Source organism: Escherichia sp. KTE114 (assembly GCF_000407765.1).
Lineage (GTDB): Bacteria > Pseudomonadota > Gammaproteobacteria > Enterobacterales > Enterobacteriaceae > Escherichia > Escherichia ruysiae.
In genome coordinates, this window is record NZ_KE136626.1 from 284155 (window position 1) to 514840 (window position 230686).

The following is a 230686-nucleotide window of genomic DNA, read 5'->3' on the forward strand; positions in this document are numbered from 1 at the left end:
CGCCGCCAGCACATCGACCTTCTCAATGACCCCAGTTAACCTTGGCGTACCGTATAACCTGGTGGGCATCCACAACCTGACCCGCGACGCGGGCTTCCACATCGTCAAAGAACTGATATTTACTGCTTCGCCAGTCACCGCCCAACGCGCGCTGGCTGTTGGCATTCTCAACCACGTTGTTGACATCAGCGAGCTGGAAGATTTCACCCTGCAAATGGCGCACCACATTTCCGAAAAAGCACCGCTGGCGATCGCGGTAATCAAGGAAGAACTGCGCGTGCTGGGCGAGGCGCACACGATGAATTCAGACGAATTTGAACGTATTCAGGGGATGCGCCGAGCGGTTTATGACAGCGAGGATTATCAGGAAGGTATGAACGCTTTCCTGGAAAAACGTAAACCTACTTTCGTCGGGCATTAATGCTCAGCGAATGAAGGAGCAAAAGATGAATATGATCTGGGCAAGGATGACCGCCGATGAAGCGGCGGAAATTATCCAGCACAATGATATGGTAGCATTCAGCGGCTTTACCCCTGCGGGTTCACCTAAAGCTCTACCTGTCGCTATTGCTCATCGTGCCAACGAACAACATGAGGCGAAAAAACCGTACCAGATTCGCCTGCTAACCGGAGCGTCAATTAGCGCCGCCGCCGATGACGTGCTCTCTGAAGCTAACGCCGTTTCATGGCGCGCTCCGTATCAAACATCATCTGGGTTACGCCAAAAGATCAATCAGGGAGCAGTCAGTTTTGTTGATCTACACTTGAGCGAAGTCGCGCAAATGGTTAACTACGGCTTCTTCGGCGACATTGATGTTGCGGTAATTGAAGCCTCAGCCATCGCGCCGGATGGACGTGTCTGGTTAACCAGTGGGATCGGTAACGCTCCGACCTGGTTACTGCGGGCCAAGAAAGTAATCATTGAACTCAATCACTATCATGATCCGCGCGTTGCGGAACTGGCGGATATTGTGATTCCTGGCGCACCACCGCGACGCAATAGCGTTTCGATCTTCCATGCGATGGATCGCGTCGGTACTCGTTATGTGCAAATTGATCCGAAAAAGATTGTCGCGGTCGTGGAAACCAACTTACCTGATGCAGGTAAGCTGCTGGATAAGCAAAATCCCATGTGCCAACAGATCGCCGACAATGTGGTTACCTTCTTATTACGTGAAATGGCACAGGGGCGCATTCCGCCGGAATTTCTGCCACTGCAAAGTGGGGTAGGCAACATCAATAATGCGGTAATGGCGCGTCTCGGGGATAACCCGGATATTCCACCGTTTATGATGTATTCGGAAGTGCTACAGGAATCAGTAGTTCATCTTCTGGAAACTGGAAAAATCACCGGAGCCAGCGCCTCCAGTCTGACTATCTCTGCCGATTCACTGCGTAAGATTTATGACAATATGGACTATTTCTCCTGTCGCATTGTGTTACGTCCGCAGGAGATTTCCAATAACCCGGAAATTATCCGCCGCCTTGGTGTTATCGCTCTGAACGTCGGCCTGGAGTTTGATATTTACGGGCACGCCAACTCAACGCATGTTGCCGGTGTTAATTTAATGAACGGTATCGGCGGCAGCGGTGATTTTGAACGCAATGCTTATCTGTCGATCTTTATGGCGCCGTCGATCGCCAAAGAAGGAAAAATATCAACCATTGTGCCGATGTGTAGTCATGTTGATCACAGCGAGCACAGCGTGAAAGTGATCATCACTGAACAAGGGATCGCCGATCTGCGCGGCCTCTCTCCACTTCAGCGCGCACGCGCTATCATCGATAACTGCGCCCATCCCATGTACCGTGACTATCTGCATCGCTATCTGGAAAATGCCCCTGGCGGGCATATTCACCACGATCTTAGCCACGTTTTCGATCTGCATCGTAACTTGATCGAAACGGGTTCAATGCTGGGTTAATTGCTCGTACCATCACGATCTTCAGCAATTTGCTGTAGCATCGTGGCGGTATAGCGATGATTTTTCAGTGAATAGAGATATTCCTGCATATACATTGGCGTATGCGGCGTATCAAAATATTTCAGCGTTGCCGGATTCACCAGTCGCCAGGCAAAATGTGGAATGACTGTCAGAAAATGTCCGCGCTCAACGGCGCTGATTTTGGCCATAAAACTGTAGGGGCGATAAATAATTGTTGGATTGATCCCACAAGGGCGCATGTTCGCATCAATCATCGCTTCATAGTTAGCGCGATTCTGAAAGCGCATCTGTAACCACGGTAGCTCCTGTAATAACTCCTGCTCCTGACGTTCTTCAAAACGGCGGGAAACAAGAAACCCTAGCCGCAGCGGCGACAGTTCGCTGATAGTTAGATTTTCCAGCCCCTTTACTCGGGCGGATACATGCTGCGGAGAGATAATAAAATCAAACTGACGGTAGAAGAGATTATCGATAACCCCATTTTCGCTAAACTCAACCGGCTGAGCAGTCACCCCTTCATATTTATCACCAAGACTGATTAGCTGATCAAAAATAATCGTCGGATAAGTATTATCGATGCCAATGACAATTTCATGAGAATGACGCCCGGAATTATGAATTTCATTATCAATAGCAGAAAGTCGTTGGTAAACCGGGAATAGTTTTTGATAAAGTTCCTGCCCGGCTTTATTAAGGCTAATGTTGTTATCTTTACGGGTAAACAGCGTATAACCAATTTGCTCCTCCAGCGCGGCAATACTTTTGCCAAACGGTGAAGCCGTCATATGAATCTTTTCTGCTGCCCGAGCAATATTATTGGTTTGCGCTAATAAAATAAAATTGCGCATCTTTTTCGAAATAAAAATATCCATACCCTCTCCCAAACATCACTGTCCGCTTAACCGTTTCAGTTATTCAATCTTTGATGAAATTGCGAGCAAAGATAGGTAATTGCATCATGGTTTTACAGAAAATTACAGAAAAAGGAGACGATATAAGGTGAAGACATTAGCCCGACAAATGAGTCGGGCTAAATGTATTATTGTGCGGTAGGTGTTTTTGCAGGTTGCTGATCAACGGGTTCTAACTGGAAGACCACATCCACCTGATCATCAAACTGAATAGCGGCCTGCTCGTAAGTTTCCTGAGCAGAAACCGGCGCGGCATCAGCTTTCATCATCCGAACCATCGGGCTGGGCTGATAGTTGGAAACATGGTAGCGCACGCTATACACCGGTCCCAGTTTGCGATTAAAGCCATTTGCCAGCTCCTGCGCCTGATGAATCGCGTTATCTATCGCTGCCTTACGCGCTTTATCTTTATAAGCATCCGGCTGTGCCACGCCCAGCGAAACAGAACGAATTTCGTTAAGACCGGCCTTCAGCGCACCATCCAGCAAAGAATTCAGTTTGTCTAACTGACGAACTGTTACTTCTACCGTTCTCACTGCCCGATAGCCTTTCAGAATACTTTTGCCATCCTGGTAATCGTAATCTGGCTGGGTACGTAAATTCGCAGAACTGATATCTTTTTTCGCGATCTGATTGAGTTCAAGGAAAGAGATATATTGCGCCACGCGCTCATCCGCTTGTTTCTTGGCGGTAGCAGCATCCTTCGCTGCCACATTAACTTCAATAGCAAGAGTGGCAATGTCTGGCACTGCATCTACGCTTGCCGTTCCTGAAGTGACAATGTGCGGACCATCCGGTAGTTCATTGGCCTGTACTGCCATCCCGCTGAAACCCATCAATGCCGCCAGGGCGATAACTTTGAACTTCACGTTAGTCTCTCCGTGTTAATTTACTTGCCCAAAATTCAAAACCTCTGTAGGCAAGCTTAGCGTCTCTGTTTTTATTTTCCATAAGATAGCGCCTAACTGAACAAGGCTTGTGCATGGGCAATACCATCTCTCGCCAGCTGTAGGGCGATAAACCACATTACGCCACCAACAATAATATTAATAATACGCTGCGCTTTGGCGGTACGCAGACGCGGTGCCAGCCAGGCCGCGAGGAGCGCCAGACCAAAGAACCACAAGAAAGAGGCGCTAATCGTCCCAAGCGCAAACCAGCGTTTTGGTTCGACGTCGAGCTGCCCGCCGAGGCTCCCCAATACCACAAAGGTATCCAGATAAACATGGGGATTCAGCCAGGTCACTGCCAGCATGGTGGCAATAATTTTCCAGCGTCCCTGTTTCATGACTTCAGCACTAACCAGCTCAATATTACTGCTCATCGCCGTTTTAAAAGCGCCAAAGCCATACCACAACAAGAAGGCAACGCCGCCCCAGGTCACTAAGGCCAATAACCACGGTGACTGCATCAGTAACGCGCTACCGCCAAAAATCCCGGCGCAAATCAGAACCAAATCGCTGATTGCACAAAGTAAGGCAATCATAATGTGGTACTGGCGGCGAATACCCTGATTCATCACAAAAGCATTTTGTGGACCGAGCGGCAGGATCATAGCCGCACCAAGTGCAAGACCTTGAAAATAATAAGAAAACACGTTAAACATTCCGAATTAATTATCTGATGCAGAGACTATAGCGCGGGATTGTTATTAGCGGAAATTGATAATATTAATTGGCAATCAGAATAACTAATAAGAGAGAGGCCAGATAAATTATCTGGCCTCAGTGTTGATTATGCAGCTTTGTCCTCTTTCACCCGCTTAAAATTCACATCCATTTGCGGGTACGGGAAGCTGATACCAGCAGCATCAAATTCGCGTTTAATACGCTCCAGCACATCCCAGTAAACGTTTTGCAGATCGCCGCTGTTGCTCCAGACGCGGACCACGAAATTAATCGAGGATGCGCCAAGCTCGTTCAGACGCACGGTCATTTCGCGATCTTTTAAAATGCGATCGTCAGACTGGATAATATCGGTCAGGATCTGCTTCACCTGATCGATATCGGAATCATACGCCACACCAATGATAAATTCGTTACGGCGCGCAGGCTCGCGAGAGAAGTTAATAATATTACCGGCAATAATTTTACCGTTCGGGATAACGATAATTTTACCGTCTGCGGTGCGCATAGTCGTAGAGAAAATCTGCACGCTCTGCACTGTACCGGCAACACCGCCGAGGTCGACATATTCACCGGCACGGAACGGGCGGAACAGTACCAGCAACACGCCAGCGGCCAGGTTAGACAGAGAACCCTGCAACGCCAAACCTACAGCTAAACCTGCGGCACCCAGCACGGCGATAACCGATGCGGTTTGAACGCCCACGCGACCTAACGCTGCGATCAGCGTAAAGGCAATAATCGCATATCGGGCTAATGCAGAGATAAAATCAGCTACGGTGGCATCTATGTTACGGGAGATCATCAGGCGATTCACCGCGTTGGAGATCATCCGCGCGACAATCAAACCGATGATGATAATCGCGAGAGCCGCCACGATGTTTACAGCATAACTCAGCAACAGCGCCTGGTTGTTCACCAACCAGGAACCTGCACCATGTATGCTATCGACAACATTCAAATCTTCCATTCAATATTCCTTTTTAACTGACTCAAAATGGAGAAATACACTCCGCCGCCTTATGACGGGCGGTCTGACAAGGGTAAACAATAAAGTATAATTTTGCCAAATAGATCACAAAATTCTCATCTGCATCACCTTGCTTTTGGCGAAAAAAAGCCCGCTATGCTGGCCTCCTCAGATTGTTGACAAGGTGCGCTTTGTTCATGCCGGATGCGGCGTAAACGCCTTATCCGTCCTACGAAAGCATTTAAGTTCACGTAGGCCTGATAAGCGTAGCGCATCAGGCAATTTTTCTTTTGTGACTAGTCCTGATATAAGTTGACACTTTTCTGTCTGTAAAACGCCTGATGAACGTCATCGGGCGTTTTGTATTTCAGGGCCAGGTGTGGCCGCTCACAGTTATAAATTGTCACGGACTCTTTTACCATTTCCCGGGCTTGCATCAGGTCTGCAGGACGCGAGAGTAAAAACTCATTTTTCAGGATACCGTTTATTCGCTCAGCCAGTGCGTTCTGGTAGCAGTCATAACCATCAGTCATTGAACAGGTTATTCCGTTTTTCTCATGGACTGACTGATAAAGAGCTGAACAGTATTGCAACCCTCTGTCAGAGTGATGTACCAGAGGACCTGTCGTTTTTCTTCGCCTCAGAGCCTGTCTGAACGCTTTTACCACATTTTCTGTCTGCAGATTTCCCCCGACATGGTAACCCATGATTTTTCTGGAGCAGGCATCAGTGACCAGACTCAGATAAGCCATGCCGCTGAGCAGGGGAAGGTAAGTAATGTCGGCAACCCAGACCTGCTCTGGCTCAAGGGCGGTAACCTGCTCCGGGCCGGGTTTCAGCAGATTGGGATGCCGGTAAAAGCGGTGATGGCTGTTGGTAGTTTTGTGATATGCCCGCTTTACTGGCACCAGGAGCCGGTATTCATCCAGCAGGTTAAACAAACGGTCTCGTCCGATATTCAGCCTTTTATCGGCCTGCGTGTTCAGCAGATAGTGCAGTTTACGCGCACCGATTCGCGGCTGACGACATCTGATACGGGCAACAAAATTAAGAACCTGAGCATGATGTTCCTGCCGTTTTCTGCGCCTTGCGTTGTCCTGATACCATGCCTGTCTGCTGTGCCCCAGGAACTGACATGCACGCGTAACAGTTATTTTTGGGGCCGAACTCTGCGCGAGGACTTGCCGGGCCGCTTTTTTACGATACTCACCCCGTAATCATTTTTCAGGACATTGATAACCGACTCAAAAAACTCAGCTTTCTGGTTCGCCAGCTCAAGCTGCTCTTCAAGTTCTCTGATTCTTTGCTCGGGTGTGAGCGGGATAGTTGTCTGAGTCACAGGCAGTTTCCTCTTCACCAGATCAGGAAGTCCGGGACTCCAGTCAAGCCGGCCATATTTACGCAACCAGACAAGAACGGTGGAGCGCCCCTGAATGCCATACCGCTGCTGAGCCTGTTTATAGGTCATCTCGCCTTTTTCAACCTGCTCAACAACAGCTATTTTAAAGGATAGAGGATAATCACGTTGGGTGCGTTTGAACTCAGTCATCATCACGTTCTCCGGATTTAAGTCTGGAACGTGTCAACGCTATTCAGGACGGGTCAGTGGCGAAAAAAAAGACCCGCAAAGCGGGTCTTGAGATAAGCAAAAAGGAATATCTTACAGAACGTCGATCGCGTTCAGTTCCTTGAATGCTTTTTCCAGACGAGCGATCATCGAAGTCTGACCGGCACGCAGCCATACGCGCGGATCGTAGTATTTCTTGTTCGGCTGATCTTCGCCTTTCGGGTTGCCCAGCTGACCCTGCAGGTAAGCTTCATTTTCTTTGTAGTAGTTCAGAACACCTTCCCAGGTTGCCCATTGGGTATCGGTATCGATGTTCATTTTCACTACACCGTAGCTTACGGAGTCTTTGATTTCTTGAGCAGTAGAACCGGAACCGCCGTGGAATACGAAGTTCAGGCTGTTGTGCGGCAGGTTGTGTTTCTTAGAAACATATTCCTGAGAATCGCGCAGGATAGTCGGGGTCAGAACCACGTTACCCGGCTTGTAAACGCCGTGTACGTTACCGAAGGAAGCAGCGATGGTGAAACGCGGGCTGATTTTGCTCAGCTCGGTATATGCGTAATCAACGTCTTCCGGCTGGGTGTACAGTGCAGAAGCGTCCATGTGGCTGTTGTCCACGCCGTCTTCTTCACCACCGGTGCAACCCAGTTCGATTTCCAGAGTCATGCCGATTTTGGACATGCGCTCCAGGTATTTAGAGCAGATTTCGATGTTCTCTTGCAGAGATTCTTCAGACAGGTCGATCATGTGAGAAGAGAACAGCGGCTTGCCGGTAGCTGCGAAGTGTTTTTCACCCGCGTCCAGCAGACCGTCGATCCACGGCAGCAGTTTCTTCGCGCAGTGGTCGGTGTGCAGGATAACCGGAACACCATAATGTTCAGCCATCTGGTGAACGTGATGCGCACCAGAGATCGCGCCCAGGATAGCAGCACCCTGCGGAACGTCAGATTTCACGCCTTTACCAGCGATAAAGGAAGCACCACCGTTGGAGAACTGAACGATAACCGGCGCTTTAACTTTAGCAGCGGTTTCCAGTACGGCGTTGATGGAGTCAGTACCGACACAGTTTACTGCTGGCAGTGCGAAGTTGTTTTCTTTTGCTACCTGGAAAACTTTCTGTACGTCATCACCAGTGATTACGCCAGGTTTTACGAAATCAAAAATCTTAGACATGTTTCTTTGTCCTGTATCGTCGGGCTGTAGAAAAAGTGCGTGCTTTAAAAGCGCGCTGAAACAAGGGCAGGTTTCCCTGCCCTGTGATTTTTTTACTTCTTAGCGCGCTCTTCGAGCATCGCTACTGCAGGCAGTACTTTACCTTCCACGAATTCGAGGAATGCGCCGCCGCCAGTGGAGATGTAGGAGATTTTGTCAGCAATACCGAACAGGTCGATTGCTGCCAGAGTGTCGCCGCCACCAGCGATGGAGAACGCTTCGCTGTCTGCGATAGCGTTAGCCACGATTTCAGTACCTTTACGGAAGTTCGGGAATTCGAACACACCAACCGGGCCGTTCCACAGAATGGTTTTCGCATTCTTCAGGATTTCAGCCAGTTCTTGCGCAGAAGCGTCGCCGATATCCAGGATCTGCTCGTCAGCTTTCACGTCGTTAACAGATTTCAGAGTAGCCGGAGCAGTTTCAGAGAACTCAGTTGCTACGCGAACATCAGACGGAACCGGGATGTTGCAGGTGGTCAGCAGACGTTTTGCTTCGTCAACCAGGTCTGCTTCGTACAGAGATTTACCCACATCGTGGCCTTGTGCCGCGATAAAGGTGTTAGCAATACCACCACCAACGATCAGCTGGTCAGCGATTTTAGACAGGGAGTCCAGAACGGTCAGTTTGGTAGAAACTTTAGAACCACCAACGATAGCCACCATCGGACGAGCTGGTTCTTTCAGTGCTTTACCCAGCGCGTCCAGTTCAGCCGCCAGCAGCGGGCCTGCGCACGCAACGTCAGCGAATTTACCGATACCGTGAGTAGAAGCCTGCGCGCGGTGAGCAGTACCGAATGCATCCATTACGAACACGTCGCACAGTGCAGCGTATTTCTTGGACAGAGTTTCGTCGTCTTTCTTCTCGCCTTTGTTGAAGCGAACGTTTTCCAGAACAACCAGTTCACCTTCAGCAACGTCAACGCCGTCGAGGTAATCTTTAACCAGGCGAACCGGGTTAGACAGTTTGTCTTTCAGGTAGTTAACAACCGGCAGCAGAGAGAATTCTTCATTGTACTCGCCTTCGGTAGGACGACCCAGGTGGGAAGTTACCATCACTTTAGCGCCTTGTTTCAGAGCCAGTTCGATGGTCGGCAGAGAAGCACGGATGCGTGCGTCGCTGGTTACTTTCCCGTCTTTTACTGGTACGTTCAGATCCGCACGGATAAATACACGTTTCCCAGCAAGATCCAGATCGGTCATCTTAATTACAGACATGGTGAATCCTCTCGTTGATTCTAAAAGTTTTGCAGACGCTGCTTGCGTCTTACCTGAAAGCAACAGCGGCCATGGCTAACGTCGTGTCGAGCATTCGGTTAGCAAAGCCCCATTCGTTATCGCACCAGACCAACGTTTTGATCAGGTGTGCGCCACTGACCCGGGTTTGGGTGCCATCGACAATGGCACTGTGCGGATCGTGGTTAAAATCTACAGAGACCAACGGTAATTCCGTATAGTCAACTATACCATGAAATGCACCTTGTGCCGCCTTTTGCAGCAACTGGTTGACTTCATTGGCTTTTACAGGTTTCTTCACCGTCACGCTTAAATCAATTGCCGTCACATTTATGGTTGGTACACGTACCGCAATCGCTTCAAAACGATCGTTAAACTGCGGGAAAAAACGCGTGATACCAGCGGCCAGTTTTGTATCGACCGGAATAATCGACTGACTGGCTGCCCGGGTGCGACGCAGGTCAGGATGGTATGCATCAATAACCTGTTGATCGTGCATGGCGGAGTGAATTGTGGTCACAGTGCCGGACTCAATACCGTACGCATCATCTAACAATTTGATGACGGGAATTATGCAATTCGTGGTACAGGAAGCGTTAGAAACGATGCGGTGTTCCGCACGAAGTTGATCCTGATTGACGCCGTAAACAACGGTCGCGTCGAGATCGTTACTGCCAGGATGTGAAAAGAGCACTTTTTTGGCCCCGGCGGCAATATGCGCTTCGCCATGCTCGCGGGAGCCATATACGCCAGTGCAGTCGAGAACCACATCGACGCCAAGTTCACGCCAGGGAAGCGATTGCAGTGAACGTTCATGCAATACGCGGATGGCGTCATCACCAACAAAGAGTTGATCGCGTTCCTGACGTACTTCCCATGCAAAACGGCCATGGCTGGTGTCATATTTCAACAAATGCGCCATGCCCGCAGCATCAGCCAGTTCGTTGATTGCCACCACGGTGATTTCCGCCCGGCGTCCGGATTCATACACAGCACGAACCACATTACGCCCGATGCGACCGAAGCCATTTATCGCTACGCGTACGGTCATAGGTCTCCTGCAAGGCTTTCTCTAAGCAAATTTGCCAGACAGAGTAGTCCAGCAAATCGTTCGGGAAAACCTTACCTGTCGCAAATCGCGACTGATTGGTTAATTGTCGAACATTTAATCGACTGAAACGCTTCAGCTAGGATAAGCGAAACGCGGAATAAAAGGAATGATTGTCCAGTCAAAGAAGACAATTATCTGACTTACGTCACGTTTTTCGCCCTGATTCGCCAGGAATTATTCCACCTCGCAGAATCACGAATAAGCGTAGCAAAATCTTTTCGTTATGCCGTCATAAACCCTGACTTATATCAGAATATGACTGATGCAGCGTCGATATCATCCGCAATACGTCCGAGTTTCGGAGTACTTCAATGATGACATTGCCTCACCCTTATTCTTCAACTGCACGCTTTTACGCGCTGCGCCTGCTTCCCGATCAGGAAGTTTTCTCTCAATTACGCGCCTTCGCACAGCAGCAACAGCTTCACGCTGCGTGGATTGCTGGTTGTACCGGCAGTCTGACTGATGTTGCTTTGCGCTATGCCGGGCAAGAAAACACCACCCTTCTAAGCGGTAAGTTTGAAGTGATCTCACTGAACGGCACGCTGGAACAGACGGGCGAACATCTTCATCTCTGCGTTTCTGACCAACACGGTGCGATGCTTGGCGGTCATATGATGCCCGGCTGTACCGTGCGCACCACGCTTGAACTGGTGATCGGCTGCCTGGAAGAACTGGCATTTAGTCGCCAACCTTGTGCACTTTCTGGTTACGACGAGTTGCATATTTCCCCCGTTAACTAACTATTTTCAGAGAGGTTTTCTTATGGCGCGTCGCCACTTTTCCAGTCAGGCTCTGGTGCTGATCGTTATCTCTATCGCCATCAATATGATCGGCGGGCAACTGGCCAGCATGGTCAAACTACCTATTTTTCTCGACTCCATCGGCACGCTTATTAGCGCGGTACTGCTTGGGCCGGTGGTCGGTATGCTGACCGGCTTGCTGACCAATTTACTTTGGGGATTATTGACCGACCCGATCGCCGCCGCTTTTGCTCCCGTAGCGATGATCATTGGTCTGGTCGCGGGCTGGCTGGCGCGGGTGGGTTGGTTTCGCACCCTACCGAAAGTCGTTGTCAGCGGCGTGATTATTACCCTGGCGGTCACAGTCGTTGCTGTACCGTTACGTACTGCGCTGTTCGGCGGCGTAACCGGTAGTGGAGCCGATTTGTTCGTTGCCTGGATGCACTCTATGGGGCAAAACCTGGTGGAATCGGTGGCGATTACGGTGATAGGCGCGAACCTGGTCGATAAAATTCTCACGGCGGTGATTGTCTGGCTTTTACTGCGACGACTGCCGATTCGCACTACGCGCCATTTTCCAACGATGGCAGCCGTGCGCTAAATGCATCCGTTTACCTCATTAACGCTGTGGGCGCTGGCGGCCTGCACCACGCTAGTCCTGCCCGCGCAGACCATTTTGCCGGTCTATAGCGCGGCGACCTTTCTCTGCCTCATTGCGTTAAAAGCCACGCGGCGACGGGCAAAATATGTCGCCTGGCTGATGTTTTCGCTGGGGGTCGGGCTGTGGCTAGTGCACGGTGGCTGGCTGACAGAATGGATAAGCGGAACGCCGCGCAATCCAGAACGTTGGGCATTTGCTATTACGCTCTGGCTGCGCATTCTGGCTATTGTTTCCACTTCGCAGTTGTGGATGCAGTACGTACCCGTGCAATGTTTTATCCGCGCTTTGTTTGCTTCTCGCCTGCCGCCGGGCGTCGCTTATCTGTTTGCCGGACCGCTGCTGGTCGTTGAGCAGTTAAAACGGCAATTAGCGATTATTCATGAAGCACAGCGTGCGCGTGGCGTGCCGCTGGATGAAGGCTGGTATCAGCGTTTACGTGCGATGCCGGCGTTAATTATTCCGCTAACACACAATGCGCTTAACGATCTGGCAATCCGTGGTGCGGCGCTGGATATGCGGGCATTTCGCATCCACAACCGACGAACAACGTTGTGGGCGCCGCCTGACAGTAACCTGGAAAAAGTGGCTCGTTACACCATGATATTGCTGATGCTGGCAGAACCCGGAGTGTGGCTATGGTTACGTTAGAACAGTTTCGCTATTGCCCGACGCACTCAACGCACTCTCCGTTCTGTTATGACTTTCACTATGACAAACCGGGGATAGTCGCCATCTTTGGTGACAACGGCAGTGGCAAAAGTACGCTGGCGCAACTGATGGCGGGCTGGTATCCAGACTTCCTGCCGGGTGATATCGCTGGCATGGGAATGCTCCTCAATACGCCTATTGGGCAACTCTCACTAAACGAACAAGCCGCTACCATTCAACTCGTCCAGCAATCTCCCTATTTGCAGCTTTCTGGCTGTACCTTCAGCGTGGAAGAGGAAATTGCGTTTGGACCAGAAAATCTGTGTCTGGAAGAAGCCGAGGTTATGGCGCGCATTGACGCCGCCCTGACCCTGACCGAGTGCCAGCCGTTGCGCCATCGTCATCCAGCAACGCTCTCCGGCGGAGAGGCCCAACGCGTGGTCATCGCCTGCGCTATCGCCATGCAACCAAAACTATTAATTCTTGATGAAGCCTTTAGCCGACTGACGTCGCAAGCCAGCGAAATGCTGTTGCAGCGTTTACAACACTGGGCGCTGGAATGTGATTCGCTGATTATTCTTTTTGAACGTCATCGCACACCTTTCCTGAACTATTGCCAGCAAGCGTGGCAACTGCAAAACGGAGTGCTCCGGTCATTATGTTAACGTTAAATCAGGTAACTTATCGCTGGCCAGGTGCGGCAACGGATTGTCTTTGCGACATTTCTCTGCAACTCAAACAAGGTGAATGGCTGGCGCTGACCGGCGACAACGGCGCGGGAAAATCGACACTATTACGCATCATGGCGGGTCTTCTTCCCCCATCTTCCGGTACAGTAATATTGCAACAACAGGCATTACATACGCTTAAGAACCGCCAACGCGCGGCAAAGATTGGCGTGCTGTTTCAGGAAGTGGAAAACCAGCTGTTTCATAGCACCGTCGCTGAAGAGGTCGCGTTTGGCCTGAAATTACAAAAATACTCACCCGCAGACATCGCGAAACGCACCGAATACGCCCTGCAATGTTGTCAGTTAGCAGACGTTGCCAGCGCGCATCCATTGGATCTGCATAGCGCACAGCGAAGGATGGTCGCCGTCGCCAGTCTGGAAGCTCTCGCCCCGCCGCTGTTATTACTTGACGAACCGAGCCGGGATTTTGATGCCCAATGGCTGGCGGTATTTGAAAGCTGGCTGGAAAAGTGCCACCAGCGTGGTGCAAGCGTGGTGGCAATCAGCCATGACGCCGCGTTTACCCGGCATCATTTTTCTCGCGTTGTGAGACTGGAAGGCGGTGTAGTGAGAGACATCAATCCGCCAGACGATATTCACCGCTAGCCGTCATCATTAAGGTCAAATTTGCCGGCAGACTCTGTTCCAGCACCCGGCGAACATTTGGGCCGTCGGTACGTTCATAAAAGGCTTCAGCGTCTGCCAGCGATAACCCTCCCGCCAGCTTGCGCCCCACCAGCCGTTCCCGTAACGCAGCTGCGGGCGCGTTGATAAAGATCGAGAAATCACAAAATTGCGCAAGCGTGCGCCACTTCTCGTCATCCAACAACAGCCAGTTTCCTTCTACGATAATGATTGGTGCAGTAACGTGTAACGCATCTTCTACGGGATCATGCTTTTGTCGATCGTACTGCGGCCACGTACAATCCCCTTCCACTGCCCGGCGCAGATTTTCCGCCAGTTTCGCCACGTCAAACGTCTGCGGTGCGCCTTTATAAGGGCGAAGCTGATGCTCATCCAGCCAGCTATTGTAATGGTGAAAACCATCCATCGGGAGCGTCTGAATAGCGGGTAATTCGGGATCTTGTTGTGCAAGATATTCCCAGAAGGTCGTTAGCGTAGATTTGCCCGTCCCCGGTGGAGCGCAAAGAAATACCACCGTGCGCCGCTGCGGATTTACCGCCTGCAAGGCGGCCAACATGCGCAGCAATGGTTTATGCACGTGTTTTATCTCTTCATCATGGTACTGCGCTTGCACGTTCAGCCCATTCACCGTTAATTCAATTTTCACGGCGTTAATTCCTTTAAGGTTGTCGTTACTGCCAGCGTCAGCGCCGTTTTGACCATCCCGGTAAAACGCCCCTCTGACCAGACGGCGAAATCGGCGAACTTCATCGCCTTTAACGCATCATAGAGAGTCGCATTGCGGGTTATACTATTGACGTTGCTGATAAAATCCCAGGTTATGTCATCGACAAATCCTGGGGGGGCATCCTGTTCGTTCAGGTAATGCCAGAACTGAGAAAAATGCGTGATATCGGCGTACAACCATTTATCCATTTTCCCCAGCGCATAAATTAAACGCAGCGCAACATCAATATCGTCAAGCGGGCCGCTTTGGGCGAGTAACGGCTTCACTGCATATTCCACGATCTCTTCATCGTTATCGATAAACAGTGACGGCAGAAACTGGCGTATTCCCTGGAGCAAAATGGTATGCGCAGTTTTCATAAATGAAAATAAATTGTCCTGTGCGTCCAGTTGCTCAAGCACATCATCTTCTGTCAGCGTCGCCATTCGTCTTCCGATAGATCACCATCAATGCAGGGAATCTATTATATTACACGTTTGGTCCGCGCCGCCGATCAGTAATGTCTGCGTCCGCACCCCATTCGCCGTCTGTTGTATACCGTTCACCAGCTCTCCGCCCGTGACGCCCGTGGCACTAAAGAGGATATCTTTTCCCCTCACCAGTTCGTCGAGTGAGTACACACGGTTAACGTCAACACCCATTTCCTTACACCGCTTGCGCTCCTGCTCTGCAATTTGTCGATTTTCGGTGTAGTCACCTTTGGCCTGGCAAAAATCGATTAATTCCGCCTGCATATCCCCGCCTAATGCTTTAACAGCACAAGCAGAAATAACGCCCTCTGGCGCACCGCCGATGGTGTACATCACGTCGTAAGGATTATCCTGCCAGCAGGTCAGCACGCTGGCGGCGACATCGCCATCCGGCAGAGCAAAAACCTTCACGCCAAGCTGCGTCGCTTCCTCAATCGCGGCACTCAGGCGCGGTTTATCAAGCGTAACCATACGTAACCTATCCAGTGGTTTACCTAACGCTTTCGCCACGTTGCGCAAGTTTTCTGTAAGGGGTAAAGACAGATCGATTGCTCCGGCAGCCAGTCGATTAACGACCAGTTTTTTCATATACATATCGGGCGCGTGTAGCAAGCTGTTTCGTGGGGCGAAGGCCATGACCGCCAGCGCATTGCTCTGCCCCATCGCTACCATCCGGGTGCCTTCAATCGGGTCAACCGCGATATCGACTTCTGGCCCATCGCCTTTGCCCACATCTTCGCCAATCCACAGCATCGGCGCGTGGTCAATTTCTCCCTCGCCGATAACCACTCGCCCACGAAAAGCGACGTCGTTTAATGCCTGGCGCATCGCGGTGACCGCCAGGCCATCAATTTTATTTTTGTCGCCACATCCGGTTTGCGGCCAGGCAGCCAACGCTGCCTGCTCCGTAACGCGAAATAATGGCCACGCCAGGGACATCATTGCGCGGCCTCCCCGATATCAACGCCAAATTGCGCCAGCAGATATTTCTCGGCCTGCTCATTCCAGATACCGTGCGTTTCCTCAACCAGCCGCGCCAGCTCTTTAAACAGCGGATCTGTTTTGCCTTTTTCGGCAAAATCGCTAATGGCGGTGAGCGGCATGGTGACGCCGTTGTAGATGAGTTTTTTACCGCCGGGGATATCCGGCAAATTGAGCACGGTTTCTGGCACCGCATCCAGCCCACCGATATGGGTAACCATAAACGACGGCTGCAACTGCCCCGTGGCGCTAAGGGCTATCGCCTCTTTCATATCGTCCGTTGAACCGCCGGATGTACCGACGACGTGGGTACTGTTGTAATGGACGTTGTAGAAATTAAATGGCACTTTGAAGTTTTTATCCGTCGGGCCGGCAAAGAAGTTCAGGCAGCCATCTTCCGCCAGTAATTCATCAGCCATCTCGACGACTGAAGGCACCGCTGCATAGACAAACACGTCATCGAACCCGGCATCTCCTGTCAGCGTCCGTAGCGTCTGGACTGGATCGCTCATCCCTTTGGTATTCACATACACCAGCTCAATGCCTTTACTGGCCGCCAGTTCCACCGGCAACAACTTCTGCACCTGCGCCAGGCGTTTTTCGTCGATATCGACCACCACTACCCGCGACGGTTGTACGCCGCCGTTAATGGCGTAATCGATAGCGCCAATTCCCATCGGGCCAGCACACGCCAGCAGCGCAATATTGCCACCAGGTTTGACGCCCATGCGATGCTCATAAACATATTGCGTGGTGTGATAATTGGCATGATAAGCGCCAATAATGCAGCACATCGGCTCCGCCAGCGACGCCGCTGCAAAATAAGAACCGTGATACGGTAATACACAGCCCAGGTTAATGGCGATTTCGGGAATAATCATATAGGTGGCATTACCGCCAAAATATTCGTAGCTGTATCCGGCTGAATATCCAGTGGGTAATCCCATTGCCGGTTGCAGTACAAAACGTTGGCCTTTTTTATATTTGTCGGTGAGATTTTTACCCACTTCGACAATAACCCCGGCACATTCATGCCCGGTAATTACCGGATGATTTTCTAAATCGTCAGGCACCCGTTTATGTTCGCTACCGAGTAACGCCGCTTTCCAGGTCGATAAACAAACGCTGTCAGAAATTACACTCACCAACAGTTCATTATCGGTAATTTCTGGCAGTTCAAATTCGCGCAGACGGACATCCCGCTTGCCATAAATAGCAGCAACTTTGGTTTTCATTTTTACCTCTGTAATCAGTGTTTATGTTCGGCGGTTAATTGATTAAATAAAGTGTCGAGCTTTGGATCACCAATATAGTTATTAATCAATATCAGCGGTTTATCCGTCACACGTTTCACGCGTCCTTCCAGACTGGCGTGTGTGACCACAATATCGGCATCCGCAGGCACGTTTTCTATCGCGTAATGTTTTACTTCTATTGCCAGCCCCGCTTTTTCCAGGCGCTTACGGAAGGTGGTTGCGCCCATCGCGCTGGAGCCCATCCCCGCATCGCAAACAAAGGCAATGCGTTTCACACGGCTTAACGAAAATGCGCCTTCCTGCTTCATTGCTTTAACCGCATTGGCTGACTCGGTGAACTCATCTTCACTCTCAGTCTCCACCGTTTTTTCCATCTTCAGAATCAGAGAAGTGATGACAAAGGAGACCAGGGTGCCGACCGTAACACCGGCAATTGTCGCAAGGAACGAGCCTTTCGGCGTCAGTGCCAGGTACGCAAAGATAGACCCCGGACTTGGGCCTGCAACCAAACCGCCATCCAGTAAGTTAAACATCCAGGTGCCAGACATGCCGCCCGCAATCATGGCGATAATGGTCAGTGGCTTCATCAGCACATACGGGAAATACAGTTCGTGGATGCCGCCAAGAAAGTGAATAATCATCGCACCTGGCGCAGAACGTTTACTCATTCCTTTACCAAACAGACTAAACGCCAGCAGCAACCCCAACCCAGGCCCCGGATTCGACGCCACCATAAAGAAGATGGATTTGCCGTTAACCGAAGCCTGTTGCATACCCAACGGGTAATAAACACCCTGATCGATCGCGTTATTGAGGAAAAGCACTTTCGCAGGTTCATTGATAACAGACAGCAGAGGCAGATAGCCCGCATGTACCAGCGCCTCAATACACTCTTTGACGAAAGTATTGGCTATTAACACCGCTGGACCGATAACTTCAAAACCTAATAGGCAGAGAGCCATCCCGGCGATACCTAATGAGAAGTTATTGATAACCATCTCAAAACCAGCGGGGATGCGTTTTTCCAGTGCCTTATCGACATATTTAATCATCAGGCCGCCAAGCGGTCCCATAATCATCGAACCCAGGAACATGGGGATCTCAGCACCAACAATTACGCCAATCGTCCCTATGCCCCCCATCACCGCACCGCGTTTACCGCCGACCAGGTGACCACCGGTAGAACCAATCATCACCGGTAATAAATAGGTAATCATTGGGCCGACAATTTTGGCGAAATGTTCATTCGGCAGCCAGCCGGTAGGAATAAATAATGCAGTAATAAAACCCCAGGCAATAAAAGCTCCGATATTGGGAATGACCATAGCGGTCAAAAAGCCCCCAAAAGCCTGAACCTTTGCACGAGCAGACTTGTTTTCCATAATATTATCCTGTAGAGGAGAAAGTTATTATTCGCGGCTGATAATGTCCGCTAATTGTTTTTCTGATGATGCTGTTAAGAGTTGTTCAAGTATTTCTTCTTCGCACAGTAATTCACTTAACGCCTGAATAGCGCCAATGTGCGAATCGGCATCGGCAGCAGAAAGCCCGATGAGTAATTTAATCGGTTCGTCATTCCCGGAAAAATAAACACCTTGTTTAAGTAACGTCAAAGACATCCCGGTTTTGAGCGCCCCACATTCCGGTCGCGCATGAGGCATTGCCACGCCTGGTGCGAGAATATAATAAGGGCCATTGCTAATGGTGGAATCTTTAATAGCCTGAATGTAATTCTCGCTGATATAGTCTTTTGTTAATAATGATGCCATCGAAAAATCAATAGCCTCCTGCCAGTCTTTAGCTGCATGTATCACTGAGATTGATGATTCTGGAAAATAATCAATAAGCCGCATAAATTATCCCTATTTTTAGAGTACCGACTGTCGGTGAAAATAAAATACGCGCGCAAAAAATTGAAAGCAATTGGGCTAAAAAGGCGAAACACCTGAAGAGTAAAAATAAACAAGCCATAAATAACAACAGGTTGCGATTAGTAATTATAAAGTCAACTTTCTGTTTGTGAGTTGAATTGCAAATAAGACAAATTTATTATTATTGTGTTTGTGATCATGCTCACCATTTATAGCTTGAAAGTACGAAAACAGATAAAATTAAATCTTACAGCCCCTTCTTTATAGATTCTTAATATTCGGGGTTGACTGTTATCCTCACATCAGAGGGGGCATATTCCTTGCTTTGCTCAATTTCTGACGCTTATGAGAAGTCGATTGAAGATCGAATGAAAGCGGAAGTCACCATTGCCACACGTAAGCAAAATCTGGAAACGGAGAAAATCCAGGCGCAAATTGCGGTAACTCAGGCAGAAGCAGACAGCAGCTAAAGCGGAGACTATTGCGTAAGAGGTGCGGCTAAAGCTGAAGCTATCCGCCTGCGCGGTGAGGCTCTGCGGGACAATCCGGGTCTTGTTGCCCTTACCACTGCTGAGCGTTGGGACGGCAAATTACCCGATACCATGCTCCCCGGCAGTACCGTTCCGTTTATCTCAACCAAGTAAAAAGAGCCGCGTTTGCGGCTCTTGAGACTGATGGCAAGGGCTAAACTGCCTGATGCGCTACGCTTATCAGGCCTACACAGTCCGTGCAATATATTGAATTTGCATGATTTCGTAGGCCGGATAAGGCGTTCACGCCGCATCCGGCATGAACAACGCGCACTTTGCCAACAATATAAAGGGCCGCTTTCGCGGCCCTTCTCACAAAGCATCTTACCGATTACAGCAACGCTTTTGCTTTCGCAACAACGTTTTCAACGGTGAAGCCGAACTCTTCAAACAGTTGCTCTGCCGGTGCAGACTCACCGAAGGTGGTCATGCCGACGATAGCACCGTTCAGGCCAACATACTTGTACCAGTAGTCAGCAATGCCCGCTTCCACAGCTACGCGTGCAGTAACCGCTTTCGGCAGTACGGATTCACGGTAAGCCGCATCCTGCTTGTCGAATGCGTCGGTAGAAGGCATGGAAACCACGCGCGCTTTCACGCCTTCAGCAGTCAGTTTTTCGTAGGCAGCGACAGCCAGCTCAACTTCAGAACCGGTAGCGATGAAAATCAGTTCCGGCTGACCGGCACAGTCTTTCAGCACATAACCACCGCGCGCGATGTTTGCCAGCTGCTCTTCAGTACGTTCCTGCTGCGCCAGGTTCTGACGGGAGAGGATAAGCGCAGTCGGGCCGTCCTGACGCTCAACGCCGTATTTCCACGCTACAGCGGATTCAACCTGGTCACACGGACGCCATGTAGACATGTTCGGGGTCACGCGCAGAGATGCGACCTGCTCTACCGGCTGGTGAGTCGGGCCATCTTCGCCCAGACCGATGGAGTCGTGGGTGTAAACCATCACCTGACGCTGTTTCATCAGCGCAGCCATACGTACGGCATTACGTGCGTATTCCACGAACATCAGGAAGGTGGAGGTGTACGGCAGAAAACCACCGTGCAGGGAGATACCGTTAGCAATCGCGGTCATACCGAACTCGCGAACACCGTAGTGGATGTAGTTACCGGCAGCATCTTCGTTGATTGCTTTAGAACCAGACCACAGGGTCAGGTTAGACGGAGCCAGGTCAGCGGAGCCGCCGAGGAATTCCGGCAACAGCGGACCAAACGCTTCGATAGCATTCTGAGACGCTTTACGGCTGGCGATTTTCGCCGGGTTAGCCTGCAGTTTAGCGATAAACTCTTTCGCTTTGGCGTCGAAGTCAGACGGCATTTCGCCTTTCATACGGCGGGTAAATTCAGCCGCTTCCTGCGGATAAGCTTTCGCGTAAGCAGCGAATTTCTCGTTCCATGCGGATTCTTTCGCCTGGCCTGCTTCTTTCGCATCCCACTGAGCATAGATTTCAGACGGGATTTCGAACGGCGCGTATTTCCAGCCCAGCTGTTCGCGGGTCAACGCGATTTCAGCGTCGCCCAGCGGCGCACCGTGGGAATCGTGCGTACCAGCTTTGTTCGGCGAACCGAAACCGATGATGGTTTTGCACATCAGCAGGGACGGTTTGTCAGTCACTGCGCGCGCTTCTTCTACTGCGCGTTTGATGGATGCTGCGTCATGACCATCGATGTCGCGAATGACGTGCCAGCCATAGGCTTCGAAACGCATTGCAGTGTCGTCGGTGAACCAGCCTTCAACGTGACCATCGATAGAGATCCCGTTGTCATCGTAGAACGCAATCAGTTTGCCCAGCTTCAGCGTGCCCGCCAGAGAGCAAACTTCGTGGGAGATGCCTTCCATCATGCAGCCATCGCCCATGAAGGCGTAGGTGTAGTGGTCGACAATGTCGTGACCCGGACGGTTAAACTGCGCCGCCAGCGTTTTTTCTGCAATCGCCATACCGACTGCGTTGGCAATACCCTGCCCCAGCGGGCCAGTGGTGGTTTCTACACCTGCGGTGTAGCCCACTTCCGGGTGGCCCGGAGTTTTAGAGTGCAGCTGACGGAAGTTTTTCAGTTCTTCCATCGGCAGATCGTAACCAGTGAGGTGCAGCAGGCTGTAAATCAGCATGGAGCCGTGGCCGTTGGACAGCACGAAGCGGTCACGGTCAGCCCAGGACGGATTCTGCGGGTTGTGTTTCAGGAAATCACGCCACAGGACTTCGGCAATGTCAGCCATACCCATCGGGGCGCCCGGGTGACCGGATTTGGCTTTCTGTACTGCGTCCATGCTCAGCGCACGAATAGCATTGGCAAGCTCTTTACGTGAGGACATTTTGACTCCAGATCGGATGATGAAGGGCACGCCCTTAACGACTTGACGACAGCGCGTTTTGGGCTACGCCGGAAAATTTGCCAACAATTTACCGCAAGCCGCGCGTCATGTACATGGAACATCCTTTTGCCGCTTCAGAAATCTCTGGATCATGCTCGCATGTTGCGCAATCTGCTCGCCCGTCCGCTGCGCTTTTCCTTATACTGAGACTGAGCGTCGATTCACCTGCAAACGGCGCATTTTTAGAATAATCCTGACCTTGTGCGGAAGAGAAAACATGAAAATTCGCGCCTTATTGGTAGCAATGAGCGTGGCAACGGTACTGACCGGTTGCCAGAATATGGACTCCAGTGGACTGCTCTCATCAGGAGCGGAAGCTTTTCAGGCTTACAGTTTGAGTGATGCGCAGGTGAAAGCCCTGAGCGATCAGGCCTGTCAGGAGATGGACAGCAAGGCGACGATTGCGCCAGCCAATAGCGAATATGCTAAGCGACTGACCACCATTGCTAACGCGCTAGGCGACAATATCAACGGTCAGCCGGTGAACTACAAAGTATATATGGCGAAGGATGTGAATGCGTTTGCGATGGCGAACGGCTGTATCCGCGTTTATAGCGGCCTGATGGATATGATGACCGATAACGAAGTCGAGGCGGTGATCGGTCACGAAATGGGGCACGTGGCGTTAGGCCATGTGAAGAAAGGGATGCAGGTGGCACTTGGTACAAATGCCGTGCGAGTAGCTGCGGCCTCTGCGGGCGGGATTGTCGGCAGTTTGTCACAATCACAACTCGGTGATCTGGGCGAGAAGTTAGTCAATTCGCAATTCTCCCAGCGCCAAGAAGCAGAAGCGGATGATTATTCCTACGATTTGTTGCGCCAACGCGGCATCAGCCCGGCAGGTCTCGCCACCAGCTTTGAAAAACTGGCGAAACTGGAAGAAGGCCGCCAAAGCTCAATGTTTGACGACCATCCGGCATCCGCCGAACGCGCCCAGCATATTCGCGATCGTATGAGCGCGGATGGGGTTAAGTAAGGTTCGGGGGTGCCTAACGTAGGTCAGATAAGGCGTTCACGCCGCATCCGACATGAATGGCACATGCGTTACACCGTGCGCATTGCCGGATGCGATGCTGACGCATCTTATCCGGCCTACGGGTGATGAGCGTAAGCAGGATAAGGTGCTTACTCGCCCTTTTTCGCCGCCTGAATATAGAGCATCTCCAGCGCCAGCGTTGCCGCAGCCAACGCGGTGATTTCCGACTGATCGTATGCCGGAGCCACTTCCACAACGTCCATCCCAACAATGTTGAGATCTTTCAGGCCGCGTACCAGTTTAATGGCGCGATCGGAGGTCAAGCCGCCAATCACTGGCGTACCGGTTCCCGGCGCAAATGCAGGGTCCAGGCAGTCGATATCAAAAGTCAGATAAACCGGCATATCACCCACAATCTGTTTCACCTGGGCGATAACATCATCCACGCTGCGATCGTTCACCTGGCAGGCGTCCAGCACGGTAAAGCCGTTGTCTTTATCAAACTCGGTACGAATACCAATTTGCACGGAATGATTCGGGTCAATCAGACCTTCTTTCGGCGCGGTATAGAACATCGTGCCGTGGTCAAATTCACAACCGTTAGCGTAGGTATCGGTGTGGGCGTCAAAGTGTACCAGCGCCATTTTGCCGAAATGTTTCGCATGAGCGCGCAGCAGCGGCAGCGTGACAAAGTGGTCACCACCGAAGGAGAGCATACGTTTACCGGCAGCCAGCAGCTTCTCGGCGTGTGCCTGCAGTTTTTCGCTCATCTCACGGGCATCGCCGAAGGCATATACCAGATCGCCGCAGTCCACCACGTTCAGACGCTCGCGCATGTCGAAATTCCACGGGAAGCGGTTGTGTTCCCAGGCCAGGTTAGTTGATACCTGACGGATAGCCGCCGGGCCGTGACGACCACCGGCACGGCCAGAGGTGGCCATGTCGAACGGCACGCCGGTGATCACCCAGTCGGCATCGCTGTCATACGGCTGGAAGTTCATCGGCAGGCGTAAAAAACCAAAGGCGTTGGAAACCAGTGAGTTATCGTATTGATGACCTAAGGTGCTCATGGATGGACTCCTATTACAAAGTCGATATAAAAAAACCCTTCCGCGTCGTTAGGCCCGACGAGGAAGGGTTGGATTTGCGAAACACAAGTTTGCGCTAATTATCGCCTTAAATGGGCGAGGCATCAAGCGAGGTTGCTATTTACGACACGGTGGCGGCGCATAGCCATTGTTGTCAGCCGGAAAGGCTTGTCCAGAGCACGGCGGCAGCGCGCTTTTCGCCGAGCCTTGCAATTCAAAGGCGGCAAAGCCGATCACCCCGGTATTACGCACATCGCCTTGCGCCGAATTGGCGGCGTAGGAATCTGCAACATTGGCGAACTGAAAAGCCGCTTCGGTATGTTTATCTTTGCGGAATCCTTTAATCGCTAACGAATCACCAGCGTTCACAATATAGCCATTGTTATTCAACGAACCTTGCTTGCCGTTCAGCACATCCAGGCCATCAACCGTAGCAACGATCTCGTAGTTAGTGTTCCGGCTGTAGTTACGGACATATAATTGATAATTCATCCCCACTCTGGCATGAACAATATATCGCGGTTCATTATTTGATGAATCATAAACTCGCGTAATAGGTAGAGAATTAAAATTCGCATCACGAATAGCATATTCCAGTTCGTTAATACGAATGCTATAAACACGGTCGTAGCCGGAAGGAATATTTGTCGAATAATTAATAACGATCATCTCTGCCGGATCGCGCCAGGCGCGTTCAGCAGATACGCCCTGAACCGTTGAGTGCACATCCCCCCCCCAGGCGGTGCCGACATTGCCCGATGCACTGCTATTATACTGCGCATTACTGGAACAACCGGCCAGCAGCACGATTAATGCCACCAACGCGCTACGTACTTTCCATTTTTTCATAACCGTTCCCTCTGCATTTAATTAATGCAGCGATTGTAGGGAGATTATTTAATAAGAAAATCAGCTAAATTATTTTTAAGAATATATAAAAAGAAAGCGGACCGATTTACGTAAATAAATCGACCCGCCAGCAGAATAATCTTAATTATTCATCTTCAAGATAGGTATAACCGTACAAACCTGCCTCGAACTCTTCAAGGAACTGTTGTTGCAGTTCAGCATCAAGATCGGTTTTCTTCACTTGATCACGGAACTGAGTTAACAGCGTTTTCGGATCGAGCTGTACATATTGCAGCATGTCCGCCACGGTATCGCCTTCGTCAGACAGTTCCACTTCTACACTACCGTCAGGGAAGACGAACACGTCAACCGCTTCGGTATCACCGAACAGGTTGTGCATGTTGCCGAGGATCTCCTGATAGGCACCGACCATAAAGAAACCGAGCATCGGCGGATTCTCTGGATCGTACTCCGGCATGGGCATTGTCGTGGCAATACCATCACCATCGATATAGTGGTCGATAGCACCGTCAGAGTCACAGGTAATATCCAGCAGCACAGCGCGGCGTTCCGGCACTTGATCCAGCCCTTCCAGCGGCAGAACCGGGAACAACTGGTCGATCCCCCAGGCATCCGGCATTGACTGGAACAGCGAGAAGTTGACGTACATTTTGTCCGCCATACGTTCCTGCAGCTCGTCGATAATCGGACGATGAGCACGATTTTGCGGATCCAGCTGCTTCTGCACTTCATGGCACATGCTCAGATAGAGCTGTTCAGCCCATGCACGTTCTTGCAGATTGTAAGTGCCCGAAGAGTATCCGATATGAATATCGTGCAGATCCATCTGGCTGTCATGCAGCCACTCACGCAGAGAACGGCGAGTCCCCGGTTCGTGCATTTCCTGCCAGGTTTCCCACATGCTTTGCAGTGCGCGCGGCGCATCTTCTGCGGGCGCGGTCGGCACCGTGTATTCATTACGTTCCACGCCGATGATATTAGACACCAGCACGGTGTGATGCGCAGTCACCGCACGACCCGATTCGGTGATCACCGTCGGATGCGGCAGGCCGTTTTCTTCACAAGCATCGCCAATCGCCCAAATGATATTGTTGGCGTATTCATTGAGGCCATAGTTCACCGAACAATCGGACTGCGAACGGGTGCCTTCATAATCCACGCCCAGACCGCCGCCGACGTCGAAGCACTGAATATTGACGCCCAGCTTGTGCAGTTCCACATAGAAACGCGCCGATTCACGAACGCCTGTCGCGATATCGCGAATATTCGCCATCTGCGAACCGAGGTGGAAGTGCAGTAGTTGCAGGCTGTCGAGACGCCCGGCTTCACGCAGGGTTTCAACCAGTTGCAGTACCTGAGTCGCAGCCAGGCCGAACTTCGATTTTTCCCCGCCGGAGGACTGCCATTTACCCGAGCCCTGCGAAGCCAGACGCGCACGCACACCCAGACGCGGAACAACGTTCAGGCGTTCAGCTTCATCCAGCACAATGGCGATTTCCGACATCTTCTCAATAACCAGATAGACCTTATGGCCCATCTTCTCGCCAATTAGCGCCAGGCGGATATATTCGCGGTCTTTATAACCGTTACAGACGATGACGCTACGGGTCATGCCCGCATGAGCCAGCACCGCCATCAACTCGGCTTTGGAACCTGCTTCCAGTCCCAGCGGCTCACCAGAATGAATCAGGGACTCAATCACGCGGCGATGCTGGTTAACTTTAATCGGATAAACGAGGAAGTAGTCACCGTTATAACCGTAGGATTCCCGCGCACGTTTAAACGCAGCATTAATGGAACGCAAACGGTGCTGGAGGATCTGCGGGAAGCAGAACAGTGCTGGCAGGCGCTGCCCCTGCGCTTCGCGGGTTTTCACCAACTGCGCGAGATCGACGCGAGCTTCCGGGACGTCCGGGTCCGGGCACACGCTGATGTGACCCAGCTCGTTAACGTCATAGTAGTTATTGCCCCACCAGGCAATATTGTAAGTACGCAGCATCTTGCTGGCTTCCTGGGAGCTCATTGCAACCTCCTGCATGGAGCGTAGTACACCGTGTTCGCCCGCTGACGAAGGCAAACTCATAGACATGTCGTCAGACATAGCGAACCTCAAATTATTTTATTAAGTGTAAAACAGTTAACCACTATCGCAGCCTGAAACTGCGATAACAACCCATAAGCACACGGATTTTCCAGCAGCGTATGCTGACGCTCCGACTGCGCAACCGGTTTCTTTTTCATAACATTATTAAACACATAACCGAACGTAAGTGTGACAGTTCGGCGAAACCACGAGAAAACTCTTGTTTTTTACAAGAGCGCCCTTGTTCAGTCTTCAGTAACTGTTGCCAGCTCTTGAATCCTGAGAAGCGCCGAGATGGGTATAACATCGGCAGGTATGCAATGCAGAGATGCAGAATGCGGGGAACGAATCTACACCAGAACGGTGCGACAGATTAAGCAGCAGACAACGATTCATTATTTCGTATCACCTCCACGGCCGCCTGCGAAGACGAACCAACAAGCTAAAACACTGATTTCAACCCGGCTGGAAGTGGCAACACGAAAGAAACGTCGTGTGCTTTTTATTTAAGCCGCGCGCCGCGTTTTATACCCCACAATGGCAGAAAATTGCAAAAGATAAATGCGCAGAATGCCAGCATTGTCAGGAAAAATTTCCAGCTACGTTTTTAGCAGAATGAGACACGATTCAAAAAAAAGTGGAAATTGGGTGAAGAAGTGACCTAAAATAGCCGTCCAGATGTTAATCCATCCATACTGATTAACACTCAGACTGCCAGTGTCTTTAATCTGCAGAGTCGTGGTAGGATCCGCTACCACAGAAAATCCACACAACAGTTTGAGCTAACTAAATTCTCTTTTGGTGATATTAAATATGGCAAAACACCTTTTTACGTCCGAGTCCGTCTCTGAAGGGCATCCTGACAAAATTGCTGACCAAATCTCTGATGCTGTTTTAGATGCGATCCTCGAACAGGACCCGAAAGCACGCGTTGCTTGCGAAACCTACGTAAAAACCGGCATGGTCTTAGTTGGCGGTGAAATCACCACCAGCGCCTGGGTAGACATCGAAGAGATCACCCGTAACACCGTTCGCGAAATTGGCTATGTGCATTCCGACATGGGCTTTGACGCTAACTCCTGTGCGGTTCTGAGCGCCATCGGCAAACAGTCTCCTGACATCAACCAGGGTGTTGACCGTGCCGATCCGCTGGAACAGGGCGCGGGCGACCAGGGTCTGATGTTTGGTTACGCAACCAATGAAACCGACGTGCTGATGCCAGCACCAATCACCTATGCACACCGTCTGGTACAGCGCCAGGCTGAAGTGCGTAAAAACGGCACTCTGCCGTGGCTGCGCCCGGACGCGAAAAGCCAGGTTACTTTCCAGTATGACGACGGCAAAATCGTCGGCATCGATGCTGTAGTGCTTTCCACCCAGCATTCTGAAGAGATCGACCAGAAATCCCTGCAAGAAGCGGTGATGGAAGAGATCATCAAGCCGATTCTGCCCGCTGAATGGCTGACTTCCGCAACCAAATTCTTCATCAACCCGACCGGACGTTTTGTTATCGGCGGCCCGATGGGTGACTGCGGTCTGACTGGTCGCAAAATCATCGTCGATACTTACGGCGGCATGGCACGTCACGGTGGCGGTGCGTTCTCTGGTAAAGATCCATCAAAAGTGGACCGCTCCGCAGCCTACGCGGCACGTTATGTAGCGAAAAACATCGTTGCTGCAGGTCTGGCCGATCGTTGTGAAATTCAGGTTTCCTACGCGATCGGCGTGGCAGAACCGACCTCCATCATGGTCGAAACTTTCGGTACTGAGAAAGTACCTTCTGAACAGCTGACCCTGCTGGTACGTGAGTTCTTCGACCTGCGTCCATACGGTCTGATTCAGATGCTGGATCTGCTGCACCCGATCTACAAAGAAACCGCAGCATACGGTCACTTTGGTCGCGAACATTTCCCATGGGAAAAAACCGACAAAGCGCAACTGCTGCGCGATGCAGTCGGTCTGAAATAATCTTTTATCCCTGCTTTCAAAGGCCAGCCTCGTGCTGGCCTTTTTCTTTTCTAAAAAAATGCCCGATGCACTACGCTTATCAGTCCTACAAACTCCAAACGTAGTTATTCACGCCGCATCCGGCAAAAAGCCGCCACACGATAGTAACTTTCCATTGCTGAACACGTTTACCCGCAAATTATCACCATTACTGAAACCGATTACACCAACCACGAAGAGCAAATATTCACAGTATTTTCATCCTGTGATTCATTTTTCATAACTGTTACATTTCTTTTCAGCAAAGTCTTAATTGCAGATAACTATGTTTAATCTATGATGATATAAATCAATTGTTTTCATGCACTTAAATTATAACCACTATAAATGCCAGTGTAAGCGATTACACTGATGTGATTTGCCTCACATCTTTTTACGTCGTACTCACCTATCTTAATTCACAATAAAAAATAACATATTGGAGGGCATCATGCCTGACGCTAAAAAACAGGGGCGGTCAAACAAGGCAATGACGTTTTTCGTCTGCTTCCTTGCCGCTCTGGCAGGATTACTCTTTGGCCTGGATATCGGTGTAATTGCTGGCGCACTGCCGTTTATTGCAGATGAATTCCAGATTACCTCGCACACGCAAGAATGGGTCGTAAGCTCCATGATGTTTGGTGCGGCAGTCGGTGCGGTAGGCAGTGGCTGGCTCTCTTTTAAACTCGGGCGCAAAAAGAGCCTGATGATCGGCGCAATCCTGTTTGTTGCCGGTTCGCTGTTTTCTGCGGCTGCGCCGAACGTTGAAGTATTGATTCTTTCCCGCGTTCTGCTGGGGCTGGCGGTGGGTGTTGCCTCTTATACCGCGCCGCTTTACCTCTCTGAAATTGCACCGGAAAAAATTCGCGGCAGTATGATCTCGATGTATCAGCTGATGATTACCATCGGCATCCTCGGTGCTTATCTTTCTGATACCGCCTTCAGCTACACCGGCGCATGGCGCTGGATGCTGGGTGTGATTATCATCCCGGCAATTCTGCTGCTGATTGGTGTCTTCTTCCTGCCAGACAGCCCACGCTGGTTTGCCGCCAAACGTCGCTTTGTTGATGCCGAACGCGTGCTGCTGCGCCTGCGCGACACCAGCGCAGAAGCGAAACGCGAACTGGATGAAATCCGTGAAAGTTTGCAGGTTAAACAGAGTGGTTGGGCGCTGTTTAAAGAGAACAGCAACTTCCGTCGCGCGGTGTTCCTTGGCGTACTGTTGCAGGTGATGCAGCAATTCACCGGGATGAACGTCATCATGTATTACGCGCCGAAAATATTCGAACTGGCAGGTTATACCAACACCACCGAGCAAATGTGGGGGACGGTGATCGTCGGCCTGACCAACGTACTCGCCACCTTTATCGCTATCGGCCTTGTTGACCGCTGGGGACGTAAACCAACGCTGACGCTGGGTTTCCTCGTCATGGCTGCGGGCATGGGCGTACTCGGCACAATGATGCATATCGGTATTCACTCACCGTCGGCGCAGTATTTCGCTATCGCCATGTTGCTGATGTTTATTGTCGGTTTTGCGATGAGCGCCGGTCCGCTGATTTGGGTACTGTGCTCCGAAATTCAGCCGTTGAAAGGCCGCGATTTTGGCATCACCTGCTCCACCGCCACCAACTGGATTGCCAACATGATCGTCGGCGCAACGTTCCTGACCATGCTCAACACGCTAGGCAACGCCAACACCTTCTGGGTGTATGCGGCTCTGAACGTGCTGTTTATCCTGCTGACGCTGTGGCTGGTGCCGGAAACCAAACACGTTTCGCTGGAACATATTGAACGTAATCTGATGAAAGGTCGTAAACTGCGCGAAATCGGCGCTCACGATTAATCTCCTCAGGCTTCCTCCCGTCGCGGAGGAAGCCGCCTCTTGCAGTCATCTTTTCTTCGCTTTATCCTCAGCCGCTATGAAAACTTCCCGTCTCCCTATCGCCATCCAACAGGCCGTTATGCGTCGCCTGCGGGAAAAACTCGCCCAGGCCAACCTGAAGCTGGGGCGTAATTACCCGGAGCCAAAAATTTCGTACACCCAGCGTGGTACATCCGCCGGAACGGCATGGCTGGACAGCTATGAAATTCGCCTCAATCCGGTTTTGCTGATGGAAAACAGCGAGGCTTTTATAGAAGAAGTCGTACCGCACGAGCTGGCGCATTTACTGGTCTGGAAACACTTCGGTCGCGTGGCGCCGCATGGAAAAGAGTGGAAGTGGATGATGGAAAACGTGCTGGGCGTTCCCGCCCGCCGCACGCATCAGTTTGAGCTACAATCCGTGCGCCGCAACACCTTCCCTTACCGCTGTAAATGCCAGGAGCATCAGCTTACCGTACGCCGCCATAATCGCGTGGTGCGTGGAGAGGCCGTCTATCGCTGCGTTCACTGCGGTGAACAACTGGTTGCCCAATAACCAGTAGAACTATCAGGAATTTTACTGATCTGGCTGATTGCATACCAAAACAACTTTCGCTACGTTGCTCGCTCGTTTTAACACGGAGTAAGTGATGTACCGTAATTTGTCTGTGGCTGCGGTGGTACTGAGCGCAGCATTATCCGGCACGGCGTTAGCCGAAGGCATCAATAGTTTTTCCCAGGCGAAAACAGCAGCGGTAAAAGTCTACGCTGATGTGCCGGGAACATTTTACTGCGGATGTAAAATCAACTGGCAGGGTAAAAAAGGCGTCGTGGATCTGGAGTCGTGCGGATACCAGGTGCGCAAAAATGAAAACCGCGCCAGCCGCGTAGAGTGGGAACATGTGGTTCCTGCCTGGCAGTTCGGCCACCAGCGTCAGTGCTGGCAGGAAGGCGGTCGTAAAAACTGCGCCAAAGATCCGGTTTATCGCCAAATGGAAAGCGATATGCATAACCTTCAGCCCGCAATAGGCGAAGTGAACGGCGATCGCGGCAATTTTATGTATAGTCAGTGGAACGGCGGCGAAGGGCAGTACGGGCAGTGCGCCATGAAGGTGGATTTCAAAGAAAAAGTGGCTGAACCGCCAGCTCATGCCCGTGGTTCCATTGCGCGGATTTACTTCTACATGCGCGACCAGTACAACCTGACACTCTCACGCCAACAAACGCAGTTGTTTAACGCCTGGAACAAAATGTATCCGGTCACCGACTGGGAGTGTGAGCGTGACGAACGTATTGCGAAGATGCAAGGCAATCATAACCCGTATGTGCAACGCGCTTGCCAGGCGCGAAAGAGCTAACCTACACTAGCGGGATTCTTTTTGTTAACCCCTACCCCACGCGGACAACCGCGTGGGGAGACGACGCGGATTTTTAACCATGCGTATCCCCCGCATTTATCATCCAGAACCACTTATCAGCAACTCTCACATTGCGCTTTGCGAAGATGCAGCCAACCATATCGGACGTGTGCTGCGTATGGGACCTGGACAGGCGTTGCAATTGTTTGACGGCAGCAACCAAGTCTTTGACGCAGAAATTACCAGCGCCAGCAAAAAAAGTGTCGAAGTAAAAGTGCTGGAAGGTCAGCTCGACGATCGTGAATCCCCGTTGCATATTCATCTCGGTCAGGTGATGTCGCGCGGTGAAAAAATGGAATTTACTATCCAGAAATCGATCGAACTTGGAGTAAGCCTCATTACGCCACTTTTTTCTGAACGCTGCGGCGTTAAACTGGATAGCGAACGTCTGAACAAGAAGCTCCAGCAGTGGCAGAAAATTGCAATTGCCGCCTGCGAGCAGTGTGGTCGTAATCGGGTGCCGGAAATCCGTCCGGCGATGGATCTGGAAGCCTGGTGTGCAGAGCAGGATGAAGGGCTGAAACTGAATCTTCACCCGCGCGCCAGTAACAGTATCAACACGTTGCCGTTGCCGGTCGAACGCGTCCGCCTGCTGATTGGCCCGGAAGGCGGTTTGTCGGCAGATGAAATTGCCATGACTGCCCGCTATCAATTTACTGATATCCTGTTGGGACCTCGCGTTTTGCGTACAGAGACAACTGCGCTCACCGCCATAACTGCGCTACAAGTACGTTTTGGCGATCTGGGCTAACGGAGAAGAATAATGATCAAGCTCGGCATCGTGATGGACCCCATCGCAAGCATCAACATCAAGAAAGATTCCAGCTTCGCTATGTTGCTGGAAGCACAACGTCGTGGTTACGAACTTCACTATATGGAGATGGCCGATCTCTATTTGATTAACGGTGAAGCCCGTGCTCATACGCGTACTCTGAGCGTTGAACAAAACTACGATAAATGGTACGAGTTTACGGGAGAGCAGGATCTGCCACTGGCCGATCTCGACGTGATCCTGATGCGTAAAGATCCGCCGTTTGATACCGAGTTTATCTACGCCACTTACATTCTGGAACGTGCCGAAGAGAAAGGTACGCTGATCGTTAACAAGCCGCAGAGCCTGCGCGACTGTAACGAAAAACTGTTTACCGCCTGGTTCTCTGACTTAACACCGGAAACGCTGGTCACGCGCAATAAAGCACAGTTGAAAGCGTTCTGGGAAAAACATACCGACATCATCCTTAAGCCGCTGGACGGTATGGGCGGTGCGTCTATTTTCCGGGTGAAAGAGGGCGATCCGAACCTCGGCGTAATAGCCGAAACCCTGACTGAACACGGCACGCGCTACTGCATGGCGCAGAATTATCTGCCTGCCATTAAAGATGGCGACAAGCGCGTGCTGGTCGTCGATGGCGAGCCAGTGCCGTACTGTCTGGCACGTATTCCACAAGGTGGCGAAACCCGTGGCAATCTGGCTGCCGGTGGTCGTGGCGAACCTCGTCCGCTAACTGAAAGTGACTGGAAAATCGCACGCCAGGTCGGGCCGACGCTGAAAGAAAAAGGGCTTATCTTTGTTGGCCTGGATATTATCGGCGACCGTCTGACTGAAATTAACGTCACCAGCCCAACCTGTATTCGTGAGATTGAAGCAGAGTTTCCGGTGTCGATCACCGGAATGTTAATGGATGCCATCGAAGCACGTTTACAGCAGCAGTAACCCACCTTAGCGAGAAGGATCTCGTTGAGACTCTGAGTGACAGCGCCCTTCTTTCCACGCATACTGGGCGCTGTTGCTTTTTTGAACCAGGAAACAGAACCTCTGACAATGAATTTACAGCATCACTTTCTTATTGCCATGCCTGCTCTCCAGGATCCGATTTTCCGTCGTTCCGTGGTCTACATTTGCGAACATAATACCAATGGTGCAATGGGGATCATCGTCAACAAGCCGCTGGAAAATCTCAAAATTGAAGGGATTCTGGAAAAGCTGAAGATCACGCCGGAGCCGCGTGATGAATCAATCCGTCTGGATAAACCGGTTATGCTCGGCGGCCCACTGGCTGAAGATCGCGGGTTTATTTTGCATACTCCGCCCTCCAATTTTGCTTCCAGCATTCGCATTTCAGACAACACGGTGATGACCACTTCCCGCGATGTGCTGGAAACGCTCGGCACCGATAAACAACCGTCTGACGTATTAGTGGCTCTGGGCTATGCCTCCTGGGAAAAAGGTCAACTGGAACAAGAAATTCTCGATAACGCGTGGCTAACCGCCCCGGCAGATCTGAATATTCTGTTCAAAACGCCAATTGCCGACCGCTGGCACGAGGCGGCAAAACTGATTGGTGTGGATATTCTCACCATGCCTGGTGTGGCAGGACACGCCTGATGAGTGGAACCTTACTCGCCTTCGACTTCGGCACCAAAAGCATTGGCGTAGCGGTCGGCCAACGCATTACCGGCACCGCTCGCCCTTTGCCTGCAATTAAAGCACAGGACGGTACGCCGGACTGGAACCTCATCGAACGTTTACTGAAAGAGTGGCAGCCAGACGAAATCATCGTCGGTTTGCCGCTGAATATGGACGGCACCGAGCAACCGTTGACTGCCAGAGCGCGTAAATTTGCCAACCGTATTCATGGTCGTTTCGGTGTTGAAGTAAAGCTCCATGACGAGCGTCTTAGCACCGTAGAAGCGCGTTCCGGGCTTTTTGAACAAGGTGGTTACCGGGCGCTCAACAAAGGTAAAGTCGACTCTGCCTCTGCGGTTATCATTCTCGAAAGTTATTTCGAGCAGGGTTATTAAGGCAATTTATAAGCCTGGCGAATTGTCATTACCGTCATCTTGCCGGATGCGGCGTAAACGCCTTATCCAGCCTACATGTGGCAACGTCTGTATGCCTGATAAGCGTAGCGCATCAGGCATATTTACGATGCGAATCAGACACTATAACGTCACAGGCGCCCTTCCCCCACCCGCTGCTGATAACTCTGCTGAAAAGTTAACATCCCCACCTGCTGCCCAGTTTGAATAACATGTGGCAACTGGTGGGTTTTCCCTTCGCGAATCAAATTCCCCACCGCAGGCGTGTTAATCAATAATTCAAACAGCGCCACGCGCCCTTCCTGCTTATCCACTTCCAGCTTTTGTGACAACACCGCCCGTAAACTCCCCGCCAGTTGATTACGCACGGGATCTTTTTCCTGCGCCGGAAATGAATCCACCAGCCGCTCAACGGCCTGCGCCGCACCGCGCGTATGTAAGGTCGCCAGCACCAGATGTCCGGTTTCTGCCGCCGTCAGCGCCAGACGTATTGTCTCGCTGTCACGCAGCTCTCCGAGCAATATCACATCGGGATCTTCCCGCAATGCGGCACGCAATCCCGATGCGAACGTCATACAGTGCAAACCGATTTCTCGCTGCTGGATCAAACATCGCTGGCTGGCATAGAGATATTCAACAGGATCTTCCAGCGTCAGAATATGCGCATCGACATTTTGATTGAGATAGCCAACCATCGCCGCCAGCGTGGTAGATTTGCCACTCCCCGTCGCCCCCGTCACCAGAATCAGGCCATTCTCGCTCTTGAGTAATTCCGGCAATACCGGTGGTGCGCCAAGCTGTTCGAGCTGCGGGCAGTGCGAAGGCAACAGCCGTAACGCCAGCGAAATGCCTTGCCGTTGCGCGAATGCGCTGCCGCGCAATCGCTGGTTTTCCGCCAGCGACACGGCAAAATCCAGCTGACCATTTTCCAGCAATATTGCCCGCTGATCGTCATCCAGCCACTCCCGCAGTAGCCCTTCGACGTCCGGCGCGTCAAACGGTGCAGCTTCCATTCTGCCGCGAATGCGCCATCGTGCGGGCCAGGCGCTGCACAGGTGTAGATCCGAGACGTTATGCTTTACACTAAGGGCCACAATTTCTTCCATATTCATACTAAGATCCTCGGAAAATGAACGATATTGCGCATAACCTGGCACAGGTCCGGGACAAAATCTCAGCGGCTGCAACGCGTTGCGGCCGTTCTCCAGAAGAAATTACGCTGCTTGCAGTCAGTAAAACAAAACCTGCGAGCGCCATCGCAGAAGCCATCGATGCCGGGCAGCGTCAATTTGGTGAAAACTACGTTCAGGAAGGGGTAGATAAAATTCGCCACTTTCAGGAACTGGGCGTAACAGGATTAGAATGGCATTTTATTGGCCCGTTGCAGTCTAATAAAAGCCGCCTGGTGGCAGAGCATTTCGACTGGTGTCATACCATCGACCGTTTACGTATCGCTACCCGCCTGAACGACCAGCGACCGGCAGAACTCCCCCCTCTTAACGTACTGATTCAAATTAATATTAGTGATGAAAACAGTAAGTCCGGGATTCAACTGGCAGAACTGGACGAACTGGCGGCTGCGGTCGCTGAACTACCGCGTCTACGCCTGCGCGGGCTGATGGCTATCCCGGCGCCTGAGTCAGAATATGTAAGGCAGTTTGAAGTTGCACGCCAAATGGCTGTAGCATTTGCCGGACTGAAAACGCGCTACCCGCATGTCGATACGCTCTCTCTGGGGATGTCGGACGATATGGAAGCCGCCATTGCGGCAGGTAGCACAATGGTTCGCATCGGCACAGCCATCTTTGGTGCGCGTGATTACTCTAAAAAATAAGGAATTAAAGGAACGCCATGAATACGTTGACTTTCCTGCTTTCAACGGTCATTGAGCTGTATACCATGGTGCTGTTATTACGCATCTGGATGCAGTGGGCTCATTGTGATTTTTACAACCCTTTCTCACAGTTTGTGGTGAAAGTGACACAGCCAATTATCGGGCCACTGCGCCGCGTTATTCCGGCAATGGGGCCAATTGACAGCGCCTCGCTGCTGGTTGCCTATATTCTCAGTTTCATCAAAGCCATTGTGCTGTTTAAAGTGGTGACCTTCCTGCCAATCATCTGGATTGCCGGTTTATTAATTCTGCTGAAAACCATTGGCCTGCTGATTTTCTGGGTACTGCTGGTGATGGCGATTATGAGCTGGGTAAGCCAGGGTCGTAGCCCGATTGAATACGTGCTGATTCAGCTTGCCGATCCGCTGCTGCGCCCGATTCGCCGCCTGCTGCCGGCAATGGGTGGGATTGATTTCTCGCCGATGATCCTCGTTCTGCTGCTGTATGTCATCAATATGGGTGTCGCAGAAGTATTGCAGGCGACCGGAAACATGCTGCTACCGGGGCTGTGGATGGCGTTATGAGTGCCGTAACAGTTAACGATGACGGCCTGGTTTTGCGGCTCTATATTCAGCCGAAAGCCAGCCGTGATTCTATTGTCGGTTTACATGGCGACGAGGTAAAAGTCGCCATTACCGCGCCGCCGGTTGACGGTCAGGCCAACAGCCATCTGGTGAAGTTTCTCGGCAAGCAATTCCGGGTAGCCAAAAGTCAGGTGGTGATTGAAAAAGGCGAACTTGGTCGCCACAAACAAATTAAAATCATTAATCCGCAACAAATCCCGCCAGAAATCGCGGCGTTAATTAATTAGGTATCCTATGCAAAAAGTTGTCCTCGCAACCGGCAATGCCGGTAAAGTGCGTGAGCTGGCGTCGCTGCTTAGCGACTTCGGTCTTGATATTGTGGCTCAGACGGAACTTGGCGTTGATTCCGCTGAAGAAACCGGCCTGACCTTTATCGAAAACGCGATTCTGAAAGCGCGCCACGCGGCAAAAGCGACCGGTTTACCAGCGATTGCCGACGACTCCGGTCTGGCGGTAGATGTACTTGGCGGCGCGCCAGGGATTTACTCCGCGCGTTATTCTGGTGAAGACGCAACCGATCAAAAGAATCTGCAAAAACTGCTGGAAACACTGAAAGACGTACCGGACAACCAACGTCAGGCTCGCTTCCACTGTGTGCTGGTGTATCTGCGTCATGCGGAAGATCCAACTCCGCTGGTGTGCCACGGCAGCTGGCCGGGCGTGATTACCCGTGAACCTGCCGGTACTGGTGGCTTTGGTTATGATCCGATTTTCTTTGTGCCTTCCGAAGGTAAAACCGCTGCCGAACTAACCCGCGAAGAAAAGAGCGCCATTTCCCATCGTGGTCAGGCATTGAAACTGCTGCTGGACGCTTTACGTAATGGTTAAATTACCGCCGCTGAGTCTCTACATTCACATCCCGTGGTGCGTGCAGAAATGCCCGTACTGCGATTTCAACTCTCACGCGTTGAAAGGGGAAGTGCCGCACGACGATTATGTTCAGCATCTGCTTAGCGATCTGGACAACGATGTCGCTTACGCACAGAACCGTGAAGTAAAGACAATCTTTATTGGCGGTGGTACGCCGAGCCTGCTTTCCGGCCCGGCGATGCAAACGCTGCTGGACGGTGTGCGCGCACGTTTGCCGCTGGCAGCGGATGCAGAAATTACCATGGAAGCGAATCCCGGTACGGTAGAAGCCGATCGCTTTGTCGATTACCAGCGTGCTGGCGTGAACCGCATTTCCATTGGAGTGCAAAGTTTTAGCGGAGAAAAGCTGAAACGGCTGGGACGTATTCATGGCCCGCAAGAAGCGAAGCGTGCTGCAAAACTGGCAAGCGAGCTGGGGCTACGTAGCTTTAACCTTGATTTAATGCATGGGCTGCCGGATCAATCGCTGGAAGAGGCGCTTGGCGATCTGCGCCAGGCTATTGAACTGAATCCGCCGCATCTTTCCTGGTATCAACTGACCATCGAACCTAATACGCTGTTTGGTTCACGCCCGCCGGTACTGCCGGACGACGACGCGCTGTGGGATATTTTCGAACAGGGGCATCAGTTATTAACCGCAGCGGGTTATCAGCAATATGAAACCTCCGCTTATGCCAAACCGGGTTATCAGTGCCAGCACAATCTTAACTACTGGCGATTTGGCGATTACATCGGCATCGGCTGCGGCGCGCACGGCAAAGTGACCTTCCCGGATGGGCGCATTCTGCGTACCACCAAAACGCGTCATCCGCGTGGTTTTATGCAGGGAAGGTATCTGGAAAGCCAGCGCGATGTTGAAACCGCAGATAAGCCATTCGAGTTCTTTATGAATCGCTTCCGTTTGCTGGAAGCCGCACCGCGCATGGAGTTTAGCCAGTACACGGGGCTTTGCGAAGAAGTTATTCGCCCACAGTTAGACGAGGCTATCGCTCAGGGTTATCTCACTGAGTGTGCGGATTACTGGCAGATAACGAAACATGGGAAGTTATTTTTAAATTCGCTGCTGGAGCTTTTTCTGGCGGAGTAAACTTGTATTGCCGGATGCGGCGTGAATGCAGCATCCGGCTACAAGTCATGCGTCATCGCAGAAATTACTTAATCACCCCATTACGCCGTAATTCTTCGGTATCTTTTTTCCAGCGATCGCTCGCCTGATTGATATCGTCAATCTTCATTAATATCGCGACTTTTTTACTGTTTATTTCTGAAACCTTCATCGTTAACGGATATTGCCCTTTCTCGAGCGTTATCCAGTCATCCTGCAATTTACGGCTAAGTTTTTGTGATTGCAGAAAGGTCTGTCGCCGCTGTTCGTTGATATCGAAATCCCGTTTCTGCTGAATCGGCACTTCATAACACTCTTCGCTTTGTTTATGACATGCCGCAATCGCCGGTTGATAAACCTCTTTGTCATATTTAACCGCGAACGCCTCGCTATCATTCTGTTTATTAAACTCATCCCGTTGCTGGTGTATTTTTTTGAAGGCGTCTTCGCGGGTCATTTGCTTGCCGTTTGCATCTTTTCCCCAATATGCATCCGCTGCTTTCTGCGCCGCCGCCATTTGCTTATCAAGCTCTTTCACTTCCTTTTCCAGCGCAGGAATCGAGTTCTTCTGGGTATTCAACACTGACTCAAGCTGACTAAAGCGATAATTGAAATCTTCGCTATTCACGATCAGATATTTATTATTCGTTTTGATATCGTCGACCACCCGTCCACGATCGCTGGCTGCTGCCTGAAAAGAGTAAAAGTTCACCGTCCAGCCAGACGCAGGTGTTCCTTTACTGGTTAACATCGCCGAAAATTTTACCGGTTTATCTTTCGTCCAGGTCTGTTCCAGTAGTTGGTAGTCTGCCAGTTGACCAACCCAGGTATAGAGATCATCACTGGAAGAAACATCGCCTTCCGCTGACCAGGTGGCCTGATTACCTTTTGCATCAAGGTTTTTTAAGCTGATGGCATCAAGCTTGAGTATGCCGTGATACTGCTTGTTGAATTGATCTTTTAAGACATTTTCAGTTGGCGGTTCGCCATCGGCCCAGCCATTACCAGACATCAACACAAACAGCGCCGTGCCTACAATCCATTGCTTTTTCACCAGAAAACCCTCGCGAGGAATAATTTATTCCAGTGATTATCATCATGGTAATAACAATTGGCAATGGACGTGAGTCTGAAGTGAAAAAGCCCCGGCACGATACCGGGGCGAGGCGATTAGTACTGATTGAAAATCTGCTGGATCTGCTGTGGATCTTTAGTTTGCGTCAGTGCCAGTTGCAGCAGAACGCGCGCTTTTTGCGGGTTCTGCGTGCCAGAAGCGACGAAACCGTATTTTGCATCATCCACTTCGGCATCCTGAGTGGTTGCGCCTGTCGGTACGCGGGAAGAACGTACTACCGCAGTGCCGTTTTTCGCAGCGGTCGCCAGGGTGTCGAACACGGTTTTATACAGATTGCCGTTACCCACACCGGCGCTAACGATACCGTCGTAGCCTGCATCTACCAGTGCTTTTGCCGGAAGATCGGATGCGTTGGCGTAGTTATAAACGATGCCGACTTTCGGCAGTTCATTTAGCTTAGAGACATCGAACGGCGTGTCGCTGGTGTGCTTACGTGCCGGGGTACGCTGGTAGTCAATCTTACCGTTGTGAATGTAACCCAACGGACCGTAGTTAACAGACTTGAAGGTCGCTACATCGGTGGTATTAGTTTTGGTGACGTCACGACCATCAAGCACGGTGTCGTTCATCACCACCAGCACACCACGGTTGGCGGAGGCTTTATCGGCTGCGGTCACTACCGCGTTATACAGATTGAATGGACCGTCTGCGCTCATGGAAGTGGATGGGCGCATTGCGCCTACCATCACCACTGGCTTGTCACATTTCACCGTCAGGTCGAGGAAGTAAGCGGTTTCTTCCATCGTGTCAGTACCGTGGGTAATAACGAAGCCATCAGTTTTATCGCAGTCGGTGTTAATTTTTTTCGCCAGAGTCAGCCAGACATTGTCATTCATGTCCTGGGAGCCGATGTTAACTACCTGCTCGCCTTTAACGTTCGCAATGTCCTTCAGTTGCGGCACCGCATTAACCAGATTTTCTACGCCAACTTTACCCGCTGTGTAGTTAGATTTGGTTGCGGAGTCACCACCGCCGGCAATCGTCCCGCCGGTCGCTAGAATGGTGATATTCGGTAATGCTAATGCTGCACCACTAAAACCCATAACCAGTGCGGCAAGTGCCGTCTTTTTGAAAAACTCCATTTCATTCCTCCAGTTACGTGAACGCTACGTATTATCCCTTAGCTTTGTATGGGAAATTTGACGTTAAACAATTTACAACGTGAATGAATTTTGGAGATCTATAAAGTTAGAGGCAGGTAACAAAACGAAGAATTAAACGGCATAAAAAAGTATTATGCCGTCTTAGAATAGAGGATTATTTCAAATTCCCGACCAGGGCTTTGCGGCTGTCTTCCAGTGTCACGACACGGCTACAGACATCTTTGCCAAACTGCTGGAAATCTTTTTCCTGCTTTTTCCACTCGGTTTGGATTGAGGATTGCAGCCCCCCCAGGCTTCCCAGCACGTTCTGTAGTGGGTTACCGCCGCTTTTCAGCACCGCTTTCGCGCCCATTTCATTAATGCTGTCCTGCAAAATACCGCCCATTGCCTGATTCACTAACTGCTGGCCTTCGGCGCGAACCTGATCGATAGCTTTATAGTGGAACGTCAGGCCATCGCTGCGCGTTTCGATAATGCGGTTCATCTGCTCTTTTAATTGCGCATCCAGTTTGGTCAGACGGCTGCGCATTTTGCTGCTTTCGCCCATCTCCTGAACGATAATTTTATCCAGCGCGATACGGGCTTTCTCGACGCGACTTTTCGCGCCTTCATCAATCCACGGTAACGTACTGCGCAATTCTGCCTGATAATCCTTCGCCTGCTCGCGTTGGGCAGCGTTCAGAGAATATTGTTTGCCGTTGTACATCACGTTGCCGTCTGGCGTGATCACCAGATTGCCGTTTTCGCCCTTCACCTGCACGGTTTGCGGGCTGACAATCACATCGTCACGCGGCGTGACGCTGCACTGGTAGTCGGCGTGAGCGGTCATTGCCGTCACTGAAAGTGCTGCCGCCAGCAGCATTTTGCGCATCATAATCTTCCCTCAAGAACAAATCAGGCCAGCATTTGCTGGCCCAGATTGATAACAAAGTGCGCGCTGTCCATGCCGGATGCGGCGTAAACGCCTTATCCGGCCTACTCGATCGTGCATCTTTTGTAGACCTGATAAGCGTAGCGCATCAGGCAGTTTTGCATTTGTCATCGCCCGTATGTTTTCTTAGTCCCACCAAACGTCGAAAAGTTCGCTGGTGCGTACCTCATCCAGTTTGCGCTCTTCCAGCCACTTACGCACAATCGCCTGATGTTCTTCGGTGCATTTGCCGATTTCCTGCATACAGATCAGACCTTCCCAGGCCAGATAGCCGCTGCCGTCAAAGGCCAGTTTATTCGGTTCGATAACCTCGTTAATAAAGTCATCAACGGTTTTATCAATTTGTTCTTCCGATGTACCTTCCGGGAATCGCCATGCCACCGAAAATCCTAATTCCTGGAATTCGTCGATGTGCATTTTTTTACGCAGACGACGGCTACGGTTCTTTGCCATTATTTCACCCTCTCGAACATTAAGTCCCATACTCCGTGACCAAGACGATGACCACGTTGTTCAAATTTCGTCACCGGACGTGATGCCGGACGCGGTACGTAATCGTTGCTCTCTGACAGGTTTTTATAACCGTCAATGGAAGACATCACTTCAAGCATATGTTCCGCATAAGGTTCCCAGTCGGTCGCCATATGGAATACGCCCCCCAGTTTCAGTTTGCTTTTTACTAGCTCAGCAAACGGCACCTGAACGATACGGCGTTTATTATGGCGCGCTTTGTGCCACGGGTCAGGGAAAAAGAGCTGAACCATGCTCAATGAATTGTCAGGAATCATTTTATGCAGCACTTCGACTGCGTCATGGCACATCACACGCAGGTTATCTAACCCTTCTTCATGCGCAGAAGCCAGACAAGCGCCAACGCCCGGCGAATGCACTTCAATGCCGAGGAAGTCCTGCTCCGGGCGCTCTTTAGCCATTGCTACCAGCGAAGCGCCCATACCGAAACCAATCTCAAGCGTCACTGGCGCTTCACGGCCAAAAAGCGCAGGGAAATCCAGCATATCTTCGCTGAATTCAACGCCCATCACCGGCCAGTAGTTTTCCAGCGCATGTTCCTGGCCTTTGGTCAGTCGCCCCTGGCGGCGCACAAAACTACGGATACGGCGCAGTGGGCGGCCGTTTTCATCAAATTCCGGTGAGATGACGTCGTTTTTCATAAAGATTTAGTCGCTTGTGAAAGTGTTCTGAAAACGGGCATTATCCAAAGTTAGTTGCCGGATGCAAGCATGATAAGGCCGTGGCTGCGGAAAGTTCCGGTTTACACCCTGCCATCGCTGTGCTGCAATCTTGCCCCCAACAACAATGAATTCGGTGACCATGCAAGCGTCGCAATTTTCAGCCCAGGTTCTGGACTGGTACGATAAATACGGGCGAAAAACTCTGCCCTGGCAAATTGACAAGACGCCCTACAAAGTATGGCTCTCAGAAGTGATGTTGCAACAAACTCAGGTTGCGACCGTTATCCCCTATTTTGAACGCTTTATGGCGCGTTTCCCGACGGTGACCGATCTCGCCAATGCGCCGCTGGACGAAGTTCTCCACTTGTGGACCGGGCTTGGCTATTACGCCCGCGCGCGCAACCTGCATAAAGCGGCACAACAAGTGGCGACCTTACACGGTGGTAAATTCCCGGAAACCTTCGAAGAAGTCGCGGCGTTACCGGGCGTCGGGCGTTCCACCGCAGGCGCGATTCTCTCGCTTTCTCTGGGTAAGCACTTTCCGATTCTCGACGGTAACGTCAAACGCGTGCTGGCTCGCTGCTATGCTGTAAGCGGCTGGCCAGGGAAAAAAGAGGTCGAAAATAAACTGTGGAGTTTAAGCGAGCAGGTTACGCCCGCCGTCGGCGTGGAGCGGTTTAATCAGGCGATGATGGATTTAGGCGCGATGATTTGTACGCGCTCGAAACCGAAGTGTTCGCTCTGCCCGCTACAAAACGGTTGTATTGCCGCCGCCAATAACAGCTGGTCGCTTTATCCGGGCAAAAAACCAAAACAGACACTGCCGGAACGCACAGGTTACTTTCTGCTGTTACAGCACGAAGATGAAGTGTTTCTGGCGCAGCGTCCGCCAAGCGGATTGTGGGGTGGCTTATACTGTTTCCCGCAGTTTGCCGATGAAGAAAGTTTGCGGGAATGGCTGGCGCAACGGCAGATTGCTACTGATAACCTGACGCAACTCACCGCGTTTCGGCATACCTTCAGCCATTTCCATTTAGATATTGTGCCTATGTGGCTTCCCGTGTCGTCATTCACCGGTTGCATGGATGAAGGCAATGCGCTCTGGTATAACTTAGCGCAACCGCCGTCAGTTGGTCTGGCGGCTCCCGTGGAGCGTTTGTTACAGCAGTTACGCACTGGCGCGCCGGTTTAGCGCGTGAGTCGATAAAGAGGATGATTTATGAGCAGAACGATTTTTTGTACTTTCCTGCAGCGTGAGGCAGAAGGTCAGGATTTTCAGCTATACCCCGGCGAACTGGGAAAACGCATCTACAACGAGATTTCCAAAGAAGCCTGGGCGCAGTGGCAGCACAAACAAACCATGCTGATTAATGAAAAGAAACTCAACATGATGAATGCCGAGCACCGCAAGCTGCTGGAACAGGAGATGGTCAACTTCCTGTTCGAGGGTAAAGAAGTGCATATCGAGGGCTATACCCCGGAAGATAAAAAATAAAAACAGAGCCGGAGTACGCCTCCGGCAACTTGCATAAAAACAAACACAACACGCACCCGGAATGATGAAAAAATATCTCGCGCTGGCTTTGATTGCGCCGTTGCTCATCTCCTGTTCGACGACCAAAAAAGGCGATACCTATAATGAAGCCTGGGTCAAAGATACCAACGGTTTTGATATTCTGATGGGGCAGTTTGCCCACAATATTGAGAACATCTGGGGATTCAAAGAGGTGGTGATCGCCGGTCCTAAGGACTACGTGAAATACACCGATCAATATCAGACTCGCAGCCACATCAACTTCGATGACGGTACGATCACTATCGAAACCATCGCCGGGACAGAACCTGCCGCGCATCTGCGTCGGGCAATTATCAAAACGTTGCTGATGGGGGATGATCCAGGTTCGGTCGATCTCTATTCCGACGTTGATGATATTACGATTTCGAAAGAACCTTTCCTTTACGGTCAGGTGGTAGATAACACCGGGCAGCCGATTCGCTGGGAAGGTCGCGCGAGCAACTTCGCGGATTATCTGCTGAAAAACCGTCTGAAGAGCCGCAGCAACGGGTTGCGTATCATCTACAGCGTCACCATTAACATGGTGCCGAACCACCTTGATAAACGTGCGCACAAATATCTCGGCATGGTCCGCCAGGCGTCACGGAAATATGGCGTTGATGAGTCGCTGATTCTGGCAATTATGCAGACTGAATCTTCCTTTAACCCGTATGCGGTCAGCCGTTCCGATGCGCTGGGATTAATGCAGGTGGTACAACATACTGCCGGGAAAGATGTATTCCGCTCGCAGGGGAAATCCGGCACGCCGAGCCGAAGTTTCTTGTTTGATCCTGCCAGCAATATTGATACCGGCACCGCATATCTGGCGATGCTGAATAATGTTTATCTTGGCGGCATTGATAACCCAACGTCGCGGCGTTATGCCGTCATCACCGCCTATAACGGCGGCGCAGGCAGCGTATTACGCGTCTTCTCAAATGATAAAATTAAGGCTGCCAACATCATTAATACTATGACGCCGGGCGATGTTTATCAGACACTGACCACACGTCATCCGTCTGCGGAATCTCGCCGCTATCTCTATAAAGTGAACATGGCGCAAAAATCTTACCGTCGCCGATAATTGCACTTATCGCCCCTTGACGATGTCTTGGGGCAAAAGTGTTACCTACATCACAATTATGTTTTGCAAAACGATATTATTTGCAATTATTTGCCACGGGTAACAAAAAAACAGTCAGTGAAGTTGATAGAATCGCATCATCTTGCACGGTCAAATGTGCTTTTTGAAACACTCATCCGCATCATGATGTGAGGAAATTAACATGAATCTTAAGCTGCAGCTGAAAATTCTCTCTTTTCTGCAGTTCTGCCTGTGGGGAAGTTGGCTGACGACCCTCGGCTCATATATGTTTGTTACCCTGAAGTTCGACGGTGCCTCTATCGGCGCAGTTTATAGTTCATTGGGTATCGCCGCTGTCTTTATGCCTGCGTTGCTGGGGATTGTGGCCGACAAATGGTTAAGTGCGAAATGGGTTTACGCCATTTGTCACACTATTGGTGCGATCACTCTCTTCATGGCGGCGAAAGTCACCACGCCGGAGGCGATGTTCCTTGTGATATTGATTAACTCGTTTGCTTATATGCCAACGCTTGGGTTAATCAACACTATCTCCTACTATCGCCTGCAAAATGCCGGGTTGGATATTGTGACGGATTTCCCGCCAATCCGTATCTGGGGCACCATCGGCTTTATTATGGCGATGTGGGTGGTGAGCCTGTCTGGCTTCGAATTAAGCCACATGCAGCTGTATATTGGCGCAGCTCTCTCCGCCGTTCTGGTGCTGTTTACCTTTACGCTGCCGCATATTCCGGTTGCTAAACAGCAAGCGAATCAGAGCTGGACGACTTTGCTGGGGCTTGATGCGTTCGCGTTGTTTAAAAACAAGCGTATGGCGATTTTCTTCATCTTCTCGATGTTGCTGGGTGCGGAACTGCAGATTACCAACATGTTCGGTAATACCTTCCTGCACAGCTTCGACAAAGACCCGATGTTTGCCAGCAGCTTCATCGTGCAACATGCGTCAATCATCATGTCGATTTCGCAGATCTCTGAAACCCTGTTCATTCTGACCATCCCGTTCTTCTTAAGCCGCTACGGTATTAAGAACGTAATGATGATCAGTATTGTGGCGTGGATCCTGCGTTTTGCGCTGTTTGCTTACGGCGACCCGACACCGTTCGGTACTGTACTGCTGGTGCTGTCAATGATTGTCTACGGTTGCGCATTCGACTTCTTCAACATCTCTGGTTCGGTGTTTGTTGAAAAAGAAGTTAGCCCGGCTATTCGCGCCAGTGCGCAGGGGATGTTCCTGATGATGACCAACGGCTTCGGCTGTATCCTCGGCGGTATTGTGAGCGGTAAAGTGGTTGAGATGTACACCCAAAACGGCATTACCGACTGGCAGACCGTATGGCTGATTTTCGCAGGTTACTCCGTGGTTCTGGCCTTCGCATTCATGGCGATGTTTAAATACAAACACGTTCGTGTCCCTGCGGGCACACAGACTGTTAGCCACTAATTACGCAAAGAGAAACGGGTCGCCAGAAGGTGACCCGTTTTTTTATTCTCACTTCAATACATAACCGTACAACCGTTTCATGCCGTCCGCATCAGTTTCGCTATAGACACCTTGTAGCTCCGGCGAAAACCCCGGCAGCAAATTCACGCCTTCTTCCAGTGCGAGGAAATAACGCTGTACCGCGCCTCCCCAGACTTCCCCCGGCACTACGCAAAGCACCCCCGGCGGATACGGCAGCGCCCCTTCAGCCGCAATTCGCCCTTCGGCATCACGAATCCGCACCAACTCCACTTCGCCGCGAATATAGGCGCTATGCGCATCCTGTGGATTCATCACCACTGGCGGGAAACTCTGCTGGCGGAACATCGCTTTTTGCAGGTCTTTGACGTCGAAGCTGACATACAAATCGTGCATCTCCTGACACAACTGGCGCAAAGTGTAGTCGCGGTAGCGCACCGGATATTTGTTATAAACACTCGGCAGCACCTCAGCCAACGGCGAATCATCCTCAATATGCTGTTCAAACTGCGCCAGCATCGACACCAGTTGTGCCAGCTTCTCGTGACTTTCCGCCGGTGTTAATAAGAACAAAATGGAGTTGAGGTCGCACTTTTCCGGAACGATGCCGTTCTCACGCAGATAATGCGCCAGAATCGTCGCCGGTACGCCAAAATCGCTATATTCACCGGTTTCGGCATCGATACCTGGCGTGGTCAGTAACAGCTTGCACGGATCAACAAAATACTGCTCTGCGGCATATCCCTCAAAGCCGTGCCACTTTGCTCCTGGTTCAAAGCTGAAGAAACGGCGGTCACTGGCCAACGCTGACGTCGGATACTCCTGCCACAATTTGCCATCGACAACGGGTGGGATAAACGGACGGAACAGCTTACAGCGTGCAAGAATCGCCTTGCGCGCTTCAATCCCCATCTCAACGCACTCAGCCCACAGCCGACGACCACTCTCCCCTTCATGGATTTTGGCATTGACGTCCAGCGCGGCAAATAGCGGATAGAACGGGCTGGTGGAAGCATGGAGCATAAAGGCATTATTCAACCGCTTATGCGGGCAAAAACGCGCCTGCCCGCGAATATGGTTATCTTTTTTATGGATCTGCGACGTCTGCGAGAATCCCGCCTGTTGTTTATGCACCGACTGGGTAACAAAGATCCCCGGATCGTTTTCGTTAAGTTCCAACAGCAGCGGCGAGCTATCCGCCATCATCGGGATAAACTGTTCATAACCGACCCATGCAGAATCAAACAGAATGTAATCACACAGATGCCCAATGGTATCGATCACCTGGCGGGCGTTGTAGATAGTGCCGTCATAGGTTCCCAGCTGAATAATCGCCAGGCGAAACGGGCGGGGCAGCTCGGCTTTTTTTGGCGCAACGTCGCGAATTTGCTGGCGCAGATACTCTTCATTAAAACAGTGCGCATCAATACCGCCAATGAAACCAAACGGGTTACGTGAAGCTTCCAGATAGACCGGCGTCGCCCCCGCCTGAATCAGCGCGCCGTGATGATTCGACTTATGGTTGTTACGGTCGAAGAGCACCAGATCGCCACGCGTTAACAGCGCATTCGTCACCACTTTATTCGCTGCCGATGTGCCGTTCAGGACAAAATAGGTTTTATCGGCATGAAAGACTTTGGCTGCGAATTTCTGCGCATCCTTCGCCGATCCTTCATGAATAAGCAGATCGCCCAATTTTACGTCAGCATTACACATATCGGCGCGAAAGACGTTCTCACCAAAGAAATCGTAAAAATGGCGTCCGGCAGGATGCTTTTTAAAGAACGCACCATGTTGATGCCCAGGGCAAGCAAAAGTGCTGTTGCCCATCTCAACGTACTGCGTCAACGTGTCATAAAACGGTGGCAGCAAATTCTCTTCATACTGACAGGCTGCGGATTCCAGCTCCAGCCACTGCTGCTCGTTGCCGTTGATTACCGCCGTAACGCCCGCAGGTAATTCAACAACATGTTCGGAATACAAAAACACCGGTAGATGAAAACCGGTGCGCTTAAGCAACGCAAGAATGCCACTGCGACTATCCGCAGCGGTAATGACGACTGCCGCGACGTCCGTAAAATCAGTATCTTCCAGCGCCACCACGCGACGATGGGTAGAAAGTCGGGAAACCAGTTCATAACTGGCGGCAATACTCATTGATTTCATAAGCGCAAACCCGTTTCGGGGAGGTAAGAATATCGGACAAGATGAAAAGCCTTGCCCCATGAGATGTGGGTCAAACTGGTCACCAGCTCCGACCGCCAGACATCAGTAAAAGCAGAAACGCTCTGATTTTACTGTTGTCCTGCAGTAAGCGTGCGTTAACTTCACCGCATGAGCAGTAACATGGAAAGGGAAGATTTTCGCGCAAAACGGCGAGAAGCGAGAGAATGTAAGGAGGTGGCATGCATCAGGCAAACTCCGTACAGAGAGGAGAAAATTCGCGCAATAATGGCACCTTTCGCTAAAGCGTGCAAGCCAGGACTTTGCGGCCAGACAAGCCATAAACAGGGCAAAAAGTTCATAATAAAAAAATCAAACAATACAGTTAACAGGAACTCTCGTGGTCATCGGCCCTTTTATCAACGCTAGTGCAGTATTACTGGGTGGCGTTCTCGGCGCACTGCTTAGCCAACGTTTACCGGAACGTATCCGCGTCTCAATGACATCGATTTTTGGTCTGGCATCGCTGGGGATTGGTATTTTACTGGTGGTGAAATGCGCCAACCTTCCGGCGATGGTTTTAGCAACGCTACTTGGCGCTCTAATCGGCGAAATATGTTTGCTGGAGAAAGGAGTCAATACAGCGGTCGCCAGAGCGCAGAATCTGTTTCGCCACTCGCGCAAGAAGCCAGCGCATGAATCTTTTATTCAAAATTTTGTCGCGATTATTGTCCTGTTTTGTGCCAGCGGTACGGGGATCTTCGGCGCGATGAATGAAGGGATGACTGGCGATCCGAGTATTTTAATCGCCAAGTCATTTCTGGATTTCTTTACGGCGATGATCTTCGCCTACTCTCTGGGGATTGCGGTATCAGTAATTAGCATTCCATTGCTCATCATCCAGTTAACACTGGCCTGGGGAGCCGCGCTGATATTGCCGCTAACTACGCCGGCGATGATGGCGGACTTTAGCGCGGTGGGAGGATTATTGCTTCTGGCGACCGGTTTACGCATCTGTGGCATTAAAATGTTCCCGGTGGTCAACATGCTTCCAGCACTGCTTCTGGCAATGCCACTTTCCGCCGCCTGGACCGCCTGGTTTTCCTGAAATGTGTGCAATAGCGGCAAAGTGATGATAGATTGTGCAGTCTGCAGTAATTTGAAGAAATTTGATTGACGAGACGAGGCGAATCAGGTTTAATGCGCCCCGTTGCCCGGATAGCTCAGTCGGTAGAGCAGGGGATTGAAAATCCCCGTGTCCTTGGTTCGATTCCGAGTCCGGGCACCAAATTCATATCAACGGACCTCCACGGAGGTCCGTTTTTCGTTTCAGAACGCCACAATTTAAGCGTTCTGCCTCCAAATCAATTCTACCGAACTCAACCAGATTCCCCCCACATCAACCCCATTGTGTGGGTATAATTGCGGGTATACCCCAGTTCGACAGAATTTGTACCCTCTTTAACGCATTCAGAAGGCTGAACTATGGCACTGACTGACGCAAAAATCCGGGCTGCAAAGCCCACTGACAAGGCTTATAAACTCACTGACGGGGCCGGCATGTTCCTGCTGGTTCATCCTAATGGTTCCCGTTACTGGCGTCTCCGTTATCGTATTCTGGGTAAGGAGAAAACCCTGGCACTTGGTGTGTATCCGGAAGTTTCTCTCTCCGAAGCTCGTACAAAACGGGATGAGGCCCGAAAACTGATTTCGGAGGGGGTTGACCCTTGCGAACAGAAAAGAGCTAAAAAAGTAGTCCCTGATTTACAACTCTCTTTTGAACATATTGCACGACGCTGGCATGCCAGTAATAAACAATGGGCACAATCACACAGCGATAAAGTACTCAAAAGCCTCGAGACACACGTTTTCCCCTTTATCGGCAACCGGGATATCACAACACTCAGTACCCCGGACCTGCTTATCCCTGTTCGTGCTGCAGAAGCTAAACAAATTTATGAAATCGCCAGTCGTCTGCAGCAAAGAATATCTGCTGTAATGCGTTATGCCGTACAGTCTGGCATCATCAGATATAACCCGGCTCTGGATATGGCTGGTGCATTGACCACGGTAAAACGCCAGCATCGCCCTGCTCTGGATCTTTCATGCCTGCCTGAACTTCTGTCGCGTATTGACGGTTATAAAGGCCAGCCTGTCACCCGACTGGCAGTTATGCTGAATTTACTGGTTTTTATTCGTTCCAGTGAACTCAGATACGCCCGGTGGTCTGAAATTGATATTGACAATGCCATGTGGACTATTCCAGCCGAACGCGAACCTCTGCCCGGCGTAAAATTCTCACACCGGGGCTCCAAGATGCGAACACCACATCTTGTGCCACTCAGCAAACAGGCTGTAGCCATACTGACAGAACTTCAGACATGGGCAGGTGAAAATGGTCTGATATTTACGGGAGCACATGACCCGCGTAAACCAATCAGTGAAAATACTGTAAATAAAGCCCTGAGGGTTATGGGGTATGACACAACCCAGGATGTCTGTGGTCATGGATTCCGGGCGATGGCATGTAGTGCATTAATAGAATCAGGTTTGTGGTCCCGCGATGCTGTGGAACGCCAGATGAGCCATCAGGAGCGTAATGGTGTACGTGCTGCGTATATCCATAAAGCCGAACATCTGGAAGAACGTCGACTTATGCTACAGTGGTGGGCCGATTTTCTGGATGCAAACAGAGAAAGATTTATCAGTCCATTTGAATATGCAAAGATTAATAATCCATTAAAACAATAATCCTCCCGGGAAAATGCCCGGGAACCACCCGGGGATTATTTTTTGTTAAAAAAGGCAAAACGATATTAACTGATGTATTAAATGTTTACCGGATTGCTCCCTGCAGGTGGATTATCAGAATCCGCAGTTATTCGTTATTTATATATATTCAATAAAAAGAAACATCATAAAAAATCCCGCACCCACAGGGTGATGCGGGATAACTGACGTAAGGAATGCTGCCGGGATTTGGTGGTCCCTTGTGCTGATATGAATACAGGTTCTATTCTATACAGAATCCTTTTCAGTACAAGAGACTGTATTACAGTTTGCCATATATGATTACCTGTGGTCCGGAAGAATAAGTGGCTGCGGTTTCAGACTGTCTGCCGGCACATTTTTCTCTCCGTTAAAAACCATAACGGGTTCATTATCTTCGTCTGTCAGCGGATTGAATGGCGGTATATTTTCGGTACGAATACCGGTCAGCCACTGAAAAATGCCTGCGAAATTACGGGCACTGATTTTCCTGCTGACGGACTGATGAGACGTGATGTCACTGGCGGTAATAATCAGGGGAACGCTGTAGCCCCCCTGCACATGACCATCATGATGAACAGGATTAGCACTGTCGCTGACCGACAGCCCATGGTCAGAAAAGTAAAGCATTGCAAAGTGACGGGAATGCCGGCGAAGGATACCATCAAGCTGACCGAGAAAGTTATCCAGTTTACTGATGCTGGCGAGGTAACAGGCAATCTTTCGGGGATACTGCTCCAGGTAATAATTCGGCCAGGAGTTAAGTCGGTCACACGGATTCGGATGAGAGCCAATCATGTGCAGGAAAATCACCTTCGGCGAGGATTTATCCGCCAGCGCACGTTCTGTTTCCTGTAACAACAACATGTCATCCGTTTTACGGGAAGCGAAGCTGCCTTTCTTGAGGAAAACGGTATGCTCCGCATCAGAAGCAATAACAGAGATGCGTGTGTCATGCTCTCCCAGTTTTCCCTGATTGGATATCCACCATGTGCTGTATCCTGCTTTTGCTGCCAGCGCCACCACGTTGTTGCCGGAGTCAGGGTTCTGCTCATAGTCATAAATCAGTGTCCGGCTCAGGGAAGGTACGGTACTGGCTGCTGCCGATGTATAGCCGTCAATAAATAAACCGGGAGCCGTATTCAGCCATGGTGTGGTTGGCACGGGATAGCCATATACCGACATATAATCCCTGCGCACACTCTCACCAGTAACGATAACAATCGTGTCATACAACGGTGTTCCCGGCAGGATTTTCCAGTTGTCAGCCCCGTGCTGACTCAGTTGTTTATAACGCTGCATTTCACGCAATGTGTCAGTTGTTCCCACAACAATTCCTTTAACCATCCGCAACGGCCAGCTGTTTACAGAGCATAATACGAACAGCAGCAGTGCCAGCCAGTTACGGTGACCGCGGTGGTGTGTCCGCCAGAAAATCACCATGAATACCAGAATCGCGGCACTGACCAGAAAATGATAAACAGGAATCATCCCGGTAAACTCTGCAGCCTCATCAGCCGTGGTCTGCAGCAACGCGACAATAAAACTGTTGTTGATTTTACCGTACGTCATACCCGCAGGCGCATACAGTGCACAACAGAACAGAAATAACAGCGTTGTAATGGATGTGAGGGTATTTCTGTGTGCAAGGAGAAGAAGGAGAAACAGAAGCAGCACATTTCCTGTGGCATTCTTCTCAGTGTATCCGCATGCAATTGTGATTATCACAGAAATAACAAAAAAGAATAAAAACAATAAAATCCGGGGTGTGTCGCCCGGACAAAACAGTTTTCTGATATTCATCGGAGTATATCGACAACATTATTATGAAGAGAACAGGATAATAAAAATCAGAAATTATCTGTAAAACAGATAACAGACAACCCTGCAGTATAATTACTGCAGGGTGTTTCCTTTTAATTACAGAAGATAAGTAATTATTATCTTTCAGGAGCAGTTTCGTCAGAAGTTATAAGTCACACCAAGCATGATGTCATGACTTTTAACATCAACCTCTGATTTATATTTATCGCCCCACTCATCCTTGTAACTCACACTGCTGTCACCTGCATCAATATAGCGATAGCTGAGGTCAAGAGCGATATCCGGGGTTACGTCATAACGGACACCAGCCCCAAGGCTCCATGCAAAGTTGTCAGCAGAGTCTGAGTGTGACAACGACTCACGCCCACTGTACCCGTACCCGTAATCCCAAGTCCTGATACCAGTTGTTTTCTGATGAATTCTGGCGTAACCAATCCCTGCGGATACCCATGGTGTGAATGCACTGTCGTTCCGGAAGTCATAGTACGTATTCAGCATCAGAGTGTTGACTGACACTTCATTCTTCAGGTCATCACGCCAGTAACCACCTGACCAGCTGTCTTTATCTACGTTATACTTCGAATCAGCTTTTCCACGCGCGTAAAACTCCAGTTCTGTACGAACCGGAATACTGAACTGCGGATAAAAATCATAACCGGCCGCAATACCGCCACTGAATACCGTATCATGGTCATCGCCGCCTTTATACTTTGACGTTTCTTCCTCATCTCCTGACAGGAAACGCTGGTCTGAAAGTGACACCACAGAGGCACCGGCTTTACCGGTCAGATAAAAACCGCTTTTACCTTCCTCAGCACCTGCATTTGCTGCAAATACACAGGCTGCGGCCACCACTGAAACAGCAAAAACCTTTTTCATTTCAATTATCTCCGTTATTGCTCCGTTGCTGCAAGCAGTACTCAGTGCATTTTAAAACCCGCCATGCGATAGTCTCAATTGAATAAAATCGATCGAATCGATAGATGATATCGATCGTCATTAACCAGAAATTTTTATCGTATTCAGTCAGCACAGATACAACAAATGCATGCCATGCAGACAGTCATACCCGGCAACAACAGCAGATGGTTGCTGAGCAAGCAGGGAGTGAGGCTGAATCCCGGGGAAGAAAAAACCTGTAAAATTTGTTTATTCTGCCAGGAGATAAAAGTGACGTGTGTTCATGTAACACACCAGGGACGAAAGATGCATGGACTGACAGTTTGGGGGGGCTTTGTTGAATAAATCGAACTTTTGCTGAGTTGAAGGATCAGATCACGCATCCTCCCGACAACACAGACCATTCCGTGGCAAAGCAAAAGTTCAGAATCACCAACTGGTCCACCTACAACAAAGCTCTCATCAACCGTGGCTCCCTCACTTTCTGGCTGGATGATGAAGCGATTCAGGCCTGGTATGAGTCGGCAACGCCTTCATCACGAGGAAGGCCCCAGCGCTATTCTGATCTCGCCATCACCACCGTTCTGGTGATTAAACGCGTATTCCGGCTGACCCTGCGGGCTGCGCAGGGTTTTATTGATTCCATTTTTGCCCTGATGAACGTTCCGTTGCGCTGCCCGGATTACACCAGTGTCAGTAAGCGGGCAAAGTCGGTTAATGTCAGTTTCAAAACGTCCACCCGGGGTGAAATCGCACACCTGGTGATTGATTCCACCGGGCTGAAGGTCTTTGGTGAAGGCGAATGGAAAGTCAGAAAGCACGGCAAAGAGCGCCGTCGTATCTGGCGAAAGTTGCATCTTGCTGTTGACAGCAACACACATGAAGTTGTCTGTGCAGACCTGTCGCTGAATAACGTCACGGACTCAGAAGCCTTCCCGGGCCTTATCCGGCAGACTCACAGAAAAATCAGGGCAGCCGCGGCAGACGGGGCTTACGATACCCGGCTCTGTCACGATGAACTGCGCCGCAAAAAAATCAGCGCGCTTATTCCTCCCCGAAAAGGAGCAGGTTACTGGCCCGGTGAGTACGCAGACCGCAACCGTGCCGTTGCTAATCAGCGGCTGAGCGGAAGCAATGCACGGTGGAAATGGACAACGGAATATAACCGTCGCTCGATAGCGGAAACGGCAATGTACAGAATGAAGCAGTTGTTGGGAGATTCACTGACGCTGCGTGACTACGATGGTCAGGTAGCGGAAGCTATGGCCATGGTGCGTGCGTTGAACAGGATGACAAAGGCTGGGATGCCAGAAAGCGTGCGTATTGCCTGAAAATCCAGCCAGCTACAGGGTCGTTCGCACGAAATCTTATTTATTCAACAAAGCCCAGAGCGGACTGTCAGATTAGATTCAGACCTGTATCAGCCACATATACCTGCATTCCAAATAATTTCAGACAGATATTATCGTTGTGAATCCCCCGCCACCTTTCCGGTGCGCGGGGTTTTGTCTTTTTTCACCGGGAATACATGTATGAATCCGTCTGATGCCATTGAGGCAATTGAAAAACCGCTCTCCTCCCTGCCTTACTCACTTTCCCGTCACATCCTGGAACATCTGCGCAAACTCACCAGCCACGAACCCGTGATTGGCATTATGGGGAAAAGCGGGGCCGGTAAATCCTCACTCTGTAATGCACTGTTTCAGGGGGAGGTCACCCCGGTCAGTGATGTTCACGCCGGCACCCGGGAAGTGCAGCGCTTCCGTCTGAGTGGCCATGGTCACAGCATGGTTATCACTGACCTGCCCGGGGTGGGCGAGAGCCGTGACAGGGATGCAGAGTATGAAGCCCTGTACCGTAACATTCTGCCTGAACTTGACCTGGTACTGTGGCTGATTAAAGCCGATGACCGTGCCTTGTCTGTGGATGAGTATTTCTGGCGACACATTCTGCACCGGGGACATCAGCAGGTGCTGTTTGTGGTGACGCAGGCCGATAAAACGGAGCCCTGCCATGAATGGGATATGGCCGGTATTCAGCCTTCTCCCGCACAGGCACAGAACATTCGCGAAAAAACGGAGGCGGTATTCCGTCTGTTCCGGCCCGTACATCCGGTTGTGGCCGTATCGGCTCGCACCGGCTGGGAACTGGATACGCTGGTCAGTGCGCTCATGACAGCGCTTCCCGACCATGCCGCCAGTCCCCTGATGACCCGCCTGCAGGACGAGCTGCGCACGGAATCTGTCCGCGCTCAGGCCCGTGAACAGTTTACCGGTGCGGTGGACCGGATATTTGACACGGCGGAGAGCGTCTGTATTGCCTCTGTTGCCCGCGCGGTATGGAACTGGATTTTCTTCTGAACCCGGTGGTGATGCACCAGACTCTTGTTACAGATTTTTAACTCCATGAAAACACAATGCAAACGCAGCCATACCCGGGTTGTCCCCTTGTGTTGTGTTTTCCAGATTAATAGAATGCATCGATCGTTATAAACGATCGTTTGTGGTAAATGACCTCCTCCGTGGTTGTCATGAAAATGCGTCTCAGGAAGGTTAAATAATGCACGAAAAGAACATCGCCCTGCTTTGTGATGAAGCCGACCGACTTTTGCAACTGAACATTAATCTGCTCCGGCAAATGGTTGATGAACCGGATGTGTTATCTGACAGTAAGAACGAAAACAGACTGCTTTTCGATAAACAGAAAGCACTGAAAAGAATTGAGGAGCTGGAGGGCGAACAAATCAAAACCGCCCGCAGGGAGATGGTGCTGGCTGTTGTCGGCACGATGAAAGCAGGTAAATCAACTACCATCAACGCCATTGTGGGGCAGGAAATTCTGCCTAACCGTAACCGCCCCATGACCTCTGTACCGACGCTCATCCGCCACGTTCCCGGAAAAACTGAGCCGGTCCTCCATCTGGAACATATTCAGCCCGTCCGCAATTTATTAAGCACACTGCAACAAAAACTCGACACCCCGGCAGGACAGCAAGTCGCACAGACCCTGCAGCAAACCGGGGATACCTGCGAACTGCTGGATATTCTGGCAAATGATGGCTGGCTCAAAAATGAATACCACGGGGAGGAGGAAATCTTTACCGGACTGGCATCGTTAAACGATCTGGTTCGCCTTGCTGCGGCAATGGGGAGTGAGTTTCCTTTTGATGAATACGCAGAAGTGCAGAAACTGCCGGTGATCGACGTGGAATTCAGCCATCTGGTGGGGATGGATGCATGCCAGGGAACACTCACACTGCTGGATACCCCCGGCCCTAATGAGGCCGGACAACCGCAGATGGAAGTGATGATGCGGGATCAACTGCAGAAAGCCTCTGCGGTGCTGGCGGTGATGGATTACACCCAGATGAACTCAAAAGCGGATGAAGACGTCCGTAAAGAGCTTAATGCCATTGCTGACGTATCAGCCGGCCGCCTGTTTGTGCTGGTCAATAAATTTGATGAGAAAGACCGCAATGGCGATGGGGCAGATGCCGTACGCCAGAAAGTTCCGGCAATGCTGAACAGTGATGTGCTGCCCGCCTCCCGCGTTTATCCAGGCTCATCACGTCAGGCGTACCTGGCTAACCGTGCGCTTCATGAGTTACGGAAAAACGGAACCCTTCCTGTTGATGAAGCCTGGGTCGATGATTTTGTCAGGGAAGCCTTCGGTCGCATGAAAAAAGAATACGTCTGTAAAGACAGTGAAATGGCAACCGAAGGGGCGACAGACCTGTGGGAAGGTTCACTTATCGATCAACTGATAACGGAAGTCATACAGAGCTCCCATTCCAGAGCGGCGGCACTGGCGGTTGATTCTGCCGCCGCAAAACTGATGCAGAATGCGGAAAATGTCAGCGAATATCTGTCATTACGCCATCAGGGGCTACAGCAAAGCATTCAGTCACTGCAGGCGCATATCTCCAGCCTGCTGGCGGATATCCGGGAAATCGCGGACTGTCAGGAGCAGGTGACCGCAGATGTCAGAATGGCTATGGAGGAGATCGATACTAAAACCCGGGAATTACTGACGGGGGTCTGCACCTCACTGGAAGAGGAGCTGAATGACTATTTCAGAAGCGGTAAACGCAAAGAACAGCAAATGCTGGAGGAAGAAAATTCAGCGCAGCCCCGGGAGAGAAACGCATTCGCTTTCTTTCACGATATTTTCGGAACCGGAAATCAGCATGACAGGATGCGGGACTTTGATCCGGACAGCCCCGAAATAAAATTCAGTGATCGCAGGGAAGCCCTTGAACTGATGACGCAAATCGAATCGACCGTGACCAGCCTGCACCGTGAGGCTGAAGCACAGTTCCGTCCTGAACTGGAAAAAATCGTCAGGGGTATTGAAACAGGTTTTCGTGGTACGGCCCTGTACGCCACAGAAAATATTGCCGGACGCATCAATGCCCGTCTGGAGGATGAAGGTTTCACTGTAAAAATCAGTTTTCCGGCAGTCAGCCAGTTACAGACCCGGCTCGCAGTAAAAACAAATCTGAGCGCGCTTATGGAGGAAAGAACGGAGACCGTCACTCGTCGCTGTCGACAGGATGGTGTCTGGGGTACGCTTTGTCGATGGGCAAACACCAGTGACTGGGGCTGGAAAGAGTACAGTGTGGATGTGAGCCGCAGCGTGATCAATATCAACAAGGTCAGAGAGGAAGTGATGTCACTGACCCGGGCATATTTCGGGGAGCTGCAGGCATCCATTGAGCAGGATATTAACCAGCCCGTCCGCCAGGAAATCGATGCCTTTTTCTGCGCATTCAGGGAGAAAGTTGAACAACTGCGTAACACGCTGATTCAGAGCTCTGAAGATCGTAAACGCGATCAGCAGGCGCAGGAACGGCTTACCGGGCGACTTCAGGCATTAAATGAAAGGGTTCCTGAGCTCATTACTGACAGTAAGGCGCTGAGGGAAGAGCTGGAGACAATGCTGTGACTTCACCATTTATTCAACAAATTGCTGATAACCGGGTATGTCAGGTACTCACCTGTCTTCCTGAAAAATTTGTGGTTGATTTCGCAAACGGAATCGATGTTGCACAGGAGCATATCCGCACGGCCGGAGAGCGCACGTTCTTCCGGCGTTTAAAAGAGGGGATGACCGGCGAAGGCGCTGCACGGCAGAATGCCATCAATGCGTCGCTTGCACAGGGCGTTGAGGCGTCCCTGCGCTGGCTGACGGAGCTGACAACGTCACTTGCCACCACAAACTACGCGATTACCCGGGTAAACGACAGGGTCAGTTCACTGGTCAGTGATACTGCCAGGCTGGCGCATTATTCGGCTGACACGCGGGAGCAGTTACTCACCCTGGCCGATCAGGTTCACCAGAAACTGAATCATCTTGAAGAAAAACTCCACCGTGTTGACCAGGTTCAGCGGGCGCAGTTACATCTTGAGCAGATATTCTCATGGTGGAGCGCCGGGCGATATGCGTCATTTTCCCCTGCCGGACGTTGTTATGTGGCACTTGAAGAGCTTCGCTGGGGCGCGTTTGGTGATGTGATACGCCAGGGCGAAACAGGCCAGGTTAACCAGCTACTGGATATTCTCAGACATAAAGCATTAACGCAGATGGCACAGGAGAGTGGCGGTAGTGCAACCGTGCGTCTGAACACTCTGGACTGGCTTGGTGGTCAGGGCCGGGAGCAGGCAGATAACGAGTGGCATGACGCGATTAACTGGCTGGGGGACTGGTGCAGTGAAGAGCAGCATCCGGTGATCTGGTCAACCACGCAGGCTGCAGAACACTTACCGGTTCGCATGCCTCGCCTCTGCTCTGCAGAACGCCTCTCTGAAAGTATGGTCGATGAAATATTTCAGAAGGGGGCAGCATGAGTACAGAAATGAAAACGGGGCTGGTGCTGTCCGGCGGCGGGGCGGTGGGCGCTTATCAGGCAGGTGTGGTTAAGGCACTGGCAGAGTGTGGCACACAGATCAGCATGGTTTCAGGGGCCAGCATTGGCGCATTCAATGGTGCCATTATCGCGGCCTCTCCCGATCTGTCAGAAGCAGCCGCACGCCTGGAGGCGCTCTGGAAGCATCTGGGGAATAATCAGGTGCTGTCGGTAAACCGATCGGTTTACTTTTCATTGCTGAAAAAAATGGTTCAGGCCATGAACCTCTGCCAGATCCCCGGACGTGCAGGAGCACTGCTTACGACACTTCTTCGCCATATATCGATAATCAACGGCTTCGACAATCCGATGGCTCAGCCGCTGTTGTCAGATGAGCCTCTGACAGCGCTGTTGGATCATTATCTTGATACTGATGCTCTGGCAGACGGGCTACCGCTGTATGTGTCGCTGTACCCCACAGAAGGGGGCATGCAGGATATTATTGACTGCATTCGTGCTGAACTGGGTGCCGGAACCACGAAAAACGCCGTTTTTCAGCATATCCAGAGCCTGCCCCGCGGACAGCAGAAAGAGGCTCTGCTTGCGTCAGCCGCGCTGCCCCTGCTGTTCCGTCCCCGTGAGGTTCAGGGGACAATGTTCGGTGATGGTGGTATGGGAGGATGGCGAAATATGCAGGGAAATACCCCTGTGACGCCTCTGGTCGATGCCGGATGCAATATGGTGATTGTGACGCATCTGAGTGACGGTTCTTTATGGGATCGCCAGGCTTTTCCGGACACCACAATCCTTGAGATCCGTCCCCGGAAAAGGCTGAAATATGCAGGTGATGGTGGCAACAGCGGCGGTCTGCTCAGTTTCACGTTGGCACATACCGACGCCTGGCGTCAGCAGGGCTATGAAGACACGATGCTGACGATGGAGCATATCCGGAAACCGCTGGCAGCACGTCAGGTACTGTCCCGGTCAGAAACGGTGTTGCAGAAAAGTCTGGAGATAACGGAAGAGGCAGATTTGGCACTGAGAAACGCGATGGCCCGGATTAAATAAAGACGCCCCAAAGAAACGCCACCGCCTGTGGTGGTGTTTTTCCTGTCTGGTGTTATTGAAAATATTTTCAGACATATATTACCTGAGAGAAAGTTTTACCCCTCATCTGTCAATTCACTCACTGGAAATTTAATTATGAAATTACCTGTAAAGTTATTAATGAGCCTTATATCTCTGGTAAGCGTTATTGCACGTGCCGGGGAATATAAAAATTACAGCCGGGATGAAATAAAATACTGGCGATATACATCATACAAGGGGTGGAAACTTCCGGAAGGTTTCACTGATGAGAAATTTTCCAGCGCCATTTACAACGGAAGAATATTTACAATGAAACGTTTACATACCCTTATGTTATTTCTGGCGGTTCTGTTCACGGGCTTTAACTTTAACGCAGAAGCGGCTACCGTAAAACAAGCTCTTAGTTGTAACCCAGAAGCCTGGGCTGAACAACCTGGAGCGTGTCCATCAACGTACGAGTTGTACGAAGGTGACGCTACCTACAAAGCCGCTATCGACAAAGCATTAAAACCGGTCGGACTGAGCGGCATGTTCGGTAAAGGCGGCTATATGGATGGCCCTGGTGGAGGTATCACGCCAGTAAACATTAACGGTACAGTCTGGTTCCAGGGCGACGGTTGCAAAGCCAATACCTGCGGCTGGGACTTTATCGTAACACTCTATAACCCAAAAACCCATGAAGTTGTTGGCTACCGTTACTTTGGTTTAGATGACCCGGCCTACCTGGTTTGGTTCGGTGAAATTGGCGTGCATGAATTCGCGTATCTGGTGAAAAACTACGTAGCTGCGGTTAACTAATTTAAGGAGTCTATCATGAAAACTTTTATCAAAACTTTACTCGTTGCTGTAACTATTCTGTTCTCTGTCTTCGCTACTGCGAAACAAGTAAAACTGCCAAATAACATCAAATACGTTAATACTACAGAAGCGTTTTCCTGTACCGAAATTGACGGTATGAATTGCCAGACAAAGAATCAGTTCAACTATAAAGATAACAGCTATGTTTTCGTGCTTGAACGTGGTGGTGCCTGGTGCTACGACTACACTGTCTCGGTAGTTAACCTGAAAACCGGGAAAGCACAAATGATTGAATACGGGGACAATCAACTGTGCTCAGGTAGCAACAAACCGTTCTTCGAAATCAAAAATGGCGTACCGACGGTAGGAGTCATCGACACATCCGGAAAACCTGTCGTTGTAGCCCAGGACAAACTTAAAATCTAAGGAGTAAACCATGCGTTTCTCTGCACATTATTAATATCAAAGGTAAATACAGCCCCAGCCATTGTTACCGGAAAGCCGCTTAATGCGTGGCTCGCCAGTGAAAGGCCTCTCAGACAATAAACCTTATTCATTTCACCCGTCAGGCCGCGTCTTCTCCGGGAGACGCGGCTTTTTTCATTTATTGCACCAGTAAATCTTAACCACCGATAAGGAGCAAAGTATGCGATTAGCAAGTCGTTTTGGTTATGCTGCAAACCAGATACGCCGTGACCGCCCACTGACACATGAAGAACTGATGCACCATGTGCCGGGGATTTTCGGGGAAGAGAAACACACGTCCCGAAGCCAGAACTATACGTACAATCTGCACCAATGGCCTAGTCTGCGGTCAGTCGATGGGAGAAGTCCGGGTGCCACACCGGGGAAACGTGGTGGACAGTGTGATTGAAGGTGCTTACGAGGTGGTGAGGGTTTTTGACCGGATTGAAGAAAAGCGTGACGCCATGCAGTCGCTGGTCCTGCCGCCACCGTCACGCCAGGCGCTGGCACAGGCGGCACTGACTTACCGTTATGGTGACGAACATCAGCCCGTCACCACCGCCGACATTCTGACACCACGACGCCGGGAGGATTACGGTAAGGACCTGTGGAGTGCTTATCAGACCATTCAGGAGAATATGCTGAAAGGCGGAATTTCCGGTCGCAGTGCCAGAGGGAAACGTATCCATACCCGTGCCATTCACAGCATCGACACCGACATTAAGCTCAATCGCGCATTGTGGGTGATGGCTGAAACGCTGCTGGAGAGCATGTGCTGATGCCTTTTCCCTGAAAGCGCAGTTCTGACTCACGTCTGTCCCTTCCCCCGGGGTTTCTTCCATTCATTTACTTTTGATAAGGAATAATCTCATGACAACCGTCTCGCATAATTCCACCACTCCTTCTGTTTCCGTAACCGCTGCATCAGGGAAGGACCAGCCTCAGCTGGTTGCCACCATAGTCCCTGATGAACAGCGCATCAGCTTCTGGCCGCAACATTTTGGCCTCATTCCACAGTGGGTGACCCTGGAGCCCCGTGTTTTCGGCTGGATGGACCGTCTGTGCGAAGACTACTGCGGTGGTATCTGGAATCTGTACACTCTGAACAACGGCGGGGCATTTATGGCACCCGAACCGGATGACGATGATGACGAAATATGGGTACTGTTCAATGCCATGAACGGTAACCGCGCTGAAATGAGCCCGGAAGCCGCCGGCATTGCTGCCTGTCTGATGACGTACAGTCATCACGCCTGTCGTACGGAGTGTTATGCCATGACGGTCCATTATTACCGGCTGCGGGATTACGCCCTGCAGCATCCGGAATGCAGCGCCATTATGCGCATCATCGACTGAATGGAGGCAGGGACAATGCAGCAGCTTTCCTTTCTGCCCGGAGAGATGACGTCCGGCGAGCGCAGCCTCATTCTGCGGGCCCTGAAAACCCTGGACCGCCATCTTCATGAACCTGGCGTGGCCTTCACCTCCACCCGTGCGGCACGGGAATGGCTGATTCTGAACATGGCAGGACTGGAGCGTGAAGAATTCCGGGTGCTGTACCTGAACAACCAGAATCAGTTGATTGCCGGTGAAACCCTCTTCACCGGCACTATCAACCGCACGGAAGTCCATCCCCGGGAAGTGATTAAACGCGCCCTGTACCACAATGCCGCTGCCGTGGTGCTGGCGCACAATCACCCGTCCGGTGAAGTCACACCCAGTAAGGCAGACCGGCTTATCACCGAACGTCTGGTACAGGCACTGGGCCTGGTGGACATCCGGGTGCCGGACCATCTGATAGTCGGTGGCAGCCAGGTTTTCTCCTTTGCGGAACACGGTCTGCTTTAACCCGTCACCGTCACAACCACATCACACCTGTTTTCACTTTTATCTTCTGTCTTCAGTGGTATCACACTATGAAAATCATCACCCGTGGTGAAGCCATGCGTATTCACCGTCAGCATCCGGCATCCCGTCTTTTTCCGTTCTGTACCGGCAAATACCGCTGGCACGGCAGTGCTGAGACGTATACCGGTCGTGAAGTGCAGGATATTCCCGGTGTGCTGGCCGTGTTTGCTGAACGCCGTAAGGACAGTTTTGGCCCGTATGTCCGGCTGATGAGCGTCACCCTGAACTGATGTTCCGTCACCCGGAAAACGAGTACGACCAGATGGACTCAGACGCCGCTGTGGATGAGGCCATTCTCGTCAATGCATACATCTTCACCGAAACCGGTCAGCGCGCCGGCTGACCTGTCATCGTTAAACCATTCTTAACCACTTTTCAGAGAGGATTTTATCGTGTCAGACACACTCCCCGGGATAACGCATCCCGACGACAATCACGACCGCCCCTGGTGGGGGCTTCCCTGCACAGTGAGGCCCTGTTTTGGCGCCCGTCTGGTGCAGGAGGGTAACCGCCTGCATTACCTTGCCGACCGCGCCGGTATCAGAGGCCGCTTCAGCGACGCAGATGCATACCATCTGGACCAGGCCTTTCCGCTGCTGATGAAACAACTGGAACTCATGCTCACCAGCGGTGAACTGAATCCCCGACATCAGCATACCGTCACGCTGTATGCCAGAGGGCTGACCTGCGAAGCAGACACCCTCGGCAGTTGTGGTTACGTTTATCTGGCTGTTTATCCAACATCCGAAACGAAAAAGTAACCCTCCAGAATAACCTTCTGTTCCGGCCTGGTGTTTTCACCACACCACTTTCCCATTTCTCATCTCTGCATATCAGGAAAACCTTCAGTATGAAAACATTACCCGATACACACGTACGGGAGGCATCGCGCTGCCCATCTCCCGTCACCATCTGGCAGACACTGCTCACCCGACTGCTGGACCAGCACTACGACCTCACGCTGAATGACACACCGTTCGCTGATGAACGTGTGATTGAGCAGCATATTGAGGCAGGCATTTCACTGTGTGACGCGGTGAACTTTCTCGTTGAAAAATACGCGCTGGTACGTACCGACCAGCCGGGATTCAGCGCCTGTACCCACTCTCAGTTAATAAACAGCATCGATATCCTCCGGGCTCGCCGGGCAACAGGCCTGATGACCCGCGACAATTACAGAACGGTAAATAACATTACCCTGGGGAAGCATCCGGAGGCGAAACGATGAAACTGGCCCTGACGCTGGAAGCCGACAGCGTTAACGTGCAGGCGCTGAACATGGGGCGCATTGTCGTTGACGTCGATGGTGTTAATCTCGCTGAACTGATTAACAAGGTTGCTGATAATGGTTATTCACTCCGTGTGGTGGATGAATCCGACCAACAGTCAACCTGCACACCACCACCGTTTTGCAACCCTTGCCGGCATACGCTGCAGTACCGCACATATCACAGAAACAGACAACGCATGGCTGTATTCGCTGTCACACCAGACCAGTGATTTCGGTGAATCAGAATGGATTCATTTCACAGGTAGCGGCTATCTGTTACGTACCGATGCGTGGTCATACCCGGTTCTGCGGCTTAAACGCCAGGGGCTGTCAAAAACGTTCCGCCGTCTGGTTGTCACACTTATCCGGCGTTATGGCGTCAGTCTCATTCATCTGGATGCCAGCGCTGAATGCCTGCCGGGTTTACCTACTTTCAACTGGTAACCAGAAACAACATGAAATCATTAACCACTGAAACAGCGCTGGATATCCTCATTGCGTGGCTGCAGGACAATATCGACTGCGAATCGGGAATTATCTTTGACAACGATGAGGATAAAACGGATTCGGCAGCACTGTTGCCCTGTATCGAACAGGCCCGGGAGGATGTCCGTACTCTTCGTCATCTGCAGCTTCTGCACCAGAACCGGTAAATATCACTCACCATACTTCATTCCACTGACGTCAGCCTGAACAGGGCTGGCGTTTTCGTTTATAAACCAAAAGGGAAACCGATAATGTCAGACATCACAATCTCCCGTCCGGAAGTGGTCACCGGGCATACGGACGTTATCTGCTCAACCAGTATCCGCCACATTCTGGCTGTACGAAAGAGTACACTGCTGCAAATCGACACACTTATCCGGCAACTGGCTGAAATATCAGCAATGACAGAAAGTATTGGCGGTAAAGCCGCCCCGGACTGGGCCATGAAACAGGATTTTCGCTGCGGCTGCTGGCTGATGGAGAAACCGGAAACCGCAATGAAAGCCATCACACGCAATCTCGATCGCGAAATCTGGCGTGACCTGATGCAACGTTCAGGGATGCTTTCCTTAATGGATGCACAGGCCCGTGATACATGGTACCGATCACTGGAGTACGATAATTTTCCGGAAATCAGTGAAGCGAACATTCTGAGCACATTTGAACAACTACACCAGAACAAGGATGAGGTGTTTGAGCGAGGGGTGATCAACGTCTTCAGGGGACTGAGCTGGAATTACAAAACCAATTGCCCCTGCAAATTTGGCAGTAAAATTATCGTCAACAACCTGGTGAGGTGGGACCGGTGGGGGTTTCATCTTATCACCGGGCAACAGACTGACCGACTCGTCGACCTGGAAAGAATGCTACATCTGTTCAGCGGCAAACCGATCCCCGACAACCGGGAAAACATCACTATTCGTCTGGATGGTCACATCCAGTCCGTTCAGGGTAAAGAGCGCTATGAAGACGAGATGTTCATCATTAAATACTTTAAGAAGGGATCTGCACACATCACTTTCAAAAGGCTGGAACTGATTGACAGAATTAACGATATAATAGCCAGGTACTTTCCTTCTGTGCTCTCAGCCTGATCCCGAGTGTGATTCCCTTTCGATATCAAAAGGGACTGCGGGTATAATTGAGGGTACATTTTTAATCAAACCAAATAAATTATATTAATATCAATATGATAAAAGAAATTTTCGATTCCGAGTCCGGCACCACTATTCAAAGCCGGTTGGTCAGATTTGCAAGATGCAATCCTGACGGACACGAAGGCTAGCCAGTAAAAACACGATGTAACGTTGTTACCGTAGTTGAAAGAAAATCTCTTGAAGAACAGACTTGTTGACGCAAGTCTGTTTTTTTTCGTCCGTAATATTTACAGTTCTTCGTTGCGAATATCAAATTGTGTCAACGCCATATTCATCAGGCCACTACATCAACTCTGTTTCCAGTATATCCCGCAGACTATCAACACTTTCATCAATGGATTCCAGTGTTGATGTGATGCTGACATGGCTCAGCAATTTCCTGGACACAATGACATTAATCATACCCAACAGCGCCCGGAAACCACCGTCTCAAACAGATGATTGCCGACCAGAACCTGAAGAACCGAGCCTGAAAGACGTTATCTAAACAAACTTTAAAACCAGCCTTTAAGCGTGAGCTGCTCACTCATCTGATAACGTCGTTCAGACTCAGTATTCGTCAGGCCTGCTGGAGTCTGAACCTGAGCAGAACGGTTTATCATTATCGTCCGGATACCACGCGTGACGAACCCGTTATTGTCGTCTTGCAGGCGATGGAAGAGCGATATCCACGATACGGTTTTCCGACACTTTTCTGCGGCGAGAGGGATATTCGTGGAATCACAATGGCTGAAAGGACAGAGAAACATGTAGTAAAACTGGAGTTTATTCAGTTGGATAAGCCGATACAGAACGCTTTCATTGAGCGTTATAAACGGACATACCGTCCGATTTTTATCTGTTCAGAACACGAAATGAAGTGCGGAAAATCACGGAAAAATGGTTGTCAGAATATAACGGTAAACGCCCGCATGAATCACTGAACAATATGATGCAGGAGGAATCTCGACAACACCATTATTTGGCCGGGAGTTCAAAAATGCCTGGAACTAAAAAGGGTCTATTTACAGTTGTGTCTGGCTCTTATTTTATTTCACATTACCCACTAAAGATAACTTATGGCTTCAGACAGCGGACATGCCGGACAACAATATCATTGATAATTTGAGTCATGAAACGGCCATCTTATTAGCTCCAGATATTACTCATCAGGCATGAACTAAATCCCCTAACGTCACCATCAACATCATCGGATCCACCGGCGACGGCTCAAACCCCACCCGCAAGTAAAATTCCCGGGCTTCATCTGACAGAGCGTGAACCAGCATCCCACGAATGCCGATGGTCTCCGCCACCTGGATTACCCGTAGTCCTGCATCCCGCATCAGCGCCCGACCTACGCCCTGCCCATGTAGAGACTGATCCACCGCCAGACGGCCCAACACTACAACAGGGATCGGATCAGGCATATTGCGGCGAAAGCGACCGGGAGCTGTATTTGTCGTCACAGCGCTGGACGCCAGCGAGTAATATGCCAGTACCTTAGAATTGTTGTCACAGCAAACAAAGGTACGCGATGCACCAGTAACCTGATTTTTCATCGCCCGCTGTTTCAGCCAGTTATCCATAGAATCCACGCCGCAGCAAAATGAAGTCAACACATGCACGGCATGGAGAGGCTCAGGGGCGGAGATCATTTATTCTGTTCCCACGGCGCAGGTGTTTGCATGGTTTTACGCAGTGCTGCATTAGGCGCTGGTGCTTGATCCAAACGAGCCAGAAATTCCTGATAAGCCTGCGGATCAGCCATAATGATGCGCTGTTCGATCAACGCTTCCTCGGCGGCAGCGCGGGCGGCCTCCAGCACAAAGTCAGTGCGGTTTTTTCCTCTGGCTTTCGCCGCCCGATCGATAAGATCGCGCTCGGCGGGTCTGATGCGCAGATTCAGGGTTTCGCGTTTCATCGCCATACTGTTTGCGGCTGGCATGGTGTTGTCCTCTTGTGCTTCTGTGGATATTAAGTATACAACACGTGTAACGCAGATGTCATTACGATATATTTAAAAGGAATCGAACTAAATTATCGAACCGACTGCACTTTAAAACGTGCGAGCTCATTATTCTGGTTTAAAAGCAAAAATACGGGTCACTCTCTGGCACTCTCCCTGATTGTGCAGCAATCTCCGCAGCAGACATTTCGATAACGAGCTGAGTCATTCATAATCATTCACACCTTTTAGCTTCGAAGCATTCTGTTTAATGTCGGCATACCTGGCGATAAGTTGTTTCAGGCGCATCTCTGCCTGAGCCCCTGCGGCAGGAGGGAGTGGCTGCCCTACCGGCGATTGCGCCAGTATCCGCAGTTGTTCTTCAGCCGGTATGGATTGGTTAAATAGCTGCATAGCGGAATACACCACTGATTTCAGTTCACTGACCGTCATATATTTCCCCTTATGCTCATCCAGTCCGTTCAGTCGTTCACTCAGTTTCTGTAGCGTCATCATTCCCTGATGCCAGCCATTCAGGTTTCCTGTCGGCAATGCGGCAACATTAAGTTGTTGCTGCCACTGTTGCATCAGAGGTTTTGCCCGCTCCGGCCAAATCGCCCGGGCTTGTTCGACAAGCTGCCGTTCTCGGGTAATGAGCCAGTCCGGTGGTAGCTTGTCCAGAAGTGCAAGCTGCTGCTGTGTTTGCGTTATTAACGTTTGTGGCAAGGAAGATTGCTGCCGCAATATATCCAGTTGTTCAGGCGTGAGTATTGCGGGTAATGGAGTTAAAGAGGCAGTAAGCTGGGCTTGTAATGGATCCGACCGGTGAAAATATTGCCAGCCCCATACCATTGCTGCACTTATCATCAGCATGGAACACATCCCAGCAACAAAAGATTTCCACCTTTTTACTGGCGCGGGTATTGACGGAAGTACCTCTACGTTCGGTTGTGTAACATACACCCACTTCACCGTACCGCCTGGCCTTCGGGGATCTTCAAACAGACTTTCAGCATGGGAACCTATTGATATATCAGATCTATTTATTACTGTGGCAGGCGACACGATACCAGACTGAATTGTCGTCCCTGTGCTGGTTGTACCGTCGCTGCTTTCCAGGCTGACAGCGTTGTTGTGTATCAGGGCACGCAAAGTATCCAGTTGGCTGAGATGCCTAAGCTCCAGACGCTGTAATACTTCCCCCAGACGGGTAAGCAGTTGTTCTGCCCGATACAACTGACCAAGGTCGCTGTATATCAGCGGCAGCGAGCGTATACGTTGCTGCAAACGCTGACTCAGATTACTCAGGATCTCCATTCGAACGTGAACAGGCTGCGGCCAGAGCACGCCCCACTCATGACTTATCAGAGCCTCCAGTATTGCCAGACCTTCATTGAGACCGAATAATCCAGCCAGTTGCGTACGAGCCAGCGTATACCAGGCTGCCGTCTGCAGCTCTACACCATTTTGATCAAACAGTGAGAGACAAAGTTTCTCGACATAATGCCAGTTCACATCCGGACGCGCCGGATGTGTAAGCTTATTCAGTTCATCGCGCAGGGCGGCATAATCCGGTAACGTGCGCGGGTCACCGCCGGTTTTGATTTTACGTGGGGTAATGTCATTCATGACCAGTTGTCCATCTGACGTGCTTGCGGTTATAGAAGACTATCGTTTCTGCGGCATATTCAGAGCGTTGCCGAATTAAGGAAGAAACATTACATACGAGTTGTCGTGTCGAGATACTGTTGTTGCTTCAAATGCCTCAACAGAACCCGACCTTCGGGTACAAATTCGGTGCTATAACGCACCAGGCCAATACCTTTAAGTTCAGCATCAATGGCATAGCGCAGCTCACCGGGAACCTCTTGTTCCAGCAAAACAACGGTTATTTTTTGCAGGCGTGGCTCATATTTGAGCAGTACAGCAGATAATGCCCCCATAAGTTCATGCGCCATACCCGGCATCCCCTGAAGGATTTTGGTCATATCCGGCAGACCGTAGTCAGGTAAATGCGCCAGCGTACCGGCACGACAGTTAAGAATGCGCTGCATATTGTCCAGCACTGAGAGGATCGTCTGGTTCTGCTCGCTAACCTGATGCAGATCCAGCCCTCCGGTAAAATTCCCAAACAGGATCTCATACAATGACGGATGGGGAGTGTCATTCATCTTTCAGCGCCTTCAGAGTCAGTCGGTTGCTTCCTGCTTCAATGATTCGGGCTTTATCCGGGTCAAGATCGTCACGGCTTAACACCACCCGCCAGGTGTTACTCACCTGATCCGGCGACATAAACATGCCCGCCACCGCCACATACTGCGCACTTTCCTCCATCGGCATATCAACCATCACTGCCCCACCCGGCTTCAGGCGGATATCTTTCTCCGCCACCAGGTCAGCCTTAACAGCCTGACTGTCAGACTTAAACAGCGAAGGATAATCCGTGCTATCGAAGGTTTTGCGATCCTTGAGCTGATAAATGCGCACCACTATAGACAGCGCCACTTCACTGGCATTGAGGTTCAGCGCCTCGCGTGCCCGAATATCCAGATGCAGGGTTTTCACCTGTTTATAAAAAATCGCTTTTGTCACGGCGACAGTGCCGTCCGTAATGCTCTGGGTCAGGCCACACCCAGCCAGCATCAGTGTGATGCCCGTAGTCAGCGTAACCAGGGGAAATTTACCAGCGATAATCGCCATCTTCATCGGTCTCCCTGCGGTGAATATTTTCCTGTACCCGCTCATAGCGGCCAAGATTGATGGTTATTGTTTTGCTGTATGTAGCTGTGTCCGCCACACTCAGTGGACGCATTACGGCTGTACGCCCTAATTGCACTGCACCGACTGTAGGATTGCTGTTCATTGTGGCATCCGGTAGCAGGCTACGGTCGACACACAACTGCAGGCGGACATCAAGGCGTGAGCCAAGATAGACATGCAACAGAGCCATTAAATCTGTATGAAGCTCACTACCGGGTAACCAGCCCTGCACTTCAGCCGGGTCCGTCGTGGTAAGGCGCATCAACACCCGGCTGTTAACGTCAGTGGCATAGTTGCCCATCACTGGGCGATTTATCAGAGTGGAGGGATTACTCACGCTCATGGTCAGCGTTTTTTTCAGTGGCACCCGGTGTTTGTCGTGATGCCAGATTTTCGCCTGTGTATTGGGTGCCAACAAACGCACCAGAGAGGCCATACCTTCCGCAGTACGCCCCGGCAGCAACATGACTGGCAGTAGCGCCAGAAAGCGTGAGGCGGGAGCGGCGATACTGTCGGTGCAGCCGTCAATCCCAAGCCCAGCCAACCCCAGCAGATACTGCGAGATTTTGTCCTTACCACCTTCTTCAAACGTGGCCGGGTACGAGTATTTACGCCAGATGCGGTAGTATTGGGCAATCAGCCGATGGTTGAAGATATCGAGGAAATCGCTGGTGGCTTCGTACCCTTCGCGGCGCTGGGTGATGTCATCGATATAGTGCGTCGGCAATGGAGATTCCACGCCGTAGAGCCCCATAAATGTAATGCGTACCGTTGGGGGTAAGTGCGGATACTCAGGTAATTCCACGCCTTTGATTTCAGAGGCCGGAAACCCCATCCCCGGATGCGGGCGAAAGCGCACCGGTTCATGCCGTACCTGCCAGGTACTACCGGTGACCGGTTGATCCGGTTGGCTTTGCTCCAGCAACTGGCAGAAGCGGTAAAAATTCATATACGGCAGCCGGTCACCCCACTGTGCGATTAACCGGGCAGGCGCGGGCTGTGGTTCTCTTTCCACCGGATGCATTTTCCTTCTGGCTGGATAATGAGGGTAAGCTGGTTAAATTGGTTCATATCGGCATAGAGCGCAAAGAAACGGTTAAGCATCTCACCAAACAAATGAATATCGCCCTCGCCCGTAAACCCGTTGTTGTCGAGCGTCACTTCAATATCCAGCCCTCGTAACAGGAAGCCCTGTTCGAACCGCTGCAGACGATGATGAGCCACATGCTGAATCGCCTCCAGACGCCGGATGTTCAGTTCATCGTCTTGCCAGTTGTACAGCGCAAGCGTTCCACGCAGCACTTCTGCGGTACTCATCATGTTGAGGAACCCGGCTCCCAGGTGGCTCAGTACTCGCCAGTGGAAACGGTCTTCAGCAGGCGGGTAAACCGGCAGCGTTGGCTTGCAAAGGTTGCGCACTGAAAGCTGCGTATCCACGACCTGCTCACAGCGGTCAAGCAGTGTACTCTGCAGCGCCCGGCGCGGCAGTTGACCGTTCGTGCCGGTGATTTGCAGCGACACAACTTCACGCTCGACAAGTCGATCATCTTCCCACTGATGCCCCCCAAGAATTAACCAGGTGTCATACAGTCCGGTCACGCTGCGCTTAACGCGCGTATGGTAATAGCGCGGAGGCGCATGGCGACGCATCATCCCCCCTTTGTGGCGGAAGCTGCTGAACGGAACATACTCTGCGTCATTGGTTCGGTTTGAACCGGTAACCGAATCCACAGCATAAATCTCGGTATGCCCGTCCTGCAGCCGTTTAGGACGCAGCAGATATTCACTTTCAAGTCCGGTGATGATGAGCGGATCAGCCTCCAGGGTGAACAGGTTAATCACCGGTACGCAGTGAAGGCGAATGGCATCATCGGTGACTGGCAGATCAGGCGGCCACGGTGTACTGAGCACCACTTCAATGTCGAAATACTCCGCCCCGGCAGGAGGTGTGATCCCCTCCAGGCCGTTGAGATGGACGAACATAAACTTGTCCCGGAAGGTAAAGTATTCCAGTAGCAACTGATAGCCGCTGAAAGCACTATCGCCTTTCGGCCACAGGAGGTCTTCTTCGGCAAACCCGCCCGGCGAGAAATACCCGTCAAGACGGATGCGATCAGTCTGACCGGGCAGGCGCATATACAACGCCGCCTGGCGTTTCGTTAGCATCAGATGCAACTGGCTACTGACTGGAGCATCAGCCCCAAGATACAGGCTCAGGCAACTAAGATCAGCATTCGACCAGTCCGCCTGACTGCTACAGGCAAAGCGTATCCGTAGCAGCGAGCGACCGTCAGATTCGGTGGTCATAGTGATGCCCGAAACACTGAGGGGATTGAGCATCACATCCTGCGTGGTACGGTAACGACAAACGGTGTTCCTCGGTCCTATTGGTCGGGAATACACTTCAAGCCCTGCAGGCACCACTTCCGCCATTTTCATGGCGTGTAGCGCCGGGGTAAGTGCCACTACTGAAAGTGAAGGAATAGTGCGCAGATAGTGTGGCCAGAGCATACTGACCAGCCCTTCGGTAAGCTCCGGCAGGTCGTCGTCAATTTTTTCACGCAGCCGCCCCATCGAAAAGGCAAAGCCTTCAAACAGGCGTTCGACATACGGGTCTGGTGTACCGGCTTTATCCATGTCCAACATCGCGGCACGATCTGGATGGGTTTGGGCGAACTCTTTCGCCGCCTCACGAAGGTAGCGCATTTCCGCATCGAAATAGCGTAGTGTTAGATCTTTCATAAAAGAATTACTCAAAATATAGAAAAGAATGTTCTTTTCCCTAAAAGGGAAAGCTATTTCCCTACGTCGAGGGGAGTGAGATAAATGGGGTTTACCTTCTCATTTGAAATTTCAAATCCGGCAGATATTTTTCTGAAAACAATTCCACACCCATTACCTTGAAGTCAGATAAAAATATATATTTCCGCCGACTACCTGGCATATTCATGGGATAAATAGCGATATCTGACAATCGATAACCTTCAGTATTGAGAGCACAAAAACAGACAATTCCATCAGATGAACTAACTTAACCTCCTCTTCTGACATGATTCCATCTCCAGAACCCGGACACCCCGTAAGGATGAATAAACAGATATCAATAAAAGATGTATAAGCCAGAAATTTTTATTCGCCCTGTAAATTAAAGGGAAGACAACTGCCGCAATGAACTCATATTTTGTTATATGGGGTGATTGACATAAATATTGCACTGGCCAGTGAAATTTTCACCCAAAATTAACATCCCTAATGTTTCTTATTTTTTATGAGCCATTCCTGTTCATCCTCCTGATAAATAAATTTTTATCCAGTTAATAACATTCTCTAACCACACAACACTGCGGCCCGCGCCGGATCGAGCTGAATCAGCCCGCCGAGCAATTTTTCCATGGCTGGCCCGAGCCGAACCTTGTCCGCCTCACTGCGACCGGCTTTAAGCCGCAGGAGTTTCAGATGGCGCGCCTGAACTTCAAACAACAATTCAGGCTCCCAGTCGCTAAGAACCACTTCTCTGGCACGCTCACCCAGCTCGGCAAACAGGTGCGCCGCCAGATCATTTTTACCGTACTGTTCAGCAATGCGCCCCATCAGCAGGCGCAACAGCCACTTCTGGCGAACTGTCGTTATGCCGGGCTGAGTCTGTAGCCATCCCAATGCAGCATCCGGGCCTTCATTATCAGCCAGTGCCACAGCTTCAGGCTCCAACGCAAGAATGTCATCGTTACTGGCTATTAGCGGGGCAGATGATGTGTCATTGCTCCATCCGCTCGTCGTATCCAGCACACTCTGTTGGAGCCAGTTCAGCGTTACTTCATCGGCAAACGGCGTTCCGTCACTGAACGCCAGCGTCTCCAGCCCGGATAGCCGCTTCAGCAGCCCTTTCAGGTCAGCGGCGATGATGGCAGCCAGAGTGTCTTTACCGGACTTCGTCAGTGCCTGATGGATATACCACTGCAGATCCAGCCATAAATGATTGGCACCTCGGGAAAAAGTGCTGTCTGCCGTTTCCAGCATTTCCGCCCAGTTTTGTTGCAGGTAAAGGCGCTTGAGCAGTGCTCGCTGGTCAGCCCTGGGAGGCTCGATACGTGTGCGTCCCTGCGCATCCGGAGCCGGAATGGCCCGCAGGGTGTCGTGACGCAGACTTTTCATCAGATGGTGCGCTGACAACCAACCGTCAGGCTGTTCTCGCAGGTATTCACTGAGTGTGCGTGCCTGCGCCAGCAAATCCTGACCAGAAGTGATCCGCCCGATAGCCGGAGCATCGCTGTGGCTCGCCGTGGACGGTATCTCAGTGGCGCTGGCGTTCTGTGGTACAACCGCATCCACACCACCCGCTTTCTGCAGGCGGTTTTCCAGTGCGCCGTACAGCGCATTCAGTTCAGGACGGGTTTCATCCGATTCGTTTTCGGTTAGCTGAGCTATCAGAAGCAGCGCGCCGGTGGTACGCAACGCATCTTCCCTGACCACTTCCGGATACAGTGAAAGGGAATCAGTCATACGTGAACCAGCCAGCCACTCCAGTGCTGCCTTACGGCTGCGGTCACGCTGCGGATGCAGCTGCGTGCCGAAGCGGTCTATCAGACCGGCCAGCAGCTCAAGACCTTCTGCCAGCCCCTGCTCGCCTTCACGATGCAGCCTGGCCCAGCAGTAATACGTCGCCACACGGATATCTTTGGCGGTGGTGGTGAGCAACTTCTCCGCCAGTCGGCAAATGAGTTCGGTATCTGCCCCGGAGAGTTTATTGACCTCCTCGCGCATTTGCTGGAAGTCATCGTCATACCCCGGGTCTTCCCCTACAGATGATGTCCCTGATAACGGCAGCAACCAGTTGTTCCACTGCGCCACGCGCTCACCGGTAGCGCCAAGCAGTATCGCCTGCTCTGTCTGGCAAGCTCTAAGTAAAGTATCCAGCGTACTCATCAGTAAACCGCCTCTGCATTACTGGTCGCGCTGGCAAGCTGGTTTGACGCTGCCACTCTGACCGTGTTGAAGATGGTTCCCGGCAGGCGGAAGTTACGCAGTTTCAACAGTGCCAGCGGCCCCTCTCCCACCTCGGAACGCAAGGTATAATTGAGCAGGCGTCCATCCTGAGCTTTCCAGCTCAGTGTGTAGCTACTGCCGACGCCGGGATAAGCACTGATCTCAGCCTTATCAAGCAGGCGTATCCAGCCCCACGTTCCGGGAATATCCGCATACTGACGGGTGCCAGCCTGGGTACTTATCCAGCTCAGGCTCACGCCAGGCGCTTCTGTGTCCGCAGGCCAGGTGAAGCTCCTCCACGCCGGCATCTGATTCACATAGGTCAGTTTTTGGCTGTCGATAATCATGTCGGTTTGCATCACGCCATCAGAAGTGCCTGGGCGCAGTTCGAACTTCATCCCGGCATTACCTTCGGTAAAGGCGACATCCGAGATATAGCTCAATGTGTTGATAGCGTTGAGAAACGCCGGGTTAAAGGTCAGCCCTTGCGAATTGATACTGTCCGGCACCCAGTTATTCCCATTCTTGTGCAGTACGCCTTTCAGGCGTGTCTGCAAAAACTGCGAAATACGACCGGAATCGACATTGAGGTATTTGGCAAGCAGCGGCAAAGATACATCGCTGCTGGCGTTGTTGAACGGATAACGCCCGCCAAAGGCGGAGTTCCACTCGGCAACCACCGCTTGCTGCCACTGGGCATTAAGACTGTCCGCCGCAGGGGTCAGAACCAACTGCCAGGCCTGCTCCATCGGATTTACAAACACTGCGCGCCCAAAGCCACTCCACTCCTGACCAAGCCCGGCGGCAATCAGGCTACCGTAGTCACGAGTATCGGTTAGATCTACAGCTTTGCCCTGGAATACCGTCTGAGCAATCGTTTGGGTCATCGCCTGGGGATCGGCGGCATTGGTCACCTGTTGCAGGCGCAGGCGCACCTGAGTCACACGAGTCAGGTACGACTGCAGACTCTGCTCCTGTGCCCCCGTGCGGCTCTTGTCCATCAACTCCAGCACCGGGCCGAAAGTTGCATCCAGCGGTCCATGTACACCTACGCTCTGGTCAATAGCATCCTTGTTGGCATCGCCCAGCAGATTTTTGGCTGATTTCACCAATGAATCTGAAATTGCTTCACCGGTCTGCCCGGTGCGCCCCTGCACGTTCAGGGTGTTCATCAACGCCACCAGAGGTGACTGACGCACGTCAGCCATCAGGGTCAACTGGTCAATGGAGTCCGACAGCGTAGCGGCCTGGTTCCAGCTCAGGCTATTAAGGAACTCCAACCAGGCTCCGCCAAAGTCTGCGAAATAGCGATCCGTCAGGCGATTTTTCAGCGCCTCAGGGGAGGTCTCGTCCGATTTATTCGCCTGACGCTTACTGTCCGTGAGTACCCAATCGAGCTCGTCCCGCCGCGACTTCACTACTTTCTCGATGGCAGGCTGCACCGCCTGCTCCCATGCCTGACGGGTGAACATCCCCGGCACAATTTCGGTAGTACTGAACAGGCGGGCAGCATCGGTATCACCGGTCATATCCTCCAGGCGCATATCGACATACAAGTGCGCCACCTGCGAAAGCATCTTCTGATAGAGGCTCGACTCACTGTTACGTACCCCCATCAACCGAACCAACAGCGAGCGAGCCTGGCTGACCATGCTTTCATCAGCATGGATCTTCCACTCAGGATGCGTGATCAACTGCGCAGCATAGAACGACAACAATGATGGAGCCATTCCTTGCCAGACACCGTCTTTCACACCGTGACGTTTCGGCCAGTTGTTCAGCAAAGCAGATCTGAACCAGGCGGCGTCCATATGCTCAGGACGCGCCAGCATCAGGTAGAGTTTGAGCTGTTCCCAGGTGCTTTTTGCCCTTTGCTCCCTCAGCGGGCTACCTGGCGACAGCGCATTAAAGGCACTGACCTGCTTTTGTAGGTGATCTGCAGCCGCATCCCGCAGCAGCGGCAGTGCACTTTCCTGATAACGAGGCCAGAGTGTCGTCAGCAACGCATTGTTCTGACTTAATCCCGCCTTTTCATACCAGGGCACACCATGCTCAGAGCGATACTGTAGACGAGCCAACGTTTTTTGCAGCTCAAACAGTGCGTACAAGCGTTGCTCCAGTGGCTGGTTTTGTCGGGAAGCCATCGCTGCCTGGGTATTTGCAGTATTAATCTGACCACGATTAGTCCTCCAGGAGACGCCCATCCAGCCCCCCCACCCCACCATCACCAGGGCAATAACAGACGCTATAACCTTCTGCCATGGAATGCCCGGCCTGACGGGACGCAGTGCGGCAGGAAGCATCCGAACAGATTCAGGCAGAGCATCCCAGCATTTGTCCATTCCCCATTGATGCGGCACGGCACGTTCACCGCTGGCAGAGGGTTGACTGAACACCAGCCCAGCCAGAGGCAGCGGACGGTATGGATTAAGCATCGCCGACAGCGGTGCGGTCACGCTCTCCGGTTTACGGATAAGCTGGTCGGCAAGCCTCAGCAAAAAGTTATGTTTCACCTCACCGCAGGTCTGTTGTAGCCCCTGTAAAGTCAGTTCCGGCGTCAGGATAGCCAATTGTTTAGCTAACCCTTCGGTACAACACCCGGCGGGCAGTTGGCAGCCAGCAGCCTGCACAACACGTCCTTCAGGCTTACCCGCTCGCGGATGCAATGACCAGATATACAGGGGAATCTTCCAGCCCAGCGCCTCCATGCGGCTGCTTATGGCATGAGAAAGGGAATCCATTGTGCTTTCAGAAGGCACGGGCAACGGCTGTTCCAGACCAGGAACAGACAGCTGGTCGAAAGCCGAGGTGACCCACACCAGACCATCCACCGGGCGGCGGCGCAGTTTGCGTAGTGCAGTCAACCAGATATTGTCGGCTGGCGTATTGAGATCACCGCCCCACAAAAGCAGAGTGCCACGATCTTCTTGCCAGAATTGAGCGGTCAGTTTAGGGGTCAGCAGCTCAACATCTGAGCGTGTACCGGTTATCAACAGGATGCGGGTTTTACGTCCCCAGCGACGACCGTAGAGATTACGCATGGCGAGACGGATGGTGTCGACAGTGACGTTGTGGGGTGCTGTTTGAACAAGTCGAGACTCGCCTTTTGGCAACTTATTGCTACACATTGCCCGGATGCGAGCCCAGCTCTGGTAAACAAGCAGCCCAGCAGTTTTACCATGGAGGACAAACATCAGGATAATTATCGCGCCAGCTAAGGCCAGACATTTCATTCCTGTGTTATACAACCCCACATCATCCCCAAAATGCCAGATGAGCCAGGCGATTCCAGCCCCCCAGAACACGGTTGCGCCCAATTTCCCCCAGTTCCCACGCCAAAATGAACTATTCATTTCATCTGGTTCCCTGTTGTCACTGTATTAATAAAACTTTGCTCTCCCTCAGAGGAAAGCATCAGGCTATCAACATGCTGCATATTTACGATATCACTGACCACAGCAGCCATAACCCACGGCGAAAATGGTCCGCAGATTCCGGCATACTTTTCCAGCCAGTGTGTCTGCTCGACTTTCCAGATATCGCCATATGCTTTTGCGCAGTCCAGTAAAGTGGCAAACAACCCCCCCCATACAGCCTTATCACCCACGATACTTTTGGTAGCACAGGCCTGAGTCTGCGTAGAAAAAAAGATATCCAGCTCATTTTTTGCTTTCACAATGTCCAGCGACATGGGGCGCAGAAGGCAAGCACCATGATGAAGCTGGTATTTGGTCGCAACATCGTCGGAGGTCAGCAGCAACGAGGCCAGAACATCGCTGTACTTATCCTGTCCCTCAGCCTGCTGAACCAGAATCAGGTCAATATCAGCCGTCGGAGACTGCAGGCGCTCAACCAGCCAAAGAAAAGACTTTGAATGCAGGATGTGCAGTACAGAAGTGGGGCGAGGGGGAACAATATATTGCTGCCATGCACTCGCAAACGCAGCCCTCAGGGCATCCTCGTCTTCTGATGAGTCTGTCAGGAGAGTCACGCTAAATGGCAAATCAATCGGAACCCGCACCAGCGCATGGTTTACGCCTGTGAGAAAGACAGAAAATAGATCGCTCCCCTCAGGCAGAGACAGACGGCGCGCCTGAAAGGTGTGCAGCTCCAGCTCAGCAGGAGCTTGCATGAAAAGGCGTGACGTGAGTGCATCAGGAAATATAACGGTGCTGTGTAACACAGCAATATTTCTTCCGGCCCATGCAGTCCACTGCTGTTGAGCATATTCAGCTTCATCCCTTTCAAACTGGTGCTTTTCACACAGGCTATTGTATCGCCATCCCCGCAGACAGATGAACATAACCCAGACCACCAGAGGGCAGGCAGCCACACACCAAAGGTTAAATTGCTGCAGAGGGCCAGCCAGCCCATTCACGTGCAAAACAAAAAGCAGTACACCTGTGATGAGAGCCACAAGACCAATCACTAGCCATAAGAGCAGTGGAGGTTCTTCCGGCATGGGTGATACCGTTGATTTCTGACGTTCCCAGCTCATTACTTATCCTGTTACACAATCCGGGGCACTGGAGAGAACCTGACAGCCACATACACAATGGCAGCCATCGACAACAATGGCTTTGCCATCGGAAGACCATTCAGGCGATCCTTCAATAATGGCGTTAATACCATGCCCTATTATCGGACAGCTGATTTTGTCCCCAATAAGTGCAACATTTTTACCGTTAACAATCATGGTTGAAGAAACTGAGATCACTGCACCACCATGCGTGGTTTTATCGCCAAGTAACACAACACCTTTAGACATGATCAGCTCGCCTTAATCTGAGTATCTTGAGTGCATTTTTATTTCCGATAAAGAATAACAGCAGAGAAATTGCACCAATCAGAGTGCCCACGTGCCATGCAGGCAGTAAACATACATCGAAAGCAATTTGCACCTTGATGTTATTTTTAATTACACCATATAACCCAACCACGGAAATAAAAACGATAACAACCGGTAGTGCGGCGACCAATGCCGCAAAACCAGCCATCCCAGGAAAGAAAGAAGAAGCTATTCCGCTGAGAGCAAAGCAAAGTAAACCAAGTAGTATTCCCAACACAGATGTCAGGCCATTAATAATACGAGCAATAGAATTCATGGCATCCCCTTAAAAAATTTAATTAAATACAGAGGCTATAACAAAAACAGTCGTAAATTTATTGCGCAACGATCTGGTCATTTATCAAGAGGGTAAATATATATGATAGATGCCTTCTGTTTTTCCATATCCCACTCAAACACCGGATTATCAACAATAGCTCCGGCTATAGCTTTGCTATGATTTTCGTCACCATATCTTCATGTAATACAACACAAAAATGAACAATCGGGGGAGGATTTTCACCTACAAGAAATAAGCATTTTACGATAAGCAATATAATTATCATCCAATGCCGCATAGAAATTAATTAAGCCGACGAAACTGAATCCATCCCTTTTTAATTTCCTGGACAACATCATCATCGAGAAATTTAGCACATATACCAAGCTCGTCATGTGCAAAAACTGTAGCTGTATAATAAAAACCAATTCCCTCCTGCTCTTGTGGATCTGGCTCTTCATAATAAGGAATGCCGTTCTCTCTGTAACCATTAACTTTTAAATATTGATTACAATCAACTTCAAAAGTGTCGTCATTAATCACTTTAAAAGGAACTATTTCATCACGTTCCAATCTCACTATTTTTCCTGAGAACTTATCCCCAACAACCACACGCTCTTTTGTATCTTCCGTTACCATCCTGGTAGTATTTTCTCCGATAGAGATGTCATTTGAGTGAATTTTAATATCAGCCCATCCAATTGTGTTAAGCTCATAATCAATACTCTCTTGATAATAATACACTGCTGATTTATCACCTTTAACCTGTATATAAATCTCATCATCGGCAGTATACTTAGGCGTTGGAGTCAAAATATACTCACCATTTTCTTTTTTGGGGTTATCAGCCAGTACCCCGTATTCTTTTAACACTCCTCTATCTTTATAAACCCAGTAACCATAATACAGACCATCTTTTATCTTGATGGTATTACTGAATGCAGCAACAGGAATAAACAGTGCCAAAAAGCACATTAGCCTCAACATAAAACAACCTCCAGATAAAATGACAGACGTATAATCACGTGAAATATAAATCAACCAATTCGTTTAAAAAGCATCCACCCATTTAAAAGTTCAACTTTATTGTGCTTATTTACTATATAATTACACAACCCGTCATAATTCAATAACACACGTCTACTATAATCATCCATTGGATTGTTTCTTTCATTTTCTTTTCTATTACCATACCTTTCATTTAATTTGAAATATTCATTACAGTCGACCTTGAAAGCATCCTTTTTAAGAATTTCGACAGGAACATTCTCAGTAACATTTTTAATTTCATCTCCGGCAAATTTAACACCCACCCTATACTTTATAGCTTGAAAATTATCACCAACAGCATCATTATAAAAGTATTTTGTGGTTGGATTATCAATTATTAACGTTCTTTTATTTACATGAACATTCGCCCACCCAATAGTTGGCCCACTATCAAGTTCATCATGCATGTAAAAAGCAAGACTAGAATCATTACCTATCACTATATAAACCGTATCATTGGACTGAAAAACTTCTTCTCTTGTATCATTGGACGGAAAAAACTCTTCTTTTTTTAAATAAAAAAAACCATCAATTTTATGAACATTCCCAACAACACCCGGTACAATTTTATAATTGTCATTGGGACCATATGCCCATTCAAGATGGTATACACCGGGAACTAAAGAAAGATCATTTGCACTCGAACAAAAAGGCACAATAAACAGAAAAATCACTAAAAATGCTTTCATTGTATAATCTCCACATGGAATGCTGGTTCACCATAATATTTGAATGGGCTTATGTATTTCATTTTATCTGAGTTATCTTTAACATATTTTTCAAGCGATTTATCAAAAGCACGCTGTAAACTTTCTAGTAGTGATTTTTTACTTATATCAAATACATTGTGCCGTGCGTAAAACTCAAGAGATACACAGTGCCTTGAAATAAAATGACCATTATTTTGTAAAGATTTAACTTTATCGATCATCGCATTCCTAACTTGTTCTTTTTTGGCAACATCTATCCCACCTGCATTTACCCCGGCCAGAACGACGTCCTTCCCTGGTTGAAGATAATAATCAAGCTGCGATTTTATACCCTTATCGTGCATATTGTTGTACATAGCATCCACTTGCTTTTCGGGAGTTCGCAGCGTGCTTGTGATGAACACCAGATGTACACCAGAGGACCTCATTATTCCTTTTATAATATCAACAGAATACTTAGAAACTAATTTCTTTAAACTTTCCGCCATATTTGGATCAAATTTAACCACTGGTTCAAAATCATTAATAACAGATATTTCTTTTGCTCCCCCTCCGGAAGAAGTCTGATGCTTCTCTGGAGCATGTTTAATCCTACTGACAACAGACTTGTCCGTTGACGTTGTTTTAATATGAATTATATTACTTTTCTTTTCAGCGTCTGCTGACTTGCTTCCCTTTGGTAATACTATATGGCTTCTCGAATATTCAATTGCCGCTTTAACATTGGCATTCTCTATCCCAACACTTCTCATAATCTCTTTTTTGGTCTGCTCTGTAATATATCTGCTAATATAACCATGATTATGGTCACCATCTGGAATTTTTAGTTTCACTCCGACTCTTAACATGTTCACGTTGTGAATTTTATTAATCCTTGCCAGTTTCTCCACTGACACGCCACAATACTTTGCTATTGCAGATAAGGTGTCACCTTTTTTAACGATATACGTTTGAACTTCAGGCGTTTCATTTGTATTTTTAACGCCAGCCACTTTAGCTAATTGTTTATAATTATCTGAAAGGATAGTGAACACAATTTCTGAACCTGCTATAGCATTCACGGACTCAGTCATTCCATCCGCATCAGTTACCCCTTTTATAAAAACAAGAGACTTCTCATCGTCTGACACTAAGTTTGGGCATATTGAACAGGGAAATGGAGAAATTGCAGCAATATAATTTTTATTTTTAAAAGGTGTATTACCCACAGTTGACAACTTAAATTTAGTATTGACCTCACTATCTTTAAGTAATCCTTCAACAACTGATAAATGGTCCATTATATAAATAGCCCATTTCTGCCCATCTTTACTTTTCTTTCCGATACCCGCATTATATTGATCTAATTTATGAGCACCATCATGATGTAGCAAATAAAGCCATTCCCAGTATTCACATTGATCTGATGTGTAGTATTTCATCACCTTAGACTTGTTAAATAAAAAAGAATAAATTAGTGCATAACACCCCTTCTCAGCATCAAAGACATCTGTATCTTTAATAACGAGCTGAAAACCGAGAATGTCTATAGAGTGTTTTGACAAGTCCTTTAAAAAATCATGCGTTCCTTGTGCCAGACCAGCAGCACTCGTGGTCCCTGCTGCCGCATCCGGGTTAAATCCACATTCAACTTTAGCCGTTAATAATATATATGATATCTCTTTATAATTTAATCTATAGCGAACAGCTATAGTAATTATCATATCTATAATAGCATCCTGGACTTCTTTATCAGCATCACCTGTTATACGACTATTCCCTCTTAGTTTTCGCGATGTGTCAATATACGGGTAGCATAATATTAAAGAGTTTTCTTTAATCTGACTATCCAAATATGCTTTTCCTTTTCTGGTGTTTAAATACGCATATAAATCAGACATATTACACCTCAGGGATTGCTAATAAAATCTAAATATGTAAAGTCGTTTTGCCCTGTAAGTTCTCGCTTTCTGAGCTCAGAAAGTTTTCGGCCTGTAATAAACCGCCCTGTAAGATCAAAAAATGGCGCGTCGACATAGGACACCAATGAGCCATTCACAGTCTCTTCTTCGGTCAAACCAAGCTGATATCCGATAACGATGCTTTCATTGTCATAGCAGCTCATTGTAAATGGAGCCCAATCACCAGGCTCAACTACATTGTTAAAAGTATAGCCCTGTTTCTCCAGGAGCTTTTTCTGGTCATCTGGAATGTATGGCAAATGAAATACTTTATTATCCCTACCATTTTTTATTTCCAGTTGATAATTTTTGCATCTGTTGTCCTCTGTAAAGATAGGTTCTGCCTGACACTGAGCACTGACCGTTATCAGAGCAGGGCCACACTGCATTTGAGCTGTTTTGTTACTCCATTCATCACCAGCAAAACAACTAAACGGGATCAACCAAATCAATAATAAGAATCTGAACTTATAATTAACGTTACTCATTTTTATTTCCCTCACAATCAATGCACTGACAACCAACGTCATGGAATGACATATCTGAAAATGTTGAACAATGAATTCTGTCTACAATATTCTCACTATCGTACCAATAATCACTTTGGATCATTTCAAATTCAAAGGACTCATTCGGATTTGATGAATAAACCGGGACTGTTTCACCATTCTCGTCTGTTCTACCAAATAATTTTTGGCCATTACTCAATGTGAGCAAATACGCTGCAGCTGCTACAGGTGCCCCAGAATCAGAAGAGGCTTTAAACTTTCCACTATATCCAGATGGAAACTGAGGCATAACACTACTCATGCTTACGCTCCCCATTTTCTGAGCATTAACACATTTCCACAGAATATTACCTTCACAGCCCAGAATAATATTTTTACCCTGCAACTGAATGAACGACCCGTCCAGATTTTTCAGCACGACATCTTTCGCGGCGGTGATTTCAACCCGTCCCTCTGTACTGGTTACGGTCACATCTTTTTTCGCTGCCGCATCCAGCGCATCATCCTGCGCCTGGATTTCAACCTTTCCCTTCGCGGCGAACAGTTTCATCCCCGTCTTACAGGCCAGCATACTGATGGCTTCACCCGCTGCCACCGTAAAACGCTTCAGTGCACTGATATCCGTATTCTGTCGGGACATAATCCCCACGCTGGCACTGCCCGAGGAAACGCGCACACCTTCCGGACTGCTGATGCTGATGCCTTGCGGTGCATTCAGGACCATCCCCGGCTGTGCCAGGTCCGTCAGGGCATCCGTCAGCATTTTCTGACTCCGGATATCCGCCGGATACGCCTGCGCCGTTTCTGCCGCATCTGACAGACTCCGGGCAATACTCAGGGCATTTTCCAGCTGAGAAACTGCCTCCTGCATTGACAGCATCCTGTCGCCGGCAAATGCCTGTTTATCGGCGGTGATAAATACCCCTGCCCCACCACGAATGGATATATGCCTGTCCGTGCGCAGCTCTGCACCTTCCCCGCGCAGTTCACGGGAGGCATCCACGTTATGCCCCAGATTCAGCTGCGTCTTTCCCCCGTACTCCGTACTGAGCTTGATATGCTCCTCACCGCGCCTGTCCTCCATCCGCAGTTTGTTCAGGCCGGCTGTGCGGATTACATTGCGCGTGTTGTTGGCTTCGGTGACGGGGTCTGCGTGGCGGGAGTCGTGCAGCGCATGGGCGATATACGGCCGGTCCGGGTCGCCTTCATGGAACGCGATGGCAACCTCTGTCCCCTGTATCAGCGGGAAGTGAAAACCGTATTTATCCCCGCCGTACGGTCTGGCAAAGCGCACCGGCATACTTTCCATGCCCTGACCTTTGTCGTCACGGTCGGCATCGAACTTCACCCGGTACATCCCCGACGCATCCTGCCACGCGTGGATATCGTTGTCCCTGGCGCTGGTCACCCGCGCCGTCATTGTCCCGCTCACCACCGGCCGTTTTTTAGCTGCCGGACGCCAGCAGCGGTTTTCGTAATACGGCATCCCTTCCCACGTCACGGTCAGGGCATCCTTACGGCTCGCACTGTAGACCGTGCGGATAATCACAATACCGTTGTCCGTTTCTGACGGCAGGGTCGGCGGAACAGCCCGTTCACTGATGGTCAGCACCTGAGCCGGGGAAAGCCGGGCATCATTACTGCTGCCGCTGACCATTGTCTGTCCGGACAGGAAGCGTTCATGCTCAAGCCGCGCCCAGAAATTGCCGGTTTCCGCCGCCGGGGTGATTTTGTCGCCCCGTTCAAGATGACGCGGCAGGTAATGGTACACATCCCCGTAGGTGTTCCCTTCCCCGTCGCCACGGGTCATGTCCGCCGGCACCGACGTCAGGATGTTCTGCGCTTCACGGTGATTGTAATCATCCGCCGTCACTGAACGCGCCACCACATGATGCCGGACGTGAATCCCCCACACCGAATCCGCGCCATTGTCACTCATCCCCGACGGACTGCTGAGCGCCAGCGTTTTACCGAAGGTCCAGGCGCTCTGCCTGTCGGCAAAGTGCACCACTTCCGTCAGGGTGTCCGGCTGCAGGGTGAAAAAATAAAATATCCCCACTTCAGCCAGCAGGCGCTCAATAAACGCCAGGTCACTTTCCCGGTACTGGTTTATCTGCTCACGCTTCGGATAACCGGCTTTAAGAGTGAACTCATACTCCCAGCCTCTGAGACCATGCTCCTGCAGGACTTCGGTGACCACTTCCGGTACAGATTTATTGACGAAAAAACGGTGGGTGCGGTACTGCCTGCCCAGCAGGGACAGAAACGGCTCAATAATTATCCGGTACGTTGCCTGGTCACGTGAACCGCTGACACGACTGAAATCTGTCACCACCCCGTGCACCACTTTCTGCCCGCTCAGCCCCGTCAGTGGCCCTGTTCCCATGGTCAGCGTCGCCGGTTTACTCAGTAACTGCGATGCACTGATGTTCAGGTCACTGCTGGTAAACAGAACGGTGTACTGATACAGCCCGCTCATGCACTCCTCACCACTGAAGGCCTCCACATCCGGCGATGCGGTACAGGACGGAATATCCAGACGGTAGCGGTTCAGCCCGCCTTCAGTTAATGCAGACAGAGCGTTATTCAGCGTATCTGTCAGACTCATAATATTGACTCCATGGGATAACCCGTTGTCCATGACGCTGTTACCGGCGGGCAGGTTGCGGGATTAAATAAGGGACTCAGCCGGTAAGAAAAAGAGTGATTATGGCTCCAGCCCAACGGCACTAATAATGACCTTTAATAACAACAGTCTCATTTCAAAATACCCAAATTTTTGCAGTACAAAATTATCAGCAATAATCTGTGCCTGCTGTTCCATCGGATAATCACTTAGCTCCTTTAGCCAGGTTTAAACTCCAGTCCAATCCCTTCATCATCATTCCAGCCCAGCGTCAGCGAAACCGGCTTTTGTTTCGCCGCCATATGAACCAGCAGTTGCTGACTCAGTACCGGCAAAATTTGCTGGTTGAGCAGGTTGTCGATATTGCGCGCACCGGTGTCCGGTAGCAGGCAGGCACTGGTCAAAGCGTCATACAGACTCTCGTCAACATATGTGGTCAGGCCATAGTGACGATGCAAGCGCGTGCTGACCTGCAAGAGTTTCATTGCCACAATGGCACGCATCGCCGCTTCCGTTAGCGGGCGATAAATCACTGTCTGGAAGCGGGCAAGCAGCGCAGGCTGGAAGTGTTCGCGCAGGATCGGGCGCAGCAGTTCGTGCAGGTCGCCTTCACTGGCATCAGGCTGTTCATCAAGCAACTGCATCACATAGTCGCTGCCAAGGTTTGAGGTCATCAGAATGACCGTATTGCGAAAATCGATTTCACGGCCTTCGCCATCGCGCATAAAGCCCCGATCAAAAACCTGATAGAACAGATTCATCACGTCACGATGCGCTTTTTCGACTTCATCGAGCAGCACCACGCTGTACGGGCGCTTGCGCACCGCTTCGGTGAGGATGCCCCCCTGCCCGTAGCCGACGTAGCCTGGAGGAGAGCCTTTCAGTTGGGAGACGGTGTGCGGCTCCTGATACTCGGACAGGTTGATGGTAATCAGTGATTTTTCACCGCCGTACATGACGTCAGCCAGCGCCAGCGCCGTTTCGGTTTTCCCTACACCACTTGGGCCAACCAGCAGGAACACACCCTGTGGGCCATTCTCAGAAGTAAGGCCTGTTTTCGCGGCACGCAGGCGCCGGGAGACGGCTTCAAGCGCCGCATTCTGCCCGACTACGCGTTTGCCGATTTCGTTTTCCAGCGTCAGCAGTTCGGTCTGCTCGTTTTTCATCAGCGACGACAGCGGGACGCCCGTCCAGTCAGCAATCACGGTAGCAACGGTACGCACATCCACATCGACTGAAAGTAACGGGTTGCTGTGCTGCATACCGTTCAACTCCTGTTGCAGGGAGTACGTTTTACTCTGACGGGAAATGTCCTGGCGGCTTTCCAGCAGTTGTTCGGTAAGTTTCAGCTCCTGACCGTACCGGGTTTCCAGTTCGTTGAGTTCAACGTTGAAGGTGTTCTTTTCCTGTTCTATTGCCGTCAGGCGTTCACCGTAGTTTTGATTACCGACAGCCATGTCTTCCTGTAGTGCCTGCCTCTCCATTTCAAGAGCGGTGATCCGGGAGCGGATACGGATCAGTTGTTCAGGCACGGTGTCGAGACTCATGCGCACACGGGCGCTTGCGGTGTCGAGCAGGTCAACGGCTTTGTCCGGTAGTTGGCGACCGGTGAGATAACGTCGGGAAAGCGTAACGGCAGCGCGAACCGCATCGTCGGTGATATGCACATTATGGTGTCCGGCGTAGCGAGATTTCAGGCCACGCAGCATCAGGCAGGCGGTGTCATCGTCGGGCTCGTCCACTTTCACCATCTGAAAGCGGCGCTCAAGTGCGGCATCGCGTTCGAAAAATTGTTTGTATTCAGACCAGGTTGTAGCGGCGATGGTTCGTAATTCACCACGCGCCAGTGCCGGTTTCAACAGATTGGCGGCATCCGCACCACCAGCCTGGTTACCCGCGCCGATGATGGTGTGCGCTTCATCGATAAACAGCAAAACTGGTACTGGTGACTGCTGCACTGCATCAATCACGTTTTTCAGACGCTGTTCAAATTCCCCCTTCACACCCGCTCCTGCCTGCAGCAGACCAAGATCAAGAGTGCGTAGCACGACAGGTTTGAGCGACTCCGGCACATTGCCTTCAGCGATTCTGAGCGCCAGCCCTTCTACCAGTGCCGTTTTACCGACACCCGGCTCACCGACCAGAATCGGGTTATTTTTTCGGCGGCGAGAAAGAATATCCACCATCTGGCGAATTTCAGTATCACGCCCAAACACCGGGTCGATTTTGCCTTCGCGGGCTTTAGCAGTGACGTCGAGGGTAAACTTATCCAGCACGTTTTGCAGTGCCGGGCTGAGTTCTCCCTCTTTTATCTCCGCGACAACGGGATTTCCAACAAACGCCAGCTCCGCTTCCTGTTGCACTGCAGGACGCTCGTCTGACTGAGCATCCAGTAACGGGCGCAGGCGTTCCAACTGACTCAGGCCCAGGGTCAATAACGGCCACAGACCATCGCAACGCACCAGGTTCTGTTTATCAACCAGAGCCATCATCAGGTGATGACTTCGGATCTGCGCCTCACCCGCCAGTGAGGCAATCAGCCAGGCTTCTTGCATCAGCGTCTGGATGTTTTCTGAAAGCTGCGGACGACTGCGCACTGAGCGCGGTTGTTTGTCGAGCCAGCCAAGCAAATCCTGCCAGAGGCTGTCCATGTCCCACTCGTAGCGACGAGCCAGCACAGTGAGATCGCCCTCGCCCTGCTCCAGTAATTTCAGCAGCCAGTGCTCCGGCAGAATTTCCGTATGCGCACGGGTCTGGCAGAGCGAAGCCGCCCCTTCCATCGCACGGGCACAGTAAGGGTTCAAACGTCGCAGCAGGATGGCTGGATTTTCCATGAATTTCTCTCTTTGTCGGTTCCTGGACACGCTACCGCCCCTCGCTGTTTCCCAGGAAGGAGACCAAAGCGCATACGGTCAGGCTGGCAGATTGTGGGTTCTTTGCTGAAAGCCCATTGACTTCAGACGTTCAGCAAAAACGAAAAAGCGGACAGAGAAGCTCTGCCCGCTCGTGACTTACGCGGTCGCGCGTTCGTTCCATGAATCGGAATGAATGATGTTGCCGTCTTTGTAGGTCCAGGTGATTTTTTCGTAGCGCAGTTCGATCTGCTCAAGGTGATTGTGCTTCTCGAAAGAAGGATCTTTGATGTCGTGCATTACAGGGTTCACCTTCACCACTTTCACGTTCTCAAGTTTGGTGTTGAAGTACTCGACCTCCTGACCCGCATCGTTAATTTTGTACCACTTGAATTCTGCAGACTTGAGGGTCTGTCCGGTGGTCACCGCCTTGTACAGGTATGGGCTGGAGGAATCGATTTCCTTGGTAAACAGGAACGGTGTGTGGATTCGGGTGCCGGTCAGCTTGCCTGTGTTGTTATCGGTCGGGATGTACAGATTATGTTCCTGAGCCACCACTTCGATGCTGCCTTCACGATCCTGAACGTCCACAGACCCTTTGATGTCCGCGCCGCCATCGTCCTTCAGCCAAAGATAAACAGGAATTGCCATGGAATTACTCTCTATTATGTTGTGATGCGCCATCATCCTGCGATGACGCCAGGGTGTGACCCGGTATCTGACAGGCATTAGCCTGCGATACCAGACTGATTTCGACACGGCGGTTTAGCGCACGGCCTTCCGGGGTGTCATTGGTTGCGAGCGGGCGACTTGCACCATAGCCCTGCACCGCAAAACAGCTTTCCGGCACGTCACCGGTGTCATGCATCCAGTCGCGCACCGCTTCGGCACGTTTCTGAGAAAGCGTCTGATTTCGTTGTGCGTTGCCGGTGTTATCTGTGTGACCGGCGACCACAATCAGCCAGCCAGGCCTTGCCTTGACGCCCACCAGCGAATTAATCAGCATTTTGGTGGACCCGGCTTTCAGCGCCGATTTGCCGGAATCGAACAGCGACATGCTGTCAAGGCGGATAGTCTTCGGCTCCTGTACGATTTTTTTGATAACCGTCTGCGGTGACGGTGATAGTGATGGTGGTAGCGGCAGGTCATTCACGGCGGCTTCAACAGCAGGTATCAGACGCGACCCCTGATATAACCCGAGGCGATAACGCAGAGGTTCACCGCGCCGCTGCCAGTCCTCCAGCAGTGCGCCATCAGCGCGCAGACGCTGCTGTGCCTGGAGTTTAGGCGTGAGAGGGGTGTCGGAGAGACGGTGGTATAAGGCAAGATGGCCGCCGACATTGCGGATCAGACGCTGGTTGTTAACCCAGGACGCCAGCATCGCCAGTGCAAGAAAAATGCCCCCCAGCAGCCCAGCATAGCGCCAGAACACCATCCGACGACTGACGCCACGACGACGCGGCAGCGCCGACAGCAGCTGTTCAGGCAACGGCAAAAGCTTACCGCTCTCCACCGTATCAGGCGGCAGCGCAGTAACAGAGGCAATATGTTGTTGCCAGAGGTTCCCGGCGAGACCGCTCACGGGAGCCATGCACAGCCCTTGTATACAGGGCTTCAGAGCTGGCAGTTCTCCCTGACGCTCCGACAGCAGACTGTTAACTGCGGTATTCAGCCAGGCAAGTCCACTGTCCAGCCATAGCACCTGGCTCAGGCGGGACAGCCACTCACCCGAAGTTGTTTCTTGAGCCCAGTCGGTCAGTGACAAATTCCCCTGACCGGGTTGATATACCTGGAGTCCTGCCCGTTGGCTGACAGTGGTAAACCAGACTGGCTCAGCATCAACACAAGCGACTGGCGGTGACAGCCAGATAACGATCCACTGCGGCGGGAGTTGACCAAGTGAGATATGGCATTGCGCAACAGCACGCTGCCAGCCACGCAGACTCTGGGTTAACTCCGCATCCGAGGTGTGGCGTTCGGGTAAGATAGCCAACAATATCGAGATCTGTGACACCAGAGCCGGACGAATCTGACTCAGGTGTTGAGCCAACAATGGCAACTGCTCTGCATCTTTTACCCACAGATACCAGCCCTGACGGGTTTCACGATGCCGTGTTCCCTCCGCAAATAATGCGCTGTTATCGCCACACACCAGAATGACTGCACCCTGAAAATCTTCCGGTGGCAGAGACTCACCCACAATATCCCTGAGCGCCGGTGCCCGTATCAGTGATGTCCGATACTGACGCCAGAGCATTCCCCCACAGACCAAAATAATTAGCAGGCTGAATGCCACACGGCTCCCAACCGACGGTGACCAGAATCCCAGGATAAGCCACAGTGCCAGTACGCCCGCCAGGACGGTTAACAGACTCCGGTAAACATCACGCATCCTTTACCCCGGCCTGACCGTCTGACTCACCAGTTCGGTGAGGGAGGAAGAGAAGAAGTACCACAGCGCAGCCAGTACTGCCGCCCCGATAATCCAGGAAAGCCAGTACAGTCGGCGACCGCTGCGCAGACTGGATACCCTGGCGACAATCGGCGCATCCTGAGCAAGCGTAAAAGCGGGCACTCGTTCCCCCAGCGCACGCACCACGTCTTCACGACGTTCGTCGTTCTGCGCCCGGTACTGTCCAACAAATCCCAGTTGTAAAGTACGATACATACAGGTCAGCACGGCCATGTCCGGTGCGGACTCTTTCAACATGTTGCGGATACGCTCCCATAACACCTCACCTGCGTTCAAAGTACCGAAGAAATGAGCCTGCAACGGATCACGGCGCCAGGCCAGATAACCATCGTCAGAAGTGCCCCGATTGAGAACGCTTTCATCCAGCAAGGCGCACAGCGCGTATACCATGTGCTCCTGGCTGCTATCACTGTAGCCCGCATCCGAAAGCGATTTGCGCGCTTCCTGAACCAGACGACAGGCCCGGCGATAAAGCCCTTCCCCGTCCCGAACTTCTTGCCCGCCGCGTAGCTGGCTGGCCATCAACCAGCCTGGATAGAAAATCTGTTCAATCTGGCTGAGACTGGAATTATTCATGCGCGTAACACCGCAAACAGTTCAAGTTTCACCTCCCCCAGTGAGCACGGGGTGTAAAAGGTACAGCTACCCGCCTCCAGCATCGCCCGCGCCGCATCGGTACTCAGATCCAGAGAGAAGAACTGGTTTTCAAGGCGCAGAGGGATCGCCGCAGGCACATGGCTGAGTGGTTTTATAACCATGCCACTCAGCGCCACGTTCACGACATCTGAAACGTCATCGAGACTGCCTGCCTTACAAAGCTGCGGGAATTTCACTTGCAGTTCGTGATTCGGCATGGAGGAGCGAACGGAAAGATAGAAATCAGCCCCTTCACGCAAGCGGGCATCATGCAGCGATCCTTTCCAGAACTGATCGGCATGATCCAGTTGAATACTGATAACCCGGGAGGGCAGACTGGCTTCCAGCAATTTATCGAGCAGAGCCAGCAACGGCGGGAACACTCGTTCAGGCGTATCATGCTGATAAACAGGAATATCACTGGCATCGTGCTCCAGTGAAAACGTCAGCAGGCTGCCTGCCAGGCGGGTCAATTCACGGTAGAGCAACTCCGGGTGGCGTCCCGGAGTCTGCATCAGTTCGGTCAGCACGGGCTCGGCGCTATTCAGGGCATTGAGTAGCCAGAACAGAGAAACATCAGCCACCGCAAAATCGGCCAGACGCTCGTTGCTTTCGCGACGCATCGCCATCAGACGCTTACGTCGTGCCTGCAGACGAACCAACAGATCGCTCAGTTCAGCCACAAGCAAAGGGCTTGCCGCAATCGAGAGCATCGGTGGGATAAAAGACGGATCACGATTCCACTGTCCCTGCGCATTACGTGCCAGACGAGCCACCGGACAGGTCAGGTAAGCGGTATTTTCCTGCGTAGATAAACGAAGCGTGACGGCATTACGCAAAATGGCCAGTTCACCACTTTCATGCCCGGCAAGCTCCTGAACCACTACGCGTTCAGATTTCCAGCGACGCGGGCGCTCACTGTCCTGACCATTATCCAGATTGCCACCACTGGCACTCAGCAACGGCAGCGCCACAACGACTTCAACAACCTCAGAGCCGTTTGCGACGGATAAATCACAGACCGGTGGAAGATTATCCACCAGGTCAGTATCAACTATCGTGCCGTCCTGAAAACGTACCACCAGACGGGTAGCATTCAGGCGTGACAATACAAGGGCTGCGGTATCGAATTCAGCATTCACCACGCCCCAGGGATGGGAAATTCCCATTCCTGCAACAGTGTCGGCAATATGTTCGTCCCAGCGAGCCTGCTGCTGGAACTGTTGTGGGGCCAGCGCGGCCCCATCCTCCCAAAGTGGGCGAAAAATTTTCATCCCTGATTTCCCCTCGCCTTACGACTTGGCTTTCGGCATCTGGGAAACCAGTGAGAGATTGATATCCATCTCTTCCACCTGAAAGTGCGGTACGGCGTAGAGTTTCACGCGGAAGAAGCCCGGATTATCATCAATGTCTTCCACCACAACTTTCGCATCACGCAGCGGGTGAGATGCCTGCAACTCATCGCCCGGGTCGGTCATTTCAGTCACAAGACCACGAACCCAGGTGTTAAGCTCCAGTTCCAGCAACCGGCGATCCTTGGTGGTGCCAATGTTTTCACGTTGAATCAGCTTCAGATAATGAGCGATGCGCGACAGCAGGAAGATGTAAGGCAGACGCGCATTGATGCGGCTGTTGGCAGTAGCATCCGCAGTATCGTAGAGAGCGGGTTTTTGCGTGGAGTTCGCCGAGAAGAAACACGCATAATCGCGGTTTTTGTAGTACGACAGGGGAATGAAACCAAGATTCGCGAACTCGAACTCGCGGGTTTCCGGGATCATCACCTCTGAGGGGATTTTTACCTGGTTGCCGGTGCCAAGATCATACAGGTGAATTGGCAGATCCTGCACCGCACCACCCGCCTGTGGACCACGGATTTGTACACACCAACCGTTATTGATGAAGCTTTTCACCATGTTGGCCGCAAAAGCAAAGGTGGCATTGGTCCACAGGTATTTATCGTGATCCGGGCCTTTCACCTCTTCAACATAATTAAAACTACGCACCGGTACAGTGTCCGGGCCATACGGCAGGCGACCCAGCACGCGTGGCATAACCAGCCCCAGATAACGGGAATCGTCCGTATCCCTGAAACTTTTCCATTTAATGTACTCGGCGCGGTCAAAGTAGTTACCGATATCTTTGATGGCCGCAACGTCTTCCATTGACTCTTTCAGGAAAAATTTCGGACCTGCAGAACCGATAAATGGCATATGAGCCGCTGCGGACACTTTTGATAAATTACGCATCAGCGCCACGTCCTGCGCAGATGCATCAAACTCATAAGCGGAAATCAGCGCGGCAATCGGCTCGCCTCCCGGCGTGTCGTACTCATCAATGTAGGTATGTTTGTACAAACCACTCTGGATAATTTCCGGGCTATCTTCAAAGTCCTGACGCAGGTCTTCTTTAGATATATCCAGCAGTTCAATTTTCACGTTCTGGCGGAAATCTGTTTTATCGACCAGCGATTTCACGCCGCGCCACAGACTTTCTACCGCCTGAAAGTCCTCATGATGCATAACGGCATCAAGCTGACGGCTGATCTGGAAATCCAGTTCAGCGATATGGTGGTCAATCAGATTTTTGTCGAGCTTTTCGACTTTCGATCCCGATTTTGTCAGACACTCCAGGAACACCTGCATCCCGGCCGTTAAACGTTCATCCGCAGTGGCATCCGACATCGCCTGTGCGTCCTGCCAGATATCCAGAGAACTCAGCTCAGAGACCGGACTGAGATTAATTTTTTCAAACAGGGAAGCATAAACTCCAGCAGCAGCAGGACGTTCAAGCACCACACTCTCGCCACCAGCATTCTCATTTTTTACAGACATCAACATTTTCCTTATTAATCCGTTAAATCATCGTGACCGTTACGGCTGTTTAGGTGCCAGAGCTGATAGTTCTGCTCTGAGTTCTGCACTTAATGCCGGGTCCAGCAAAATGTTTTCCAGTTCTTTACGGAAAGTCTGGTTATCCAGAAGGTTCGCTTTTAAATCACGAAGTAAATTACGCATGGAAAGCATGGCTTTTAGCTGTGGTATTTGTCGGGAGACCTGTTCCGGGGAGAAATCCTTTATGCTCTGGAATGTCAACCTGATACTGTCTTCACTACCGTCATCAGCAAGTGTGTTATTAACGATAAGATTTACTTTTGGGGAATATTCAGAAAGAACCGCATCAAAATTATTTTTGTTAAGATTAACTTTTTTACGTTCAGATAATGGCGCGGATTCCTGACCATTACTAAAATCACCCGCAACCAGTAACTTCAGGGGTAATTCTGTTTTCTTACTTGCTCCCCCGGTGTGCAGATCTAATTTCAGATTAATACGGGCCTTCGGTATCTCCCGCTGGAAGCTGTCACTCATAGTTCCCTCTCGTAATTCAATTAAAGTCAAATTAATCACAATACTTCATTAACTCGATGCTAAGGCAATGTGGAAATAAAAAAAGCAATGCAGATCAACATATTGAGAATAAAAAATAATGGGAAAATTGCCTGACAATAAAAATAATCGCAGCCATATCAATTGATTAAAAACGTCTTTATAAATATTCCTAATTATATTTTTATTATGTTATTTTGTTTTTTATTTACCACAGCATCTGTTAATGGACAGGCCATATATAGCGCAAAACACTGACTTACCCGCGCCTATGCCACAGATACTGTTATCTGATAGTTATGCCCATGTTGCCTAAGTAATTCATAAGTATTCGCCGTGTTCTGACATTAAATTCTTGTCCGGCAATCAGGTCATACCCGTATCCACAGGTCTCAATATTGGAAAAGAGATTTTATTTTAGGCAAGCTGAAATTTGCATTACAGCATATTCAGGCCTACACCCGAATGACCTGATTAACCATAAAAAATTGATGCAGCGCAGCATGTTAATTATTCCTGGATCTTACATTGTCATTGCACAGTAAATGTAGAAACTTATGCGTAACGGAGTATTTATGAGTTTTAAACGTTTGGTTATAATTACCGCAATATCCTGTATGTATACCGGATTTGCATTTGCAGCGAACGTCACGTTGAACCCTGCCCAGGTAGAACATCTGAATAACGTCATTAATCACGAGGTAAAAGGGAAAGATGACCATAATTTTGTCTATACCAACTGGACAGAAGCTCAACGTGTGGCCGAATTTATTTGCCGACCACTCGCTCTGAAAGAGCTACAGAAGCGGTACACCGACGTAGATAAGGTTATTTTCGATCAGGGAAAACATAATATGCAGCGTCTGGTCTCACCTGCATTGCTGACAGGTAATGGCCAGTACCGTAGAGGGATTAACTGGACGACTTTTCACTTCGCCTGTGAACTGTCAGTGAAAACCGGAGAGGCGATGGGATTCAGGCTGTTGAGAAATAAAACCCTGACCATGGCTCCGGGGCCCGTTATTCGTTCCGGGGAGATCGGCCAGTGAAAAATATTCTTACCGCATTTCTCATCATCATTCTCCCTGCTTTCTCCGCCACGGCAGCCAGTTTTGACTGCCGCCAGTCCCGCAGTGCGGATGAAAAAGCAATTTGTTCATCACATAGCCTGAACGATTTGGATGTGGAGATGAGCGTTAAGTATCAATTTCTTCATGGGCTTTACGCGATGGGAGCCGCCGGGGAACTGCATGACTCACAGGTACTATGGCTGGCTGAACGTCGCCAGTGTGGTGGCGATACCACCTGCCTGACAAAAGCATACAAGCAGCGCCTGAAAACGTTGAACCATCTTTATGACGCGATTAATAAACCACTCTGAATCTAAACTGGACTGCTGGTTGTCGGAAACGCCTTCATACAAGGCATCTCCTTACCGGCACGTATAACTCAAAAAGAGCCTGATGATTGTTCTTCCATCGGCTCTTTCTCTGAAGTTAAGGAAGGCTCCGGACGGAAGTACTCGCTGGCATATGCGGCTCCAGCTCAATCAATGATAATCACCATCGTTATTTTTTTATTTAGCAATAATCTCCTGAAAAATAGATATAGCCAAAATTCAATCCTGCCTGGCTTAATTCCGCATCCATCACCAGAAATAATCAACGCCATAACTATCATGTCATTTAATAGTCACCGCTAAAATTTTATTATTTTCTTCTGCTTTACAGGGAAATTGTCAATCTGTTTATTATGTCCGGTTTAAATAGTTAATCACAAAACATCATCGCCATTGCTGACGTGTTTTATTCATTGATAACAGTGCCATACGTTCTTTTTTTTACAAAGAAACAATCAATTGCTAAATTGTTTTTTGACTTAATAGTTAAGAGCGAAACATTTTAACAAATGATAAAAATCCTAAATTCCTTGTTCATAATGTAGGGGTGTGTTAAATAGGTGGGCAAAATTTGGTTCCCCCTTCTCGCCTGTAATATTGCAGCATCTTCGCACTCCCATGAGACATTGCGACTTAATAAGAAGGTGATAAGCCCTGCATAAGCGCATGGGCTGACCATGGTTTTATATTCATAAAAATATTTCGTTATAACCCATTGATTTAATATCAATAATTTATTGTGGGTTCGGGTTTGTTGTGACTGTGGCATTATTTCCGTGCAAAGGAGCTGATATGTCTGAAAGACATTTACCTGATGACCAGAGCAGTACTATCGATCCATATTTAATTACCTCTGTTCGCCAGACCCTGGCAGAACAAGGCGCAGCATTACAAAACTTGTCTAAACAACTGGATTCCGGGCAGTACCAGCGTGTCCTTAATTTGATAATGAACTGTAAAGGGCACGTTATTCTTTCGGGAATGGGTAAATCAGGGCATGTCGGTCGTAAAATGTCAGCGACGCTGGCCTCTACCGGTACACCGAGTTTCTTTATTCATCCGGCAGAAGCATTCCATGGCGATCTGGGTATGATTACGCCCTACGATCTCCTGATCCTTATTTCCGCCAGCGGCGAAACGGATGAAATCCTCAAGCTGGTTCCTTCACTGAAAAATTTCGGCAACCGAATTATCGCCATTACCAATAATGGAAATTCCACGCTGGCAAAAAATGCTGATGCCGTGCTGGAACTCCACATGGCGAATGAAACCTGCCCGAATAATCTTGCACCAACAACGTCCACCACGCTGACCATGGCGATCGGTGATGCGCTGGCTATTGCCATGATCCATCAGCGCAAATTTATGCCAAATGATTTTGCACGTTATCACCCGGGCGGTTCATTAGGCCGTCGCCTGCTGACCCGCGTTGCGGATGTCATGCAGCATGATGTTCCTGCGGTGCAACTGGATGCGTCATTTAAAACCGTGATTCAACGTATCACCAGCGGATGCCAGGGAATGGTGATGGTAGAAGACGCAGAAGGCGGGCTGGCGGGCATTATCACCGACGGTGACCTGCGTCGCTTTATGGAAAAAGAGGATTCTCTGACATCCGCCACGGCTGCGCAGATGATGACGCGTGAACCGCTGACGCTACCGGAAGACACCATGATCATTGAAGCGGAAGAAAAAATGCAAAAGCACCGCGTCTCAACATTATTGGTGACTAACAAGGCAAATAAAGTCACTGGCCTTGTGCGCATTTTCGACTAATTAAGCAACGGGGTGCGAGAGTTTAGTCTCTCATTGAGTTTGCGCCCCACTGAAACTTTGATAATCGTTACATGTTGATAAAAGTGAAGTCTGCCGTATCCTGGATGCGTGCTCGTCTGTCTGCCATCTCACTGGCAGATATCCAAAAACACCTGGCGAAAATCATCATTCTGGCACCGATGGCGGTGCTGCTGATCTATCTGGCTATCTTCAGCCAGCCTCGCTATATGAGCGAGTCGAAAGTCGCCATTAAACGCTCAGATGATTTAAACAGCGGCAGCCTGAATTTTGGTCTGCTTCTGGGTGCCTCTAACCCCAGTTCCGCAGAAGATGCGTTGTATCTGAAAGAGTACATCAACTCGCCGGATATGCTGGCGGCGTTGGATAAGCAACTGAATTTTCGTGAAGCGTTTAGCCACAGCGGGCTCGATTTTCTTAATCATCTTAGCAAGGATGAAACCGCAGAAGGCTTCCTCAAGTACTACAAGGATCGTATCAACGTTTCGTATGACGATAAGACCGGATTGCTGAATATTCAGACGCAGGGCTTTAGCCCGGAGTTTGCGCTTAAATTTAACCAGACCGTGTTGAAAGAGTCAGAACGCTTTATCAATGAGATGTCGCATCGCATTGCGCGCGATCAGCTTGCCTTTGCAGAAAGCGAGATGGAAAAAGCGCGCCAGCGTCTGGATGCCAGCAAAGCGGAACTGCTCTCTTATCAGGACAGCAACAACGTCCTGGATCCACAAGCCCAGGCGGAGGCCGCGAGCACGTTAGTCAATACGCTGATGGGTCAGAAGATCCAGATGGAAGCAGATCTGCGTAACTTGCTGACATATCTGCGTGAAGATGCACCACAAGTGGTAAGTGCGCGTAATGCGATTCAGTCATTGCAGGCACAAATCGACGAAGAAAAAAGCAAAATCACGGCGCCACAAGGTGACAAATTAAACCGCATGGCAGTGGATTTTGAAGAAATCAAATCAAAAGTAGAGTTCAACAGCGAGCTGTACAAACTGACCCTGACCTCCATTGAAAAGACCCGTGTAGAAGCGGCTCGTAAGCTCAAGGTGCTGTCTGTGATCAGTTCGCCACAGTTGCCGCAGGAATCGTCTTTTCCAAACATCCCTTATTTGATCGCCTGTTGGTTACTGGTGTGCTGCCTGCTGTTCGGCACCCTGAAACTATTGCTGGCTGTTATTGAAGATCACCGAGATTAACGCTGTCGCTGAATGAGTTTGTGATGAAATTATTTAAATCAATTTTACTGATTGCCGCCTGTCACGCGGCGCAGGCCAGCGCGGCCATTGATATTAACGCTGACCCAAACCTGACAGGAGCAGCGCCACTCCCCGGTATTCTGAGCGGACAGAAGTCGGATACGCAAAACATGAGCGGCTTCGACAATACCCCACCGCCAGCGCCGCCGGTGGTGATGAGCCGTATGTTTGGTGCCCAACTTTTCAACGGCACCAGCGCGGATAGCGGTGCGACAGTGGGATTCAACCCTGACTATATTCTGAATCCGGGCGATAGCATTCAGGTTCGTTTATGGGGTGCGTTCACCTTTGATGGTGCATTACAGATTGATCCTAAAGGCAATATTTTTCTGCCAAACGTTGGCCCAGTGAAAGTTGCCGGGGTTAGCAATAGCCAGTTGAACACTCTGGTTACATCAAAAGTAAAGGAAGTGTACCAGTCCAACGTCAACGTCTACGCCTCCTTATTACAGGCGCAGCCAGTAAAAGTGTACGTGACCGGCTTTGTGCGTAATCCCGGTCTGTACGGTGGCGTGACGTCTGATTCGTTACTCAATTATCTGATCAAGGCTGGCGGCGTTGATCCAGAGCGCGGGAGCTACGTTGATATTGTGGTCAAGCGCGGCAACCGCGTGCGCTCTAACGTCAACCTGTATGACTTCCTGCTGAACGGTAAGCTGGGGCTTTCGCAGTTCGCCGATGGTGACACTATCATCGTTGGGCCTCGTCAACATACGTTTAGCGTTCAGGGCGATGTCTTTAACAGCTACGACTTTGAGTTCCGCGAAAGCAGCATTCCTGTAACAGAAGCGTTGAGCTGGGCGCGCCCTAAACCTGGTGCGACGCACATTACGATTATGCGTAAACAGGGGCTGCAAAAACGTAGCGAATACTATCCGATCAGTTCTGCGCCAGGCCGTATGTTGCAGAACGGCGATACATTAATTGTGAGCACTGACCGCTATGCTGGCACCATTCAGGTGCGGGTTGAAGGCGCGCACTCCGGTGAACACGCCATGGTACTGCCTTATGGTTCCACCATGCGTGCGGTTCTGGAAAAAGTCCGCCCGAACAGCATGTCGCAGATGAACGCGGTTCAGCTTTATCGCCCATCAGTGGCTCAGCGTCAGAAAGAGATGCTGAATCTCTCGCTGCAAAAGCTGGAGGAAGCGTCACTTTCTGCCCAGTCCTCCACCAAAGAAGAAGCCAGCCTGCGAATGCAGGAAGCGCAACTGATCAGCCGCTTTGTGGCGAAAGCACGCACCGTGGTTCCGAAAGGTGAAGTGATCCTCAACGAATCCAATATTGACTCTGTTCTGCTGGAAGATGGCGACGTCATCAATATTCCGGAGAAAACATCGCTGGTTATGGTTCATGGCGAGGTGCTTTTCCCGAACGCGGTGAGCTGGCAGAAGGGAATGACCACCGAGGATTACATCGAGAAATGCGGTGGCCTGACGCAGAAATCGGGTAACGCCAGAATTATCGTCATTCGTCAGAACGGTGCCGCCGTCAACGCGGAAGATGTGGATTCACTCAAGCCGGGCGATGAGATTATGGTTCTGCCGAAATATGAATCGAAAAATATTGAAGTTACCCGTGGTATTTCCACCATCCTCTATCAGCTGGCGGTGGGTGCAAAAGTGATTCTGTCTTTGTAAGGAGTTGAAATGAGCAAAGCAGTTATTGTCATTCCGGCTCGTTATGGCTCATCACGCCTGCCGGGTAAGCCGCTACTCGATATTGTTGGTAAACCGATGATCCAGCATGTTTACGAGCGTGCGTTACAGGTGGCGGGCGTCGCAGAAGTTTGGGTGGCAACGGACGATCAGCGTGTTGAACAGGCCGTACAGGCGTTCGGCGGGAAAGCCATTATGACGCGTACCGATCATGAATCCGGCACCGATCGGCTGGTCGAAGTGATGCATAAAGTCGATGCAGATATCTACATTAACCTGCAGGGCGACGAACCCATGATTCGCCCGCAGGATGTAGAAACGCTGCTGCAAGGAATGCGTGACGATCCCGCGTTGCCGGTGGCAACGCTATGCCACGCGATATCTGCCGAAGAAGCGACTGAACCCAGCACAGTAAAAGTGGTTGTGAATACCCGCCATGATGCACTTTATTTCAGCCGTTCGCCGATTCCGTATCCGCGTAATGCTGAAAAAGCGCGCTATCTGAAACACGTCGGTATTTACGCTTATCGTCGCGATGTGCTGAAAAACTACAGCCAGTTACCGGAGTCCATGCCGGAGCAGGCGGAATCACTGGAGCAGCTACGGTTAATGAACGCGGGAATCAACATTCGCACATTTGAGGTTGCCGCAACCGGTCCGGGCGTTGACACCCCTGCATGTCTTGAAAAAGTGCGCGCCCTGATGGCACAGGAACTGGCTGAAAACGCATGATTGGCATTTTCTCGTCCGGCATCTGGCGTATTCCACATCTGGAGAAATTTCTGGCGCAACCGTGCCAGAAACTTTCTCTGCTGCGCCCTGTTCCGCAAGAAGTTGATGCTATCGCCGTGTGGGGACATCGCCCCAGCGCGGCGAAACCAGTCGCCATCGCCAAAGCAGCGGGAAAGCCGGTCATCCGTCTGGAAGATGGATTTGTGCGCTCGCTGGATCTTGGCGTCAATGGTGCGCCACCGCTTTCTCTGGTGGTGGATGATTGCGGCATTTACTACGATGCCAGCAAGCCTTCGGCGCTGGAGAAACTGGTACAGGATAAAGCCGGAAATGCAGCATTGGCAGATCAGGCCAGAGAAGCGATGCACACCATCGTGACCGAAGATTTGTCGAAATATAATCTGGCGCCTGCGTTTGTGGCTGATGAGTCAGAACATTCAGACATCGTTCTGGTTGTCGATCAGACATTTAATGATATGTCAGTGACGTATGGTAATGCGGGTCCGAATGAGTTTGCCGCCATGCTGGAGGCCGCGATGGCGGAAAATCCTCAAGCGACAATCTGGGTGAAGGTGCACCCAGATGTACTGGAAGGAAAGAAAACAGGTTATTTCGCCGATCTGCGCGCCACGCAACGAATACGTTTGATTGCGGAGAATGTCAGTCCGCAGTCGCTGTTGCGGCACGTTTCCAGGGTTTACGTCGTGACCTCCCAGTACGGCTTTGAAGCCTTGCTGGCAGGAAAACCGGTGACATGCTTCGGTCAGCCCTGGTATGCAGGCTGGGGCTTAACGGACGATCGTCATCCGCAGTCAGCGTTGTTATCTGCCCGACGCGGTTCTGCCACACTGGAAGAACTGTTTGCCGCTGCATACCTGCGTTACTGTCGCTATATCGATCCGCAAACGGGAGCAGTAAGCGATCTGTTTACCGTGCTGCAATGGCTGCAATTACAACGTCGACATCTGCAACAGCGTAATGGCAATTTATGGGCGCCAGGCTTAACCCTGTGGAAGTCGGCGATCCTGAAACCTTTCTTGCGAACGGCAACAAACCGGCTGAGTTTTTCACGTCGCTGTACTGCGGCGAGCGCCTGCGTGGTATGGGGTGTAAAGGGAGAACAGCAATGGCGAGCCGAAGCGCAGCGAAACTCACTGCCATTATGGCGAATGGAAGATGGTTTTCTGCGTTCATCCGGACTTGGCTCTGACCTGCTGCCACCGCTATCGCTGGTGCTGGATAAACGCGGTATTTACTATGACGCCACACGCCCCAGCGATTTGGAAGTGCTGCTGAATCATAGCCAGCTAACGCTGGCGCAGAAGATGCGAGCGGAAAAATTACGCCAGCGACTGGTTGAAAGCAAACTGAGTAAGTACAACCTGGGAGCCGATTTCTCTCTACCAGCCGAAGCCAAAGGTAAAACAGTTATCCTGGTGCCGGGTCAGGTAGAGGACGATGCCTCTATTAAAACAGGCACTGTCTCGATTAAGAGCAACCTTGAGTTATTACGCACAGTACGCGAGCATAATCCGCACGCCTACATTATTTATAAACCGCACCCGGATGTACTGGTGGGGAATCGCAAGGGCGATATTCCGGCAGAACTGACTGCTGAACTTGCTGATTATCAGGCACTGGACGCAGATATTATTCAATGCATCCAACGCGCAGATGAAGTGCATACCATGACGTCGTTGTCGGGGTTTGAAGCGTTATTACATGGCAAGCACGTACATTGTTACGGCCTGCCCTTCTATGCCGGTTGGGGTTTAACCGTCGATGAACATCGCTGCCCGCGTCGCGAGCGAAAATTAACGTTAGCGGATTTGATCTATCAGGCGCTGATTGTTTATCCAACCTATATCCACCCAACACGGCTACAACCTATTACGGTTGAAGAGGCGGCGGAATTTTTGATCCAGACGCCGCGCAAGCCGATGTTTATTACCAGAAAAAAAGCGGGGCGAGTAATACGCTATTACCGCAAATTAATTATGTTCTGCAAGGTCAGACTTGGCTAAACAATTTCACAGTTGACTATTACACAAATTATTTATGCAAGGTAATGCACTAACCGTTTTATTATCCGGTAAAAAATATCTGCTATTGCAGGGGCCAATGGGACCCTTTTTCAGTGATGTTGCCGAGTGGCTAGAGTCATTAGGCCGTAACGCTGTGAATGTTGTATTCAACGGTGGGGATCGTTTTTACTGCCGCCATCGACATTATCTGGCTTACTACCAGACACCGAAAGAGTTTCCCGGATGGTTGCGAGATCTCCACCGGCAATATAACTTTGACACTATCCTCTGCTTTGGCGACTGCCGCCCATTGCATAAAGAAGCAAAACGCTGGGCAAAGTCGAAAGGTATCCGCTTCCTGGCATTTGAAGAAGGATATTTACGCCCGCAATTTATTACTGTTGAAGAAGGCGGAGTGAACGCATATTCATCGCTACCGCGCGATCCGGATTTTTATCGTAAGTTACCAGATATGCCTGCGCCGCATGTTGAGAACTTAACACCTTCAACAATGAAACGTATTGGCCATGCGATGTGGTATTACCTGATAGGCTGGCATTACCGTCATGAGTTTCCTCGCTATCGCCATCACAAATCGTTTTCTCCCTGGTATGAGGCACGTTGCTGGGTTCGCGCATACTGGCGCAAGCAACTTTACAAGGTAACACAGCGTAAAGTATTACCGAGGTTAATGAACGAGCTGGATCAGCGTTATTATCTTGCCGTTTTGCAGGTATATAACGATAGCCAGATTCGTAACCACAGCAATTATAACGATGTGCGTGACTATATTAATGAAGTCATGTACTCATTTTCGCGTAAAGCGCCGAAAGACAGTTATTTGGTGATCAAACATCATCCGATGGATCGTGGTCACAGACTCTATCGACCATTAATTAAACGGTTGAGTAAGGAATATGGCTTAGGTGAGCGAGTCATTTATGTGCACGATCTCCCGATGCCGGAATTATTACGCCATGCAAGAGCGGTGGTGACGATTAACAGTACGGCGGGGATCTCTGCGCTGATTCATAACAAACCACTCAAAGTGATGGGCAATGCCCTGTACGACATCAAAGGCTTGACGTATCAAGGGCATTTGCACCAGTTCTGGCAGGCCGATTTTAAACCGGATATGAAGCTGTTTAAGAAGTTTCGGGGGTATTTATTGGTGAAGACGCAGGTTAATGGGGTTTATTATGGGGAGTGGAGTTTTGAACATGAAATTAAGGTTGATAAGGATTTTTTGAGTCTTACACGTCAAGTTTAAAATATAATATCTTAATTAATAATTTAAATTTAAGTTTCAATGGATGTTAATTCAAAACACTTCCAGCGATTAGAAGCATGCTAAAAAATTACGCTTTACAATTTAATTTATTAACTTAGATATAATTTTCGATAGTTAACTACATCGCTAAAATTTTCGCATATTGATTGCAGTTCCGTTTCCAATATTTTTGGTATATACATTTTATTTACATGTAAAAAAGCCATGCGGGATAACTAGTTTTATCTCGCATGGGACTCCTTATGCGGAAATATTCTTATACAGCTAAATAGATGATTAAATTAATTCCCCTTCTGCTTCTTATTTATTTTATTCAATTCCAAAGCATCATGTTTAAAATGTTCATAGTTTCCCTCCAGCAAATATTGTGAAAGATTTTTAAATTTTTTATAAATAAAATCAATGTTTGTAAGTTCAGGATGGGCTGCTAATGATTTATGCATCTGACTAAAAAAGTATTGTTTTTCCTCATTAGATAGTTTTTTGTTTCTTATGATGGCTGCTAAATGTTCTGAACATATGATCATCCATGCATTGAACATTTTTATTTTTTCAATCATTTCTTTTTTACTAAGAAAAATATAGTTTAATCCACTTTGCAAAACAAAAATTCTATTTTCAATTGGGAAACTCACTTTAGAAAGATGTGGTTGATCGTGTCCGTTAAGAATATAATAATCCTTATCTGATAAAACTGATACAGTATTAGCAACAGTTAACGCGTGACATGAAAAAATCATATCTTCGTAAACAGGTATTGATGGGTTGAATAAAATCCCATTATCAAGAAGCAATTTTCTATTAAATAATTTGAAAATTTTCAGTGATCTGAATAAGTGATTTTTGATAATGTCTGCTTTGTTAGCACTTTTTCTGAATGCCCATACAGGTATTCCACGTCCTGTAGATGAGGCTTGCTTAAAATATACAATATCACTATTATTTTTATCTGCAATATGCAGTCCATCATAAAGTAACTCAGGATGAATTGCATCATCAGAATCTAAAAAGAAAACATAACGTCCTTTGGCTGCTTTTATTCCTTCATTGCGTGGAGCTGAAGCATTTCCGGAAGGGATTTCTCTGCGAATAACACGCCAATTTATGTCCGGCGCAATAAAATACTCAATTGCAGGAATACTTTTATCTGTTGAACCATCGTCAATAAAAATCACTTCAAATCTATTTTTATCTAGCGTTTGCAAATTAATTGATTTTATACATTCAACAATTAACCTTTCCCTATTATGAACAGGAATTATAACAGATATGTCGAATTTAATATTTAAATCGATAGTGTTTATAACGGACATTATTTTATATAAAGCACAGGGAAGAGCTTCAATCAAAATAACGCAAGATGAAATTCTTTCTTTTTTTCACTACCTTTTACGGTAAAAAAAGAACAATCAGTACGAAGTACAAAATCCACGTCCAAAGCTGTCTGGTTGGCGGTGAAGTCTAATGCAAATTTCACATTTTTATATTCAAAATCAACAACGAAGCAATTTTCATTGTAGAACCATGTTTTTTTGATGTATTCGCGCAGTGATGTCTGCTCAAAAAATCTCACTATATTTTCAGTCATAGCAGCAATATCTTTTTTCATTTTTCAACCTCTAATATCTATTGTATTTATCAATATAAAACACTACCATCTTAAGATGGATAATTATATCCAAATATTCTTACATGATTTTATATTATCATCTTCACAGCAGGCTACAATACGACACGATATACTTAACATACATAACAATTTTATTGGTGATTATTTTGCTGGTGAGAGTTCAGCATATCTAAACCTGTCAAACTGAATTTTGAATATTTTTAAGCGAAGCGAATTATATGTATACATATAGTGGATGTGAAGTTCTGGTCATATAAAAATCCCCGCATTCTTTCGAAAGCGGGGAAGACATGAAACAAAGCTAATGGTACATATTGTGCAGTCGCATATTTTATTCCACATTGGAATAAAATTGAATATGATAGTTTCTTTTTCGGGATGATTTAACTAAAAAAGGCCCGCGGAAGCTGCGGGCATAAAACGCGGAAATGGTTAAATTTCAGATAGTCTAGGTTACGATTCTATCATGTATGTCATTCGCAGTGAAGTAATTAGATATTTGCGTGGATGTACTATTTTGTCCAATTTAATAACAAAGGGAATTATACCGAAACAGGGAAATTTATGATGGATATTCTTCCCATTTTCCTGTGCTTTGTGCTGTGGTTGTACAGGTACTGGTCGGCATTCTTACTGGAAATTTGGCCTATGGTGCTATAGCCGGTTGCACATTCTTCATTGCGCATGAACACACCCAAGCTGAATATCGCTGAGTAGAAATATTCGGACATAGTAAGCGGAATAAAATGCCACGGTGGAGCGGTTTTAATTTCCGCGTACAGAATAGGCAAGCCTATTAGATTTTGCGGTTCCAGTTATGGCGTGTTTGCTCCTCTGGTTGTTGATTAATCACGAGTAAAAAATAAAGCTTATTGTGCTTCAATGAAACTGAGTATTGTGAGTTAATGTATTAGAAAGTTAACATTATATGCTGTATTGCTAAGCTTTGTACTAATAGTCAATAATTCCACTTCAGACTGAAAGAGTGGTTGTGAACACCACAGAAGTAGATCTATCGTTGCTGGCTGCCAAGAAGAAGTTTGCAGTACTATAAAATCGTGTTGATACATCAACCGTTCCAGATATCGAGTAGCTATAATTACAATTTTATTTATATAATTTGAATTAATAGGATATAAACATGAATGAAAAGTAGAACGTTTCCTGTCTAAACTCGAAAACGGATTTTTTACATAATAATATAATATTCATTTATGAATTATAGAATAACAGTAATTAATTAAAATAAATCAGAACAAGATTAATAAAATCATCGTTTAATGCTCAATAATTTTCTTTGAAAAATTTATTTCTTTTCCGCATGTGCATCGTTGTATACTGGCAAAGCCATTGAATACGATCGGAATATGACATACCAGCAATTTCCCTTGAAGGATAGGTTATAAAATAATCGAATAATTCATCTCTGATTTTTTCTGAGTCTGAATCATATGATAAACAATCATTAATATCAAAAAAAGTTTTTGATATATACGTGTTAAGCCTTTTAGGAATGTATAATTTATTAGTATATTTTCTATCAATTAACGTTAGACATGGTATTTTTTTCCGTATAAATTGCATTTCCATTGCAGAAATATCAGTAATAGCAAACTTGACCGCCCCCCAATCATTAATTTTTTTAACGCATCCATTTTTTGCAGTTAGTAAAAACTTAAAAATGTTGAATTTTTTATTTTTTGATGTACAAACAAACACAATGATCCCATTATCCCTGAAGGTTTTAATGGCTAAATTTAATTGATATATATAATTTTTATCTCTGTGTCCTAGATTTGGATGAGGCTTGATGTATACATACCTTATTAATTCTCGCTTACAAAAGTTAATTATTTTCTTTATATTTACATCTTGCAATGAGCAGTAATTTTCTTCAGGTACTCCTCCTTCCCATGTAGGAGCATAAACTAGAGCATTGCTATTAAAATTATAATGGAACTCATTATTTCCTAAAAATGTGTCTCCTAACGTGATTATACGCCCGCTTTGAACATCATAGGGAGTAAAAACTCCCGACTTAAGAAAACGATCTATTCCTACATTTCCTGATGTTACAACATAATCATAGATTCTTATAATCGGTTTAATTGAAGCTAATTTGTGACTTTCACCATGAGTAACAAAAATATGTACTAAATTCCTATTGGCGACTAGTTTACAGTTAGACTGTGCATTGAAAAGATATAATACTACTTTTCCTTTATCAAGTTTATAATCTGATTGTTTACGTACAAATCTGAAAGGAATATTATGTTTAATAAAAACACTCTGAAATGTATCTGCTATTTCTTTATAGTATTTGCATATTACTTCAATACATTTATTTGAGTCAAAAACCTGTGTCTGGAAATAACCAACAAGTTGCTCCAAAGCTCCAATTATTTTAGTATCCAAATATATATAATATAAATTACTTCCAGACACTTGTATCACCTCTTAACGACCATCTTTTCTAATATCAACAATCAATCCTGTATTTCCAGTTCCTAATATCTTAATAGTTGTTAACGCAACATCTTTTGCATTTAGTAAAAGTTCAGTTGGCTCAAGACCAAAATTAGCTGTACGCATTGGTGTTGCAGTTCTTTCGGGATTAATACAATTTACGCGAATGTTCTCTGTTGTCCATTCTTCAGCAAGTGCTTGAGTGAAGTTAACTATTGCTGCTTTAGATGATGAATAGAGAGCGTATAATGAGCGCCCACGAGTATATGAACTTGACGTGAAATTAACAAGCATACCTGAACTTTCAGTTAAATATTTTTTAGATGCAATTGCAACATTTACTGCACCTGTATAATTCACTCCTATTAAATTATTAATTTCAGACTGAGATAAAGAATCAATAGGTTTTTTTATTAGCAATCCAGCAGTATTGATAACATAATCAATTGTGCCACGTTCTTTTTTTACTACAGCCAGAAATTTATTGATGGAATGAATGTCAGTTATATCTACATTATTATAAGAGCGACTTGCAACATCCACATTTGCGCCAAGCAAAATTGCTGAATTTTTTATTTCTAGACCAATACCACTTGTCCCTCCAAAAACCACTAAATTCTTATTTTTTAAAAATGACAAATCATCTTCAGGGTTATAAGAAATTTTATTTGCTTCTTGCAATAATTTTTCAGCAATAAAGAGATCTATAGGATGAGTAATTTTTATATTAGCTTCATGTCCTTTAACTGTAGCAACTCTAATCCCCGGTATCATTGACCTAACAACACCACAGTCACAAGTAAATGAGAATCTCTGTTCTTTTATTGCTTTTTGGTAAGCTTTTTTTATTGTGCCAAGTTTAAAAGCTTGTGGTGTTTGCCCTCTACGCATGAAAGCTCTATTGGGTATATTGGAAATACATTCATCATCAAAGACTTCGACTAAAGTATCTGATGAAGGGATTACAACATCGACAGCATCAAATTCTTTGAGAGCATAAATACAGTCATTTATGATGTGTTCATTTATCAATGGTCGAACTGCATCATGAATAAGAATATTACATTCATGACTATACCCCTCTAATCCAACAAGAGCTGAATAAGTTGAATCAAACCGCTCTTTACCTCCAACAAAGACTTTAACAACTTTCTTCCATTTATTTTTTTATTATATCCCATGTTAAATGCATATGCTCCGATTGAGATACAATAATTATTTCATCAATATTATTAGATTTTTCAAATGCGTCTATCGTATACTCTATAACAGCTTTACCAGCTAGTTTTGTAAATTGTTTTGGCAGGGTGCCTCCGAAACGAGAACCTGTCCCTCCAGATAAAATCACAGCGATATTCTTCATGTTTCAACTCTAAGCTTATAATTAAAACTATAATAAGTAAAAAGACAATAAATTACAGATATTGATTTGATAAATTTTTTGAATTCATAAATGGTGTAGAATTTTAACGCTTTTAGCAGTATTAGTGAGTGCAATTATCCGCTCTCACTAATCAATATGCCAACTTTCATTTAAGTTGCGTTATTTTTTGAGGTTGTTCATAAATTCTTTTTATTTCTTTAACAAACTTATCATTAAGAGTTTCTTCATAACCTAAAATGTAATTCATAGCAAATTTTCTTTTCTCTTCAAGATAGTCATTCCCATCTAATACAGAGCTTAGTTTCTCTTCCAGTTCATTAAGTGTAGAAAAAGTATAACAATAATCCCCATAAGCCATATTAGAACTTGAGATATTAATTTCTCTATCTTGAGGAATATATACAAATATTGGTCCGTTTCCAGCGAGACATTCACTGATGACAGCAGAAATATCGCAAATGAATATGTTATAAGTAGCTAAAATTGTATCAACAGGAATAGTTCGTGGAATAATAGTAACTCTGTTTTCCTCATCAGAATTATATTGTGCTAAATTAGCATCAAGGTTCTTTAACTCGCTAATTCGTGACCCCGTTATATGGTGAAATTTGGCATCGATATGTAGTTTGAGATTATTTGCAACAGTTTGTATGATACCTCCAGAAATCAACGCAGAAGAATAGTTGCTTTCTTCAAAATGACCTTCCCATGTAGGCAAATAAAGTACGCGATAGTTTCTTTTTTTCCAATTTGATTGGCATGCTTCTATAATTTTTTTACTGTTTGGCCTACCTACTTTATTGAATATCATATGCTGGGTATTAAAATCACTGTTGCGGAATCTATCAATATGTGCTTCTCCTGCCGTCCATATCTCATCATATAACCTTAATCCCTTATGCGCACTAGAGGCCTTATCGCTATCCCCATGTCCAATAAAAATATGATTCAAATAACTAAACCGCACAAGATGTATGTTATTTCCTGTGCTTGAAGGATATAAAACAGTATTAGCATACGGCATTTTATTTAAAAGATTTTCAATGTCCTGAGCTCCTTTCGCATAGGATATATATGTCCACGGAAAGTTCGTCTTTACCCACTCAAATAAATTCAAATTACGCACTAATATTAGAAACTTAACATTACTGCGCATCAATACTGCAATCCAAGGTTTTAAATGTGCCACCCCTGCATCAAAATTTTCTCCTGAATGTAAAATGACCCTAATGTCATCTAATATATTAAAATGATCAAGGCTATTTATTTTTGGCTTGGTTACGACTTTTTCTTTTTTACTTTCCACTTTTTTTTGTGTCGGTATGTTTTTTTTCGCAACTTGTTTAGACGGTTCTGCATTGCTTCGATTTATTTTTGCATCTCTAAAAAAAAGTCTCGGTTTTGTGATTAATTTAGTTAGCTTACTCATTTTATCTCCTTATTTTTAGACATGTATAATTTCATATACACATTCATATAATTCATGGCGCGAATGGCAATTTATTAGAAAGGCAATAGCATTCTTTCTTAAACACACAGATTTATGATAAATATACTTAATGATTATATTTTTTGTTCTACAACATACTCCTCTATCCCTTCCTGAACATCCTCAAAAAACCCAACCGCATTATCGTCTTTAAACACAATCGCCACATCACAAAACTCTTTCAATGAATTCAAACTATGTGAAACCATTAAAAAGCTAGACTCTTTATGCCTTTCTTTAAATAAGTGAGCGCACTTTTCTTTAAACCTGGCATCACCGACTGCGGTTACTTCATCGACGATATAATAATCAAACTTAAATGCCATGCTTAAACCAAAGCCCAGGCGAGATCGCATACCAGATGAGTAAGTTTTGATCGGCATATCAAAGTACTTGCCGAGTTCAGCAAATTCTTCGACAAACGCAATTTTCTCTTTCAGTTCTTCTTGCTTCGCGTATAACCGCGCAACAAATTTTACGTTTTCGCGTCCGGTTAAACTTCCCTGAAATCCACCGGCGAGGCCGACTGGCCATGATATCGTTTTATTGGTGATGATCTTTCCGCTATCGGGGCGGTCAATGCCACCAATCATTCTCAGTAACGTTGATTTACCTGCACCATTACGACCAATAAAGGCAACGCTTTTTCCTGAAGGGATTTCGATGTTTAAATCCTTAAACACATAGTGTCGCCCCGTTGGCGTACGATATGACTTCGTCAAATTCTCAATCTTAATCATGATGTCAGCATTGCCTCCTCACGAGTTCGGTATAACGCCAGACCAATGAACAGGGTTATCAATGTAAACATTGCCAGGTAGTTCAGACTCACGCCTTCGCTAATATAGCCAGGCATAACGGCCTCACGACTTAACTCCACCACATGTACTAATGGGTTCCAGAGAAGATAAGACCAATATTGCTTAGGAATTGAGTGCAGAGGGAACATGATGCAGGAGATGAAATAAAGAGGCTTAAGAAGTATCGGCAGAACCTTTTGCATTTCGGGGAAGGTTTTACCAACGACCATAAATATTAAGCCAATGCTGCATGAAAGTATGATCAGCAGACTCCAGGTAGCCACAAGTTGTAAAAAATTTGTTATCTCGAAATATTCGCCTGCCATCCTGACAATGAGCATAAGCAGAATATAAACAGCAACGTAAATCAGTGTCTCAAGCAGTGCACGTGCAATGATCGTATCGATGGGTTTTACTGGACGATAATTAAACAGCCCCTGGTTCGCTTCAATAGCGCCGACAGAACGTTTGCTGATACTGCTAAAGATAAAAAAGGGAATCAGGCCATTAAGTAAAAACACCGGGAACGAGATGTCTGGCATCGTGCGGTGCATAATGTAACCAAAAATGCCCAACAGTATCAGCAAATGCGCAGAGGGTTCGAGAATCGCCCACAAATACCCCAGACGAAACTTACCAAAACGTGTTCGTATTTCTCGTAGAAATAATGCCTCTACGGTGACTTTCTGGACTTCAAATCCACTTCTTGCCATTTGATGATGTGATCCTAATCTCTTCAGGTACGCTACCGCCCTTGGCTTAACAGCTACCAATACACTGGAGGTAATACTTGTTTGTAATTGGATAAAATACGTTCAGACGGTTTGGCTTTTTTAATAGCCGCAAACAATTTCAGCAGAAATTATTTCCGCAGGGATAAATTGTTCTATTTCCGTCTTATTTCTTCTAATCCATTCTTCAGGCATGAATGTATTCGGTCTTCTGGTCATTTCAGAAAACTGGCCGTTTTAGAATGTAGAGTTAATTTCTCAGGAAATTATGCGTAACTCTTTTTGCTTAGCCTGTATGGGTAAAAAAGACGTAAAGCACCATGCGTTCTGGATTACTCCGGAACACACTTATTCAAAAATGAGTTTTTAATTTCGCAAGAAATTATTTTTGCTTTTACTGTTAACTACTGGATTATAACACCACCTATAAGTTTTATGCGTAGCAACACCTGCAATCTGTTTCACACCAGAACGCACGAATTCATTACCAATCAATTGTTTACCGAGAAACTATTTCCCTATTTAAAATTCACTCATGTACTTCTTATTTATATCTTCAGCCCCCTCTTTGCGGTCATATTTGTGATATTCGTCACATTTAAACAATGTTATTTAAGTCGCAGGAATAATTCCGGCAGCAATTATTGTTGTCGATTAAAATATATGTCTTGATTATTTATCGCGTTTATTTTAACCAGCGTTACAGCCAGCACTATCCCTCAGTAGATATACCTGAGCAGACATTGTTTCAAATCGACGGATAGTTTCTGTGGAAATTATTTTGCTTACTTAAAATTTCCTTTCTGATTGTCTCCAGGAATTTTAGTAATTTCCAGGCTACACAAAATACAGATCACACAAGAATTATCCTATATGTTTTGACCTATCAATTGACACTCAACGATTCATTACATCTATTAATGATCATGATGTATTGCCACACTTAAGCATATTTATAGGATGCAGGGCTGCTTCAGGAGAGAACTCGTATCTGTTGTTTTGCAGAACATTCAGTGATGACGGGAATGGGATATTTCTTATTGCAAAAATATTCAATTCGGTGAGTGGATAAGAAGATTATACACTCACCTTTCGTGTTTAATTTCACAGGGAATTTACTGGAACACTTATCCTCTTATCAACTCCAGTCGCTGCACATTCACCATCCCCGGCTTCTCACCTGCGCTGACATCAATTTGTGTCACCCGCAGCGCATACTTTTCATCCAGCGCGTTTAACCAGTTCAGCAGGTCATTAAACACCACAGGATCTATCCAGACCTGGATATTCTCCCCGCGCTCAGCTATCCGCTTGATGACCACAGAATGCGCGGAAGCACTGTCACTAATGACCCGCGATACCTGCGCAGGCGTTGTTGTGGCGGATTTTCGCGCTGCGATAATATCCGGCGCGGCGCTCTTCAGTCGGGTGTTCATCGCCACCAGCTGCTGCAACATCGTCTCCTGTTGCTCTACCCGTTCGCTCAAAGGCTGCCAGATGAGGACGTAATATCCGGCGCTAAACAGAAACACCGCCGCTGCCAGTAACATGCCTTTTTCGCGCGGCGAACGCCCCGCCAGGTGTTGTGCCAGCCAGTGTTCGCCACGGCTTAACTGGCGTTCACGCCATTGCTGAAAATAGTGAATAAATTTATCGCGTAACATGTTATTTCCTCCGCAACGTTACGCCGCCGGAAACCGCATCACCCTCTTTCTGTAACGCGTCCTGTTGCACAACATAATCAGTTGCCAGTGCGCTACGCAGTTTGTCGAAACTGGCAAAGTTCGCGGCCCGCAACTGAAGGTGGAGCGTCTGGCGTTTTTGATCAAAGGTGAAACCACGCATCTCGATGTCGGAAAGTGACGCCGTTTTCAGGGGGCTGGCAATCGCTGACAACTCTGCGAGCAGCCTAGTATCGTCGGCCTGCGGGCGATATTTTTTCAGCGCCATCGTCACCTGAGAGCGTAAATTCACAATCCGCTTCTGCTCCGGGAATAACGTTAAGAACTGTTTTTCCGCCTGGGCGCGGCTTTGCGCCACCTGTTCACTGACGCTCCATAACGTCACACCCCGTTCCACTGCCAGCGCAACCAGAATCAGCAATACCGGCAGAACCATCACCCGCCAGCGCGCCCACTGTTTTCGGTAGCTGACGCGAGGCTGCCACGGCCCTGTTAGCAGGTTCCCTTCCGGTTCGCCATAAGTGGTAATGGCTGGCAGAGCCGTAACGGTCAGGCGTTCAGCGTCTACGCCAGCCCATGTCGATAGCTCTTCCGGCGCAATGCCGACCACGGTTAGCGAAAGCGGTAAATCCTGCTCATTGAGCTGTGCGCGGAACATAACCGGAGCCAGCGCACGCCCGGCGCTCCATCCCCGACATTCATCGATGCGGCAGATAACCCGTTGCGCATCGCCAGCCATAAATCCACAAGGAATGGACATCCAGTCCGGCGCGACGGTAGCGCGGGTGATGCCGTTTTCCTGCAACCACTGCGCAATGTTGCGCATATGCTGTTGGTGAATCACTGCCACGGTTGCCAGTTGCTGGTCGATTTTCAACGGGGCGAAATGCAGTTCATCGATATCCTGGTTCAGCTCTTCTTCCAGTAAGGCGGGCAGAATAGTCGGTATCTGCTTACGGAGGACATCAGGCAGTTCAACCTGCCAGACGCTGATCCATTCGCCGGGAATGTAGAGTCGAATCGCATCGGTTTGCAGCCATTGCTGAAGCTGTTCGTTGTCGACGTCAGGCCAGATACCGCACTCCACGTCGGCGGTACGGCGCTGCCAGCGGATGGGGTCGGTGGCGCAAAGCGGGAAAAAAATCTCAAGCATGGAACTCACTCACTTTCTCCTGTTTGATGCCAGAGAACAGAAAAGTGTTGTGGCCCCATGCGGACAATTAACGAGTTCATCGTCAGTTCAATCTCATTCACGGTGATATCCGAACGCAGCCAGAAGTAATTGCTGTCCACGCTCAGGACGGTTTTTAGCTGTTTTTTAGTACGCTCATCGACGTCAGCAAGTAGCGGCTGTGCAAGAAACTGATCGACATCTTCCCAGCCCTTCGCCGGACGTTGTTGTAATAACGCCCGCGCCTGAACAGGGCTTAACCACGGGTCAAACAGCGCCTCAAGAATTACGCTTTGCGTGACGTCTAATGTGTTGATGTTGATTTGCTGGCGGGTCATCGGCAGCGCACAAACCAGCGGTTTCAGTTTTTGATAGAGTCCGGCGTCCATTCCCTGCACCACTCGCATCTCGCTGATATCAGCTAACGGTTGATTAGCGGCATAGAACGGCACCGAGCGGGCGAGATACTCGCTGTCTTCACGCCCCAGACGCGTCTGCACGCTGCGATCCTCGTCAATAAACTCCCACAGGCTTTCGGCTATCAGTTCGGCTCGATAAGCAGGCACATCCAGGCGCGAGATCAGGGCAATCAACTGTTGTACCGCAAGCGGACGCGATGCCGTCGTCGGCTGAGCGAGGGCATTCAGGTTAAAGCAGGCCTGTGCGTCACGCAGGGTAACGGCAATTTGCCCCTGCGGCAGAGGAAAAAAACGAGGGCCGGATGCCCACGGCTGCGCCAGATGCACGCGTTGTTCATTTTTCAGGCTCAGACTGAGCGCGCTCAGCGCCAGGCTTTCTGCACTGGCGCTGTACCACAGCGCCTGCTGGTACTCCTGCTGGCTGCGCGTTCGCCCAAGTTGTTGTTGCATCCGCCCGGAAAGCGTGATGGTTACCAGCATTATGACCGCCAGCAATATCAGCACCACGACCAGTGCCATTCCGCGTTTTGGTGGTGAGGTGGTCATGATAATTGCGGCCCACGTAACAACCAGATGCGTTCAATCTCGCCCCATTGTGGCGAATGCAGAGTCATGCGCACCGCCACAGGGATCGCCTGCCCTGACGACCAGCTCTCCTGCCAGCGCGTGCCGTCGTAGAACTGCAAACGGAGCGAATCTGCCGGGATTAATTTTTGCGTTGTTGGCTTCACACTGCCTGCTGCATCGGTCAGCGGCCAGGACAATCGTTCAAGATAACCGTCATGAATGCGGTAACCGACGGTAAGCAGATTACTGCGCGGCAGGCGCATCAATGGATTAACCACACCGCCACGTACAAAGCGCATCCCTTCACTCTCAGACGCCAGCACGCCAGCGCCAGCCAGTAACGCCGGTTCTCGCTGCCCCTGCTCGCCTCTTACCGGGCGTGGCATCATTTGTGTCAGATCGTGGGTCAGAAAACTCATCGTTTGCTGCATGAGGTTTAGTTTTTGATCGTGTTCGGCGACGGCGCTATTCACGCGCGTAACGCCGTTTGTCACCTGCTGCGCCATCAGTGCCAGTGAGGCAAAAATGGCGATTGCCACCAGCATTTCCAGTAACGTGAAACCAGAGCGAATCCTTTTCATTGCTGGCCTCCCACGGCGCTAAACCAGGCGCGTCGTGACTGAACCACCGACGAAAAGTCTTCGTGACGGCTGACTTCAATATCCACCGCCTGGAGCAGCGCGTTACCTGTATTCAGCGGTGAGGTTCGCCAGTACCAGCGGCTTCCTGCCATATCGCTCTCGCCCTGATGCCTGACCGCCCGTTGTTCGCGGGTCATCAGGTAAAGTAGAGCGGTCTGGTTTTCAGCTACCCAGCCAGCTACCGTTTTCTCCTCAAGAACTTGCTGATTACTCAGCGCACCGCTGGCAATCTGTAACACTGCCATGGCAGCCAGCGCAAAAATCGCCAGCGCGAGCATCACTTCCAGCAAGGTAAATCCACGCTTCATGGCATCCTCTCATCACATTGACTGAGGGATAACGCGCCATCGTGTGCCAGTTTTACCGCCCAACATGCGTTTTGCGCCGCCGAATAGAATCGCAGCGTAAACGGCGTGGCGGGTTCAAAAGGCGAAAAACGGATCTGCGGCGTCTTCTTTTTCGCCTCTTTTTGCAGCTCCAGTTCAATATCATGCAGCGTCAGGCGACGACGTTGCAGCTCCAGAGTATATTCCTTCTGCCAGATATCACTTCCGGGTTGTAACAGCATCTGCACCTGTTTCGGCACCGTAACCTGTGCCGATAACCGGGTCGCAGAAACGGGCAACCACTGCCCCTGACGACGCTGCATAAACTGGTAGCCAGGCGGGTCGATTAACACACCGAGTGTCTGTCCTTCAATCACCGCCCTGTCCTTAAACTGCGCAAAGCGAGTCAGAAAATCCTGCGCCGCTTTTTTCGCGGGCGATTCAGAATCGGTCGCAAAAGTCTGTACCACGCCCACACTGGCAAGGCCGATAAGGAAAATCACCAGCATGATTTCCAGAAGAGTGAATCCGCGTTCAGGCACTGATTACTGAAACTCCTGCAAATTCCAGTTACCGATATCTGCGCCAGCGCCTTCCCCGTTTTCCTGACCATCCGCCCCTAAGGTGTAAACATCAAACATCCCTTTTTCACCGGGGCTGAGATACTGATAATCATTGCCCCACGGATCTTTTGGCAGTCGTTTAATGTATCCACCTGGACGGTAGTTGCGGGAATCCGCCATATTGGCCGGTTGCTGGATCAGCGCCTCAAGCCCCTGCTCGGTGGTTGGATAACGCCCGTTATCCAGTCGGTACATATCCAGCGCGTTTTCCAGCGCCACGATATCGCTGATGGCTTTTTGCCGATCCGCTTTCTCTTTGTTGCCCAGCAGGTTAGGCACAACCAGGCTTGCCAGAACGCCAAGAATAACAATCACCACCATCACTTCCAGCAGGGTAAAACCTGCCCGTGGTTTTTGTGTGCGGGATAACGAATTCATGTGATAACTCCGTAAATTACATTCCAACCATATTGTTCAGTTGCAGCATTGGTTCGAGGATGGCGATGACGATAAACAGCACCACGCCCGCCATCATCACCACCAGCGCCGGTTCAAACAGCCCTAATGCCAGCCCCACCTGGGTATCAAATTCCCGCTCCTGGTTGACTGCGGCCTGTTCAAGCATGGTTTCCAGCTCGCCGCTCTGTTCACCGGAGGCGATCATGTACAACATCATCGGCGGGAACAGGCGAAGCTCCGCCAGCGCGGCGCGCAGACTGCTTCCTTCGCGGACGCGATCTGCCGCCAGCAGCAGTTGTTGCTCGACATAACGATTTGCCGACACGGCGGCAGCGGTCTGAATGCCTTCCAGCAGCGGAACACTGCTGGCGGTGAGGATGCTTAACGTGCGGGAAAAACGCGCCGTATTCAGCCCGCGCGCAACACGCCCCGTCACGGGCAAACGCAGCAAGGTTTTATCCCAGCGCAAGCGCATGGCAGGATTTTTGAGTAACCGTTGCCCCAGCACCAGAAGCCCCAGCAAACCTGCCAGCCAGTAAACGCCGCTGGCCTGTAACGCGTCGCTCATGGCGATAAGCGCGCGGGTGGAAGCGGGCAACGCGTGTCCGAGATGATCAAACTGTTCGATAATTTTCGGCACTACCGCCGTCAGCAAAATAGTAACCACGCCCGTTGCCACCACCAGCAATACCAACGGGTAGAGCATGGCCTGCAGCAGGCGTGATTTCAGGCGCTGGCGCTGTTCGGTGTAATCCGCCAGGCGATTAAGCACCACGTCGAGATGCCCGGATTTTTCTCCGGCAGCCACCATCGAACAAAACAGGGAATCAAAGACGCGGGGATGTTCACGCAGGCTGTCCGACAGGGTATAACCTTCCTGAATCCGGCTGCGCAGCGCCATTCCGAGACTTTTCACATGCAGTTTTTCACTTTGCTCACTGACCGCCTGTAAGCAGGTTTCCAGCGGCATTGCTGCCTGTACTAACGTTGCCAGTTGGCGAGTGAACAGCGCCAGATCTGCCGCCGCCACGCGACGATGTGCGTGCCGCCGACGCTGCAACATTCCCCCTGACGAAGCATTCAGCCGGGCTTCAATGTGCACGGGAATGAGCTCTTTACCGCGCAACAACTGGCGGGCATGACGCGCGGAATCCGCCTCAATCATGCCTTTGGTTTTGCGACCATTACGCTCCAGCGCCTGATAGTAAAACAGTGCCATTACGCCTCCATGGTTACCCGCAGAACTTCATCGAGAGAGGTTTCTCCGGCGAGCACTTTCTCAATGCCGTTGCTGCGGATACCCGCAGAGTGTTGCCGGACATAACGTTCCAGCTCCAGTTCCCCGGCCTGACGGTGGATCAAATCACGCAATGTGGCATCCACCACGATCAGCTCATGGATGGCAGTACGTCCGCGAAAGCCTTTGTGATTACAGGCGGGACAGCCCTGCGGATGGTACAGAGTGACGGTTCGCGCATCGGTAATCCCCAGCAGGCGTTTTTCTTCGTCGGTGGCAGGCGCGGGCTGGCGGCAGTCGGTACACAGCGTGCGAACCAGTCGCTGCGCCATCACGCCCGTCAGACTGGAAGAGAGCAGGAAAGGCTCCACGCCCATATCCTGCAAACGCGTAATCGCCCCCACCGCCGTGTTGGTATGCAGCGTGGAAAGTACCAGGTGCCCAGTGAGCGACGCCTGAACGGCGATTTCTGCGGTTTCGGTATCGCGGATTTCACCGACCATCACCACATCCGGGTCCTGACGCAAAATCGCGCGCAGGCCACGGGCGAAGGTCATGCCGACGCGGGTGTTGACCTGCGTCTGACCGATCCCTTCAATCATGTATTCGATGGGGTCTTCAACCGTGAGAATGTTACGCGAGTGGTTGTTCAGCTCCTGCAATCCGGCGTACAGCGTAGTGCTTTTGCCGGAACCTGTCGGCCCCGTCACCAGAAAGATACCGTGCGGTTTGTGTAACAGCTGGCGCAACTGCGCGGTCAGTTCATGGCTCAACCCCAGACGCTCCAGCGTCAGGCGGGCCTGGTTTTTGTCCAGCAGTCGCAGCACCACGCGCTCGCCCCAGGCGGATGGCATGGTGGAGACACGCACGTCAATCGCCCGACCGCCCAGCAGCAGCGCAATACGTCCATCCTGCGGTACGCGCTTTTCGGCAATATCCAGCCGCGCCATCACCTTGATACGCGATACCAGCAGCGAGGCCAGTTTGCGCCCCGGGCGCAGCATTTCATGTAATGTGCCGTCAACACGAAAACGGATCACCAGACTCTTTTCAAACGTCTCGATGTGGATATCCGAAGCGCCTTCTTTAATCGCCTCTGCCAGCATGGCGTTGATCAGTTTGATGATTGGCGCATCGTCGTCACTTTCCAGCAGATCTTCCGTTTCCGGCAGTTCTTCGGCGAGGGTAAAAAAGTCCTCAGCAGAGCCGATATCTTCCATCAGCTGGCGAGCCTCGGAAGAGTCCCGCTGCCAGACCGCATTCAGCCGCTGTTCAAATTCGGCCCCGTCGATTTGCCGCAGCGTAAAGGGCGCGTTCAGCCCCCGTTGCAGCTCCTGCAAAACAGAGAGCGATAGCGGATGAACGTGGAGGATCTCCAGCGACGCTTCGCACCACGCCACCAGGCTAAACCGACGGCTGAAACTGTAGGGCAGACGCACGGTGTTAGCGGTGGTTTCCTGTGCTACAGGCACCATTAACGCGTTCTCCCGGCATTGAGGAATGCGCGTACTTCCGGCGGTAAGGCCTGGTTTTGCGCTGGCAGTACCGGCTGCGCGGTGTGCGGCATCAGGCTTAAGCCTTGCTCATCGCGATAGATCTGTTCGGCGCGCATATAGTTATATTTGCGCTGCGATACGCCGTCTGCCGCCATACCGTCACGCAGAATCGTCGGGCGGATAAACACCATCAAGTTACGTTTTTCTTTTTTATCCGCCGTTGATTTAAACAGGTTACCAATCAATGGGATATCGCCAAGCAACGGCACTTTCGCCACGCTTTCTCCCGCCTGGTCGTCCATCAGACCGCCAAGCACGATCAGCTCACCATCGTTAGCCAGCACGGTGGTTTTCAGTTTGCGCTCGCCAAACACCACGTCGAGGCTGGTCTGTCCTTCCACCTTCGAGACTTCCTGCTCAATCACCATCTGTACCGCGTTACCTTCGTTAATCTGCGGTGTGACTTTCAGCATGATGCCGACTTTTTTCCTCTCTACCGTGTTGAAAGGATTGCTGTTATTGGAGCCAACGGTAGATCCAGTTAATACCGGAACGTCCTGGCCCACCATGAAGAAGGCTTCCTGGTTGTCCAGCGTGGTGATGCTCGGCGTAGAAAGGACGTTAGAGCTGGAGTCGTTTTTAACCGCCTGCACCAGCGCCATCCAGTCGCCTTTCACCACGCCAACCGCCGTACCGCTGAATCCAGAAAGAAGCTGGGCGAGTGTGGAGAGATCGCCGTTGGTATCCGGATTAATGGTGGTAGCGCCGTTTTCACTGATCACCGTGGAGCCTTTCTGCGGTTTCGCCTGAGAAATGGCTGCCCCCAGCGTGCCAATAGGGATCTGCGTACCGTTAGCAAACTGCATTAATCCGGCATCTTTCGACGCCCACTGCACGCCGAAGTTGATATTACTGCCTTCGGCAACTTCCACGATCAACGCCTCGACATGCACCTGAGCACGGCGAATATCCAGTTGTTCAATCACGCTTTGCAGCGACTGCATGATGTCCTGCGGCGCGGTAACAATCAGGGCATTACTGTGTTTGCTGGCGGCGATGGAGACAACCTCACGCCCGCTACCGACCGTGCCTTCCGCCTCTTCTTTAGCGGCGGTGAGCGTGCCGCTGACCTGTTTCAGAACATCGACCAGATCTTCGGCTTTGCTGTATTTGAGATAGAACACCTGGCTGTTGCCGCTGCGCTCCATTTCTGAGTCCAGACGACGGATCAGGCGGCGCATTTTATCCCGCGTGGCGGGATCGCCGCTGATAATCACGCTGTTGGTGCGTTCATCGGCGACAATCTGTGATTTCAGCGTCGCTGGCTGGTTCTCGCCGCTGTTTTTAGTCAGGCTTTCCAGCACGCGAGCAATTTCCGAAGCCGAGGCGTTATCCAGCGGGATCACCTCTTCAGTGCGATTTCCCGCGTGATCCACGCGCTGGATCACTTCCGTCAGCCGTTCCACAACCGAGGCGCGTCCGGTAAGCATAATCACGTTGGAGGGATCGTAATTAACAACGTTGCCTGAGCCTGCGCTGTCGATCATCTGGCGCAAAATCGGTGCCAGTTCGCGGACCGAAACATTACGTACCGGCACTACTTTAGTGACCATTTCATCACCCGCGTAGTTGTCGCTACCTTCACCGACCAGCGGCAGTGGCTCGACTTTCGCGGCGCTGGATTTCACCACCTTCAGCACATCGTTTTCCATCGGTACGACGGCATACCCCTGCGCTTCCAGCAGGTTAAGGAATAGCTGGTAATACTGGCGTTCATTGAGCGGGGTCATGGTGCGAATACTCACTTTCCCCTGTACGCCCGGTCCCATAATGATGGTTTTATTAAGGTTAGCGCCGACGGTTTCGATGAACGATTTCAGGTCGGTATCTTTAAAATTGGCGGTAAAGGTGGCTTCTTCCGCCCAGACCGGTGAACTGCATAATGCCGCTGCCAGCACCAGCGGCAGTAAACGCTTTTTTGTTTTGAGGCCAGTTGTCTTCTTACGCCAGACCGACAACGTAATATCACGCCAAAACACGATGAATGATTCTCCTGGATTAAATGCGGTTAGCGCAGCGCGATGGAAATGTCGTAGCGCGCACCCTTGCGTAAAACCGTAAGTTGAATGGAATCCATTGAAGGTAACTGCCGCATCAGAGCAATCATTGCTCGTGGATCAGTAAAATCCTGCTGATTTAACGCAATGGCGATATCGCCTTCCTTGAAACCGCTGGCATCGAACAGAGAACGATCTGCCCCCGGTTTCACTGCATAACCGACAATCCCCTCCTTACGCACGGGCGTAAGCTGGATATAGTTAAAAATTTTCTGCGGATCTTTCGCCAGTGCCTGACGCACGGCAGCCGGGATCTCAACTGGCGCACTGGCAGCAGGCTCAACAACAGCTTGCTTTGCTTCGTCACTGACGGCTTTTTTGTTGGTCACTGCAACAGTAGAACGCTCCTCTTCTGCCAGACTGAGGCGCTCCATTTTTCCCTGATAGCGCAGCATCACATGGTCGCGATTGATTTCCTCAATCACCGCGTTGTGAGAACCAAGCCGTTCCCCCTGCAGATAGACCTGCTGTTTGCCGCCTTCTTCAATAACCGCGCCGGGTCTGGCACCAAAGGCGATCCCGCGCAGCACCACGTTAAGACGCGTTTCTGCCACCGGCGCAGGTTCGGGTTGTTTTACCGGCGCGGCGACGGGCTGATATTTACCAAACCAGTTTTGCTGGCTGATTAATTGCACGTCTTTTTTATCGAACGTTTTTGCATCCGCACGTGCCGGTTTATTCGCCGATGGAGAAGCCGATGTATATTCCGCAGAAAAGGAGATATAGCGCCAGAGTGAATACGCCATTTTTGCAGAAATAATAAGCAGCATCAGCCAGAACATCGCGCGTACAATTTTTCGCAGATGCTCTTTGTCTGTATTAAGAGATTGTCTCTGGCTAAGAGTGTGACGAATTTTAGTCAGCCACTGAATGAGATAAATTCGTGCGTCACGAAAAACAACCCGCGCCAATTTATATACCCGACGTTATGCTTTGACTATTCCACAGGTGGTGCGATCCAGTTTCCGCTGATACTGGTTACCTGTACGTGTATCATTAATCGTTATGCTGTAATTAATTCCCTCGGTAATCATTAATTTCACCGTCGGGTCAGCGCACATTTGTCGTTGATAGCTGGTTAAAAAGGCGTCAGGCGTCTGCGTGGTCTGGGCACCCGCTTCGCTGATAATGGTCATTTTTACCGTCGCACCGCTACTTTGCGCCAGCACTAAGGTATATCCCGCAGATTTAATTGGCAGGTTTTGACTGATATTTTGCGCCTGTTTTTTCGCCAGTAAACTGGCGTTTTCATTATGGCTGGCGCAGCCACTTAATAATCCTGTAACGCTCAACAATAGCGATATTAATACCCTCCCTCATCTTTTTTATCGACATGGTTAATAATCTCTAAGGTTATTAATAAGAGTAAAAATGTCACTTCGATAATGACGTTGTTATCATTTAAAGCAATGCCTGTAGATAAAGTGTTGCTATACCGCCCAGACTTAAACACGGTCCAAAAGGCAGTGTGGTTGATCCTTTTTTTGTAATAACGGCATATATCAGGCCGCAGCATGAGGCGATTAAAGCAACATTGGGCAGCGACAACGCCCCCACCCAGCCACCTAAAGCGGCGAAGAGTAATACATCGCCCATGCCTAATGCTTCTTTACGCAGAACTATTCCGGTTATCCAGCGCAGCGAGTAAAAAGAGATAAACCCCACCAGTACGCCGGTGACTGCGTCTTGTAGCGTTAACGGACTCTGCTGCGCCCATGCTGCAATCAGCCCCGTCCACAATACGCCCTGAGTAAAGACATCGGGCAGCCATTGGTTATCGAGGTCGATGACACTCGCGGCAATCAGCCAGGCGGATAATATCATCACCGCCAGCCCCCATCCACTTTCCGGCCAGACCAGACTCGCCAGCAAAAAAGCGAGTGCCGTCAATAACTCCACCAGCGGATAACGCTTGCTGATTTTCGCCTGACAGTCACGGCAGCGCCCTTTGAGCATCAGCCAGGAGAGCAGCGGAATGTTGTCACGAACGCGGATGGTCTGCTGGCAATGCGGACAGTGCGAGCGTGGCAGCGCCAGGCTTATTTTTGACTGCGCACTCGGCGTTTCCCCCTGAAACTCCGCCATTTGTTGGCGAAGCATGATGGGGTAACGCCAAATCACCACATTCAAAAAACTGCCGATGATTAATCCACCAACGGTTGCCAGGATGGGCATCACCGCTGGATATTGCTGAAAAACATCAAAATGCATGGTTAAAGGTTATGTGTTGTAACTTGCCGGATGCGGCGTAAAACGCCTTATCCGGCCTACAGGTATCTGCCAACGCAAGTAATTGCGGCTTTCCCTGTAGCTCCGATAAGTTGGCGCATCGGGCATATGTGTTAACCCGATGCGCCTTATTTCATGCCTACAGGCTTACTCGGCTGACATCTTATGCTCGGTAACCTTGTTAATGGTTTCCGGCCCTTGCTGCGGTTTCGGCAGACCAAGCGCCGCGAGCGTGTTGTAAGCCGACTGGCTCACGCCGCCCTCGAAGCTCATCTCGCTCGCCCCCGGAAGCTGGTAAGCATTCGCGCCCGGATTCCATTTCTTAAAGAACTCCGAAAGATCCGTCTGAGCTACCCAGGAGGCACACAGCATCAGCGTGTCGGCAGCGTTACCGTTGGATTCGGCACAGTAATTTTTTTCGCCAAACTTAGTTTTACCAACCTCATCGCCGCGCGCTTTACGGTGCATCAACTGGAACAGGTTCCAGCCTTTCATCCCTTCACGATTGCTGTAGAACGCTGGCAGTTGCCCCTCTGGATACCAGTTCGTGATATCAAAGTTTTTCTCTGCCCACTCTTTCAGCTGTGCGTACATCAGCAGACGGTCACCCGCACCGCCGCGCGCCCATGCCTGACCATTGCTCTCGTTCAGATATTCCGGCGCAACGGTAATATCGTCAGCGACACGGTTCATCTTGCCGAGATAGCGATCCTGCATGTACAGCGCCAGCACGTTGTTCGCGACTTCCGTTGCGCCCGGTACAGTCAGCGGCGTTTCTGCGGCGTTGTGCCCTACTTCATGCCAGATCAGCCAGTCGTTCAGCGGCGTCGTCGGCAGCGTGGTGCTGTTCATCGAGAAGCTGCTGTTCATCACCGGATAACCCGAGTGCGCGTCACCAATGGAGATCTGCACATCATTGGCGAAACGGTGTTTATGTCCCGTCAATGCTTCATAGGTAAACATCCGGTGGTTACCGCTTTCGCCATCACGACCGTAGAAGTCATTCATTGAGCTGGCAAAGGTATCCAGATCTTTAGCGAATTCTGCTACGCCACCAGTGAAATTGCTGGCCTCAAGGTTCTTCTTCGGCGTGGTATAGACGAAAGCGTCTGATTCCAGCTCACCCAACGGCGCCGGTGAGTTCAGAGCGTTTTTCCATTTACCGTCTTTATAGAACGGCGCTTTTACCACACCGGTAAAGGTGAAGCTGGCAGATTTATTATTCTCCTTGCTGTCGCCCTTGATATAAATCAGACCACCGTAAGGAACCGTAAACTTCACCGTACCATTAGCATTCAGAGTATACGTTTTAGTCACTCTTGGCGGACGATTCAGCGCGACTTCATGCTTCTCACGTCCGGTCAGGTCGTCAGCCAGCGCCACGGTGACAGTCACAGGAACGTCCGCCGTAGACTCAATGGTGACCTCTTTCTGAGCCGGAGCCCACAGACCAGTAGACTGCATGTTACCCGCAAACCATTTGGTCGGATTCGAGTACAGGCTGATGGTTTCTGTAACCTCCTGCCCATCTGCCGATACCGCTCCCGGATACTTCTCGACATCAACTTTGATGTTCAGATCCCACCAGGAACGCCCCAGCATCAGGCGCGTCAGCGGTTTTTCCATATAGTTGAGCGGATAGCTCGGGTTCATCATCCCTGCTTTGGCAGTATTATCTCCGTAGATCATGTTGTTATCGACAAGCGATTTTTTCAGATCTGCAGAACACTGCGTGCCCTCGGTATAGGCATTTTTGGCATAGCAGTTCAAGAACTCAGTGAACGTTTTAAAGCCCAGCTCGTCATCCTTGTTGCTTTCGTAACGATATTTCGTATCGTTCCACAGCCAGACAGACATGTTCTGGTACAGACGTTCCAGATCGACGCTGTTCAGACGCTCACCTTTGCGACCATTGGTACGGAAGTAAAGCTCGTGCTGATACAGGCGCTGAATGTTGGTTCCCAAATCCGCTGCCTGTAGCATCGCTTTCGCGGTGTCGGCGCTGAGATTCAGTTGCGTATAGCGCGGAACAAACATGCCAGTATTATTCTCTGGCGTTACAGGAACTCCCGTGCCAGGACGGTATTCCAGACAGTTGACCTCATAGTGATATGCCGGGTCCTTACATTCCTTTAATCCAGGAAACGCCTCAAAGATTTTTGCCTTTGCCGCCTCCAGAGACTCTTTTGTTTTAAACTCCGCCTCATCGATAAAGGCATAGCGTTTGACCTGTTTGCCATCGACATCTTCCTGCCAGCTGGCAACTTCCAGTTTCGGTTTCTTATCAGGTTTGTTATCAATCTGATATTTCCAGGTAACTTTTCCTGTTTGGGAATCAATGGTGTACGGCAGTTCACCTTCCACAACCGGATAACGTTCATAAACCCAAATGCCAGTCGCTCGACGCTGGCGCACGCGGTCTGGATAACCCTGCGGATCGGTATTCACCACCGATTTGTTAAGCGCCATCGACAGACCTGCGGCATCAAGCAGACGTACAAAGCCTGATGCGCTCTCTTCCTTAAGATTGCTCATCACATTTTCCATGATCAGCACCGATCCGCCTTTGTTCAGATAGGCGATCAGATCCGTCACATCCTGCTGGGTCAGCTTCGGTTTGCTGGTATCTGCACGCAGAGGCACTGCATAGGGATCGCCAGACCACTGAGTCACATACTCAAAGCCATTGAGGATCAGCAGAGGAACTTCATCTGGATTCAGATTGCCATAACTGGTCAACGGTTTAACCGTGATACCTGCGAAATCCTTATGGAAAGCAAACGGAGCACTATTTCCTAATACCTGACCCGCTTTTTTGAAATAAACCGTATCCAGGTTGGTGCCCACGGTCATGCTGGTTTTCGCGTCCGGCAGCCAGCGTTCATTTGACAGATAGCGCAACACGTTTTCCATGAAATTCTTCATGTCGTCCGGATCGCTGTCGAGCGTACACTGTCCGTCGCTATTAACCCCCCCGTTCCAGCTGTAACCGTTCGGGCAACGCAGGATGCTGTTGTAGTGCGGGTTACCGATAACCATCAGTTTGCCCTCACCGACTTGCCCCAGCGAAATAAACGGCAGGTTGAAGGTCGCGGTATCGCGCGTGACGTTTTCTGGCACCACAAGAGAAGGTGCTTCTGTAATGTACGCCAGCTCGTTTTTATCCCAGGCACGTTTTTCGCCAAACGCCAGCCAGTAGTTTTTATCATTACGCGCCATCAGAATCGGGAATGCCGCGTTGGAGATATTCACCACCGCCTGACCACGCGCATTACCAGTACTGCCATAGAAGTTGGTAGAGTCATGGAAGACATGGAACTTGCTGACAGATTTGTAGCTCTGATCCACGCCCCACAGCTTGTTGATAACGCCCTGAATCTGACCTTCATTAATGCTGCGCGCGGTCAGCGAGAACCAGCGCGGAGAGTTACAACCGTCGGTTTTCGCACAGATTGCAGTATCGATCTCTTTGGCCTGACCCGTTTCAAACTGTTCGATAAATTCGTTAGGCAGCGTAACAACTTGATCACCTTCACCCAGCGTCGCACCGTTGGATAAAGAGAGATTGATAATCTCGTTGATCACGTTGGGATATTCAGCAAAGACCTTGCGCACATCGTCCGGAACGACACGGGTATTATTTTGTCCGGCTTTCGAATAGCGGTGGATCAGCTGATCGATATTTGCCCCGCGAACTTCATCGCCCAGTTCCGTCAGTGCAATAGTCGACTTATTGCCGCGTACTGAGCCCAGTTCAAAGGTGTCGATGCCAAAGGAGATGGTTTCACCCCAGCTGAAGTTGAATTTGCCGTTTTCACCAGTTACGCCACGGCCTGAGCTGGTGTAGTAATTTACGCCAACCACACCATTGCCCATGCTGTCTACCAGGCGACCTTCAGAAAGAATGATTTCCGTAGGTTGATACTGATAAAACTGTTCCGCGTTAGCCGACACGAAGGAAGCGTTCAGATCCGGCTTTGTTCCCGGCGTCGTGACGGGCACTACCGGTGAAGTATGAGTGGATGGCGCCTTATCGGTCGCGGCATTGTTTTCCACCTCTTCATTGACCAGCTTTTTGAACTCTTCTGGAGTCAGATCGATTTGCTTATACAGCGAGTCGAAGCGTTTACTCTAGATCACCGAGGAGAACGTCAGGCAAACCTGTTCTGTATCCGCCGGACAACTGTTCATGGAGGTTACCAGCGAGAGCGCATTGCTTTTCTTGTCGTCGGACTCCGCCAGTTCTTGCGAGTCCTCAAGGCTAAACGACACTTTTTCAACCGCACGCAGGCTACGCGCAGCTTCTGACTGAGTGTTGAAGGTGGCAATTGTCGTGTTACCCGCTACGCAAGTAACGTCCTCGCCAGGTGTAAAAGTAAAGCCGTCGCTGGATTCACCATTACATTTAGCACCGATTACCCGCTGGCTTCCGCCCAGGGTCAGATAACCCGTTTTAGTAGGAACAGGTTCTGGCTCCGGTTCTGGCGTTGGCTCTGGATCAGGTGTCGGGTCCGGAGTAGGTTCAGGCTCCGGCGTCGGCTCCGGGTTTGGTGTTGGATCAGGTTTCACTTCCGGCAAAGACCCTGTTCCAGAATCTACAGGCGGAGTATCGGAGGACGATCCTGAACCACCGCCATCACAACCGGCTAACAAGGTTGCGCTTAAAATAGCCGCTAAAAGCGATTTCTTATATTTAAATTTCTTATTCATTAATAACGCAAGTGACAAAATAAAGTTAAAAGATTCGTAACTGGGGAAATAGTTTTATGCTTTATCTTCTCTAATAATTTCCTCCATTCTTAAGAAAAATGCATTATTGATAACGAAACAGGTAAAATTTATAAGAATATCCCCTATACGATGTCAGTCGGGGTATTTATCAAAAGATTTAACAAACAAAAAAGTAACAATTATTCACAATGTGACTATCTCAAGTTGTTGATAGTTTTAACGATTGCGATTGCAAAAGCAACAGATAGCACGGTGTTTACTCATCAAGCGAACATAATTAATACAGACTTGTTTTGCGGGACAAAAAAATAGACATTCTCACGCGCTTAATTATTTAGCGGGTTATCTGAACACAAAACATTATTGCCGCATAGATAATAAATCGGGAAATGATTTTTTAATTAATAAGACAGAATAATGTAACCAGAAAAGAATGAAGCCGGATGATATTGACGATCATCCGGCTTTGTTGACTTACGAGACTAACATTCCGGTAAACACATACGCCTGCAACAGCGTGATAATGCCAATAACGCTGGCAAAGATCAGACTGTGTTTCACAGTGTAGCGGAACAGTTCAGATTCTCGGCCCACCATGCCTGTTGCGGCGCACGCCACGGCGATAGATTGCGGAGAGATCATCTTGCCGGTCACGCCGCCGCTAGTATTTGCTGCCACCAGCAGGGTGTCAGAGACGTTGATTTGCTGCGCGGTGGTTGATTGCAGTGAACCAAACAGGGCATTCGAGGATGTGTCCGAGCCGGTAAGGAATACCCCCAGCCAGCCAAGGAACGGTGAGAAGAACGGGAACATCACGCCAGTGCCCGCCAGTACCAGCGCCAGCGTGGTAGACATGCCGGAATAGTTGGTCACGAAAGCAAATGCCAGCACCATGCCAATCGACAATATCGGCCACTTCAGGCTAATTAGCGTTTCGGCAAAGACGCCAATGCCTTTCTTGATCCCCACGCCGAGAATGAAGATAGAGATAATCGCCGCAATAAAAATAGCGGTGCCGCCAGCGGACAGCGGGTCGAATTTAAACACCGCATCCATCGGTGTCGGCTGGGCGACAATGGGTGCCGCTTTCAGTACCTGCTGATGCAAATGAGGGATCTGGAAATTAATCACCAGCGAATAAAACGCACCGCCCGGCGCAAATAACGCTTTAAATGGCTTCATCGTCCAGATGGTGACCAGCACCGTTAAGATTAAAAAGGGTGACCAGGCGCGAATGATTTGCCCCAGACTATATTCTGAAGGCACGGGACCGCCAGAAGATGGCTTATTCACCACCATCGCACCTGCGGATTGTCCCATGCTGATTGCCGTTTCGGTATTTTTTGGTCGCCAGACTTTTAGAAATAAAGAAAGTGAGACGATACTCACCAGCGCCGAAGTAATATCCGGCAGTTCCGGACCAATATAGTTAGAGGTAAAGAACTGGGTAACCGCAAAGCTACCACCCGCAACCAGCGCCGCTGGCCACGTCTCTTTCACCCCTTTCCAGCCGTCCATCATCGCCACCAGCCAGAACGGTACAAGAACTGACAGGAACGGTAACTGACGTCCCGCCATTGCACCGATGTCGAACGGATCGATTCCCGTTACCTGACCGGCGACCAGAATCGGCACGCCCAACGCTCCAAACGCCACCGGCGCAGTGTTGGCAATCAGGCACAGCCCCGCCGCGTATAACGGTTTGAAGCCCAGCCCCACCAGCAACGCCCCCGTAATCGCCACCGGTGCACCAAAGCCAGCCGCCCCCTCCAGCAGCGCGCCAAAGGAGAAACCAATCAGTAGTACCTGCAAACGCTGATCGTCGGTGATGGAGATAACCGAGCTGCGGATAATATCAAACTGCCCGCTGGCAACGGTTAATTTATAGAGGAATACCGCTGCGACAATAATCCACGCAATCGGCCATAAGCCATAAATAAAGCCATATCCCGCAGCAGCAAATGCCATATCAATCGGCATTTTAAAGGCGAATATCGCAATCAATATCGATAATATAAGGGTTATTGCTCCGGCGACATGTCCTTTCAGACGTAATACCGCGAGTGCAACGAAGAAGAATATTATCGGGATCAAGGCGACCAGAGCGGATAGCCCCAGTCCTCCCATCGGCATATACATTTGGGTCCAGGTAACCATATTGTTCAGTCTCTTATTATCTTTATATGCTTGATATACTTAAGGTTGTAATAAGCAAAAGAGGACTGAACTGTAAAATATAGGGGTTATACTTTACAGCAACAGCACGCCGCTAACGCAATTGCTACCTCTGGCATAACAAGTATATCGGGTAAGGGTTTCTGTTCCGCACACGCAGGCGCAGAGTATCGTTAAGATGTCCATATTGTTGTTTTAATCCCGCTAGTGATGCGCTACGGGTATTTAATATTGTTAAACCCTGATAATCGCTCCGGTTATTTCCGGGATAAATGTACTACCGCAGTAACTATAATAGCCCCGACAATAAAACTTGCCGGGGCTTTTGCTATTGCTATTAATGACTTTCTTTTTCGCGTAAACGCCAGGCGTGTAATAACGGTTCGGTATAACCGTTTGGCTGTTTCACGCCGAGGAAGATTAAATCGCTGGCAGCTTTAAACGCACACGAATTAGCGAAATTCCCCACCATCGGACGATACGCCGGATCACCAGCGTTTTGCTGATCCACCACTTTCGCCATATTCTCCAGCGACGCCTGCACCTGTTCTTTAGTCAGAATACCGTGACGTAACCAGTTGGCGATATGCTGGCTGGAGATGCGCAGCGTTGCACGGTCTTCCATCAGCGCCACGTTGTGAATATCCGGCACTTTTGAACAACCAATCCCCTGCTCCACCCAGCGCACCACATACCCCAGAATACCCTGTACGTTGTTGTCCAGCTCTTGTTGGATCTCTTGCGCCGACCAGTTAGCGTTTTCAGCAACCGGGATGGTCAGCAGATCGTCCAGCAGCGGTTCAAATTCAGCATTGAACTCTGTGTTGGCAATGTTGGCTTGCACGCTCTGTACGTTGGTTTGATGGTAGTGTAGCGCATGGAGCGTAGCGGCGGTCGGCGACGGAACCCAGGCCGTGTTTGCCCCGGCACGTAACTGGTCGCCCTTCTGGCTGTACATGTCAGCCATCAGATCCGGCATTGCCCACATGCCTTTACCGATTTGCGCTTTGCCACGCAGCCCGCAGAACAGACCAGACAGCACGTTATTACGTTCGTAGGCTTTGATCCACGGCGTCGATTTCATCTGGTTTTTACGCAACATCGGCCCCGCTTCCATCACCGAATGCATCTCATCGCCGGTACGGTCGAGGAAGCCGGTGTTGATGAACGCCACGCGGTTGCGCGCCTGGGCGATACAGCTACGTAAGTTCAGCGAGGTTCGGCGTTCTTCATCCATAATGCCCATTTTCAGGGTATTCGGTGCCATGCCGAGCATCGTCTCAATGCGGGTAAACAGTTTGTTGGCGAACGCCACTTCCTGCGGACCGTGCATTTTCGGTTTCACAATATAGACGCTGCCGGTACGCGAGTTTTTCTGCACTTTTAAATCGTAGAGGGCAATCGCGCCAGTCATGACGCCATCAAGAATGCCTTCCGGGATTTCATTGCCTTCGCTGTCCCAAATCACGGGAATGGTCATCAAATGACCCACGTTACGGATAAACAGCAGCGAGCGCCCGTGCAGAGAAATTTCAGAGCCATCGGCAGCAGTGTACTGACGATCGTCATTCAGTTTACGCACGATTTGCCGACCGTTTTTCTCCATCTTCTCTTGCAGAGAGCCCTGCATCAGCCCCAGCAGGTTGCGGTACAGCAGGATTTTATCTTCCGCATCAACCGCAGCGACCGAATCTTCGCAGTCGAGAATGGTACTGATGGCAGCTTCGACGATAACATCGTTGATGTGCGCCGGATCGTCTTTGCCAATCCGCCCGTTGGCATCGATTTGCAGCTCGATATGCAAACCGTTATTTTTCAGCAAAATGCAGCCCGGCGCAGCGGCATCACCACGATAACCGACAAACTGCGCCGGGGTACGTAACGTGGTTTCCGTGCCATTTTTCAACTGGATACGTAATTGTTTATCGACCACGCTAAACGCCACCGCATCCTGATAGCTGCCATTTTCCAGCGGCAGTGATTCGTCGAGAAAACGCCGAACCCAGGCGATAACCTGCTCGCCGCGCTGCGGATCGTAGCCGCTGACCATCGCCCCTTCCTGCGGGATGATGTCGCTGCCGTACAGCGCGTCGTACAGTGAACCCCAGCGGGCGTTCGCCGCGTTCAGCGCGTAGCGGGCGTTCATTGCCGGAACCACCAGCTGTGGCCCCGCCTGACTGGTAATTTCACTGTCGATGCCCGTGGTTTCCACCGTCACGTGCTCCGGTTGCGGCACCAGGTAGCCCTGTTCACGCAGGAAAGATTTATAGGCCGCTTTGTCTTTTACCGGCCCCGGATTGCTGCGATGCCACTCATCGAGCGCCGCCTGAATGCGATCGCGTTCTGCCAGCAACTGTCGATTTTCTGGCGCCAGATCGTGAACGATCTCATCAAAATTGCGCCAGAACGCGGCAGCATCCAGTTCCACGCCCGGTAAAACTTCTTCATCCACAAAACGTTTAAAATTGGCGTCAATGCGTAAACGGCCCTGGGTTATGGTCTCACTCATTATTTATCTCCTCGTTTTCGCTTATTTCGCCAACACCGCTGCTGCCGCTTTCGCGACCTGCGCATCCTGTGCTCCGGTTAAACCAGAAACGCCCACGGCACCAATAACTTGCCCATCAACAACAACCGGTACGCCGCCTTCCAGCGACGTCAGTAACGGTGCCGTCACAAACGCGGTACGTCCGTTGTTCACCATCTCTTCATAGCCCTTAGTTTCACGACGCCCCAGCGCGGCGGTACGCGCTTTCTCCTGGGAGATGTAAGCCGCAATTGGCGCGCAATCATCCATGCGGCTTAACGCCAGCAGATGACCGCCGTCATCTGCAACAGCAATGGAAACAGACCAGTTATTTTTCTGCGCCTCTTCCTGACCTGCGGCAATAATTGCACTCGCCATTTGCTGGCTAAGAATGACTTTAGTTTTCATTTTGTTATTCCTTTTCAAGGGCTTGTTCTACAATTTCAATCCAGTGACGCACAGAGGTACGACCGGCGCTCGCCAGATGCGTCTGGCAACCAATGTTGGCGGTGACGATCATTTCCGGTTTGCCGCTTTCCAGTGCATTCATTTTGTTATCCCGTAGCTGGCGCGCCAGATCGGGATGCGTTAACGCATATGTTCCCGCCGACCCGCAGCACAGATGGCTGTCGGGAACGTCGGTTAAGGTAAATCCCAGGCGCAGTAATACTTTTTCCACTTCGCCGTTCAGCTTTTGCGCATGTTGCAGAGTACACGGGCAGTGGAAGGCCAGTTTTTTATCGCCGCGAATTGCCAGTTTTTCCAGCGGTTCCTCGCGCAACAGTTCGACTAAATCGACCGCCAGTTCACTGACCTGACGCGCTTTATCGGCATACAGCGCATCGTTTTTCAGCATCTGCCCATACTCTTTGACGAACGCGCCACAGCCGCTGGCAGTCTGCAAAATAGCCTCGGCACCTGCTTCAATCGCGGGCCACCAGGCATCAATGTTATTTCGCGCACGCGCTAAGCCCTTTTCCTGCGCATTAAGATGATAGTCCACTGCCCCACAACAGCCTGCTTCGTTAGCTGGCATGACGCTGATCCCCAGACGATCCAGCACCCGCGCGGTTGCCGCGTTGGTGTTGGGCGAAAGCGTAGGCTGGGCGCAACCTTCCAGCATTAAAACCCGACGCTTATGGCGCAGCGGTGGACGTGGTTTGGCCTTCACGGTTTCGGCGGGCAGTTTTGCTCTGAGCTGCTCTGGCAAAAACGGTCGCAGCACCAGGCCTACCTGCGTCAGCGCGCGGAAGACTGCCGGACGCGGCACCACCTGGCGCAGCCCTTCGCGCAGCATTCGCTCCGGCAGTGGGCGTTTCACTTTCTGCTCGACAATATCACGCCCGATATCCAGCAGAGTGTGATAGCGCACACCAGAAGGACAGGTGGTTTCACAATTGCGGCAAGTGAGGCAGCGATCGAGATGCTCCTGCGTTTTAAGCGTGACTTCGTTGCCTTCCAGCACCTGTTTAATCAGATAGATGCGCCCGCGCGGCCCGTCCAGTTCATCCCCCAGAAGCTGATAGGTTGGGCAGGTTGCGGTACAAAATCCGCAGTGAACACAGGCGCGCAGGATGCTGTCGGCTTCCAGCGCGCGCGCGTTCTGACGCATCTCTTCGGTTAATCGGGTTTGCATAGCCTGCTCCTCATAGTTCCGCGTACATGCGACCGGGGTTAAACACGCCGCAAGGGTCGAGCTGCTTTTTAAGTTGCTGGTGATAGCGGAATAAAGGAGCCGGTAGCGGAGCAAAGCCGCCATCTCCGGCACTAAAGCGAGTCGCATGACCGCCAGCGTTGCGGGCGATGCGGTGGATTTGATTGTCATCGGCTGTCGATTTCAGCCAGCGTAACGCGCCGCCCCAGTCGATCAGTTGCTCGCCGGGTAAATCCATCATCGGCGCATCGGTGGGTAAGGAAATGCGCCATAAAGTGCCCGGTAATGAGAAGAACGGCAATTGTTGTTCGCGCAATTGCTGCCAGAACTGACCAGCGACCTCTTCGCCACCCAGCAGTTCACGCGCTGCTTTTACCGATCCTTCACCGCCTTCAAGGCGGAGCCACAAGGCGTTGTCGAAATAACATAAGCCGCTAATGGGAAGTGGCTGGAGTTGCCACTGGGCGATTTCACTCATGGCTTCTTGCAGGCTGATTTCCCGCCGCAGGCTCAGGGTGGCGCGCGGTCGCGGCAACACTTTCATTGAGATTTCAGTGAGCACGCCAAGACAACCGTAGCTTCCGGCCATTAACCGCGAGAGATCGTATCCGGCAACGTTTTTCATCACTTCGCCACCAAAACGCAGATGTTTTCCAGTGCCGGTAATGATGCGCGTGCCGAGGACAAAATCGCGGACCGAACCGCTCCACGGACGACGCGGCCCCGCCAGTCCGCAGGCAACCATCCCGCCCCAGGTGGCTTCTTCGCCATAATGCGGCGGCTCGCAGGGAAGCATTTGCCCGGCGCTTTCCAGCGCCGCTTCAATGGCCACCAGCGGCGTTCCGGCACGAGCGGTTATCACCAGCTCGGTCGGGTCGTAATTAACAATGCCGCGATGACAACGCACATCCAGCGTTTGCCCGGTGACAGGGCGACCTAAAAAGGCTTTGCTATTGCTTCCCTGAATTACCAGCGGCGTTTTATCGCTAATCGCCTGACTCACCTGCTCCAGTAGCACCTGGCTGTAATCACACTCGCGTAGCATCAGAAACGCTCCAGTTCAGGGAAAGGTAAATGACCGTGATGCACGTGCATGGCACCAAATTCAGCGCAGCGGTGCAGTGTGGGAATGTTTTTCCCTGGGTTCAGCAAACCATCAGGGTCAAACGCCGCCTTGACCGCATGGAAGGTCGTGATTTCATCGCTGTTGAACTGGGCGCACATTTGATTGATTTTTTCGCGCCCGATGCCATGTTCCCCACTGATGCTGCCGCCCACTTCGACGCAGAGTTCGAGGATCTTCCCACCCAACTCTTCCGCACGGGCAAATTCACCGGGTTCGTTGGCATCGAAAAGGATTAACGGGTGCATGTTGCCGTCTCCCGCGTGAAAGACGTTGGCAACGCGTAAATCATATTGCTGTGATAAACGGGCAATGCCTTCCAGTACGCCAGGCAACGCACGGCGCGGAATGGTGCCGTCCATACAGTAGTAATCCGGCGAGATACGCCCCACCGCCGGGAAGGCGTTTTTACGACCGGCCCAGAAACGCACACGCTCCGCTTCGTCCTGTGCCAGACGGACGTCAGTCGCGCCCGCTTTCAGTAAGATGTCGTTAACCCGCTCGCAGTCTTCCTGAACGTCAGACTCCACGCCGTCCAGCTCGCACAACAAAATCGCTTCGGCATCGACGGGATAACCAGCATGAATAAAATCTTCCGCCGCGCGGATCGACAGGTTATCCATCATCTCCAGCCCGCCGGGGATAATGCCATTGGCGATGATGTCACCGACGGCAAGCCCGGCTTTTTCTACCGAGTCAAAGCTGGCTAACAACACGCGCGCCACGGGGGGCTTTGGCAGCAGTTTTACCGTCACTTCGGTGGTCACGCCGAGCATACCTTCCGATCCGGTGAACAGCGCCAGCAGGTCAAAACCAGGCGAATCCAGCGCGTCCGATCCCAACGTCAGCGCCTCGCCGTCCAGCGTTTGCACTTCGATTTTCAGCAGGTTATGTACGGTCAGACCATATTTCAGGCAGTGGACGCCTCCGGCGTTTTCCGTCACGTTGCCGCCAATAGAACAGGCGATTTGCGAGGAGGGATCCGGTGCGTAATAGAGATTATGCGGCGCAACGGCCTGGGAGATCGCCAGGTTACGCACGCCCGGCTGCACGCGCGCGCGGCGACCGACGGGGTTAATATCGAGGATCTCTTTAAAGCGCGCCATCACCAACAACACACCTTTTTCCAGCGGCAACGCGCCGCCAGAAAGCCCGGTGCCTGCGCCACGGGTAACTACCGGTACACGCAGACGGTGGCAGACAGCCAGAATCGCTGCCACCTGTTCCATCTGCTTAGGCAGAACAACCAGTAATGGACGCGTGCGATACGCGCTCAACCCGTCACACTCGTAAGGAATGATCTCCTCATCGGTATGCAGGATCTCCAGTCCAGGGACATGCTCACGCAGTGCCATCAGTACCGATGTGCGGTCGACATCGGGTAAAGCGCCATCAAGACGCTCTTCGTACAAGATGCTCATGAGTAGGCTTCGCTTTGTTGTGTTGTGTGGCAGCTGATTTTTGCGCGCTGCTTCTGTGAACAGTTATTAAGCGGGCTTTTCGTTTTCGTCTATCTCTTTAGCTACCGGTCAGACCATTTTTTTTCCAGCTCTGTGACCTTGCCTTGGTTAACTTAATGTTAAATTGATGTAACATAATCACTTACGTGATGTGCGTGTTTTGCGAGTTAAGAACAGAAAAATTGGTCCTACCTGTGCACGAGGTCCGGGAATGAAAGATGAACGTCGCCCTATTTGCGAAGTGGTTGCAGAGAGTATCGAACGGTTAATTATCGACGGCGTGCTGAAGGTCGGACAGCCGCTTCCCTCGGAACGTCGACTGTGTGAAAAGCTCGGCTTCTCACGCTCCGCACTGCGTGAAGGGCTGACCGTGCTGCGCGGGCGCGGGATTATTGAAACGGCGCAGGGTCGCGATTCTCGTGTCGCACGGCTTAATCGGGTGCAGGACACCAGTCCGCTGATCCATCTGTTCAGTACGCAACCGCGAACGCTGTACGATCTGCTCGATGTTCGCGCATTACTGGAGGGCGAATCGGCAAGGCTGGCGGCAACGCTGGGAACGCAGGCTGATTTTGTTGTGATAACCCGCTGTTATGAAAAAATGCTCGCCGCCAGTGAGAACAACAAAGAGATTTCGTTGATCGAACATGCGCAGTTGGATCACGCTTTCCATCTCGCCATTTGTCAGGCTTCTCACAATCAGGTGCTGGTGTTTACGCTGCAATCATTGACCGACCTGATGTTTAATTCAGTGTTTGCCAGCGTAAATAATCTCTACCATCGACCACAGCAAAAAAAGCAGATCGATCGCCAACATGCGCGGATCTATAACGCGGTTTTGCAGCGGCTGCCGCATGTCGCCCAGCGAGCCGCCCGCGATCACGTGATGACCGTAAAAAAGAATCTCCACGATATTGAGCTGGAAGGCCACCACTTGATTCGCTCGGCGGTGCCGCTGGAAATGAACAAGGTGGGAATGTGAGCCGAGTTTTCGCCCTCACCCTCTTCTCCTGGGGCGAGGGAACCGCCCCTGCGCTTAATGGGTTCTGGTATTAAATGTGCTTTTCATACAACCGGTAACGTTTATACGGCTCCGCCCCAATGCGTTCCAGCATGTTATTCATGCCTGTATTGGTTTCGAGGATCCATGACATCTCCAGCGCATCAATCTTCCTGCGAGCAAAGGGATCGCGTAATGCTTCAATCAGCAGCAGCGCGATCACCGGGCCAATGCGGCTAAACTGATACTCGTCACGTACCCCCATCAGCGGCACTCGCGCAGTTCGCACACCGCTGACTTTTAAGCGCCACAGCAATTTTGCCCAGCCGAAGGGAAAGAGCGATCCATTCAGATCGGCAATCGCTTCGTTGATGTTCGGTAAGCCGACAATAAACGCACAGGGTGCAGAATCAATCTCGGCGATGTAGATCATATCGTCCGGCACCAGGTACTTAAGCTGATCGCCCATGGTCGCGAACTCATGTTCGGTAAACGGCACAAATCCCCAGTTGTGCTGCCAGCCAGAGTTGAAAATCTCACGCAGAACCTGCATTTCTTCGGCAAACCGCTGGCGATTGATGCAGCGAATGGTCACCTTTTTGCGTACCTGTTCCATCAGTTTTTTTAGCGCCGGAGAGAAAGTAAGATCGGTTCGCTGCATCCACCACGCCAGTAGATCAATGCCTTTGTGATAACCCAATTGTTCAATATGTGCGGCATACCACGGTTTACCGTGCGGCATCATCGCGCATGGCGGTGTATCGAAACCTTCAATCAGTAATCCGCTTTCCTGATTGATATTCAGGCTGAAAGGTCCGCTGATGTTGCGCGCGCCTTGTGACTTCAACCACGCTTCCGCTGCGCCAAATAAAGCGGCAAAAACCTGCGGATCATCAATGGCGTCAATCATACCGAAATGACCAGTATCTTCACCGTATCGCTCGCGGTGCAAAGTATCGATTTGCGCGGTAATGCGCCCGACTATCTGCCCCGCTTTTTTTGCCACCCACGCCTGCCAGATAATATGCTCCGTCCCCGGATTCTTCCTGGACAAATGCTCGCTGCGTTCAATGAATAAAGGGGGTATCCAGTTTGGATCATCGGGATAAAGTGATGACGGAAAAGCGATAAATGCCTTAAGGTCATTTTTATTAATTACTTTTTCAATTTTAATCATCAGCAGATCGCATTCCCTGGCTCAGTGGCTAACAAATAATTAACGGAGGGAATACGGGCATAAACCGAGACATTCGGCACCTTAATAATCCATCCGATGAATATAAAATACTGCTTTTAATTATTGCGATAAAATCATCACCTACATTATCTGAGAAAATATTAATCGTTAGTGCTTAATGCGACCAGACAGGCCACTTACTTAATATATTCACAAATCAAATATTATTCACAATAAAAAACAAAAAAGTTAAAACCATTATTTAAATCAATGTTCAATATCGCACCCGTGAAAATACTATCTCATTTATCTTTTATGCATATATAATCTACCGCATTATTGTCATTTTATTTTTGATATCCAATTTTCTCGTGGTGTATATGTCTAATAAAATTTTTACGCATTCCCTGCCTATGCGCTATGCCGATTTTCCAACGCTGGTTGATGCTTTGGATTATGCCGCTCTGGGCCGCGCCGGAATGAACTTTTATGACAGACGTTGCCAGCTTGAAGATGAACTGGAATATCACAATTTAAAAGCACATGCCGAAGCAGGCGCAAAGCGGTTGTTATCGCTAAATTTGAAAAAAGGCGATCGCGTGGCGCTGATTGCCGAAACCAGTAGCGGGTTTGTCGAAGCATTTTTTGCCTGCCAGTATGCCGGGTTAGTCGCCGTCCCGTTGGCGATTCCGATGGGGGTCGGTCAACGAGATTCCTGGAGCGCCAAATTGCAGGGCTTACTGGCAAGCTGTCAGCCAGCCGCGATTATCACCGGCGATGAGTGGTTACCGCTGGTCAATGCCGCGACGCATGACAACCCCGAGTTGCATGTGTTAAGCCATGCCTGGTTTAAATCCTTGCCGGAAGCCGACGTTACGCTCCAGCATCCCGTTCCAGACGATATAGCCTACCTCCAGTACACCTCCGGCAGCACCCGTTTTCCCCGTGGCGTCATCATTACTCATCGCGAAGTAATGGCAAATCTACGTGCCATCAGCCACGATGGCATTAAATTACGTCCGGGCGATCGCTGCGTCTCCTGGCTGCCTTTCTATCATGATATGGGGCTGGTCGGTTTTCTCCTGACACCTGTCGCCACGCAGCTTTCAGTGGATTACTTGCGCACTCAGGATTTCGCCATGCGCCCGCTGCAATGGCTTAAATTGATCAGCAAAAATCGCGGCACCGTTTCCGTTGCGCCACCGTTTGGCTATGAACTGTGCCAGCGCCGGGTGAATGAAAAAGATCTCGCTGAACTGGATCTCTCCTGCTGGCGCGTCGCCGGTATTGGCGCTGAGCCGATCTCCGCAGAACAACTCCATCAATTTGCTGAATGTTTCCGTCAGGCTAACTTTGACGATAAAACTTTCATGCCATGCTACGGGCTGGCAGAGAACGCGCTTGCCGTCAGTTTTTCTGACGAAGCCTCCGGCGTTGTAGTTAACGAAGTGGATCGCGACATCCTCGAATATCAGGGTAAAGCCATCGCGCCGAACGCAGAAACGCGCGCTGTATCGACTTTCGTCAACTGCGGTAAAGCATTGCCGGAACATGGTATTGAAATCCGTAATGAAGCAGGTATTCCAGTCACGGAACGTGTGGTAGGTCATATTTGCATCTCCGGCCCCAGCCTGATGAGTGGTTACTTTGGCGACCAGGCTTCGCAAGATGAGATTGCCGCGACGGGTTGGTTAGATACTGGCGATCTCGGCTATCTGCTGGACGGTTATCTGTATGTCACCGGACGCATTAAAGATCTGATTATTATTCGTGGGCGCAATATCTGGCCGCAGGATATTGAGTACCTGGCGGAGCAGGAGCCGGAAATTCACTCCGGCGATGCCATTGCGTTTGTTACCGCCCAGGAAAAAATCATTTTGCAGATCCAGTGTCGGATCAGCGACGAAGCACGTCGCGCGCAGCTTATCCACTCGCTGGCTGCGCGGATACAAAGTGAGTTTGGCGTGACAGCGGCTATCGATCTGTTACCGCCCCACAGTATTCCCCGCACCTCTTCCGGCAAGCCCGCCCGTGCTGAAGCGAAAAAACGTTATCAGAAGGCCGTCGCCGCTAATCCCGCTGTGCAGGAATCTCTCGTATGAGCCAAATAGTCGCGGTGACGGGTGCTACCGGGTTTATTGGTAAATATATTATCGATAACCTGCTCATTCGCGGCTTTCATGTTCGCGCGTTGACGCGTACTGCCCGCGCTCACGTCAGCGATAATCTCATCTGGGTGCGCGGTTCGCTGGAAGATACGCATTCGCTTAGCGAGCTGGTTGCCGGTGCCAGTGCGGTGGTTCATTGTGCCGGGCAAGTGCGCGGGCACAATGAAGATGTCTTTACCCGCTGTAACGTTGACGGCAGTCTGCGTCTGATGCAGGCAGCAAAAGAGAGCGGCTTTTGCCAACGTTTTCTGTTTATCTCTTCACTGGCGGCACGCCATCCTGAACTCTCCTGGTATGCAAACTCCAAACACGTCGCCGAACAACGGCTGGCAGCGATGGCTGACGAAATTACGCTGGGCGTTTTTCGCCCGACGGCAGTGTATGGCCCCGGCGATAAAGAGCTAAAACCACTGTTTGACTGGATGCTGCGCGGCCTGCTGCCACGGCTTGGCGCACCAGAAACACGACTCTCTTTTCTGCACGTTACCGATTTCGCGCAAGCTGTGAGTCAGTGGTTAAGCGCCGAAACTGTACCAACGCAAACATATGAATTATGCGATGGCGTCTCCGGAGGCTATGACTGGCAACGCGTACAACAGCTTGCCGCCGCCGCCCGTCGTGGTTCCGTACGGATGGTCGGCATTCCTCTGCCACTACTCACCTGTCTTGCGGATATCAGTACCGCGTTGAGTCGCCTGGCAGGAAAAGAACCTATGCTGACCCGCTCGAAAATTCGTGAATTAACCCATGCCAACTGGTCGGCAAGTAATAACCGTATTTCTGAAGATATTAACTGGTTTCCCGGGATTAGCCTGGAACACGCATTACGCAACGGGCTATTTTGATTGTCTTGTTTAAAGGTGTGTTAACGTTTCTATGGTAAATCGTGAAATAGTAATGGATTACATCCTTTCCTGTTTACAGGATTTGGTCGAAAACGGTGTGGAAATTAAGCCTGACAGCGCGCTCGTCAACGATCTTGGTCTGGAATCGATCAAAGTGATGGATCTCTTAATGATGCTGGAAGACAGATTCGATATTTCCATTCCGATTAATATTCTGCTGGATGTCAAAACCCCTGCGCAATTAATGGAAACACTACTTCCATGGCTGGAGAATAAATAATGGGGCTATACGATAAATATGCGCGTCTTGCTGGCGAGCGCCTGCAATTTAGTGATAACGGTTTAACACCGTTTGGCACCTGTATTGATGAAGTGTATTCCGCCACCGAAGGGCGTATCGGCAATAAAAAAGTAATCCTGGCCGGAACCAATAATTATCTCGGTTTAACCTTCAATAACGGGGCCATCGCCGAAGGTCAGGCTGCGTTAGCGGCACAAGGCACCGGCACCACCGGTTCTCGTATGGCTAATGGCAGCTATGCGCCGCATCTGGCGTTAGAGAAAGAGATCGCCGAGTTTTTCAATCGCCCTTCCGCTATCGTTTTTTCAACCGGTTATACCGCGAATTTAGGCGTCATCAGCGCACTTGCCGACCATAACGCCGTAGTGTTGCTGGATGCCGACAGCCACGCCAGTATTTATGATGCCTGCTCTCTCGGCGGCGCGGAAATTATTCGTTTTCGCCATAACGACGCCAACGATCTGGAACGTCGCATGATTCGCCTCGGCGAACGGGCGAAAGAGGCGATTATCATCGTTGAGGGCATCTACAGTATGCTCGGCGACGTTGCGCCGCTGGCGGAAATTGTTGATATCAAACGTCGTCTCGGCGGTTATTTGATTGTCGATGAAGCTCATTCGTTTGGCGTGTTAGGCGCAACGGGGCGTGGGCTGGTTGAAGCCGTTGGCGCTGAGGACGATGTTGATATTATCGTTGGCACCTTCAGTAAGAGTCTGGCCTCTATCGGCGGTTTTGCTGTCGGCTCGGAAGCGATGGAAGTGCTGCGCTACGGCAGCCGCCCGTATATTTTCACCGCCTCCCCTTCTCCTTCCTGCATTGCGACCGTGCGCTCGTCGTTAAGAACCATTGCCACACAACCAGAGTTGCGGCAAAAATTGATGGATAACGCCAACCATCTGTATGACGGTCTGCAAAAATTGGGTTACGAGCTAAGCTCGCATATTAGCCCGGTAGTGCCAGTGATAATCGGTTCGAAAGAGGAAGGGTTACGCATCTGGCGCGAGCTTATCTCACTGGGCGTGTATGTGAATCTTATCCTGCCACCTGCTGCGCCGGCAGGCATTACGCTGCTGCGCTGTAGCGTTAACGCTGCGCACAGTCGCGAGCAAATTGATGCCATCATTCAAGCGTTCGCTACTCTAAAACAATAATGTGAGCCCGCTGTGGTGCTGTGCCACGGCGGGTTTAATGTTGTCTGTCATACCAATACACCAGGCTCAACGCCACCAGCACAAATGCGATTGGTAAACCGAGCGCAGTCGCTGGGGCACTCAACGCAAATAACAATCCCAGATTGACCATAATTTGATAGCTGATCCAGGTAAGCAAGCCAACGATGACGCCCACAGCAAGACGGCTGCCCATCCCCGGTGAGCGCGGGGCGCTAAAGGTAAACGGCACAGCCAGTAAAATCATCGCCAGAGTTAAGATGGGGTGTCCCAGCTTTTCCCACAGTGCCAGACGATATTCACTGCTCGGTTGCCCGGTTTCCTGCAAATAATGGATGTAATGGTTGAGCTGGCGGACAGAAAAGCTATTACCCGGCATCGATAACTCTTCGAGATTTATACTGGTGAACGTCGATTGCCACGGCAGATTATCTAATGTTTCCAGCGTTTCTTTGCCATTAAGCCATTTTTTATGATTCACACCGTGCAGGAGCCACGTTTTATCGTCTTCGATGGTGGCGCTGCGCGCGTAAATGTAGGATTCGAGTGACAGATCGTCGCGGTAATGAAATATCTCCACACCTACCGGCTGGCCCTGTTCATTCAGCGATTTCACCGTCACAAATTCATTGTCACGTCTGGCCCACAACATGTTGCCGGTGATGTCATCGTCCCCCCCTAACGCGGTGGCGGTCGATTTGATTTGCATCGCCTGTTGCTGCAATGGCGACGCTACCCACTCATCAATCACGCCTAACGAGACTGTCCACAGCATTCCGGCGACCAGCACCACCAGCGCGATACGGAAAATGGAAAATCCCGTGCTGCGAATGGCGGTAAGTTCACTGTTTTTCGATAACTGCCCAAGACCGACAATCCCCCCTAATAACGCGATAAACGGCGCAAGATCGACCAGTGTGCGCGGCAGGGTCATCACTACCACCAGCACAGCCTGAGTCCAGCGATAACCGCCAAGGCTGACATCATCCAGCTCGTTAATCAGGTTGAAGGTGGTAAAAAGCGGCAGCAGTAGTCCTGCGGCAGCGGCAAAACCGAGAAACAGGTGACGGATTAAATAGCGACTGAAGACATTCATCGGGAAAATTTCTGCAGCAAAGAGAAGTCGCGAGCAACCAGCACCAACAAACCAGTCAACATCAGTCCAGGCACTAACCACAAACCAGGGATAACAGGAATTGCACCGTTCGCCACCAGAGTGCGGCAAACGTCTCCGCCATAAAAAATGGCAATAAACAGTAACGTTAAAGGCAATAAGGTAGAAAATCGCCCCTGCCGTGGTTTTACCCGACTTAAAGAGATAGCCATCAGTGCCATTAACAACGCAGTCACGCCACGGCTTTGTCGCCATTGCAATTCGGCGTGATCGGCAGGAAAGACAGAATGCGCCAGCTCCGTGAGCGATTTCGCTTTGCGTTTGACGTTAGGGCTTTGATCCAGCGGATTCAGATGTAATTGCAGATTGCGATAGATCTGTTCGTTGTCGTCACTGCCCTGATGATCGAGAAGATAGGCTGTGCCGTTATGCAACATGACGGTCGGTTTGTCCGGAGAGGGATCGATAACATCAACGGAGCGGGCACGAAAAATGCGGGTTCGATTGGCCGTAGAAGTGTATATCAGCGCGTCAGTCAGGCGATTATTGTCTTGATCAACCGTCTGCGAGAGGATCATCCGCCCATTATCGTTAGTATTAAATTTTTTCGCCCGTAGCTGGCGGACATCCAGCTCCGACTGCGACTGTTGCTCCAGTTGATAAATCTGCGCATAAGCCCACGGCCGACCATACATCGACAAAACGGTGACAAAAATACTTAACGGTATAGCAAGGTAAAGAACAGCTTTATACAAACGCGCCGGGCTGCCTCCCGCCGCAGAAATTGCGGTAATTTCTGAGTCGGTATACATCTGCCCAAGCGTCACGCCAACTGACACATACAGGCCAACCGGTAACAACATCTCCAGTGCAATCAGCACTTTGTAAAAAACGATATCCAGCACAACGTTGAGAGCTAAAGTGCCATTTGCCGCTTCGGTCAGATAACGCTGTGCGGAATAGCTGGCGAAAATAAAGATCAGAAAACCGACGATAATCAGCACCAGACGGCGCGTACCGCGCATGATGTAATGTTCAACCAGCTTCATCTCACTAACGCCCTCAATCCTTTGAGTTTTTTATTCATTGATCAGCTTCTGCGCCAGCGCAATAACATGATCTACCTCTTCCGGCGTCAGGCTGCCGTCCTTTGCCCACTGAATTTGCCCGTTTTTATTCAGCACCAGAATGGTTGAACTCTGTTCCGGCAGTTGCCAAGCGGTGCGCCCCAGACCGTTACCATCGATAACGAATTGCGCCCACGGATAGCGGCGTTTATTTTTCTCGATTTTACCGCTCACAAAATAGCCTGTGCCAAAGATGGCATCATCGGTATTCACAATAGTGGTGGGCTGAAAACGATCCTGCGGAAAGTTTGCTGCTTCTACTGCTTTGATTAACAGTGAGTTCTTTTTCTTTGCCGACTTGCGCCCGGCGATATACTGGATAATGCGGACTTTTCCCGCCAGTTGCGTACTGTTCCACTTTTGGTAGTGAATTTCGTCGTTATTAAGCAGTAGCTCGCCGCCTTCCTGGATATAAACAGGAGTTACCCGTTTTCCAGTGACAAAATTATGCGCCGCCACGACTGGCGCTAAGAGCGCAATGATCAGCGCGACAATCCGACGAAATGGCATTATTGCTCCGGATATAGCGGAAAACGCGAGATAAGCAGCTCTAAACGCTGGCGAATATCGCTATCCAGCGCCACCGGTGCGTCATATGACCGACGGTTTTCCATATCATCTGCCACCATGTCGTCGTGCTTATCCCCCATCAGACCATTAATGGCAGCGAGGAAGCGGGAAATCTGTAACGCCTCTTTATTTTCAGGATCAAGCGATCTTAGGGTGTCGTAATAAGAAACCTGCTGACTGATGATTTTTCGCACATCATGAAATTCCCTGCCGGTTAGTCGCGGTTTGGCAATAATCTCTTTCAGGATATGCATTTGCTTTTGCCGATAGGCAATAAAACCGTTCACGCTTTCTAACTGGCTATGGCGTAATGACCAGTTCACTAACGACCAGACCGGGGAGCTTAAATAAATCCGTAACAGGTTACCGTAATACGACACGATATTTTTCTTACCGTTACGAAAACCATCCTGAAAATGGCCCAGACATACCGTCGTTTTGCCGAATAAAAATCCGGCCTGATGCTTCTTTAAATACAACCGTTGAGCAAAACGTAAATGCTTATAGCGCGCTCGCATGTATTTAAATTGTTTGCGCTCTTCAGCCGAAAGCTCATCGCCTTTGGTTTGTTTATGGATTAAACGCAGCAACTCCTTATGATCAACGCCATTTAGCCAGAATTGCAGACATAACGCGTAATTATCATGGATGATTTCGGCGGTACAACCCAGGGCGATTGTCGGCGGCAAACTGACCTGCGCGTCAACAACATCATCTTCCTCAATCGCAACAAATAAACGCTCGCTCGCCTCAAGCGGAAAATATTTTCTCATCATCAGGATTTCTCTCCGGCTGCGTTATAAAGCAATGAATGGCGCTGAAAGAACGCCTTTAAGGTCGGAATTAGTGAGAGCGCCACGTCCAGACATTGACCGCCGAAATAAGCAAACGCTGCTCCCAGCACGCCAAACAGATGACAAAACATGAACAGCAAAACGATGTAGCCGATTGAAGCGATGGTTTGCGCTACGAGGAAGGCGCGCTGTTTACCCGCCATCAATAGCAATGACTCCTGCGGAAAGCCCAGCATCGAAATAACAATCGCACCAAGCATCACCTGGATCAGGTCATATGCTTCGAGATATTTAACGCCAAATACCAGCGAAATGAGCGGATTGCCGACGATTAGCACCGCGAGCGCCACCAGAATACCGATTCCGCCAGCCAGTAAACCTGACTTCACGCCTAACAACCACGGTCTGGTAGTGCGCGGATCTAAGCGCATTACCTCTGGATAAAAACTTTTACCCAGCAAACCCGCTGGCGTCCCGGCGGCATCGAAGAATGTCATGGCGATTTTAAATAACCCAGCGGCGGCTGGCCCCAACACAATCCCCACCAGCACGGTGCTGCACGAGTTACGCGCCGACCAGATGGAGTGGGCAATGTTGGTTGACCAGACAAAACTCCACGCGCCTTTGATATGACGGGCAGACTCGAACAGATTCAATTTGAAGGCGTTATGGATATTTCTGCGGCGTAATTCACGCGCAGCAAACCACCAGTACATCGTGCCGCCAACCAGATTCGAGGCGTACCAGGCAATAACAAAGCCCGCAAAACCAAAGTCAAAATACCAGGCGATTACGCTACCCGCCGCTCGCAGAAAGGGTTTTGTAGCCTGCTGCACCGCAATTAAATCGAAGCGATCGACAGCGCGCAGAATGCCGGTCGGCGTGGAAGAAGCCATTGAGGGGATCAGCGTGCAATAGAGCGCCGCCAGCCAAAAGCTTTGCTCATCCAGACCTAATGAATGGGAAAGAAATGGCAGTAAGGCAATGCCGCCGACAATCGCCACCGCGCCGCTGACGATATCCAGCGAAAAGGAAAACGAGACGACATTACGAAATTGTTGGGGGTTATTGTTGGTTAAGGCTGGCGTTCCGTACTGCACTACCAACTGCCATGTCTGAAACTTAATAAAATCGCTGATCGACTTAGCATACGATTGCACAATCACCAGTACGCCAAACATCGCTGGCGTCATCCCTTTACCAGCGCACGAGAGCGCCAGTAAGCCCAGCAAGGCGCTCACGACATTGCTGGAGCCTAACCAGGCGCTATTGCGAATAATGGTGCGAAAGGCTCCATCTGCAAACCAATGTTTGATGTTAAAACCCGCCAATTCAGCCAGACCTTATCGTTGATAATGAAAAATAGCCCGCCAGCCTCAAGTTAAACTTCGGCGGTCAGAAACGATGGCAACCAGAGACACAGCTTTCTGCGCCTGTTCCAGCACGTCGTGGTAGGGCGCTCTGGAATCAATCTCAAGAATTTTTGTGCCGTTATAGCCAATCTTCGACATAACGCCGATTTTGTCCTGCAACTCGGCATAGTCGTGATCTGGCTTGCGGGAGATGGCGGTATCAATATCAATGCCCAGACGAATAATTAATTCAGGACGATATTGCGCCATTTGTTGATATAAGCGCCGCTCGCGCTGTGCCAGAAACATGTTGATTTTGCCGCTGGCGCGTTCGACGCCAATCCCCGGTCCGTCATAATAAAAACCGGAAATTTCCGCCTGCGGGAAGCGATCGCTAACCACCAGAACACCACTTTTCGCCAGTCGCTGAACCTTGCGCAGATTAGCCATTCTTCGCAGAGAAAAGCAGTACATAATCACCGCCGCCCATAGCGCCGGAGATTTAGTTTTCATACTTTGAGTTTTCGAGGATTTGGCCGCCAGACGCCGTTCCAGCCAGACGCCAACGAGCGGCAAGCGTTTAATTTTGTCGCCGTCTTCGCCGGATAGCAGCCCCAGATAACGACGCTCAGTTTGCCAGTGTTGTTGCAGCGATTTAACCAAATCGGTGGTCAGCGTGGATTTACCGGTGCCATCGCACCCGACCACCGCAATCAGCCCTGGAATGTAGTTGGGTTGCGACGCGGTTGTACTGTTAACAGTTTGCGTTTGTAGTGCATCCATTCGTAAATCATCCCCTATCCATTTTGGTGATCAGGAAAGTGCGGCGTGAATCGCGCGTAATGAGGCTTGCAGGATTTCATCAGCAGGTTGTCGCCCGTCCAGTTCCAGTATCTTTGCGCTATTGAACGTCAGTTGTGGCGTAACGGCGATTTTTTCCTGTAACGCCGCCAGTTGATGATCGGGCTTGCGGGAAAATGCCGTCTGTTCATCAATAGCAAGACGAATCAATAACACAGGCAAATAAGATGCCATCCACTGGTACAGTTTCAGCTCGCGTTGCCTTAACATTTTTATCCAGCCGTTACCGCCAGTAGTTTTTGCCAGTTGCGGGCCATCAAAGCGAAAACCAGGCACTTCGACCTGTGGGTAACGGTCGGTAATCAACAGATAGCCTTGCTGGCTTTTACGCAACATTTTGCGAAACTTGTACGCCCGCCAGCAGGAAAGCAAATAAATAACCAGCGCGGTAATATTGCCGGGCGGCGTTGACGGCTTTTCATGCACATGTGCCGCTTTCCCCCGCAGATAACGCCCAAAAGGCGCGCCAATTACTGGAAGATGTGATATCCATTCGCCAATTCTCCCGGAAGATTGCCCGAGATAAATGTGTTCTGTTGGCATTTTTGTTGCCAGTTCATTTACCAGACTTGCTGTGAGAGTCGATTTACCTGAACCATCACAACCCACAATGGCAATAACACGCACTGGCGTGGAATTAATTATTGACATATTACGTTGATTCACGAAAAACCCGGCAGCAAATAATGTATTGAATATTACGTGGTCGGTGCTCAGAATATCCGTTCAACCTAATTGTGACAATGGTTAATTGTGACATTGACCTGAATTACACTTTCATAAAAACATATTAATTAAATAAATATTTTGGACAGGTATTTAAATTTAAGGATATATTCATGCAGTCAATAACTCCTCCATTAATTGCTGTCATTGGTAGCGATGGTTCAGGCAAGTCAACGGTGTGTGAACATCTCATTAACGTTGTTGGAAAATATGGTGCCGCCGAAAGAGTTCATTTAGGAAAGCAGGCAGGAAATGTCGGACGTGCGGTGACAAAATTACCGTTGATGGGAAAATCCCTGCATAAAACCATTGAAAAAAATGAAGTGAAAACGGCAAAAAAATTGCCTGGCCCGGTTCCGGCGCTGGTAATTACAGCGTTTGTCGCCCGTCGCTTACTGCGCTTTCGTCATATGCTTGCCTGTCGTCATCGCGGGTTAATTGTTCTAACCGACCGTTATCCTCAGGACCAAATTCCTGGCGCTTACGATGGTACGGTGTTCCCACCTAACGTTGAAGGTGGTCGTTTTGTCTCATGGCTGGCAAGCCAGGAACGTAAAGCGTTTCACTGGATGGCGAGCCATAAGCCTGATCTGGTCATCAAACTCAATGTTGACCTTGAAGTTGCCTGCGCGCGTAAACCCGACCATAAACGGGAATCGCTGGCGAGGAAGATTGCCATAACGCCACAGTTAACCTTTGGTGGTGCACAACTGGTTGATATCGACGCCAATCAGCCACTGGAAAAGGTGCTGGTTGATGCAGAAAAAGCGATTACGGATTTTATGACGGCGCGTGGTTATCACTAGTCAAAAATGGAAATGCCCGATCGCCAGGACCGGGCATTTTCAGGAAGGTTAAATCAACTGCAATGCTATCCAGTACAGACTACCAGACAGAAAAATCGCCGCCGGTAAGGTAAACACCCACGCCATCAGGATGCTGGTTACCGTTTTACGCTGTAAGCCTCCACCATCCACGACCATCGTCCCTGCCACCGCAGAAGAGAGTACGTGTGTTGTGGAAACTGGCATACCGATGTAGCTGGCAAGGCCGATAGATACCGCCGCCGTCATTTGCGCCGCCATCCCTTGCGCATACGTCATGCCACGCTTACCAATCTTCTCACCGATGGTCATCGCTACACGACGCCAGCCAATCATGGTGCCGATACCGAGCGCCAGCGCCACTGCCATAATGATCCACACCGGAGCGTATTCAATGGTGTTTAACATATCGCTACGCAGTTTTTTCAGCAGGTTCTGGTCTTCTTTACTGACGTCTGGCAGTTTCGCCAGCTTCGCGGAGGTATCAGAAATGCACAGCATAATGCGGCGCAGCTGGCTGCGCTGACTCACGCTTAACGACTCGTAGCTTTCCATATTGCCTGGCAGCATCGTTTTAACGCGCGCAATCGCATCAAAGGTATTTGCCGGATGACAGTGAAACTCCGTTACTTGTGTGCCATCCGTCGGAGTCGCAGGCAGCGGGGGTTCCATCGTAATCAATTTCTGCGGCAATTCAGGATGCTGTTGCAGATAGTGTTCAAAGTTAGTCACGGCATCGCGGGTACGGGTAATTTCATAGCCGGACGCGTTCATATTGACGACAAACCCGGCGGGCGCAATTCCCACCAGCACCAGCATCACAAGACCGATCCCTTTTTGTCCATCGTTCGCACCATGCGAAAACGCCACGCCCGCAGCGGAAACAATCAGTGCAATACGCGTCCAGAATGGCGGCTTACGTTTGCCTTTTTTCTTTTTGCGATCTTCAGGAATGCGGTGAATACGGTCACGCTTTTTCGTCCCGCTCCAGAAGCGACGCAGCAGGAAAATCAGTCCTCCCGCAATCACCAGCCCCACAATTGGGGAGACAATCAGTGAGGAGAAAATCTTGGTCACTTCACGCAGATTTAACGCGTCCATCACCGATGAGCCGGTTAACATCGCATTAGTTAAACCGATGCCGATAATCGCACCAATCAAAGTATGTGAACTGGAGGCCGGTAAACCAAAAAACCACGTTCCCAGGTTCCAGATAATCGCCGCCAGCAGCATGGAAAAGACCATCGCCAGACCCTGGGTTGACCCCATATTCAGCAGCAAATCGGTTGGCAACATATGGACGATGGCATAAGCGACGCTAAGTCCGCCAAGCAATACGCCAAAAAAGTTAAAAAACGCCGCCATTACCACAGCAAGTTGTGGTTGCATGGCGCGGGTATAAATAACGGTTGCCACCGCATTTGCCGTGTCATGAAAACCATTGATTGCTTCGTAGAACAACACAAATGCCAGAGCAAGTAATAACAAAAGCCCCGTATATATATCAAGGCCAACAAATAAATTTAGTATATATTAGATTACGCCATTTTGAATTTACGAACGGAGGCATTATCAGTGACTTTCGCGGCGCGGGCAAAGTGAAATATCATTTTTTAACGATAAAAAGAGTGTTATTTCTTGTGTATCAGACAATAAGCATTAATTCAAAATTATCAGGAATAATTAACACACAGGCATTTTGCCAGTTTATATATTCACAAATGAAATGAGCAAATAATAAAATATATGAATATTAAATACTTTGATTAATCCCCGTACTGATTACTCTTTATAATCAGTACGGGGTTGCTACTACATGTATTACTCTTTCACCACAATTAACGGTTCAATATCACTCTCTTTTTTGATGACCAGTGATTCATCGCCGCGCAAGCAAGTCCCGCCATAGTTGCCACCAACGGTGAAGGTACATACCTGGATGTATTTACCGTCCACTTTCGGCAAGCACCACAACTGTTGATAGATGTTTTTCTGCTCGGCAAATTTACCGCTGGTCTGATCCAGCACCTCTTCATGATGGCTGACCAGGTCGATATTGCTGCCACAGCGACCGGCAATCGGCTTCACGGCATAACCGGTTTTCACCAGTTCATCATTAACAGTGAAATCAGTATCCAGCAGATAGCGATGGTGCGGGAACAGCGACCAGAGGATCGGCAGAATCGCTTTGTTACCGGGGATCACCGTCCACAGCGGCTCAAAGACCAGTACTTCCGGGCGCAGCAGAACGTCGATCAGACGTACTTCATTTTGCGGATGGCCGGTACGAATCGGCACTGCGGCAAACTCACGGTCACTGACTTCACGAATCTGATCAAACGCGGTTTCCCACGCCCAGGTTTTCCATACGCAGTTAACCAGTCGCCCTTCCCCATCAATCAGTTGCCCGGCAGCATCCCAGCCCAGTTCATCCAGCCCGCGCAAGATACGCGTTTCAAAGCCAGCCTGTTGCAGCGCCTGCTCCATAAACTGGGCGTGATAATTCTCCTCAATATCTTTGTCCTGCATGATATGGACAAATGGACGTGCACGACTGTGTTTCCATGCGCCTGCTAGTTCGTTAATCAGCCCTTCTGCCGGATTGAAGCCGTTGCCTTTATAGCCTTGCTCCGTCCAACGTTCGAGGATTAAGCCCGCTTCAGTATGGCAGGAGGCGGAATCGGCGTTGTATTCGTAGACCTTCAGGCCACGCTCATCCATACAGAAATCCATACGACCGGTGATCATATGGTGACGGCGACGCTGCCAGGAGAGACGCAAACGCGGCCAGAGGATTTTTGGAATGTCGAACAATGCCAGCAGGTTGTCATCTTTCAGCACCTTGTCGGTAGCGTGAAGATACATCAGGTGCAACTCGTTGGTGGCTTTAATCAGCTCCTGCTCGGCACTCTCGGTGATGGTGTAATAATGATACGGGTCCTGATTAATCACCTGACCGTTGGCCTGCACGTAGGCATTTTGCAGCGGGTCTTTTTCATCCAGCCATTTACCGTCAAACTGGCCTTTGTTTTCCAGTCGCGCTCCGCTGATTTTCAACAAATCGCCTTCAATTTGCGGCTGTGGCAAGCTGTATTCGGTATCTTCCGTCTGAATCATCCAGCCCAGAATGGTGGTGTCATCAAACGTGTCTTTGAGGGTATAGCAGCCGTTTTCTACCACCATCTCCAACTCGCGCGTCCACTGCTGCCCTTGCGGTAACGGGGAATGAATCACGTTCTGTTCCGCAATACGGACTTTGTTGCCGTGCAATTGGGTAATGATGGCGACATGGCCGGTATCTTTAAATTCTCCGCCTTTATCCCAGATAAGCAGCGCACCCGCGACTGGCGCACGCGGCGAGCCGTTAGGAAATGCCTGCAATGGCAGGATGTTGTCATTAACCACTTCACGCAGGAAGCGCAGCGAGAAAATCTCCCACGCCATACCCACGTCAGTGAAGACCACACCGTAGTTCAGAAAGAGAAAACGGCGAGCAAATTCAACGCATTGCCATTTGTGGCCCATATATTCGTCGTCGATATAGCTACGAAATACGGCGTCATCTTCGTATTCCTGCGGATCGAGAGAACTGTAATCTGAAGAGTAGATTGCTACACCACCGGGGGCGTAGCCCAATAATGTCCCGAACGGGGCATCCTGGCTGGTCGTTCCTTTGCTCATCACTTTACCTTTAACAATACAACCTAAGCAGTTGGCGTAATTGTTGTGCTCTGATTACCTGCTCAGCGACATTAACCGGACAGAGGTCAGACTAATCATACACCTCATCGCAGCGGCTGGCGCAAAGGGTTAAAAAATTCACATTCTGTACAGCAAGTGACCTGCTACACTGCTTCAACACTACCACTCAGAAGGCAACTCAGTATGACAGACAATACTTATCAGCCCGCGAAAGTCTGGACGTGGGATAAATCCGCTGGCGGCGCGTTCGCCAATATTAATCGCCCGGTTTCTGGTTCGACGCATGAAAAAACGTTGCCGGTTGGCAAGCACCCGTTACAGCTCTATTCGCTGGGCACGCCAAACGGTCAGAAAGTGACAATTATGCTCGAAGAACTACTCGCGCTGGGCGTCACCGGCGCAGAGTACGACGCGTGGCTGATTCGCATTGGCGATGGCGATCAATTCTCCAGCGGCTTTGTGGAAGTGAACCCGAACTCAAAGATCCCGGCATTGCGCGATCATACGCATAATCCGCCGATCCGCGTGTTTGAGTCAGGATCGATTCTGCTTTATCTGGCAGAGAAATTTGGCTACTTCTTGCCGCAGGATCTGACAAAACGGACTGAAACGCTGAACTGGTTGTTCTGGTTACAGGGCGCTGCGCCGTTCCTCGGCGGTGGTTTTGGTCACTTTTACCATTACGCGCCAGTGAAAATTGAGTACGCCATCAACCGTTTTACCATGGAAGCCAAACGCCTGCTCGACGTACTGGATAAACAACTGGCGCAGCATAAGTTTGTTGCGGGCGATGAGTACACCATTGCTGATATGGCAATCTGGCCGTGGTTTGGCAACGGGTATTAGGCGGCGTGTATGATGCCGCAGAGTTTCTTGATGCGGGCAGTTATAAGCACGTGCAACGCTGGGCGAAAGAAGTGGGTGAACGTCCGGCTGTGAAGCGTGGACGAATTGTTAACCGCACCAACGGGTCGCTGAACGAGCAGTTGCATGAGCGCCATGATGCCAGTGATTTCGAGACCAATACGGAAGATAAGCGTCAGGGGTAAGGGTTGGTGTTCGTCACAGCAAGCCATCCAGGGCGATGTAGGCCGAATAAGGCGTTCACGCCGCATCCGGCAATCGAGCACAATGCCTGATGCGACGCTCGCGCGTCTTATCAGGCCTACGAAAGCTAATCATCACGCGCTGGTAATGTCGTAATCCATTTGGCGCAGCGCGTCTAATGTGGCTTTGGCTTCATCTTCGTCGATGATGCTCATGGCAAATCCGACGTGCACCAGCACCCACTGGCCCAGCAGATCGGCAGGGTTACCTTCACAAATCAGGGCGATATTCACGTCGCGCTTGATACCACATACTTCAACCTGCGCAAGCTGGTGAATATCTTCACCGACAGCCAGCACCTGGCCTGGAACGCCAATACACATTGTTAACTCCGGTTATTTCGATTGCGGACAAACGCGAAAAAGAACCTTTAGCGGGTGTTTCCCCTCACCCTAACCCTCTCCCCGGAGGGGCGAGGGGACCGTCCGTGCGCTTTTCAGGCATTGTCCTCAGTCTTATTCAACTTCAATACTTTTGACGATCAGCGAATCGCCGGTATCGACACGCAACCGCTCGCCATGACAGATCGGACATTGCGCATCGTGCTGATGAATCTCCACCACCTGGCTGCAATCCCAACACCAGGCCTGGGCAGGTTTATAGACGATATGTAAATCGCACCCTTGCGCCACCGTTCCCTGGCAGACAATTTCAAAACTAAAACGGACGGCGCTCTCCTCAACGCAGGAGAGCGCGCCAATTTCCAGCCACACGGCGGTGACGCGCTTAACATCGTGCTGCTCCGCCTGCCGTTGGATAATTTCAACGGCGCTCTGGCAAAGCGACAACTCATGCATTTTCACCACTCCTGCGACCAAACAGCAGGGCGCGACGCCCTGCGTGTGGTACATCCGGATTGGTGACCGGCAGTGAAAGGATCATTCGCGCGCAGTCATCCGTCAGCCGTTGCCCCTCTTCAATCGACATGCTGTGCGAAAGCGGTGACATCAGCGAGCAGGAGAGGTATTGCGAAACACCGTCCAGTTCGCCAACGGTAAAGGTCATGGTGCCATACGGCAGTTGCAGACCGATTTTTTCACTCACTTTGCGCAGCGGCCAGAGTTGATCCGGGCCGGGGAAGATAACTGCACTCAGCATCCACGGGGTGATCACACACCCCGTCCACTGACCTTCGAACAGCGTAAAGTCGGAAACATACACCGGCATTGAAGGGTGCAGAAAAGAGAGATCGTGCATCGAACGCCGGGCAATTTCTTCAAACGCTGCCTGTACTTGCGCCTTCGGGGAGGTCTGGAAACCTGCTATCTCTTCAGTCATGAGTCGCCTCCCGTGGGATGGCTTCCACGCCTGATTCACGCAGCGCAGCCAGAACCTGCTCAAGCGCAGGTTCAATCATCGCTTCGACCGTCGGCGTCAAGCCGATGTGCGGCTCCAGTGATTCCGGGATCACGCCGACCAGGGTCAGCTTTTTCGGAAACTCGCCAGTGAAGCGCAGGGCCGACAATACGTCGGCCAGGCCAAGCTGATGCGGAGAAATTTTATTGGTAAACAACGCCGGAACTTCTTCATCCCGCAGGATCATCATCGTTCCCGGCGCGTTCTTTTTCGACACAATGGCATCCGCAATGATCAGATGATCGCGATTTGCCATGTCGCCAAGCAGCTCCATTCCTGCCGTGCCGCCATCGAGGATTTCAACATAATCCGGCAGAATGTATCGTTGCTCTAACGCTTCGATAATCCGCACACCGATGGCTTCATCGGTCAGCAAAATATTGCCGACCCCTAAGACTAAAATACGCATTACAGAACCTTCACTGAAACCACTTCGTTGCCGTCGGCATCCACTACGTGTACCGCGCAGGCCATGCACGGGTCGAAGGAGTGAATGGTGCGCACCACTTCCAGCGGTTTATTCGGATCGGCAACCGGTGTCCCCACCAGTGACTGCTCGTAAGGACCGACGTCATTATTAAAGTTACGCGGGCCGGAGTTCCAGGTTGATGGGACGACCGCCTGGTAGTTACTGATGATACCGTCTTTAATAACCATCCAGTGAGAGAGCATACCGCGCGGTGCTTCAAGGAAGCCAACGCCTTTGAACTCACCTGTAGCCGGAATGTTCGGCTTCACAAAGGTGGTGTGGTCGCCTTTGCCGATATTGGTGATCAGTGCACTGTATTGATTTTGCAGGATATCCTGCAATTCGCAGCAGTGAACGGTACGACCAATAATACGCCCCAGCGTGGAGTGCAGTTGCGCCACTTCCAGCGTGTTGCCGGTCAGTTTCTGATAAATCGCAACGATTTCATTTAGTTTGTTCTGGGTAGACTCGCGTCCTGCGGCCAGTTTCACCAGCATGTTCGCCAGCGGCCCCACTTCTACCGTTTTGCCGTAGAAAGTCGGTGATTTCACCCAGGAATATTTACCGTCCTCAGACCAGCCGTCATAAGCCGGAATGGTCGTGCCTTCCCACGGTGCCTGCGGCGCTTCGTCTTTATACCAGGAGTGCTTCGCGCTTTCCTGAATCCCTTTGATCAGGTATTCATCGGAATGAGAAGTGATCGGACGATACGAGGACAGATCCGCATTCTCAATGTAGCCGCCCGGGAACAGGAAGCTGCCGTTTTTACTGTCGGTCGGGAATTCTGGCACGCTCAGGTAGTTCACCGCGCCTTTACCGCGTTCCAGCCATTCCGGATAGAACGCGGCAATAACTGCGGTATCAACCTTATAAACCTGCTCAACAAAGTCGCTCAGCTTGTCGATGAAGGACTTGATGTACATCAGGCGCTCAAGGTTCAGCACGCCCAGACCGTCGAGGTTGATCGGGTTCGCAACACCACCTACCGCCAGGTTCTGAATGTGCGGCGTTTTACCGCCAAGCAGCGCCACAACGCGGTTAGCGTCACGCTGGCACTCCAGCGCCTGTAAGTAGTGCGCTACCGCAATCAGGTTCACTTCCGGCGGCAGTTTCATCGCCGGATGTCCCCAGTAGCCGTTGGCGAAAATACCCAACTGACCGCTGGCAACCAGATCTTTGATCTTGTTCTGAACTTTAGTGAACTCTTCCGGGCTGTTCAGGTGCCAGGTCGAAACGCCTTTCAGCATTTCGGAGGCTTTGGTCGGATCGGCTTGCAGCGCAGAAGTGATGTCTACCCAGTCCAGCGCAGAGAGCTGATAGAAATGAACGATATGGTCATGCGTGGTGTGCGCAGCCAGAATGATGTTACGGATGTATTGCGCGTTAACCGGAACGTCGATATTCAGCGCACTCTCTGCCGCACGAACAGAAGAGAGCGCGTGAGTGGTGGTACATACGCCACAGATACGTTGCACAATCATCCATGCATCGCGCGGATCGCGGTTTTTCACGATCTCTTCCATGCCGCGCCACATGGTCCCGGAAGCCCATGCTTTCGAAACGACGCCATTTTCGATTTCGCAATCGATGCGTAAATGCCCTTCAATACGGGTTACCGGATCAATAGTAATTCTCTGGCTCATGCTTTGCTCGCCTCATGACGATTATGATCGTTTTGTTTTAAAGGAGGAAGTATCGGCAGTAGACGAATGAGTACGATATAAGCGCAAATCTCAATAGCCACAAAACCAATAGAAATCAACAGTTCTTCCCAGGTCGGGAAGTAGGCGTATCCGCCGCCTGGGTTGAATGCCACCAGCGAATAGGTCAGACGCCAGGTTGCACAACCTAACAGTGCGCTCAGTGCTGACAGGAACAGCATACGGGAATCATTGCGCAGCTTCGTCACACGCAGAACGACCAGCGGGAAAAGCATCAGCAGGACTTCAATCCAGAACATCACGGAGTAGAAGTCACCGGCAAACGCTAACGACAGCTTGTCGCGATAGATTAGCTCGCCAAAGCGCAGCACAATGAAAATCGCCAGCAGCACGCTGATGGTGTTGGTCAGCTTGACGAACAGGCTCTTCTCATCCGGGCCATTGCCGCGCAGACCCGCCTGCACCAGCGAACCTTCAAAGATGACAATCGAGAAGCCCATGATGAACGCCGTCAGCAGCGAGAACAGCGGCAACATTTCATAGCTCTGCCACAGCGGATGCACTTTATAACCCGCCGAGATCATCAGTGACCCCATGGAAGACTGGTGCATAGTCGGCAGCAGCGCGCCGAGCGCGATGATGAAGAACATCACCTTGTTCAGACGCTTGAGCGACACCTTCCAGCCCAGACGTTCAAACAGTGCCGGAGCAAACTCCAGAGCCATCACGCCGATGTAGATGGTCATACAGACCGCCGTCTCGAACAGTACCGAGTTCACGTTGAAGTGACCCGGAATGTAGAAGTACGGCAGGTTCCAGTAGCGACCCACGTCGATGGTGATCGACAAGCCACCCAGTGAGTAACCAAACAGACTCGCCAACAGCGCCGGACGCACCAGCGGATGGTATTGCCCACGGTTAAAGACGTATACCGCCCACGCCAGCGCCCAGCCGCCACAGGCAAAGCCGGTGCCGATCAGCAGGTCAAACGCGATCCACACGCCCCACGGGAAGCCGCCGTTCAGGTCGGAGACAGAACCCAGACCGAACACCAGACGTTTCACAATCAGGAGCATACAGATGACGATTAACGGTCCAAAAATCATGACCGGTTTACTGATGATTTTGCCGCCCAGCGGTTGTGGATCATGACTCATGATCGTCTCCTCCGTCGTGATGGTCGTTTTTGGTGTTGCGACGAACCAGCACGGTTAAGCCCGCCAGCACAGCCAGTGGTAGCATCATGCCTTTATACAGGGTGTGTTGAATATTTTCGGAACGCGCACCGGTAGAAAGATCGTCCAGTTTCGGCAGGTCGAGATTTTCATAAGGCACACCCGTCAGTACCAGAACCTGAGTACCGCCGCCCTCTTTCTCGCCGTACAGATGCGGATAATATTTCGGCACTGTGTGCAGGTAAGTGTTGCCAGATTTCAGCGTCTGACGCGGATAGTGGTATTCGCTGCCAGGCTTCAGCGCCAGGCGTTTTTTCGCCTCAGCCATCAGCTCTTCACGCGTACCAAAAATCACCGCGCCCGCCGGGCACACTTCTACGCAGCCAGGCAGACCGCCTTTATCGAGACGTTCCACGCCTTTCTGGTTACACAGCTCACACTTATGCAACGCACCAAACGGGTTGTTGTAGTCGTACTTCGGCACGTTGTACGGACAGGCGACCATGCAGTAACGGCAGCCGGTGCACACATCTTTGTCGTAATGGACAATGCCGGTTTTCGGATCTTTTTTCAGCGCAGAGACCGGGCATACAGAGACACAATTTGGATCGACGCAGTGCATACACTGTTTCTTAATGTACGCATAGCCGTTCTCTTCCTGGTCTTTGTTGACACCCGTGCCGCTGGTCCACACCTGAATGATGTTATTGGTGTATGGCGACAGTTTGTCGTTGTTCGACCAGGTCTGCTCCCCTTGTGGGTTACGTTCAGGGAAGTTGATATCCTGACACTTGGTGACGCAAGCCTGGCAGCCTACACACAAGGTCGAGTCATACAACATACCCAGCGATCCCGGAATTGGCGGGCGGTTTTCAGCAGCCGCATGGCTGACCGACGGCAACGCGCCCGTCAGCAATGCCCCGCAGGAGGCTGCTTTAATAAAATTACGTCTGTTCACGGTTATTCTCCCCGTGAGTCAGCGTTATCTTTCTTTTGCTGACGACCCAGTTCACGCACCGCCATCACGCTGACACCGGCAACCAGCCCAACCACGCCGCCGAGCAAACCGATAGCGCCCGCAGAGACGTTGCCGCCTTCTTTAGCATTCACGTCCGGTTTTTGTGAGCGTGGCGTCTGATTTTCGACGTTGGCAAGCTGATGGATGCCTTTATGGAAGCCGACACCTTCTTCGTTACAGCCATAGCACGGGTGACCAATCGCCACCGGCCACACGCCGCCAACGTCGCAGAATTGCAGCGTTGAGCAGTTGCCGTAAGTTTCTGGCCCTTTACAGCCGAGGTGGTACAGGCACCAGCCTTCGCGGTGGCCTTCATCACCGAACTCTTTGGCAAAACGACCAGCATCGAAGTGCGGGCGACGTTCGCAGTGTTCGTGAATCAGACGACCATAGGCGAAGGTCGGACGGTTTTTGTCATCCAGCTTCGGCGGTTTACCGTAAGTGATGATGTGCGCAACGGTCGCAAGGAAGTTGTGCGGGTTCGGCGGACAACCGGGAATGTTGATAACGGTTTTGCCCGGCAGAACTTCTTGCAGGCTAACCGCGCCGGTGGGGTTAACCCCAGCTGCTGCGACACCGCCCCACGCGGAGCAAGAACCGATAGCAATAATGGCTGCTGCGCCTTCCGCCGCTTTGCGGATGTGATCCACAATCGGCTCACCGGCAACCATGCAGTAAATACCGTTATCTTTTAATGGGATGGAACCATCCACAACCAACACATACTGCCCTTTATACTTCTCAAGCGCGTTATGTTTGTTCTCTTCAACCTGATGGCCGAATGCGGCGGAAAGGACTTCGTGATACTCCAGAGAGATGGTCTCCAGCACGAGGTTTTCTACCGTTGGATGCGTTGCACGAAGCAGAGATTCCGTACAACCGGTGCACTCCTGCGCGCCAATCCAGATAACCGGCGGGCGCTGCGGGTTAGTGACCGATTCGGCCATCTCTGCGGCGGCTTTGCTACTCAGCCCCATAGTGGCGGCTAATGCTGCACAAAGCTTCATGAAATCACGACGATTAATGCCGTGAGAATGGATGAGGGTGTTATCTCCAGTCATTTATAGTTATTCCGTTGCGAAGACCTGGCATATATTTTGCCTCAACCGCAAAATCAATAATGCGATCGATGCGCCATTTACCACACATTTATTATGGTTATCATTGTCATGATACTGCGGCGGGGCGCTAAAACGAAGGGAAGAAGCATTAGTGTAATTAATTAAAGCAAGATAATACGTATGTTTGATCAATTTTCGAGGCGATAACCAGCCATAAAAAATCGTAATGTAGAACAGGAATTATTCTCACGAAAGAAATCCATTACCATCTCTTTATCCAGTCCATAACGGCGCGTCAGAATACCTGCTTCCCAGGCGCTGAGCTGGCGGTCACCGGTCTTTTTATACATCCGATGCGAGTAGCCTAATACAAATCCGCGCTTATAATCGGCACAGAATTTAGTCACATTAGCCGCACTGTCGGCATGTGTTGCTTTTAATCCCGCCATTAAGCCTTTACCAAAATGGTTATTCATCGTTTTGCCCTCAAACGCTATATATTAACTTATATAGCGATATTTTAGGCAAAGAACGACTTTTACGCACGCTATTTTTTTCAGCATGTTAAGAATGTTATCCAGGAAGAGATAAACCCATCAGGAGAGATATTTGTCGAACCATTTCAGCGTCCTTTGCCAGGCAAGATCGGCAGCAGATTTGTCATAACGGGGCGTGGAATCATTATGGAATCCGTGATTAACCCCCGGATAAATATACGCTTCATAAACCTTATTATTAGCTTTCAACGCTGCCTCATAAGCGGGCCAACCTTCGTTGATTCGCGTATCCAGTTCAGCGTAGTGAAGCAGTAAAGGCGCGTCGATTTTCGCCACATCGGCGGTGGGCGCCTGGCGGCCATAAAACGGCACCGCGCAGGCCAGTTCCGGGTATGCCACCGCTGCCGCGTTCGAGACACCACCGCCATAGCAAAATCCCGTAATACCCACTTTGCCCGTGGCTTGCGGATAGCGTTGCATAAACTCAATCGCGGCAAAGAAATCATTCATCAGTTTGGTTGGATCAACCTGCTGTTGCAGCTCACGACCTTTATCATCGTTCCCCGGATATCCGCCCACGGAGCTTAAGCCGTCTGGCGCCAGAGCGATGTACCCCGCCTTCGCCACTCGCCGCGCCACATCTTCGATATACGGATTCAGTCCACGATTCTCATGCACTACCACCACGGCTGGCGTTTTGCCGCTCATCTTCGCAGGCTTCACCAGATAACCCCGAACCTCGCCGTGACCATTTGGCGAAGGATACGTGATGTACTCAGCAACAATCTCCGGGTCGGTAAACTCTACCTGAGTCGCCAGCGCATAATTTGGCTTGAGCAAATCAAACAACGCTAATGCCGTCATCCCGCCCACCGTATACTTCGTCGCCAGGTTGAGGAACTCACGTTTCGAGATTTTCCCGTGAGCGTAATAGTCGTAGTAATCCAGTAACTCTTGCGGGAAATCTTTGGCTGTTAAACGCGACATCGTTTCATTCCTCAACTGTTGTTTTTTTAAGCAAAGCATAAGCACGTGTTTTTGCCCAGTTTTTCGTCACTCTGTGAACCAGACTACGGGAGACACGCTGGCAAATTGCTAAACTAGAAACATTGTTTCGAAACTGAACGGTGAAAAGGAGATGTCATGGTCTGGTTAGCGAATCCCGAACGTTACGGGCAGATGCAGTACCGCTATTGCGGAAAAAGCGGTTTACGTCTGCCCGCGTTATCGCTCGGTTTATGGCACAATTTCGGCCACGTTAACGCGCTGGAATCACAGCGTGCGATCCTGCGCAAAGCCTTTGATTTGGGCATTACGCACTTTGATTTAGCCAACAACTACGGGCCGCCTCCAGGAAGCGCAGAAGAGAACTTTGGTCGTCTGCTGCGGGAGGATTTTGCTGCTTATCGCGATGAACTGATTATCTCTACCAAAGCCGGATACGATATGTGGCCCGGCCCGTACGGCTCTGGCGGTTCACGTAAATACCTGCTCGCCAGCCTCGACCAAAGCCTGAAGCGTATGGGTCTGGAATATGTTGATATTTTTTACTCTCATCGCGTCGATGAAAATACGCCGATGGAAGAAACCGCCTCTGCGCTGGCTCATGCTGTGCAAAGCGGCAAGGCGCTGTATGTCGGGATCTCTTCATACTCGCCAGAGCGGACGCAAAAAATGGTCGAGTTGCTGCGCGAATGGAAAATTCCGCTGTTAATTCATCAACCTTCATACAATTTACTGAACCGCTGGGTGGATAAAAGCGGCCTGCTGGACACCCTGGAAAATAACGGCGTGGGCTGTATTGCCTTTACTCCACTGGCTCAGGGGTTGCTGACCGGAAAATATCTCAACGGTATTCCGGAGGATTCACGGATGCATCGCGAAGGTCATAAAGTTCGAGGTCTGACGCCGAAAATGCTCACCGAAGCCAACCTCAACAGCCTGCGGTTATTGAATAAAATGGCACAGCAGCGCGGTCAGTCGATGGCGCAAATGGCATTAAGCTGGTTGCTGAAAGATGATCGCGTGACATCGGTATTGATCGGTGCCAGCCGTGCGGAGCAACTGGAGGAGAACGTACAGGCGCTGAATAATCTGGCGTTTAGCACCGAGGAGTTAGCGCAGATTGACCAGCATATCGCCGATGGCGAGCTGAATCTGTGGCAAGCGTCATCCGATAAATAACGTGTTAATAACGGGCGCGAGAACCGCGCCCGAATCAGATCAGTGATTATGGCGAGTCAGTCGGTCAAGATAGCCCATCACAAACGCAGAGAGCACAAACGTCAGATGGATAATGACGTACCACATCAGTTTGTTATCAGGGACATTTTTCGCATCCATAAAGACGCGCAGTAAGTGAATGGAAGAGATCGCCACAATCGACGCTGCCACTTTGTTCTTTAGCGACGTTGCGTCCATTTTCCCCAGCCAGTTCAGCTTCTCTTTGTTCTCGGAGATATCGAGCTGCGAGACGAAATTCTCATAACCGGAAAACATCACCATCACCAGCAAACCGCCAACCAGCGTCATATCCACCAGCGACAGCAGAACGAGGATCAAATCAGATTCCGCCATCGAGAAGATATTCGGCAGTACGTGAATAATCTCCTGGAAGAACTTCAGCGCCAGGGCAACTAACGCCAGCGAAAGGCCAAAGTACACGGGGGCAAGCAGCCAGCGAGAAGCATACATTGCATTTTCAAGAAAACGTTCCATACATTCCTGTCGTGTAGTTAAAACGGGCAACAGTATATCGCAATTGAGTAAACAGCGCGCAACAGCAAATCAACATATACGTTAAACCGTTGTCGCATAAATCCGAGGTTTAGGGATCTTCCTGGTTCCCTGATTAACGCATTGAGAGCGTCTACCCTTATAGGACGTTGAACCTGAAGGGAGAAAAGCGATGTCTCATTTAAAAGACCCGACCACGCAGTATTACACTGGTGAATATCCCAAACAGAAACAACCGACGCCAGGCATCCAGGCGAAGATGACACCGGTACCTGATTGCGGCGAGAAAACCTATGTTGGTAGCGGTCGCCTGAAAGATCGTAAGGCACTGGTGACAGGGGGCGATTCTGGTATCGGTCGTGCTGCCGCCATCGCTTACGCGCGTGAAGGCGCTGACGTGGCGATCAGTTATCTTCCGGCGGAAGAAGAAGACGCCCAGGATGTGAAAAAGATTATTGAAGAATGCGGACGCAAAGTCGTTCTGCTGCCGGGCGATTTAAGCGATGAGAAATTTGCCCGTTCGCTAGTTCACGACGCGCATAAGGCGTTAGGCGGGCTGGATATTATGGCGCTGGTCGCCGGGAAACAGGTTGCCATTCCTGATATTGCAGACCTCACCAGCGAACAGTTTCAAGAGACCTTTGCCATTAACGTTTTCGCGCTGTTCTGGTTAACCCAGGAAGCGATTCCCCTGCTGCCGAAAGGCTCAAGTATCATCACCACTTCGTCAATCCAGGCGTACCAGCCGAGCCCGCACTTGTTGGATTACGCAGCAACGAAAGCGGCGATTCTTAACTACAGCCGTGGTCTGGCAAAACAGGTCGCGGAGAAAGGTATTCGGGTGAATATTGTCGCACCAGGCCCTATCTGGACGGCACTGCAAATTTCCGGCGGACAAACGCAGGATAAGATCCCACAGTTTGGTCAGAAAACACCGATGAAACGTGCGGGGCAGCCGGCAGAACTGGCGCCTGTTTATGTTTATCTGGCAAGTCAGGAGTCGAGCTACGTCACCGCAGAAGTGCACGGCGTGTGCGGCGGCGAACATCTAGGCTAAAAAATGCCCGGTTGTATGAAGCAACCGGGCATCATTTTTATTTCGCTTTAGCGGTTTCTTCGCCGACCAGGCCTATCTTCAGGTAACCCGCCTGATGCAGCGTATCCATAACCTTCATCAACGTCTCGTAATCAACGGTTTTATCCGCACGGAAGAAGATAGTGGTGTCTTTCTTACCTTCAGTTAACGCATTCAACGCCGTAATCATTGTTTCATCGGTGACCGGATCGTTACCGATAAACATCGAGTTGTCTGCCTTCACCGACAGATAAACTGGTTTTTCCGGACGCGGCTGCGGCGTGCTGGTAGAAGCAGGCAAGTTCACCTTCACATCTACCGTCGCTAACGGCGCCGCCACCATAAAGATAATCAGCAGAACCAACATCACGTCGATAAACGGCGTCACGTTGATATCATGCATTTCGCCGTTATCATCGAGGTTTTCGTTAAGATGCATTGCCATAGCGCATTACCCTGCACGTAATTTTTGTGCGACACGAACCGGATGCGCAGCGGCGCTGGCTTCCAGATCCAGGTCACGGCTTTGCAGCAACAGCACCTGCGCTGCGACATCGCCCAGCATCGCTTTAAAGCCGCCAATCTGGCGCGCGAATACGTTATAGATAACGACCGCCGGAATCGCTGCCACCAGGCCGATTGCCGTTGCTAACAGAGCTTCTGCGATACCCGGTGCTACCACCGCCAAATTCGTGGTCTGCGTTTGCGCAATACCGATAAAGCTGTTCATGATGCCCCAGACCGTACCAAACAGACCAACGAACGGCGAAATCGCGCCAATGGTTGCCAGATAGCCGTTACCGCGTCCCATTTGACGCCCCACTGCGGCGACCCGACGCTCCAGGCGGAAGCTGGTACGCTCTTTAATACCTTCGTTATCGTCGCTGCCTTCTGACAATTCCAGCTCGTTCTGCGCTTCATTGAGCAAATGCAGGCTTAAGCTTTTGCTACCAAAATCAGCGGCGATATCGTTGGCCTGGTTTAAGGAACGCGCTTCAGCCAGCAGTTGCTGCTCGCGCTTAAGGCGACGCTTCTGATTGAAGAACTCTACGCTCTTACTGAAGAAGATTGCCCAGGTGACTACGGAGGCCAAAATAAGCCCAATCATCACGCACTTAACGACAATATCGGCGTGCTGATACATACCCCAGACGGAAAGATCCGTCTGCATTAAATTATTACCCACTGTGTATCTCCAGGACGCAAGTCACAAAATCTGCGCATAATAATATCAAAACGACGTCGAATTGATAGTCGTTCTCATTACTATTTGCATACTGCCGTACCTTTGCTTTCTTTTCCTTGCGTTTACGCAGTAAAAAAGCCACCAGAACGCCATTTGCGAAAATTTTCTTCTTAATGCCAATTCTTCAGGATGCGCTCGCAATTATTCATGCTAGTTTAGACATCCAGACGTATAAAAACAGGAATACCGACATGGCGGACAAAAAGCTTGATACTCAACTGGTGAATGCAGGACGCAGCAAAAAATACACTCTCGGCGCGGTGAATAGCGTGATTCAGCGCGCCTCTTCGCTGGTTTTTGACAGCGTTGAAGCGAAAAAACATGCGACGCGTAATCGCGCCAACGGCGAGTTGTTCTATGGACGGCGCGGAACGTTAACCCACTTCTCGTTACAAGAAGCAATGTGCGAACTGGAAGGTGGCGCCGGCTGTGCACTGTTTCCTTGCGGTGCGGCAGCGGTTGCCAATTCCATCCTTGCTTTTGTCGAACAGGGCGATCATGTGTTGATGACCAACACCGCCTACGAACCAAGTCAGGATTTCTGTAGCAAAATCCTCAGCAAACTGGGCGTAACGACATCGTGGTTTGATCCGCTGATTGGCGCGGATATCGTTAAACATCTGCAACCAAACACTAAAATCGTCTTTCTGGAATCGCCGGGCTCCATCACCATGGAAGTGCATGATGTTCCGGCGATTGTCTCCGCCGTGCGCAGCGTGGTGCCGGACGCCATCATTATGATCGATAACACCTGGGCTGCCGGGGTGCTGTTTAAAGCCCTTGATTTTGGCATTGATGTTTCCATTCAGGCCGCCACCAAATATCTGGTAGGCCACTCGGATGCAATGATCGGCACTGCAGTATGTAATGCCCGATGCTGGGAGCAACTGCGGGAGAATGCTTATCTGATGGGACAAATGGTCGATGCCGACACCGCTTATATGACCAGCCGTGGCCTGCGCACTTTAGGTGTGCGTCTGCGTCAACATCATGAAAGCAGCCTGAAAGTGGCTGAATGGCTGGCGGAACATCCGCAGGTTGAACGGGTTAACCACCCTGCTCTGCCGGAAAGTAAAGGCCATGAGTTCTGGAAACGAGACTTTACAGGCAGCAGCGGACTATTTTCCTTTGTGTTGAAGAAAAAACTCAACGATGAAGAACTGGCGAACTATCTGGATAACTTCAGTTTATTCAGCATGGCCTACTCGTGGGGAGGATATGAATCGTTGATCCTTGCAAATCAACCGGAACTTATCGCCGCCATTCGCCCGCAAGGAAAGATTGATTTCAGCGGCACGTTGATTCGCCTGCATATTGGTCTGGAAAACGTCGACGATCTGATTGCCGATCTGGACGCTGGCTTTACCCGAATTGTGTAACATTGCCAAATTTGGACAATTTTGCAGACATTTAATTGTGAATAGTCTTAAATTGTTGCGTCCGGGATCAAGGCGTCCCGGACGATTCAGGAGTACAATAGGCAAATAAAGGCTTAAACGCTGTTCCACAGGAAAGTCCATGGCTGTTATTCAAGACATTATCGCTGCGCTCTGGCAACACGACTTTGCCGCGCTGGCGGATCCTCATATTGTTAGCGTTGTTTACTTTGTCATGTTTGCCACGCTGTTTTTAGAAAACGGTCTGCTGCCCGCTTCATTTTTGCCAGGCGACAGCTTGTTGATACTGGCTGGCGCACTGATTGCCCAGGGGGTGATGGATTTTCTGCCAACAATCGTGATTCTGACTGCCGCAGCCAGCCTGGGCTGCTGGTTAAGTTATATTCAGGGGCGTTGGCTAGGTAATACCCAAACGGTGAAAGGCTGGCTGGCACAGCTTCCGGCTAAATATCATCAGCGCGCCACCTGTATGTTTGACCGCCACGGTTTGCTGGCTTTGCTGGCTGGACGTTTTCTTGCATTTGTCCGCACGCTGCTACCAACCATGGCGGGGATTTCCGGTCTGCCAAACCGCCGCTTCCAGTTTTTCAACTGGTTAAGTGGATTGCTATGGGTCAGCGTGGTGACCGGTTTCGGCTATGCCTTAAGCATGATCCCGTTCGTTAAACGCCATGAAGATCAGGTAATGACATTCCTGATGATCCTGCCGATTGCCCTGTTAACCGCCGGCCTGTTAGGCACGTTGTTTGTGGTGATTAAAAAGAAATACGGTAACGCCTGACGTTTTTCTCCGTTCCCGGCGGCGATGCCGGGAACACATTTAACTCCCCTGCATCGCCCGCATTCTTGCCGCATCTTCCCCCGGCGTCACACCGAAGTAACGTTTAAACTCACGGCTAAATTGCGACGCACTTTCGTAGCCGACGCGCATCGCCGCCGCGCTGGCCTTCATGCCATCATGGATTATCATCATCCGCGCCTTATGCAGTCGGTAGTTCTTCAAATACTGCAACGGTGAGGTGCTGGTGACAGACTTAAAATTATGGTGGAACGCTGAAACGCTCATGTTAGCTTCTGCCGCCAGTTGCTCGACGCTCAGGTTTTCGGTGTATTTATTCTCAATCCGTTTCAGCACGCGGCTAATCAGGCTGAAGTGAGTCTGACGACTGACCAGCGCCAGTAATGCGCCACCGCAAGGTCCGGTCAGCACGTAGTAAAGAATTTCGCGGATGATCTGTTTGCCAAGAATGCGCGCATCCAGCGGTCGCTCCATCACGTCCAGTAACCGCTCCGCCGCGCATAAAATCTCTTCTGACAACGTAGCGGAGTTTATGCCACTGGCAGCCATCGACGGCTGGAAATGCTCGTCTTCACCAATGTCCATTAACAGTTCCTGTAACTGCAAAATATCGACGTTGAGACGTAAGCCCGCTAATGGCACCTCCGGCGTGGCATAGGTTTCGCACTCAAACGGTAACGGCACCGTCAGCAGCAGATATTCATTGGCATCATAACGAAACACGCGTTCATTGATATAGCCGATTTTATGCCCGGAAAAGAGAATTATGATGCCAGGTTCATACATCACCGGCGTACGTGCGCCGGGGTTCTCGCCATACAATAAGCGCACATCGGGCAACAGCTCAGACAAACTATTTTCTTTATTTTTCAGGTTATTAATTTTGTCCGTCAGCAGGCGGCAAATCTCTTCACGTTTCATATCGCGTAATTTCTTAAGAATAATGCGGCAATTTGATTGTGCGCAATTTTGTACCATTTCTCCAGTACTCTGGAGAAATAGGCAAGACATTGGCAGAAATGAGCATTGAGAGCTGCGACGCTGGCGACCACAATGAAAAACATCAGGCAGACCGATCTCTGCCCTAATATTGGCCCAGCAAAGGGAGCAAGTAATGAACAACTTTAATCTGCACACCCCAACCCGTATTTTGTTTGGTAAAGGCGCTATCGCTGGTTTACGCGAACAAATTCCTCACGATGCTCGCGTATTGATTACCTACGGCGGCGGCAGCGTGAAAAAAACTGGCGTTCTCGATCAAGTTCTGGATGCGCTGAAAGGTATGGATGTGCTGGAGTTTGGCGGTATCGAGCCAAACCCGGCTTATGAAACGCTGATGAACGCCGTGAAACTGGTTCGCGAACAGAAAGTGACTTTCCTGCTGGCGGTTGGCGGCGGTTCCGTACTGGACGGCACCAAATTTATCGCCGCAGCGGCAAATTATCCTGAGAATGTCGATCCGTGGCACATCCTACAAACTGGCGGTAAAGAGATTAAAAGCGCCATCCCAATGGGCTGTGTGCTGACACTGCCAGCGACCGGTTCAGAATCCAACGCAGGTGCGGTGATCTCCCGTAAAACCACCGGCGACAAGCAGGCGTTCCATTCTGCCCATGTTCAGCCCGTATTTGCCGTGCTCGATCCGATTTATACCTACACCCTGCCGCCGCGTCAGGTGGCTAACGGCGTAGTGGACGCCTTTGTACACACCGTGGAACAGTATGTTACCAAACCGGTTGATGCCAAAATTCAGGATCGCTTCGCAGAAGGTATTTTGCTGACGCTTCTCGAAGATGGCCCGAAAGCCCTGAAAGAGCCAGAAAACTACGATGTACGCGCTAACGTCATGTGGGCGGCAACCCAGGCGCTGAACGGTTTGATTGGCGCTGGCGTACCACAGGACTGGGCAACGCATATGCTGGGACACGAACTGACTGCGATGCACGGTCTGGATCACGCGCAAACGCTGGCTATCGTTCTGCCTGCCCTGTGGAATGAAAAACGCGACACCAAGCGCGCAAAACTGCTGCAATATGCTGAACGCGTCTGGAACATCACTGAAGGTTCCGACGATGAGCGTATTGACGCCGCAATTGCCGCGACCCGCAACTTCTTCGAGCAATTGGGCGTGCCAACCCGCCTCTCCGACTACGGTCTGGACGGCAGCTCCATCCCGGCATTGCTGAAGAAACTGGAAGAACACGGCATGACCCAACTGGGCGAAAATCATGACATTACGCTGGATGTCAGCCGCCGCATTTACGAAGCTGCTCGTTAAGCTTTTTCCTCCTCAAACTTTCGTTTTTGGGTATTTCGTCCAGACTTAAGTTCACACCAACTCACCGGAGCCTGCTCCGGTGAGTTCATATAAAAGGAGGAACGTATGGCTAATCCAACCGTTATTAAGCTACAGGATGGCAATGTCATGCCCCAGCTGGGACTGGGTGTCTGGCAAGCAAGTAATGAGGAAGTCATCACCGCTATCCAAAAAGCGTTAGAAGTGGGATATCGCTCGATTGATACCGCCGCTGCCTATAAAAACGAAGAAGGTGTCGGCAAGGCGCTGAAAAATGCCACTCTTGCCAGAGAAGAGTTGTTCATTACAACCAAACTGTGGAACGACGACCACAAACGCCCCCGCGAAGCACTGCTCGACAGCCTGAAAAAACTTCAGCTTGATTATATCGACCTTTACTTAATGCACTGGCCCGTTCCCGCTATCGATCACTATGTCGAGGCGTGGAAAGGAATGATTGAGCTGCAAAAAGAAGGATTAATCAAAAGCATTGGCGTCTGTAACTTCCAGATCCACCACCTGCAACGTCTGATCGACGAAACTGGCGTGACGCCTGTTATTAATCAGATCGAACTTCACCCGCTGATGCAGCAACGCCAGCTTCACGCCTGGAACGCTACGCACAAAATCCAGACCGAATCCTGGAGCCCATTAGCGCAAGGTGGGAAAGGCGTTTTCGATCAGAAAGTCATTCGCTACCTGGCGGATAAATACGGCAAAACACCGGCACAAATTGTTATCCGCTGGCATCTGGATAACGGTCTGGTGGTGATCCCGAAATCGGTCACGCCTTCACGCATTGCCGAAAACTTTGATGTCTGGGATTTCCGTCTCGACAAAGACGAACTTGGTGAAATCGCAAAACTCGATCAAGGTAAACGTCTCGGTCCCGATCCCGACCAGTTCGGCGGCTAACGCGCAAATTCTCCCGGTGGCGGTAATGTTCCGCTACCGGACTTTTCAGAAATCATTTATTCCCCTCACCTCCCGCCCGTTGTTACTCTCCCTTGTTCAGAAATGCCAAATTTAAGGACATCATCATGCAGAGCTGGAAGCTCTTAAAGCAACAAAGCATCTACAATATGGATAAACACGACGGTGAGGTGAAAAACAGATGAAAATAATACTTCTGTTTTTGGCGTTTTTTGCAAGCTTCACTACTCAGGCACAATCACCCTCGCTGACTGCTGAACAGACAGTTCGCCAGATTTATCAAAACTATAAATCTGATGCCAGCGCGCCTTATTTTGGTGAGACAGGAGAGCAGGCGATAACGTCTGCACGCATACAAAAAGCACTTACCCTGAATGATAATCTCACGCTGCCGGGCAATATCGGCTGGCTGGATTATGATCCGATTTGTGATTGTCAGGATTTTGGCGATCTGGTGTTAGAAAGCGTAGCAGTTACTCAAACGGATACCGATCATGCAGATGCCGTTGTGCGCTTTCGTACCTTTGACGACGATAAAGAAAAGACCACGCAAACGCTGAAAATGGTGGCAGAAAATGGTCGTTGGGTCATTGATGATGTCATCAGCAACCATGGCAGCGTCTGGCAGGCAGTTAATAGCGAGAATGAAAAAATACTGGCGACGCTGGCATCGCTGCAAAAAGAACAGCCAGAAGCCTTTGTCGCTGAATTGTTTAAACATATTGCCGATTATAGTTGGCCCTGGACATGGGTTGTTTCCGACACCTATCGTCAGGCAGTCAATGAATTTTATAAAACCACATTCAATAAAAACGGCAATTTCGATCAAGAGATGCAAATAGAACGGCAATTTATTTACGACAATCCGATTTGTTTTGGCGAAGAGTCGCTATTTTCTCGCGTTGATGAAATTCGTGTACTCGAGAAAACTGCCGATTCCGCCCGTATTCATGTTCGTATTGCGCTGACCAATGATAACAGTGAAGAGCAGGATTTAGTTTTACAGCGGCGCGAAGGAAAGTGGGAAATTGCCGATTTTATCCGTACTGGCAGCGGTAGCTTGCTTAAACAGATTGAAGCGAAAACCGCCGCCAGATTAAAGCAATAAGCTGAATAATTAATACCAGATAAAGGAAACTGGAAATGAAGAATCAACTGTTACTCTTTTTTCTAATATTTATACTCACAGGCTGTGTCAATAATGAAAAAATCAGTCATGTAGAAAATGATATTCATCTGATAAATATAAAAATTAAGCAACTCCAACAGGATATCGACGCTTTACGTCAGGAAATTCAGGTAGCAAAAGAAGCGGCAGAAAAAGTCAATACACGGCTGGATGATGCCGGGAGATGGCCAGACGGAATTTGGGCGCACCCGCCACGGTGGTAATACTCCACTAAACGTCAATCAACTATTAATCAGAACAATAAAAAACAGGGAGAAATAAATAATGAAAAAGATTTTCACCGTGGGAACACTCATTCTGGTAACCGGCTTATTAAGTGGTTGCGTCAATGAGCAAAAGGTCAATCAACTGGCAGGTAATGTACAAACATTAAATACCAAAATCGCCAGGCTTGAGCAGGATATAAAAGCATTACGCCCGCAAATCTACGCCGCCAAATCCGAAGCTAACAGAGCCAATACACGCCTTGATGCGCAGGACTATTTCGATTGCCTGCGCTGCTTGCGTATGTACGCAGAATGATAAAAAAATCCCCGGCAGCATGTCAGTTGCCGGGGATTTTTTTTAACGTCCAACCGCCGCTTTAGGGCGTTTCTTCGCCCCAGCATTCACCGGACGAGATTGCGTAGACGACGCTTTTTTTGCCGTAGCAGGCGTCTGACGCTGGGTCGCCATCGGCGTATGTTTAGTCAACGCCGGACGGGTATTGCGGTTCTGGCGACGAGCTTCGCGCATCTCTTCAATGGTTGGCGCAGGCACTAAGCAATCGCGACGGCTGCCAATCAGATGCTTTTTACCCATCGCTTCCAGCGCCTGGCGGATTAACGGCCAGTTTGCCGGATCGTGGTAACGCAACAACGCTTTATGCAGACGACGCTGCTTGTCGCCCTTCGGCACGAAGACGTCTTCGCTCTTATAACCAATTTTCGCCAGCGGATTTTTGCCGGTGTAATACATGGTGGTTGAGTTAGCCAGCGGCGACGGATAGAAGTTCTGCACCTGGTCGAGACGGAAGCGATGTTTCTTCAGCCACAGCGCCAGATTCACCATATCTTCATCGCGCGTACCGGGGTGCGCGGAGATGAAATACGGGATCAGATACTGCTCTTTACCTGCCTGTTTCGAGTAGGTGTCGAACAGTTCTTTAAAGCGGTCATAGCTACCCATGCCCGGCTTCATCATCTTCGACAACGGCCCTTCTTCGGTATGTTCCGGGGCAATCTTCAGATAACCGCCAACGTGATGGGTTGCCAGCTCTTTGATATAGCGCGGATCTTCCACGGCGATGTCATAACGCACACCGGAGGCGATCAGGATCTTTTTAATGCCTTTCAGATCGCGCGCGCGGCGATAGAGGTTGATCGTCGGTTCGTGGTTAGTGTCCATATGCGGGCAAATATCCGGGTAAACACACGACAAACGGCGACAAGTTTGCTCGGCGCGTGGTGACTTGCAGCGCAACATATACATGTTGGCAGTTGGCCCACCGAGATCGGAAATCACGCCCGTAAAGCCCGGAACGGTGTCGCGGATCGCTTCAATCTCATTGATGATCGAATCTTCCGAACGGCTCTGAATAATGCGCCCTTCATGCTCGGTAATAGAGCAGAAAGAGCAGCCGCCAAAGCAGCCACGCATAATGTTGACCGAGAAACGGATCATTTCGTAAGCCGGAATACGGGCATTACCGTAAGCCGGATGCGGCACGCGCTTGTACGGCAGCGCAAAGACGCTGTCCATCTCTTCGGTAGAAAGCGGAATAGCTGGCGGGTTGATCCACACATAGCGGTCGCCATGTTTTTGCATCAGCGCGCGGGCACAGCCAGGGTTGGTTTCGTGGTGCAAAATACGCGAAGCATGAGCGTACAGCACTTTATCTGCCTTTACTTTCTCGAAAGAAGGTAACAAAACGTAGGTTTTTTCCCACGGTTTCGGGCGCGGCGGCTGCACGGTAACGGCTTTGGCTTCTTGTTTTTTCGGAGCCACCGGTTTGTTATCCGCACACGGCAAATCTTCGCCATACGGATGCGGAATAGGGTCGATTTTCCCTGGTGTATCAAGACGAGTAGAATCCACGCCGCTCCAGCCAGGCAGAGCCTCTTTCACGATAATCGCGGTATTACGTACATCGCGGATTTCGCTAATCGGCTCGCCCATCGCCAGACGATGCGCCACTTCCACCAGCGGACGCTCACCGTTACCGAACATCAGCATGTCGGCTTTGGAATCCACCAGCACGGAACGGCGCACGGTATCAGACCAGTAATCATAATGCGCGGTACGGCGCAGGCTGGCTTCAATACCACCGAGGATCACCGGAACATCTTTCCATGCCTCTTTACAACGTTGGGTATAAACCAGCGTGGCGCGATCCGGGCGCTTACCCGCGACGTTATCCGGCGTGTAAGCATCGTCATGACGCAAACGGCGATCGGCAGTGTAACGGTTGATCATCGAGTCCATATTGCCTGCGGTCACGCCGAAAAACAGATTCGGTTTACCCAGACGCATAAAGTCGTCTTTGCTGCTCCAGTCCGGCTGGGCGATGATCCCGACGCGAAAGCCCTGCGCCTCCAGCATACGACCGCAAATCGCCATCCCGAAGCTTGGGTGATCGACATACGCGTCGCCAGTAACCAAAATGATGTCGCAGCTATCCCAGCCAAGTTGATCCATCTCTTCACGAGACATCGGCAAAAACGGTGCCGGTCCAAAACAGGCGGCCCAGTACTGCGGCCAGGAGAACAGGTCGCGATCCGGTTGGATCAGGGAGATAGAGCTCATTTTGCTTCCAGAAATGATAAAAAAATAATCAAAGGCCGGGGATTATAAGCCGGAACGAAAGAGAAATCGAAAGGTATTCCATACTCGCCCTCCTCGGGCGAGTATGGCGATTAAGGCACTGGATTAACCAGCAACTGCCCAATAGAGCCGCGATCCGCCATTTCCAGTGTCTGGCTACCAAAGTAAAACGGGAAATGCGCCCAGGAAGGCTGACCGTAATAAACAAGCAGTTCCACTTGTCCATCAACCCAGACGGTATCTTTCCAGCCTCTGTCTTCCGGGAATGGCATTGCGCCATTCACGTTACGGATCTGGAACATCACACCTTCAATATGGAATGATTGCGGCTCGTCCGCGCGTACCGTCCAGCGTTCCCACGTTCCCTGCTGGGCAGCAACATCAATGCGATTAACGTCCCATAGCTGCCCGTTGATGCCGGGATCATCGCCCAGGCTAATATCACGGCTGCGAATCGGTGAACCGGCCATGATTTCAGTCGGTAACAAGCGCATCGGCAGGCTGTCAGTGACCAGCGGCAGAAGGCCGGTCGGGCGCAACGTTAGCACCAGCGTGGAAACCAGAATGCTGGACGGCTCAAAGAAGCCACGAATACGATCAACAATGCTCGCCGCTTCGCCACAGGTGATAGACACTTCATCACCGTTGCTCATATCCACCAGAATTTCACGGCGTTCGCCCGGCGCCAGCGAAAGCTGCTTCACCGACACGGGAGCAGGCAGGAATCCCTGATCGCCAGAAATCACGTGCAACGGACGACCATCGCTCATCTGCAGTTGATAGCGACGGGAGTTCGATGCGTTCAGCAGGCGCAGGCGCACCCAACCGCGCGAAACTTCAACGTACGGGCTTTGTACACCGTTGACCAGCAGCGTATCGCCAACAAAGCCGCCACTTCCCGGTTCGTTGTATTCTGGCGTACCAAAGTTATCCAGCCGTTTATCCTGGATAATGACAGGAAAATCATCCACACCATAATGGTTAGGAATGGGCAGCGACTTGCTGACTTCATCTTCCACCAGCCACATCCCGGCAAGGCCGTTATAGACCTGCTGCGCCGTGCGGTTGGGGGTATTAGCGTGATACCACAAAGTCGCAGCATTCTGGCGAATTGGCAGCACAGGCGCCCAGTCAGCGTTTGGCGACATCATGCGTGCCGGACCGCCCATCAGTGGACCTGGCACTTGTAATCCAGCCACTGTCATTGAGACATTTTCTGTCAGTCGGTTGCTGTAAATCAGCTTAACATCGTCGCCCTTCCAGACGCGAATAGTCGGCCCCAGGTAGCGACCATTGATACCCCAAACCGACGCGCGCGTTCCTGGCGTAAATGACCAGTGCGCACGTTGTACTGTCATAAATAGCGGTTGCCCACGGCGAGATTCAAGCAGCGGCGGAACGGGCAGTGGTTGCTGTTGACCGGCTGCGCTTGCCTTCAGGGGGACAGCACCTGCACACAGTGCGATCCCCGATGCCTGAATGAACTGACGCCGACTGAGTGACATATTTGCTCCATGTAAAACTGGCTAAAGTAATACCGTGCAGGAAAACATCCCCGCAAAAAACAGATTGCCGACTTAAACTTTTCCGGCGGCTTCGCGCTCTGCGACTTCTTTATCGAGCTCGGCGATTTTTTGTTCCATTATCGAACGACAATGAGCAGCCAGCTCGCGAACCTGATCTTTACCATATTGACTGATGTCAATTGGCGGCAGCATTTCTACGATCACTAAACCATTATTCAGTCGATTAAGATTAATCTTATTCGAAGTCGTGGAAACACACACGGGAATAATCGGGACGCCTGCCGCAATTGCCGCATGGAATGCCCCAGTTTTAAACGGCAACAGACCGCGACCACGGCTGCGCGTTCCTTCCGGGAACATCCAGATGGAAATACGGCGTTTTTTGAAGTGATTCACCACTTCCGCGATAGTGCCGTGCGCCTTAGTACGGTTGTTTCTGTCGATCAATAAGTTGCCGGTTAACCAGTACAACTGCCCAAAGAAGGGGATCCACAGCAAACTCTTTTTACCCACTGTAACCGTCGGCGGCTGCACGATGTTCGATGCTGTCACCATGTCATAATTGTTCTGGTGGTTAGCAATATAGATAGCATTACCATAGCTTTCAGCATCTGCAGGTTTGCGACACTCAACTTTCAGCCCGTACAGCGGCGCAAGGCGCCCAAACATATGCCCGAAGGTGGCTACATGCTTTGGATTTCGCGGGCTGAAAAGGCAGTAAATGGAGCCGAAAACACAGACTAAGATGCTGTAAATAACGGTAATAATAAGACGAAAGATATATAGCATAACACCCTCTGAAGATCTGAGAGACTGGCATTGTACGTCACCTGAAATCAGGTTAGGGCATTGTTAAAAGCCGCTCTCTGGAAAAGCGTATTGTTAATCGCAACGCATGAATAAACAACGGTTTCAAGGGAATTTTTATCGTTTCCTGGGGCTGATTACGCTGCCGGATGACGACTTAACGTGTCATCCGGCGTTCCTTACAAACGGGAGAAAGCCCCTCCGGCATGTTACTCTTCGCTATCGCTACTGCTGGCGCGGTGAGGTGAGTCAATCTCGACACGGTCGATACGCTGTAAACCGCGCATCAAGGTGCCACGGCGACCACGCTCACCGGTCACTTTCAGCAGTTCTTCCGGGCGCAGTTTGATTTTGCGTTTCCCGACATGAATAGTCAGAGTGCTCTGCGGCGGCAGTACATACAGGTGTGCCAGACCATCCTCGCCCCGCGCAGCTTCTGCCGATGGGATGTTGATGATCTTGTTGCCTTTACCCTTCGACAGTTGCGGAAGCTCACTTACCGGGAACATCAACATACGTCCCGCCAAGGTGATAGCCAGTAGCATATCAGAGGCATCTTCAATCACTACTGGCGGCATAACATGCGCATTTTCAGGTAAGGTAATCAATGCTTTACCTGCACGGTTACGGGCAACAAGATCATTAAAGGTGCAGACGAATCCATAGCCAGCATCGGAAGCCATCAACAGTTTCTTATCGTCGCTTTCCATTAGCATGTGATCAACAGTGGCACCTGGCGGTAACGTCAGTTTACCGGTGAGTGGTTCGCCCTGACCACGCGCCGACGGCAGCGTAATCGGGTCGATGGCGTAGCTACGACCAGTGGAATCAACAAATACCACCGGTTGGTTGCTCTTGCCTTTCACCGCCGCTTTGAAGCTATCGCCCGCTTTATAGTTCAGGCCTGGTGCGTCAATGTCATGGCCTTTGGCGCTGCGTACCCAACCCATCTGTGACAGCACAATGGTAACGGGTTCGGACGGCAGCATATCGTGCTCGCTCATCGCTTTCGCTTCTTCGCGTTCCTGCAACGGCGAACGGCGATCGTCGCCATAGGCTTGTGCGTCGGCCTGTAGCTCTTTCTTCAGCAGGTTATTCATCTTGCGCTCGGAAGCCAGAATGCTCTGCAACTGGTCGCGCTCTTTTTCCAGTTCGTTCTGCTCACCGCGAATCTTCATCTCTTCCAGTTTGGCGAGATGACGCAGTTTCAGTTCAAGGATCGCTTCCGCCTGGGTTTCCGTAATGCCAAAACGCGACATCAGTGCCGGTTTCGGTTCATCTTCATTACGAATGATCTCAATCACTTCGTCGATATTGAGAAACGCCACCAGCAAACCTTCAAGAATATGCAGGCGCTTGAGGACTTTCTCCAGACGATAATTGAGACGGCGGCGCACGGTATCGCGACGGAACACCAGCCATTCGGAGAGGATTTCCAGCAGGTTTTTCACCGCCGGACGCCCATCCAGACCAATCATATTGAGGTTGATACGATAGCTCTTTTCCAGATCGGTCGTGGCAAACAGATGATTCATCACCTGATCCATATCCACACGATTAGAACGCGGCACAATCACCAGACGGGTCGGGTTCTCGTGGTCAGATTCATCGCGCAGATCGTCAACCATCGGCAGCTTTTTGTTGCGCATTTGCGCAGCAATTTGCTCCAGTACGCGCGCACCAGAAACCTGATGCGGTAAGGCGCTGATAACTACCGCGCCATCTTCTTTCTTCCACACCGCGCGCATACGCACAGAACCACGACCGTTCTCGTAGATTTTACGGATCTCGGCGCGGGAGGTGATAATTTCCGCTTCGGTCGGGTAGTCCGGGCCCTGAACAATATCCAGCAACTGGTCAAGCGTGGTTTTCGGCTGGTCGATTAAAGCGATTGCCGCCTGGGCGACTTCACGCAGGTTGTGTGGCGGAATGTCCGTCGCCATCCCGACAGCAATACCGGTGGTGCCGTTAAGCAAAATATTCGGCAAGCGAGCAGGCAGCATTTTCGGCTCCTGCAACGTGCCGTCGAAGTTTGGCACCCAGTCCGCCGTCCCTTGCCCCAGCTCACTCAATAACAGCTCAGAATATTTCGACAGGCGGGATTCGGTATAACGCATTGCCGCGAACGATTTCGGATCGTCCGGTGCCCCCCAGTTTCCCTGCCCATCAACCAGCGGATAACGGTAAGAAAACGGCTGCGCCATCAGTACCATCGCTTCATAGCAGGCGCTGTCACCGTGCGGATGGTATTTACCCAGTACGTCACCCACAGTACGGGCCGATTTTTTAAATTTGGCGGTAGCATTCAGACCCAGTTCTGACATCGCATACACAATGCGGCGCTGAACAGGTTTCAGACCATCACCAATAAACGGCAACGCACGATCCATGATGACGTACATGGAGTAGTTTAAGTAGGCGTTTTCCGTAAATTCATGTAGCGCAAGGCGCTCTGCCATATCGCTCATTAATTCTGATTCCTCAACTTATTCGCCAGCCTTCAAAGGGGCAATATTGCCGGAGATACTACATTATCTGTCGCGTCGAGTCACAGGAGATCAGTGTGAATAGTGCCGCCGGACGTGCTCCGACGGCGATAAAGGCATCAATGTGCCTTGATATACAACTCTTTGCTGTAGACATAATCCTGGGGATTATGCAGCGGGAAACCGCCAACGTAAGGTTTAAGCAGTTTGATCAGTGGCTGATAGTAGACAGGAATGAGCGGTGCCTGCTGGTTGATAATGGCCTCTGCCTGTTGATACAGCGCATTACGCTTTGTCGCGTCAGTGGTCTGAGCGGCCTGGTTTAGTAACGCGTCATACTTTGCATTTTTCCAGTGGCCGACGTTCTCTTCACTATCGCTTTTAAGCGTGTTCAGGAAGCTGGATGCATCATTATATGTCGCATCCCACGACTGCCGCGACAACATGAAATCACCGCTACGCCGGGCATCGAGATACGTTTTCCACTCCATTGTGCGCAGCGTCACCTGTGCGCCAAGCCATTTTTTCCATTCGGAAGACAAGGCTATCGCCGTTTTTTCATGCAGATCGTACTTGTTGTAGAACAGTTCAAAGCGTAGCGGATGAGAGGCGTCGTATCCCGCTTGTTTCAGCAAGGCTTTTGCCATCGCAACACGCTCACCCATTGGCTTTTGCAGTTCCTCGAACGTTGGCGCACGAAATCCTTCTACCTCTGGCGGTGTCAGCGTTGTTGCGGGCGTTCGCAACCCAAGTATCTTTTGCGCGATTAACGGCCTGTCGACCGTAAGATACAACGCCCGCCGCACACGGGCGTCATCAAACGGCGGTTTCCGGGTGTTGAAGTTGTAATATTCGCTGTTCAGACGCGGGATAATTCGCAGCTCGCCAGGAAGTGATTTTTCGATTGCAGGAATTTGCTGCGCCGGAACCCAGGTGAGATCAACCTCTCCCGCGCGATAGCGGTTATAGCCGGTGACCGAATTATCCAGCGCCAGATACTCAACCTGCTGCAAGACAGTATGCTCTGCATCGCGGTATTGAGGATTTTTTCGCGCTGTAATCTTTTCGTTAACTACCCATTTATCAAGCACAAAAGCGCCGTTGTAAACCATATGTCCAGGCTTACTCCAGCTATCGCCATACTTCGCAATCACATGATGCGGAACCGGAAACAGCGTCGGCCAGGCGAGCATGGTCGTGAACCAGGGAACGGGTTGCTCAAGCGTGACTTCAAGAGTGCGATCATCGGTAGCCTTCACACCCAGCGATGCAATATCCGCTTTACCTGCCACAATAGCCGCTGCATTTTTAATATGCGCCTGTGCCAGATAGCCGGCAAAAGGGCTTGCCGTTTTGGGGTCAACCGCGCGCTGCCAGCCGAGGACAAAATCCTGTGCCGTTAAGGGCTGGCCATCAGACCACTGTAAGCCGTTACGTAAATGGAAAACATAGCGTTTGCCGCCATCTGACACCTCCCATGATTCGGCCTGAGCGGGTTGCACTTTGCCTTCACTGTCTATCCATACCAGACCTTCAAACAGATCCAGCACAATCTGCGCAGCAGTATTCTCCTCAACCTTTTGCGGGTCGAGCGTACCTGGGTCGCTATGATTGTTGTAACGAAAGACTTGTTGCGGGGCGAGCGGTGTGTTGGCGGGAACGTCAGCAGCATAGAGAGGAGCCGCACTTACCAGGCTGACCAGCCATAATAAATTTCGCGTATACATGGTATTCCTTACCGGAGAAATTATAAGCCCGACAACAATACGCCGGTGGGATTGTTAGCTCAAACTTATAGCGAGTGATTTGGCTCACACTCCGTTAAAATATTTCCCGTCACGCCAACGGCACATAGACATCTGTTTCCAGCCGTTGCTCTGACATCCCTTCAGCCAGATTAGTGTAGTGAAACAGTATCGGCGCTTTACGTATTTTCTCTCCGCTTTCAGGCAGCCACTGACGAATGATGCCCCATACTGTGCGCGAAATATCGTCCAGTTCGCCAACGTGACGAGCCACGGCATAACGTCCTCCATCAAGCTCACTATTACTCACGCCATAACGATTCTCCGGAATCGCTTCGCTAACGCTGCCGCAGATATCAAAGCGAAACGCTTCCGGCGCGGTGCTGGCAGGATCATCCCAGGCGACGCCAAATGTCTGGCTTTGGTTAACAGGGGAAAGTCCCGTCTCTTTGCGCCACATGATAAATTTCGCCACGCTATAGTTGAGCAACTCAGGGCTACAACGATGCGGCAACAAAGCCACGCGGGTTGAAGGGAAATTGATGATGTTCACGGCCAGTGCCTGATTTTTCATGTTGCCTCCCTGCGAAATTATTCCCGGGAACGCGTCCCGGGAGCGGTAACAATTACGGATTCACTTTACGAATCTGTTTAACGTCGATCTCAACTGAGTTCCAGTCTTTATCGACCTCCCCCTGAATCTCAACCGTATCTTTCGGTGTCACCGTTACACCGTTCCAGCGTTTGTGGTCGATATCGACATTGATAGTACCGCTGGCATCTTTGAACACGTAGAGATCGTCAGAGATGCGTTCAACGATATTGCCGCGCAGAGTTACCCAGGTATCATCACGCAGGGATTTTGCGTTTTCTACGTTAGTTACACTGCCGTTCGGCCCCTGAAATCCTCCGGCCTGATTTTGCGTTGCTGATGGTCCAGAAAAACCACCCTGCTCTGCTGCCATAACTGGTGCGCTACACAGAGCCATTACTGCAATTACTGCTGCTAATTTTTTCATGTTTGTTACTCCCTTTAATGTCTGTTTTCGAACATTAAACAAGATACTCCTTAACAACTTCTTAAGAAAAAAAAAGAAAATTTAGTACTGTACAGAGCGCGTTACAACACGGTTTACTGACAACGAATACAGCTATCGCAGGGATGAAAAGATGCGAATTTTACTGATAGAAGATGACATGCTGATTGGCGACGGCATCAAAACAGGTCTTAGTAAGATGGGCTTTAGTGTTGACTGGTTTACGGAAGGTCGTCAGGGAAAAGAGGCGCTTTATAGCGCACCTTATGACGCGGTAATTCTGGATTTAACCTTACCGGGAATGGATGGTCGCGATATTTTGCGCGAATGGCGGGATAAAGGTCAGCGTGAGCCAGTATTAATCCTGACCGCGCGCGATGCCCTGGCGGAACGCGTGGAAGGTTTGCGTCTGGGAGCCGACGATTATCTTTGTAAACCTTTTGCATTGATAGAAGTCGCAGCCAGGCTGGAAGCTCTGATGCGCCGAAGCAACGGGCAAGCCAGCAATGAGCTACATCACGGTAACGTAATGCTCGACCCAGGCAAACGTATCGCCACCCAGGCCGGCGAACTCTTAACGCTGAAGCCAAAAGAATTTGCCCTGCTGGAATTACTGATGCGTAACGCCGGTCGGGTACTGCCGCGCAAACTGATTGAAGAAAAACTGTATACCTGGGACGAAGAGGTCACCAGCAATGCCATCGAAGTGCATGTGCATCATCTGCGACGTAAGCTCGGCAGCGACTTTATTCGCACCGTTCACGGTATTGGCTACACATTAGGTGAGAAATGAAATTTACCCAACGCCTTAGTCTGCGAGTCAGGTTGACGCTGATCTTTTTGATTCTGGCCTCGGTGACCTGGCTACTCTCCAGCTTTGTCGCCTGGAAACAAACAATTGATAATGTCGATGAGTTATTCGATACCCAGTTGATGCTGTTTGCCAAACGGTTAAGTACGCTCGATCTTAACGAAATCAATGCGGCAGATCGTATGGCGCAGACACCGAATAAATTAAAACACGGTCACGTAGATGATGATGCGCTGACCTTTGCTGTCTTTACTCACGACGGCAACATGGTCCTTAACGATGGCGATAATGGCGAAGATATTCCCTATAGCTATCAACGTGAAGGGTTTGCTAACGGGCAATTGGTAGGTGAAGACGACCCCTGGCGTTTTGTCTGGATGACATCCCCCGATGGTAAGTATCGCATCGTTGTTGGCCAGGAGTGGGAATACCGTGAAGACATGGCGCTGGCGATTGTCACCGGACAGCTCATTCCCTGGCTTATCGCGCTGCCTATCATGTTGATTATCATGATGGTACTACTGGGTCGTGAACTCTCGCCACTAAACAAACTGGCGCTGGCGCTACGTATGCGCGATCCTGACTCGGAAAAACCGCTCAACGCTGACGGTGTACCCAACGAAGTGCGTCCGCTGGTCGAGTCGCTGAATCAACTTTTCGACCGTACACATGCGATGATGGTTCGTGAACGACGCTTTACCTCCGATGCTGCTCACGAACTGCGTAGCCCGTTAACGGCGCTGAAAGTACAAACCGAAGTTGCGCAGCTCTCTGACGACGATCCACAGGCACGGAAAAAAGCACTGCTTCAATTACATTCCGGGATCGATCGCGCCACCCGCCTTGTTGATCAACTGCTCACTCTGTCGCGGCTCGACTCGCTGGATAACCTTCAGGACGTCGCGGAGATCCCACTTGAAGATCTCCTGCAATCGTCGGTAATGGATATTTACCACACGGCGCAGCAGGCGAAAATTGACGTGCGGCTGACGCTCAACGCACAGGGCATCAAACGCACCGGACAACCGCTATTGCTAAGTTTGCTGGTACGAAATCTGCTGGATAACGCCGTGCGCTACAGCCCACAAGGCAGCGTGGTGGACGTCACGCTGAATGCCGATAATTTCATCGTGAGGGATAACGGCCCCGGTGTGACGCCAGAGGCACTGGCGCGAATCGGCGAACGTTTCTATCGCCCACCGGGACAAACCGCCACCGGCAGTGGGCTTGGGCTGTCGATTGTCCAGCGGATCGCCAAATTGCATGGCATGAATGTTGTGTTTGGGAATGCAAAACAAGGTGGATTTGAGGCGAAGGTGAGCTGGTAGTGGTGATATTGTTGCAAAATTCGCAAAAGACTTTGCACATTTTGCTAATTTCACCGTACCGCTCTGTGACGTACTATAGTCGACAAACTTCTCACCTTGAGGATAAAAAATGAGCAATATCCTGATTATCAACGGCGCGAAGAAATTCGCCCACTCCAATGGTCAACTGAACGACACCCTGACCGAAGTCGCGGATGGCACGCTCCGCGACCTCGGGCATGATGTCCGCATCGTTCGCGCCGACAGCGACTACGATGTCAAAGCCGAAGTACAAAACTTTCTCTGGGCTGATGTGGTTATCTGGCAGATGCCTGGCTGGTGGATGGGCGCGCCGTGGACGGTGAAAAAATACATTGATGATGTGTTCACCGAAGGTCACGGTACGCTGTATGCCAGCGATGGTCGTACCCGCAAAGATCCGTCGAAAAAATACGGCTCTGGCGGCCTGGTGCAGGGCAAAAAATATATGCTTTCCCTGACCTGGAACGCACCAATGGAAGCCTTCACCGAAAAAGATCAGTTCTTCCACGGCGTCGGCGTTGACGGCGTGTATCTGCCGTTCCATAAAGCAAACCAATTCCTTGGCATGGAACCGCTGCCGACATTTATCGCTAATGACGTGATAAAAATGCCTGATGTTCCCCGCTATACTGAAGAATATCGCAAGCATCTTGTGGAAATTTTTGGTTAACTAGAGCTCTGGCTTTAGAAGGAGTTAACCATGCTTACAGTAATCGCTGAAATCCGTACTCGTCCTGGCCAACATCACCGTCAGGCGGTATTGGATCAGTTTGCTAAAATCGTTCCAATCGTACTGAAGGAAGAAGGTTGCCACGGCTATGCGCCGATGGTGGATTGCGCTGCTGGCGTGAGTTTCCAGTCTATGGCGCCGGACTCTATCGTGATGATTGAGCAGTGGGAAAGCATTGCCCATCTTGAAGCGCATCTGCAAACCCCACACATGAAAGCATATAGTGAAGCCGTAAAAGGCGACGTGCTGGAGATGAATATTCGTATTCTGCAGCCGGGGCTTTGACATTTCTGAAAAGAGGCCGGTGCTGTTACCGGTCTCAGGTCAGATTAGCCAGTCTTTCTTCCCGTTTTCAAACCCCGATGGAAATCGTTAATTCGCTTAATGGTTTTAACCGCACGCTGCGGCACTGCGGAAGCCACCGACCAGACAATCATTTCCAGGCACAACAATACCGTACCATGTAGCGGCGTTTTCCCCTTTTCATCGCCGCGCGGAACATGAATCACGATACTGGCGTCTTTGCTAAAACGCGAATCCAGAGCGTTTGTCAGCAAAATAACAGGGATCCCCAGCCGTCTTGCTTCACGCAGCGTTGTCAGTCCCTCCCGGTGTGCGGATTTTTGCGCCATCATGATCAATACATCACCACGCTGAAGCGCGATCAGTTGCTCGGCAAGGCCAATACCAGTACGGTTTAGCGCCGTGGCGGGTAAGCCAATACGATTGAATAACCGTGCAGTATAGTCCGCCAGAATACCCGAAGCGCCAATGCCAAAAATAACAACTTGCCGCGCCTGCACCAGCATAGCTACCGCTTGTGCAAGCGCATGGCGGTTTTCAGGCTCTGACAGGACATTACAGGTATACAAATGCCCTTCAAGAACAAAATCGATTGCGGTGTTAACATCGCTCGTCAAGTTACTCACCGTCGTAGACATCTTTTCGCTGGAACTAAGAGCAGGACCAAGCCACTGTTCCAGAGTGCGTTTCAGATCTCGTAGCCCCGCAAACCCCAGGGCCTGTATAGCCCGAATCACTGTGGCATCAGAAGTGTTCAATGTGGTCGCAATTTCCATCGCCGTTTGCTCGAGTACCACTTCACGATGTTCATTAATGTAGCTGGCGACGGCTCTTAACCCAGGCGTTAACTGACTCGCGCGAGTACGAAAACGCTCACCAAAAATATCAACTCGTGTTTTGTCTTTCTGAATCATTTGGCCTCCGGTAGAGGTCGCCCTGCAATTTGTGATTGTATCTGCGCGGCTATCAGCCCCAGCGATGCAAAGGAGTTAGAAATCGCCTCTTCACGAGAAATCAGCACATAGCGCCCGGAACGACAGGCCGTCAGAAATTGACACCATCCAGGCATGACTTTTTCCATTGCTGCCAGCTCATCCTGAGGTTTACCACCGGTGTCACCACGCCAGGTTGCAAAAACAAAATCGGCATCCAGTTCAGGCAAACGCTCCGCGCTCACATCCATTCGCCCACCTTCAGGAATGCTCTCAATCAGCGGCGGAAAGCGAAAACCAGCATCGCGTAATACACGCCCCAGCGAATGATAGCTATGCATCACATTAATTTTTCCCTGATTTGCCTGAATCACCGATACCGTTATTTTTTGGCTGTCCAGCGTCGCCTTCAGCGCATTGATTTGTGCCTGATAGCGGCGTTCAAGTATCGCCAGCCGCGCCTGCGTTCCTGTAAGTTCTGCCAGCTTGCGGTAGATTTCTGGCGCGCCCCCTTTGAGATGATCAATGCTCACCGTGGGCGCAATTTTTTCCAGTTGTTCAATGGGCGTATTACGGGTCGGTTCTGTGATGATCAGATCAGGCTTTGCCGCCACAATCGCTTCAATATCAATATCAGCAGTTCCAATAAAGGCTATCGATGAATTATCGAAGTCGACGCCTGTTAGTAACGCGCCTGATCGAATGAAATGGCTACCATCAGGCCGTGTTCGCCCGTGGCTGGCGACAGGAGGTACACCGAGCTCAATCAGAGGAATAGTGATATCAAGGTCGTGTAAAGAGACAATTCTCTTTGGATGTGCAGGAACAGTGACTTTGCGCCCTAAATCATCGGTAAACACCTGAACAGGCTCTGTTGCACGAGCACAAAATGATAACAGTATCAGCAGAGAAAAAAATAAACGCATATAACTCCCGTTAAAAACTGTTCCTGCGCTGCCAGAGCAGTAGTAAAAAGAATGGTCCACCAATCAGTGAAATAATGATTCCGGCTGGCAGTTGCAAAGGCAAAAAAGCCAAACGACCAATGCTATCCGCCAGGATAACTAATAACGCCCCCGATACTGCGCTCCCCAGCAGTAATGTCGTCTGCCCGCCACGCAGAATAAAACGTGATATATGCGGTGCTATCAATCCGACAAAACCGATGTTACCAACACATGAAACGCAGACAGCTGTCAGGATTATTGGTGCGGCTACACGCAATAACGCCAGACGGGAACTATTCACACCTAACCCGGTTGCAATCTGATGACCAAGCAGAGCAATATCCGCAGTCCGGGCGGTGAACAGCAATAAAAGAGCGGCTGGCACCATCCAACAGGCTGAAATACCGACTAACATCCAGTTGGCTGCATGAAGGCTTCCCGATAACCACATCAATGCAGTTTGTACATCACGAACATCTGCTGTGGTCATAAATACACAGATCCCGGCGGCGAAAAACCAGGACACGCCAATGCCTATCAGAACAAATCGCGGGCGAGAAATATCGCGCGCGCAAAAAATCACGATTAAAGCTACCAACAAGCCACCAGCAAGACCAGCCACTGGACGCCAGAACATTCCCAGCATTGGAAACTGGAAAATCAGCCACAGCACAGCCACGCTACATCCTTCTTTAACGCCGATTAAACCGGGATCGGCAAGGCCGTTACGCGCAATGGATTGCATTGCGGCTCCTGCCATACCTAACATGGCCCCGCATAGCAATGCCATGATGACTCTTGGCAAGCGGATATCCTGCACAATATAACGTGCGTCTGTGCTTACGTTTTCTGGAGCAAACAACGCTCGCCCGACTTCCGATGCCGGGACGGAGAAAGTGCCATGCATCAAACCGAATATCAGTATTCCAACCGCAAACAGAGACAGCCCACTAAGCAACACCAGGTTTTTAGGACGCACCAGTGTCGAAAATTTACCAACACGTAGTGGGCGTAGTCCGACGTTCATTATCCGACTCATTTGAACATCCTCGTCGCCATAATGACAAAAACGGGCGCACCAACTAACGCCGTCATGACACCGGTCGCTAACTCATGGGGCGTGAAAAGCGTCCGGGCAATAATATCTGCCAGTAATAACAAAAGGGCGCCGACACAAGCTGAAAGAGGTAGCAGAACGCGCAGATCCGTTGATACCAGGCGCCTGACAATCTGCGGTACTAGCAAGCCGACAAAGCCAATGGGGCCAGCTATCGATACGGCAGCACCGCAAAGCAACGCGATCGCGATCAAAGTGAATGTCCGCGTGCGTAGTACCGAGACACCCAGCCCCTGCGCCATACGATCGCCCAGTGCCAACATGTTAAGAGAGGGAGCAAGGTAAAGGGCTAATACAAATCCCCCCAAAGAAAACCAGGCGGACGTACCCAGCGTCGCCCAATCCTGCCCCGCTAAATCACCTGCTAACCATGTCCGCATCGCCAGCAACGTTTGCTCGTCAAGAATCAGGATTGCAGCCGTTATTGAGGAAACAAACGCCGATAGCGCCACGCCGCATAAAGTAACTTTCATTGGCGTTAACCCTGAACGCCCTGCGGAGGAAAGCAGCAATATCAACAGGAACAATAACGCGCCTCCCGCAGATGCCAGCAGTGGGCGCCCAACAGGAAAGGCCAGTCCAAGCGCGCTGGCGGCAACGACGGCCAGGGCGGCGCCGGCATTTAAGCCTAAAATATGTGGCTCCCCCAATGGGTTACGAATGACAGCCTGCAACAAAGCACCAGCAACGCCAAGAGAAGCACCAGTCAGCAATGCTGCCGCTAAACGCGGCAAACGGAGTCTTACAATTACGTTGTGATCGAAGTTTTGCGGTTCAAAATGAAGAAATGCCTGCAACACCGTTTGTGGTGCAATAAATCGGGCACCAATCCCTGGATATACCACGCATCCCACCAGCAGTAAGGCGAGGAAAAATACAGTAACCAGCCCCACGCGCATCATACTTTTTCTACACCACGAAACGGCATGAAAAACGATTTCCCCGTCAGAGGATTTATTGATGCGTGAACATCAACGTCAAAGACAGCTTTTACCAGCTCAGGTGTGCAATGCTCCCCCTCATTCAATACACGCACCACTTTCCCCTGGCGTAAAAATATCAGCGTATCACCATAATTCACGGCAAAATTCAGATCATGCAACACCACGACGACTGTACGCCCGTGATGACGCGTTAAATCATGTAATAACTCAAGAATTTCAACCTGATAACGTAAATCAAGCCAGGTTGTGGGTTCATCCAGCAGGATATAAGGCGTCTTTTGCGCCAACACCATCGCAATCCAGCATCGCTGGCGCTGCCCACCAGAGAGTTTTTCAACCGGTAAATGTGCAAACTCCTGCGTACCGGTTAATTTCAGTGCCTCTTCTACCGCCTGTTCGTCGGCGTCGCTCCATTGACGTATGAAATTTTGCCAGGGAAAGCGCCCACGCGACACCAGTTCATAAACGGTTAAGCCCTCTGGCAATAATGGCGACTGCGGCAAGATCCCAAGTCTGCGGGATAACGCTTTCGTTGGTTGCTCGTGAATCGCTTTACCATCCAGCAATATCGAGCCGCCCATGGGTTGCAAGATACGTGCAATGGTGCTGAGCAACGTCGACTTTCCACAACCGTTTGCCCCAACCAGAACGGTCATTTTTTCTGTGGGAACGGAGAAAGAAACACCATCAACAATGATTTTCTTGTGATACCCGGCAGAAACATTGTCGAGGATCAGCCCCTGCCCTTTTGCGTTATGTGCCACGTGTACGCCAACTTAATCAAAGACAAACAAAAATAAAACTCATTCTCCTTTGAGAGTTTGACGCCACAAAATGTAGTAGTCAAGAAGTTAAAAGCCACACAAAAACAAGGTAAATAACAGGTTAAATATTTTTAATGATAAAAATAAAACCATTATATATTAATAATTTAATCACAACTAAATTGCATTAATCTCTCATAAAAACACATGTAGCAATTTTTTGTTATTTCTCATTTACTACTACATCACCACATGATTGAATGATTCTCAATTACATATCCGATGGCGAAATAACAAACGGATAGTGCTTAGTGAGCAACAAGAAACAATTTTCACTCGCGACAATCCGCGAGTTTTTGGGATAACAGACTAAATGGCTAAGTTCACACCTTCATTCTCAGGAGTCAAAGGTCGGGCGCTCTTTTCACTGCTCTTTGCGGCACCGATGATTCATGCAACCGACACTGTAACGACCAAAGATGGCGAAACAATCACTGTTACAGCGGATGCAAACACCGCAACTGAGGCTACCGATGGTTATCAACCTCTGAGCACCTCCACGGCGACATTAACCGATATGCCAATGCTGGATATTCCGCAGGTGGTCAATACGGTTAGCGATCAAGTACTGGAAAATCAGAATGCGACGACGCTGGATGAGGCGCTTTATAACGTCAGTAACGTGGTACAGACCAATACATTAGGCGGGACTCAGGATGCTTTTGTACGCCGTGGGTTTGGCGCAAACCGGGATGGCTCGATCATGACCAACGGTCTGCGAACCGTACTTCCTCGCAGCTTCAACGCCGCAACAGAACGTGTGGAAGTGCTAAAAGGCCCGGCCTCCACGCTGTATGGCATTCTCGATCCTGGCGGACTGATTAACGTCGTGACAAAGCGCCCGGAAAAAACATTCCATGGTTCTGTCTCAGCCACGTCCTCCAGTTTCGGTGGTGGCACCGGGCAACTTGATATCACAGGCCCCATTGAAGGCACTCAGCTGGCATACCGCCTGACGGGGGAAGTGCAGGATGAAGATTACTGGCGGAATTTCGGTAAAGAGCGCAGTACATTTATTGCCCCATCACTCACCTGGTTTGGTGATAATGCAACAGTAACCATGCTCTATTCCCATCGGGATTATAAAACGCCGTTCGATCGTGGAACGATTTTCGACCTTACGACGAAACAGCCCGTAAACGTTGATCGAAAAATACGTTTCGACGAACCGTTTAATATTACAGATGGTCAGTCCGATCTGGCGCAACTCAACGCAGAATATCATCTCAATAGCCAGTGGACAGCGCGCTTTGATTACAGCTACAGCCAGGATAAATACAGCGATAATCAAGCTCGCGTTACCGCGTATGATGCAACGACAGGAACACTGACACGGCGTGTTGATGCAACTCAGGGATCTACCCAGCGTATGCATTCTACTCGTGCGGATCTGCAAGGGAATGTTGATATTGCTGGATTCTATAATGAAATTTTGGATGGGGTGTCATATGAATATTATGATCTTCTGCGCACAGATATGATTCGCTGTAAAAACGCTAAAGATTTCAATATTTATAATCCTGTTTATGGCAATACCAGCAAATGCACAACGGTCTCGGCGTCGGACAGCGATCAGACGATCAAACAGGAGAGCTACTCAGCGTACGCACAGGACGCACTCTATCTGACCGATAACTGGATTGCCGTCGCCGGGATCCGCTATCAGTATTACACGCAGTATGCGGGTAAAGGCCGCCCTTTTAATGTCAATACTGACAGTCGCGATGAACAATGGACTCCCAAACTGGGGTTGGTCTACAAACTTACGCCATCGGTATCCTTATTTGCTAATTATTCGCAAACATTTATGCCGCAATCGTCAATTGCCAGCTACATTGGCGATCTTCCACCGGAATCATCTAATGCTTACGAAGTCGGGGCAAAATTCGAGCTGTTCGATGGTATAACCGCAGATATTGCGCTGTTTGATATCCATAAACGTAACGTCTTGTATACCGAAAGTATTGGTGACGAAACCATCGCCAAAACGGCAGGCCGCGTTCGTTCAAGAGGGGTAGAGGTCGACCTTGCGGGAGCATTAACTGAAAATATTAATATAATTGCCAGCTACGGCTATACCGATGCTAAGGTTCTGGATGATCCTGATTATGCAGGAAAACCATTGCCGAATGTTCCTCGTCATACCGGTTCGCTATTCCTGACCTATGACATTCACAACATGCCAGGCAATAACACACTGACGCTTGGCGGTGGCGGACATGGCGTAAGCCGTCGTTCGGCAACCAATGGGGCTGACTATTATCTGCCAGGCTATTTCGTTGCCGATGCCTTCGCCGCATACAAAATGAAATTGCAGTATCCGGTCACTCTGCAATTAAACGTCAAAAACCTGTTTGATAAAACGTATTACACCTCTTCCATCGCCACAAATAATCTGGGCAACCAGATTGGCGATCCTCGTGAAGTGCAATTCACGGTGAAAATGGAGTTTTGATAAAAAAGCCCGGTATACGATTGTATACCGGGCTATGTTTTATTCTCCTGACGGGAGGATTATCAGACCTCAATCTCCGCCATGTCACCTTTCTCTTGCAACCAGTTACGGCGGTCTTCCGAGCGTTTCTTCGCCAGCAGCATATCCATCATCGCGTCAGTACGCTGATCATCTTCATCATCAATGGTTAACTGCACCAGACGGCGAGTATTCGGATCAAGCGTGGTTTCGCGCAATTGCATCGGGTTCATTTCCCCCAGCCCTTTAAAACGCTGAACATTCGGCTTGCCTTTCTTGCGTTTTAATTGCTCAAGTACGCCCTCTTTCTCTTCTTCTGTCAGCGCGTAATAGACCTCTTTACCCAGATCAATACGGTAGAGCGGTGGCAGAGCGACGTAAACGTGACCGTGTTTCACCAGCGTGCGGAAGTGTTTTACAAACAAAGCGCAGAGCAGCGTGGCAATGTGCAGGCCATCGGAGTCCGCATCCGCGAGGATACAGATCTTGCCGTAACGTAGCTGGCTCAGATCGTCGCTGTCAGGATCAATACCGATCGCTACCGAAATATCGTGCACTTCCTGCGAGGCCAGTACTTCATCGGAAGAGACTTCCCAGGTATTAAGGATCTTACCTTTCAGCGGCATGATCGCCTGATATTCACGATCGCGCGCCTGCTTAGCGGATCCGCCTGCGGAGTCCCCTTCCACGAGGAACAGTTCGGTACGATTGAGATCCTGCGCAGTACAGTCTGCCAGTTTTCCTGGCAATGCCGGTCCACTGGTCAACTTTTTACGTACCACTTTTTTAGCCGCACGCATACGACGCTGGGCGCTGGAAATTGCCATCTCAGCAAGTAGTTCCGCCGCCTGGACGTTCTGGTTCAGCCACAGGGTGAAGGCATCTTTCACCACGCCAGAAACGAATGCCGCACATTGACGCGAAGAGAGACGCTCTTTGGTCTGCCCGGCAAACTGCGGGTCCTGCATTTTTACTGACAGCACATATGCGCAGCGATCCCAGATATCTTCCGCCGACAGCTTCACGCCGCGCGGCAGAATGTTGCGGTATTCGCAAAACTCACGCATCGCATCCAGCAAGCCCTGACGCAGACCGTTAACGTGCGTACCGCCCTGCATCGTTGGGATCAGGTTGACGTAGCTTTCGGTCAGCAGTTCACCACCTTCCGGTAGCCACAGTAGCGCCCAGTCAACCGCTTCAGTATCGCCAGCGAAATTACCAATAAACGGTTTTTCCGGCAGCGTCGGTAAACCATTTACCGCTTCCGCCAGGTAATCGTTCAGACCGTCCTGATAGCACCAGCGTTGCTCAGTGTTGTTGATCTCATCTTTGAAGGTGATCTCAACGCCGGGGCACAGTACTGCTTTGGCTTTCAGTACATGTGTAAGCCGGGAAACAGAAAAGCGCGGGCTGTCAAAGAAGGTTTCATCCGGCCAGAAGTGCACGCTGGTGCCGGTATTGCGTTTACCGCAAGTGCCGACAACCTGCAAATCCTGAACCTTTTCGCCATTTTCAAAGGCGATATTATAAATCTGACCATCGCGGCGCACGTTGACTTCTACGCGCTTTGACAGGGCGTTAACCACCGAGATCCCCACGCCATGCAGGCCGCCAGAGAACTGATAGTTTTTGTTAGAAAATTTACCGCCTGCGTGCAGACGGCAAAGAATCAGTTCAACCGCCGGTACACCCTCTTCAGGGTGAATATCCACCGGCATCCCGCGACCATCGTCAATCACTTCTAACGACTGGTCAGCATGTAAAATTACATCCACGCGTTTTGCGTGACCCGCCAGTGCTTCATCGACACTGTTATCAATAACTTCTTGCCCCAAATGGTTAGGGCGAGTGGTATCGGTATACATCCCCGGACGGCGGCGAACCGGCTCAAGCCCGGTGAGTACCTCAATGGCATCAGCGTTATAAGTTTGCGTCATGGTTTAAGTTAGCAATTCGAGTTGATCGTCAGAGATGGTGCAGACCAAGAAAATCGACGATCGGGTTGAAATAATCTTCGAAGCCCGTAAATGCGTGGTTGCCGCCTTCTATTACAGTCTGGCGGCAGGAAGCGTAGTACGCCACCGCCTGGCGGTAATCCAGCACTTCATCTCCCGTCTGTTGCAGCAGCCAGATCAGATCCGGCGCTTCCAGCGGGTCAATCTGCATGACTTTGAGATCGTAAATATGGCGTGACTCTAGCACATATTGCTGCCCGGTGTAGGGGTTCTCGTTCTGACCGAGATAGTCTGTTAGCAGTTCAAACGGGCGCACCGCCGGGTTTACCACCACTGCGGGCAGCATAAAACATTGCGACAACCAGGTGGCGTAGTAACCCCCCAGTGACGAACCGACGATACCCAGCGAATCGCCGCCATGTTCCAGGACAATGGATTCCAGCAGTTCTGCCGCATCGGAAGGATACGGCGGCAACTGCGGAATAATCATCTCAACGTCAGGGTGATGTTCCGCCAGCCAGTTTTTCAACAAGCTCGCTTTTGCAGAACGCGGTGAGCTGTTGAAACCGTGTAAATAAAGAAGCGTAGACATCAGTAGCCTTCTGAAGCGGTATCAGGTTGGAAACGCGTGTCCGCCAGGCGGTGCACTTCGGTAGTCAGCGTGCCATCAGCATGTAACTCCAGCGTACGCCAGCCGGGGGCAATGGTGTCCAGCGTGAAGTTGGAACAGTGCGGTTTAAATTGCACACAGGTCGACGGCGTTGCCAGCAGGCGGCGCCCATTCCAGTCGAGATCGAGTTCCTGATGAATATGACCACACAGCAGATATTTGACGTGCGGAAACTTCGCCAGCACATTATCCAGTTCACCTGCGTTACGCAGACTGTGTTGGTCGAGCCAGCTACAGCCTGCAGGCAGCGGATGATGGTGCAGTAGCAGCAACGTATGGCGCTCTGGCGCATCAGCCAGCTTACGTTCCAGCCAATCAAGCTGAAACTCGCTCAATTCGCCGTGCGGTACGCCAAACACCTGGCTATCCAGCAACAGGATTTGCCATTGCTCACCGATAAACACACGCTTCGCCGGGGAGATACCCGCATCCTGTAACGCGCTGTACATCGCAGGCTGGAAATCATGGTTTCCCGGCAGCCAGACGCAGGGCGCACGAAAGCTTGCGATGCCTTCTGCAAAGTGCAGATAGGCCGCAGCAGTTTGATCCTGCGCTAAATCACCTGTCGCGACAATCAGGTCGAATTCGTGCTGGTGTGGACGAATCGCCTCCAGCACAGCCTGGTAGCTCTCCCAGGTGTTAACCCCCAACAGGGCTTCGTGCTTTTGTGCAAACAGGTGAGTGTCGGTAATTTGTAAAATCCTCACTCTGGCCTCACCAGCCAGAGGAAGGGTTAACAGGCTTTCCAAATGGTGTCCTTAGGTTTCACGACGCTAATAAACCGGAATCGCCATCGCTCCATGTGCTAAACAGTATCGCAACCAATCCGCTAAAAACTGATTAATTTGATGCTTTTCGTCGCGTTGATGCAACTTTTTATTAGGATAATCATACCGCGCTTTGAAGCGAAAAATCTGCTGGCTTGAACACACTTCAGCCACCATCGCGTCATGATACAGACGCACCGTCATTGACGGAAGGCTCCAGTAGCTGATCGCGGGCGCAGTCTGTTCTATTGTCACCAGGGTAGTGTATCGGGTCGATTCCACTATCGTTAGCCGATAATGTGCGTTTGCCACCTGATAGCTTATAGTTTCGCCGGGTGCGTCATTGCGCGGTAACAAACGGCGCAATTGTGAAAAGTTCATCTCGCACAGGCGCATCATTTCAGGAAAGTCAGGTGTGTAACGCTTCATTTATGCCCACTCATTTTTTAACGCTTGATGATGCAGTTGCAGCCATTGCAAAGCGATGACCGACGCTGCGTTGTCGATTTTCCCCTCTTCTACCCACTGGTATGCCTGTTCCCGGCTTACCACATGAACGCGAATATCTTCGTTTTCATCAGCCAGACCGTGAATACCGCTTGCGGTCGTGGCGTCCACTTCGCCCACCATAATTGACGAACGCTCACTGGTGCCGCCTGGGCTTGCGAGGAAACTTAACACCGGTTTGGTTCGTTTGACTATCAGCCCCGCTTCTTCAATCGCTTCGCGACGGGCGACATCTTCCACACTTTCCCCCTCTTCAATCATCCCGGCAACCATTTCCAGTAGCCAGGGGGTTTCGCTGGTGTCATATGCGGCAATCCGTATCTGCTCAATCAGCACGACTTCATCACGCACTGGGTCAAAGGGTAGCAAGACTGCGGCGTGACCGCGCTCAAAAATTTCCCTGCGGACTTCATGACTCATTTGCCCGTTGAATAGACGATGACGAAACCTATAAAGATCTAATGAAAAAAAGCCGCGATAAAGTGTTTCTCGTGCAATAATTTCTACATCGTTTTTGCCAAATGAAACGGGCAGGTTGTCTGGCTTAAGCATGGTTAATGTCCTGGCACTAATAGTGAATAAAATGTGAATTTCAGCGACGTTTGACTGCCGTTTGAGCAGTCATGTGTTAAATTGAGGCACATTAATGCCCTATGGCACGTAACGCCAACCTTTTGCGGTAGCGGCTTCTGCTAGAATCCGCAATAATTTTACAGTTTGATCAGCGCTAAATACTGCTTCACCACAAGGAATGCAAATGAAGAAATTGCTCCCCATTCTTATCGGCCTGAGCCTTTCTGGGTTCAGTACGTTGAGCCAGGCCGAGAACCTGATGCAAGTTTATCAGCAAGCACGCCTTAGTAACCCGGAATTGCGTAAGTCTGCCGCCGATCGTGATGCTGCCTTTGAAAAAATTAATGAAGCGCGCAGTCCATTACTGCCACAGCTAGGTTTAGGTGCAGATTACACCTATAGCAACGGCTACCGCGACGCGAACGGCATCAACTCTAACGCAACCAGTGCATCCCTGCAGTTGACTCAGTCCATTTTCGATATGTCGAAATGGCGTGCGCTGACCTTGCAGGAAAAGGCTGCCGGTATTCAGGACGTCACCTATCAGACCGATCAACAAACCTTGATCCTCAACACCGCGACCGCTTATTTCAACGTGTTGAATGCCATTGACGTTCTTTCCTATACTCAGGCGCAAAAAGAAGCGATCTACCGTCAGTTGGATCAAACCACCCAACGTTTTAACGTGGGTCTGGTGGCGATCACCGACGTGCAGAACGCCCGCGCACAGTACGATACCGTGCTGGCGAACGAAGTGACCGCACGTAACAACCTCGACAATGCCGTTGAGCAACTGCGTCAGATCACCGGTAATTACTATCCGGAACTGGCAGCACTGAATGTCGAAAACTTCAAAACCGACAAACCACAGCCGGTTAATGCGCTGCTGAAAGAAGCAGAAAAACGCAACCTGTCGCTGTTACAGGCACGTTTGAGCCAGGATCTGGCGCGCGAGCAAATTCGCCAGGCGCAGGACGGTCACTTACCGACGCTGGATTTAACAGCTTCTACCGGGATTTCTGATACCTCTTATAGTGGTTCGAAAACCCGTGGTGCGAACAGTGCCCAGTATGACGACAGCAATATGGGCCAGAACAAAGTTGGCCTGAGCTTCTCGCTGCCGATTTATCAGGGCGGGATGGTTAACTCGCAGGTGAAACAGGCACAGTACAACTTTGTCGGTGCCAGCGAACAACTGGAAAGCGCACACCGTAGCGTCGTGCAAACCGTGCGTTCCTCTTTCAACAACATAAATGCATCTATCAGTAGCATTAACGCTTACAAACAAGCCGTTGTTTCCGCCCAAAGCTCATTAGACGCGATGGAAGCGGGCTACTCGGTCGGTACGCGTACCATTGTTGATGTGTTGGACGCTACCACTACGCTGTACAACGCCAAACAAGAACTGGCAAATGCGCGTTATAACTACCTGATTAACCAGTTGAATATTAAATCAGCTCTGGGTACGTTGAACGAGCAGGATCTGCTGGCACTGAACAATGCGCTGAGCAAACCGGTTTCCACTAACCCGGAAAACGTTGCACCGCCAACGCCAGAACAGAATGCTATTGCTGATGGCTATGCGCCTGATAGCCCGGCACCAGTTGTTCAGCAAACATCCGCACGCACTACCACCAGTAACGGTCATAACCCTTTCCGTAACTGATGACGATGACGGGGCTTCGGCCCCGTCTGAACGTAAGGCAACGTAAAGATACGGGTTATCTGCCGCATTCTTCCCTCTTCTCGCTTCAATTTCGACCAGCCATCCTCTATTCTGATGGGTATTTACCACTGGTCCCGGAAGACAAAAATGAAACGGACAAAATCCATACGCCACGCATCGTTCCGTAAAAACTGGAGCGCACGCCATCTGACACCTGTCGCTCTCGCGGTTGCCACTGTTTTTATGCTGGCTGGCTGTGAAAAGAGTGATGAGACTGTGTCTCTGTATCAAAATGCTGATGATTGTTCAGCTGCAAACCCAGGTAAAAGCGCAGAATGCGCCACTGCGTACAATAATGCGCTGAAAGAAGCGGAACGTACTGCGCCGAAATACGCCACTCGGGAAGACTGTGTTGCTGAATTTGGCGAAGGTCAATGCCAGCAGGCGCCGGCTCAGGCTGGCATGGCGCCAGAAAACCAGGCACAGGCTCAGCAATCCAGCGGTAGCTTCTGGATGCCGCTGATGGCTGGTTACATGATGGGGCGTCTGATGGGCGGCGGCGCGGGCTTTGCACAGCAGCCGCTGTTCTCCTCGAAAAACCCGGCCAGCCCGGCTTACGGCAAATATACTGATGCCACCGGTAAAAACTATGGCGCTGCCCAGCCAGGCCGCACCATGACCGTACCGAAAACAGCTATGGCGCCGAAACCGGCGACCACCACCACCGTTACCCGTGGCGGCTTTGGTGAATCTGTTGCCAAACAAAGCACCATGCAGCGTAGCGCAACCGGCACTTCTTCTCGTTCAATGGGCGGCTGATACCGATGGAAAGAGTCAGTATTACCGAGCGCCCGGACTGGCGCGAAAAAGCTCACGAGTACGGTTTCAATTTTCATACCATGTACGGTGAGCCGTACTGGTGTGAAGATGCTTACTACAAATTGACCCTCGCACAGGTCGAAAAGCTGGAAGAAGTCACCGCCGAACTACACCAGATGTGCCTGAAAGTGGTGGAAAGAGTGATCGCCAGCGACGAGCTGATGACCAAATTCCGCATTCCAAAACACACCTGGAGTTTTGTGCGTCAGTCATGGCTGACTCACCAGCCGTCGCTTTATTCGCGTCTTGATCTGGCGTGGGATGGCACTGGCGAACCTAAACTTCTGGAAAATAACGCCGATACACCAACGTCACTGTATGAAGCTGCGTTCTTTCAGTGGATCTGGCTGGAAGATCAGCTTAACGCGAGCAACCTACCGGAAGGTAGCGACCAGTTTAACAGTCTGCAAGAAAAGCTGATCGATCGCTTTGTCGAGCTGCGTGAGCAGTACGGCTTTCAGTTGCTGCATCTCACCTGCTGTCGCGACACAGTGGAAGATCGCGGCACAATTCAGTATTTGCAGGACTGCGCGACCGAAGCTGAAATCGCCACCGAGTTTCTGTACATCGACGATATCGGTTTAGGCGAAAAAGGTCAGTTCACGGATTTGCAGGATCAGGTCATCGCTAATCTGTTCAAACTGTATCCGTGGGAATTTATGCTGCGCGAAATGTTCTCCACTAAGCTGGAAGATGCTGGCGTGCGTTGGCTGGAACCAGCATGGAAGAGCATTATTTCCAACAAGGCGCTTCTGCCACTACTGTGGGAGATGTTCCCGAATCACCCGAACCTGTTGCCCGCTTATTTTGCGGAAGATGATCATCCGCAAATGGAAAAATATGTGGTTAAGCCGATCTTCTCACGTGAAGGCGCAAACGTGTCAATCATCGAGAACGGCAAAACCATTGAAGCGGCGGAAGGTCCGTATGGCGAAGAAGGCATGATTGTTCAGCAATTCCATCCACTACCGAAATTTGGCGACAGTTATATGCTGATTGGTAGTTGGCTGGTGAATGATCAGCCTGCCGGAATTGGGATTCGTGAAGACCGCGCATTAATCACCCAGGATATGTCTCGGTTTTATCCGCATATTTTTGTAGAGTAATCAATGATACCGGATGGCATTCGCCATCCGGTATCGTAGCTCAGATAAGGCGTTTACGCCGCATCTGACAGCCGTTGCCGGATGTGGCATAAGCTAGCCGACAAAGGGTGATATTTTCTCCGTTAGCCTACCTGCACCGACAACATGCTTAAACTGCCCATCTCTATGCCATCAACTGGAACAGTCACCGGCTCCTGACCATCCCACGCACCTAACACATACAACAATGGCAGAAAGTGTTCCGGTGTTGGGTTCGATAACGCCCCACCTTCATGGTCGAGGTAATTCACTAGTGGATGCTCCTCAACCGCCCCTTGCCACGTCAGATTCGCTTTCACATACTCATTAAATGACATCGCCCACGGATACGGTGAACTATCACCATGCCACTTCACCGTGCGCAGGTTATGCACCACGTTGCCACTGGCAACTAACATTATCCCTTCATCGCGCAGCGCCGCCAGTTTACGTCCCATTTCGAAATGCCAGGCGGCGGGTTTAGTGCTGTCAATACTCAACTGTACCAGCGGGATGTCAGCCTCAGGATACATCTTAATCAGCACGCCCCAGGAACCGTGGTCAAAACCCCACGCTTCTTTATCCAGGGTAACGGGTACTGGCGCCAGCAATTCGACCAGTCGCTGTGCCAACGCTGGTGAACCCGGCGCCGGATAATGGGTTTCGTATAATTCCTGAGGAAAACCGCCAAAGTCATGAATTGTCGGCGGCGTTTCCATCGCCGTTACTCCCGTGCCACGAGTAAACCAGTGCGCAGAAATAGCGACTATCGCTTTCGGGCGCGGCAATGTCTCGCCTAGCTGCTGCCAGGCCTGGGTATATAAATTATCTTCCAGCACATTCATCGGACTACCGTGACCTAAAAACAATGCTGGCATACGCGTTGAAGACATGATGATATCCTTAATTGAAGGTGTCATTTTGATATCCTCACAATACGCTTGTTCGGTGGGCGAAGAACCCAGATAACCATGATGATGATCATCAGTTATTTTGAAGCTCCACCTGAAGTTGAAGAATTATAAGGAGTTGTCGATGTCAGTACCTCTCATTCTGACCATACTGGCGGGGGCAGCCACGTTTATTGGCGCGTTTCTCGGCGTTCTTGGACAAAAACCCTCAAACCGACTGCTGGCGTTTTCGCTGGGATTTGCGGCGGGGATCATGTTGCTCATCTCATTAATGGAGATGCTTCCTGCCGCATTAGCCGCCGAAGGGATGTCGCCTGTGCTGGGCTACGGTATGTTTATCGTTGGTTTGCTGGGCTATTTTGGCCTGGACCGCATGTTGCCCCATGCCCACCCGCAGGATTTAATGCAAAAATCAGTGCAGCCGCTACCAAAATCAATCAAGCGCACTGCCATTTTGCTCACTCTGGGTATCAGCCTGCATAACTTCCCGGAAGGGATTGCCACCTTTGTCACAGCGAGCAGTAACCTGGAGCTGGGCTTTGGTATCGCTCTGGCAGTGGCGTTGCACAATATTCCTGAAGGTCTGGCAGTAGCAGGGCCGGTTTATGCTGCAACAGGCTCGAAACGCACCGCAATTCTGTGGGCCGGGATTTCTGGACTGGCAGAAATTCTCGGTGGTGTTCTGGCGTGGTTAATCCTCGGTAGCATGATTTCTCCAGTGGTAATGGCAGCAATCATGGCGGCGGTTGCGGGTATTATGGTCGCACTTTCCGTTGACGAATTAATGCCATTGGCCAAAGAAATTGATCCCAATAATAACCCCAGCTATGGCGTGCTATGTGGAATGTCAGTAATGGGGTTCAGTTTAGTGCTGCTACAAACGGCAGGAATTGGTTAAAAACGACTTCAGATGTTGTCCCGCGCATGGACAACATCTGCAGACATCACAAAAGCTCTATTCCAGCTTTTCTGCTACTTCTTCTCTCGCACTGCTTAAGTATTTGTTACGCGCTTCCAGCAGTGCGTCTCTGTCCTGGCGGAACGCCCGACAATAACGTTTCAGATGCAGAAAATAACCCACCACAACCAGCGCAATCAATACAATCCAGTACCAGGCGATAAACATCCTTTTTACCCTTAACATTTAACATTATTAAACATTTGGCGAATAAATTTCACACATCCATTTTCGGATATATTCATATGGTCGCATAATAGAGAAACAATTATATGATTTCGATCATATTTAATGAACAGAAACATATCATTTGTTGTTTAAAAAACACCCTTTACATTAAAAATACTTATACTTCCTTCAACATAGGGTATCTATTCATTATATATATTTCATTGTTGCTATTTTATGTAAACCATATGTTTACAATATTTCATTAGCATTCAGAATATAAATGGAAAGCTATTAACGACAAGCACAAACCGCCTAACAACGGAGGTTAATTTCACCTGTTTACTCAAAACAACATTCACCACACCAATTAATTTTATTTATTTTGATTAATGTAATAGCAAATTCATTTTCTTTATTTATCGTTTAAGTTTTCCTTAAAGTCAATTTAAAAAAACATAACAAGACTTGCATTTAGCCACGTGATAACATTTTACTGAAATTAATATTTCATTCAAAAAATATATTTTCTCTCATATTTCATACTTCCTATTTGTAAAGGATTATACTCATGTTAAAGAAAACCCTTCTGTCTGCATTCGCGGCTACATTAATTTCTGGTGTCGCTTTTAACGCTCTTGCTGATGATACAAATCAGGGGTCAGGTAAAATCACTTTTAAAGGTGAAGTTATCGATGCACCATGTTCTATCGCGCCTGGTGATGAAGATCAAACCATCAACCTTGGTGAAGTTGCCAGCACTGTATTGAACAGTGGACAAAAATCTCTGCCGGTAGATGTCACCATTCATCTGCAGGACTGCATTTTGTCTGATGGCACAAATACTGTCGATAAAGTCAAAATTACCTTCAGTTCTGCCAGCGTTGATACCACTGACTCCAGCCTGCTGAAAAACACCCTTGATGGCAACATCGGTAGTGCATCGGGTGTTGGTGTTCGCCTGATAAAATCTGACAACACTAATGTGACCCTGGGTACTCCAGTCACCATCAATTTCCCTACCACCAACTCATTCCAGGAGCTGAACTTCAAAGCTCGCATGGAATCCCTGGCTAAAAATGCAACACCAGGTAACGTCCAGGCGCAGACAAACTATGTCCTCGACTACAAATAATAATACTCATAGATAACGCCAGAAAATCAAGCCGATGAAGTTTCATCGGCTGTTTGGGACATTGTAAAAATGGATTTTTATGCAAACTAAAAACACGTTTAGTCGGGATAAATTATCTCTCTCAATAAAAAATGTCCTTTCTGGTGTTGTATGCTCACTGTTATTAGTTTTTCCGACACAAGCGGTAGAATTCAACGTTGATATGATTGACGTTGAAGATCGTGCAAATATCGATCTCTCCCGATTCGAGAAAAAAGGATATATCACCCCAGGCAAATATCTTGTTCGCGTGCAGATCAATAAAAATATATTACCGCAAACGTCGACGCTGGACTGGGTAAAAGCAGATACAGAAAGCGGTTCGTTACTGTGCCTGACGAAAGAGCATTTAACTAACTTTGGCCTGAATGAAGAATTCATTGAAACCTTACAAACAATTCAAAGCACTGACTGCCTTGATTTAAGCCTAAAACCAGAATTAATAACGCGCCTCGATAAGTCAACAATGGTGTTATCACTCAGTGTTCCTCAGGCATGGCTCAAATATCAGGCCAAAAACTGGACTCCCCCCGAATTCTGGGATGACGGTATCGCAGGGTTTATTCTCGACTACAACCTGTACGCCAGCCAGTATGCGCCACATCACGGCGACAGCACCCAAAATATCAGTTCCTACGGCACATTAGGTTTCAACCTCGGCGCATGGCGTTTACGCAGTGATTATCAATATAATCAGAATCTTACTGAAGGCCGTTCCGTTAGCCACGACGGCGACTTTGCGCGCACCTATTTGTTCCGTCCTATCCCCACATGGTCATCAAAATTTACCATGGGGCAATACGATCTGAGTTCCAATCTTTACGATACATTCCACTTTACTGGTGCATCCTTAGAAAGTGACGAAAGTATGTTGCCACCCGATTTACAGGGTTACGCCCCGCAAATTACCGGTATCGCGCAGACTAACGCCAAAGTCACCGTTGCACAAAATGGTCGAGTCCTTTATCAAACTACCGTTTCACCTGGGCCATTTACCATTTCTGATTTGGGGCAATCGCTCCAGGGGCAACTGGATGTCACTGTAGAAGAAGAAGATGGTCGCACCAACACCTTTCAAGTCGGCGCTGCTTCTATCCCTTATTTAACCCGTAAAGGGCAAGTGCGCTATAAAATGTCACTTGGGAAACCAACCTCCGTTGGGCATAACGATATCAATAACCCATTCTTCTGGACGACGGAAGCCTCATGGGGATGGCTGAATAACGTCTCTCTCTATGGCGGCGGCATGTTTACGGCTGATGATTATCAGGCGATTACTACCGGTGTAGGTTTTAACCTTAATCAGTTCGGCTCGCTTTCATTCGATGTCACCGGCGCAGAAGCCTCTCTGCAACAACAGAATAGCGATAAATTACGCGGCTATAGTTATCGGTTTAACTACGCAAAACATTTTGAATCAACTGGGAGCCAGATTACCTTCGCGGGTTATCGTTTCTCTGATAAAGATTATGTGTCGATGAGTGAGTATCTCGCCTCGCGCAACGGCGATGAAAACGTCGATAATGAAAAAGAGAGCTATGTAATTTCGCTGAACCAGTACTTTGCTGCGCTGGAGCTGAACTCTTATCTCAATATTACACGTAATACCTACTGGGACCGTGAAAGTAATACCAATTACTCCCTGTCTTTGAGCAGAAATTTTGATATTGGTGATTTCAGAGGGATCTCCGCTTCGCTGGCAATAAGCCGGATTCGTTGGGATGACGACGAAGAGAATCAGTATTATTTCTCATTCTCTCTGCCTTTACAGCAAAATCGTAATATCTCATACAGTATGCAACGTACCGGTGACAGTAATACCTCGCAAATGATCTCCTGGTATGACACATCAGATCGTAACAATACCTGGAATATTTCAGCATCGGCAACAGACGACAATATCCGCGATGGAGAGCCAACACTGCGCGGAAGTTATCAGCACTATTCTCCGTGGGGACGCCTGAATATCAACGGTAGTATGCAACCAAATCAATACAACTCAATCACTGCTGGCTGGTACGGCTCTCTGACAGCCACGCGTCACGGTGTTGCGCTTCATGATTATAGCTACGGTGATAATGCCCGCATGATGGTGGATACAGACGGCATTGCTGGCGTTGAGATTAACTCTAACCGTACCGTGACCAACGGGATGGGCGTTGCTGTTGTTCCTTCTTTATCGAACTACACCACCGCCATGCTAAGAGTGAATAACAACGAATTGCCCGAAGGTGTGGATGTTGAAAACTCAGTCATTCGCACCACGCTCACTGAGGGCGCGATCGGTTACGCGAAACTGAATGCCAGCACCGGATACCAGATCGTCGGAGTGATCCGCATGGAAAATGGCCGTTTCCCGCCACTTGGAGTGAGCGTAACGGATAAAGCATCAGGTAAAGATGTGGGCCTGGTTGCAGAAGATGGCTTCGTTTATCTCAGCGGAATTCAGGAAAATAGTACATTGCGTTTAACATGGGGGGATAACATGTGCGAAATGACTCCGCCCAATAAAAGTAATATCAGCGAAAACGCTATTATTTTACCGTGTAAAAAAGTCAATTAATTCAGGATGAATGAAATGAAAATGCCAATAATCACAACGGGAATGATCTGTTTACTGGTGATAAGTTGTTTTGCCCAGGCCACGGTTTCACCGGACAGGACGCGCATTATTTTTAATGCTTCCAGTAAAAGTGCGACAGTTCGTCTGACCAATCAAAGCAAAACTGAACCTTATCTGGCGCAGTCATGGATTGAAGATGCCAGCGGCAAAAAAACACGCGACTATATTTCAACGCTGCCGCCAATGGAACGTATCGAAGCAGATGAACAGGTGCAAATTCGTCTGATGGCACTGGCATCGCTCAATAACTTACCACAAGACAGGGAAACCTTGTTCTACTATAACGTCCGGGAAATTCCGCCTCGCGCCAAAGAACAGAATGTAATGCAGATCGCGATGCAAAGCCGCCTGAAATTATTCTGGCGTCCAAAAGCCATTGAATTAAAAGAGGGGCAAATGGTGCCTCTGCAAAAAGTCACGGTAACCCGTACTGCGACAGGACTCACGCTCAATAATCCAACGCCTTATCATATTACTGTTGGTTATATAGGCACTAACGGAAAAACATTAATGCCTGGGGCAGACAGCATTATGGTAGCACCGTTTGCAACAGCGACTCAGCACCTGAACAACCTACCAGCCACATTCCTGCTCGGTTTTGTTGGCGACTATGGTGGTCTGGAAATGTTTAAAGTTGAGTGCAACTCCGTCCAGTCTCTGTGTCAAAGCACATCAGCCAGAAAGGGAAAATTATGATTACGCTTTTTAGGCTGTTAGCTATTCTGTGTTTGTTTTTTAACGTTTCTTCTTATGCTGTCGATTGCTATCAGAATAAAAACAAAGGACCTACGCTGATCGAAAAGGAGATGCCCTCCTTCAGAATTCCTCAAAATGCCATTCTGGGTCAGAAAATTTGGGAAAGTGACGATATCGCTGTCCACGTTTTTTGCAACAATGCAGGTAACTGGTCATCTGCTAACCCCACAGAAAATATTCATGCCTGGATCAAATTGGCAGAGTTTAATGATCCCATCGTTCTGAACAACCCGTATTTAATATTTGGTGTGACTTATAACGGTCAGGACTATGAAGGAAATGGTCAGAGCATAGATACGGGAGTGTGTCTGGATCGAAAGAATTCAACGGGGGATCAATATACAACTAAAGCTTGTAATGGCAGCACATATCAGAAAAATAACGAATTCAATGCTCGTTTTCGCTTGTATGTAAAACTCGCTCAATTTCCCCCTTCTACAGAGGGCCTCAGTTGGGACTTTGGGGATGTAAACGTGTTGCAATTTGATGGTGGACAAGGTGCAAACACTAACCCCGGAGCAAAAAACCTTCATGTGAATATTACAGGTCTAGACAATATTTCATTTCTTGATTGCGGCGTAACTATGCGCATTTATCCAGAAAGCCAGATAGTCAACTTTGGTCAAATCGCTGCAAACTCTTTCTCGACATTTCCCCCCAAAGCAGCTTTTAGTGTTTCAACAATAAAAGATGCCACTGCTGATTGCAGCGAACAATTTGACGTTGCAACAAGTTTCTATACAAGTGACACACTCTACGACGATACCCATCTGGAAATGGGAAATGGTCTGTTGATGAACATCATCGACCAAAAAACGAAGGATTCCGTAATATTTAACCAGTATAAAATATTTACCACCTATGTACCGGGGCAATCTTCCACCACGGCGACCCATGACTACCTGGCGGAATTAACACAAAAACCTGGCGAATCGCTTAGATTCGGCCCCTTCCAGAAAGACTTGATCGTAAAAATAAACTATCACTAAATAGCAAAAAAGCCGGGGTCAGTCCAGATGCCCGGCTTTTCTATATTCAAAATATACAGGCTATTAACTGGCTTTACGCTCGTGCGCCTGACGATAAGCCACCAGATCTTCGATAGTAACCAGTGCCATATTGTGTTTATTCGCAAACTCAATGCACTCTGGCGCACGCGCCATGGTGCCATCGTCATTAGTCAGCTCACACAGTACACCTGCCGGTTTAAACCCTGCCAGCGTCATCAGATCAATGGTCGCTTCAGTATGACCACCGCGAGTCAGTACACCACCCGCCTGTGCGCGCAGTGGGAAAACGTGGCCCGGACGATTCAGATCTGACGGTTTCGCGCCATCGGCAATAGCAGCACGAACGGTTGTAATACGATCAGCGGCAGAAACACCGGTAGTCACACCTTCAGCAGCCTCAATGGTCACGGTAAAACCGGTGCCATAGGCGCTGGTGTTATTTTCTACCATCATTGGCAGCTCGAGTTGTTTACGGCGATCTTCAGTGATGCACAGGCAAACAATACCGCTACCGTGGCGAATGGTCAGCGCCATCTGCTCAACGGTCATCGTTTCTGCCGGGAAGATCATATCGCCTTCGTTTTCACGGTCTTCATCATCAAGCACCATTACACCGCGTCCTTCACGCAGCGCAGCCAGTGCATTTTCAACACGTTCGAAAGGCGTACCAAAAGAGGAAAGTAGCGTCTGATTCATGGTAAAAAAACCTCACTAAAATTATGGTTACCAGAATCAGGGCAGTCTTAGGAGTGGCGGCATATAGCCAAAATAACGTGAGCGGGTCCATGCCCGACAGAATCGTTACTCTCTCCCATCCGGACTCTAACCGTCGGCCCCGGAATTACACCGGATCTGCTGTCCTTTGAGTTTGCACCCAAAGCGCTCGCGGGCTTTCAACTAAGTTGATTTACCGCCGGTGGGGAATTTCGCCCCGCCCTGAGAATAAGCGGATTCACTATAACGCTAATGATTAGCGGCGGCAACGCACAGGTTCACATAATTCTGGTTTATGACTTACCCTTATCGCACTACAATGGCACTAAACACCTATCAGTACAGGGAAACTACAATGATTGACCCGAAAAAAATTGAGCAAATTGCTCGCCAGGTTCACGAATCAATGCCTAAAGGAATCAGGGAGTTCGGGGAAGATGTGGAGAAAAAAATCCGCCAAACCCTGCAGGCGCAGTTGACGCGTCTCGATCTTGTGAGCCGTGAAGAATTCGACGTTCAGACGCAGGTTCTGTTACGGACCCGTGAGAAACTGGCGTTACTGGAACAGCGCATCAGTGAATTGGAAGCACGCAATAATCCGGTAGCAGAAGTTCAGTCTCCTCCAGCCATCCCACCCGTTGATAAAGCAGAATAAAGCAACACAAAAACGGGCCAAATGGCCCGTAATATCAATGTTCTAATTCCAGTTCTTTTGACTGTGTCATCCGCTGGCAATACCAGGCATAGCGGGCGCAAAACCAGGTCCGATGTTCTTCATCCATATTACCGGTGACGGCCAGAATATCGACCGGGCGGCCTTCAGAATGCATTCTGGCAAAACTACGCGCCAGGAAATCGAAATTATTTAAAGAATTAAGACTATGATCCATAAGCACATCCTCCGGTTATCGCATACCTTTTAAGGCTATATGCTTTTTCTGATTTCAGTATTCCCTAATCAGTGTAGTGCCTTTAAACATAACGTGCGTAAATATATTGTTTAGGATCACACTTTTTCAAAAAATAAAAAATAACATTAAATGACTTCTCCTTTTAAGAACTCACTAACATATGTTATTATTAGCCAAGATAAATGTAAGCAAGGAAACCATACCACAATAAACAATGCGTCACTGAATGGACGATGGAGTGACTGATGATTTTATTTGCCGACTATAACGCACCTTATCTTTTCGCTATTTCCTTTGTACTATTAATCGGTCTGTTGGAAATTATTGCCATTATCTGTGGCCATATGCTATCCGGCGCTCTCGATGCACATCTTGATCATTACGATTCCATAACCACAGGTAATATTAGTCAGGCGCTTCATTATCTCAATATCGGACGGCTACCAGCCCTCATCATCCTCTGCCTGTTAGCCGGTTTCTTTGGGCTGCTTGGCGTTTTGCTACAACACGCCTGCATCTTGCTCTGGCAAGTCCCACTCTCGAATCTGTTCATTGTTCCTGTCAGTTTGCTGCTCACAATTATCATAGTGCATTATACCGGTAAGATAATTGCCCCCTGGGTTCCACGTGACCATAGCTCTGCTATTACCGAAGAAGAATATATTGGCTGTATGGCATTAATTACCGGTCATCAGGCGACTTCAGGTAACCCCTGTGAAGGAAAACTCACCGATCAATTCGGTCAAACACACTATTTATTACTTGAACCCGAAGAAGGGAAATTTTTTAAGAAAGGTGACAAGGTATTAATTATTTGCCGACTTTCTCCAACGCGGTATTTGGCTGAAAAAAATCCCTGGCCAAATATATTATAAGTATTTAATTAAAAGGAAATTTAATAATGGATGATATTGTTAACTTAGTGCCTTCCTGGATGTTTATGGCGATTGTTGCCGTATGCGTTCTATTTATTATCGGTATTATTTTCGCGCGGCTTTATCGTCGGGCATCTGCTGAGCAGGCATTTGTCCGTACCGGATTAGGCGGACAAAAAGTGGTTATGAGTGGCGGCGCAATTGTTATGCCGATCTTCCATGAAATAATCCCTATCAATATGAATACATTAAAACTGGAAGTCAGTCGCTCGACGATTGATAGTTTGATTACAAAAGATCGTATGCGTGTCGATGTCGTGGTCGCTTTCTTCGTGCGGGTAAAACCGTCGGTAGAAGGCATCGCCACCGCCGCTCAGACGTTGGGGCAACGAACCTTGTCACCGGAAGATTTGCGGATGCTGGTCGAAGATAAATTCGTCGATGCTCTGCGTGCCACCGCAGCACAAATGACCATGCATGAGTTACAGGATACACGCGAAAACTTCGTTCAGGGGGTGCAAAATACCGTTGCAGAAGACTTGTCGAAAAACGGTCTGGAACTGGAAAGCGTGTCACTTACCAACTTTAACCAGACGTCGAAAGAGCATTTCAATCCGAACAACGCCTTTGACGCCGAAGGTTTAACCAAGCTGACGCAGGAAACAGAACGCCGTCGCCGCGAGCGTAACGAAGTTGAACAGGATGTAGAAGTTGCGGTGCGTGAGAAAAACCGTGATGCGCTGTCGCGAAAGCTCGAGATTGAACAGCAAGAAGCGTTTATGACACTTGAGCAGGAGCAGCAGGTTAAAACCCGCACCGCAGAGCAGAATGCGAAAATTGCGGCTTTTGAAGCTGAACGTCGTCGTGAGGCAGAGCAGACGCGTATTCTGGCTGAACGGCAAATTCAGGAAACAGAAATTGACCGCGAACAGGCCGTGCGCTCAAGAAAAGTTGAGGCCGAACGCGAAATTCGCATTAAAGAGATCGAACAGCAGCAGGTCACCGAAATCGCCAACCAGACGAAATCGATCGCTATTGCCGCCAAATCGGAACAGCAGTCACAAGCGGAAGCGCGTGCCAACCTCGCACTTGCAGAAGCGGTAAGCGCCCAGCAAAACGTAGAAACAACACGTCAGACCGCCGAAGCCGATCGTGCCAAGCAGGTCGCTCTGATTGCCGCAGCACAAGACGCGGAAACCAAAGCGGTCGAACTGACCGTCCGCGCGAAAGCTGAAAAAGAAGCCGCAGAGATGCAGGCGGCAGCAATCGTAGAGTTAGCTGAGGCAACACGTAAAAAAGGCCTGGCGGAAGCGGAAGCACAACGCGCATTGAACGATGCTATCAACGTACTTTCTGATGAACAAACCAGCCTTAAATTCAAACTGGCCTTGTTGCAGGCGCTACCTGCGGTAATAGAGAAATCCGTTGAGCCAATGAAGTCTATTGACGGTATTAAGATCATTCAGGTCGATGGTCTGAAGCGTGGTGGTACTGCGGGTGATGCGAGCACAGGTAGCGTTGGTGGAGGAAACCTTGCAGAGCAGGCATTGTCTGCCGCCCTTTCTTACCGCACACAAGCACCGCTTATTGACTCTCTCCTCAATGAAATCGGCGTTTCAGGTGGTTCGTTGGCGGCATTGACTTCACCATTGGCTTCATCGATTCCCGTCGCAGATAAAGTAGAGTAGATTTTCTTATATTCACATCCCTGGCACACAAAGCCGGGGATTTTTTATATCTGCGTTCCGCTAAAAAGTGCAAATGATCAGCTTGTTGCAGCGTTTTGCGAGTCGACTCGGGGAAGAGAAAACTGCATCAGGGAAAGCATTGCGCAGGGTCTGATGCTCATCAACAATCGGGGAGTCAGCAAGGGGCTGAAACGGGAAAGCCCCTCCCGAGGAAGGGGCCTTACAGAAGGAAAGGGTTATGATGAAGCTTGTCATCATACTGATTGTGTTGTTACTCGTAAGTTTCGCCACTTATTAACAGCCAATCAGAGGGGGGAGAAATCCTCCCTTACCCTTGTTCCTTTACTTTAGGTTGAAAAAACAACAGCGTCAATAGGCCTGCCAGGTACGAAACGAGATCTGTGAACCGCTTTCCGGTTAGCCTTTTTTATCCTGTTGGATCTTCTTGATGATATTGGTCGTCGAGCAACCGTCTTCAAAGTTGAGCACCAGCACTTCACCGCCGTTGGCCCAGACTTCTTCACTCCCGGCGATCTCTTCCGGTTTATAGTCGCCGCCTTTCACCAGCAGATCTGGCAAGATGCCGGCGATCAGGCGCTGCGGCGTGTCTTCTTCAAACGACACCACCCAGTCGACAGCTTCCAGTGCGCCCAGCACAATCATACGCTGTTCGAGCGGGTTAACCGGACGAGAATCCCCTTTCAGGCGTTTGGTGGAAGCATCGCTGTTCACTGCGACAATCAGGCGGTCACCCAGTTTGCGGGCGTTTGCCAGATAGGATACGTGCCCGGCATGTAGGATGTCGAAGACACCGTTGGTCATCACCACTTTTTCGCCGCGTTTACGCGCCGCCGCTACAGCCAGCTTCAGCTCCTCTTCGGTCATCACACCAAAGCCGGTGTCCGCACGTCCACGCACCGCGTTTTCCAGCTCAATGGGAGAAACCGTGGAGGTTCCCAGTTTGCCGACCACTACGCCAGCCGCCGCATTGGCAAAGAAGCAGGCTTCTTCCAGCGAATTACCCGCCGCCAGCGTTGCCGCCAGTACGCCAATTACCGTGTCGCCCGCACCGGTAACGTCATACACTTCCTGCGCCTGGGTTGGCATATGCAGCGGCGCTTTACCCGGTTGCAGCAGGGTCATGCCTTGTTCGGAGCGGGTCACCAACAGAGCCGAGAGTTCGTAATCGGCAATCAGTTTCATGCCGCGCTCAACAATCTCTTCTTCGGTCTTACATTTACCGACAACAGCTTCAAATTCTGACAGATTCGGCGTCAACAGCGTAGCGCCACGGTAACGTTCAAAATCGGTGCCTTTTGGATCAATCAGCACCGGAACGCCCGCCTTACGCGCCAGTTGGATCATCTGCTGCACGCTTGCCAGCGCACCTTTCGCGTAGTCAGAAAGCACCAACGCGCCAATCGAACTCAGCGCCTGATTAATCCGCTCGTGCAGCGGCTGCGGATCAACGCCTTCGAAACCTTCTTCGAAATCCAGACGGATCAGCTGCTGGTTGCGGGAAAGCACCCGCAGTTTGGTGATGGTCGGATGCGTTGGCACAGAAACGAAGTCGCATTTTACGTTGACGTCCGCCAGTGATTTACTCAGCGCGCGCGCCGCATCATCAATACCGGTCAGCCCGACCAGGCGAGCGTTAGCACCAAGAGAAGCGATGTTCATCGCCACGTTGGCTGCGCCGCCCGGACGTTCTTCAATGGTATTGACTTTAACCACGGGCACCGGCGCTTCCGGCGAGATTCGGCTGGTGGGACCGTACCAGTAACGATCCAGCATCACATCACCAACCACCATCACTCCTGCACGTTCAAACTCTGGCAGCGTTACTTTCATTCCTGTCTCCTGAGAGATTCAAAATTTGCGCGCGATAATATCACACTTCATTCCTCCACCAGCCACTTCTGCCAGCTTGCCCGCACCAGTTCACGCTCTGCGGTGAAGCACTCCTCCGGCACATGACCCGGTAATTCCTGTAACGCCAGATGATGAAGTTCATCGCGCAGCGTAGTGTAAGCACGGGTCAGCGCCATCGCTTCCTGCTCTTCCATAATGTCGTTTTGCGCCAGCAGTTCCAGAATGCGTACGTTGTCTGACCAGCGTGTTAACTTCGGTTTTTCGTGAGCGTAGCGCAACACCAGATATTGAGTAATAAATTCGATATCGGTAATTCCGCCTTCATCGGCTTTGATATCAAAGCGATCGCGATGTTTATTGCCGAGATGAGCGCGCATTTTCTCACGCATTTCCCGTACTTCCGTTTGCAGAGTTTTACTTTCACGCGGCAGCATCATAATTTCCCGACGCACCGCGTCAAAGTGCGCAGTGAGCTGTGGATCGCCATACACTACCCGCGCACGCACCAGCGCCTGATGCTCCCACGTCCAGGCCTCGTTTTTCTGATAATCGGCAAACGCTTCTGCGGATGTCACCAACATTCCCGCCGCCCCGGACGGACGCAGCCGCGCATCCACTTCATACAAAATGCCGGAAGAAGTACGCGTACTGAACAGATGCATAATGCGTTGCGCCAGACGCAGATAAAATTGCCGCCCGTCGATTTCCCGCTCGCCGTCAGTCATCACATCCATCGGGCAATCATGGAGGAAGATAAGGTCAAGATCGGAACTGTAACCTAACTCCCAACCGCCCAGCTTGCCATAGCCGACTACCGCAAAACCACGGCCTTCGCGTTCGTTTAAGTGATTCGGTTTACCGTAGCGCGCGACCATTTGAACCCACGCCTGCTGAACGACAGCATCTATCATTGCTTCCGCCAGCCAGGTTAAGTGATCGCTCACTTTCATCACCGGTAGCGTACCGGCGATATCCGCTGCCGCAATGCGTAACAGTTGCGCCTGTTTGAACTGACGCAGCGCCTCAAGCTGTTGTTCTTCGTCATCTTCCGGCACGCGCAGCAAATACTGGCGCAACTCATCACGGTAGGCATCGGTCGCCGTCGGTTGGTAGAGGGTATTTGGATCGAGCAGTTCATCCAGCAATAATGGATAACGCGCCAGCTGGCTGGCAATCATCGGCGATGCGGCACACAGAGAAATCAAATGCTTAAGTGCCGCCGGAAATTCACTAAGCAACTCAAGATAAGTGGTGCGAGTAACAATCCCCACCAACAAGGCGGTAATGCGCGACAGCGTGACAGCAGCATCTTCACGCGCACAAACGTCACTCAGTAGATGAGGCATCAGATGGTCGAGCACCTGGCGACCGCGCGGCCCAATGGTACGTTTATCCAGCTCTTTGCGGAAATCGGCAATCAGCGTCAGCACCTGTTTGCGATCATCTTCGCTAAGATGCGCCAGTACCAGCGTAGTGTCATCTTCCTGCAACGCATCCTGCCACAACTCACGCCACTGTTCCGACAGCGACTCTTCCTGAGTTTCGCTTTCGTCGTCGCCAATCAGTTCATTAAACACCCGACGCACATTTGTCATATGTCCGGTCAGTGCCCCGGTCAGTTGCGGCCAGTCAGCGAAATCCATTGCCCACGCTAGCCGCGCACGGTTAAGCTCATCGGCGGGAAGCGTCTGGGTTTGTTCGTCGTTAATGCTTTGCAGCAGGTTTTCCAGACGCCGCAGGAACAGATATGCCACTCGCAATTGTTCGGCATCATTTTCAGAAAGCAGATGCAGCGCGGCAATGGCGCTGAGTGTCGGCAGTAAAGAGCGCGATTGCAGCGACGGTTCACGTCCGCCGCGAATGAGCTGGAACACCTGGACGATAAATTCAATTTCGCGAATACCGCCCGCGCCAAGTTTGATGTTGTCGGTCAAACCGCGTCGACGCACTTCACGGGCAATCATCCCTTTCATGTTGCGCAGCGACTGAATCACGCTGAAATCGATGTAACGGCGGAAAACAAACGGGCGCAGCATTGAACGCAATTCGTTAGCATAGACGCCATCGCTATCGCCCATAATCCGCGCCTTGACCATCGCGTAACGCTCCCAGTCGCGCCCCTGCTCCTGGTAATAATCCTCCAGCGCCGCAAAGCTCAACACCAGCGGGCCGCTTTCGCCAAACGGACGCAGACGCATATCCACGCGATAGACAAAGCCATCCTGCGTTGGTTGATCCAACACTTTAATCAGCCGCTGGCCCATGCGGGTAAAGAACTGAGCGTTATCCAGTTCGCGGCGTCCGCCCTGCGTACAGCCATGTTCCGGCCAGGCAAAAATAAGATCGATATCTGAGGAGAAATTCAGTTCCCCGCCACCCAGCTTGCCCATGCCTAAAATCAGCAACGGTTGCGCTTCGCCCTGCGTATTGCACGGCGTTCCCCACTCGCGACAGCAGGCTTCATACAGCCAGTCGCGCGCCGCGACAATCAGCGTCTCCGCCAGATGGCTGAGTTGCTGCAAAATGCTCTCTTCAGTAACCAGTGCCAGAGTTTGCGCCCAGGCGATGCGCACCATAATGCGCCGCCGGAACAGACGCAGCTCGCGCATTAAACTGACTTCATCGCTTACATCACTGAGCGCCTTCTGCAACCATGCAGCGTAATGCTGCCATTCGTCGGCCTGCGGCGGCTGGCTTTCCAGTTCCGTTAGCCACTCTGGATGCGCAATTACGCTGTCCTGCACAAAATCACTAAAAGTAAGTACTGACTTCGCCTGTGTGCTAAGTGATTCCTCGGCTAAAGGCGCTGGCAGCCGCTCAACAACGGTCTGCCAGTACTGCTGTAACGGTGAAGAGAGCGGCTTCATAAGCGATTTTATCCTTGCCTGATTAACGTTTTCCGCTGTGCAACCAGAACGGTTCCTGATTGTTTGCCTCATTACGGAAATGTTCAATTTCAATGCGTTGCCCGGTCGCAATGGCGTGACGCAGTCCCTGCCAGTTCTCCAGCCAGGCTTGCGCAACGAGAGGATCGTAGTAACCCGCCAGCAACAGTATTGAGTCAATATCACGCGTCAGACGTGGTAACTGGTCACGGTAGCGATCGCCCAACGGTTGGCAAAAAACGCTTTTCAGTTCAGCAGCATGGCGGGAAAGATGGATATCGGCAAAGCGTTTGAAGGAATCGCTCATTTTACTCTGTGCTTTGGCATCTAAAAACGGCTGCCAGGCTTTGCTTACCAGCCATTCGGTCAACGCCAGCTTCGCCATTGCCGTTTCGGTAGAGTAGACCGCCGTCACGGCAGAAACCGCAGAAGCAATGGTCGCCTCGCATTGGGTCAGCAGGTCACGTAAGTGAGTGCTCGCTTTACGCGGCACAATGCCACCGAACAGCATCAGCGTATGACGGACCAGGCTAATGGCTGCCAGCACCTGTTCTTTCGCCGCATCGTTGCCGCGTACCCACAGTTCTTCATGATACTGCCATTGCGCTAACGCCAGCTCGAGCGCCGCTTCCAGCCCCTGTTCCACATCGGCTTTTGCTGCAACATGCAAAATGGTGGTGGGTTTGATTTCACGCGCGGGATTGCCCTGCGCCAGATGATAGCCACGCGCCGCTTTACTCAGGCTGCCCTGGCGTAATCCGGTTTGCGATACCAGTTGGTTCGCCAGTTTCAGCACCGCGCGTGTTTCACCGCTAAGCAGCTCCAGTTCCAGCTCACAGATAGGTTCAGCAAATTCACCCGCTTTCACCTCGCCCTGATCGAGAGCGATTTCAATCTGGCTGCCATCGACCTCCACCAGCCATTTTTCGCGATAAAAATCGGTGCTGAACAGCGGCTGCACGCGGGACGCGAGATCGGCAGGTAACTCACCGTTTGGCCAGACTTCCGTCGGTAACAGCGCCAGGTCGAGCGTCGGTTCACTCAACGCCACGTTATATTCCGGGCGCTGGTGCAATCCGCCCGTTACCCGTCCGGCAACTTTCATGGTCATCTCATAGCGACTGTTTTCGCCACGAATACGCAGCCCCATGTCGTGCCCACGCAGCCAGTTATCCGGCGTTTCGTAGTAAATATTCAGCAACTGCACGGGGTCATGGTGCTCGCCGCCCAGCGTATTGAGATGGTCACGCAACGCCTCAACGGCACTGTGATTAACAATAAACTTTAATTCGATTTCCTGAGCCATGGCCTTTACTTATCGGTTATGTCACATAAGTGACGATGAACGGCGAACTAAATGCGATCTTTTTTGTCAGTAGATAGTATTTTGCGCCAAATTGCCATGCAACGAGCATTTTGACGGGCGTAAAAGTTTGAGACAGTGGCAAAAGCTGACACAGAGGATTCCGATTGATACCGAATGCTTTGCGCAGCAACACTGATGCCACTACTATCGTTCCACTTTCCATGACAATAACGACAGCCTGATGCCAAAATTACGCCTGATCGCACTAACTTTACTCGCGCTTAGCGCCACTGCCGTCTCTCACGCGGAAGAAAAACGCTATGTTTCTGACGAACTGAACACCTGGGTTCGCAGTGGTCCGGGAGATCATTATCGCCTCGTGGGCACCGTGAACGCCGGTGAAGAAGTGACATTATTACAAACTGACGCCAACACCAATTATGCCCAGGTGAAAGACAGCTCCGGCCGTACCGCCTGGATCCCGTTGAAACAACTGAGCACTGAGCCAAGCCTGCGCTCCCGTGTGCCAGATCTGGAAAATCAGGTCAGAACCCTGACCGATAAGCTCACCAATATCGATAACACCTGGAATCAGCGCACCGCAGAAATGCAGCAAAAAGTGGCGCAGAGCGACAGTGTGATCAACGGGTTAAAAGAAGAAAATCAGAAGCTGAAAAACGAACTGATTGTCGCGCAGAAAAAAGTCGATGCCGCCAGCGTTCAGCTGGATGACAAACAGCGCACCATCATCATGCAGTGGTTTATGTATGGCGGCGGTGTGCTGGGACTTGGCTTGCTGCTCGGTCTGGTATTGCCGCACCTGATCCCAACGCGCAAACGTAAAGATCGCTGGATGAACTAAATCGCCTTCTTCGTTGCACTGTCTTATTATTAGGAATTGTGTATTTGACGAAGGGAAGATGGCGTGAAGATTTATCTGGTCGGTGGTGCGGTTCGGGATGCATTGTTAGGGCTACCGGTCAAAGA

Annotated in this window: 211 protein-coding genes, 1 tRNA gene, 10 pseudogenes and 1 riboswitch (2 of these 223 running past the window's edge); of the genes and pseudogenes, 90 read left to right on the forward strand and 132 right to left on the reverse strand. The window is 50.2% G+C overall.

Annotation, left to right across the window (positions count from 1 at the left end):
* Both scpB and scpC read left to right on the forward strand, forming a co-directional pair.
* Positions 1-421, forward strand: the 3' portion of a protein-coding gene (scpB, locus tag WC5_RS19095; protein WP_000122067.1) for a methylmalonyl-CoA decarboxylase. It extends 365 nt beyond the left edge of the window; 421 of the gene's 786 nt are visible here — the last part of the coding sequence; its start codon lies beyond the left edge, outside the window; it ends in the stop codon at positions 419-421.
* Between the two features lie 10 nt (positions 422-431).
* On the forward strand, positions 432-1925 hold the full coding sequence (scpC, locus tag WC5_RS19090; RefSeq protein ID WP_491624857.1) for a propionyl-CoA:succinate CoA transferase: 1494 nt from the start codon (positions 432-434) through the stop codon (positions 1923-1925).
* On the opposite strand, the gene srsR is transcribed toward scpC, so the two are convergent.
* From srsR to epd, 8 genes are all read right to left on the reverse strand, one after another.
* Entirely contained in the window at positions 1922-2818 is an 897-nt protein-coding gene (srsR, locus tag WC5_RS19085) for a LysR family transcriptional regulator SrsR (protein WP_016231421.1), read from the reverse strand. The two genes, scpC and srsR, sit on opposite strands and share 4 nt — an antisense overlap.
* A gap of 167 nt (positions 2819-2985) precedes the next feature.
* Positions 2986-3726: an oxidative stress defense protein gene (locus WC5_RS19080; protein WP_000669824.1), complete on the reverse strand. Its 741-nt coding sequence runs from the start codon at positions 3724-3726 to the stop codon at positions 2986-2988.
* Between the two features lie 92 nt (positions 3727-3818).
* Positions 3819-4454 carry an arginine exporter ArgO gene (gene argO, locus WC5_RS19075; RefSeq protein WP_000493354.1) on the reverse strand — a complete coding sequence of 212 codons (636 nt, stop codon included), beginning with the start codon at positions 4452-4454 and terminating at the stop codon, positions 3819-3821.
* Positions 4455-4591: 137 nt separating this feature from the next.
* Positions 4592-5452, reverse strand: coding sequence for a small-conductance mechanosensitive channel MscS (gene mscS, locus WC5_RS19070; protein ID WP_000389808.1), 861 nt, complete (start codon positions 5450-5452; stop codon positions 4592-4594).
* A 296-nt stretch (positions 5453-5748) separates the two neighbouring features.
* Positions 5749-7004 (reverse strand): IS3 family transposase gene (locus WC5_RS24675; RefSeq protein ID WP_107164610.1). Its coding sequence is split into 2 segments (ribosomal slippage): positions 5749-6653 and positions 6653-7004, totalling 1257 coding nucleotides; the frame shifts between segments, so codons are not numbered across the junction.
* Positions 7005-7112: 108 nt separating this feature from the next.
* The gene (fbaA, locus tag WC5_RS19060; RefSeq protein WP_000034374.1) at positions 7113-8192 is read right to left on the reverse strand and encodes a class II fructose-bisphosphate aldolase; all 1080 of its coding nucleotides are present in this window, start codon (positions 8190-8192) and stop codon (positions 7113-7115) included.
* Between the two features lie 92 nt (positions 8193-8284).
* Positions 8285-9448 (reverse strand): phosphoglycerate kinase, encoded by a 1164-nt coding sequence (gene pgk, locus WC5_RS19055; RefSeq protein ID WP_000111269.1) that lies wholly within the window; start codon positions 9446-9448, stop codon positions 8285-8287.
* Positions 9449-9497: 49 nt separating this feature from the next.
* Positions 9498-10517 (reverse strand): erythrose-4-phosphate dehydrogenase, encoded by a 1020-nt coding sequence (gene epd, locus WC5_RS19050; protein WP_000218493.1) that lies wholly within the window; start codon positions 10515-10517, stop codon positions 9498-9500.
* 371 nt (positions 10518-10888) lie between these two features.
* On the opposite strand from epd, the gene WC5_RS19045 reads away from it, so the two are divergent.
* Genes WC5_RS19045 through WC5_RS19025 form a run of 5 tightly spaced genes read left to right on the forward strand, consistent with a single transcriptional unit; the run spans position 10889 to position 13965 of the window.
* Positions 10889-11320, forward strand: a complete 432-nt coding sequence (locus tag WC5_RS19045) for a PPC domain-containing DNA-binding protein (protein WP_000988685.1) — start codon at positions 10889-10891, stop codon at positions 11318-11320.
* Between the two features lie 22 nt (positions 11321-11342).
* Complete coding sequence (locus tag WC5_RS19040; RefSeq protein WP_016231422.1) at positions 11343-11921, forward strand: ECF transporter S component; 579 nt, start codon at positions 11343-11345, stop codon at positions 11919-11921.
* Positions 11922-12629 (forward strand): energy-coupling factor transporter transmembrane component T, encoded by a 708-nt coding sequence (locus WC5_RS19035; protein WP_000553282.1) that lies wholly within the window; start codon positions 11922-11924, stop codon positions 12627-12629.
* A complete protein-coding gene (locus tag WC5_RS19030; protein ID WP_000256982.1) occupies positions 12617-13294 on the forward strand; it encodes an ABC transporter ATP-binding protein in 678 nt (225 codons plus the stop codon). The genes WC5_RS19035 and WC5_RS19030 overlap by 13 nt, the downstream gene beginning before the upstream one ends.
* The gene (locus tag WC5_RS19025; protein WP_000956939.1) at positions 13288-13965 is read left to right on the forward strand and encodes an ABC transporter ATP-binding protein; all 678 of its coding nucleotides are present in this window, start codon (positions 13288-13290) and stop codon (positions 13963-13965) included. The genes WC5_RS19030 and WC5_RS19025 overlap by 7 nt, the downstream gene beginning before the upstream one ends.
* Here WC5_RS19025 and WC5_RS19020 read toward each other — a convergent pair.
* Genes WC5_RS19020 through cmtB form a run of 6 tightly spaced genes read right to left on the reverse strand, consistent with a single transcriptional unit; the run spans position 13937 to position 19291 of the window.
* Positions 13937-14650: a nucleoside/nucleotide kinase family protein gene (locus WC5_RS19020; protein ID WP_000687771.1), complete on the reverse strand. Its 714-nt coding sequence runs from the start codon at positions 14648-14650 to the stop codon at positions 13937-13939. The two genes, WC5_RS19025 and WC5_RS19020, sit on opposite strands and share 29 nt — an antisense overlap.
* Positions 14647-15156, reverse strand: a complete 510-nt coding sequence (fumE, locus tag WC5_RS19015) for a fumarase E (RefSeq protein WP_000224143.1) — start codon at positions 15154-15156, stop codon at positions 14647-14649. The genes WC5_RS19020 and fumE overlap by 4 nt, the downstream gene beginning before the upstream one ends.
* 21 nt (positions 15157-15177) lie before the next feature.
* Complete coding sequence (gene glpX / locus WC5_RS19010) at positions 15178-16143, reverse strand: class II fructose-bisphosphatase (protein WP_000987270.1); 966 nt, start codon at positions 16141-16143, stop codon at positions 15178-15180.
* Positions 16140-17417: a zinc-binding dehydrogenase gene (locus WC5_RS19005; RefSeq protein WP_000853208.1), complete on the reverse strand. Its 1278-nt coding sequence runs from the start codon at positions 17415-17417 to the stop codon at positions 16140-16142. The genes glpX and WC5_RS19005 overlap by 4 nt, the downstream gene beginning before the upstream one ends.
* A 14-nt stretch (positions 17418-17431) precedes the next feature.
* Positions 17432-18820: a PTS mannitol transporter subunit IICB gene (cmtA, locus tag WC5_RS19000; protein WP_000428776.1), complete on the reverse strand. Its 1389-nt coding sequence runs from the start codon at positions 18818-18820 to the stop codon at positions 17432-17434.
* Between the two features lie 27 nt (positions 18821-18847).
* Positions 18848-19291, reverse strand: coding sequence for a PTS mannitol transporter subunit IIA (cmtB, locus tag WC5_RS18995; protein WP_001236692.1), 444 nt, complete (start codon positions 19289-19291; stop codon positions 18848-18850).
* Between the two features lie 353 nt (positions 19292-19644).
* Between cmtB and WC5_RS0121775 the strand changes: the two are divergent.
* Positions 19645-19953 (forward strand): annotated as a pseudogene (locus WC5_RS0121775) (prohibitin family protein); the annotation flags it as partial.
* A gap of 217 nt (positions 19954-20170) precedes the next feature.
* Here WC5_RS0121775 and tkt read toward each other — a convergent pair.
* Positions 20171-22162 carry a transketolase gene (gene tkt / locus WC5_RS18990; protein ID WP_000098617.1) on the reverse strand — a complete coding sequence of 664 codons (1992 nt, stop codon included), beginning with the start codon at positions 22160-22162 and terminating at the stop codon, positions 20171-20173.
* Between the two features lie 277 nt (positions 22163-22439).
* On the opposite strand from tkt, the gene loiP reads away from it, so the two are divergent.
* Positions 22440-23198 (forward strand): metalloprotease LoiP, encoded by a 759-nt coding sequence (loiP, locus tag WC5_RS18985; RefSeq protein ID WP_010350362.1) that lies wholly within the window; start codon positions 22440-22442, stop codon positions 23196-23198.
* Positions 23199-23347: 149 nt separating this feature from the next.
* Here the strand turns inward: loiP and speB are convergent, their stop codons facing one another.
* The 6 genes and pseudogenes from speB to WC5_RS25805 all read right to left on the reverse strand — a co-directional run bounded on the left by speB (position 23348) and on the right by WC5_RS25805 (position 27997).
* The gene (gene speB / locus WC5_RS18980) at positions 23348-24268 is read right to left on the reverse strand and encodes an agmatinase (RefSeq protein WP_000105566.1); all 921 of its coding nucleotides are present in this window, start codon (positions 24266-24268) and stop codon (positions 23348-23350) included.
* A 135-nt stretch (positions 24269-24403) separates the two neighbouring features.
* A complete protein-coding gene (locus WC5_RS18975) occupies positions 24404-25135 on the reverse strand; it encodes a hypothetical protein (RefSeq protein WP_000758908.1) in 732 nt (243 codons plus the stop codon).
* Between the two features lie 145 nt (positions 25136-25280).
* Positions 25281-27257 (reverse strand): biosynthetic arginine decarboxylase, encoded by a 1977-nt coding sequence (gene speA, locus WC5_RS18970; RefSeq protein WP_010350365.1) that lies wholly within the window; start codon positions 27255-27257, stop codon positions 25281-25283.
* 8 nt (positions 27258-27265) lie between these two features.
* Positions 27266-27397 (reverse strand): acid stress response protein YqgB, encoded by a 132-nt coding sequence (gene yqgB, locus WC5_RS0121785; RefSeq protein WP_001338822.1) that lies wholly within the window; start codon positions 27395-27397, stop codon positions 27266-27268.
* A 94-nt stretch (positions 27398-27491) separates the two neighbouring features.
* Positions 27492-27635: a small protein YqgG gene (gene yqgG / locus WC5_RS25800; RefSeq protein WP_272941840.1), complete on the reverse strand. Its 144-nt coding sequence runs from the start codon at positions 27633-27635 to the stop codon at positions 27492-27494.
* A 110-nt stretch (positions 27636-27745) separates the two neighbouring features.
* Positions 27746-27997 (reverse strand): annotated as a pseudogene (locus WC5_RS25805) (hypothetical protein).
* A gap of 55 nt (positions 27998-28052) precedes the next feature.
* On the opposite strand from WC5_RS25805, the gene metK reads away from it, so the two are divergent.
* From metK to ruvX, 8 genes are all read left to right on the forward strand, one after another.
* Positions 28053-29207, forward strand: a complete 1155-nt coding sequence (gene metK, locus WC5_RS18965) for a methionine adenosyltransferase (RefSeq protein ID WP_001062130.1) — start codon at positions 28053-28055, stop codon at positions 29205-29207.
* A gap of 469 nt (positions 29208-29676) precedes the next feature.
* Positions 29677-31071 carry a galactose/proton symporter gene (gene galP / locus WC5_RS18960; protein WP_001112301.1) on the forward strand — a complete coding sequence of 465 codons (1395 nt, stop codon included), beginning with the start codon at positions 29677-29679 and terminating at the stop codon, positions 31069-31071.
* A gap of 76 nt (positions 31072-31147) precedes the next feature.
* On the forward strand, positions 31148-31645 hold the full coding sequence (locus WC5_RS18955; protein WP_000858392.1) for a SprT family zinc-dependent metalloprotease: 498 nt from the start codon (positions 31148-31150) through the stop codon (positions 31643-31645).
* A 94-nt stretch (positions 31646-31739) separates the two neighbouring features.
* Entirely contained in the window at positions 31740-32447 is a 708-nt protein-coding gene (gene endA, locus WC5_RS18950; protein WP_000286197.1) for a deoxyribonuclease I, read from the forward strand.
* 79 nt (positions 32448-32526) lie between these two features.
* Positions 32527-33258: a 16S rRNA (uracil(1498)-N(3))-methyltransferase gene (rsmE, locus tag WC5_RS18945; protein WP_010350368.1), complete on the forward strand. Its 732-nt coding sequence runs from the start codon at positions 32527-32529 to the stop codon at positions 33256-33258.
* 12 nt (positions 33259-33270) lie between these two features.
* Entirely contained in the window at positions 33271-34221 is a 951-nt protein-coding gene (gene gshB, locus WC5_RS18940) for a glutathione synthase (RefSeq protein WP_000593295.1), read from the forward strand.
* Positions 34222-34329: 108 nt separating this feature from the next.
* The gene (locus tag WC5_RS18935; RefSeq protein ID WP_024192176.1) at positions 34330-34893 is read left to right on the forward strand and encodes a YqgE/AlgH family protein; all 564 of its coding nucleotides are present in this window, start codon (positions 34330-34332) and stop codon (positions 34891-34893) included.
* On the forward strand, positions 34893-35309 hold the full coding sequence (ruvX, locus tag WC5_RS18930) for a Holliday junction resolvase RuvX (protein ID WP_000017111.1): 417 nt from the start codon (positions 34893-34895) through the stop codon (positions 35307-35309). The genes WC5_RS18935 and ruvX overlap by 1 nt, the downstream gene beginning before the upstream one ends.
* Before the next feature lie 149 nt (positions 35310-35458).
* Here the strand turns inward: ruvX and WC5_RS18925 are convergent, their stop codons facing one another.
* Complete coding sequence (locus tag WC5_RS18925) at positions 35459-36439, reverse strand: PilT/PilU family type 4a pilus ATPase (RefSeq protein WP_010350372.1); 981 nt, start codon at positions 36437-36439, stop codon at positions 35459-35461.
* Between the two features lie 17 nt (positions 36440-36456).
* Between WC5_RS18925 and yggS the strand changes: the two genes are divergently transcribed.
* Genes yggS through hemW form a run of 5 tightly spaced genes read left to right on the forward strand, consistent with a single transcriptional unit; the run spans position 36457 to position 39762 of the window.
* Positions 36457-37161, forward strand: a complete 705-nt coding sequence (yggS, locus tag WC5_RS18920) for a pyridoxal phosphate homeostasis protein (RefSeq protein WP_010347747.1) — start codon at positions 36457-36459, stop codon at positions 37159-37161.
* 17 nt (positions 37162-37178) lie between these two features.
* Positions 37179-37745 carry an osmotic shock tolerance protein YggT gene (gene yggT, locus WC5_RS18915; protein ID WP_001094831.1) on the forward strand — a complete coding sequence of 189 codons (567 nt, stop codon included), beginning with the start codon at positions 37179-37181 and terminating at the stop codon, positions 37743-37745.
* Positions 37742-38032 (forward strand): DUF167 family protein YggU, encoded by a 291-nt coding sequence (gene yggU, locus WC5_RS18910; protein WP_001277222.1) that lies wholly within the window; start codon positions 37742-37744, stop codon positions 38030-38032. Before yggT ends, yggU begins: the two co-directional genes overlap by 4 nt.
* Positions 38033-38039: 7 nt before the next feature.
* On the forward strand, positions 38040-38633 hold the full coding sequence (locus tag WC5_RS18905) for an XTP/dITP diphosphatase (RefSeq protein WP_001174760.1): 594 nt from the start codon (positions 38040-38042) through the stop codon (positions 38631-38633).
* A complete protein-coding gene (gene hemW, locus WC5_RS18900; protein WP_000239989.1) occupies positions 38626-39762 on the forward strand; it encodes a radical SAM family heme chaperone HemW in 1137 nt (378 codons plus the stop codon). The genes WC5_RS18905 and hemW overlap by 8 nt, the downstream gene beginning before the upstream one ends.
* Positions 39763-39826: 64 nt before the next feature.
* On the opposite strand, the gene WC5_RS18895 is transcribed toward hemW, so the two are convergent.
* The 5 genes from WC5_RS18895 to trmB form a co-directional block, all read right to left on the reverse strand.
* The gene (locus WC5_RS18895) at positions 39827-40834 is read right to left on the reverse strand and encodes a DUF1202 family protein (protein WP_000745196.1); all 1008 of its coding nucleotides are present in this window, start codon (positions 40832-40834) and stop codon (positions 39827-39829) included.
* 116 nt (positions 40835-40950) lie between these two features.
* Positions 40951-41997: an L-asparaginase 2 gene (gene ansB / locus WC5_RS18890; protein WP_000394133.1), complete on the reverse strand. Its 1047-nt coding sequence runs from the start codon at positions 41995-41997 to the stop codon at positions 40951-40953.
* Between the two features lie 175 nt (positions 41998-42172).
* Positions 42173-42892: a YggN family protein gene (locus tag WC5_RS18885; RefSeq protein ID WP_000984796.1), complete on the reverse strand. Its 720-nt coding sequence runs from the start codon at positions 42890-42892 to the stop codon at positions 42173-42175.
* 183 nt (positions 42893-43075) lie between these two features.
* Positions 43076-43402 carry a YggL family protein gene (locus WC5_RS18880; protein ID WP_001107564.1) on the reverse strand — a complete coding sequence of 109 codons (327 nt, stop codon included), beginning with the start codon at positions 43400-43402 and terminating at the stop codon, positions 43076-43078.
* Entirely contained in the window at positions 43402-44121 is a 720-nt protein-coding gene (gene trmB, locus WC5_RS18875; protein ID WP_000786919.1) for a tRNA (guanosine(46)-N7)-methyltransferase TrmB, read from the reverse strand. The genes WC5_RS18880 and trmB overlap by 1 nt, the downstream gene beginning before the upstream one ends.
* A gap of 160 nt (positions 44122-44281) precedes the next feature.
* On the opposite strand from trmB, the gene mutY reads away from it, so the two are divergent.
* From mutY to nupG, 4 genes are all read left to right on the forward strand, one after another.
* Positions 44282-45334, forward strand: coding sequence for an A/G-specific adenine glycosylase (gene mutY / locus WC5_RS18870; RefSeq protein WP_010352544.1), 1053 nt, complete (start codon positions 44282-44284; stop codon positions 45332-45334).
* A 27-nt stretch (positions 45335-45361) separates the two neighbouring features.
* Positions 45362-45637, forward strand: a complete 276-nt coding sequence (locus tag WC5_RS18865) for an oxidative damage protection protein (RefSeq protein ID WP_000091700.1) — start codon at positions 45362-45364, stop codon at positions 45635-45637.
* A 64-nt stretch (positions 45638-45701) separates the two neighbouring features.
* Positions 45702-46781 (forward strand): membrane-bound lytic murein transglycosylase MltC, encoded by a 1080-nt coding sequence (gene mltC, locus WC5_RS18860; protein WP_010352541.1) that lies wholly within the window; start codon positions 45702-45704, stop codon positions 46779-46781.
* Positions 46782-46983: 202 nt separating this feature from the next.
* Positions 46984-48240, forward strand: coding sequence for a nucleoside permease NupG (nupG, locus tag WC5_RS18855; protein ID WP_001049785.1), 1257 nt, complete (start codon positions 46984-46986; stop codon positions 48238-48240).
* 48 nt (positions 48241-48288) lie between these two features.
* Here nupG and speC read toward each other — a convergent pair whose 3' ends face one another.
* A complete protein-coding gene (gene speC / locus WC5_RS18850) occupies positions 48289-50424 on the reverse strand; it encodes an ornithine decarboxylase (protein ID WP_010352539.1) in 2136 nt (711 codons plus the stop codon).
* A gap of 161 nt (positions 50425-50585) precedes the next feature.
* On the reverse strand, positions 50586-50669 hold the full coding sequence (locus WC5_RS25620) for a hypothetical protein (RefSeq protein ID WP_219906480.1): 84 nt from the start codon (positions 50667-50669) through the stop codon (positions 50586-50588).
* A 152-nt stretch (positions 50670-50821) separates the two neighbouring features.
* Here WC5_RS25620 and WC5_RS18845 point away from each other — a divergent pair, with 152 nt between their 5' ends.
* The 3 genes from WC5_RS18845 to WC5_RS18835 all read left to right on the forward strand — a co-directional run bounded on the left by WC5_RS18845 (position 50822) and on the right by WC5_RS18835 (position 53172).
* The gene (locus WC5_RS18845) at positions 50822-51529 is read left to right on the forward strand and encodes a DUF554 domain-containing protein (protein WP_000234521.1); all 708 of its coding nucleotides are present in this window, start codon (positions 50822-50824) and stop codon (positions 51527-51529) included.
* Between the two features lie 104 nt (positions 51530-51633).
* A tRNA-Phe gene (locus WC5_RS18840) sits at positions 51634-51709 on the forward strand.
* A 197-nt stretch (positions 51710-51906) separates the two neighbouring features.
* A complete protein-coding gene (locus WC5_RS18835; RefSeq protein WP_016231425.1) occupies positions 51907-53172 on the forward strand; it encodes a tyrosine-type recombinase/integrase in 1266 nt (421 codons plus the stop codon).
* 321 nt (positions 53173-53493) lie between these two features.
* Here WC5_RS18835 and WC5_RS18830 read toward each other — a convergent pair whose 3' ends face one another.
* Together WC5_RS18830 and WC5_RS18825 are read right to left on the reverse strand one after the other, a co-directional pair.
* On the reverse strand, positions 53494-54993 hold the full coding sequence (locus WC5_RS18830; protein ID WP_016231426.1) for a phosphoethanolamine transferase: 1500 nt from the start codon (positions 54991-54993) through the stop codon (positions 53494-53496).
* A gap of 159 nt (positions 54994-55152) precedes the next feature.
* Entirely contained in the window at positions 55153-55893 is a 741-nt protein-coding gene (locus WC5_RS18825) for an outer membrane protein (protein ID WP_000755101.1), read from the reverse strand.
* Between the two features lie 383 nt (positions 55894-56276).
* On the opposite strand from WC5_RS18825, the gene WC5_RS18820 reads away from it, so the two are divergent.
* The 17 genes and pseudogenes from WC5_RS18820 to WC5_RS25190 all read left to right on the forward strand — a co-directional run.
* Complete coding sequence (locus WC5_RS18820; protein ID WP_000654811.1) at positions 56277-57245, forward strand: IS5 family transposase; 969 nt, start codon at positions 56277-56279, stop codon at positions 57243-57245.
* 201 nt (positions 57246-57446) lie between these two features.
* Positions 57447-58274 (forward strand): GTPase family protein, encoded by an 828-nt coding sequence (locus WC5_RS18815; protein ID WP_001069729.1) that lies wholly within the window; start codon positions 57447-57449, stop codon positions 58272-58274.
* 199 nt (positions 58275-58473) lie between these two features.
* Complete coding sequence (locus tag WC5_RS18810; RefSeq protein ID WP_000544704.1) at positions 58474-60858, forward strand: dynamin family protein; 2385 nt, start codon at positions 58474-58476, stop codon at positions 60856-60858.
* Entirely contained in the window at positions 60855-61760 is a 906-nt protein-coding gene (locus tag WC5_RS18805; protein ID WP_000203554.1) for a diguanylate cyclase regulator RdcB family protein, read from the forward strand. Before WC5_RS18810 ends, WC5_RS18805 begins: the two co-directional genes overlap by 4 nt.
* Positions 61757-62827 (forward strand): patatin-like phospholipase family protein, encoded by a 1071-nt coding sequence (locus WC5_RS18800; protein ID WP_000102627.1) that lies wholly within the window; start codon positions 61757-61759, stop codon positions 62825-62827. Before WC5_RS18805 ends, WC5_RS18800 begins: the two co-directional genes overlap by 4 nt.
* Before the next feature lie 135 nt (positions 62828-62962).
* A complete protein-coding gene (locus tag WC5_RS18795) occupies positions 62963-63646 on the forward strand; it encodes a hypothetical protein (RefSeq protein ID WP_000775505.1) in 684 nt (227 codons plus the stop codon).
* Positions 63647-63661: 15 nt separating this feature from the next.
* A complete protein-coding gene (locus tag WC5_RS18790; RefSeq protein WP_000846713.1) occupies positions 63662-64072 on the forward strand; it encodes a hypothetical protein in 411 nt (136 codons plus the stop codon).
* Between the two features lie 220 nt (positions 64073-64292).
* A pseudogene (locus tag WC5_RS0121805) lies at positions 64293-64890 on the forward strand (DUF932 domain-containing protein).
* A 91-nt stretch (positions 64891-64981) separates the two neighbouring features.
* Complete coding sequence (locus WC5_RS18785; RefSeq protein WP_016231429.1) at positions 64982-65467, forward strand: antirestriction protein; 486 nt, start codon at positions 64982-64984, stop codon at positions 65465-65467.
* A 15-nt stretch (positions 65468-65482) separates the two neighbouring features.
* On the forward strand, positions 65483-65959 hold the full coding sequence (locus tag WC5_RS18780) for a JAB domain-containing protein (protein WP_016231430.1): 477 nt from the start codon (positions 65483-65485) through the stop codon (positions 65957-65959).
* 68 nt (positions 65960-66027) lie between these two features.
* Complete coding sequence (locus WC5_RS18775) at positions 66028-66249, forward strand: DUF987 domain-containing protein (protein WP_000692346.1); 222 nt, start codon at positions 66028-66030, stop codon at positions 66247-66249.
* 162 nt (positions 66250-66411) lie between these two features.
* Positions 66412-66780, forward strand: a complete 369-nt coding sequence (locus tag WC5_RS18765; RefSeq protein ID WP_016231431.1) for a type IV toxin-antitoxin system YeeU family antitoxin — start codon at positions 66412-66414, stop codon at positions 66778-66780.
* Positions 66781-66869: 89 nt separating this feature from the next.
* Positions 66870-67247, forward strand: coding sequence for a TA system toxin CbtA family protein (locus tag WC5_RS18760; protein WP_000854731.1), 378 nt, complete (start codon positions 66870-66872; stop codon positions 67245-67247).
* Positions 67244-67733: pseudogene (locus tag WC5_RS0121810) on the forward strand (DUF5983 family protein). Before WC5_RS18760 ends, WC5_RS0121810 begins: the two are co-directional and overlap by 4 nt.
* An 11-nt stretch (positions 67734-67744) precedes the next feature.
* The gene (locus tag WC5_RS18755) at positions 67745-67942 is read left to right on the forward strand and encodes a DUF957 domain-containing protein (protein ID WP_000839256.1); all 198 of its coding nucleotides are present in this window, start codon (positions 67745-67747) and stop codon (positions 67940-67942) included.
* An 84-nt stretch (positions 67943-68026) separates the two neighbouring features.
* Positions 68027-68869, forward strand: coding sequence for a DUF4942 domain-containing protein (locus WC5_RS18750; protein ID WP_001280501.1), 843 nt, complete (start codon positions 68027-68029; stop codon positions 68867-68869).
* Between the two features lie 482 nt (positions 68870-69351).
* Positions 69352-69911 (forward strand): annotated as a pseudogene (locus WC5_RS25190) (integrase core domain-containing protein); the annotation flags it as partial.
* A 169-nt stretch (positions 69912-70080) separates the two neighbouring features.
* Here the strand turns inward: WC5_RS25190 and WC5_RS18745 are convergent.
* From WC5_RS18745 to tssB, 24 genes are all read right to left on the reverse strand, one after another.
* Positions 70081-70569 (reverse strand): GNAT family N-acetyltransferase, encoded by a 489-nt coding sequence (locus tag WC5_RS18745; protein ID WP_000622311.1) that lies wholly within the window; start codon positions 70567-70569, stop codon positions 70081-70083.
* The gene (locus WC5_RS18740) at positions 70566-70859 is read right to left on the reverse strand and encodes a type II toxin-antitoxin system TacA family antitoxin (protein WP_001110460.1); all 294 of its coding nucleotides are present in this window, start codon (positions 70857-70859) and stop codon (positions 70566-70568) included. Before WC5_RS18740 ends, WC5_RS18745 begins: the two co-directional genes overlap by 4 nt.
* A 225-nt stretch (positions 70860-71084) precedes the next feature.
* The gene (locus tag WC5_RS18735) at positions 71085-72488 is read right to left on the reverse strand and encodes a VasL domain-containing protein (RefSeq protein ID WP_000998120.1); all 1404 of its coding nucleotides are present in this window, start codon (positions 72486-72488) and stop codon (positions 71085-71087) included.
* Positions 72489-72577: 89 nt separating this feature from the next.
* Positions 72578-73030 (reverse strand): type VI secretion system baseplate subunit TssE, encoded by a 453-nt coding sequence (gene tssE, locus WC5_RS18730; protein WP_001000322.1) that lies wholly within the window; start codon positions 73028-73030, stop codon positions 72578-72580.
* Positions 73023-73559 (reverse strand): type VI secretion system lipoprotein TssJ, encoded by a 537-nt coding sequence (gene tssJ, locus WC5_RS18725; protein WP_016231433.1) that lies wholly within the window; start codon positions 73557-73559, stop codon positions 73023-73025. Before tssJ ends, tssE begins: the two co-directional genes overlap by 8 nt.
* The gene (gene tssG, locus WC5_RS18720; RefSeq protein WP_032159876.1) at positions 73540-74643 is read right to left on the reverse strand and encodes a type VI secretion system baseplate subunit TssG; all 1104 of its coding nucleotides are present in this window, start codon (positions 74641-74643) and stop codon (positions 73540-73542) included. The genes tssJ and tssG overlap by 20 nt, the downstream gene beginning before the upstream one ends.
* Complete coding sequence (gene tssF / locus WC5_RS18715; RefSeq protein ID WP_016231435.1) at positions 74598-76361, reverse strand: type VI secretion system baseplate subunit TssF; 1764 nt, start codon at positions 76359-76361, stop codon at positions 74598-74600. Before tssF ends, tssG begins: the two co-directional genes overlap by 46 nt.
* A gap of 585 nt (positions 76362-76946) precedes the next feature.
* Positions 76947-78542, reverse strand: coding sequence for a type VI secretion system protein TssA (gene tssA / locus WC5_RS18710; protein WP_000105381.1), 1596 nt, complete (start codon positions 78540-78542; stop codon positions 76947-76949).
* Positions 78542-81955 carry an ImcF-related family protein gene (locus WC5_RS18705; RefSeq protein ID WP_001088844.1) on the reverse strand — a complete coding sequence of 1138 codons (3414 nt, stop codon included), beginning with the start codon at positions 81953-81955 and terminating at the stop codon, positions 78542-78544. The genes tssA and WC5_RS18705 overlap by 1 nt, the downstream gene beginning before the upstream one ends.
* Positions 81952-83100: a KPHS_23130 family T6SS system protein gene (locus WC5_RS18700; protein WP_016231436.1), complete on the reverse strand. Its 1149-nt coding sequence runs from the start codon at positions 83098-83100 to the stop codon at positions 81952-81954. The genes WC5_RS18705 and WC5_RS18700 overlap by 4 nt, the downstream gene beginning before the upstream one ends.
* A 3-nt stretch (positions 83101-83103) precedes the next feature.
* Positions 83104-83370, reverse strand: coding sequence for a PAAR domain-containing protein (locus tag WC5_RS18695; RefSeq protein ID WP_010348132.1), 267 nt, complete (start codon positions 83368-83370; stop codon positions 83104-83106).
* Positions 83363-83707 carry a hypothetical protein gene (locus tag WC5_RS18690; RefSeq protein WP_001084300.1) on the reverse strand — a complete coding sequence of 115 codons (345 nt, stop codon included), beginning with the start codon at positions 83705-83707 and terminating at the stop codon, positions 83363-83365. Before WC5_RS18690 ends, WC5_RS18695 begins: the two co-directional genes overlap by 8 nt.
* Positions 83708-84013: 306 nt before the next feature.
* The gene (locus WC5_RS18685; RefSeq protein WP_000945176.1) at positions 84014-84697 is read right to left on the reverse strand and encodes a hypothetical protein; all 684 of its coding nucleotides are present in this window, start codon (positions 84695-84697) and stop codon (positions 84014-84016) included.
* Between the two features lie 50 nt (positions 84698-84747).
* Positions 84748-85449 (reverse strand): hypothetical protein, encoded by a 702-nt coding sequence (locus WC5_RS18680; RefSeq protein ID WP_016231437.1) that lies wholly within the window; start codon positions 85447-85449, stop codon positions 84748-84750.
* Positions 85446-87350 carry a LysM peptidoglycan-binding domain-containing protein gene (locus tag WC5_RS18675; protein ID WP_001281820.1) on the reverse strand — a complete coding sequence of 635 codons (1905 nt, stop codon included), beginning with the start codon at positions 87348-87350 and terminating at the stop codon, positions 85446-85448. The genes WC5_RS18680 and WC5_RS18675 overlap by 4 nt, the downstream gene beginning before the upstream one ends.
* Before the next feature lie 8 nt (positions 87351-87358).
* The gene (locus WC5_RS18670; RefSeq protein ID WP_000073208.1) at positions 87359-87898 is read right to left on the reverse strand and encodes a hypothetical protein; all 540 of its coding nucleotides are present in this window, start codon (positions 87896-87898) and stop codon (positions 87359-87361) included.
* The gene (locus tag WC5_RS18665) at positions 87891-90527 is read right to left on the reverse strand and encodes a type VI secretion system Vgr family protein (RefSeq protein WP_000059651.1); all 2637 of its coding nucleotides are present in this window, start codon (positions 90525-90527) and stop codon (positions 87891-87893) included. The genes WC5_RS18670 and WC5_RS18665 overlap by 8 nt, the downstream gene beginning before the upstream one ends.
* Positions 90528-90763: 236 nt before the next feature.
* Positions 90764-93379: a type VI secretion system ATPase TssH gene (tssH, locus tag WC5_RS18660; protein WP_000431139.1), complete on the reverse strand. Its 2616-nt coding sequence runs from the start codon at positions 93377-93379 to the stop codon at positions 90764-90766.
* A 177-nt stretch (positions 93380-93556) separates the two neighbouring features.
* Positions 93557-94048, reverse strand: coding sequence for a type VI secretion system effector Hcp (hcp, locus tag WC5_RS18655; protein WP_001007319.1), 492 nt, complete (start codon positions 94046-94048; stop codon positions 93557-93559).
* A 4-nt stretch (positions 94049-94052) separates the two neighbouring features.
* Complete coding sequence (locus tag WC5_RS18650) at positions 94053-95789, reverse strand: OmpA family protein (protein ID WP_001205809.1); 1737 nt, start codon at positions 95787-95789, stop codon at positions 94053-94055.
* 3 nt (positions 95790-95792) lie between these two features.
* Positions 95793-96446: a type VI secretion system protein TssL, short form gene (tssL, locus tag WC5_RS18645; RefSeq protein WP_001066086.1), complete on the reverse strand. Its 654-nt coding sequence runs from the start codon at positions 96444-96446 to the stop codon at positions 95793-95795.
* On the reverse strand, positions 96443-97780 hold the full coding sequence (gene tssK, locus WC5_RS18640; protein ID WP_000689243.1) for a type VI secretion system baseplate subunit TssK: 1338 nt from the start codon (positions 97778-97780) through the stop codon (positions 96443-96445). Before tssK ends, tssL begins: the two co-directional genes overlap by 4 nt.
* Positions 97781-97798: 18 nt before the next feature.
* Positions 97799-99343 carry a type VI secretion system contractile sheath large subunit gene (gene tssC, locus WC5_RS18635; RefSeq protein ID WP_024192179.1) on the reverse strand — a complete coding sequence of 515 codons (1545 nt, stop codon included), beginning with the start codon at positions 99341-99343 and terminating at the stop codon, positions 97799-97801.
* Between the two features lie 33 nt (positions 99344-99376).
* The gene (gene tssB, locus WC5_RS18630; RefSeq protein WP_001283990.1) at positions 99377-99874 is read right to left on the reverse strand and encodes a type VI secretion system contractile sheath small subunit; all 498 of its coding nucleotides are present in this window, start codon (positions 99872-99874) and stop codon (positions 99377-99379) included.
* A 593-nt stretch (positions 99875-100467) separates the two neighbouring features.
* Between tssB and WC5_RS18625 the strand changes: the two genes are divergently transcribed.
* From WC5_RS18625 to WC5_RS18590, 8 genes are all read left to right on the forward strand, one after another.
* Complete coding sequence (locus WC5_RS18625) at positions 100468-100941, forward strand: hypothetical protein (protein ID WP_000008714.1); 474 nt, start codon at positions 100468-100470, stop codon at positions 100939-100941.
* Positions 100938-101273, forward strand: coding sequence for a lysozyme inhibitor LprI family protein (locus WC5_RS18620; RefSeq protein ID WP_000789898.1), 336 nt, complete (start codon positions 100938-100940; stop codon positions 101271-101273). The genes WC5_RS18625 and WC5_RS18620 overlap by 4 nt, the downstream gene beginning before the upstream one ends.
* Positions 101274-102083: 810 nt before the next feature.
* Entirely contained in the window at positions 102084-103067 is a 984-nt protein-coding gene (locus WC5_RS18615; protein WP_001298261.1) for a KpsF/GutQ family sugar-phosphate isomerase, read from the forward strand.
* 71 nt (positions 103068-103138) lie between these two features.
* Positions 103139-104287 carry a capsule polysaccharide export inner-membrane protein kpsE gene (locus WC5_RS18610; RefSeq protein WP_000905918.1) on the forward strand — a complete coding sequence of 383 codons (1149 nt, stop codon included), beginning with the start codon at positions 103139-103141 and terminating at the stop codon, positions 104285-104287.
* A 23-nt stretch (positions 104288-104310) separates the two neighbouring features.
* Positions 104311-105987, forward strand: coding sequence for a polysaccharide biosynthesis/export family protein (locus WC5_RS18605; RefSeq protein ID WP_010348153.1), 1677 nt, complete (start codon positions 104311-104313; stop codon positions 105985-105987).
* A gap of 9 nt (positions 105988-105996) precedes the next feature.
* Positions 105997-106737, forward strand: coding sequence for a 3-deoxy-manno-octulosonate cytidylyltransferase (gene kdsB, locus WC5_RS18600; RefSeq protein WP_000030764.1), 741 nt, complete (start codon positions 105997-105999; stop codon positions 106735-106737).
* Complete coding sequence (locus tag WC5_RS18595; RefSeq protein WP_000579242.1) at positions 106734-108761, forward strand: capsule polysaccharide biogenesis protein; 2028 nt, start codon at positions 106734-106736, stop codon at positions 108759-108761. The genes kdsB and WC5_RS18595 overlap by 4 nt, the downstream gene beginning before the upstream one ends.
* A 34-nt stretch (positions 108762-108795) precedes the next feature.
* On the forward strand, positions 108796-110031 hold the full coding sequence (locus WC5_RS18590; RefSeq protein ID WP_001161855.1) for a capsule polysaccharide biogenesis protein: 1236 nt from the start codon (positions 108796-108798) through the stop codon (positions 110029-110031).
* A 302-nt stretch (positions 110032-110333) separates the two neighbouring features.
* Here WC5_RS18590 and WC5_RS18585 read toward each other — a convergent pair whose 3' ends face one another.
* Positions 110334-111401 carry a glycosyltransferase family 2 protein gene (locus WC5_RS18585; RefSeq protein WP_024192180.1) on the reverse strand — a complete coding sequence of 356 codons (1068 nt, stop codon included), beginning with the start codon at positions 111399-111401 and terminating at the stop codon, positions 110334-110336.
* Complete coding sequence (locus WC5_RS18580; protein ID WP_000710754.1) at positions 111398-111661, reverse strand: hypothetical protein; 264 nt, start codon at positions 111659-111661, stop codon at positions 111398-111400. Before WC5_RS18580 ends, WC5_RS18585 begins: the two co-directional genes overlap by 4 nt.
* 588 nt (positions 111662-112249) lie before the next feature.
* On the opposite strand from WC5_RS18580, the pseudogene WC5_RS25810 reads away from it, so the two are divergent.
* Positions 112250-112541, forward strand: a pseudogene (locus WC5_RS25810) (hypothetical protein).
* A 425-nt stretch (positions 112542-112966) separates the two neighbouring features.
* Here the strand turns inward: WC5_RS25810 and WC5_RS18575 are convergent.
* From WC5_RS18575 to glcD, 27 genes and pseudogenes are all read right to left on the reverse strand, one after another.
* Positions 112967-114127: a hypothetical protein gene (locus WC5_RS18575; protein ID WP_016231440.1), complete on the reverse strand. Its 1161-nt coding sequence runs from the start codon at positions 114125-114127 to the stop codon at positions 112967-112969.
* Positions 114128-114139: 12 nt separating this feature from the next.
* Positions 114140-114760, reverse strand: a complete 621-nt coding sequence (locus tag WC5_RS25815) for an SDR family NAD(P)-dependent oxidoreductase (protein WP_286132448.1) — start codon at positions 114758-114760, stop codon at positions 114140-114142.
* Positions 114761-114883: 123 nt separating this feature from the next.
* Positions 114884-115240: pseudogene (locus WC5_RS25820) on the reverse strand (IspD/TarI family cytidylyltransferase); the annotation flags it as partial.
* A 67-nt stretch (positions 115241-115307) separates the two neighbouring features.
* On the reverse strand, positions 115308-115511 hold the full coding sequence (locus tag WC5_RS25825; protein ID WP_016231442.1) for a 2-C-methyl-D-erythritol 4-phosphate cytidylyltransferase: 204 nt from the start codon (positions 115509-115511) through the stop codon (positions 115308-115310).
* A gap of 166 nt (positions 115512-115677) precedes the next feature.
* Positions 115678-116961, reverse strand: a complete 1284-nt coding sequence (locus WC5_RS18570; RefSeq protein ID WP_000041100.1) for a CDP-glycerol glycerophosphotransferase family protein — start codon at positions 116959-116961, stop codon at positions 115678-115680.
* A 134-nt stretch (positions 116962-117095) separates the two neighbouring features.
* Positions 117096-117761, reverse strand: coding sequence for an ABC transporter ATP-binding protein (locus WC5_RS18565; RefSeq protein WP_000590238.1), 666 nt, complete (start codon positions 117759-117761; stop codon positions 117096-117098).
* Positions 117758-118534, reverse strand: a complete 777-nt coding sequence (locus tag WC5_RS18560; protein WP_000124281.1) for an ABC transporter permease — start codon at positions 118532-118534, stop codon at positions 117758-117760. The genes WC5_RS18565 and WC5_RS18560 overlap by 4 nt, the downstream gene beginning before the upstream one ends.
* Before the next feature lie 1145 nt (positions 118535-119679).
* Positions 119680-120216, reverse strand: coding sequence for a GspM family type II secretion system protein YghD (gene yghD / locus WC5_RS18555; protein WP_000942774.1), 537 nt, complete (start codon positions 120214-120216; stop codon positions 119680-119682).
* A 1-nt stretch (position 120217) separates the two neighbouring features.
* Positions 120218-121396: a type II secretion system protein GspL gene (gene gspL / locus WC5_RS18550; RefSeq protein ID WP_000097228.1), complete on the reverse strand. Its 1179-nt coding sequence runs from the start codon at positions 121394-121396 to the stop codon at positions 120218-120220.
* The gene (gspK, locus tag WC5_RS18545; RefSeq protein ID WP_000213664.1) at positions 121393-122370 is read right to left on the reverse strand and encodes a type II secretion system minor pseudopilin GspK; all 978 of its coding nucleotides are present in this window, start codon (positions 122368-122370) and stop codon (positions 121393-121395) included. The genes gspL and gspK overlap by 4 nt, the downstream gene beginning before the upstream one ends.
* A complete protein-coding gene (gspJ, locus tag WC5_RS18540) occupies positions 122367-122972 on the reverse strand; it encodes a type II secretion system minor pseudopilin GspJ (protein ID WP_000822467.1) in 606 nt (201 codons plus the stop codon). Before gspJ ends, gspK begins: the two co-directional genes overlap by 4 nt.
* On the reverse strand, positions 122969-123340 hold the full coding sequence (gene gspI / locus WC5_RS18535) for a type II secretion system minor pseudopilin GspI (RefSeq protein ID WP_000820093.1): 372 nt from the start codon (positions 123338-123340) through the stop codon (positions 122969-122971). Before gspI ends, gspJ begins: the two co-directional genes overlap by 4 nt.
* The gene (gene gspH, locus WC5_RS18530; protein ID WP_001115158.1) at positions 123337-123900 is read right to left on the reverse strand and encodes a type II secretion system minor pseudopilin GspH; all 564 of its coding nucleotides are present in this window, start codon (positions 123898-123900) and stop codon (positions 123337-123339) included. The genes gspI and gspH overlap by 4 nt, the downstream gene beginning before the upstream one ends.
* A gap of 3 nt (positions 123901-123903) precedes the next feature.
* A complete protein-coding gene (gene gspG, locus WC5_RS18525) occupies positions 123904-124359 on the reverse strand; it encodes a type II secretion system major pseudopilin GspG (RefSeq protein WP_001087292.1) in 456 nt (151 codons plus the stop codon).
* 16 nt (positions 124360-124375) lie between these two features.
* Entirely contained in the window at positions 124376-125599 is a 1224-nt protein-coding gene (gene gspF / locus WC5_RS18520) for a type II secretion system inner membrane protein GspF (RefSeq protein ID WP_001173424.1), read from the reverse strand.
* Positions 125599-127092, reverse strand: coding sequence for a type II secretion system ATPase GspE (gene gspE / locus WC5_RS18515; protein WP_000249363.1), 1494 nt, complete (start codon positions 127090-127092; stop codon positions 125599-125601). Before gspE ends, gspF begins: the two co-directional genes overlap by 1 nt.
* A complete protein-coding gene (gene gspD / locus WC5_RS18510; RefSeq protein WP_000498820.1) occupies positions 127092-129152 on the reverse strand; it encodes a type II secretion system secretin GspD in 2061 nt (686 codons plus the stop codon). The genes gspE and gspD overlap by 1 nt, the downstream gene beginning before the upstream one ends.
* 29 nt (positions 129153-129181) lie before the next feature.
* A complete protein-coding gene (gene gspC, locus WC5_RS18505) occupies positions 129182-130141 on the reverse strand; it encodes a type II secretion system protein GspC (protein ID WP_000135102.1) in 960 nt (319 codons plus the stop codon).
* A 15-nt stretch (positions 130142-130156) separates the two neighbouring features.
* Positions 130157-130565: pseudogene (gene gspS2 / locus WC5_RS0121825) on the reverse strand (type II secretion system pilot lipoprotein GspS-beta).
* Positions 130566-130631: 66 nt separating this feature from the next.
* Positions 130632-131441: a prepilin peptidase PppA gene (gene pppA, locus WC5_RS18500; protein ID WP_010350874.1), complete on the reverse strand. Its 810-nt coding sequence runs from the start codon at positions 131439-131441 to the stop codon at positions 130632-130634.
* Positions 131442-131606: 165 nt separating this feature from the next.
* Positions 131607-136169: pseudogene (sslE, locus tag WC5_RS18495) on the reverse strand (lipoprotein metalloprotease SslE).
* Between the two features lie 495 nt (positions 136170-136664).
* Positions 136665-138347, reverse strand: coding sequence for a glycolate permease GlcA (gene glcA, locus WC5_RS18490; RefSeq protein ID WP_000259282.1), 1683 nt, complete (start codon positions 138345-138347; stop codon positions 136665-136667).
* A 355-nt stretch (positions 138348-138702) separates the two neighbouring features.
* Positions 138703-140874, reverse strand: coding sequence for a malate synthase G (gene glcB / locus WC5_RS18485; RefSeq protein ID WP_000005025.1), 2172 nt, complete (start codon positions 140872-140874; stop codon positions 138703-138705).
* A 21-nt stretch (positions 140875-140895) separates the two neighbouring features.
* On the reverse strand, positions 140896-141300 hold the full coding sequence (locus WC5_RS18480; RefSeq protein ID WP_010348692.1) for a heme-binding protein: 405 nt from the start codon (positions 141298-141300) through the stop codon (positions 140896-140898).
* Positions 141301-141304: 4 nt separating this feature from the next.
* Positions 141305-142528 (reverse strand): glycolate oxidase subunit GlcF, encoded by a 1224-nt coding sequence (gene glcF, locus WC5_RS18475; protein WP_001194830.1) that lies wholly within the window; start codon positions 142526-142528, stop codon positions 141305-141307.
* A 10-nt stretch (positions 142529-142538) separates the two neighbouring features.
* Complete coding sequence (gene glcE / locus WC5_RS18470; protein ID WP_000943116.1) at positions 142539-143591, reverse strand: glycolate oxidase subunit GlcE; 1053 nt, start codon at positions 143589-143591, stop codon at positions 142539-142541.
* Entirely contained in the window at positions 143591-145090 is a 1500-nt protein-coding gene (glcD, locus tag WC5_RS18465; protein ID WP_016231447.1) for a glycolate oxidase subunit GlcD, read from the reverse strand. The genes glcE and glcD overlap by 1 nt, the downstream gene beginning before the upstream one ends.
* Before the next feature lie 250 nt (positions 145091-145340).
* Between glcD and glcC the strand changes: the two genes are divergently transcribed.
* The gene (gene glcC / locus WC5_RS18460; protein WP_010348695.1) at positions 145341-146111 is read left to right on the forward strand and encodes a transcriptional regulator GlcC; all 771 of its coding nucleotides are present in this window, start codon (positions 145341-145343) and stop codon (positions 146109-146111) included.
* A 70-nt stretch (positions 146112-146181) separates the two neighbouring features.
* Here the strand turns inward: glcC and yghO are convergent, their stop codons facing one another.
* Positions 146182-147306, reverse strand: coding sequence for a protein YghO (gene yghO, locus WC5_RS18455; protein WP_000590186.1), 1125 nt, complete (start codon positions 147304-147306; stop codon positions 146182-146184).
* Between the two features lie 380 nt (positions 147307-147686).
* On the opposite strand from yghO, the gene WC5_RS18450 reads away from it, so the two are divergent.
* Genes WC5_RS18450 through spt form a run of 4 tightly spaced genes read left to right on the forward strand, consistent with a single transcriptional unit; the run spans position 147687 to position 151771 of the window.
* A complete protein-coding gene (locus tag WC5_RS18450; protein WP_010348697.1) occupies positions 147687-149408 on the forward strand; it encodes a fatty acyl-AMP ligase in 1722 nt (573 codons plus the stop codon).
* A complete protein-coding gene (locus WC5_RS18445) occupies positions 149405-150319 on the forward strand; it encodes an NAD-dependent epimerase/dehydratase family protein (RefSeq protein WP_016231448.1) in 915 nt (304 codons plus the stop codon). The genes WC5_RS18450 and WC5_RS18445 overlap by 4 nt, the downstream gene beginning before the upstream one ends.
* 31 nt (positions 150320-150350) lie before the next feature.
* Positions 150351-150599 (forward strand): acyl carrier protein, encoded by a 249-nt coding sequence (locus WC5_RS18440; RefSeq protein ID WP_000248094.1) that lies wholly within the window; start codon positions 150351-150353, stop codon positions 150597-150599.
* Positions 150599-151771 carry a serine palmitoyltransferase gene (gene spt / locus WC5_RS18435; RefSeq protein ID WP_000524984.1) on the forward strand — a complete coding sequence of 391 codons (1173 nt, stop codon included), beginning with the start codon at positions 150599-150601 and terminating at the stop codon, positions 151769-151771. Before WC5_RS18440 ends, spt begins: the two co-directional genes overlap by 1 nt.
* A 34-nt stretch (positions 151772-151805) precedes the next feature.
* On the opposite strand, the gene lptG is transcribed toward spt, so the two are convergent.
* Genes lptG through WC5_RS18400 form a run of 7 tightly spaced genes read right to left on the reverse strand, consistent with a single transcriptional unit; the run spans position 151806 to position 158273 of the window.
* Complete coding sequence (lptG, locus tag WC5_RS18430) at positions 151806-152885, reverse strand: LPS export ABC transporter permease LptG (protein ID WP_010348702.1); 1080 nt, start codon at positions 152883-152885, stop codon at positions 151806-151808.
* Positions 152882-153952: an LPS export ABC transporter permease LptF gene (gene lptF, locus WC5_RS18425; protein ID WP_000779664.1), complete on the reverse strand. Its 1071-nt coding sequence runs from the start codon at positions 153950-153952 to the stop codon at positions 152882-152884. The genes lptG and lptF overlap by 4 nt, the downstream gene beginning before the upstream one ends.
* Positions 153953-153982: 30 nt before the next feature.
* Positions 153983-154540, reverse strand: a complete 558-nt coding sequence (locus tag WC5_RS18420; protein ID WP_001116541.1) for a YtfJ family protein — start codon at positions 154538-154540, stop codon at positions 153983-153985.
* Positions 154540-155376, reverse strand: coding sequence for a hypothetical protein (locus tag WC5_RS18415; protein ID WP_000984960.1), 837 nt, complete (start codon positions 155374-155376; stop codon positions 154540-154542). Before WC5_RS18415 ends, WC5_RS18420 begins: the two co-directional genes overlap by 1 nt.
* Positions 155376-156725 (reverse strand): lipopolysaccharide biosynthesis protein, encoded by a 1350-nt coding sequence (locus WC5_RS18410; RefSeq protein WP_000896901.1) that lies wholly within the window; start codon positions 156723-156725, stop codon positions 155376-155378. The genes WC5_RS18415 and WC5_RS18410 overlap by 1 nt, the downstream gene beginning before the upstream one ends.
* A 45-nt stretch (positions 156726-156770) precedes the next feature.
* Complete coding sequence (locus tag WC5_RS18405; RefSeq protein ID WP_000339545.1) at positions 156771-157529, reverse strand: nucleoside/nucleotide kinase family protein; 759 nt, start codon at positions 157527-157529, stop codon at positions 156771-156773.
* 30 nt (positions 157530-157559) lie between these two features.
* Entirely contained in the window at positions 157560-158273 is a 714-nt protein-coding gene (locus tag WC5_RS18400) for a dTMP kinase (protein WP_001076283.1), read from the reverse strand.
* Positions 158274-158446: 173 nt separating this feature from the next.
* Here WC5_RS18400 and WC5_RS18395 point away from each other — a divergent pair, with 173 nt between their 5' ends.
* Positions 158447-159139 carry a dTMP kinase gene (locus WC5_RS18395; RefSeq protein WP_001190756.1) on the forward strand — a complete coding sequence of 231 codons (693 nt, stop codon included), beginning with the start codon at positions 158447-158449 and terminating at the stop codon, positions 159137-159139.
* Between the two features lie 48 nt (positions 159140-159187).
* On the opposite strand, the gene pitB is transcribed toward WC5_RS18395, so the two are convergent.
* Positions 159188-160687: an inorganic phosphate transporter PitB gene (gene pitB / locus WC5_RS18390; protein WP_024192181.1), complete on the reverse strand. Its 1500-nt coding sequence runs from the start codon at positions 160685-160687 to the stop codon at positions 159188-159190.
* A 291-nt stretch (positions 160688-160978) separates the two neighbouring features.
* On the reverse strand, positions 160979-162838 hold the full coding sequence (gene gss, locus WC5_RS18385; protein WP_010348713.1) for a bifunctional glutathionylspermidine amidase/synthase: 1860 nt from the start codon (positions 162836-162838) through the stop codon (positions 160979-160981).
* A 204-nt stretch (positions 162839-163042) separates the two neighbouring features.
* Between gss and yghU the strand changes: the two are divergent.
* Positions 163043-163908: pseudogene (gene yghU / locus WC5_RS0121835) on the forward strand (glutathione-dependent disulfide-bond oxidoreductase).
* A gap of 132 nt (positions 163909-164040) precedes the next feature.
* On the opposite strand, the gene hybG reads toward yghU, so the two are convergent.
* The 10 genes from hybG to yghX all read right to left on the reverse strand — a co-directional run bounded on the left by hybG (position 164041) and on the right by yghX (position 172190).
* Positions 164041-164289, reverse strand: a complete 249-nt coding sequence (hybG, locus tag WC5_RS18380; RefSeq protein WP_000334896.1) for a hydrogenase maturation factor HybG — start codon at positions 164287-164289, stop codon at positions 164041-164043.
* A 132-nt stretch (positions 164290-164421) separates the two neighbouring features.
* Positions 164422-164763: a hydrogenase maturation nickel metallochaperone HypA gene (gene hypA / locus WC5_RS18375; RefSeq protein WP_000544956.1), complete on the reverse strand. Its 342-nt coding sequence runs from the start codon at positions 164761-164763 to the stop codon at positions 164422-164424.
* Positions 164756-165244: a hydrogenase-2 assembly chaperone gene (gene hybE, locus WC5_RS18370; RefSeq protein ID WP_000134014.1), complete on the reverse strand. Its 489-nt coding sequence runs from the start codon at positions 165242-165244 to the stop codon at positions 164756-164758. Before hybE ends, hypA begins: the two co-directional genes overlap by 8 nt.
* Positions 165237-165731 carry a HyaD/HybD family hydrogenase maturation endopeptidase gene (locus WC5_RS18365; RefSeq protein WP_001221935.1) on the reverse strand — a complete coding sequence of 165 codons (495 nt, stop codon included), beginning with the start codon at positions 165729-165731 and terminating at the stop codon, positions 165237-165239. Before WC5_RS18365 ends, hybE begins: the two co-directional genes overlap by 8 nt.
* On the reverse strand, positions 165731-167434 hold the full coding sequence (gene hybC, locus WC5_RS18360) for a hydrogenase 2 large subunit (RefSeq protein ID WP_000083058.1): 1704 nt from the start codon (positions 167432-167434) through the stop codon (positions 165731-165733). Before hybC ends, WC5_RS18365 begins: the two co-directional genes overlap by 1 nt.
* Complete coding sequence (hybB, locus tag WC5_RS18355) at positions 167431-168609, reverse strand: Ni/Fe-hydrogenase cytochrome b subunit (protein ID WP_000017695.1); 1179 nt, start codon at positions 168607-168609, stop codon at positions 167431-167433. The genes hybC and hybB overlap by 4 nt, the downstream gene beginning before the upstream one ends.
* Positions 168599-169585, reverse strand: coding sequence for a hydrogenase 2 operon protein HybA (hybA, locus tag WC5_RS18350; RefSeq protein WP_001081874.1), 987 nt, complete (start codon positions 169583-169585; stop codon positions 168599-168601). The genes hybB and hybA overlap by 11 nt, the downstream gene beginning before the upstream one ends.
* 2 nt (positions 169586-169587) lie before the next feature.
* The gene (gene hybO, locus WC5_RS18345) at positions 169588-170706 is read right to left on the reverse strand and encodes a hydrogenase 2 small subunit (protein ID WP_000145412.1); all 1119 of its coding nucleotides are present in this window, start codon (positions 170704-170706) and stop codon (positions 169588-169590) included.
* 188 nt (positions 170707-170894) lie between these two features.
* Positions 170895-171182, reverse strand: coding sequence for a DUF2623 family protein YghW (gene yghW, locus WC5_RS18340; RefSeq protein ID WP_001059132.1), 288 nt, complete (start codon positions 171180-171182; stop codon positions 170895-170897).
* A 120-nt stretch (positions 171183-171302) separates the two neighbouring features.
* Positions 171303-172190, reverse strand: a complete 888-nt coding sequence (yghX, locus tag WC5_RS18335) for a YghX family hydrolase (RefSeq protein WP_010348720.1) — start codon at positions 172188-172190, stop codon at positions 171303-171305.
* Positions 172191-172346: 156 nt separating this feature from the next.
* Between yghX and gpr the strand changes: the two genes are divergently transcribed.
* Entirely contained in the window at positions 172347-173387 is a 1041-nt protein-coding gene (gene gpr, locus WC5_RS18330; protein WP_000262159.1) for an L-glyceraldehyde 3-phosphate reductase, read from the forward strand.
* A gap of 39 nt (positions 173388-173426) precedes the next feature.
* On the opposite strand, the gene WC5_RS18325 is transcribed toward gpr, so the two are convergent.
* The gene (locus WC5_RS18325) at positions 173427-173921 is read right to left on the reverse strand and encodes a TIGR00645 family protein (RefSeq protein WP_000439331.1); all 495 of its coding nucleotides are present in this window, start codon (positions 173919-173921) and stop codon (positions 173427-173429) included.
* A 190-nt stretch (positions 173922-174111) separates the two neighbouring features.
* Here WC5_RS18325 and yghA point away from each other — a divergent pair, with 190 nt between their 5' ends.
* A complete protein-coding gene (gene yghA / locus WC5_RS18320; RefSeq protein WP_000018750.1) occupies positions 174112-174996 on the forward strand; it encodes an NADP(+)-dependent aldehyde reductase in 885 nt (294 codons plus the stop codon).
* A 37-nt stretch (positions 174997-175033) separates the two neighbouring features.
* On the opposite strand, the gene exbD is transcribed toward yghA, so the two are convergent.
* Positions 175034-175459 carry a TonB system transport protein ExbD gene (gene exbD / locus WC5_RS18315; protein ID WP_001240712.1) on the reverse strand — a complete coding sequence of 142 codons (426 nt, stop codon included), beginning with the start codon at positions 175457-175459 and terminating at the stop codon, positions 175034-175036.
* Positions 175460-175465: 6 nt separating this feature from the next.
* Positions 175466-176200: a tol-pal system-associated acyl-CoA thioesterase gene (gene exbB / locus WC5_RS18310; RefSeq protein WP_000527844.1), complete on the reverse strand. Its 735-nt coding sequence runs from the start codon at positions 176198-176200 to the stop codon at positions 175466-175468.
* Between the two features lie 251 nt (positions 176201-176451).
* On the opposite strand from exbB, the gene metC reads away from it, so the two are divergent.
* Both metC and yghB read left to right on the forward strand, forming a co-directional pair.
* The gene (metC, locus tag WC5_RS18305; protein ID WP_010348724.1) at positions 176452-177639 is read left to right on the forward strand and encodes a cystathionine beta-lyase; all 1188 of its coding nucleotides are present in this window, start codon (positions 176452-176454) and stop codon (positions 177637-177639) included.
* Positions 177640-177778: 139 nt separating this feature from the next.
* Positions 177779-178438 (forward strand): DedA family general envelope maintenance protein YghB, encoded by a 660-nt coding sequence (gene yghB, locus WC5_RS18300; RefSeq protein WP_000268434.1) that lies wholly within the window; start codon positions 177779-177781, stop codon positions 178436-178438.
* 39 nt (positions 178439-178477) lie between these two features.
* On the opposite strand, the gene yqhC is transcribed toward yghB, so the two are convergent.
* Positions 178478-179377 carry a DNA-binding transcriptional regulator YqhC gene (gene yqhC, locus WC5_RS18295; RefSeq protein ID WP_000817719.1) on the reverse strand — a complete coding sequence of 300 codons (900 nt, stop codon included), beginning with the start codon at positions 179375-179377 and terminating at the stop codon, positions 178478-178480.
* 193 nt (positions 179378-179570) lie between these two features.
* On the opposite strand from yqhC, the gene yqhD reads away from it, so the two are divergent.
* The 5 genes from yqhD (at position 179571) to yqhH (ending at position 183396) form a co-directional block, all read left to right on the forward strand.
* Positions 179571-180734 carry an alcohol dehydrogenase gene (gene yqhD, locus WC5_RS18290; protein WP_001058825.1) on the forward strand — a complete coding sequence of 388 codons (1164 nt, stop codon included), beginning with the start codon at positions 179571-179573 and terminating at the stop codon, positions 180732-180734.
* Between the two features lie 105 nt (positions 180735-180839).
* Complete coding sequence (dkgA, locus tag WC5_RS18285) at positions 180840-181667, forward strand: 2,5-didehydrogluconate reductase DkgA (protein WP_000013160.1); 828 nt, start codon at positions 180840-180842, stop codon at positions 181665-181667.
* Between the two features lie 199 nt (positions 181668-181866).
* Positions 181867-182793: a YqhG/Tai3 family protein gene (locus WC5_RS18280; protein WP_000691652.1), complete on the forward strand. Its 927-nt coding sequence runs from the start codon at positions 181867-181869 to the stop codon at positions 182791-182793.
* Between the two features lie 35 nt (positions 182794-182828).
* Positions 182829-183077 (forward strand): hypothetical protein, encoded by a 249-nt coding sequence (locus WC5_RS18275; protein WP_000795834.1) that lies wholly within the window; start codon positions 182829-182831, stop codon positions 183075-183077.
* Positions 183078-183138: 61 nt separating this feature from the next.
* Positions 183139-183396 (forward strand): lipoprotein YqhH, encoded by a 258-nt coding sequence (gene yqhH / locus WC5_RS18270; RefSeq protein WP_000719321.1) that lies wholly within the window; start codon positions 183139-183141, stop codon positions 183394-183396.
* A gap of 42 nt (positions 183397-183438) precedes the next feature.
* On the opposite strand, the gene WC5_RS18265 is transcribed toward yqhH, so the two are convergent.
* The 7 genes from WC5_RS18265 to ygiW form a co-directional block, all read right to left on the reverse strand.
* Positions 183439-185658 carry a YgiQ family radical SAM protein gene (locus WC5_RS18265; RefSeq protein WP_000095166.1) on the reverse strand — a complete coding sequence of 740 codons (2220 nt, stop codon included), beginning with the start codon at positions 185656-185658 and terminating at the stop codon, positions 183439-183441.
* 110 nt (positions 185659-185768) lie between these two features.
* On the reverse strand, positions 185769-187181 hold the full coding sequence (gene ftsP / locus WC5_RS18260; protein WP_000059392.1) for a cell division protein FtsP: 1413 nt from the start codon (positions 187179-187181) through the stop codon (positions 185769-185771).
* A 72-nt stretch (positions 187182-187253) separates the two neighbouring features.
* Positions 187254-187991 (reverse strand): 1-acylglycerol-3-phosphate O-acyltransferase, encoded by a 738-nt coding sequence (gene plsC, locus WC5_RS18255; protein WP_000965724.1) that lies wholly within the window; start codon positions 187989-187991, stop codon positions 187254-187256.
* 227 nt (positions 187992-188218) lie between these two features.
* Positions 188219-190477, reverse strand: coding sequence for a DNA topoisomerase IV subunit A (gene parC / locus WC5_RS18250; RefSeq protein WP_001281916.1), 2259 nt, complete (start codon positions 190475-190477; stop codon positions 188219-188221).
* Positions 190478-190614: 137 nt separating this feature from the next.
* On the reverse strand, positions 190615-192222 hold the full coding sequence (locus WC5_RS18245; protein ID WP_000288653.1) for an ABC transporter substrate-binding protein: 1608 nt from the start codon (positions 192220-192222) through the stop codon (positions 190615-190617).
* Between the two features lie 109 nt (positions 192223-192331).
* Positions 192332-192814 carry an AraC family transcriptional regulator gene (locus tag WC5_RS18240; RefSeq protein WP_000795660.1) on the reverse strand — a complete coding sequence of 161 codons (483 nt, stop codon included), beginning with the start codon at positions 192812-192814 and terminating at the stop codon, positions 192332-192334.
* 52 nt (positions 192815-192866) lie between these two features.
* Positions 192867-193259, reverse strand: coding sequence for an OB fold stress tolerance protein YgiW (ygiW, locus tag WC5_RS18235; RefSeq protein ID WP_000731637.1), 393 nt, complete (start codon positions 193257-193259; stop codon positions 192867-192869).
* Between the two features lie 151 nt (positions 193260-193410).
* On the opposite strand from ygiW, the gene qseB reads away from it, so the two are divergent.
* The 4 genes from qseB (at position 193411) to WC5_RS18215 (ending at position 196452) form a co-directional block, all read left to right on the forward strand.
* On the forward strand, positions 193411-194070 hold the full coding sequence (gene qseB, locus WC5_RS18230) for a quorum sensing response regulator transcription factor QseB (protein ID WP_001221480.1): 660 nt from the start codon (positions 193411-193413) through the stop codon (positions 194068-194070).
* Positions 194067-195416, forward strand: coding sequence for a quorum sensing histidine kinase QseC (qseC, locus tag WC5_RS18225; protein WP_000673340.1), 1350 nt, complete (start codon positions 194067-194069; stop codon positions 195414-195416). The genes qseB and qseC overlap by 4 nt, the downstream gene beginning before the upstream one ends.
* A 109-nt stretch (positions 195417-195525) precedes the next feature.
* On the forward strand, positions 195526-196107 hold the full coding sequence (gene mdaB, locus WC5_RS18220) for an NADPH:quinone oxidoreductase MdaB (RefSeq protein WP_000065430.1): 582 nt from the start codon (positions 195526-195528) through the stop codon (positions 196105-196107).
* 30 nt (positions 196108-196137) lie between these two features.
* Positions 196138-196452 carry a putative quinol monooxygenase gene (locus WC5_RS18215; protein ID WP_000958592.1) on the forward strand — a complete coding sequence of 105 codons (315 nt, stop codon included), beginning with the start codon at positions 196138-196140 and terminating at the stop codon, positions 196450-196452.
* 44 nt (positions 196453-196496) lie between these two features.
* Here WC5_RS18215 and WC5_RS18210 read toward each other — a convergent pair whose 3' ends face one another.
* Genes WC5_RS18210 through WC5_RS18190 form a run of 5 tightly spaced genes read right to left on the reverse strand, consistent with a single transcriptional unit; the run spans position 196497 to position 201174 of the window.
* The gene (locus WC5_RS18210) at positions 196497-197384 is read right to left on the reverse strand and encodes a MurR/RpiR family transcriptional regulator (RefSeq protein WP_000614947.1); all 888 of its coding nucleotides are present in this window, start codon (positions 197382-197384) and stop codon (positions 196497-196499) included.
* The gene (locus WC5_RS18205; protein WP_010348737.1) at positions 197381-198328 is read right to left on the reverse strand and encodes an iron-siderophore ABC transporter substrate-binding protein; all 948 of its coding nucleotides are present in this window, start codon (positions 198326-198328) and stop codon (positions 197381-197383) included. The genes WC5_RS18210 and WC5_RS18205 overlap by 4 nt, the downstream gene beginning before the upstream one ends.
* A gap of 10 nt (positions 198329-198338) precedes the next feature.
* Positions 198339-199376 carry a FecCD family ABC transporter permease gene (locus tag WC5_RS18200; RefSeq protein WP_032159926.1) on the reverse strand — a complete coding sequence of 346 codons (1038 nt, stop codon included), beginning with the start codon at positions 199374-199376 and terminating at the stop codon, positions 198339-198341.
* Positions 199377-199384: 8 nt separating this feature from the next.
* Positions 199385-200368, reverse strand: a complete 984-nt coding sequence (locus tag WC5_RS18195) for a FecCD family ABC transporter permease (RefSeq protein WP_000986506.1) — start codon at positions 200366-200368, stop codon at positions 199385-199387.
* Positions 200365-201174 (reverse strand): ABC transporter ATP-binding protein, encoded by an 810-nt coding sequence (locus WC5_RS18190; protein WP_000940875.1) that lies wholly within the window; start codon positions 201172-201174, stop codon positions 200365-200367. The genes WC5_RS18195 and WC5_RS18190 overlap by 4 nt, the downstream gene beginning before the upstream one ends.
* 373 nt (positions 201175-201547) lie before the next feature.
* Here WC5_RS18190 and WC5_RS18185 point away from each other — a divergent pair, with 373 nt between their 5' ends.
* Positions 201548-203689 carry a TonB-dependent siderophore receptor gene (locus tag WC5_RS18185; protein ID WP_016231453.1) on the forward strand — a complete coding sequence of 714 codons (2142 nt, stop codon included), beginning with the start codon at positions 201548-201550 and terminating at the stop codon, positions 203687-203689.
* Between the two features lie 62 nt (positions 203690-203751).
* Here the strand turns inward: WC5_RS18185 and parE are convergent, their stop codons facing one another.
* From parE to nudF, 5 genes are read right to left on the reverse strand one after another with little or no spacing between them, the layout of a single operon-like run.
* The gene (gene parE, locus WC5_RS18180; protein ID WP_000195277.1) at positions 203752-205644 is read right to left on the reverse strand and encodes a DNA topoisomerase IV subunit B; all 1893 of its coding nucleotides are present in this window, start codon (positions 205642-205644) and stop codon (positions 203752-203754) included.
* A gap of 28 nt (positions 205645-205672) precedes the next feature.
* A complete protein-coding gene (yqiA, locus tag WC5_RS18175) occupies positions 205673-206254 on the reverse strand; it encodes an esterase YqiA (protein ID WP_000105733.1) in 582 nt (193 codons plus the stop codon).
* Positions 206254-207081: a 3',5'-cyclic-AMP phosphodiesterase gene (cpdA, locus tag WC5_RS18170; protein WP_000444757.1), complete on the reverse strand. Its 828-nt coding sequence runs from the start codon at positions 207079-207081 to the stop codon at positions 206254-206256. Before cpdA ends, yqiA begins: the two co-directional genes overlap by 1 nt.
* A 24-nt stretch (positions 207082-207105) precedes the next feature.
* Complete coding sequence (locus WC5_RS18165) at positions 207106-207528, reverse strand: DUF1249 family protein (protein WP_000833387.1); 423 nt, start codon at positions 207526-207528, stop codon at positions 207106-207108.
* Positions 207529-208158 (reverse strand): ADP-ribose diphosphatase, encoded by a 630-nt coding sequence (gene nudF, locus WC5_RS18160; RefSeq protein ID WP_000917108.1) that lies wholly within the window; start codon positions 208156-208158, stop codon positions 207529-207531. It lies immediately after the preceding gene.
* Positions 208159-208363: 205 nt separating this feature from the next.
* Between nudF and tolC the strand changes: the two genes are divergently transcribed.
* The 3 genes from tolC to WC5_RS18145 all read left to right on the forward strand — a co-directional run bounded on the left by tolC (position 208364) and on the right by WC5_RS18145 (position 211830).
* Positions 208364-209845 (forward strand): outer membrane channel protein TolC, encoded by a 1482-nt coding sequence (gene tolC / locus WC5_RS18155; protein WP_000735301.1) that lies wholly within the window; start codon positions 208364-208366, stop codon positions 209843-209845.
* A gap of 147 nt (positions 209846-209992) precedes the next feature.
* Positions 209993-210664: a DUF1190 family protein gene (locus tag WC5_RS18150; RefSeq protein WP_000831533.1), complete on the forward strand. Its 672-nt coding sequence runs from the start codon at positions 209993-209995 to the stop codon at positions 210662-210664.
* A 5-nt stretch (positions 210665-210669) separates the two neighbouring features.
* A complete protein-coding gene (locus WC5_RS18145; RefSeq protein ID WP_000442877.1) occupies positions 210670-211830 on the forward strand; it encodes a glutathionylspermidine synthase family protein in 1161 nt (386 codons plus the stop codon).
* A gap of 122 nt (positions 211831-211952) precedes the next feature.
* Here WC5_RS18145 and ygiD read toward each other — a convergent pair whose 3' ends face one another.
* Positions 211953-212741, reverse strand: coding sequence for a 4,5-DOPA-extradiol-dioxygenase (ygiD, locus tag WC5_RS18140; protein WP_010348745.1), 789 nt, complete (start codon positions 212739-212741; stop codon positions 211953-211955).
* A gap of 142 nt (positions 212742-212883) precedes the next feature.
* On the opposite strand from ygiD, the gene zupT reads away from it, so the two are divergent.
* The gene (gene zupT, locus WC5_RS18135) at positions 212884-213657 is read left to right on the forward strand and encodes a zinc transporter ZupT (RefSeq protein ID WP_000115866.1); all 774 of its coding nucleotides are present in this window, start codon (positions 212884-212886) and stop codon (positions 213655-213657) included.
* Between the two features lie 57 nt (positions 213658-213714).
* On the opposite strand, the gene yqiD is transcribed toward zupT, so the two are convergent.
* The gene (gene yqiD / locus WC5_RS25520; protein WP_000469267.1) at positions 213715-213885 is read right to left on the reverse strand and encodes a protein YqiD; all 171 of its coding nucleotides are present in this window, start codon (positions 213883-213885) and stop codon (positions 213715-213717) included.
* A 571-nt stretch (positions 213886-214456) separates the two neighbouring features.
* Here yqiD and WC5_RS18125 point away from each other — a divergent pair.
* From WC5_RS18125 to WC5_RS18110, 4 genes are all read left to right on the forward strand, one after another.
* Positions 214457-215020: a fimbrial-like protein gene (locus tag WC5_RS18125; protein WP_000915004.1), complete on the forward strand. Its 564-nt coding sequence runs from the start codon at positions 214457-214459 to the stop codon at positions 215018-215020.
* A 79-nt stretch (positions 215021-215099) separates the two neighbouring features.
* Positions 215100-217622: a fimbria/pilus outer membrane usher protein gene (locus WC5_RS18120; RefSeq protein WP_001193618.1), complete on the forward strand. Its 2523-nt coding sequence runs from the start codon at positions 215100-215102 to the stop codon at positions 217620-217622.
* Positions 217623-217637: 15 nt separating this feature from the next.
* The gene (locus WC5_RS18115; RefSeq protein ID WP_010348750.1) at positions 217638-218378 is read left to right on the forward strand and encodes a fimbrial biogenesis chaperone; all 741 of its coding nucleotides are present in this window, start codon (positions 217638-217640) and stop codon (positions 218376-218378) included.
* Entirely contained in the window at positions 218375-219427 is a 1053-nt protein-coding gene (locus WC5_RS18110) for a fimbrial adhesin (RefSeq protein ID WP_016231454.1), read from the forward strand. Before WC5_RS18115 ends, WC5_RS18110 begins: the two co-directional genes overlap by 4 nt.
* Positions 219428-219490: 63 nt before the next feature.
* Here WC5_RS18110 and ribB read toward each other — a convergent pair whose 3' ends face one another.
* Complete coding sequence (ribB, locus tag WC5_RS18105) at positions 219491-220144, reverse strand: 3,4-dihydroxy-2-butanone-4-phosphate synthase (RefSeq protein ID WP_001077004.1); 654 nt, start codon at positions 220142-220144, stop codon at positions 219491-219493.
* Positions 220145-220247: 103 nt separating this feature from the next.
* A riboswitch (FMN riboswitch) is annotated at positions 220248-220396 on the reverse strand.
* A 121-nt stretch (positions 220397-220517) separates the two neighbouring features.
* On the opposite strand from ribB, the gene ubiK reads away from it, so the two are divergent.
* The gene (ubiK, locus tag WC5_RS18100; RefSeq protein WP_010347865.1) at positions 220518-220817 is read left to right on the forward strand and encodes a ubiquinone biosynthesis accessory factor UbiK; all 300 of its coding nucleotides are present in this window, start codon (positions 220518-220520) and stop codon (positions 220815-220817) included.
* A 34-nt stretch (positions 220818-220851) separates the two neighbouring features.
* On the opposite strand, the gene glgS is transcribed toward ubiK, so the two are convergent.
* Positions 220852-221052, reverse strand: a complete 201-nt coding sequence (gene glgS, locus WC5_RS18095) for a cell surface composition regulator GlgS (RefSeq protein ID WP_010348753.1) — start codon at positions 221050-221052, stop codon at positions 220852-220854.
* Positions 221053-221318: 266 nt separating this feature from the next.
* Between glgS and WC5_RS18090 the strand changes: the two genes are divergently transcribed.
* From WC5_RS18090 to WC5_RS25195, 3 genes are all read left to right on the forward strand, one after another.
* On the forward strand, positions 221319-221948 hold the full coding sequence (locus WC5_RS18090; protein WP_000599920.1) for an OB-fold-containig protein: 630 nt from the start codon (positions 221319-221321) through the stop codon (positions 221946-221948).
* Positions 221949-221974: 26 nt separating this feature from the next.
* Positions 221975-223636 (forward strand): flotillin family protein, encoded by a 1662-nt coding sequence (locus WC5_RS18085; protein WP_000341009.1) that lies wholly within the window; start codon positions 221975-221977, stop codon positions 223634-223636.
* Between the two features lie 238 nt (positions 223637-223874).
* Positions 223875-223934, forward strand: a complete 60-nt coding sequence (locus WC5_RS25195; RefSeq protein WP_100249717.1) for a type I toxin-antitoxin system Ibs family toxin — start codon at positions 223875-223877, stop codon at positions 223932-223934.
* Between the two features lie 119 nt (positions 223935-224053).
* On the opposite strand, the gene hldE is transcribed toward WC5_RS25195, so the two are convergent.
* From hldE to ygiF, 3 genes are read right to left on the reverse strand one after another with little or no spacing between them, the layout of a single operon-like run.
* Complete coding sequence (hldE, locus tag WC5_RS18080; RefSeq protein WP_000869188.1) at positions 224054-225487, reverse strand: bifunctional D-glycero-beta-D-manno-heptose-7-phosphate kinase/D-glycero-beta-D-manno-heptose 1-phosphate adenylyltransferase HldE; 1434 nt, start codon at positions 225485-225487, stop codon at positions 224054-224056.
* Positions 225488-225534: 47 nt separating this feature from the next.
* Positions 225535-228375 (reverse strand): bifunctional [glutamate--ammonia ligase]-adenylyl-L-tyrosine phosphorylase/[glutamate--ammonia-ligase] adenylyltransferase, encoded by a 2841-nt coding sequence (gene glnE / locus WC5_RS18075; protein ID WP_016231455.1) that lies wholly within the window; start codon positions 228373-228375, stop codon positions 225535-225537.
* A gap of 22 nt (positions 228376-228397) precedes the next feature.
* Complete coding sequence (gene ygiF / locus WC5_RS18070) at positions 228398-229699, reverse strand: inorganic triphosphatase (protein WP_000046316.1); 1302 nt, start codon at positions 229697-229699, stop codon at positions 228398-228400.
* Between the two features lie 241 nt (positions 229700-229940).
* Here ygiF and WC5_RS18065 point away from each other — a divergent pair, with 241 nt between their 5' ends.
* Both WC5_RS18065 and cca read left to right on the forward strand, forming a co-directional pair.
* Positions 229941-230561 carry a TIGR04211 family SH3 domain-containing protein gene (locus WC5_RS18065; RefSeq protein WP_001125317.1) on the forward strand — a complete coding sequence of 207 codons (621 nt, stop codon included), beginning with the start codon at positions 229941-229943 and terminating at the stop codon, positions 230559-230561.
* A gap of 63 nt (positions 230562-230624) precedes the next feature.
* Positions 230625-230686 carry the 5' portion of a fused tRNA nucleotidyltransferase/2',3'-cyclic phosphodiesterase/2' nucleotidase/phosphatase Cca gene (cca, locus tag WC5_RS18060; protein WP_000708516.1) on the forward strand. 1177 nt of this gene lie beyond the right edge of the window, so 62 of the gene's 1239 nt are visible here — the first part of the coding sequence; it begins with the start codon at positions 230625-230627; the stop codon falls past the right edge of the window.

Bases quoted from the DNA above. Each gene is read 5' to 3' on its own strand.
- metK (WP_001062130.1), top strand. From the start codon at position 28,053: ATGGCAAAACACCTTTTTACGTCCGAGTCCGTCTCTGAAGGGCATCCT.
- glcC (WP_010348695.1), top strand. From the start codon at position 145,341: ATGAAAGATGAACGTCGCCCTATTTGCGAAGTGGTTGCAGAGAGTATC.
- scpC (WP_491624857.1), top strand. From the start codon at position 432: ATGAAGGAGCAAAAGATGAATATGATCTGGGCAAGGATGACCGCCGAT.
- hybG (WP_000334896.1), bottom strand. From the start codon at position 164,289: ATGTGTATTGGCGTTCCAGGCCAGGTGCTGGCTGTCGGTGAAGATATT.
- mscS (WP_000389808.1), bottom strand. From the start codon at position 5,452: ATGGAAGATTTGAATGTTGTCGATAGCATACATGGTGCAGGTTCCTGG.
- WC5_RS18615 (WP_001298261.1), top strand. From the start codon at position 102,084: ATGTCTGAAAGACATTTACCTGATGACCAGAGCAGTACTATCGATCCA.
- WC5_RS18110 (WP_016231454.1), top strand. From the start codon at position 218,375: ATGATTACGCTTTTTAGGCTGTTAGCTATTCTGTGTTTGTTTTTTAAC.
- hybE (WP_000134014.1), bottom strand. From the start codon at position 165,244: ATGACTGAAGAGATAGCAGGTTTCCAGACCTCCCCGAAGGCGCAAGTA.
- WC5_RS18740 (WP_001110460.1), bottom strand. From the start codon at position 70,859: ATGCCAGCCGCAAACAGTATGGCGATGAAACGCGAAACCCTGAATCTG.
- WC5_RS18265 (WP_000095166.1), bottom strand. From the start codon at position 185,658: ATGAGCTCTATCTCCCTGATCCAACCGGATCGCGACCTGTTCTCCTGG.
- WC5_RS18810 (WP_000544704.1), top strand. From the start codon at position 58,474: ATGCACGAAAAGAACATCGCCCTGCTTTGTGATGAAGCCGACCGACTT.
- WC5_RS18560 (WP_000124281.1), bottom strand. From the start codon at position 118,534: ATGGCAAGAAGTGGATTTGAAGTCCAGAAAGTCACCGTAGAGGCATTA.
- gss (WP_010348713.1), bottom strand. From the start codon at position 162,838: ATGAGCAAAGGAACGACCAGCCAGGATGCCCCGTTCGGGACATTATTG.
- cmtB (WP_001236692.1), bottom strand. From the start codon at position 19,291: ATGCGGCTTATTGATTATTTTCCAGAATCATCAATCTCAGTGATACAT.
- WC5_RS18830 (WP_016231426.1), bottom strand. From the start codon at position 54,993: ATGAATATCAGAAAACTGTTTTGTCCGGGCGACACACCCCGGATTTTA.
- WC5_RS18755 (WP_000839256.1), top strand. From the start codon at position 67,745: ATGAAATCATTAACCACTGAAACAGCGCTGGATATCCTCATTGCGTGG.
- lptG (WP_010348702.1), bottom strand. From the start codon at position 152,885: ATGAATGTCTTCAGTCGCTATTTAATCCGTCACCTGTTTCTCGGTTTT.
- ubiK (WP_010347865.1), top strand. From the start codon at position 220,518: ATGATTGACCCGAAAAAAATTGAGCAAATTGCTCGCCAGGTTCACGAA.
- galP (WP_001112301.1), top strand. From the start codon at position 29,677: ATGCCTGACGCTAAAAAACAGGGGCGGTCAAACAAGGCAATGACGTTT.
- WC5_RS18150 (WP_000831533.1), top strand. From the start codon at position 209,993: ATGAAACGGACAAAATCCATACGCCACGCATCGTTCCGTAAAAACTGG.
- WC5_RS18085 (WP_000341009.1), top strand. From the start codon at position 221,975: ATGGATGATATTGTTAACTTAGTGCCTTCCTGGATGTTTATGGCGATT.
- yggS (WP_010347747.1), top strand. From the start codon at position 36,457: ATGAACGATATTGCGCATAACCTGGCACAGGTCCGGGACAAAATCTCA.
- nupG (WP_001049785.1), top strand. From the start codon at position 46,984: ATGAATCTTAAGCTGCAGCTGAAAATTCTCTCTTTTCTGCAGTTCTGC.
- WC5_RS18935 (WP_024192176.1), top strand. From the start codon at position 34,330: ATGAATTTACAGCATCACTTTCTTATTGCCATGCCTGCTCTCCAGGAT.
- WC5_RS18065 (WP_001125317.1), top strand. From the start codon at position 229,941: ATGCCAAAATTACGCCTGATCGCACTAACTTTACTCGCGCTTAGCGCC.
- pgk (WP_000111269.1), bottom strand. From the start codon at position 9,448: ATGTCTGTAATTAAGATGACCGATCTGGATCTTGCTGGGAAACGTGTA.
- WC5_RS18405 (WP_000339545.1), bottom strand. From the start codon at position 157,529: ATGGATGCACTACAAACGCAAACTGTTAACAGTACAACCGCGTCGCAA.
- speB (WP_000105566.1), bottom strand. From the start codon at position 24,268: ATGAGCACCTTAGGTCATCAATACGATAACTCACTGGTTTCCAACGCC.
- WC5_RS18675 (WP_001281820.1), bottom strand. From the start codon at position 87,350: ATGTCTGATTTATATGCGTATTTAAACACCAGAAAAGGAAAAGCATAT.
- WC5_RS18565 (WP_000590238.1), bottom strand. From the start codon at position 117,761: ATGATTAAGATTGAGAATTTGACGAAGTCATATCGTACGCCAACGGGG.
- trmB (WP_000786919.1), bottom strand. From the start codon at position 44,121: ATGAAAAACGACGTCATCTCACCGGAATTTGATGAAAACGGCCGCCCA.
- yqhD (WP_001058825.1), top strand. From the start codon at position 179,571: ATGAACAACTTTAATCTGCACACCCCAACCCGTATTTTGTTTGGTAAA.
- WC5_RS18205 (WP_010348737.1), bottom strand. From the start codon at position 198,328: ATGCGTTTATTTTTTTCTCTGCTGATACTGTTATCATTTTGTGCTCGT.
- WC5_RS18605 (WP_010348153.1), top strand. From the start codon at position 104,311: ATGAAATTATTTAAATCAATTTTACTGATTGCCGCCTGTCACGCGGCG.
- yqiA (WP_000105733.1), bottom strand. From the start codon at position 206,254: ATGTCTACGCTTCTTTATTTACACGGTTTCAACAGCTCACCGCGTTCT.
- WC5_RS18570 (WP_000041100.1), bottom strand. From the start codon at position 116,961: ATGAGTAAGCTAACTAAATTAATCACAAAACCGAGACTTTTTTTTAGA.
- yghX (WP_010348720.1), bottom strand. From the start codon at position 172,190: ATGTCGCGTTTAACAGCCAAAGATTTCCCGCAAGAGTTACTGGATTAC.
- glcB (WP_000005025.1), bottom strand. From the start codon at position 140,874: ATGAGTGAGACCATAACCCAGGGCCGTTTACGCATTGACGCCAATTTT.
- parC (WP_001281916.1), bottom strand. From the start codon at position 190,477: ATGAGCGATATGGCAGAGCGCCTTGCGCTACATGAATTTACGGAAAAC.
- WC5_RS18245 (WP_000288653.1), bottom strand. From the start codon at position 192,222: ATGTATACGCGAAATTTATTATGGCTGGTCAGCCTGGTAAGTGCGGCT.
- WC5_RS19035 (WP_000553282.1), top strand. From the start codon at position 11,922: ATGCATCCGTTTACCTCATTAACGCTGTGGGCGCTGGCGGCCTGCACC.
- gshB (WP_000593295.1), top strand. From the start codon at position 33,271: ATGATCAAGCTCGGCATCGTGATGGACCCCATCGCAAGCATCAACATC.
- WC5_RS18365 (WP_001221935.1), bottom strand. From the start codon at position 165,731: ATGCGTATTTTAGTCTTAGGGGTCGGCAATATTTTGCTGACCGATGAA.
- WC5_RS18580 (WP_000710754.1), bottom strand. From the start codon at position 111,661: ATGAAAAAAGATATTGCTGCTATGACTGAAAATATAGTGAGATTTTTT.
- WC5_RS19030 (WP_000256982.1), top strand. From the start codon at position 12,617: ATGGTTACGTTAGAACAGTTTCGCTATTGCCCGACGCACTCAACGCAC.
- yghW (WP_001059132.1), bottom strand. From the start codon at position 171,182: ATGAATAACCATTTTGGTAAAGGCTTAATGGCGGGATTAAAAGCAACA.
- WC5_RS18115 (WP_010348750.1), top strand. From the start codon at position 217,638: ATGAAAATGCCAATAATCACAACGGGAATGATCTGTTTACTGGTGATA.
- hemW (WP_000239989.1), top strand. From the start codon at position 38,626: ATGGTTAAATTACCGCCGCTGAGTCTCTACATTCACATCCCGTGGTGC.
- hybC (WP_000083058.1), bottom strand. From the start codon at position 167,434: ATGAGCCAGAGAATTACTATTGATCCGGTAACCCGTATTGAAGGGCAT.
- WC5_RS18670 (WP_000073208.1), bottom strand. From the start codon at position 87,898: ATGAGTAACGTTAATTATAAGTTCAGATTCTTATTATTGATTTGGTTG.
- gspE (WP_000249363.1), bottom strand. From the start codon at position 127,092: ATGGTGCCTGTAGCACAGGAAACCACCGCTAACACCGTGCGTCTGCCC.
- WC5_RS18440 (WP_000248094.1), top strand. From the start codon at position 150,351: ATGGTAAATCGTGAAATAGTAATGGATTACATCCTTTCCTGTTTACAG.
- WC5_RS18695 (WP_010348132.1), bottom strand. From the start codon at position 83,370: ATGTCTAAAGGTGTTGTGTTACTTGGCGATAAAACCACGCATGGTGGT.
- WC5_RS19040 (WP_016231422.1), top strand. From the start codon at position 11,343: ATGGCGCGTCGCCACTTTTCCAGTCAGGCTCTGGTGCTGATCGTTATC.
- mdaB (WP_000065430.1), top strand. From the start codon at position 195,526: ATGAGCAATATCCTGATTATCAACGGCGCGAAGAAATTCGCCCACTCC.
- WC5_RS18325 (WP_000439331.1), bottom strand. From the start codon at position 173,921: ATGGAACGTTTTCTTGAAAATGCAATGTATGCTTCTCGCTGGCTGCTT.
- gspK (WP_000213664.1), bottom strand. From the start codon at position 122,370: ATGACCACCTCACCACCAAAACGCGGAATGGCACTGGTCGTGGTGCTG.
- tssB (WP_001283990.1), bottom strand. From the start codon at position 99,874: ATGAGTGACAGCTTCCAGCGGGAGATACCGAAGGCCCGTATTAATCTG.
- pppA (WP_010350874.1), bottom strand. From the start codon at position 131,441: ATGCATTTTGATGTTTTTCAGCAATATCCAGCGGTGATGCCCATCCTG.
- yghD (WP_000942774.1), bottom strand. From the start codon at position 120,216: ATGTTACGCGATAAATTTATTCACTATTTTCAGCAATGGCGTGAACGC.
- zupT (WP_000115866.1), top strand. From the start codon at position 212,884: ATGTCAGTACCTCTCATTCTGACCATACTGGCGGGGGCAGCCACGTTT.
- gspI (WP_000820093.1), bottom strand. From the start codon at position 123,340: ATGAAGCGTGGATTTACCTTGCTGGAAGTGATGCTCGCGCTGGCGATT.
- WC5_RS18420 (WP_001116541.1), bottom strand. From the start codon at position 154,540: ATGCCATTTCGTCGGATTGTCGCGCTGATCATTGCGCTCTTAGCGCCA.
- WC5_RS18885 (WP_000984796.1), bottom strand. From the start codon at position 42,892: ATGATGCGCAAAATGCTGCTGGCGGCAGCACTTTCAGTGACGGCAATG.
- glcA (WP_000259282.1), bottom strand. From the start codon at position 138,347: ATGGTTACCTGGACCCAAATGTATATGCCGATGGGAGGACTGGGGCTA.
- ribB (WP_001077004.1), bottom strand. From the start codon at position 220,144: ATGAATCAGACGCTACTTTCCTCTTTTGGTACGCCTTTCGAACGTGTT.
- kdsB (WP_000030764.1), top strand. From the start codon at position 105,997: ATGAGCAAAGCAGTTATTGTCATTCCGGCTCGTTATGGCTCATCACGC.
- WC5_RS18865 (WP_000091700.1), top strand. From the start codon at position 45,362: ATGAGCAGAACGATTTTTTGTACTTTCCTGCAGCGTGAGGCAGAAGGT.
- parE (WP_000195277.1), bottom strand. From the start codon at position 205,644: ATGACGCAAACTTATAACGCTGATGCCATTGAGGTACTCACCGGGCTT.
- ruvX (WP_000017111.1), top strand. From the start codon at position 34,893: ATGAGTGGAACCTTACTCGCCTTCGACTTCGGCACCAAAAGCATTGGC.
- WC5_RS18775 (WP_000692346.1), top strand. From the start codon at position 66,028: ATGAAAATCATCACCCGTGGTGAAGCCATGCGTATTCACCGTCAGCAT.
- tssF (WP_016231435.1), bottom strand. From the start codon at position 76,361: ATGAAAGATCTAACACTACGCTATTTCGATGCGGAAATGCGCTACCTT.
- yggT (WP_001094831.1), top strand. From the start codon at position 37,179: ATGAATACGTTGACTTTCCTGCTTTCAACGGTCATTGAGCTGTATACC.
- hldE (WP_000869188.1), bottom strand. From the start codon at position 225,487: ATGAAAGTAACGCTGCCAGAGTTTGAACGTGCAGGAGTGATGGTGGTT.
- WC5_RS19005 (WP_000853208.1), bottom strand. From the start codon at position 17,417: ATGAAAACCAAAGTTGCTGCTATTTATGGCAAGCGGGATGTCCGTCTG.
- WC5_RS18595 (WP_000579242.1), top strand. From the start codon at position 106,734: ATGATTGGCATTTTCTCGTCCGGCATCTGGCGTATTCCACATCTGGAG.
- WC5_RS18650 (WP_001205809.1), bottom strand. From the start codon at position 95,789: ATGCGTGATGTTTACCGGAGTCTGTTAACCGTCCTGGCGGGCGTACTG.
- gspJ (WP_000822467.1), bottom strand. From the start codon at position 122,972: ATGAAAAGGATTCGCTCTGGTTTCACGTTACTGGAAATGCTGGTGGCA.
- WC5_RS18880 (WP_001107564.1), bottom strand. From the start codon at position 43,402: ATGGCAAAGAACCGTAGCCGTCGTCTGCGTAAAAAAATGCACATCGAC.
- tssC (WP_024192179.1), bottom strand. From the start codon at position 99,343: ATGTTGATGTCTGTAAAAAATGAGAATGCTGGTGGCGAGAGTGTGGTG.
- glcD (WP_016231447.1), bottom strand. From the start codon at position 145,090: ATGAGCATCTTGTACGAAGAGCGTCTTGATGGCGCTTTACCCGATGTC.
- metC (WP_010348724.1), top strand. From the start codon at position 176,452: ATGGCGGACAAAAAGCTTGATACTCAACTGGTGAATGCAGGACGCAGC.
- WC5_RS18165 (WP_000833387.1), bottom strand. From the start codon at position 207,528: ATGAAGCGTTACACACCTGACTTTCCTGAAATGATGCGCCTGTGCGAG.
- ansB (WP_000394133.1), bottom strand. From the start codon at position 41,997: ATGGAGTTTTTCAAAAAGACGGCACTTGCCGCACTGGTTATGGGTTTT.
- tolC (WP_000735301.1), top strand. From the start codon at position 208,364: ATGAAGAAATTGCTCCCCATTCTTATCGGCCTGAGCCTTTCTGGGTTC.
- yqiD (WP_000469267.1), bottom strand. From the start codon at position 213,885: ATGTTTATCGCCTGGTACTGGATTGTATTGATTGCGCTGGTTGTGGTG.
- hybO (WP_000145412.1), bottom strand. From the start codon at position 170,706: ATGACTGGAGATAACACCCTCATCCATTCTCACGGCATTAATCGTCGT.
- tssE (WP_001000322.1), bottom strand. From the start codon at position 73,030: ATGAATGACACTCCCCATCCGTCATTGTATGAGATCCTGTTTGGGAAT.
- tssK (WP_000689243.1), bottom strand. From the start codon at position 97,780: ATGAAAATTTTTCGCCCACTTTGGGAGGATGGGGCCGCGCTGGCCCCA.
- WC5_RS18210 (WP_000614947.1), bottom strand. From the start codon at position 197,384: ATGATTCAGAAAGACAAAACACGAGTTGATATTTTTGGTGAGCGTTTT.
- WC5_RS18825 (WP_000755101.1), bottom strand. From the start codon at position 55,893: ATGAAAAAGGTTTTTGCTGTTTCAGTGGTGGCCGCAGCCTGTGTATTT.
- WC5_RS18785 (WP_016231429.1), top strand. From the start codon at position 64,982: ATGACAACCGTCTCGCATAATTCCACCACTCCTTCTGTTTCCGTAACC.
- WC5_RS18680 (WP_016231437.1), bottom strand. From the start codon at position 85,449: ATGAAAGCATTTTTAGTGATTTTTCTGTTTATTGTGCCTTTTTGTTCG.
- WC5_RS18145 (WP_000442877.1), top strand. From the start codon at position 210,670: ATGGAAAGAGTCAGTATTACCGAGCGCCCGGACTGGCGCGAAAAAGCT.
- spt (WP_000524984.1), top strand. From the start codon at position 150,599: ATGGGGCTATACGATAAATATGCGCGTCTTGCTGGCGAGCGCCTGCAA.
- WC5_RS18700 (WP_016231436.1), bottom strand. From the start codon at position 83,100: ATGAGCTGGGAACGTCAGAAATCAACGGTATCACCCATGCCGGAAGAA.
- glnE (WP_016231455.1), bottom strand. From the start codon at position 228,375: ATGAAGCCGCTCTCTTCACCGTTACAGCAGTACTGGCAGACCGTTGTT.
- tssH (WP_000431139.1), bottom strand. From the start codon at position 93,379: ATGGAAAATCCAGCCATCCTGCTGCGACGTTTGAACCCTTACTGTGCC.
- tssJ (WP_016231433.1), bottom strand. From the start codon at position 73,559: ATGGCGATTATCGCTGGTAAATTTCCCCTGGTTACGCTGACTACGGGC.
- WC5_RS18610 (WP_000905918.1), top strand. From the start codon at position 103,139: ATGTTGATAAAAGTGAAGTCTGCCGTATCCTGGATGCGTGCTCGTCTG.
- WC5_RS18480 (WP_010348692.1), bottom strand. From the start codon at position 141,300: ATGAAAACTAAAGTCATTCTTAGCCAGCAAATGGCGAGTGCAATTATT.
- WC5_RS18090 (WP_000599920.1), top strand. From the start codon at position 221,319: ATGATTTTATTTGCCGACTATAACGCACCTTATCTTTTCGCTATTTCC.
- yghO (WP_000590186.1), bottom strand. From the start codon at position 147,306: ATGATTAAAATTGAAAAAGTAATTAATAAAAATGACCTTAAGGCATTT.
- yqhH (WP_000719321.1), top strand. From the start codon at position 183,139: ATGAAAAAGATTTTCACCGTGGGAACACTCATTCTGGTAACCGGCTTA.
- gspG (WP_001087292.1), bottom strand. From the start codon at position 124,359: ATGAATTCGTTATCCCGCACACAAAAACCACGGGCAGGTTTTACCCTG.
- WC5_RS18735 (WP_000998120.1), bottom strand. From the start codon at position 72,488: ATGAATGACATTACCCCACGTAAAATCAAAACCGGCGGTGACCCGCGC.
- WC5_RS18395 (WP_001190756.1), top strand. From the start codon at position 158,447: ATGCAGTCAATAACTCCTCCATTAATTGCTGTCATTGGTAGCGATGGT.
- WC5_RS18685 (WP_000945176.1), bottom strand. From the start codon at position 84,697: ATGTTGAGGCTAATGTGCTTTTTGGCACTGTTTATTCCTGTTGCTGCA.
- WC5_RS18125 (WP_000915004.1), top strand. From the start codon at position 214,457: ATGTTAAAGAAAACCCTTCTGTCTGCATTCGCGGCTACATTAATTTCT.
- cmtA (WP_000428776.1), bottom strand. From the start codon at position 18,820: ATGGAAAACAAGTCTGCTCGTGCAAAGGTTCAGGCTTTTGGGGGCTTT.
- rsmE (WP_010350368.1), top strand. From the start codon at position 32,527: ATGCGTATCCCCCGCATTTATCATCCAGAACCACTTATCAGCAACTCT.
- endA (WP_000286197.1), top strand. From the start codon at position 31,740: ATGTACCGTAATTTGTCTGTGGCTGCGGTGGTACTGAGCGCAGCATTA.
- WC5_RS18905 (WP_001174760.1), top strand. From the start codon at position 38,040: ATGCAAAAAGTTGTCCTCGCAACCGGCAATGCCGGTAAAGTGCGTGAG.
- loiP (WP_010350362.1), top strand. From the start codon at position 22,440: ATGAAAATTCGCGCCTTATTGGTAGCAATGAGCGTGGCAACGGTACTG.
- yghA (WP_000018750.1), top strand. From the start codon at position 174,112: ATGTCTCATTTAAAAGACCCGACCACGCAGTATTACACTGGTGAATAT.
- tkt (WP_000098617.1), bottom strand. From the start codon at position 22,162: ATGTCCTCACGTAAAGAGCTTGCCAATGCTATTCGTGCGCTGAGCATG.
- WC5_RS18760 (WP_000854731.1), top strand. From the start codon at position 66,870: ATGAAAACATTACCCGATACACACGTACGGGAGGCATCGCGCTGCCCA.
- glcF (WP_001194830.1), bottom strand. From the start codon at position 142,528: ATGCAAACCCGATTAACCGAAGAGATGCGTCAGAACGCGCGCGCGCTG.
- yggU (WP_001277222.1), top strand. From the start codon at position 37,742: ATGAGTGCCGTAACAGTTAACGATGACGGCCTGGTTTTGCGGCTCTAT.
- WC5_RS18795 (WP_000775505.1), top strand. From the start codon at position 62,963: ATGAAATTACCTGTAAAGTTATTAATGAGCCTTATATCTCTGGTAAGC.
- WC5_RS25825 (WP_016231442.1), bottom strand. From the start codon at position 115,511: ATGAAGAATATCGCTGTGATTTTATCTGGAGGGACAGGTTCTCGTTTC.
- tssL (WP_001066086.1), bottom strand. From the start codon at position 96,446: ATGAATAATTCCAGTCTCAGCCAGATTGAACAGATTTTCTATCCAGGC.
- WC5_RS18200 (WP_032159926.1), bottom strand. From the start codon at position 199,376: ATGAACGTCGGACTACGCCCACTACGTGTTGGTAAATTTTCGACACTG.
- epd (WP_000218493.1), bottom strand. From the start codon at position 10,517: ATGACCGTACGCGTAGCGATAAATGGCTTCGGTCGCATCGGGCGTAAT.
- WC5_RS19025 (WP_000956939.1), top strand. From the start codon at position 13,288: ATGTTAACGTTAAATCAGGTAACTTATCGCTGGCCAGGTGCGGCAACG.
- hypA (WP_000544956.1), bottom strand. From the start codon at position 164,763: ATGCATGAGTTGTCGCTTTGCCAGAGCGCCGTTGAAATTATCCAACGG.
- gspF (WP_001173424.1), bottom strand. From the start codon at position 125,599: ATGGCACTGTTTTACTATCAGGCGCTGGAGCGTAATGGTCGCAAAACC.
- WC5_RS18450 (WP_010348697.1), top strand. From the start codon at position 147,687: ATGTCTAATAAAATTTTTACGCATTCCCTGCCTATGCGCTATGCCGAT.
- WC5_RS18690 (WP_001084300.1), bottom strand. From the start codon at position 83,707: ATGAATTCTATTGCTCGTATTATTAATGGCCTGACATCTGTGTTGGGA.
- dkgA (WP_000013160.1), top strand. From the start codon at position 180,840: ATGGCTAATCCAACCGTTATTAAGCTACAGGATGGCAATGTCATGCCC.
- qseB (WP_001221480.1), top strand. From the start codon at position 193,411: ATGCGAATTTTACTGATAGAAGATGACATGCTGATTGGCGACGGCATC.
- srsR (WP_016231421.1), bottom strand. From the start codon at position 2,818: ATGGATATTTTTATTTCGAAAAAGATGCGCAATTTTATTTTATTAGCG.
- WC5_RS18590 (WP_001161855.1), top strand. From the start codon at position 108,796: ATGCAAGGTAATGCACTAACCGTTTTATTATCCGGTAAAAAATATCTG.
- fumE (WP_000224143.1), bottom strand. From the start codon at position 15,156: ATGGCGACGCTGACAGAAGATGATGTGCTTGAGCAACTGGACGCACAG.
- WC5_RS18815 (WP_001069729.1), top strand. From the start codon at position 57,447: ATGAATCCGTCTGATGCCATTGAGGCAATTGAAAAACCGCTCTCCTCC.
- WC5_RS18195 (WP_000986506.1), bottom strand. From the start codon at position 200,368: ATGATGCGCGTGGGGCTGGTTACTGTATTTTTCCTCGCCTTACTGCTG.
- WC5_RS18280 (WP_000691652.1), top strand. From the start codon at position 181,867: ATGAAAATAATACTTCTGTTTTTGGCGTTTTTTGCAAGCTTCACTACT.
- ygiW (WP_000731637.1), bottom strand. From the start codon at position 193,259: ATGAAAAAATTAGCAGCAGTAATTGCAGTAATGGCTCTGTGTAGCGCA.
- fbaA (WP_000034374.1), bottom strand. From the start codon at position 8,192: ATGTCTAAGATTTTTGATTTCGTAAAACCTGGCGTAATCACTGGTGAT.
- nudF (WP_000917108.1), bottom strand. From the start codon at position 208,158: ATGCTTAAGCCAGACAACCTGCCCGTTTCATTTGGCAAAAACGATGTA.
- ygiF (WP_000046316.1), bottom strand. From the start codon at position 229,699: ATGGCTCAGGAAATCGAATTAAAGTTTATTGTTAATCACAGTGCCGTT.
- exbD (WP_001240712.1), bottom strand. From the start codon at position 175,459: ATGGCAATGCATCTTAACGAAAACCTCGATGATAACGGCGAAATGCAT.
- WC5_RS18835 (WP_016231425.1), top strand. From the start codon at position 51,907: ATGGCACTGACTGACGCAAAAATCCGGGCTGCAAAGCCCACTGACAAG.
- WC5_RS18625 (WP_000008714.1), top strand. From the start codon at position 100,468: ATGAGTTTTAAACGTTTGGTTATAATTACCGCAATATCCTGTATGTAT.
- tssG (WP_032159876.1), bottom strand. From the start codon at position 74,643: ATGCATCCGGTGGAAAGAGAACCACAGCCCGCGCCTGCCCGGTTAATC.
- gpr (WP_000262159.1), top strand. From the start codon at position 172,347: ATGGTCTGGTTAGCGAATCCCGAACGTTACGGGCAGATGCAGTACCGC.
- mutY (WP_010352544.1), top strand. From the start codon at position 44,282: ATGCAAGCGTCGCAATTTTCAGCCCAGGTTCTGGACTGGTACGATAAA.
- WC5_RS18705 (WP_001088844.1), bottom strand. From the start codon at position 81,955: ATGAATAGTTCATTTTGGCGTGGGAACTGGGGGAAATTGGGCGCAACC.
- yqgB (WP_001338822.1), bottom strand. From the start codon at position 27,397: ATGAAAAAGAAACCGGTTGCGCAGTCGGAGCGTCAGCATACGCTGCTG.
- WC5_RS19045 (WP_000988685.1), top strand. From the start codon at position 10,889: ATGATGACATTGCCTCACCCTTATTCTTCAACTGCACGCTTTTACGCG.
- WC5_RS18665 (WP_000059651.1), bottom strand. From the start codon at position 90,527: ATGAGTCTGACAGATACGCTGAATAACGCTCTGTCTGCATTAACTGAA.
- WC5_RS18240 (WP_000795660.1), bottom strand. From the start codon at position 192,814: ATGAAAAATCAGGCACTGGCCGTGAACATCATCAATTTCCCTTCAACC.
- yghB (WP_000268434.1), top strand. From the start codon at position 177,779: ATGGCTGTTATTCAAGACATTATCGCTGCGCTCTGGCAACACGACTTT.
- WC5_RS25620 (WP_219906480.1), bottom strand. From the start codon at position 50,669: ATGCATGCCACCTCCTTACATTCTCTCGCTTCTCGCCGTTTTGCGCGA.
- mltC (WP_010352541.1), top strand. From the start codon at position 45,702: ATGAAAAAATATCTCGCGCTGGCTTTGATTGCGCCGTTGCTCATCTCC.
- glgS (WP_010348753.1), bottom strand. From the start codon at position 221,052: ATGGATCATAGTCTTAATTCTTTAAATAATTTCGATTTCCTGGCGCGT.
- WC5_RS18800 (WP_000102627.1), top strand. From the start codon at position 61,757: ATGAGTACAGAAATGAAAACGGGGCTGGTGCTGTCCGGCGGCGGGGCG.
- WC5_RS18955 (WP_000858392.1), top strand. From the start codon at position 31,148: ATGAAAACTTCCCGTCTCCCTATCGCCATCCAACAGGCCGTTATGCGT.
- ftsP (WP_000059392.1), bottom strand. From the start codon at position 187,181: ATGTCACTCAGTCGGCGTCAGTTCATTCAGGCATCGGGGATCGCACTG.
- speA (WP_010350365.1), bottom strand. From the start codon at position 27,257: ATGTCTGACGACATGTCTATGAGTTTGCCTTCGTCAGCGGGCGAACAC.
- qseC (WP_000673340.1), top strand. From the start codon at position 194,067: ATGAAATTTACCCAACGCCTTAGTCTGCGAGTCAGGTTGACGCTGATC.
- plsC (WP_000965724.1), bottom strand. From the start codon at position 187,991: ATGCTATATATCTTTCGTCTTATTATTACCGTTATTTACAGCATCTTA.
- WC5_RS18275 (WP_000795834.1), top strand. From the start codon at position 182,829: ATGAAGAATCAACTGTTACTCTTTTTTCTAATATTTATACTCACAGGC.
- WC5_RS18780 (WP_016231430.1), top strand. From the start codon at position 65,483: ATGCAGCAGCTTTCCTTTCTGCCCGGAGAGATGACGTCCGGCGAGCGC.
- WC5_RS18415 (WP_000984960.1), bottom strand. From the start codon at position 155,376: ATGATGAGAAAATATTTTCCGCTTGAGGCGAGCGAGCGTTTATTTGTT.
- ygiD (WP_010348745.1), bottom strand. From the start codon at position 212,741: ATGTCTTCAACGCGTATGCCAGCATTGTTTTTAGGTCACGGTAGTCCG.
- WC5_RS18745 (WP_000622311.1), bottom strand. From the start codon at position 70,569: ATGATCTCCGCCCCTGAGCCTCTCCATGCCGTGCATGTGTTGACTTCA.
- WC5_RS18790 (WP_000846713.1), top strand. From the start codon at position 63,662: ATGAAAACTTTTATCAAAACTTTACTCGTTGCTGTAACTATTCTGTTC.
- WC5_RS18185 (WP_016231453.1), top strand. From the start codon at position 201,548: ATGGCTAAGTTCACACCTTCATTCTCAGGAGTCAAAGGTCGGGCGCTC.
- hybB (WP_000017695.1), bottom strand. From the start codon at position 168,609: ATGAGTCATGATCCACAACCGCTGGGCGGCAAAATCATCAGTAAACCG.
- WC5_RS18120 (WP_001193618.1), top strand. From the start codon at position 215,100: ATGCAAACTAAAAACACGTTTAGTCGGGATAAATTATCTCTCTCAATA.
- WC5_RS18975 (WP_000758908.1), bottom strand. From the start codon at position 25,135: ATGAAAAAATGGAAAGTACGTAGCGCGTTGGTGGCATTAATCGTGCTG.
- WC5_RS18750 (WP_001280501.1), top strand. From the start codon at position 68,027: ATGTCAGACATCACAATCTCCCGTCCGGAAGTGGTCACCGGGCATACG.
- glpX (WP_000987270.1), bottom strand. From the start codon at position 16,143: ATGATGTCCCTGGCGTGGCCATTATTTCGCGTTACGGAGCAGGCAGCG.
- WC5_RS18215 (WP_000958592.1), top strand. From the start codon at position 196,138: ATGCTTACAGTAATCGCTGAAATCCGTACTCGTCCTGGCCAACATCAC.
- lptF (WP_000779664.1), bottom strand. From the start codon at position 153,952: ATGAAGCTGGTTGAACATTACATCATGCGCGGTACGCGCCGTCTGGTG.
- hcp (WP_001007319.1), bottom strand. From the start codon at position 94,048: ATGGCAATTCCTGTTTATCTTTGGCTGAAGGACGATGGCGGCGCGGAC.
- glcE (WP_000943116.1), bottom strand. From the start codon at position 143,591: ATGCTACGCGAGTGTGATTACAGCCAGGTGCTACTGGAGCAGGTGAGT.
- tssA (WP_000105381.1), bottom strand. From the start codon at position 78,542: ATGAGTACGCTGGATACTTTACTTAGAGCTTGCCAGACAGAGCAGGCG.
- yqgG (WP_272941840.1), bottom strand. From the start codon at position 27,635: ATGAATCGTTGTCTGCTGCTTAATCTGTCGCACCGTTCTGGTGTAGAT.
- WC5_RS18445 (WP_016231448.1), top strand. From the start codon at position 149,405: ATGAGCCAAATAGTCGCGGTGACGGGTGCTACCGGGTTTATTGGTAAA.
- yqhC (WP_000817719.1), bottom strand. From the start codon at position 179,377: ATGAAACGTGAAGAGATTTGCCGCCTGCTGACGGACAAAATTAATAAC.
- speC (WP_010352539.1), bottom strand. From the start codon at position 50,424: ATGAAATCAATGAGTATTGCCGCCAGTTATGAACTGGTTTCCCGACTT.
- WC5_RS18925 (WP_010350372.1), bottom strand. From the start codon at position 36,439: ATGAATATGGAAGAAATTGTGGCCCTTAGTGTAAAGCATAACGTCTCG.